This is a genomic window from Burkholderia sp. NLJ2, from assembly GCF_049487195.1.
GTDB lineage: Bacteria > Pseudomonadota > Gammaproteobacteria > Burkholderiales > Burkholderiaceae > Burkholderia > Burkholderia pyrrocinia.
This window is the reverse complement of record NZ_CP137808.1, coordinates 1,306,725-1,535,046: the sequence shown is the minus strand read 5'-3', so window position 1 is coordinate 1,535,046 and position 228,322 is coordinate 1,306,725. Positions and strand designations below refer to the sequence as shown.

Annotated in this window: 207 protein-coding genes, 2 tRNA genes and 1 riboswitch (2 of these 210 only partly in view); of the genes, 70 read left to right on the top strand and 139 right to left on the bottom strand. The window is 67.8% G+C overall.

What is annotated here, in order from left to right:
• Window positions 1–6 carry the start of a hydrolase gene (locus tag R9B84_RS07085; protein ID WP_423759746.1) on the bottom strand. It extends 681 nt beyond the left edge of the window, so the window shows 6 of its 687 coding nt (coding positions 1–6); the start codon lies at window positions 4–6; the stop codon falls past the left edge of the window.
• A 283-nt stretch (window positions 7–289) separates the two neighbouring features.
• On the opposite strand from R9B84_RS07085, the gene R9B84_RS07080 reads away from it, so the two are divergent.
• The 4 genes from R9B84_RS07080 to R9B84_RS07065 are packed head-to-tail and all read left to right on the top strand — an operon-like array spanning window position 290 to window position 3,516.
• Window positions 290–550: a XapX domain-containing protein gene (locus R9B84_RS07080; RefSeq protein ID WP_423759745.1), complete on the top strand. Its 261-nt coding sequence runs from the start codon at window positions 290–292 to the stop codon at window positions 548–550.
• 25 nt (window positions 551–575) lie between these two features.
• Window positions 576–2,156: a cation:proton antiporter gene (locus R9B84_RS07075; RefSeq protein WP_423759744.1), complete on the top strand. Its 1,581-nt coding sequence runs from the start codon at window positions 576–578 to the stop codon at window positions 2,154–2,156.
• Between the two features lie 47 nt (window positions 2,157–2,203).
• A complete protein-coding gene (locus tag R9B84_RS07070) occupies window positions 2,204–2,596 on the top strand; it encodes an OsmC family protein (protein ID WP_423759743.1) in 393 nt (130 codons plus the stop codon).
• A gap of 26 nt (window positions 2,597–2,622) precedes the next feature.
• Complete coding sequence (locus tag R9B84_RS07065) at window positions 2,623–3,516, top strand: pirin family protein (RefSeq protein ID WP_423759742.1); 894 nt, start codon at window positions 2,623–2,625, stop codon at window positions 3,514–3,516.
• Between the two features lie 56 nt (window positions 3,517–3,572).
• Here R9B84_RS07065 and R9B84_RS07060 read toward each other — a convergent pair whose 3' ends face one another.
• Genes R9B84_RS07060 through bcsB form a run of 9 tightly spaced genes read right to left on the bottom strand, consistent with a single transcriptional unit; the run spans window position 3,573 to window position 18,279 of the window.
• Window positions 3,573–3,770, bottom strand: coding sequence for a hypothetical protein (locus R9B84_RS07060; RefSeq protein ID WP_065500252.1), 198 nt, complete (start codon window positions 3,768–3,770; stop codon window positions 3,573–3,575).
• Window positions 3,752–5,317, bottom strand: a complete 1,566-nt coding sequence (gene bcsG / locus R9B84_RS07055) for a cellulose biosynthesis protein BcsG (RefSeq protein ID WP_423759741.1) — start codon at window positions 5,315–5,317, stop codon at window positions 3,752–3,754. The genes R9B84_RS07060 and bcsG overlap by 19 nt, the downstream gene beginning before the upstream one ends.
• A 27-nt stretch (window positions 5,318–5,344) precedes the next feature.
• The gene (gene bcsA, locus R9B84_RS07050; RefSeq protein ID WP_423759740.1) at window positions 5,345–7,882 is read right to left on the bottom strand and encodes a UDP-forming cellulose synthase catalytic subunit; all 2,538 of its coding nucleotides are present in this window, start codon (window positions 7,880–7,882) and stop codon (window positions 5,345–5,347) included.
• Entirely contained in the window at window positions 7,879–8,658 is a 780-nt protein-coding gene (gene bcsQ / locus R9B84_RS07045; protein ID WP_423759739.1) for a cellulose biosynthesis protein BcsQ, read from the bottom strand. Before bcsQ ends, bcsA begins: the two co-directional genes overlap by 4 nt.
• The gene (locus R9B84_RS07040) at window positions 8,655–8,864 is read right to left on the bottom strand and encodes a hypothetical protein (protein WP_096470659.1); all 210 of its coding nucleotides are present in this window, start codon (window positions 8,862–8,864) and stop codon (window positions 8,655–8,657) included. The genes bcsQ and R9B84_RS07040 overlap by 4 nt, the downstream gene beginning before the upstream one ends.
• Window positions 8,861–10,807, bottom strand: coding sequence for a cellulose biosynthesis protein BcsE (gene bcsE, locus R9B84_RS07035; protein WP_423759738.1), 1,947 nt, complete (start codon window positions 10,805–10,807; stop codon window positions 8,861–8,863). Before bcsE ends, R9B84_RS07040 begins: the two co-directional genes overlap by 4 nt.
• A gap of 9 nt (window positions 10,808–10,816) precedes the next feature.
• Window positions 10,817–14,725, bottom strand: coding sequence for a cellulose synthase subunit BcsC-related outer membrane protein (locus R9B84_RS07030; protein ID WP_423759737.1), 3,909 nt, complete (start codon window positions 14,723–14,725; stop codon window positions 10,817–10,819).
• A complete protein-coding gene (gene bcsZ, locus R9B84_RS07025) occupies window positions 14,710–15,939 on the bottom strand; it encodes a cellulose synthase complex periplasmic endoglucanase BcsZ (RefSeq protein ID WP_423759736.1) in 1,230 nt (409 codons plus the stop codon). Before bcsZ ends, R9B84_RS07030 begins: the two co-directional genes overlap by 16 nt.
• A 3-nt stretch (window positions 15,940–15,942) precedes the next feature.
• Window positions 15,943–18,279, bottom strand: a complete 2,337-nt coding sequence (gene bcsB / locus R9B84_RS07020; RefSeq protein ID WP_423759735.1) for a cellulose biosynthesis cyclic di-GMP-binding regulatory protein BcsB — start codon at window positions 18,277–18,279, stop codon at window positions 15,943–15,945.
• Between the two features lie 481 nt (window positions 18,280–18,760).
• Here bcsB and R9B84_RS07015 point away from each other — a divergent pair, with 481 nt between their 5' ends.
• Window positions 18,761–19,783: a diguanylate cyclase domain-containing protein gene (locus R9B84_RS07015; RefSeq protein ID WP_423759734.1), complete on the top strand. Its 1,023-nt coding sequence runs from the start codon at window positions 18,761–18,763 to the stop codon at window positions 19,781–19,783.
• A gap of 69 nt (window positions 19,784–19,852) precedes the next feature.
• On the opposite strand, the gene R9B84_RS07010 is transcribed toward R9B84_RS07015, so the two are convergent.
• The 4 genes from R9B84_RS07010 to R9B84_RS06995 are packed head-to-tail and all read right to left on the bottom strand — an operon-like array spanning window position 19,853 to window position 24,142.
• Entirely contained in the window at window positions 19,853–20,305 is a 453-nt protein-coding gene (locus R9B84_RS07010; protein WP_423759733.1) for a hypothetical protein, read from the bottom strand.
• Window positions 20,305–21,711: a phosphatase PAP2/dual specificity phosphatase family protein gene (locus R9B84_RS07005; RefSeq protein ID WP_423759732.1), complete on the bottom strand. Its 1,407-nt coding sequence runs from the start codon at window positions 21,709–21,711 to the stop codon at window positions 20,305–20,307. The genes R9B84_RS07010 and R9B84_RS07005 overlap by 1 nt, the downstream gene beginning before the upstream one ends.
• Window positions 21,708–23,477, bottom strand: coding sequence for a bifunctional alpha/beta hydrolase/class I SAM-dependent methyltransferase (locus tag R9B84_RS07000; RefSeq protein ID WP_423759731.1), 1,770 nt, complete (start codon window positions 23,475–23,477; stop codon window positions 21,708–21,710). Before R9B84_RS07000 ends, R9B84_RS07005 begins: the two co-directional genes overlap by 4 nt.
• Window positions 23,478–23,536: 59 nt before the next feature.
• Window positions 23,537–24,142: a CDP-alcohol phosphatidyltransferase family protein gene (locus tag R9B84_RS06995; RefSeq protein WP_423759730.1), complete on the bottom strand. Its 606-nt coding sequence runs from the start codon at window positions 24,140–24,142 to the stop codon at window positions 23,537–23,539.
• Window positions 24,143–24,603: 461 nt separating this feature from the next.
• On the opposite strand from R9B84_RS06995, the gene R9B84_RS06990 reads away from it, so the two are divergent.
• Window positions 24,604–25,236, top strand: coding sequence for a lysophospholipid acyltransferase family protein (locus tag R9B84_RS06990; protein ID WP_423759729.1), 633 nt, complete (start codon window positions 24,604–24,606; stop codon window positions 25,234–25,236).
• Window positions 25,237–25,271: 35 nt separating this feature from the next.
• Window positions 25,272–26,201, top strand: a complete 930-nt coding sequence (locus R9B84_RS06985) for a phosphatidate cytidylyltransferase (protein WP_174383443.1) — start codon at window positions 25,272–25,274, stop codon at window positions 26,199–26,201.
• 42 nt (window positions 26,202–26,243) lie between these two features.
• On the opposite strand, the gene R9B84_RS06980 is transcribed toward R9B84_RS06985, so the two are convergent.
• Window positions 26,244–27,068, bottom strand: a complete 825-nt coding sequence (locus R9B84_RS06980; protein ID WP_423759728.1) for a topoisomerase IV — start codon at window positions 27,066–27,068, stop codon at window positions 26,244–26,246.
• A gap of 348 nt (window positions 27,069–27,416) precedes the next feature.
• On the opposite strand from R9B84_RS06980, the gene R9B84_RS06975 reads away from it, so the two are divergent.
• Window positions 27,417–28,220 (top strand): response regulator transcription factor, encoded by an 804-nt coding sequence (locus R9B84_RS06975; protein ID WP_423759727.1) that lies wholly within the window; start codon window positions 27,417–27,419, stop codon window positions 28,218–28,220.
• 78 nt (window positions 28,221–28,298) lie between these two features.
• Here R9B84_RS06975 and R9B84_RS06970 read toward each other — a convergent pair whose 3' ends face one another.
• A complete protein-coding gene (locus R9B84_RS06970) occupies window positions 28,299–30,128 on the bottom strand; it encodes a methyl-accepting chemotaxis protein (RefSeq protein ID WP_423759726.1) in 1,830 nt (609 codons plus the stop codon).
• A gap of 275 nt (window positions 30,129–30,403) precedes the next feature.
• Here R9B84_RS06970 and R9B84_RS06965 point away from each other — a divergent pair, with 275 nt between their 5' ends.
• Window positions 30,404–31,225 carry a carbon-nitrogen hydrolase family protein gene (locus R9B84_RS06965; protein ID WP_423759725.1) on the top strand — a complete coding sequence of 274 codons (822 nt, stop codon included), beginning with the start codon at window positions 30,404–30,406 and terminating at the stop codon, window positions 31,223–31,225.
• Between the two features lie 31 nt (window positions 31,226–31,256).
• Here the strand turns inward: R9B84_RS06965 and R9B84_RS06960 are convergent, their stop codons facing one another.
• The 3 genes from R9B84_RS06960 to R9B84_RS06950 are packed head-to-tail and all read right to left on the bottom strand — an operon-like array spanning window position 31,257 to window position 34,265.
• Window positions 31,257–31,568 carry an AtuA-related protein gene (locus tag R9B84_RS06960; RefSeq protein ID WP_423759724.1) on the bottom strand — a complete coding sequence of 104 codons (312 nt, stop codon included), beginning with the start codon at window positions 31,566–31,568 and terminating at the stop codon, window positions 31,257–31,259.
• Window positions 31,568–32,926 (bottom strand): acyclic terpene utilization AtuA family protein, encoded by a 1,359-nt coding sequence (locus R9B84_RS06955; RefSeq protein WP_423759723.1) that lies wholly within the window; start codon window positions 32,924–32,926, stop codon window positions 31,568–31,570. The genes R9B84_RS06960 and R9B84_RS06955 overlap by 1 nt, the downstream gene beginning before the upstream one ends.
• Before the next feature lie 40 nt (window positions 32,927–32,966).
• Window positions 32,967–34,265: a CitMHS family transporter gene (locus tag R9B84_RS06950; protein WP_423759722.1), complete on the bottom strand. Its 1,299-nt coding sequence runs from the start codon at window positions 34,263–34,265 to the stop codon at window positions 32,967–32,969.
• A gap of 97 nt (window positions 34,266–34,362) precedes the next feature.
• Between R9B84_RS06950 and R9B84_RS06945 the strand changes: the two genes are divergently transcribed.
• A complete protein-coding gene (locus R9B84_RS06945; RefSeq protein ID WP_423759721.1) occupies window positions 34,363–35,259 on the top strand; it encodes a LysR family transcriptional regulator in 897 nt (298 codons plus the stop codon).
• Window positions 35,260–35,298: 39 nt separating this feature from the next.
• On the opposite strand, the gene R9B84_RS06940 is transcribed toward R9B84_RS06945, so the two are convergent.
• The 9 genes from R9B84_RS06940 to R9B84_RS06900 form a co-directional block, all read right to left on the bottom strand.
• Window positions 35,299–35,883 carry a flavin reductase family protein gene (locus R9B84_RS06940; protein WP_423759720.1) on the bottom strand — a complete coding sequence of 195 codons (585 nt, stop codon included), beginning with the start codon at window positions 35,881–35,883 and terminating at the stop codon, window positions 35,299–35,301.
• A 133-nt stretch (window positions 35,884–36,016) separates the two neighbouring features.
• Entirely contained in the window at window positions 36,017–36,442 is a 426-nt protein-coding gene (locus R9B84_RS06935; protein ID WP_423759719.1) for a VOC family protein, read from the bottom strand.
• 232 nt (window positions 36,443–36,674) lie between these two features.
• Window positions 36,675–37,139 carry a hypothetical protein gene (locus R9B84_RS06930; protein ID WP_423759718.1) on the bottom strand — a complete coding sequence of 155 codons (465 nt, stop codon included), beginning with the start codon at window positions 37,137–37,139 and terminating at the stop codon, window positions 36,675–36,677.
• 93 nt (window positions 37,140–37,232) lie between these two features.
• Window positions 37,233–37,490, bottom strand: coding sequence for a PAAR domain-containing protein (locus tag R9B84_RS06925; RefSeq protein ID WP_423759717.1), 258 nt, complete (start codon window positions 37,488–37,490; stop codon window positions 37,233–37,235).
• Window positions 37,491–37,566: 76 nt separating this feature from the next.
• Window positions 37,567–37,872, bottom strand: coding sequence for a hypothetical protein (locus R9B84_RS06920; protein WP_423759716.1), 306 nt, complete (start codon window positions 37,870–37,872; stop codon window positions 37,567–37,569).
• Window positions 37,873–38,026: 154 nt separating this feature from the next.
• Complete coding sequence (locus R9B84_RS06915; RefSeq protein WP_423759715.1) at window positions 38,027–38,797, bottom strand: DUF6708 domain-containing protein; 771 nt, start codon at window positions 38,795–38,797, stop codon at window positions 38,027–38,029.
• On the bottom strand, window positions 38,794–39,564 hold the full coding sequence (locus tag R9B84_RS06910; RefSeq protein WP_423759714.1) for a DUF6708 domain-containing protein: 771 nt from the start codon (window positions 39,562–39,564) through the stop codon (window positions 38,794–38,796). The genes R9B84_RS06915 and R9B84_RS06910 overlap by 4 nt, the downstream gene beginning before the upstream one ends.
• Window positions 39,565–39,749: 185 nt before the next feature.
• Complete coding sequence (locus R9B84_RS06905; protein ID WP_423759713.1) at window positions 39,750–40,736, bottom strand: FecR domain-containing protein; 987 nt, start codon at window positions 40,734–40,736, stop codon at window positions 39,750–39,752.
• Window positions 40,737–40,739: 3 nt separating this feature from the next.
• Complete coding sequence (locus tag R9B84_RS06900) at window positions 40,740–41,249, bottom strand: sigma-70 family RNA polymerase sigma factor (RefSeq protein ID WP_423759712.1); 510 nt, start codon at window positions 41,247–41,249, stop codon at window positions 40,740–40,742.
• A gap of 337 nt (window positions 41,250–41,586) precedes the next feature.
• Between R9B84_RS06900 and R9B84_RS06895 the strand changes: the two genes are divergently transcribed.
• The gene (locus R9B84_RS06895; RefSeq protein WP_423759711.1) at window positions 41,587–42,804 is read left to right on the top strand and encodes a transglycosylase SLT domain-containing protein; all 1,218 of its coding nucleotides are present in this window, start codon (window positions 41,587–41,589) and stop codon (window positions 42,802–42,804) included.
• A 31-nt stretch (window positions 42,805–42,835) separates the two neighbouring features.
• On the opposite strand, the gene R9B84_RS06890 is transcribed toward R9B84_RS06895, so the two are convergent.
• The 3 genes from R9B84_RS06890 to R9B84_RS06880 form a co-directional block, all read right to left on the bottom strand.
• Entirely contained in the window at window positions 42,836–43,315 is a 480-nt protein-coding gene (locus tag R9B84_RS06890; protein WP_423759710.1) for a hypothetical protein, read from the bottom strand.
• A 94-nt stretch (window positions 43,316–43,409) separates the two neighbouring features.
• Window positions 43,410–43,739, bottom strand: a complete 330-nt coding sequence (locus R9B84_RS06885; RefSeq protein WP_423759709.1) for a hypothetical protein — start codon at window positions 43,737–43,739, stop codon at window positions 43,410–43,412.
• Window positions 43,740–44,060: 321 nt separating this feature from the next.
• Window positions 44,061–44,807, bottom strand: coding sequence for a MipA/OmpV family protein (locus R9B84_RS06880; protein ID WP_423759708.1), 747 nt, complete (start codon window positions 44,805–44,807; stop codon window positions 44,061–44,063).
• Window positions 44,808–45,053: 246 nt separating this feature from the next.
• Here R9B84_RS06880 and R9B84_RS06875 point away from each other — a divergent pair, with 246 nt between their 5' ends.
• Window positions 45,054–45,779 carry a response regulator gene (locus R9B84_RS06875; RefSeq protein ID WP_423759707.1) on the top strand — a complete coding sequence of 242 codons (726 nt, stop codon included), beginning with the start codon at window positions 45,054–45,056 and terminating at the stop codon, window positions 45,777–45,779.
• Window positions 45,780–47,156, top strand: coding sequence for an ATP-binding protein (locus R9B84_RS06870; RefSeq protein WP_423759706.1), 1,377 nt, complete (start codon window positions 45,780–45,782; stop codon window positions 47,154–47,156). It begins immediately after the preceding gene.
• 53 nt (window positions 47,157–47,209) lie between these two features.
• Here R9B84_RS06870 and R9B84_RS06865 read toward each other — a convergent pair whose 3' ends face one another.
• From R9B84_RS06865 to R9B84_RS06850, 4 genes are read right to left on the bottom strand one after another with little or no spacing between them, the layout of a single operon-like run.
• Window positions 47,210–48,250 carry a FecCD family ABC transporter permease gene (locus R9B84_RS06865; protein ID WP_423759705.1) on the bottom strand — a complete coding sequence of 347 codons (1,041 nt, stop codon included), beginning with the start codon at window positions 48,248–48,250 and terminating at the stop codon, window positions 47,210–47,212.
• Window positions 48,247–49,239, bottom strand: a complete 993-nt coding sequence (locus tag R9B84_RS06860; RefSeq protein WP_423759704.1) for an ABC transporter substrate-binding protein — start codon at window positions 49,237–49,239, stop codon at window positions 48,247–48,249. The genes R9B84_RS06865 and R9B84_RS06860 overlap by 4 nt, the downstream gene beginning before the upstream one ends.
• Entirely contained in the window at window positions 49,236–50,003 is a 768-nt protein-coding gene (locus R9B84_RS06855; RefSeq protein WP_423759972.1) for an ABC transporter ATP-binding protein, read from the bottom strand. The genes R9B84_RS06860 and R9B84_RS06855 overlap by 4 nt, the downstream gene beginning before the upstream one ends.
• A 29-nt stretch (window positions 50,004–50,032) precedes the next feature.
• On the bottom strand, window positions 50,033–52,123 hold the full coding sequence (locus R9B84_RS06850) for a TonB-dependent receptor (RefSeq protein WP_423759971.1): 2,091 nt from the start codon (window positions 52,121–52,123) through the stop codon (window positions 50,033–50,035).
• On the opposite strand from R9B84_RS06850, the gene R9B84_RS06845 reads away from it, so the two are divergent.
• Entirely contained in the window at window positions 52,041–52,547 is a 507-nt protein-coding gene (locus tag R9B84_RS06845; protein ID WP_423760017.1) for a hypothetical protein, read from the top strand. The two genes, R9B84_RS06850 and R9B84_RS06845, sit on opposite strands and share 83 nt — an antisense overlap.
• An 86-nt stretch (window positions 52,548–52,633) precedes the next feature.
• Here the strand turns inward: R9B84_RS06845 and R9B84_RS06840 are convergent, their stop codons facing one another.
• On the bottom strand, window positions 52,634–53,074 hold the full coding sequence (locus R9B84_RS06840; protein ID WP_423759703.1) for a nuclear transport factor 2 family protein: 441 nt from the start codon (window positions 53,072–53,074) through the stop codon (window positions 52,634–52,636).
• Between the two features lie 43 nt (window positions 53,075–53,117).
• Entirely contained in the window at window positions 53,118–55,142 is a 2,025-nt protein-coding gene (locus tag R9B84_RS06835) for an FAD-dependent oxidoreductase (protein ID WP_423759702.1), read from the bottom strand.
• 150 nt (window positions 55,143–55,292) lie between these two features.
• Between R9B84_RS06835 and R9B84_RS06830 the strand changes: the two genes are divergently transcribed.
• On the top strand, window positions 55,293–55,829 hold the full coding sequence (locus R9B84_RS06830; protein WP_423759701.1) for a PadR family transcriptional regulator: 537 nt from the start codon (window positions 55,293–55,295) through the stop codon (window positions 55,827–55,829).
• Between the two features lie 147 nt (window positions 55,830–55,976).
• Here the strand turns inward: R9B84_RS06830 and wrbA are convergent, their stop codons facing one another.
• The 3 genes from wrbA to R9B84_RS06815 all read right to left on the bottom strand — a co-directional run bounded on the left by wrbA (window position 55,977) and on the right by R9B84_RS06815 (window position 57,917).
• Entirely contained in the window at window positions 55,977–56,576 is a 600-nt protein-coding gene (gene wrbA, locus R9B84_RS06825; RefSeq protein ID WP_423759700.1) for an NAD(P)H:quinone oxidoreductase, read from the bottom strand.
• 171 nt (window positions 56,577–56,747) lie between these two features.
• Window positions 56,748–57,164, bottom strand: coding sequence for a DoxX family protein (locus R9B84_RS06820; RefSeq protein WP_423759699.1), 417 nt, complete (start codon window positions 57,162–57,164; stop codon window positions 56,748–56,750).
• Window positions 57,165–57,218: 54 nt separating this feature from the next.
• The gene (locus tag R9B84_RS06815) at window positions 57,219–57,917 is read right to left on the bottom strand and encodes a pirin family protein (RefSeq protein WP_423759698.1); all 699 of its coding nucleotides are present in this window, start codon (window positions 57,915–57,917) and stop codon (window positions 57,219–57,221) included.
• A 180-nt stretch (window positions 57,918–58,097) separates the two neighbouring features.
• Between R9B84_RS06815 and R9B84_RS06810 the strand changes: the two genes are divergently transcribed.
• Window positions 58,098–59,015, top strand: a complete 918-nt coding sequence (locus R9B84_RS06810) for a LysR substrate-binding domain-containing protein (protein WP_423759970.1) — start codon at window positions 58,098–58,100, stop codon at window positions 59,013–59,015.
• A gap of 91 nt (window positions 59,016–59,106) precedes the next feature.
• Here R9B84_RS06810 and R9B84_RS06805 read toward each other — a convergent pair whose 3' ends face one another.
• The 4 genes from R9B84_RS06805 to wecB all read right to left on the bottom strand — a co-directional run bounded on the left by R9B84_RS06805 (window position 59,107) and on the right by wecB (window position 64,705).
• Window positions 59,107–60,087 (bottom strand): NADPH:quinone oxidoreductase family protein, encoded by a 981-nt coding sequence (locus R9B84_RS06805; RefSeq protein WP_423759697.1) that lies wholly within the window; start codon window positions 60,085–60,087, stop codon window positions 59,107–59,109.
• Between the two features lie 148 nt (window positions 60,088–60,235).
• Entirely contained in the window at window positions 60,236–62,065 is a 1,830-nt protein-coding gene (locus tag R9B84_RS06800; protein ID WP_423759696.1) for an acyl-CoA dehydrogenase, read from the bottom strand.
• A gap of 108 nt (window positions 62,066–62,173) precedes the next feature.
• Window positions 62,174–62,941, bottom strand: a complete 768-nt coding sequence (locus R9B84_RS06795; protein WP_423759695.1) for a class II aldolase/adducin family protein — start codon at window positions 62,939–62,941, stop codon at window positions 62,174–62,176.
• A gap of 546 nt (window positions 62,942–63,487) precedes the next feature.
• Complete coding sequence (gene wecB, locus R9B84_RS06790; protein WP_423759694.1) at window positions 63,488–64,705, bottom strand: non-hydrolyzing UDP-N-acetylglucosamine 2-epimerase; 1,218 nt, start codon at window positions 64,703–64,705, stop codon at window positions 63,488–63,490.
• A 1,321-nt stretch (window positions 64,706–66,026) separates the two neighbouring features.
• Between wecB and R9B84_RS06785 the strand changes: the two genes are divergently transcribed.
• Both R9B84_RS06785 and glmS read left to right on the top strand, forming a co-directional pair.
• On the top strand, window positions 66,027–67,112 hold the full coding sequence (locus R9B84_RS06785; RefSeq protein WP_423759693.1) for a hypothetical protein: 1,086 nt from the start codon (window positions 66,027–66,029) through the stop codon (window positions 67,110–67,112).
• Between the two features lie 48 nt (window positions 67,113–67,160).
• Complete coding sequence (glmS, locus tag R9B84_RS06780; RefSeq protein ID WP_423759692.1) at window positions 67,161–68,978, top strand: glutamine--fructose-6-phosphate transaminase (isomerizing); 1,818 nt, start codon at window positions 67,161–67,163, stop codon at window positions 68,976–68,978.
• 36 nt (window positions 68,979–69,014) lie between these two features.
• Here glmS and R9B84_RS06775 read toward each other — a convergent pair.
• A tRNA-Arg gene (locus R9B84_RS06775) sits at window positions 69,015–69,091 on the bottom strand.
• Between the two features lie 178 nt (window positions 69,092–69,269).
• The gene (locus R9B84_RS06770) at window positions 69,270–70,100 is read right to left on the bottom strand and encodes an undecaprenyl-diphosphate phosphatase (protein WP_021157259.1); all 831 of its coding nucleotides are present in this window, start codon (window positions 70,098–70,100) and stop codon (window positions 69,270–69,272) included.
• A gap of 478 nt (window positions 70,101–70,578) precedes the next feature.
• Here R9B84_RS06770 and R9B84_RS06765 point away from each other — a divergent pair, with 478 nt between their 5' ends.
• From R9B84_RS06765 to R9B84_RS06745, 5 genes are all read left to right on the top strand, one after another.
• On the top strand, window positions 70,579–71,490 hold the full coding sequence (locus R9B84_RS06765) for an aldose epimerase (protein ID WP_423759691.1): 912 nt from the start codon (window positions 70,579–70,581) through the stop codon (window positions 71,488–71,490).
• A gap of 133 nt (window positions 71,491–71,623) precedes the next feature.
• Window positions 71,624–72,325: a peptidoglycan DD-metalloendopeptidase family protein gene (locus tag R9B84_RS06760; protein ID WP_423759690.1), complete on the top strand. Its 702-nt coding sequence runs from the start codon at window positions 71,624–71,626 to the stop codon at window positions 72,323–72,325.
• 366 nt (window positions 72,326–72,691) lie between these two features.
• The gene (locus tag R9B84_RS06755; RefSeq protein ID WP_423759689.1) at window positions 72,692–74,311 is read left to right on the top strand and encodes an acyl-CoA synthetase; all 1,620 of its coding nucleotides are present in this window, start codon (window positions 72,692–72,694) and stop codon (window positions 74,309–74,311) included.
• Between the two features lie 73 nt (window positions 74,312–74,384).
• Window positions 74,385–74,708: a DUF2288 domain-containing protein gene (locus R9B84_RS06750; protein ID WP_047900368.1), complete on the top strand. Its 324-nt coding sequence runs from the start codon at window positions 74,385–74,387 to the stop codon at window positions 74,706–74,708.
• Window positions 74,709–74,718: 10 nt separating this feature from the next.
• Window positions 74,719–76,098, top strand: coding sequence for an MATE family efflux transporter (locus tag R9B84_RS06745; RefSeq protein ID WP_423759688.1), 1,380 nt, complete (start codon window positions 74,719–74,721; stop codon window positions 76,096–76,098).
• Window positions 76,099–76,117: 19 nt separating this feature from the next.
• On the opposite strand, the gene R9B84_RS06740 is transcribed toward R9B84_RS06745, so the two are convergent.
• Entirely contained in the window at window positions 76,118–76,294 is a 177-nt protein-coding gene (locus R9B84_RS06740; protein WP_174380016.1) for a hypothetical protein, read from the bottom strand.
• Between the two features lie 134 nt (window positions 76,295–76,428).
• Between R9B84_RS06740 and R9B84_RS06735 the strand changes: the two genes are divergently transcribed.
• Window positions 76,429–76,599, top strand: coding sequence for a hypothetical protein (locus R9B84_RS06735; protein WP_167347844.1), 171 nt, complete (start codon window positions 76,429–76,431; stop codon window positions 76,597–76,599).
• A 213-nt stretch (window positions 76,600–76,812) separates the two neighbouring features.
• Here the strand turns inward: R9B84_RS06735 and R9B84_RS06730 are convergent, their stop codons facing one another.
• Window positions 76,813–77,619 carry a GNAT family N-acetyltransferase gene (locus R9B84_RS06730; protein ID WP_423759687.1) on the bottom strand — a complete coding sequence of 269 codons (807 nt, stop codon included), beginning with the start codon at window positions 77,617–77,619 and terminating at the stop codon, window positions 76,813–76,815.
• A gap of 170 nt (window positions 77,620–77,789) precedes the next feature.
• Entirely contained in the window at window positions 77,790–78,251 is a 462-nt protein-coding gene (gene sixA, locus R9B84_RS06725; RefSeq protein WP_423759686.1) for a phosphohistidine phosphatase SixA, read from the bottom strand.
• Between the two features lie 161 nt (window positions 78,252–78,412).
• Here sixA and R9B84_RS06720 point away from each other — a divergent pair.
• Window positions 78,413–78,489 (top strand) — tRNA-Pro (locus R9B84_RS06720).
• 372 nt (window positions 78,490–78,861) lie between these two features.
• On the opposite strand, the gene R9B84_RS06715 is transcribed toward R9B84_RS06720, so the two are convergent.
• Both R9B84_RS06715 and R9B84_RS06710 read right to left on the bottom strand, forming a co-directional pair.
• On the bottom strand, window positions 78,862–79,134 hold the full coding sequence (locus R9B84_RS06715) for a PAAR domain-containing protein (protein WP_423759685.1): 273 nt from the start codon (window positions 79,132–79,134) through the stop codon (window positions 78,862–78,864).
• 12 nt (window positions 79,135–79,146) lie between these two features.
• On the bottom strand, window positions 79,147–80,184 hold the full coding sequence (locus R9B84_RS06710; RefSeq protein ID WP_423759684.1) for a T6SS immunity protein Tli4 family protein: 1,038 nt from the start codon (window positions 80,182–80,184) through the stop codon (window positions 79,147–79,149).
• 629 nt (window positions 80,185–80,813) lie between these two features.
• Here R9B84_RS06710 and R9B84_RS06705 point away from each other — a divergent pair.
• Window positions 80,814–81,248 carry a hypothetical protein gene (locus R9B84_RS06705; RefSeq protein ID WP_423759683.1) on the top strand — a complete coding sequence of 145 codons (435 nt, stop codon included), beginning with the start codon at window positions 80,814–80,816 and terminating at the stop codon, window positions 81,246–81,248.
• 87 nt (window positions 81,249–81,335) lie between these two features.
• Here R9B84_RS06705 and ppx read toward each other — a convergent pair whose 3' ends face one another.
• Window positions 81,336–82,850 carry an exopolyphosphatase gene (gene ppx, locus R9B84_RS06700; protein ID WP_047900359.1) on the bottom strand — a complete coding sequence of 505 codons (1,515 nt, stop codon included), beginning with the start codon at window positions 82,848–82,850 and terminating at the stop codon, window positions 81,336–81,338.
• A 279-nt stretch (window positions 82,851–83,129) separates the two neighbouring features.
• On the opposite strand from ppx, the gene ppk1 reads away from it, so the two are divergent.
• Window positions 83,130–85,193 (top strand): polyphosphate kinase 1, encoded by a 2,064-nt coding sequence (gene ppk1 / locus R9B84_RS06695; RefSeq protein ID WP_423759682.1) that lies wholly within the window; start codon window positions 83,130–83,132, stop codon window positions 85,191–85,193.
• Between the two features lie 119 nt (window positions 85,194–85,312).
• Here the strand turns inward: ppk1 and phoR are convergent, their stop codons facing one another.
• The 11 genes from phoR to R9B84_RS06640 form a co-directional block, all read right to left on the bottom strand.
• Complete coding sequence (gene phoR, locus R9B84_RS06690) at window positions 85,313–86,632, bottom strand: phosphate regulon sensor histidine kinase PhoR (protein ID WP_047900357.1); 1,320 nt, start codon at window positions 86,630–86,632, stop codon at window positions 85,313–85,315.
• 57 nt (window positions 86,633–86,689) lie between these two features.
• Window positions 86,690–87,391: a phosphate regulon transcriptional regulator PhoB gene (gene phoB / locus R9B84_RS06685; RefSeq protein ID WP_027787869.1), complete on the bottom strand. Its 702-nt coding sequence runs from the start codon at window positions 87,389–87,391 to the stop codon at window positions 86,690–86,692.
• A gap of 32 nt (window positions 87,392–87,423) precedes the next feature.
• The gene (gene phoU / locus R9B84_RS06680) at window positions 87,424–88,128 is read right to left on the bottom strand and encodes a phosphate signaling complex protein PhoU (RefSeq protein ID WP_047900356.1); all 705 of its coding nucleotides are present in this window, start codon (window positions 88,126–88,128) and stop codon (window positions 87,424–87,426) included.
• Window positions 88,129–88,146: 18 nt separating this feature from the next.
• Window positions 88,147–88,995, bottom strand: coding sequence for a phosphate ABC transporter ATP-binding protein PstB (gene pstB / locus R9B84_RS06675; protein WP_423759681.1), 849 nt, complete (start codon window positions 88,993–88,995; stop codon window positions 88,147–88,149).
• A 15-nt stretch (window positions 88,996–89,010) separates the two neighbouring features.
• Window positions 89,011–89,904, bottom strand: coding sequence for a phosphate ABC transporter permease PstA (pstA, locus tag R9B84_RS06670; RefSeq protein WP_423759680.1), 894 nt, complete (start codon window positions 89,902–89,904; stop codon window positions 89,011–89,013).
• Window positions 89,901–90,887 (bottom strand): phosphate ABC transporter permease PstC, encoded by a 987-nt coding sequence (gene pstC, locus R9B84_RS06665; RefSeq protein ID WP_423759679.1) that lies wholly within the window; start codon window positions 90,885–90,887, stop codon window positions 89,901–89,903. Before pstC ends, pstA begins: the two co-directional genes overlap by 4 nt.
• A gap of 94 nt (window positions 90,888–90,981) precedes the next feature.
• The gene (gene pstS, locus R9B84_RS06660; protein ID WP_423759678.1) at window positions 90,982–92,016 is read right to left on the bottom strand and encodes a phosphate ABC transporter substrate-binding protein PstS; all 1,035 of its coding nucleotides are present in this window, start codon (window positions 92,014–92,016) and stop codon (window positions 90,982–90,984) included.
• A 453-nt stretch (window positions 92,017–92,469) separates the two neighbouring features.
• Entirely contained in the window at window positions 92,470–93,825 is a 1,356-nt protein-coding gene (glmM, locus tag R9B84_RS06655; protein ID WP_423759677.1) for a phosphoglucosamine mutase, read from the bottom strand.
• A gap of 28 nt (window positions 93,826–93,853) precedes the next feature.
• Window positions 93,854–94,795, bottom strand: coding sequence for a dihydropteroate synthase (gene folP / locus R9B84_RS06650; protein WP_423759676.1), 942 nt, complete (start codon window positions 94,793–94,795; stop codon window positions 93,854–93,856).
• Between the two features lie 28 nt (window positions 94,796–94,823).
• Window positions 94,824–96,722, bottom strand: coding sequence for an ATP-dependent zinc metalloprotease FtsH (gene ftsH, locus R9B84_RS06645; RefSeq protein ID WP_423759675.1), 1,899 nt, complete (start codon window positions 96,720–96,722; stop codon window positions 94,824–94,826).
• A 166-nt stretch (window positions 96,723–96,888) separates the two neighbouring features.
• Complete coding sequence (locus R9B84_RS06640; RefSeq protein WP_034183277.1) at window positions 96,889–97,551, bottom strand: RlmE family RNA methyltransferase; 663 nt, start codon at window positions 97,549–97,551, stop codon at window positions 96,889–96,891.
• Window positions 97,552–97,744: 193 nt separating this feature from the next.
• Between R9B84_RS06640 and R9B84_RS06635 the strand changes: the two genes are divergently transcribed.
• Window positions 97,745–98,272 (top strand): YhbY family RNA-binding protein, encoded by a 528-nt coding sequence (locus R9B84_RS06635; protein ID WP_423759674.1) that lies wholly within the window; start codon window positions 97,745–97,747, stop codon window positions 98,270–98,272.
• Between the two features lie 49 nt (window positions 98,273–98,321).
• Here the strand turns inward: R9B84_RS06635 and R9B84_RS06630 are convergent, their stop codons facing one another.
• From R9B84_RS06630 to gloB, 8 genes are all read right to left on the bottom strand, one after another.
• Window positions 98,322–98,780 carry a DUF4149 domain-containing protein gene (locus R9B84_RS06630; RefSeq protein ID WP_047900346.1) on the bottom strand — a complete coding sequence of 153 codons (459 nt, stop codon included), beginning with the start codon at window positions 98,778–98,780 and terminating at the stop codon, window positions 98,322–98,324.
• Window positions 98,781–98,794: 14 nt separating this feature from the next.
• Window positions 98,795–99,271: a transcription elongation factor GreA gene (gene greA / locus R9B84_RS06625; RefSeq protein ID WP_152855218.1), complete on the bottom strand. Its 477-nt coding sequence runs from the start codon at window positions 99,269–99,271 to the stop codon at window positions 98,795–98,797.
• A 118-nt stretch (window positions 99,272–99,389) separates the two neighbouring features.
• Window positions 99,390–102,644, bottom strand: coding sequence for a carbamoyl-phosphate synthase large subunit (carB, locus tag R9B84_RS06620; RefSeq protein ID WP_423759673.1), 3,255 nt, complete (start codon window positions 102,642–102,644; stop codon window positions 99,390–99,392).
• A 49-nt stretch (window positions 102,645–102,693) separates the two neighbouring features.
• Window positions 102,694–103,353, bottom strand: a complete 660-nt coding sequence (gene leuE / locus R9B84_RS06615) for a leucine efflux protein LeuE (RefSeq protein ID WP_423759672.1) — start codon at window positions 103,351–103,353, stop codon at window positions 102,694–102,696.
• A 37-nt stretch (window positions 103,354–103,390) separates the two neighbouring features.
• Window positions 103,391–104,536 carry a glutamine-hydrolyzing carbamoyl-phosphate synthase small subunit gene (gene carA, locus R9B84_RS06610; protein WP_423759671.1) on the bottom strand — a complete coding sequence of 382 codons (1,146 nt, stop codon included), beginning with the start codon at window positions 104,534–104,536 and terminating at the stop codon, window positions 103,391–103,393.
• Between the two features lie 376 nt (window positions 104,537–104,912).
• Entirely contained in the window at window positions 104,913–106,130 is a 1,218-nt protein-coding gene (locus R9B84_RS06605) for an MFS transporter (protein WP_423759670.1), read from the bottom strand.
• A gap of 158 nt (window positions 106,131–106,288) precedes the next feature.
• Window positions 106,289–107,848: a transglycosylase SLT domain-containing protein gene (locus R9B84_RS06600; RefSeq protein ID WP_047900340.1), complete on the bottom strand. Its 1,560-nt coding sequence runs from the start codon at window positions 107,846–107,848 to the stop codon at window positions 106,289–106,291.
• Between the two features lie 151 nt (window positions 107,849–107,999).
• Window positions 108,000–108,806 carry a hydroxyacylglutathione hydrolase gene (gene gloB, locus R9B84_RS06595; protein ID WP_423759669.1) on the bottom strand — a complete coding sequence of 269 codons (807 nt, stop codon included), beginning with the start codon at window positions 108,804–108,806 and terminating at the stop codon, window positions 108,000–108,002.
• A gap of 18 nt (window positions 108,807–108,824) precedes the next feature.
• Here gloB and R9B84_RS06590 point away from each other — a divergent pair, with 18 nt between their 5' ends.
• The 3 genes from R9B84_RS06590 to dnaQ are packed head-to-tail and all read left to right on the top strand — an operon-like array spanning window position 108,825 to window position 110,850.
• Window positions 108,825–109,637 carry a class I SAM-dependent methyltransferase gene (locus R9B84_RS06590; RefSeq protein ID WP_423759668.1) on the top strand — a complete coding sequence of 271 codons (813 nt, stop codon included), beginning with the start codon at window positions 108,825–108,827 and terminating at the stop codon, window positions 109,635–109,637.
• Window positions 109,634–110,077, top strand: coding sequence for a ribonuclease HI (gene rnhA / locus R9B84_RS06585; RefSeq protein WP_174380040.1), 444 nt, complete (start codon window positions 109,634–109,636; stop codon window positions 110,075–110,077). Before R9B84_RS06590 ends, rnhA begins: the two co-directional genes overlap by 4 nt.
• 38 nt (window positions 110,078–110,115) lie before the next feature.
• Complete coding sequence (gene dnaQ, locus R9B84_RS06580) at window positions 110,116–110,850, top strand: DNA polymerase III subunit epsilon (RefSeq protein WP_423759667.1); 735 nt, start codon at window positions 110,116–110,118, stop codon at window positions 110,848–110,850.
• 34 nt (window positions 110,851–110,884) lie between these two features.
• Here the strand turns inward: dnaQ and R9B84_RS06575 are convergent, their stop codons facing one another.
• Window positions 110,885–111,217 (bottom strand): YnfA family protein, encoded by a 333-nt coding sequence (locus tag R9B84_RS06575; protein ID WP_423759666.1) that lies wholly within the window; start codon window positions 111,215–111,217, stop codon window positions 110,885–110,887.
• Between the two features lie 541 nt (window positions 111,218–111,758).
• Between R9B84_RS06575 and proP the strand changes: the two genes are divergently transcribed.
• Complete coding sequence (gene proP / locus R9B84_RS06570; protein WP_423759665.1) at window positions 111,759–113,243, top strand: glycine betaine/L-proline transporter ProP; 1,485 nt, start codon at window positions 111,759–111,761, stop codon at window positions 113,241–113,243.
• A 109-nt stretch (window positions 113,244–113,352) separates the two neighbouring features.
• On the opposite strand, the gene R9B84_RS06565 is transcribed toward proP, so the two are convergent.
• Window positions 113,353–113,559: a hypothetical protein gene (locus tag R9B84_RS06565; protein WP_096472952.1), complete on the bottom strand. Its 207-nt coding sequence runs from the start codon at window positions 113,557–113,559 to the stop codon at window positions 113,353–113,355.
• A 174-nt stretch (window positions 113,560–113,733) separates the two neighbouring features.
• Window positions 113,734–114,363: a glutathione S-transferase family protein gene (locus tag R9B84_RS06560; RefSeq protein ID WP_423759664.1), complete on the bottom strand. Its 630-nt coding sequence runs from the start codon at window positions 114,361–114,363 to the stop codon at window positions 113,734–113,736.
• 180 nt (window positions 114,364–114,543) lie between these two features.
• On the opposite strand from R9B84_RS06560, the gene R9B84_RS06555 reads away from it, so the two are divergent.
• A complete protein-coding gene (locus R9B84_RS06555; RefSeq protein ID WP_423759663.1) occupies window positions 114,544–115,767 on the top strand; it encodes a polyhydroxyalkanoate depolymerase in 1,224 nt (407 codons plus the stop codon).
• Between the two features lie 7 nt (window positions 115,768–115,774).
• On the opposite strand, the gene R9B84_RS06550 is transcribed toward R9B84_RS06555, so the two are convergent.
• The 11 genes from R9B84_RS06550 to madL all read right to left on the bottom strand — a co-directional run bounded on the left by R9B84_RS06550 (window position 115,775) and on the right by madL (window position 124,536).
• Window positions 115,775–116,419 carry a phosphoribosyltransferase gene (locus tag R9B84_RS06550; protein ID WP_423759662.1) on the bottom strand — a complete coding sequence of 215 codons (645 nt, stop codon included), beginning with the start codon at window positions 116,417–116,419 and terminating at the stop codon, window positions 115,775–115,777.
• Between the two features lie 126 nt (window positions 116,420–116,545).
• Window positions 116,546–117,067 carry a phospholipase D-like domain-containing protein gene (locus R9B84_RS06545; RefSeq protein WP_423759661.1) on the bottom strand — a complete coding sequence of 174 codons (522 nt, stop codon included), beginning with the start codon at window positions 117,065–117,067 and terminating at the stop codon, window positions 116,546–116,548.
• A 117-nt stretch (window positions 117,068–117,184) separates the two neighbouring features.
• A complete protein-coding gene (locus tag R9B84_RS06540; protein ID WP_423759660.1) occupies window positions 117,185–118,117 on the bottom strand; it encodes an acyltransferase domain-containing protein in 933 nt (310 codons plus the stop codon).
• The gene (gene mdcB, locus R9B84_RS06535; RefSeq protein ID WP_423759659.1) at window positions 118,114–118,980 is read right to left on the bottom strand and encodes a triphosphoribosyl-dephospho-CoA synthase MdcB; all 867 of its coding nucleotides are present in this window, start codon (window positions 118,978–118,980) and stop codon (window positions 118,114–118,116) included. The genes R9B84_RS06540 and mdcB overlap by 4 nt, the downstream gene beginning before the upstream one ends.
• Complete coding sequence (gene mdcG / locus R9B84_RS06530) at window positions 118,977–119,645, bottom strand: malonate decarboxylase holo-[acyl-carrier-protein] synthase (RefSeq protein WP_423759658.1); 669 nt, start codon at window positions 119,643–119,645, stop codon at window positions 118,977–118,979. Before mdcG ends, mdcB begins: the two co-directional genes overlap by 4 nt.
• The gene (gene mdcE / locus R9B84_RS06525; protein ID WP_423759657.1) at window positions 119,632–120,339 is read right to left on the bottom strand and encodes a biotin-independent malonate decarboxylase subunit gamma; all 708 of its coding nucleotides are present in this window, start codon (window positions 120,337–120,339) and stop codon (window positions 119,632–119,634) included. The genes mdcG and mdcE overlap by 14 nt, the downstream gene beginning before the upstream one ends.
• Complete coding sequence (locus R9B84_RS06520; protein WP_423759656.1) at window positions 120,326–121,261, bottom strand: biotin-independent malonate decarboxylase subunit beta; 936 nt, start codon at window positions 121,259–121,261, stop codon at window positions 120,326–120,328. The genes mdcE and R9B84_RS06520 overlap by 14 nt, the downstream gene beginning before the upstream one ends.
• A complete protein-coding gene (gene mdcC, locus R9B84_RS06515; RefSeq protein WP_034183256.1) occupies window positions 121,258–121,572 on the bottom strand; it encodes a malonate decarboxylase acyl carrier protein in 315 nt (104 codons plus the stop codon). Before mdcC ends, R9B84_RS06520 begins: the two co-directional genes overlap by 4 nt.
• Window positions 121,573–121,582: 10 nt before the next feature.
• Window positions 121,583–123,229 carry a malonate decarboxylase subunit alpha gene (mdcA, locus tag R9B84_RS06510; RefSeq protein ID WP_423759655.1) on the bottom strand — a complete coding sequence of 549 codons (1,647 nt, stop codon included), beginning with the start codon at window positions 123,227–123,229 and terminating at the stop codon, window positions 121,583–121,585.
• Between the two features lie 132 nt (window positions 123,230–123,361).
• Window positions 123,362–124,129: a malonate transporter subunit MadM gene (madM, locus tag R9B84_RS06505; RefSeq protein WP_423759654.1), complete on the bottom strand. Its 768-nt coding sequence runs from the start codon at window positions 124,127–124,129 to the stop codon at window positions 123,362–123,364.
• 11 nt (window positions 124,130–124,140) lie between these two features.
• Window positions 124,141–124,536: a malonate transporter subunit MadL gene (madL, locus tag R9B84_RS06500; protein ID WP_034186756.1), complete on the bottom strand. Its 396-nt coding sequence runs from the start codon at window positions 124,534–124,536 to the stop codon at window positions 124,141–124,143.
• Between the two features lie 328 nt (window positions 124,537–124,864).
• On the opposite strand from madL, the gene R9B84_RS06495 reads away from it, so the two are divergent.
• Complete coding sequence (locus tag R9B84_RS06495) at window positions 124,865–125,713, top strand: LysR substrate-binding domain-containing protein (RefSeq protein WP_423759653.1); 849 nt, start codon at window positions 124,865–124,867, stop codon at window positions 125,711–125,713.
• 166 nt (window positions 125,714–125,879) lie between these two features.
• Window positions 125,880–126,158 (top strand): DUF4148 domain-containing protein, encoded by a 279-nt coding sequence (locus R9B84_RS06490; protein ID WP_423759652.1) that lies wholly within the window; start codon window positions 125,880–125,882, stop codon window positions 126,156–126,158.
• A gap of 39 nt (window positions 126,159–126,197) precedes the next feature.
• Here R9B84_RS06490 and R9B84_RS06485 read toward each other — a convergent pair whose 3' ends face one another.
• The gene (locus R9B84_RS06485; RefSeq protein WP_423759651.1) at window positions 126,198–127,115 is read right to left on the bottom strand and encodes a 3-hydroxyacyl-CoA dehydrogenase NAD-binding domain-containing protein; all 918 of its coding nucleotides are present in this window, start codon (window positions 127,113–127,115) and stop codon (window positions 126,198–126,200) included.
• Between the two features lie 244 nt (window positions 127,116–127,359).
• Between R9B84_RS06485 and R9B84_RS06480 the strand changes: the two genes are divergently transcribed.
• Window positions 127,360–127,800: an Hsp20/alpha crystallin family protein gene (locus R9B84_RS06480; RefSeq protein ID WP_423759650.1), complete on the top strand. Its 441-nt coding sequence runs from the start codon at window positions 127,360–127,362 to the stop codon at window positions 127,798–127,800.
• A gap of 16 nt (window positions 127,801–127,816) precedes the next feature.
• A complete protein-coding gene (locus tag R9B84_RS06475; RefSeq protein WP_423759649.1) occupies window positions 127,817–128,227 on the top strand; it encodes an Hsp20/alpha crystallin family protein in 411 nt (136 codons plus the stop codon).
• 119 nt (window positions 128,228–128,346) lie between these two features.
• On the opposite strand, the gene R9B84_RS06470 is transcribed toward R9B84_RS06475, so the two are convergent.
• Together R9B84_RS06470 and R9B84_RS06465 are read right to left on the bottom strand one after the other, a co-directional pair.
• Window positions 128,347–128,652, bottom strand: a complete 306-nt coding sequence (locus R9B84_RS06470) for a zf-TFIIB domain-containing protein (protein ID WP_423759648.1) — start codon at window positions 128,650–128,652, stop codon at window positions 128,347–128,349.
• 91 nt (window positions 128,653–128,743) lie between these two features.
• Window positions 128,744–129,499 carry a TerC family protein gene (locus R9B84_RS06465; RefSeq protein ID WP_423759647.1) on the bottom strand — a complete coding sequence of 252 codons (756 nt, stop codon included), beginning with the start codon at window positions 129,497–129,499 and terminating at the stop codon, window positions 128,744–128,746.
• 108 nt (window positions 129,500–129,607) lie between these two features.
• Between R9B84_RS06465 and R9B84_RS06460 the strand changes: the two genes are divergently transcribed.
• Window positions 129,608–130,501: a LysR family transcriptional regulator gene (locus tag R9B84_RS06460; RefSeq protein WP_423759646.1), complete on the top strand. Its 894-nt coding sequence runs from the start codon at window positions 129,608–129,610 to the stop codon at window positions 130,499–130,501.
• A 227-nt stretch (window positions 130,502–130,728) separates the two neighbouring features.
• The gene (locus tag R9B84_RS06455; protein WP_423759645.1) at window positions 130,729–131,853 is read left to right on the top strand and encodes a DUF2242 domain-containing protein; all 1,125 of its coding nucleotides are present in this window, start codon (window positions 130,729–130,731) and stop codon (window positions 131,851–131,853) included.
• 419 nt (window positions 131,854–132,272) lie between these two features.
• Here the strand turns inward: R9B84_RS06455 and R9B84_RS06450 are convergent, their stop codons facing one another.
• Window positions 132,273–133,193, bottom strand: coding sequence for a pyridoxal-phosphate dependent enzyme (locus R9B84_RS06450; protein WP_423759644.1), 921 nt, complete (start codon window positions 133,191–133,193; stop codon window positions 132,273–132,275).
• A 157-nt stretch (window positions 133,194–133,350) separates the two neighbouring features.
• Between R9B84_RS06450 and R9B84_RS06445 the strand changes: the two genes are divergently transcribed.
• Entirely contained in the window at window positions 133,351–134,262 is a 912-nt protein-coding gene (locus tag R9B84_RS06445; protein ID WP_423759643.1) for a LysR family transcriptional regulator, read from the top strand.
• Between the two features lie 765 nt (window positions 134,263–135,027).
• Window positions 135,028–136,227, top strand: coding sequence for an MFS transporter (locus tag R9B84_RS06440; RefSeq protein WP_423759642.1), 1,200 nt, complete (start codon window positions 135,028–135,030; stop codon window positions 136,225–136,227).
• Window positions 136,228–136,345: 118 nt separating this feature from the next.
• Here R9B84_RS06440 and R9B84_RS06435 read toward each other — a convergent pair whose 3' ends face one another.
• From R9B84_RS06435 to R9B84_RS06425, 3 genes are read right to left on the bottom strand one after another with little or no spacing between them, the layout of a single operon-like run.
• Entirely contained in the window at window positions 136,346–137,368 is a 1,023-nt protein-coding gene (locus tag R9B84_RS06435; protein WP_423759641.1) for a histone deacetylase family protein, read from the bottom strand.
• 25 nt (window positions 137,369–137,393) lie between these two features.
• On the bottom strand, window positions 137,394–138,665 hold the full coding sequence (locus R9B84_RS06430; RefSeq protein WP_423759640.1) for a Zn-dependent hydrolase: 1,272 nt from the start codon (window positions 138,663–138,665) through the stop codon (window positions 137,394–137,396).
• Between the two features lie 31 nt (window positions 138,666–138,696).
• Entirely contained in the window at window positions 138,697–140,007 is a 1,311-nt protein-coding gene (locus tag R9B84_RS06425) for an MFS transporter (protein WP_423759639.1), read from the bottom strand.
• A 192-nt stretch (window positions 140,008–140,199) separates the two neighbouring features.
• Here R9B84_RS06425 and R9B84_RS06420 point away from each other — a divergent pair, with 192 nt between their 5' ends.
• Window positions 140,200–141,156 (top strand): LysR family transcriptional regulator, encoded by a 957-nt coding sequence (locus tag R9B84_RS06420; RefSeq protein ID WP_114176621.1) that lies wholly within the window; start codon window positions 140,200–140,202, stop codon window positions 141,154–141,156.
• 57 nt (window positions 141,157–141,213) lie between these two features.
• On the opposite strand, the gene R9B84_RS06415 is transcribed toward R9B84_RS06420, so the two are convergent.
• From R9B84_RS06415 to speB, 4 genes are all read right to left on the bottom strand, one after another.
• Window positions 141,214–142,272 (bottom strand): porin, encoded by a 1,059-nt coding sequence (locus R9B84_RS06415; RefSeq protein WP_423759638.1) that lies wholly within the window; start codon window positions 142,270–142,272, stop codon window positions 141,214–141,216.
• 173 nt (window positions 142,273–142,445) lie between these two features.
• Window positions 142,446–143,876 carry a purine-cytosine permease family protein gene (locus tag R9B84_RS06410; protein ID WP_096472923.1) on the bottom strand — a complete coding sequence of 477 codons (1,431 nt, stop codon included), beginning with the start codon at window positions 143,874–143,876 and terminating at the stop codon, window positions 142,446–142,448.
• Window positions 143,877–144,181: 305 nt separating this feature from the next.
• The gene (locus R9B84_RS06405; protein WP_423759637.1) at window positions 144,182–144,859 is read right to left on the bottom strand and encodes an SOS response-associated peptidase family protein; all 678 of its coding nucleotides are present in this window, start codon (window positions 144,857–144,859) and stop codon (window positions 144,182–144,184) included.
• Between the two features lie 128 nt (window positions 144,860–144,987).
• Window positions 144,988–145,938, bottom strand: a complete 951-nt coding sequence (gene speB / locus R9B84_RS06400; protein WP_423759636.1) for an agmatinase — start codon at window positions 145,936–145,938, stop codon at window positions 144,988–144,990.
• Window positions 145,939–146,068: 130 nt separating this feature from the next.
• On the opposite strand from speB, the gene R9B84_RS06395 reads away from it, so the two are divergent.
• Window positions 146,069–146,986 (top strand): LysR family transcriptional regulator, encoded by a 918-nt coding sequence (locus R9B84_RS06395; RefSeq protein ID WP_423759635.1) that lies wholly within the window; start codon window positions 146,069–146,071, stop codon window positions 146,984–146,986.
• Between the two features lie 48 nt (window positions 146,987–147,034).
• Here the strand turns inward: R9B84_RS06395 and R9B84_RS06390 are convergent, their stop codons facing one another.
• The 7 genes from R9B84_RS06390 to R9B84_RS06360 form a co-directional block, all read right to left on the bottom strand.
• Window positions 147,035–147,664, bottom strand: coding sequence for an NAD(P)H-binding protein (locus R9B84_RS06390; RefSeq protein ID WP_423759634.1), 630 nt, complete (start codon window positions 147,662–147,664; stop codon window positions 147,035–147,037).
• Window positions 147,665–147,896: 232 nt separating this feature from the next.
• Window positions 147,897–149,288 carry a dihydrolipoyl dehydrogenase gene (gene lpdA / locus R9B84_RS06385; protein WP_423759633.1) on the bottom strand — a complete coding sequence of 464 codons (1,392 nt, stop codon included), beginning with the start codon at window positions 149,286–149,288 and terminating at the stop codon, window positions 147,897–147,899.
• A gap of 5 nt (window positions 149,289–149,293) precedes the next feature.
• A complete protein-coding gene (locus R9B84_RS06380) occupies window positions 149,294–150,619 on the bottom strand; it encodes a dihydrolipoamide acetyltransferase family protein (RefSeq protein WP_423759632.1) in 1,326 nt (441 codons plus the stop codon).
• 1 nt (window position 150,620) lies between these two features.
• Window positions 150,621–151,667, bottom strand: coding sequence for an alpha-ketoacid dehydrogenase subunit beta (locus R9B84_RS06375; RefSeq protein WP_400158215.1), 1,047 nt, complete (start codon window positions 151,665–151,667; stop codon window positions 150,621–150,623).
• A complete protein-coding gene (locus tag R9B84_RS06370) occupies window positions 151,664–152,896 on the bottom strand; it encodes a 3-methyl-2-oxobutanoate dehydrogenase (2-methylpropanoyl-transferring) subunit alpha (protein WP_423759631.1) in 1,233 nt (410 codons plus the stop codon). Before R9B84_RS06370 ends, R9B84_RS06375 begins: the two co-directional genes overlap by 4 nt.
• 501 nt (window positions 152,897–153,397) lie before the next feature.
• Complete coding sequence (locus R9B84_RS06365; protein ID WP_423759630.1) at window positions 153,398–153,589, bottom strand: hypothetical protein; 192 nt, start codon at window positions 153,587–153,589, stop codon at window positions 153,398–153,400.
• Between the two features lie 298 nt (window positions 153,590–153,887).
• The gene (locus R9B84_RS06360) at window positions 153,888–154,382 is read right to left on the bottom strand and encodes a hypothetical protein (protein WP_423759629.1); all 495 of its coding nucleotides are present in this window, start codon (window positions 154,380–154,382) and stop codon (window positions 153,888–153,890) included.
• A gap of 256 nt (window positions 154,383–154,638) precedes the next feature.
• On the opposite strand from R9B84_RS06360, the gene R9B84_RS06355 reads away from it, so the two are divergent.
• From R9B84_RS06355 to R9B84_RS06315, 9 genes are all read left to right on the top strand, one after another.
• On the top strand, window positions 154,639–156,111 hold the full coding sequence (locus tag R9B84_RS06355; protein WP_423759628.1) for an HD domain-containing phosphohydrolase: 1,473 nt from the start codon (window positions 154,639–154,641) through the stop codon (window positions 156,109–156,111).
• A 1,000-nt stretch (window positions 156,112–157,111) separates the two neighbouring features.
• The gene (locus tag R9B84_RS06350) at window positions 157,112–158,137 is read left to right on the top strand and encodes a substrate-binding domain-containing protein (protein ID WP_423759627.1); all 1,026 of its coding nucleotides are present in this window, start codon (window positions 157,112–157,114) and stop codon (window positions 158,135–158,137) included.
• Between the two features lie 74 nt (window positions 158,138–158,211).
• Window positions 158,212–159,240 (top strand): ABC transporter substrate-binding protein, encoded by a 1,029-nt coding sequence (locus R9B84_RS06345; RefSeq protein ID WP_423759626.1) that lies wholly within the window; start codon window positions 158,212–158,214, stop codon window positions 159,238–159,240.
• 17 nt (window positions 159,241–159,257) lie between these two features.
• Window positions 159,258–160,082 (top strand): ABC transporter permease, encoded by an 825-nt coding sequence (locus tag R9B84_RS06340; RefSeq protein ID WP_423759625.1) that lies wholly within the window; start codon window positions 159,258–159,260, stop codon window positions 160,080–160,082.
• 10 nt (window positions 160,083–160,092) lie between these two features.
• Window positions 160,093–160,989, top strand: a complete 897-nt coding sequence (locus R9B84_RS06335) for an ABC transporter permease (RefSeq protein WP_423759624.1) — start codon at window positions 160,093–160,095, stop codon at window positions 160,987–160,989.
• A gap of 13 nt (window positions 160,990–161,002) precedes the next feature.
• Entirely contained in the window at window positions 161,003–162,034 is a 1,032-nt protein-coding gene (locus R9B84_RS06330; RefSeq protein WP_423759623.1) for an ABC transporter ATP-binding protein, read from the top strand.
• Window positions 162,035–162,121: 87 nt separating this feature from the next.
• Window positions 162,122–162,946 (top strand): phosphodiesterase, encoded by an 825-nt coding sequence (locus tag R9B84_RS06325; RefSeq protein WP_423759622.1) that lies wholly within the window; start codon window positions 162,122–162,124, stop codon window positions 162,944–162,946.
• A gap of 18 nt (window positions 162,947–162,964) precedes the next feature.
• Entirely contained in the window at window positions 162,965–163,246 is a 282-nt protein-coding gene (locus tag R9B84_RS06320) for a hypothetical protein (RefSeq protein WP_423759621.1), read from the top strand.
• Window positions 163,247–163,331: 85 nt separating this feature from the next.
• The gene (locus R9B84_RS06315; RefSeq protein ID WP_423759620.1) at window positions 163,332–164,531 is read left to right on the top strand and encodes an MFS transporter; all 1,200 of its coding nucleotides are present in this window, start codon (window positions 163,332–163,334) and stop codon (window positions 164,529–164,531) included.
• A 21-nt stretch (window positions 164,532–164,552) separates the two neighbouring features.
• On the opposite strand, the gene R9B84_RS06310 is transcribed toward R9B84_RS06315, so the two are convergent.
• On the bottom strand, window positions 164,553–165,728 hold the full coding sequence (locus tag R9B84_RS06310; protein ID WP_423759619.1) for an EamA family transporter: 1,176 nt from the start codon (window positions 165,726–165,728) through the stop codon (window positions 164,553–164,555).
• A gap of 492 nt (window positions 165,729–166,220) precedes the next feature.
• Here R9B84_RS06310 and R9B84_RS06305 point away from each other — a divergent pair, with 492 nt between their 5' ends.
• From R9B84_RS06305 to R9B84_RS06295, 3 genes are all read left to right on the top strand, one after another.
• Window positions 166,221–166,574, top strand: a complete 354-nt coding sequence (locus R9B84_RS06305) for a type II toxin-antitoxin system RelE/ParE family toxin (protein WP_047900284.1) — start codon at window positions 166,221–166,223, stop codon at window positions 166,572–166,574.
• Window positions 166,571–166,852, top strand: coding sequence for a helix-turn-helix domain-containing protein (locus R9B84_RS06300; protein ID WP_423759618.1), 282 nt, complete (start codon window positions 166,571–166,573; stop codon window positions 166,850–166,852). The genes R9B84_RS06305 and R9B84_RS06300 overlap by 4 nt, the downstream gene beginning before the upstream one ends.
• A 347-nt stretch (window positions 166,853–167,199) precedes the next feature.
• A complete protein-coding gene (locus R9B84_RS06295; protein ID WP_423759617.1) occupies window positions 167,200–168,927 on the top strand; it encodes a methyl-accepting chemotaxis protein in 1,728 nt (575 codons plus the stop codon).
• 46 nt (window positions 168,928–168,973) lie between these two features.
• Here the strand turns inward: R9B84_RS06295 and R9B84_RS06290 are convergent, their stop codons facing one another.
• The 3 genes from R9B84_RS06290 to R9B84_RS06280 form a co-directional block, all read right to left on the bottom strand.
• Complete coding sequence (locus tag R9B84_RS06290; RefSeq protein WP_423759616.1) at window positions 168,974–169,762, bottom strand: molybdopterin-dependent oxidoreductase; 789 nt, start codon at window positions 169,760–169,762, stop codon at window positions 168,974–168,976.
• Window positions 169,763–169,791: 29 nt separating this feature from the next.
• Window positions 169,792–170,424: a cytochrome b/b6 domain-containing protein gene (locus R9B84_RS06285; protein ID WP_034183182.1), complete on the bottom strand. Its 633-nt coding sequence runs from the start codon at window positions 170,422–170,424 to the stop codon at window positions 169,792–169,794.
• A gap of 172 nt (window positions 170,425–170,596) precedes the next feature.
• On the bottom strand, window positions 170,597–170,866 hold the full coding sequence (locus R9B84_RS06280) for a pentapeptide MXKDX repeat protein (protein ID WP_321790233.1): 270 nt from the start codon (window positions 170,864–170,866) through the stop codon (window positions 170,597–170,599).
• 269 nt (window positions 170,867–171,135) lie between these two features.
• Window positions 171,136–171,252, top strand: a riboswitch (TPP riboswitch).
• Between the two features lie 124 nt (window positions 171,253–171,376).
• Between R9B84_RS06280 and thiC the strand changes: the two genes are divergently transcribed.
• The 5 genes from thiC to R9B84_RS06255 all read left to right on the top strand — a co-directional run bounded on the left by thiC (window position 171,377) and on the right by R9B84_RS06255 (window position 177,177).
• Window positions 171,377–173,308, top strand: coding sequence for a phosphomethylpyrimidine synthase ThiC (gene thiC / locus R9B84_RS06275; RefSeq protein WP_423759615.1), 1,932 nt, complete (start codon window positions 171,377–171,379; stop codon window positions 173,306–173,308).
• A 234-nt stretch (window positions 173,309–173,542) separates the two neighbouring features.
• Entirely contained in the window at window positions 173,543–173,758 is a 216-nt protein-coding gene (locus tag R9B84_RS06270; RefSeq protein ID WP_096472902.1) for a glycine zipper 2TM domain-containing protein, read from the top strand.
• Window positions 173,759–173,966: 208 nt separating this feature from the next.
• A complete protein-coding gene (locus R9B84_RS06265; protein WP_423759614.1) occupies window positions 173,967–174,224 on the top strand; it encodes a hypothetical protein in 258 nt (85 codons plus the stop codon).
• Between the two features lie 146 nt (window positions 174,225–174,370).
• Complete coding sequence (locus R9B84_RS06260) at window positions 174,371–175,297, top strand: DMT family transporter (RefSeq protein ID WP_423759613.1); 927 nt, start codon at window positions 174,371–174,373, stop codon at window positions 175,295–175,297.
• Window positions 175,298–175,896: 599 nt separating this feature from the next.
• A complete protein-coding gene (locus R9B84_RS06255; RefSeq protein WP_423759612.1) occupies window positions 175,897–177,177 on the top strand; it encodes a sensor domain-containing phosphodiesterase in 1,281 nt (426 codons plus the stop codon).
• Between the two features lie 70 nt (window positions 177,178–177,247).
• Here R9B84_RS06255 and arfB read toward each other — a convergent pair whose 3' ends face one another.
• Genes arfB through recC form a run of 4 tightly spaced genes read right to left on the bottom strand, consistent with a single transcriptional unit; the run spans window position 177,248 to window position 187,000 of the window.
• A complete protein-coding gene (arfB, locus tag R9B84_RS06250) occupies window positions 177,248–177,652 on the bottom strand; it encodes an alternative ribosome rescue aminoacyl-tRNA hydrolase ArfB (RefSeq protein WP_423759611.1) in 405 nt (134 codons plus the stop codon).
• On the bottom strand, window positions 177,649–179,958 hold the full coding sequence (locus tag R9B84_RS06245) for an AAA family ATPase (RefSeq protein ID WP_423759610.1): 2,310 nt from the start codon (window positions 179,956–179,958) through the stop codon (window positions 177,649–177,651). Before R9B84_RS06245 ends, arfB begins: the two co-directional genes overlap by 4 nt.
• Window positions 179,955–183,662: an exodeoxyribonuclease V subunit beta gene (gene recB / locus R9B84_RS06240; protein ID WP_423759609.1), complete on the bottom strand. Its 3,708-nt coding sequence runs from the start codon at window positions 183,660–183,662 to the stop codon at window positions 179,955–179,957. The genes R9B84_RS06245 and recB overlap by 4 nt, the downstream gene beginning before the upstream one ends.
• Window positions 183,659–187,000 carry an exodeoxyribonuclease V subunit gamma gene (gene recC, locus R9B84_RS06235; protein WP_423759608.1) on the bottom strand — a complete coding sequence of 1,114 codons (3,342 nt, stop codon included), beginning with the start codon at window positions 186,998–187,000 and terminating at the stop codon, window positions 183,659–183,661. Before recC ends, recB begins: the two co-directional genes overlap by 4 nt.
• A gap of 182 nt (window positions 187,001–187,182) precedes the next feature.
• Between recC and R9B84_RS06230 the strand changes: the two genes are divergently transcribed.
• Entirely contained in the window at window positions 187,183–189,474 is a 2,292-nt protein-coding gene (locus tag R9B84_RS06230) for an FUSC family protein (protein ID WP_423759607.1), read from the top strand.
• Between the two features lie 284 nt (window positions 189,475–189,758).
• Window positions 189,759–191,126 carry an amino acid permease gene (locus R9B84_RS06225; RefSeq protein WP_423759606.1) on the top strand — a complete coding sequence of 456 codons (1,368 nt, stop codon included), beginning with the start codon at window positions 189,759–189,761 and terminating at the stop codon, window positions 191,124–191,126.
• Window positions 191,127–191,273: 147 nt separating this feature from the next.
• Here the strand turns inward: R9B84_RS06225 and R9B84_RS06220 are convergent, their stop codons facing one another.
• Complete coding sequence (locus R9B84_RS06220; protein ID WP_096472894.1) at window positions 191,274–191,435, bottom strand: hypothetical protein; 162 nt, start codon at window positions 191,433–191,435, stop codon at window positions 191,274–191,276.
• Window positions 191,436–191,678: 243 nt separating this feature from the next.
• Here R9B84_RS06220 and R9B84_RS06215 point away from each other — a divergent pair, with 243 nt between their 5' ends.
• Genes R9B84_RS06215 through R9B84_RS06205 form a run of 3 tightly spaced genes read left to right on the top strand, consistent with a single transcriptional unit; the run spans window position 191,679 to window position 195,178 of the window.
• A complete protein-coding gene (locus R9B84_RS06215) occupies window positions 191,679–192,722 on the top strand; it encodes a Fe(3+) ABC transporter substrate-binding protein (RefSeq protein WP_423759605.1) in 1,044 nt (347 codons plus the stop codon).
• Window positions 192,712–194,400, top strand: a complete 1,689-nt coding sequence (locus R9B84_RS06210; protein WP_423759604.1) for an ABC transporter permease — start codon at window positions 192,712–192,714, stop codon at window positions 194,398–194,400. The genes R9B84_RS06215 and R9B84_RS06210 overlap by 11 nt, the downstream gene beginning before the upstream one ends.
• 4 nt (window positions 194,401–194,404) lie before the next feature.
• Window positions 194,405–195,178, top strand: coding sequence for an ABC transporter ATP-binding protein (locus R9B84_RS06205; protein WP_047900268.1), 774 nt, complete (start codon window positions 194,405–194,407; stop codon window positions 195,176–195,178).
• Window positions 195,179–195,224: 46 nt separating this feature from the next.
• Here R9B84_RS06205 and R9B84_RS06200 read toward each other — a convergent pair whose 3' ends face one another.
• From R9B84_RS06200 to R9B84_RS06185, 4 genes are all read right to left on the bottom strand, one after another.
• Complete coding sequence (locus R9B84_RS06200; protein ID WP_011351482.1) at window positions 195,225–195,695, bottom strand: Lrp/AsnC family transcriptional regulator; 471 nt, start codon at window positions 195,693–195,695, stop codon at window positions 195,225–195,227.
• 270 nt (window positions 195,696–195,965) lie between these two features.
• Complete coding sequence (locus R9B84_RS06195; RefSeq protein ID WP_423759603.1) at window positions 195,966–196,607, bottom strand: NAD(P)-dependent oxidoreductase; 642 nt, start codon at window positions 196,605–196,607, stop codon at window positions 195,966–195,968.
• A gap of 133 nt (window positions 196,608–196,740) precedes the next feature.
• Window positions 196,741–197,196, bottom strand: coding sequence for an Rrf2 family transcriptional regulator (locus tag R9B84_RS06190; RefSeq protein WP_338639181.1), 456 nt, complete (start codon window positions 197,194–197,196; stop codon window positions 196,741–196,743).
• 91 nt (window positions 197,197–197,287) lie between these two features.
• Window positions 197,288–197,716, bottom strand: a complete 429-nt coding sequence (locus R9B84_RS06185) for a hypothetical protein (protein ID WP_423759602.1) — start codon at window positions 197,714–197,716, stop codon at window positions 197,288–197,290.
• 191 nt (window positions 197,717–197,907) lie between these two features.
• On the opposite strand from R9B84_RS06185, the gene R9B84_RS06180 reads away from it, so the two are divergent.
• The 3 genes from R9B84_RS06180 to R9B84_RS06170 all read left to right on the top strand — a co-directional run bounded on the left by R9B84_RS06180 (window position 197,908) and on the right by R9B84_RS06170 (window position 201,830).
• Entirely contained in the window at window positions 197,908–198,243 is a 336-nt protein-coding gene (locus tag R9B84_RS06180; protein WP_423759601.1) for a hypothetical protein, read from the top strand.
• Window positions 198,244–198,506: 263 nt separating this feature from the next.
• Entirely contained in the window at window positions 198,507–199,700 is a 1,194-nt protein-coding gene (locus tag R9B84_RS06175) for an ammonium transporter (RefSeq protein WP_423759600.1), read from the top strand.
• A 165-nt stretch (window positions 199,701–199,865) separates the two neighbouring features.
• A complete protein-coding gene (locus R9B84_RS06170) occupies window positions 199,866–201,830 on the top strand; it encodes a PhoX family protein (protein WP_423759599.1) in 1,965 nt (654 codons plus the stop codon).
• A 214-nt stretch (window positions 201,831–202,044) separates the two neighbouring features.
• Here the strand turns inward: R9B84_RS06170 and R9B84_RS06165 are convergent, their stop codons facing one another.
• From R9B84_RS06165 to R9B84_RS06105, 13 genes are all read right to left on the bottom strand, one after another.
• Window positions 202,045–202,668 (bottom strand): type II secretion system protein, encoded by a 624-nt coding sequence (locus R9B84_RS06165; protein WP_423759598.1) that lies wholly within the window; start codon window positions 202,666–202,668, stop codon window positions 202,045–202,047.
• On the bottom strand, window positions 202,665–203,054 hold the full coding sequence (locus tag R9B84_RS06160) for a type II secretion system protein (RefSeq protein WP_048251286.1): 390 nt from the start codon (window positions 203,052–203,054) through the stop codon (window positions 202,665–202,667). Before R9B84_RS06160 ends, R9B84_RS06165 begins: the two co-directional genes overlap by 4 nt.
• 9 nt (window positions 203,055–203,063) lie before the next feature.
• Window positions 203,064–203,621 carry a type II secretion system protein gene (locus tag R9B84_RS06155; RefSeq protein WP_423759597.1) on the bottom strand — a complete coding sequence of 186 codons (558 nt, stop codon included), beginning with the start codon at window positions 203,619–203,621 and terminating at the stop codon, window positions 203,064–203,066.
• Between the two features lie 3 nt (window positions 203,622–203,624).
• On the bottom strand, window positions 203,625–205,940 hold the full coding sequence (locus R9B84_RS06150; protein ID WP_423759596.1) for a secretin N-terminal domain-containing protein: 2,316 nt from the start codon (window positions 205,938–205,940) through the stop codon (window positions 203,625–203,627).
• Window positions 205,941–206,564 carry a hypothetical protein gene (locus R9B84_RS06145; RefSeq protein ID WP_423759595.1) on the bottom strand — a complete coding sequence of 208 codons (624 nt, stop codon included), beginning with the start codon at window positions 206,562–206,564 and terminating at the stop codon, window positions 205,941–205,943. It abuts the gene before it with no gap.
• Window positions 206,561–207,127: a hypothetical protein gene (locus tag R9B84_RS06140; RefSeq protein ID WP_423759594.1), complete on the bottom strand. Its 567-nt coding sequence runs from the start codon at window positions 207,125–207,127 to the stop codon at window positions 206,561–206,563. The genes R9B84_RS06145 and R9B84_RS06140 overlap by 4 nt, the downstream gene beginning before the upstream one ends.
• Complete coding sequence (locus R9B84_RS06135) at window positions 207,124–207,654, bottom strand: hypothetical protein (RefSeq protein ID WP_423759593.1); 531 nt, start codon at window positions 207,652–207,654, stop codon at window positions 207,124–207,126. The genes R9B84_RS06140 and R9B84_RS06135 overlap by 4 nt, the downstream gene beginning before the upstream one ends.
• Window positions 207,651–208,553, bottom strand: coding sequence for a hypothetical protein (locus tag R9B84_RS06130; protein WP_423759592.1), 903 nt, complete (start codon window positions 208,551–208,553; stop codon window positions 207,651–207,653). The genes R9B84_RS06135 and R9B84_RS06130 overlap by 4 nt, the downstream gene beginning before the upstream one ends.
• Window positions 208,534–210,255: a GspE/PulE family protein gene (locus R9B84_RS06125; protein WP_423759591.1), complete on the bottom strand. Its 1,722-nt coding sequence runs from the start codon at window positions 210,253–210,255 to the stop codon at window positions 208,534–208,536. Before R9B84_RS06125 ends, R9B84_RS06130 begins: the two co-directional genes overlap by 20 nt.
• A gap of 18 nt (window positions 210,256–210,273) precedes the next feature.
• Window positions 210,274–211,476, bottom strand: a complete 1,203-nt coding sequence (locus R9B84_RS06120) for a type II secretion system F family protein (RefSeq protein WP_423759590.1) — start codon at window positions 211,474–211,476, stop codon at window positions 210,274–210,276.
• Window positions 211,477–211,531: 55 nt separating this feature from the next.
• Window positions 211,532–211,939 (bottom strand): type II secretion system major pseudopilin GspG, encoded by a 408-nt coding sequence (gene gspG, locus R9B84_RS06115; protein WP_423759969.1) that lies wholly within the window; start codon window positions 211,937–211,939, stop codon window positions 211,532–211,534.
• A gap of 224 nt (window positions 211,940–212,163) precedes the next feature.
• Window positions 212,164–212,838: a response regulator gene (locus tag R9B84_RS06110; protein ID WP_423759589.1), complete on the bottom strand. Its 675-nt coding sequence runs from the start codon at window positions 212,836–212,838 to the stop codon at window positions 212,164–212,166.
• Between the two features lie 191 nt (window positions 212,839–213,029).
• Window positions 213,030–213,698, bottom strand: coding sequence for an SCO family protein (locus tag R9B84_RS06105; protein ID WP_423759968.1), 669 nt, complete (start codon window positions 213,696–213,698; stop codon window positions 213,030–213,032).
• Between the two features lie 639 nt (window positions 213,699–214,337).
• Here R9B84_RS06105 and R9B84_RS06100 point away from each other — a divergent pair.
• Complete coding sequence (locus R9B84_RS06100) at window positions 214,338–215,471, top strand: histidine kinase (RefSeq protein ID WP_423759967.1); 1,134 nt, start codon at window positions 214,338–214,340, stop codon at window positions 215,469–215,471.
• Between the two features lie 39 nt (window positions 215,472–215,510).
• On the opposite strand, the gene R9B84_RS06095 is transcribed toward R9B84_RS06100, so the two are convergent.
• Window positions 215,511–216,296 (bottom strand): response regulator, encoded by a 786-nt coding sequence (locus R9B84_RS06095; protein ID WP_423759588.1) that lies wholly within the window; start codon window positions 216,294–216,296, stop codon window positions 215,511–215,513.
• Between the two features lie 552 nt (window positions 216,297–216,848).
• On the opposite strand from R9B84_RS06095, the gene R9B84_RS06090 reads away from it, so the two are divergent.
• Entirely contained in the window at window positions 216,849–217,478 is a 630-nt protein-coding gene (locus R9B84_RS06090) for a lytic transglycosylase domain-containing protein (protein WP_423759966.1), read from the top strand.
• Between the two features lie 251 nt (window positions 217,479–217,729).
• On the opposite strand, the gene R9B84_RS06085 is transcribed toward R9B84_RS06090, so the two are convergent.
• The 9 genes from R9B84_RS06085 to R9B84_RS06045 all read right to left on the bottom strand — a co-directional run.
• Entirely contained in the window at window positions 217,730–218,239 is a 510-nt protein-coding gene (locus R9B84_RS06085; protein ID WP_423759587.1) for a DUF1269 domain-containing protein, read from the bottom strand.
• Window positions 218,240–218,373: 134 nt separating this feature from the next.
• Complete coding sequence (ccsB, locus tag R9B84_RS06080; RefSeq protein WP_423759586.1) at window positions 218,374–219,597, bottom strand: c-type cytochrome biogenesis protein CcsB; 1,224 nt, start codon at window positions 219,595–219,597, stop codon at window positions 218,374–218,376.
• 152 nt (window positions 219,598–219,749) lie between these two features.
• A complete protein-coding gene (locus R9B84_RS06075) occupies window positions 219,750–220,610 on the bottom strand; it encodes a c-type cytochrome (RefSeq protein ID WP_423759585.1) in 861 nt (286 codons plus the stop codon).
• 156 nt (window positions 220,611–220,766) lie between these two features.
• Window positions 220,767–222,152: a cytochrome C gene (locus R9B84_RS06070; protein WP_423759584.1), complete on the bottom strand. Its 1,386-nt coding sequence runs from the start codon at window positions 222,150–222,152 to the stop codon at window positions 220,767–220,769.
• Between the two features lie 156 nt (window positions 222,153–222,308).
• Window positions 222,309–224,009 carry a c-type cytochrome gene (locus R9B84_RS06065; RefSeq protein ID WP_423759583.1) on the bottom strand — a complete coding sequence of 567 codons (1,701 nt, stop codon included), beginning with the start codon at window positions 224,007–224,009 and terminating at the stop codon, window positions 222,309–222,311.
• Window positions 224,006–224,845 (bottom strand): hypothetical protein, encoded by an 840-nt coding sequence (locus R9B84_RS06060; RefSeq protein WP_423759582.1) that lies wholly within the window; start codon window positions 224,843–224,845, stop codon window positions 224,006–224,008. The genes R9B84_RS06065 and R9B84_RS06060 overlap by 4 nt, the downstream gene beginning before the upstream one ends.
• A gap of 5 nt (window positions 224,846–224,850) precedes the next feature.
• Window positions 224,851–225,690: an outer membrane lipoprotein-sorting protein gene (locus tag R9B84_RS06055; protein WP_423759581.1), complete on the bottom strand. Its 840-nt coding sequence runs from the start codon at window positions 225,688–225,690 to the stop codon at window positions 224,851–224,853.
• A 63-nt stretch (window positions 225,691–225,753) separates the two neighbouring features.
• Window positions 225,754–226,257, bottom strand: coding sequence for a hypothetical protein (locus R9B84_RS06050; protein ID WP_423759580.1), 504 nt, complete (start codon window positions 226,255–226,257; stop codon window positions 225,754–225,756).
• Window positions 226,254–228,322 carry the final stretch of an Ig-like domain-containing protein gene (locus tag R9B84_RS06045; protein ID WP_423759579.1) on the bottom strand. It continues 6,574 nt past the right edge of the window, so 2,069 of the gene's 8,643 nt are visible here — the last part of the coding sequence; its start codon lies beyond the right edge, outside the window; the stop codon is at window positions 226,254–226,256. The genes R9B84_RS06050 and R9B84_RS06045 overlap by 4 nt, the downstream gene beginning before the upstream one ends.

Genomic DNA, 228,322 nt, shown 5'->3' with positions numbered 1-228,322 from the left:
GCTCATGGCGCGAATCATCCTTTGGACAGGAAACGTTAAGGCTTGCCTCGACCGCGAAAGCACGAGGAGCCGACTGTGCGTTGCCCCGGATCTGCGTCTTCCGGTTGCAGCCATTTAATCGGAAAAGTCGCGGCGAGAACATCCAAGAAACGGAATCGATCGAATTCCGAAAGAGGGGTGTCTCCAAGGGCTATCCGCCCTTTTGTTCCGCACGTAAACCCGATACGCTTCCAGCACATTGAAGGCGCGCCATTCGCCCCCGACCAGCCTATCACGAGAGGTTTTCATCATGAAACCGTATTTCCTGTCGCTGCTCGCCGGCATCCTCGCCGGTATCATCTACGGCGCGCTCGGCGTGAATTCGCCGGCGCCGCCGATCATCGCGCTCACCGGCCTGCTCGGCATGCTGGCCGGCGAACAGATCCTGCCCGTCGCGCGCCGGATGCTTTCCGGACACCGGCTGAATACCGCGTGGCGCGACGCGCAATGCAGCCAGCACATGTTCGGCGCGCTGCCGGGCGGCGCCGCGAACGACCGCAAGCCGTCGTGATGCACGCCATCGCCGCCGGCCGCGCATGACCAACGTCGAGCTGTTCCACTACCTGCTGCTGTTGATCTGCGGCGCGGGCGCGCTCACGTGGCTCGCCGAACGGATCTCGATTCCGCCGGCCGTCGTGCTGCTGCTCGGCGGCTGCGCGGTGGCGATCGCCGGCAAGCGCGTGCCCGACATGGACCCCGCGCTGCTGCTTGCGGCCGTGCTGCCGCCGCTGCTGATGTCGAGCGGGTTCTATACCGCGTGGAAGGAGTTCCGGCAGGAGCTGGCATCGATCGCATCGCTCGCGCTCGGCGCGGTCGCGTTCACGACCGTCGCGGTCGCGGTGGCCGTGCATACCGCGAACCCGGCGCTGCCGTGGGCCGCGTGCTTCACGCTCGGCGCGATCGTGTCGCCGCCCGACGCGGTCGCCGCGAAGGCGATCCTGCAGCGCTACCCGCTGCCTGCGCGGCTCGTCGCGGTGCTCGAAGGCGAAAGCCTCGTCAACGATGCGTCGGGCCTGCTGCTGTACCAGATGGCCGTGTCGGCCGCGCTCGCCGTGTCGATCACGGCCGCGAGCGCCACCGGCCTGTTCTTCTCGCTCACGCTGATCGGTATCGCGGTCGGCCTCGCATGCGGCCATGCGATGTGCTGGGTGCTGCCGCGCCTGCGCGACCCGATGCTCGGCATCGTCGTGACCTTCGCGATGGCATGGGGCAGCTACGGGATCGCGGAAGCCGTCGACGGCTCGGGCGTGCTGTCGGTGGTGACCTGCGGCCTCGTGCTCGGCGTGCGCCAGCATCGCGTGTTCGACGCCGACATGCGGATCAAGGCGAAGGCGACGTGGGAAGCGATCGTGTTCGTGCTCGATGCACTCGTGTTCATCCTGATCGGTCTCGCGCTGCACGCGATCCTCGCGCGCGTGAACCACGAAGGCGCGGTGCTGATGGCCGGCCTGCGCGTCGCGCTGCCCGCCACCGCCGCCGCGATCGGTGCGCGCGTCGTGTGGGTGTTCGTCGCGATGTGGCTGCCGGGCCGCCTGCGCGCGCCGCGCGCGGGCCACGCACCGTGGTCGTGGCGCGAGGCCGTCGTGCTCGGCTGGTCGGGCATGCGCGGCGTCGTGAGCCTCGCGGCCGCGATCGCGCTGCCGAGCACCTTCCCCGGCCGCGACCTGATCCTGTTCAGCACGTTCCTGCTGATCATCGCGACGCTCGTCGTGCAGGGCGGCACGCTCGCACCGCTGATCCGCGTGCTGAAGCTGCGGCCCGCCGCGCGGCACACGATGTCCGAGCACGCGGTGCGCGCGCACACGTTCGGCGCGGCGCTCGCCGAACTCGACGCACTTGAGCAGCGCGGGTCGACCCTCGAGCGCCCTTCGCTCGACCGCCTGCTCGCCGAATACCGGAACCGCGTCGCGTTCAACGAACGCGCGCATCGGCACGGCGCCGAACCGGCCGACATGCGCGCGCGGATGCTGCGCGTCGAACTCGAACTCGTCGGCGTGTCGCGCCAGGCGCTGCTCGACCTGCATCGCGACGGCAAGGTCGACGACACGGTGCTGCACCGGATCGAATCGGAGCTCGATTTCGAGGAACTGCGGCTGCAGCGGCTGCTCGAACCGTAACGTCCGGCCACGCCGCCGGCCTTCACCCTTTCACTTATGGAACTGCAATGAGCGAACTGTCCGTCGAAGCGAGCATCGGCTCGGTCGATTATCTCGTCCACTTCAGCGATGGCGTCCACCAGTGGCGCGCCGACGAACCGGCGTCGCTCGGTGGCGGCGATGCGGCGCCGACGCCCGTCGCGCTGCTGCTGTCGAGCCTCGGCGCGTGCACCGCGATCACGCTGAAGATGTACGCGCAACGCAAGGGCTGGCCGCTCGCCGAAGTGCACGTGAAGCTCGCGCACGAATCGGGCAGCGCGGGCAGCACGATCGTGCGCCGCATCACGCTCGAAGGCGACCTGTCCAGCGAACAGCGCGAGCGCCTGCTGCAGATCGCGAACGCGTGTCCGGTACACAAGATCCTCACGCATCCGATCACGATCGACACGGCGATCGCCTGATCGCTTACGACTACGAGTTCCCTACCATGTCCGCATCGATCAAGACCCTGCTCACGCCGCGCGAAAGCGACATCGGCAACCTCGTCGTGCGCCGCGTGCTGCCCGCGCGCGCCGCGCGCCTCGTCGGCCCGTTCATCTTCTTCGACGAGATGGGCCCGGCCGTCCTGCCGGTCGGCCGCGGCATCGACGTGCTGCCGCATCCGCATATCGGGCTCGCGACCGTCACCTACCTGTTCGACGGTTCGCTGATGCATCACGACAGCCTCGGCTTCCGGCAGAAGATCGTGCCCGGCGACGTGAACTGGATGACGGCCGGCCGCGGCATCGTGCATTCGGAGCGTTCGCCCGACGAAGACCGCCCGCACGAGCAGCCGGTCCACGGGATCCAGACCTGGGTCGCGCTGCCGGTCGAGCACGAAGACACCGCGCCCGCGTTCGTCCATCATTCGGCCGACACGCTGCCGTCGTTCGCGCGCGACGGCGCGCGCGTGCGCGTGATCGCGGGCACCGCGTTCGGGCTCACGTCGCCGGTCGCCGTGTTCTCGCCGACGCTCTACGCGTATGCCGAATTCGCGTCGGGCGGGCAGCTCGCGCTCGACGCGGAGCACGACGAGCGTGGCGTGTATCTCGTCGACGGCGACCTCGCCATCGACGGCACGCCGCTCGCCCCCGCGACGATGGCCGTGCTCGAACCGGGCGCGACCGTGGCGCTCGCCAGCACGAACGGCGCGCGCGTGATGCTGCTTGGCGGCGCACACCTGCCGGGCGAGCGTTATATCGAATGGAATTTCGTGTCGAGCGAGCACGCTAAGATCGAAGCGGCGCGCGCGGCGTGGGCCGCGCAGACCTTCGGCAAGGTGCCGGGCGAGGAGAACGAATGGACGCGCCAGCCGGAACGCAAGGTGCGGCCAGCGGAATAAGCGGATTCGCACGCAAGCAAGCGAAAGACGGCCGGCGCATGCCGGCCGTCTTTCGTTTATCGCTTCAATCCCATCAGTTTCGCAAGCGTCGGCCAGCGGTCGAGCGACTCGATGAACGCGCGGCGCGCCTGCTCGTCGACATAACGTTCAGGATCGAGCGCGGGCAGATGCCGCGCGAGGCCGAGCACGTCGTTCGGCTGCGACAGGCGATCGTCGTCGCCTTCGCCGGGAAGGATTACTGTTCGTCGATCCATACGCCGTCCGGAGTTTTCACCGCGTAACCCGCGGCCGTCTGCATCGTCACCGTGCCCTCGTTCTCGCCGACCATCCGCGTGCGCGGCAGGTCCGCCGCATATTGCGCGAGCGTCGCACCCGGCTTGAACGGGCTGTTCGACACGAGGTTCGACAGCAGCTGCGCGAGCGCGAGGAAGCTGGCCGGCTGCTCGACCACGGTCGTCGCACCGTGGTTGCCGGCAAAGCCGACGAGCCGCACGCCGACCGGCCCGTGCACGATGCGCGGCGTCGGGATCTCGCGCAGCCCCGCGACCTGGTCCTTGTCGCCGCGCAACGCGGCGCCGTGCTCGGGCACGAACACGATCACCGCGCGGCGGCCCGATTGCGCGATCAGGTCGGCGAGACGATCGAAATCGCTCATCAGCTTCGTTACGCGCTGCGGATACGAGTCGATGCTCGTCAGCGAACTGCCGACCACGCGGTTGCCGTCGTGCAGGCTGATCGTGTTGTAGTACAGCGCGACGGGCCCCTGCACCGACGCGCGCTGCGCATACCAGTTCGCGAGCGTGCCGTAGTCGTCCTTGATCGCGGAGCCGTCGAACGCATGCATCGCGACCGGCGCGGCCGCGTTCGAGATCATCGGCGCGCCGGCCGCGCCGATGTTGTCGTGAATCACCTGCAGGAAGTTGTCGAAGTGGCCGTCGTGGTTCAGCAGCGACTGCACCGTATAGCCGGCACCCGCGAGTTGCGCGAACAACTGGCACTGCTGCGGCGCGGGCTTGTACAGGTCCGCGTGCGCCTCCTGTCCGCAGCTCGCGCGCAGCACGCGGATCGCCGCCGGGCCGCTGTAGCTCGCGGCGGTGCTGAAGTTCGTGAACAGGTAGTCGAAGTGGCTCAGCATCGGGTGGTTGCGCACCTTCGCGGCATCGAGGTCGTCCCACGACAGCGAGCAGATGTGCAGCACGATCACGTCGAACTGCGCGGCCGGATCGTTGCCGAGATGGCCGAACGCGACCTGCCGCTGCGACTCCTGTGCGCGGAACGTCGCGAGCGCGGCGTTGTGGTCCTCGGGCCGGTCGGCGCGCCCCATCGTCGTGGTGCCCGGCGCGTCCGCCTGCTGCGCGGCCGGTGCGACCACGCGCGCCATCAAGCCGCTGCCCGCTTGCCACAGCGGCATCACGATCAGCGCGGCCAGCACGAACGTCGCAACGCGCAGCCAGCGGTTGACGATGAAATAGACGATCAGCGCGCCGACCACCGTCAGCACCAGCACGGGCGGCAGCAGGCGCGGCAGCAGTTCCATCCAGTAGTCGACGCGGAACGTGCTCATTTCGCGCGCGGCCTCGACGAGGCGTGCCAGCGGCGGCGCATGCATCTCGCGTGCGAGCAGCGGCACCGCGATCGCGATCGCGGCGACCTGCCGGACGATACGCCACGCACGCTGCCGGAGCCGCGCGCTCGCCGCGAGCACCACCGCGAACGCGAGGTTCGCGAGCCACATCGGCTGCAGGTGCCCGGTCCCGAACAGCGCGAACTTCAGGATGAAATACAGATTCCAGAACGTCATCTAACCCACTCCATGATGAGCGCCGCGTCAGTCGCGCGCCCGATCGAGTTTCGGCGCCAGCATGGCCTGCAAGCCGCGCGCCGCACCCTTCCACATCCGTACATAACCGTTCACGCCGATGCGCAGCACTTCCTTCAGCCCGCCGAGCGGCGTGTCGGCGCGCGTGCCTTCGTGCCAGTCGAGCCACGCATCCGCGCGGCCGAACGTGCATTGCACGAGCTGGCGCTCCTGTTCGAGCGTCAGTTCCTCGAAGCTCACGCCGACGTGGGTCGGCGTCACGCGGGTCACGCGCACGGGGAACGGGAACGGCCGGTCGCCGCGCGTCACGCACACCGTCAGCATGTCGCCGACGGCGAGCGGCAGCCCCGGCACGGCTTCCAGGCCGAGGCCGCCGGTCGAATAGTCGCTCGTGAAGCATGCGGCGGTCGAGCCGTCGGCGAGCAGCAGCGTGGCCGGCACGCGCATCGCGATCCGGTGCGTGACGCGCACCTGCTTGGTCTCGCGCGCGACGGCCAGCGCCGCGCCGAGCATCGCGAGGTTGTACACGGTCCAGCCGAGTGTGATCAGGATCGTCGACGCCTCGTCGCCCTGGTCGGCCACCAGCCGCCACAGGCCCGCGACGATCGCGAGCACGTTCAGCGCGAACATCACGAGATACGGCTTCGACGTCGACCAGTCGACGTAGCCTTCGTCGATCTTGCCGCCCTTGTCGGTCACGTTGAACTTGCCGTGCTTCGGGCTGAAGAACGCGACGGTGGTCGGCAGTGCGATGTACCACGCGAGCACCGATTCGTAGACCTCGGCCCAGAACGAATGGCGGTAGCGCCCCTGCATCCGCGAGTTCGCGACGTTCGCGAGCACGAGATACGGGATCACGTAGCTCGCGAGCGCGAGCGCCGACGCGTTGATGAAGTACAGGTGGAAGAACAGGTACGCGAGCGGGATCGTCAGGAACACCAGCCGCGGAATCCCGTAGAAGAAGTGCAGCATCGCGTTGCCGTAGCAGATCCGCTGGATGAAGCCGAGCCCGCGCCCGAGGAACGGGTTGTCGATGCGGAAGATCTGCGCCATCCCGCGCGCCCAGCGCGTGCGCTGCTTCACGTGGCCCGCGAGGCTTTCGGTCGCGAGGCCGGCCGCCTGCACGGTCGGCAGGTACGCCGACGTATAGCCGCGCCGGTGCAGCTTGAGCGCCGTGTGCGCATCCTCGGTCACGGTTTCCACCGCGACGCCGCCGACCTCTTCGAGCGCGCTGCGCTTGAGCACCGCGCACGATCCGCAGAAGAACGTCGCGTTCCACAGGTCGTTGCCCGACTGCACGAGGCCGTAGAACAGGTTGCCCTCGTTCGGGATCTCGCGGAACGTGCCGAGGTTGCGCTCGAACGGATCGGGCGAGAAGAAATGGTGCGGCGTCTGCACGAGCGCGCACTTCGGGTCGCGCAGGAACACGCCCATCGTCGTCTGCAGGAACGAGCGCGTCGGCACGTGATCGCAGTCGAAGATCGCGATGTATTCGCCGTGCGTCTTCGGCAGCGCGCGGTTGATGTTGCCGGCCTTCGCGTGGAGGTTGTCGTCGCGCGTCAGGTATTCGATGCCGGCCTCGGCCGCGAACGCCGCGAACTCGGGGCGCCGGCCGTCGTCGAGCAGGTAGACGCGCAGCTTCGCCGTCGGCCAGTCGATGCTCTGCGCGGCGAATACCGTCGGCTTCACGACCGACAGCGGCTCGTTGTAGGTCGGGATGTAGAGGTCGACGGTCGGCCAGGTGTCGGGATCGTCGGGCAGCGGCACGATCGGCCGGTCGAGCGGCCACGCGGTCTGCACGAAACCGAGCAGCAGGATCATCCACGTATAGGCTTCGGCGCCGTACAGCAGATAGCCGGCGATCGCTTCGACCGGGCCGCGGAAGTCGAGTGTCTGCGTCGTGCGCCACCACACGTAGCGCACCGTCGAGAGCAGTGCGAGCGACGCGAGCGCGAGCGTCGGCAGATGGCCCGGCAGGCGGCGCAGCGCGAGCGCCAGCACCGCGACGATCGCGAAGAACGCGAACTGCGCGCCGGGCATCAGCGGCGACATCCCGGCCGCGGCCCACAGCAGCGCGCCGGCCACGAGCAGCAGCGGCGCGAGCCAGCGGCGCCGGCCGACGCCGTTCGCGCGTGCATCGAGCCAGCCGCCCCAGCGCGTCCACGGCAGGCGTTCGAGCAGCGCGTCGATGCGGCGGCCGACGGCCCGCCCGGCCACGTAGACGGGCACGACGAACGTGTCGAACCACGCGAGCGGATCGCGCGCGGGCCGGCCGTCGGCCGCGCGCGGCGCGCGCACGATCGCGCGCCACAGCCATTCGCGCGGGCTCAGCGGCTGCAGCACGCCCCACTCGTGCGCGAGCCGCAGGAACGCGGCGCGCACCCAGCGGCGCACGTGATCGGGCCGGCCGGGCGGCGGCGCATGGAAGAACAGCCGCACGAGCCAGTCGAGCAGCGTGCGCTCCGCCGGCAGCCCGATGCCGCGCGCGAACCAGTCGGCCGCACGGCGGCCGAGTGCGCGCAGCCGCGCCGCGACGGCGGCCTTCATCGCGCCGCTCCGGTGCGACCGGCAGCGGCCGCCGCCAGCCACGCATCGACCCAGTTCGCGACGCCGTTCAGGTCGTGCGACGCCTGCGAATACGGTGCGTCGTCGAAGATCCAGCTGCCGCGCGCGAGCGCTTCGGGCACGGCCGCGTCGACGTGGATCCGCTGCTCGAGCATCGACGCCGGTCCGGCAACCGCGCGCAGCATCGCGATCGCGTCGCGCTGCATGTCGCGTGCCGGATTCAGCCGGTTCACGACGATCTGCAGTTCGCCGCCGCCGGCGCGCAGCGCGCCGAGCCGCGCGGCCACCGTCGCGCAGGCGATCGGTTCGGGCGGCACGACGACGAGCGTCAGGTCCGCGCGGCGAATCGCCTGCTCGGCCTGTGGCGACGGATAACGCGCGGTGTCGACCAGCACGACGCCGTCGGCCGGCAGCGCGATCTCGTCGAGCGCGCGCGACAGCCACGCCGGGTCGGCCGTGAGCCGCGCATCGCACGCGGCCGCGCCGGCCGCGTCGACCTGCCCGTACGGCACGAACAGCACGCCGTCGGCGTTGCGCCACGTATGCGCATGCCACGGCTCGGCGCCGCCGAGCACGCTCTGCGCGAGGCCGTGTTCGGCCAGCGTGTCGAGGCCGAGCGTCGCGCCCATCAGGTTCTGCGCATCGAATTCGACGGCGACGACCGGCCGGCCGCGGCGCGCGAGCAGCACCGCGAGCGCGGCGGCGAGCGTCGTGCGGCCCGCGCCGCCCGTCGTCGACGTGATGGCGATCGTCTTCATCGGGCCGCCTCGTCGCTGCGCTCGGCATCGGGCAGCAAGCGCCCGCGCAGCGCGACCGGCACGAGTTCGCACGGCACCGCGTCGCGCCGGTCGATCCCGCGCGGCGCATGAAAGCCGCGGCCGATGCCGAGATGTTGCGCGACGATCCAGACCGGCACCGCGATCACGATGCCGACGACGAAACCGATGACGAGTTCGGCGATCATGCACCCTCCGTCTTGCGCAGCGGCATCGCGCTGCGGATGGCGCCGCGCTTGCGCTCGGCGGGAATGACGGGTTCCGGCGCCGATGCGTCAGCGGCCGCGGCCGCTGGCGTCGCACCGAGCGCCTCGAGCGCGATGATCGTATCGATTGCATCGACCGCATCGCTCACCTCGCTCGCGTCAGGCAACGCCGCGCCGAAATCGGCGCGCGCAGCCGATGTGCGCTCGGCACCGGCCGGCTGCGTGGCCGCGAACAGGTCGCTGTAGTCGGCGATCGGCGCGCGCCGGTTCTCGGCCTTCAGCGCATCGAGCTCCGTGTCGATGCTGCCGTGCCCGAGACACACGACGCGGTCGGACAGCGTGTCGACCGGCACGTCGAAGATCCGCGCCAGCGCGTCGTCTGCATCGACCGGCTCGCACGCGAACAGGAACACGTACAGGTGCCCGGGGTCGGCCGTCACGACGTCGCCTGCGCGGCGCGGCCGGCAGTGCCGCAGCGCGTCGACGTGCGACACGCCCGGCAGCAGCGTGATCTTCGCGAGCGTGTGCGGCAGCGCGAGCACGGCGCCGCGATCGAGCACCGCCCGAGTCCGCAGGCAGAACGCGCCGACCGGCAGATAGCCGAGCACCGAATCGCCTAGCGCGGCGGCCAGCGCCGCGCGATAGTCGGCCGCGACGGGCCGCGCATAGAGCTGGCCGCGCAGCGCGTGCACGGCGGCCTGCATCCGCGACACCGGCAGGTCGCGCGCGACGACGCGGTTCGCGCCGACGCTCAGCAGGAGCATCTCGAACTGCTGGCGCAGCACCTCGCCGCGCTCGACGATCGCGATCTTCAACGCGCCGCCGCACTGCCGGCGCAGCGCGTGCACGTCCGCGCACAACGCTTCGAGCTGCGCGTGCGAGCGGAACACGAGCACCGCGGTCGCGGCCTGGGCCTGCGCGCAGGCCGCAACGACGGCCGCGTTGTCGTCGACGATTTCCCAGTCGTCCGGCACGCGGTTCGCACCGTCGAGCACCGCGCGGCTGACGACGACGCGATCCTCGTCGGTCGCGAGCTTCATCCGGCGCGCCGGCTCGGTCGCGCCGCCATCGACGCTCGCCGACAGCCGGCCGCCCGGCGCAAAGCGCAGCGGCCGCACCTCGCCGGCCGCGAGCGTATCGCCCGCGCGCCAGAAATCGACGATCCACAACAGTTCGCCGTGCGTGCGCTGCATCTGCGCGACGCCCGAGCACACGCCGTGGAAACCGCTGCGCGGCGTGCGATCGGCATCGCGCACGAGCGGCGGATCGTCGGTGCGCACATCGGTACCCGCACGGGCCGCTTCGGGATCGAGCAGCAGCACGAGTGCGATGCGGCGCGTGCGACACCAGTCGGCAAGTGCGTGCGCTTCTTCCGCGAGCGCGACCGGATCGTCCCAGCTGAACCAGCGCTGCGCGCCTTCGACGAAATACAGCGAACGCGCACGAAAACCGTAGCGCTTCATCGCACGCAAGCCGCCGGTCAACCGCGCGAACGGGCCCGGCGACGCGCTGCGCGGCGCGTCGCCGGTCGCGCCGACGCCGTCGGCCGCCGCCGGCATCGCCAGCACACTCAGGTTGCGCGGCCAGCCGGTCGGCTGCGCGCCGCCCGCGAAGCCGCGCGCCTGCATCTGTTCGGCGATGCGTGCCGCATCGCGTGCGAGCACGACCGTGACGTCGCGCGTACGCGCCTGCCGCGTGCTCTCCCACACGAGCGCGTCGCACGCCGGCGTGCCGCCGGCCGCGTAGATCGCGTACAGGCCGCCCGCTTCCAGTTGCGTCCAGGCGTCGGGCAGGCCGTCGATCGCGAGCCGGCTCAGCGTGCCGATGCGGCCGCCGGCCGGCCCCGCGCGCAACAGCGCACGCAGGCGGCCCAGCAGGCCGGCGGTGCCGAGCGCGGGACGGGTGGCATCGATTTCCGTATTCACGACGTTCCCCTAGTAATCCGAATAAAGCCGCACCGGCGTCGGCGTAACGAGCCAGTTGCGCGGCGCGCGCGCATCGAACGCGTAGCGCAGGTACACGAGTGCCGAACTCGGCGCATAGTCATGCGAACGATCGATATGCAGCTGCGCACCGACGCTCAGGTGCGGGTTCACGCGGTACTCGACGATACCGTTCACGCCATACGAGAACGACACGCCGCGTGTCGAGCTGCCCGCGTACACGAACCCGGCCGCCACCTGCGCGGCCCGCTGATCCGAGAACGTCGGGTAAAACAGCGAATCCTTCTCGTAGCTGTTCGAGATCCCGCCCGTGAAGGTCAGGTCCCACGACAGCGCGTCGTGCCGCCCCGCCCATTCGATCGGCACGCCGAGCGACAGGTAGCGCTGCGGGCTGTAGTAACCGCCCTGTCCGTACGTGTAGTAGCGCAGGTTCTGCGCGTAGTGCCACGCATTGCCGACGAGCCCGGTGCTGACCTTCATCGTCGCGCGCTCGTACACGGGCACCGTGAACCCGGTGCGCAGCGTCACCTCCGCGTTGCGTTCGACGTTGCGGCCGGACAGCACGCCCGCGCCGAGTTCCGCGAACAGGTTCGTGGGGCCGACGTCGACCGACGCGCGCAGGTTCACGCCGTCGCGGCGCACGCCGCCCCAGACCGCGCCCGTCCACGGGTCGCGCATCCCCGCGTACGACAACACGCTGCTCGTTTCCGGCCGCCGCGACGCATTCACGCTGAAGCTCGCCGGGCCCGCGTCGAAGCGGTAGCGCACGCCGCCGACGAGGTAATGCACGGGGAAACCGAGCGGCGACGTGCCGAGATCGAAGCGCCATGCATCCGTGCGATAGCCTGCGCCGAGCGCGACACCTGTCGTCGACTGGTGCAGCGAGCCCGGCGGATTCGCAATCAGCGCGGCGGCCTGCTGATTCGACGGGAACGGGGGCGGCAGCCCGATCTGTGCCCTGAGCGCCGCATAGGTCCCGAACGTCTTCAGCGAGTAGGCGTTCGGGTCGCTCGTATCGAGCGTGCCCGGATCCAGATGCACGGTGTCGATCTGCGCGAACACATGCCCGTCGTAGCGGATCGGCATCTGCATGTAGATCGGCACCTGCTGCGCGCGATACGACGAAACGCCTTCGTCGCCCGACTTGTACGCCGGCGTCCAGCCGGTCTCGATCTCGGGGTTGCGCCGCTGTTCGAGATCCGCGAACGCAACCTGCGCAGGCGTCAGGCCGTCACGGCCCGGGCTCACGCCCGCCGTGCGTTCCTGCGACCGCGACAACCGGTACAACGACGCCGCGTCGTCATAGCGGCCCTGTGCTTCGGCCACGCGCCCGGCCGCGACCGTCACGTCCGCACGCGCCGGATACGCGGCCTGCAGCCGGTCGGTCACCTGCGCGGCTTCGTCCGGGCGGCGCAGCGCGTTCAGGCGACGCACGGCCGACAGTTGCGTGTCGACGTCGTCGTCCGGCGTGCGCGCGAGCACGGCCTGCACGCGCGCGAGCGCGGCCGCGCGGTTGCCGCTGTCCTCGTCGATTCGTGCAAGCGCGAGCTGCGTGTCGGCATCGTCCGGCGTGCGTGCGACGACGGGAGCGAGCGCGTCGCGCGCCGCGTCGTAACGGCCCTGCGCGCGTTCGAGATCGGCCAGTTCGAGCGCATGGCGCTTGTCGGCGCGGCCGGCCGGGCTCGCGCGATCGAGCAGCGTGCGCGCCTGCGCGTAGTCCTGCCGCGCGATCGCATCGTCCGTCTGCCGCAGCACGAGCCGCAGCGACTGGTCCTCGAGCCTCGCCGTCTGCGCGGGCGTCAGCGACGGTTCGCGGCGCAGCGTGTCCAGCCACGCGGCGAGCGCGTCGTCGCGCCCCGCGCGGCCGAGCAGGTCGCCGTAGCGCAGCCGCACGTCCGCATCGGCTTCGCGCGGATGCGCGGCGATCCAGTCGCGCAACGGCGCGAGGCCGCGTTCGGGCTCGTCCGCATCGATCCACTGCGCGCCGATCGCGGCGAGCATGTCGGGATCGTCCGGCGCGCTCGCCTGCGCATGCGCAAGCGATGCGGCGAATGCCGCGCGGTCGCCGCGCCCGAGCGCGCCGCGCGCGTCGGCCAGCGTGCTTTCGGCGTCGAGCTTGCGCGCGAGCGCGCGCATCCCGTCCGAGCGATGCGCGTCGTCGACGGGTGCGAGCGCGGCCTGCGCGCCCGCGATATCGTCGAGCGAATTGCGGTACAGCGCCGTTGCATAGCGCATCTCGGGCGTATCGCTTTGCGCGAGCCCGTCGTCCATCACCGTGCGGCCGAGCTGCGGCAGCCCCATGTCGCGGTACAGGCGCGCGAGCGCGAAGCGCGTCCACGCCGCGTCGGGCGCCGCGCGCACGGCCGCCTCGTAGCGTTGCGCGGCGGGCCCGCGTTCGCCCTTGTCCGCGAGCGCGCGCGCCTGGTTCGCGAGCAGGTCGGCGCGCAGGCCGTCGAGCGCGCGGCGATCGTCGCGGCCCGTCACGCGTCCTTGCAGCGCGTCGAGCAGCGGGCCGATCCGGTCCCCGCGGCCGGTGTTTTCATACAGCATCGCGGTGCCGCGCACGGCCAGCAGGCTCGGCGAACGCGCGGCCAGCAACTCGCGCAGCAACGGCTCCGCACGCGCCCAGTCGCGCTGCGCGAGCAGCGCATCGGCAAGCTGCAGCTTCGCGTCCGGGCTGTTCGGCTGCATCGCGAGCGCCGCACGCGCCGCGCGCTCGGCATCCTGAGGACGCCCCGCGGCGGCGGCCGCGCGGCCTTGCGCGAGCAGCCCCCAGAACTGCGCGGTGCGCGCCAGACCCTGCCATTTGCCGCGCTGGTCGGTCGCGAGCGTCGCGGCCCGCGCGAACAGCGCGCGCGCTTCGTCGTGCCGGCCTTCGCGCAGACGCAACAGACCGAGCCCGCCGACCGCGTCGGCGTCGTCGGCCCGCGCACGCGCGGCGCGCGCGAGCAACGGATCGGCCGCCGCCAGGTCGCCGCGCGCGAGCGCCTGCAGGCCGCGCTGCTGCGCGACGTAGTCGGGATCGCGTTCGAGCCGGCGCTGCGCATCGCGCCGGCTGTCCAGTTCGGCAACGCGGCCGCGGAATTCGGTGTCGTCCGGCACAAGCGCGAGATACGCATGCACCGCATCGAAATAGGCGGGATCGTTGCCGGCCGCCTGCAGCACCCGCCGCCACAGCGACATCGCCTCCGCATGGTCGGCGTCGTCCCGCTTCGCGAGCGACCATGCGATCCGGTTCGCCTCCGCGCGCGTGTCGCCATGCTGGTTCAGCAGCCGCGCCAGCGCCAGCGCCGCGCCGGTGTCCTGCGAATCGGCGGCGATCCTGCGGCGCAGCGCGGCGATTGCCGACGCGCGCCCGCCCGGCGCATTCGCGAGGATCTCGTAATACTCGGCGCCGAGCGCGCCTGACGGCGCACCGTTCGGAAACAGCGCGACGATCCGCCGGGCCGCCTCGTCGGCGCGGCCGCTGCGCGCGAGCAGGCGGATCTGCGCCATCTCGCCGCGCCCGCTCGTCGCGACGCGGTATTCGTCGGCCACCCGCCGTGTGACGGGCGCATTCGGCGACTGCGCCTGCAGGCGCGCGAGCGCGGCCTGCGCGCCTTGCGCGTCGCCGAGCCGCAGCAGCACGCTCACTTGCTCGGCAAGCAGTTCGGGATCGCCCGGCGCGATCAGCAGCCCCTTGCGCAGCGCGTCGCGCGCGAGGTCGTCGCGATGCTTGACGCCCCACATCCGCGCGGTATCGAGCTGACGCTGCGCGTCGGCGGAAGCGGACGCCGCCGGCGCGGCGGTTTTCGGCATCGCCGCGTCGGCTGCGGTGCCGGGCGCCGCCGCACACACCGACGACGCGAGCCACGCGAACCCCGCGACATGCGGCGCGGCGCGCTTCAGCGGGCGGCGCACGAACGGCCTCCCCAGCGGGCGTCGAGCGTGCCGTCCGCGCCGAACCTGTAGCGTCCGTCGCGCCAGCCGAGGCCGAACAGCGTCAGCACGCTCGTGTAATAGCCGGGCGCCGACTGGCGCGCGAGCGTGTCGACGCGGGCCGCCTGCGCATCGGCGAGCGAATGCTGGCCGCGCGCGTCGAGCAATGGCACGGCCGCCGCGGAGAACCCGCCGTTGCCGTCGTTCGGCCCCGCGACGCCCGTCGTCGTATCGACCTTCTCCGGCGGCGCGCCATGCGCGGCGATATGGTCGGCGAACGGCGCGAAACGCGCGAGCAGCGGCGCGGCGAGCGGATCGGCGCGGTCGAGCATGCCGGCCCACAGGTACACGCGGATCGCGTTGTACGCGCTCTCCGCCTGCGTCTGCGGATCGGGCCCGAAGCCCGTGCCGGCGCGATACAGCGCCCAGTCGGGCGAAAAGCCCTTCGGCGCCGTGTCGAGCAGCACGCGCCCGGTGCCGGATGCCAGCGCGGCCCAGCGCCGGTCGTCGGGCAGGCGCGCGCCGAGCGCGCGGATCACCTGCGGCGGCGAATAACTCGGGTTCACGCGCCACTGGCCGTTGGGCAGCTTGAACCCGGTCGGCCCGGGCAGCAGCGTGACGCCGAGGCCCGGCACGGTCGCCGTTTCCTCGTCGAGCACGCGCTTCGCGAGCAGCGCACCGCGCGCGGTGTAGCTGCGCTCGTGCCACAGCCGCCCGGCCTCGACGAGCGCGTACGCGATCCACAGGTCGGCGTCCGACGCCGCGTTCGCGTCGAGCACGCGCCACGCGCCGTCCGGCGCACGGCCCCACAGCCACGCCGGCAGGTGCGCGCTCAGGTCGCCCTGCGCGAGGTTGTTCTCGGTCCATGCGAGGATCGTGTCGAACATGCGCCGGTCGTTCGCGACCAGCGCGAAGAAAAGCCCATACGCCTGCCCCTCCGACACCGTGCGTGAATCGGCCGAGCCCACGTCGATCACGCGGCCGTCGGCCGAGATGAAATCGCGCTTGAACGCGTCCCAGCGCGGCCACGCCGCGCTGCATCCGGCGTCGGCCGCATCGGTCGCGTTGGCGCCCGCGGCCTGCGCGCACCCGGCCATGCCGGTTGCCGCGCACGTCATCGCAACCGCCAGCGCGAGTACCGCGCCGACGCGCCGCGCCGGCCGCGTTGCCCGTCGCTTCGCCATAACCCGCGCCATCCGTTACATCCCCCGTCGACGCGCGGCGATTCTCTGCAGCACGCTGAACACGCCGAGCGCGAGCAGCAGCCCCGCGACGACGCCGACCGCGCCAAGCACGACCGGATGCCGCGCCGCTTGCGTCCAGACGCGCGCATACCACGGCACGAAGCCAACCACGTAAGGCTCGCCGACGCGCAGGCTGTCGACCTGTCCCGGCCGCACCAACGCGAGGTCGCCCTGCAACTGCGACACGAGGCCGGCGTTCTCGAACACGTTCAGCAGATCGCCGAGGCGCGGCTGGTCGGTCGCCGTCAGCGCGATGACGCTGCGGCCGCGGCTGCCCGGCAGTTCGAACCCGGCAAGCGCCGCGAGCGAGCCCGTCTGTTCGATATGCGCGCCGCCGTCGGCCAGGCCGACGCCGTTGCGCCAGCGCTCCTTCACTGTGAACGCGACACGCGTCGCGCCGTCGCCGCCCGCACCGCCCTGCTCGCCGATCGCGAGCGGCAGCGCCGAGCGCCAGCGCGCGAGCAGCGGCGACGCGGGCGAGCCGTCGATCACGAGCAGATCCTTGCTGCCCGACAGCGCGGCGACGTCGCCGGGCCGCGCGACCTGCACGCGCAGTGCCGGGAAGCCCGTCCACTCGCCCATGTGGCCGAGCATCGTCAGGTAGGCCTCGAGCTCCTGCGGCGACGGCCGGTCGGGCATCACGACGGCCGTCTGCGACAGGTCGGCGAAGCGCGTGAACGGAAAGCCGCTGTTCGCGAAGAACGCGAGGTTCGGCAATTGCGCGTAATGGACGAAGTGCGAGAAGTCGATCGTCGAATCGGGATCGATCGCCGCGCGCTGCGGCTCGGCGGCCGCGCTCGAGCACAGGCCCGTCTTCTGCGAGTCGAGCGTGAAGCGGAACTGCAACTGGTTGCCACTGCCGACGCGGAACGCCGGGATGTCGACATCGCTCGTCACGCGCCCTTCCGGCACCGACAGCAGCGGCAACTGCATGCGGCCGCGCGCATCCTCGGCATGGGCCGGCCCGAGCCGGTACGACTTCACGAGCTGGTCGTTGATCTCGACGGCGAGCGTCGAGTTGTCCTGCACGGTCGGCGCCGTATAGCGATAGCGCAGCGTGATCGGCACGCCCGCGCCGTTCCATGAATGGAGATCGGCCGGCACGCGCAGGTTCAGGCGGATCGCGTCGGGCGTCGTGCCGCGCGCTTCCAGTTCGCGCGGATCGGACACGAGTTCGCGAAACGTGATCGGCCGGTTCACCGGCAGCCAGCGCGGCGCGTCGTACGGCTTGCGCGGCGCGCCGAGATCGACGTGCGCGACCGTCGCCGCCGGCCCCGACAGCGCCGCGCGGCCGAGCACGAGGGTCGCGACCGCGTCGTCGACCTCGGCCGCCGTGCGGCCCGTGACGACCAGCAGCTTGCGTCCCGGCGCGGCCGGGTTGTCGGCGACCGCGAGCAGCGGGCCGCTGACCGACGGCAGCGCGAGGCCGGCCGGCAGCGTCGCGGCCGTGCCGACCACCACCGCCTGGTCGTCGGCCGGCAGCGCGGACGACACCGGGAAGCGCGTATGCCGGTAGTCGGCCAGCGCGCCGAACCACGACGCGAGCACGCCCGCGCTGCGCAGCGTCGCCGAATCGGGCGACACCGGCAGCACGAACGGCAGCCGCACGCGGCCGTTGTCGCGCCGGTCGAAGAACGGTGCGGGCAGCAGCGCGAGATCGTTCGGCAGGCGGACCGGCGATTCGTCGAGGATCAGCTCGCTCGTCGGGCTCACATCGGCCCACAGCGCCGAGTTGGCCGGATCCTCGCAATGGTCGAGCGTGTAGTGCGCGATCAGGCGCAGGCCGATCTGGTTGAAGTCCGAGAAGTAGCGCGGATCGATCGGAATGTCCTGCGTGACCGCACGGCCCGCGCGCGCGGCGTCGAACGGGACGGTCGCGATGACCTCGCCGTTCACCGATACCTTCAGGTGCGACAGCGGGAACACGAGCGACGGCGAATACGCGTAGGTCAGGCGCAGCCGCGCGCCCGTGACCACGCGGTCGAGCCGCACGCCCGCGTTGATCGTGCGCGCGTCGTCGGCGCCGCGCAGGCGCAACGGATCGAACGCGCCGAGCGACGCGAACGGCAGGTGCACGGTCGTCGCCGGCAGCCCGGCGGACGGCGCACTGGCCGCCGTCGGCGCAGCGGCGAGCACCGGCGCCGGCGCGTTGCCGGGCGACGCCGCATGACCGACACCGGGCGCCGTAGCGGCTGCAGGCACCGCCGGCATCGGAGCGGCCGACAGCGCGGCCGCGTGGAAAGCGCCGACCATGGCAACCGACAGGACGAACAGCGACGCGGCCGGCTTCATGCGCCGCTCCGTTTCGTCTGAGTCATCCGGCCATCCGTCGCGTCGAAACCGACGCGCGCAAAGCAGCTATGCCCGTGAGTGAACATCCCCACTGCTTCCCCTCATATAGCTAACTGACCTGATTCATTTATCGAAACGAAGCGGCCCATTCTTTAATCGGCTGTCGTCGTGCGTGTTCGCGCACCTGGCACCGGCGCACGTCCATTCGTCACACTATCTCAAAAATAGAACAAAACTTACCGCGATTCGCGACGATGAAGCGAAAAAAACCTCAATCCGGTCGGAAATGCTGCGCGAGAGGCATGAATGGTAAGAATTGCGCCGTTGTCGCCGGACGGGCCGAACGGCATACTGCCGGCGCGGTGCGGGGCTGGCCGGCGGCGGTCCGTTGCAGACCACCCGGAACGCACTGCCGCGGGGCGGCGCGTATGCTACCGCAATCCCGCGACGCCGAACGTGGTTTCTTTCGTGGAAAACTGACTTGTATCAAATCGCCGACACTGCCACTCCGTCCCCCGATACGCTGCTGCGCATCATCGCGGCGCAAACCGAGATCGCGAAACTCGGACTCGACCTCGGCAGCGTGATGGCCTATGTGACCGAGCAGGTGCCGCTGCTCACCGGCGCGAGCGCCGCGGCGGTCGAGTTCGCCGAAGGCGACGACATGGTGTACCGCGCGGCGTCGGGCACGGCCGCCGGGATGCTCGGCCTGCGGCTGCGGCGCTCGGGCAGCCTGTCGGGCCTGTGCGTGCAGCGCGGCGAGTTGCTGCACTGCACCGATTCGGAAACCGATCCGCGCGTCGATCGCGACGCATGCCGCCGGGTCGGCCTGCGCTCGATGCTCGTGATGCCGCTCACGCATGCCGACACGACGGTCGGCGTGCTGAAGGTGATGTCGCCGGACGTCGACGGCTTCTCGCAGGCCGACGCCGGCACGCTGCGGCTGACGGCCGGCATGATCGCCGCCGCGATGTTCCACGCGGCGCGCAACGAGGCGAACGAGTTGTACCTGCGCGCGACGCACGACGCGCTGACGGGCCTGCCGAACCGCGCGCTGTTCTACGACCGGCTGCGGCAATCGATGCATACGGCGCTGCGCGCGAACGGCCGGCTCGGCATCCTCAACATCGACATGGACGGGTTGAAGCCGATCAACGACGGTTTCGGCCATCGTGCGGGAGATGCCGCGCTGCGCGAGATCGCCACGCGGATGCAGGGTGCGGTGCGGCGCTCGGATACGGTCGCGCGCGTCGGCGGCGACGAATTCGCGGTGATCCTGCCGAACCTCGGCAACCGCGACGACGCGCACGCGCAAAGCACGCGGCTCGCGCGGCAGGTCGGCGAACCGTTCGAATTCGAGGGACACGCGCTGCGGCTCGGCGTCAGCGTCGGGATTGCGATGTTGCCCGAAGACGGCACCGATATGAACGCACTGATCGAGCATGCGGATCAGGCGATGTACGAAGTCAAGCGGACGCGATCGCGGCGTGCGGTGCACGCGTAGCGCGCGCCCGAAGGAAGTTCTGTCGGGGAGCGGGCGCAAAGGCCCGCCCGCGACTGGCGTGAACAGGCGTTAGCCGATCTGCGGAATCGCAATCGCGAACCCGACCACGAGCCACTGCACGACCGCGACGAGCACGCCCGCGCGGCACAGCCCGACCGCGCCGCGCACGCGCGCGTCGAGCGTGCGCCCGGCCTTCGCCGCGTCGGTCCAGCCGAGATCGGCAAGCGCACGGTCGAGCGCCGCGAGCCCGTCGTCGACCGGCGCATCGCCCGCGGCCGCCCGCGCCAGCGCGGCGAACAGCCGGCGGTCGATCTCGATGCGCACCGCGTACCACAGCGCCGCGATCCCCGCCCCCGTGCTGACGACCGCCAGCAGTACGCGCCCGATCGTCGCCGGCGCCCAGCCCGACGCAATCCACCAGCCCGCGCCGGCCGCGGCCAGCGCGGCCGCGATCGCCCACGCGCCCGCATCGAGCGCGCCGCGCGCGGCGGCAATCCGGAACGGCGCAGACGAATCGTGCATCACGCGCCTCCCGCACCGCGGCGACGATCGATCCAGTGCTGCAGTACGGCCACGCCATCGTCCGACCACACCGCGTGCGGCCGCACCGCGCGCACCGCGGCAAGCGCGTCGCGCGCATCGCCGAGCCCGCGCCGCGCGGCGAGCCACGCAGCCGCGCACAGCACGCTGCGCCCATAACCGAGCGCGCAGCAGACCAGCACGTCGCGCCCCTCGCCGTGCAGGCGTTCGAGCGCCGCGACAGCCTGCGCGAGCTGCGTGGCCGTCGGCGCGACGAGGTCGAGCTGCGGCACGGCCGCATACGCGAGCGACGCATCGGCCGCTGCCCAGCGCGGCATCTCGGCGGTCAGGTCGACCAGCGCCGTGAAGCCGTGGCGCCGCACGTCGCGCGTCGTCGGCGTACGGCCGATCGACACGCGCTCGTCGATCCGCACCGGCGCCGGCTGCCGGAACGTCCACAGCCGCGAATTGACGAATGCGCCGGCGATCGTCGGCGCGAGCAGCCAGCGGATGACTACCGGGAAACGCCCGTGCGCATCCTTCTGGAAGGCACCGGGTGCGCCGCGCCGGTAGGCCCACGCGACGCACGCGAGCGCCAGCGCGACCCACCCCGCTGCCAGCGCCCAGCCCGGCGCACGCGGCACGCACCACAGCGCCGCGAGCGCGACCAGCGCCGCACCGAACGCATAACGGCGCGCGAGCGCGCGACCGGCCGCGCCCGGCGCCGCATCGGCGCCCGGCAGCCGGCCCGCGGCATCGCGCAACGGAAACAGGAACAGCGCGAGACAGCCGACGGCCGCGCCGGTCGGCACGTCGATCGCGTGATGCTGGTAGGTCGTCAGCACCGACACGCCGATCGCCGCGAACCACAGATGCAGCACGACGCGCGCGACCGTGCCGCGCAGGTGCTTCGCATAGACGGCCCACAGCACGACGAGCAACCCGATGTGCAGCGACGGCGCCTGGTTGAACGGCTTGTCGAAACCCATCAGCAGCGTGAACAGCGCGCCGGCCACGCCGCCCGCGTCGGGCCGCTCGAACCCGAAGCGCAGCGGCCATGCGATGAAGCACGCGACCGACACCAGTTGCACGGTGAGCAGGCGCTTCACGTGATCGAGCAGATCGGCACGACGCGTCCAGAAGAAGAACGACAGCGCATACAGAAGATCGATCGACCAGTACGGCACGATCGTCCACGGCACGAACGGGATCGCGTGCTCCCAGCCGAACGCGAACGTCGGCACCGCCGCGCGGCGCGCGGCGAGCCAGTTCGCGAAGCCGTACGTCGAGAAGAACACGGCGCCCATCGCCGCGAGCCAGCCGAAGCGCAGCGCGAACGACGCGTCGCGCGCGCCGGCCGCCGACGCCTGCGCCGCAAGGCCGCGCGCGTCGCCGCCGAATTCGCTCATGACGCGTCGACCCGCTGCGCGAGGCTCACCGTGAAAATGCCCATCTCGTCGATCCGCTGGTCGAGCTTGCGGAAGCCCGCGCGCGCGACGAGTTCGTCCATCTCGGCCTGCGAGCGGCGGCGCATCACCCAGGTCGCCTCGCCGCGGTGATTGTTCAGCGCGCGCGCGATGAATTCGAGCTGCGGATGCCACGGCTGCCCCGTATAGACGAGATAGCCGCCGGGCGGCACGGCCTGCGCGAGCCCGCGCAGCGAACGTTCGATCAGCGCGTTCTCGCCGAACAGTTCATAGAGACCCGACACGATCGCGAGCGTCGGACGCGGCTCGAGTGTCGCGAGCGACGTCTCGTCGAACGCGTCGCCGCGCTCGAAGCGCGCGATCGGCTCGAGCCCGCGCTGTGCGATCAGCACGCGCCCGGCCTCGACGTTCGGCGGGCTGTAGTCGCGCAGCGTGATGTCGTCGGGCGCCGCGCCGTCGCGCTCGGCGGCCGTCGCGATCGCGTCGAGCACATAGCGCCCGTGGCCGGCCGCGATGTCGACGATCCGCACCGGCGTGCCACGGCCGCGCAGGCGGCCGATCGCCGTGCCGATCAGTTCCTGCAGATGCACCTTGCGCTGGCGGATGCCGACCCAGCCTGGCGAATCGAGATACGTGCGGTCGATCAGCGCGCCGACGCCGAGCCGCCCTTGCGCGCGGTTGCGGTACACGTAATCGAGCGTCGAGCCCGAATCGAAGCCGAGCCGCAGCCCGAGCGCGATGCCGTCCGACAGCGCGCCGCCCGCTTTCAGGCCGGCGCGCGTGAGCGCCCAGTACGCCCGCGCGAACACGTTCGCGGGCGGGCGGCCGAGCGCCGCGTATTCGTCGTGGAACGCACCGCGCCGGTCGGCATCGGCGAGCGACACGCGCGGGCTCGGCGCATCGAACTCGCGCAGCACGAACGCGCGCAGCGGCGCGAGCGCCTGCGCACGGTCGCGCTCGCCGAGCGTGTCGTGATAGAAGCCCGGCAGCACGATGCGCTCCTTGCGCGCGGAGCCGAGCCGTTCGAAGAAGCGGTCCTGCGGGCCGCGATGCACGACCCAGTCGGCGCCCGAGATCAGCAGCTGCGTCGGCACGGTGATCGCGGCCGCATCGGCGACGATCCGCTGCGCGGTGTCGTGCAGGTCGAGCAGCATGTTGACCGCGATCGGCCGCGTGATCAGCGGATCGGACGCGTAGCTCGCGATCCGCTCCGGATCGCGCGTGAGGAATTTCGGCTTCACGTAGCTGTTCACGTAGAACAGCCCGCGCAGCTTGTGCATCAGCCGCAGCCCCGGCCGCGCGAACGGTACGTAGAGCTTGATATGGAACGCCGGCGACGCGACGACGAGGCAGCGGATCGGCGGCGCGTAATCGTGCGCCCAGGTCGCCGCGAGCACGGCGCCGACGCTCTGGCCGACCACGGCCATGTCCTCGATCGCGATGCCGTGCGTGTCGCGGATATGCTCGACGAAGGTCTGCAGGTCGCGCACCGACGCGGCCGCGCTCGGGCTGTAGCCGCGCGCGCCGGGCGAACGGCCGTGGCCGCGCGCATCCCATGCGAAAAATGCGAAATCCGGCAGGTCGAGCTCGTCGACGAGGTGCGCGACGCGCGCCGAATGCTCGTGGCCGCGATGCAGCAGCACGATGGCGCCGCGGCAGCGCGGGCCCGTCGCGGGCCAGTGACGATAGAACAGCGTTTCGCCGTCGTGCGTGATGAAGTCGGCCTCACGGGCCATGCGTGCGCTCATGCGATCTCTCTCGTTTCGTTATTCGAATCATGTGGCGCCGCCCTCCGGCGCCTCGTCGGTCAACCGCCCTTTTCGGCGATGCCGGCCCGCACGCGCCGCACCACCGTCACGATCGACAGCACGATCAGCAGGCGCCACAGCCATGCGGCGATACTGCCGACCGGCAGGCCGAAGCCGATCCACAGCGCGAATGCGCCGAGGGCCAGCGCGCGGTCGCTCTTGCCGAACGGGCCGTCGTAGCGGCGCGTTGCGCCGACGAGCGGCCCGATCAGCCCCGCGCATTCGACGATCACCGCCGTCAGCGCGAACAGCCAGACGTCCGCCGGAGCGAACGCCGAAATGGCGAGGAACGGCAGCACGAGCGCGACATCGGACACGATGTCGCCCAGCTCGTTCAGGTACGCACCGAGCGTGCTCTTCTGCCCGTGTTCGCGTGCGAGCATGCCGTCGATCGCGTTGAGCGCCATCCGCGCGAACAGCCACAGCGGAATCAGCAGGAACAGCACGCGGGCGAATACGCCGAGCCCGGCGAGCGCGCCGACGACGATCGAGCCGCCGGCCGCGAACAGCGTGACCTGGTTGGCAGTGACGCCGCGTTCGGCGAGCGAATTCGCGAACGGGCGCAGACGGTCCTGGAATTTGGGTTTGAGTGCGTAGAGGCTCATCGTTTCGTATTCGTATTGTTCGCGCGGCACAGTCGGACACGTTTCCCGCCGCGATGCCCCGGGCGGCGAAACGGCCTTCGTCGGCCTTCAATGGACGGCCCCCATCGTCGCCGAGCGGCCTCGATGCGTCAAGCGTGCGCCCGGCCCGCCCGCACGGCGCCAATCTGGCGTTTTTGACGGAAACTCGCGATAATCCGCTGGCCCGATCGCAGCGAAGATCCATTCGAACTGCAAACGGGCGCTCGTGCAACAGCCGATCATCACGCCGCCGACCGGCGCTTCGCCGCTATGCAACGTGGTGTGACGGCGAACCGTCCGATTATCACGGACCTGCGACAGGCAGCCACGAACTTGAAAAAATTTAAACAAGGGCCGTCCGGCGCGCATCCTGCCGCGCCGGCATTCCGGGATCCCGTCCGCCGCACCCGCGGCCGGGCATGCAGGCAGGAGGCACCGCGCCGATGAACATCGTCAACGTCTGGCAGCGCGACTTCCTGCTGTCCATCGTGCGGCTCGTCGCCGGCGCGTATCCGGTCTGGCATCAGGCGCCACCGTCCCCGACGCAGAAAATCTATTTCTCGAACCATACGAGCCACATCGACACGCTCGCGATCCTCGCCGCGCTGCCGCGCAACGTGCGCGCGGTTGTACGGCCGGTCGCCGCGCGCGACTACTGGGACAGCAGCGACACGAAGCGCCACATCGCGCAGAATCTGCTGAACGTCGTGCTGATCGACCGTCACCGCGAATCCGGCGGCGACCCGCTCGAACCCGTGCGCGACGCATTGCGGCAAGGCCACTCGATCATCATCTTCCCGGAAGGCACGCGCGGCGCCGACGTGCTGCCGCAGCCGTTCAAGAGCGGGCTGTTCCATCTCGCGACCGAGTTCCCGAACGTCGCGCTCGCGCCCGTCTACCTCGAGAACCTGCAGCGCATCATGCCGAAGGGCGCGATCTGGCCCGTGCCGCTGATCTGCAAGGTGCACTTCGGCGCGAACGAAGCGCTCGGCGACCAGGAAGAAAAACCGACGTTCCTCGCCCGCATGCACGACGCGGTCGTCGCGCTCGCGCCGCCGCAGCGGCCGGCCGGCTGAACGCGGCGCTCTCCTTTCCTTTTCCGGATATCTCCATGCGAACTCTCTTCTGGGAACTGGTCGCGGGCGTCACGGGCGTGCTCGTCGTCGCCACCGTGATCGGCGCGATCCTCGGCGCGCGCAGCGGCGGCACGAGCTCGACCATCGTCAACCTGAACCAGCGCATCCGCGCGTGGTGGGCGATGATCGCGATCATGGCCATCGCGATCGGCCTCGGCAACAATGTCACGTATCTCGTGTTCGCGCTGCTGTCGTACCTGACGCTGCGCGAATTCATTACGCTCACGCCGACCACCGCGAGCGACCACACGACGCTGTTCATCGCGTTCTTCGTCGCGATTCCCGTGCAGTACCTGCTGCTCGGGATCAACTGGTACGGGATGTATTCGATCTTCGTGCCCGTGCACCTGTTCTTCGCGATGTCGCTCGTGTCCGCGCTCACGCAGGACACGCGCGAATTCCTGAGCCGCAACGCGAAAATCAACTGGGCGCTGATGGTGTGCGTGTACGGGTTGAGCCACGCGCCGGCCGTGCTGATTCTCGACATTCCCCACTACGCGGGGCAGAACGCGCTGCTGCTGTTCTTCTTCCTGGTCGTCGTGCAGATCAGCGACGTGCTGCAGTACGTCGTCGGCAAGCTGTTCGGGCGCCGCAAGATCGCACCGCAGCTGTCACCGTCGAAGACGATCGAAGGCTTCGTCGGCGGCGGCCTGCTCGCGACGCTGTGCGGCGCGTCGCTGTATCGCGTGACGCCGTTCAGCTTCGGCGCGGCGTTCGGGATCTCGCTCGCGATCGTGATCGCGGGCTTCGTCGGCGGGCTCGTGCTGTCGGCCGTCAAGCGCTCGCTCGGCACGAAGGACTGGGGCTCGATGATCGCGGGCCACGGCGGGATGCTCGATCGCGTCGACTCGATCTGCTTCGCCGCGCCGGTATTCTTCCACCTCGTGCGCTACCTGTACGTGTGATGCGCGGGTGGCGCAACGCCGCCCGTTCCGGCGCGCGGACGCTCAATACCCTTCGCGCAGCGCCTTCGGCACGATGTAGCGGCCGCGCTCAGCGTCGAACTTCACCGTGTAGCGCGCCCGGACCGCGCGGTCGCCGCGCGTGCCGGTTTCGGTCACGATGAGCGGGTAGACGTCGCCGGTGCCGGCCATGTCCGGCGCGATCTCGAAGCGGCGCTCCTCGCAGCGCGCCCGGGCGTTCGCGCATTCGGTCGACTCCGCATTGTCGAGTGCCTCGTTGATGCGCGCCGCCGCCAGCACCAGCGCATCGCCGTGCGGCAGCCAGATCGAGCGGAGGCGTTGCGTATAGCCTTGCCGCGTATCGTCGTCGCCGATGACGAAACCGAACCGGTGCGGCCCGAGCCGCTGGATGCTCACCGTACCCGGTTCGCCGCGCTTGCCCGACGCGATGCCCGTCTTCTTCAGCACCGGTTCGAGCGTCTTGCCGTCCGGCGAAGGCTGCAGCACGTACAGATCGACCGTGCCCGGCGTGGCGTCAGCATCCATGCCCGGCATCCCGTTCTGCACGGCCTCTTCAGTCTCGCCGCACATCGCGAGCAGATACCGCGGGCCGTCGGCGGTCGCGACGCGCAGCGAGCCGCACGGCGAATAGACGAAGTCGCCTGCGTCCGACTGCCAGCCATTGCGGTCCGCGCGCCACTTGCCGTAGCTGTCGTGGATGAACGTCTGCAACTGACGGTCGGGATGGATCGGAACGGCCGCGTAGACAGGCGACAACGCGGAGAGCGCGGTGAGCGCGGTGAGCATCGTGAGTGCGGCAAGCGACGCTGTGAACGGCTTGCGGCGTTTATTCCGGTGCAGGTCAGTCATGACGGGCGTTCGGTCGGTTCGAATTGGAAAGACGTTCAGCGGAGGGTTGCAGGTGCGCACGATCAGTTGCGTCAACCGGTCGTTGCACGACGCCGGCGGCGCGGCCACGGCCGCCTGTGCGGCCAGCGCACCCACGCACGGCAACGGCCGCGAACCGGCAGCACCGCCCGGCCTCGCCATTCGTGCCGGCCGGCGTTACGATCTCGTTCTTCATTGCAGGATCCGGTCGAAACGCGCGGCCCGTGCCGCGCGCGCGGGCATGCACCCGCGAGCCCGTAGCGTACACGCACGGCGCGGCATCGCAAGCGCGCATCGACCGGCCCCATACAGGACTGACGGGACCGACGCATGAACCTGACCTTGCAGGACGTCGCATGGCACCGGTCGGTCGGACGGCTCATCGAGTCGCTCGACCAGCCGGGCTTCTGGCTGTCGCTGATCCGGCTGATCGACGAATACGTCGCGGTCGACAGCTGGGTCGCGCTGATGTTCGACGACGGCCGCCCGCAGGTCTTCGCCGAATGCCCGTACGAAGGCGATGGCCCCGACCCGCTGTTCCGCGACTATGTGCAGGGCCTGTACCTGCTGGACCCGTTCTACATCGCGAACCGCGATGCGCCGAAGAGCGGCCTGTTCCGGTTGTCCGACGTCGCGCCCGAGTGCTTTCGCGACACCGAGTACTACACGCTCTATTTCACGCACAACGTCGTCGAGGACGAGGTGCAGTTCAACGTCGTGCTCGACGACACGCGCACGCTGTGCCTGTCGCTCGGCAGCAAGCAGCGCTTCAGCCCCGAACAGGTTGCGCTGCTCGACCTGGTCCGGCCGTGGGTGGCCGGGCTGATGCGCCAGCGCCTCGCGTTCGAGCAGAAGCCCGCCGACGCCGAACCCGCGCCGCCGCGCCGGGCCGGACCCGATGGGCGGAACGGCTTCGAGCATGCGATGGCGCGGCTCGGTACGCCACTCACCGCGCGCGAACTCGACGTGATCCGGCTGATCCTGAGCGGCCGCTCGAACAAGGAAGTCGCGAACAAGCTGTCGATTTCCGCGGAAACGGTCAAGGTGCACCGGCGCAATATCTACGCGAAGCTCGCGATCAATTCGCAGTCGGAGCTGTTTTCGCTGTTCCTGAAGGCGCAGACGGACGGATAGCGCGCGGCGCCCGTTCCGCCGGCCCGTTCTCGCCGCCTTCGAGCAACCTTCCTGCAACCTTCGGCGGCCGCGGCCGGATCAAACCGATACCGTCTCGGCCCGATGCGAACTCGCGAGCTTGAATTCGCCGACCGTCTGCGCGAGCTGCGCCGCCTGCTCGCGCAACAGCGCCGCGGCGGCAGCCGACTCCTCGACGAGCGCCGCGTTCTGCTGCGTCGAGTGATCGAGCTGCGACACGGCCTGGTTCACCTGCGTGAGCCCGGTGCTCTGCTCGTTCGCCGCGACGGTCATTTCCGCGATCACGCTCGTGATGCCGCGCACGCCCTCGACGATCTCGTCCATCGTCGCACCGGCCGTCTTCACGAGCCCCGAACCGCCCTCGATCTTCTCGACGGACGACTGGATCAACTGCTTGATTTCCCTGGCCGCCACCGCGCTGCGTTGCGCGAGCGTGCGCACCTCGCCCGCGACGACCGCGAAGCCCCGCCCGTGCTCGTGCGCGCGCGCCGCCTCGACGGCCGCATTCAGCGCGAGGATGTTGGTCTGGAACGCGATGCCGTCGATCACGCCGATGATGTTCGAGATCTCGGCCGACGCCTTCGTGATCTCGCCCATCGTCGCGACCACCTCGCTCACCACCTCGCCGCCGCGCACGGCGACGCCCGACGCCGATTCCGCCAGCTGGCTCACCTGCATGGCCGCATCGGCCGAGTTGCGCGCCGTGCCGGCGATCTCCTCGAGCGCCGCCGCCGTTTCCTGCAGGCTCGATGCCGCATGTTCGGTGCGGCTCGACAGATCCTGGTTGCCCTGCGCGATCTCCGCGCTCGCCACGCTCACGGATTCGCTGAAGCCGCGAATCTGCAGCAGGATCGCACTGATCTTTTCGGCGAACAGGTTGAAGGCGCGCGCGATCTGCGCGGCTTCATCGCTGCCGTCGGCCGGCAGCCGTTTCGTCAGGTCCCCGCTCCCGCTCGCGACGTCGGTCAGTGCGTCGCGCACCAGCAGCACGCGCTTGAACGCAGCATTCGTCAGCGCGCCGACGAGCGCTGCCGCGACGCAGGCGACGACGAGGATCGCAATGAGCGTCGTCGTCGCAACGGCCCGCATGCCGGCCGTCACGTCCGACCGGTCGAGCGCCATGACGAGCGACCAGTCCGTCCCGGCGATCGGGCGCGCGCGCAGCAGCTTGGTGACACCGTCCACGTCGATCGCCACCGGTTCGGTCGCCGCCTGCAGGCCGGCGAGGCGCTCCGGCGTCAGTTCGGGCGACAGTTCGACGGCCGGCTTCATGATCAGATCGGTCTTCGCGCCCGCGATCAGGCGCCCGCTCTTGTCGACCAGGAATGCGAAGCTCGACGGCGTCGGGTGCATCGATGCCACGATCGCGCTCGCGCGCTCCATGTAGAGGCTCGCCGCGAGCACGCCCTTCAGCGTGCCGCCGCGAACGATCGGCGCGGCGAACGCAAAGGCGGGCTTGCCGGTCGATGCGTCGCGGTACAACGCCGTGACGACGAGCCGGCCGGCCTCGACCGCCTGCTTGAACCACGGGCGCGCGGTCGGATCGTAGCCGGCCGCGAGCGGGACGTTCGAGAACGCCGTGCGGTCCGGCAGGCCGAGCGTGAGCACCTGGAAGCCGCCCGATTTGCCGAGCAGCGTCAGCGCCGGCAGCGGGTCGCCTTCGCCCGGCGCCAGCGTGTCCGCGAGCGCCTGGGTCTGCTGCGCGCGGCTCGCGACCCACTCGTCGAGCGCGAGCGCGTGGCCCGTCAGGACGGACTGCAGGTTCTGATCGATGGTTGCGTCGTTGTGTTGCTTGACGACGTAGTACACAAGGCCGCCTGTCACGGCCAGGGCCGTGACCACAATGGCGACGCAGGTCGCCAGAATCCGGGCGCGAATCAATGACAGCATGATGACAGTGATCTCCGGTTGCCGCGTTGTTGTCGATGGGTCAAATGGGCACTCAATCGTCCTTATCGACCGCGCGAGACGCAACTTGAGGTTCGACTGGTCAGACCGGTGAAAAAAATAGCGAAACCGGGCCGGCGAACGCACGCGAGATCAATACCCCCGACGGGTTAACACGCCGGCGGGATGGGAAAACCGGCGGTTCGGCGCATACTCGGGCGTTCCGACATCCACCGTTGCGGGGCCGGCCGCGCCGGTCCCGCCCACCGAAATCGCCCATGAAACTGAAGCTCGACATCGTCCAGCTCGCCGGCCGCGACGGCGACACGCACTACAACCTGCAGCGCACGCTCGACGCGATCGCGACCTGCGCGCCCGGCACCGACATCGTGATGTTTCCGGAAGCGCAGCTCACCGGCTTCCTCGATCCGTCGAATCTCGCCGAGGTCGCCGAGCCGCTCGACGGCCCGAGCATCGGCGCGGTGATCGCGGCCGCGCGTGCGCGAGACGTCGCCGTCGTGGTCGGGCTGATCGAGAACGACGGCGGCCGCGTCTACAACACGACCGTGTTCGTCACGCCGGACGGCATCGCGCTGCGCTACCGCAAGACGCATCTGTGGGTGAGCGAGCACGGTGTCGTGCTGCCCGGCGATCGCTACACGACGGTCGAATGGCGCGGCGTGCGGATCGGCCTGCTGATCTGCTACGACAGCGAATTCCCGGAAACCGGCCGCGCGCTCGCCGCGCTCGGCGCGCAATTGATCCTCATCACCGACGGCAACATGGAACCGTACCGTTACGTCCACCGCACGTCGGCGTCGGCACGCGCGATGGAAAACCAGGTGTTCGCGGTGGTCGCCAACCGCGTCGGCGACAGCGCGCACGACGTCGTGTTCGCGGGCGGCAGCCTCGCGGTCGATCCGTTCGGCAACGTGATCTTCGAAGCCGGCAGCACCGAATCGCGTCACGCGGTCGAACTCGATTTCGACCAGCTCGCCGCGTCGCGCGCGGTCTACGACTATCGACAGGACCAGCGCCTGCCCATCGCCGGCGAGCGCATCGAGCACGCGGACGGGCGTCGCGAGCTGCTGATTCCGTGACCTGATGCCCGCACCCCGGCGGCGGCGGCCATCACGCCGGGTCGGGCACGTCGATCGCCAGCAGCGCCGAACTGACCGACTTGCCGTGCGCATCGAGCGCGAGCGAGCGCGTCACGCCGCCGCCGAGCGCATCGCGCAGCACGAAGTTGAACGCGCCCAGCGCCGGCAATTCGTAACGCACGACGTCGCCGTGCACGATGCCCGCGAGCCACGCCTTCACCTTGTCGGCATCCAGATGCGTGCGCAGATGGTCGTAATGACGCGGATCGCGGCAGATGACCGACACGTTCAGCGTATTGCCCTTGTCGCCGGTGCGCGCATGCGCGAGTTCACGCAGTTGCATCATGCCTCCACGAATGAAAACGACGGCGTCACCACCGCGCGCGGCAGCAGCACCGACTGCACGGCGATCACCTCGCGCGTCGACTTGAACGCACCGCCGCCGCCGGCCGGCCCGTTCGTATAGAGCGTCTCGACTTCATTGCCGATCCGCGCCGCTTCATTGGCGCTCGCGGCGCGGCCGGCCACCCGCACACGCACTTCGGCCGGCTCGCCGCGCACGGCCGGCGTCGCGTCGCCATACAGCGAATCGACGCCGATCAGGTCGAAGCGCAATTCGGTCGCGGCGACGCCGGTCAGCGCCAGCCGCTCGCGGACGATGTCGAGGGCGAGACGCGCGCGTTCGAACGCGCCCGGGCCGCCGTACGAGATCTGGCCTTCGCCGATGTAGCCGTCGATGTACGCCACCGACACCTTCAGCGTATCGGGCCGCGCGGTGCCGCGCCCACCCGTCACGCGCACGCGATCCGTCGCCTCCTCGGCAACCGCGATACCCGTGAAATCCGCGACGACGTCCGGCTGCAGATACCGCGCCGGATCGTGAATCTCGTACAGCAGTTGTTCCTTGCAGGTCGCCGCGCTCACGCGGCCGCCAGCATGTGCCACCTTCGTGATGACGACCGAGCCGTCGGCCGCGACTTCGCCGATCGGGAACCCGAGCCGCGCGAGATCCGGCACGTCCTTGTAGCCGGGATCGGCGAAATAGCCGCCCGTCACCTGCCCCGCGCATTCGAGCAGATGGCCGACGACGGTCGCCTGCCCGAGCGTGTCCCAGTCGTCCATCCGCCAGCCGAACGCGTGGATCAGCGGCGCGGCGAACAGCGACGGATCGGCGACACGCCCGGTCAGCACGACGTCCGCGCCGGCCGCGAGCGCGTCGACAATCGGCGCGGCGCCGAGGTATGCGTTCGCGGACACGATGCGGTCGCGATACGCGGCGACTTCGTCGCCCGATTCCTCGAAACGGAACGTGCCGCGCAGCACGACGTCGAGCACGTCGTCGCCTTCGACCGCCGCGACCTTCAGCCCCGCGATGCCGAGCGATTGCGCGATCCGAGCCGTACGCTGCGCGGCCGCACGCGGGTTCGCCGCGCCCATGTTCGACACGATGCGCACGCCCTTCGGTACGGCAACCGGCAGCACGGCGCGCATCCGCGCGTCGAGCAGCGGATCGTAGCCGAGCGCCGGGTCCTTGCGGCGCGCCTGCTGCGCGATGGCGATCGTGCGCTCGGCCAGGCATTCGAAGACGAGATAGTCGAGCTGCCCGTGTTCGGCCAGTTCGACCGCGGGCTCGATCCGGTCGCCCGAGTAGCCGGCGCCCGCGCCGATGCGCACGCGCCGTTCAGGTTGCTTTGCTGTCATGTCCGTACCGTCGTCCGGCGGGTTTCGCCGCCGGGAAAAATCAAAAGATGCCCAGCACGACGCACGCGATCGTCATCACGATCGAGGCGCCGAACAGCAGCGGGAACGTGAATTTCTGATGCTCGGCCAGCTCGATGCCGCACAGGCCGACGACGAGGAACGTCGCGGGCGTCAGCGGGCTGACCGGAAACCCGGTCGTCATCTGGCCGAGCAACGCAGCCTGCCCGACCTGCACGGCCGGCACGCCGAGCTGGCCGGCCACCTCCGCGATCACCGGCAGCACGCCGAAGTAAAACGAATCGGGATCGAACAGCATGCTGAGCGGCATCGACGCGAAACCGAGCACCACCGGAATGTGGCCGGCCATCGACGGTGGCACGAAGCCGACCGCGGCCTGCGCCATCGCCTTCAGCATCCCGCTGCCCTGCATGATCCCCGTGAACACGCCGGCCGCGAGCAGGATGCCGGCCATCATCAGCGCCGCGCGCGCATGCGCGTCGACGCGCTTCCGCTGCATGTCGACGTCCGGGTAATTCACCATCAGCGCAATGCACAGCCCGACCATGAACATGATCGCGGGCGGGATCTTCTCGCCCATCACGACCATCGTGCCGAGCACGACGAGCGTCAGCACGAGGTTGAACCAGAACAGGTGCGGGCGGCGCAGCGCCTGCTCGTCGGGCGTCAGTTCGCGCGTCGGCAGCGGGATCGACGCATCGTGGCGCGACAGGCCGAGCCGCTTCTCCTCGCGACGCCCGAGCCAGTACGCGACGCCGAACACGAACACGAGCCCGATCGCCTGGACCGGAATCAGCGGGTTGAACAGCGCCGACACCGGCAGGTGCAGCGACGCCGACGCGCGGATCATCGGCCCCGTCCATGGCAGGAAGTTGATGCCGGCGGCCATCGACACGGCCGCGGCCAGCACGCGCCGGTCCATTTTCAGCCGGTCGTACAGCGGCAGCACGGCCGGAATCGTCACGAGAAAACAGACGGCGCCGGAGCCGTCGAGATGGATCAGCAGCGCGAGCAGCGTCGTGCCCATCACGATGCGCGTCGGCCGCGTGCCGACCGCGCGCAGGATGCGGTCGATGATCGGGTCGAGCGTGCCGGCGTCGGTGATCGTCCCGAAATACAGGATCGCGAACACGAACATCCCGACGACGGGCGCGAGGCCCTTCAGTCCGTCGATGACGAACTTGCTGGTGTGCAGCCCGAAGCCGCCGATCAGCGACGCCGCGATCGGCACGACGATCAACGCGACGAGCGGCGACATCCGCTTCGACAGAATCGCGGCCAGCAGCACGACGATCGTGCCAAGCCCGAGTAACGGCAGCATCCGTGTCTCCTACCTTGTCTTTTGTTGGAGACGAGCGTAAGGTCGGCGCAGCGATAGCACAATTGAAATGAATTGATCGCAGCAATCACGAATCGTTATGGATCTGAATCTTCGCGACATCCGCGCGTTCGTCACCGTCGCGCACGCCGGCAACTTCACGCGCGCGGCCGCGCGGCTGCACCTGTCGCAGCCGGCGCTGACCGTGCAGATCCGCCGGCTCGAGGAAATCGTCGGCGCGCGGCTGTTCGACCGCAACAGCCGCAGCGTCGCGCTCACGCAGACCGGGCGCGAGCTGCTGCCGCTGCTGCAGCGCTCGCTCGACGACATGGAGCGCGTGCTGCGCGATGCGCGCGCGCTCGGCGAAGGCACGAGCGGTACGGTGCGGCTCGCATGCCTGCCGACGTTCGCATCCAGCGTGCTGCCGGAGCTGATCCAGTCGTTCCGGCGCGACGTGCCGCGCGCGGGCTTCGAGATCCGCGACGGCGTCGCGAGCCTCGTCACCGCACTCGTGCGCAACGAGGAAGCCGATCTTGGATTGACGGGCGGCGACACGTTCGATGCGTCGCTGGAAGTGTTGTACGCAGGCGCCGACCGGCTCGTCGTCGTGTGCCCGAAAGATCATCCGCTCGCGCGCAAGCGCCGCGTGAGCACCGCCGACGTCGCCAGCGTGCCGCTCGTGCTGACCGCGCAGGGCACGAGCGTGCGCAGCGTCGTCGATGCCGCGCTGGAGGCGGCCGGCTGCACGCCCGACATCGCATGCGAGCCGACCTACATGATGACGGCCGTCGCGATGGTGCGCGGCGGCCTCGGCGTGACGATCCTGCCCGCGACCGCGCGCGAGGTGCGCGCCGAGCCCGAGCTGGTCGCGAAGCCGATCGACGATCCCGCGTTCGTGCGACCGATCGCGCTCGTCACGAAGCGCGGGCGCACGCTGCCGCGCGTCGCGCAGGCATTCGCCGAAGCAATGCTGGCGGAATTGAAAAAGCGCGCGTGAGCCGCGCGCCCGGATCGGGAAAGAAGGCCCGCTCTATGCTTATTGCGCGTCCGGATCGACGTGCAGCGATTCGCCGATCGCATAGAAATTGCCGCCCGCAATGTAATGCAGGCTGCGCAGCGCGGGATCGGCCGATTCGAAATACCAGTGGCCGTCGCGGAACACGCGCGTGTCGGACCACGCATCGACCACTTCACCGATGAACAGATCGTAGGTCTGCTGATTGTGCGGCTCGGGAATCAGCTTGCACGCGAGCCAGCCCGAACAGCCGGCGACGAACGGCAGATCATGGCCGTCGACGTCGAACAGCGTGACGCCCGCTTCGCGCAGCTTGTCCGGCCGCTCGGCGAGACTGTGGCTGCCGACCGCGTGCGTGAGTTGCAGCTGCGCGGCCGTCGGCACCTGGATCACGAACGTGCCGCTGCGCTCGACGAGCTCGCGCGTCTTCGCGGACTTGTCGAGCACGACGGTCAGCTTCGGCGGCAGGAAGTCCAGCGCGCACGCCCACGCGGCGGCCATCACGTTGTCGACGCCGTCGTGGCGGGCCGACACGAGCACGGTCGGGCCGTGATTGAGGAGTCGGTAGGCTTTCTTCAGCTCCACTGGAGCGATATGACTGTCCATACGGGTTCCTTGGAGAACGTCGCGCACGGACGGATGCCGTGCGGCGCGGCGCAGGCCGACGCGCCTGCGCGCGGCCCGGCCGGAGGCCGCATTCTCGCACCCATTTTCAATCGGCGCAGACTCGCCGGATCCGTCACTTCGCGAACAGTTGCCCGATGTCGCGGAACGCCTTGAACTCGAGCGCGTTGCCGCACGGATCGAACAGGAACATCGTCGCCTGTTCGCCGACCTGCCCCTTGAACCGCACGTATGGTTCGATCGCGAAGGTCACGCCGAACGATTTCAACCGCTCGGCCAGCGCTTCCCAGCTCGCCCAGTCGAGCACGATCCCGAAATGCGGCACCGGCACGTCGTGACCGTCGACGGCATTCGTATGCGCGCCTTCCTGCGATGCAGTCTTCGGGTGCTCGTGAATCACGAGCTGGTGCCCGTAGAAGTCGAAGTCGACCCATTGCGCGCTCGAACGCCCCTCTTCCAGCCCGAACACGCGGCCGTAGAAATCGCGCGCGGCCGGCAGGTCGTAGACGGGAATCGCCAGATGAAACGGGGAAAGACTCATGGTTGCCTCGTGAAGGAACGCTCGCGTGGCGCGAGAATCGCATCATGGTAGACAACGCCGAGCAAAAATTAAATCAATATTCCCGGCATCACCGCTTTCTTCCGGTATATCAGTCGCAATTTGTCTTACCCTCGGATTACGTGCCACGCGGGTCCCCAGCGCGCGCCGGCTACAGCGATGTCCGTTTTGCTCAGCGTCCAATGCTAATTTATTGACACGGTAAGACTAATGCCTACGGCACGCCGCCGTCATCCTCGCTGCCTAGCGGCGCGGAGGGGGACCTGTTGGCAACGTTACGGGTCGTGGCCGAGCCGAGCACAAGAATGACGCCGTCGTGGCAGATACGAAATGCCACGTTGCGGCCTTCGATCGATAGACCGTGACCATTGCGCAGATGCAGGTAGCCGAATACGCCATTCCCCACCAAATGCACGGTATGCGAGATCGTGTCGTGAACCTGTACGACCTCGTGACGTACGACCTGGCTCAGATCGTCGATTTGCACACGGCGGATCGCCGGGACGTTACCACTCATATTGCCCGACTCCGAGACGAGCACCTGCTCGCCATGGGGACCTTCGAACACGTAGCTGCCGTCCGGAAAATCCATGCGCTTGTAGCCGAAGATATCGGTGTCCGGTGAACCCGAGGCCCCGGACGACGGCTTACCAGCCGATGACTGATCGTCGCCCTTCATCGCTACTCCTTGCCTACGCCATCGCGAGGCGAAATCCATCTTCCGTAGACATCGATGGCAGCCGCCGATCGCGACTGCTCTCGCCAGCGGCAGTCACTCCACCAACCATCCGGTCTCGCCCTCGACCAGGATGCCACCATGGCTGGTGGTATCACCCTGGCGCGCCGCCGGCCGACCTTCGATCTCCGTGCCGGGCGAACCGGTTTGAATCTCCGCGCCGCAACTGATGCGGTCGCCGACGCGCGCGATCGCTCGGCCGTTGATGGCGGCAAGCTCAGCGCCGCTGACGACGGTGCCGTCGCCATGGATGGGACAGCTGTGTCGATGACCGACGAGTACGATGGGTCGCATATCAAACTCCTTGGGTTTAGGATAACGATGCTTGACTCATGGGTAAGCGCATTGATGCCCGCACTACCCGCTTCATTCACCAATTATCGGTACGGTAAAGCCTTGTGTTGCAGTGGTTGCAGATGAAGATGCGGCACGGATCATCACCTCCCTTAAGGCCCCAGTTCCTGATACTCATCGACTGACAGACGGCACACTGAATGCCGCGTGGCGTCCTGCACTGCGGGTACTTCTGCAGATACTGCGCCAGCGTCAGGGTGCGTTCGGCGACGCGGCTGCCCTCGGTAACATGGTCGCGTATCCTTCCGTATAGCCATCGCAGGAACAGAAAGGCCAACGCTAAAAATCCGAGATTGGTGACGAGTAGTTTCAGAAATTCCATGGCGTTCTCTCTTCGGGCATCCGCTACTTGGGTCTCGCTGCTGGGGAACGCCCACCGTCGTGCCGGCACCGCTCCCTACGACGAGCAGATAACCTTCTAAAACGCATCGCGGGCTCAATCCTCCGGCGCTTCCATCCGGTTTGGCGTGCCCTACTCAAGGTGCCGTCCTCGACTCGTGGTCCATGTCTGCTGGCCACTTCACTTTCGGCGCCAGTCGCAGCGCAAGGTTGTACTCGGGCACGTCGTTCAGGTCGCGCGGCGATTCAATGGGCGGCAGTGCCGAGGGGCCTTGCTGCATGTAGGTGCAGATGTAAGCCCAGGCAAACTCGTTGGGACCCATGGTGCTCAGGGGGAAACGGTCGATAACCTTGTTGGTGCCCGGTTCGACGATGGACAGCACCACACCCCACTTGATAATGACGGCGCCTTGCGCAGTGGCGCCGCGCTTCTTCCAACCTTCGGCACGGACCTGCGACCAGTCGTAGGCGACCGGAACGACCCGCCAGCGTTCGAAGGGGTTCCACCAGCGGTACGTGAAGTTGTAGGCGTAGATGCGCTGGCGCGCCCGGTTGAAGCGGATGGGTTCACTACGTGGAGGGGATATATCGAGCCGCATTCCCATCGCAGCCATCCATAAACAAATCGCGAAGACCAGCAATTTGATAAGCATCCACGAGTAACGACCCGCTTCCCAGCTGTCAAAAACGAGGGACGGTGCATAGATAAGCAAGATAACCGAGGGCAAGCTGACCAGCGCAAGAACTCCCCGGACGGCAAAGACATTCCTAGGAATTTCCAGGTAGACATCATCTTGATGACTAGGCGCCTGATGCCCCATGGTCGCCTCCACGTTCGGTGACGCGTAGGGACCCGGCAAATCCAGTTGCCATCCAGAACAAGGGGGATTGAGCTGCGCTTGTTTCAAGGTGCCGTCCTCGACTCGTGGTCCATGTCTGCTGGCCACTTCACTTTCGGCGCCAGTCGCAGCGCGAGGTTGTACTCGGGCACGTCGTTCAGGTCGCGCGGCGATTCAATGGGCGGCAGTGCCGAGGGGCCTTGCTGCATGTAGGTGCAGATGTAAGCCCAGGCAAACTCGTTGGGACCCATGGTGCTCAGGGGGAAACGGTCGATGACCTTGTTGGTGCCCGGTTCGACGATGGATAGCACCACACCCCACTTGATAATGACGGCGCCTTGCGCTGTGGCGCCGCGCTTCTTCCAACCTTCGGCACGGACTTGCGACCAGTCGTAGGCGACCGGGACGACCCGCCAGCGCTCGAAGGGGTTCCACCAGCGATACGTGAAGTTGTAGGCGTAGATGCGCTGGCGCACCCGGTTGAAGCGGATGGGTTCACTACGCGGGGGGGATATATCGAGCCGCCATGCGATTACGACCATCCATACGCTAATCGCAATAGCTAGCGATGCAAGTAACATCAACGGGTATTCACCCACTTCCCAAGCTTCCACCACGAGTGTTCGTGACCAGATCAACCAGATGATCGATGGCAAGCTGACCAGCAAAAGAATTCCGCGGATGGTGAACGCGTTCCTTGGTATTTCTAAATAGACATCATCTTGATAACTGGGCTCCTGATGCCCCATGGTCGCCTCCACGTTCGGCGGCGCGTAGGGACCAGGCAGATCCAGTTGCCATCCAGAACAAGGGGGATGAAGTTGCGGTGCGGTCAACGGGAACCTCCCTTCTTCGAACGATCCATTTTGTCTTCCTTGGCTATCAGCCGGGCATAGCCGTTCTCATCGCTCTTGTCTGGCCAGTACGAGACGTTTAACTCTACGGCATGAATGCTGTGGTTACCCATGTCACGCGAACATCGAGAAACAGCTCAGGTCGGCGGAAAATTTTTTCGCAGCGCTCACGAACGGGCCGGCACGACCGTCGCCCAGTAGCGCGTCAGGTAGTCGACGTCGATCGGCAGTGTCGCCTTCAGCGTGTCGAGCACGCGCGCGGGATCGTCGAGCGGATAGGTGCCCGACACGCGCAGGCCGGCCACGGCCGCATCGCAGCGCAGGCTGCCGCGGCGATAGCGGTCGAGTTCGGCGACGAGGTCGGCCAGCCGCATGCGCGACGCGACGAGCATGCCGTCCGTCCACGCGGACGCATACGCATCGAGCGGTGCCGGCTCGCCGATTGCATCTCTCGTGAAATCAGCGCCCTCTCCCGCCGCGATCACGCGCGTGCCGGCCGTCGCGTCGACCGGCTGCACGCGCACCGCGCCGGCGAACACCTCGATGCGCGTCGCGCCGTCGCGCTGCCGTACCGCGAAGCGCGTGCCGAGCGGCTGCAGCTTGCCCTGCGCGGTCGCGACGACGAGCGGCCGTACGGGCACGCGATCGTCGTGGCCGCTCGTCACCATGATCGTGCCGCGCAGCAGGCGCAGGTGACGCGCGGTGTCGTCGAAGCGCACGTCGAGCGCCGTATCGGTATCAAGCACGACGACCGTGCGATCAGCGAGCGTCACCGTGCGCCGCTCGCCGACCGCCGTTCGCAGATCGGCCGGCCAGATCGCCGCGCGCCGCGCCGGCTCGGCCATCCATGCGGCGCCGCCCGCGAACAGCAGCACGGCCAGCGCCTTCACGGCCGCGCGGCGGCGGCCCGCACGCGGCGGCAGCAGCGCCGCGTGCGCGGCCTGCGTATCGAGCCCGGCCGCGAGCCGGCCGAACCTGCGCTGCATCGTTTCGATATGACGCCATGCCGCGTCGTGCACCGGATCCTCGGCTCGCCAGCGCGCGAGCGCGGCGTCGAATGCGTCGTCGGTGCGGCCGGCCTGCCGGTCGACCCACCATTCGACTGCGCGACGCGCGACGTGCGGCGGCACCGCCGGCGCTCCCGGGGCGGCCATCGGTCAGGCCGCCATCGCGAAGAAGCACTGCGTGCCGGCCTTCACGAGATAGCGCTTCACCGTCGCGAGCGACACGCCGAGTTCGCGCGCGATCTCGGCCTGCGTGAGGCCATCGAGCTGCGCGAGCAGGAACGCGCGCTTCGCAGCGAGCGGCAGGCCGTCGAGCAGCCGGTCGATTTCGAGCAGCGTCTCGAGCACGACCGCCCGCTCTTCCGGCGACGGCGCATACGCTTCCGGACGCTGCGCGAGCACGTCGAGATAGGCGCGCTCGATCTGCTCGCGCCGCCAGTGGTTGCTCAGCACGCGCTGCGCGACCGTCGTCAGGAACGCGCGCGGCTCGTCGGCGCCGATCGGCTCGTCGCGCACGAGCAGGCGCATGAACGTGTCGTGCGCCAGGTCGGCCGCGCGGTGCGCGCAACCGAGCTTCCGGCTCAGCCAGCCGCGCAACCACGCGTGATGGCCGGCATAGAGGGCGTCGATTTCTCGATGGAGAGACAGCTTGTCAGCGGACATGGCCGGGTTCCGGGGTGGGCAGGCGGCGGCAATTTTGTAAATGAGAATGATTATTATATACAAATGCGGACAGGCAGCTACCGGAGAGAAGCACGGGCCCAATCGGACATGGAAAACCACACGCGATACACCGCGCGGCGCGCGCGTAACAAGACGGCCATTTTTACCGGTCGAACTTCATCGCGACCCGCGATCCGACGCGATAAAAATGCGCGACGAGCGCATGGGCAAATGCAAAGGAAAGTTTGACGCGAGCCATTTGTCTGCTCGCTATGGCACACTTCGCGTCTCGCGTAATTTCCTTGCACCGGGCGGCCGGATTCCGCCCCATCCTGCCATGCCGTGTCAGACAACCCGTTCGATCAGCCGCGAAACGCTGAAGGTCGCCTCGACGATTGCGATGTCGTGCGTGCTGCACGGCGTCGCGCGCGCCGATTGCCTCGACGACGCGGCCGCGTTCCAGCACGTGAGCGTCAGCCTGATGCGCGGTATCGCGCAGGTCGAATCGGGGATGAATCCGAACGCCGTCAATAAGAATACGAACGGCACGTTCGACATCGGCCTGATGCAGATCAACAGCACGTGGCTGCCGACGCTCGCGCGCGAAGGCATCACGCAGCAGAGCCTGTTCGATCCGTGCACGAACGCGTATGTCGGCGCGTGGATCCTGTCGCAGAACATCCGCCAGCTCGGTCCCAACTGGAACGCGATCGGCGCGTACAACTCCGCGTCGCCCGACAAGCGCCTCGCGTATGCGCGCAAGGTCTATGATGCAATCCGGACCATGCCGGATTCGCCGGATACTCCCATGCCCATCCTTCCACCGTCCTTTACGCCGCCGCAACAGCAACAGGCGTACAACCCGTTCGCGAGCCTGAGCGTCGCGGCGCCGCAGGTCACGCGCCCGCGCACGGTATCGCCGGCCGCGCCGCCGCCGCAGGGCGGCCCCGCCGGCCCGGCCGGTACGTACAACTTCGGATGGTCGGTCACGGGCGCGGACCAGGCGAAGCCGACCCAGGTCTTCGACGACGGTGCGCGGATCTACGTGCAGTTCAGCGACATGAAGCACATGCCGGCGATCTTCACCGAAACGTCGTCGGGCCGCGTGCTGATGTCGTGGGAGCTGCAGTTTCCGTATGCCGTTCTGACGCGTCCCGCGCAAACGTTAATCTTTCAGCTCGGGCCGTTCGAGGCGCGCGCGCAGCGTGGCGCGGCCGGCGACGCGGGCATGACCGCGCAGACGGGTACGGCTACGCAGCGGCCGGGTGCGGCAACGGCGGCTGCTTCGAATTCGAAGAAGCCCGCCGATGCCGCAGCGACTACGGCGGCCAATCCGGCGACGAAACGCACGGCCTCGGCCGATGCGCTCTGGTATCTGAACACGCCGTCGACGTCGGGGTCGGCGGCGGCATCGCCATCGACATCGAATATTCCCGCCACGCTGCCGACGGCCGTGACGTCGAACACGCCGCCGGCCGCACCGGCTCAGGCACCGGCTACCGCCGCTCAGCCTTCGCGCGTCAGCACCGATGCGCTGTGGTACATCTCGAAATAACGCGCACTCGATCGCACGCGTGTCGCGGCGATCATTTCTCGCGGGTCGGCGGCAGTTCGGGTGCGTTCATGTCGTCCACCCACTGCAGTTCGGCCGTGCCGTTCTTCCGGAAATACACGCGCAGATAACGCGACGTCGACGATTCCGGCTGCGGAATCGTCACGTCGATCGTCCGGTGCTCCGCCGGGACGCCACGCTGGATGTCGGCCAGCGGTTGCGCGAACACCCATGACAGTTTCACCGTCTGCTTCGGCCTGACCTTGCAGCCGCATGCGAACCCGCCGCCACCGCCAAATGCCTCGCCCGCATCCCGCGCCGAAGGATTGCCGAAGCATCCCGACTTGTGTTCGTTGTCGAGCCAGAACTCGTGGAGCTTGCGGTCGTACTCGTTATATCCGGTGATGCACACCGCACGCGATTGTGTCGATGCTTCGCCGTCATGCCGCCCGCATCCGACGAGCACGCCCAGTATCGCCAACGCCAAAGCGTATGCACCGGCCTTGAGTGTCATCGATACCCTCTCGCCAACGCGGCAATGCCGGGCACCGCATGCACATCAACGACACTCGCTTGCGCATTCGCGCGCGTCAATCCGGCGCAATCCATCACCCGCGCCGCACCCAGATCACCTTCCCGTCGCGAATGCCGAGATTGCGGCGCTCCTGCCGGTAATCCATCGTGCCCGGCAACGCCTTGCCGTCGCGCTCGAGCACACGCCACAGGCAGCCGTCGAGTTGCGCGGCCGCATCGGCCTCGGTCTTGCCGACCAGCGCATCGTCCTGCCCCGCGTCCGCCTTGCATGCCTGCGACGCGCCCGCCTGCCCGCCATTCGCCGGCGTGCTGCCCGCGCTCGTGATTGTCGTGTTCATGTCCGCACATCCCGCAAACGTTGCGCCCGCAACCAGCGCCATCATCATCGCGATCGTCTTCTTCATCGATTTCTCCCTTTCGCGCCCGGCGGAGCAGATGCGGCGTTCCTCGCCGACCGGGCGTTGCATGCATGAGCGGTTCCGCGCGTCGCCAGCCGTTTCCCGAGGATGCCGGCCAGCGAATCGCGGCCTCGCGCGCCCCGTCCGCGCCGATTCGGCGTACCGGAGTCGCGGGCCCGGCCCAACGCCGGAGCCGCCTGCATGTTACCGCACGCGATCAGCCGCTACGGCGCGGCACCGACGCATCGCGCGGTGCGCGCGGATCGATCGCACCGGCCCATGCACGCCAACGCAACGCGGCATTCGGGATCGATGTCGGCGGCCCGTTCAGAACGTGTAGGTCACGCCCGCCATGCCGAAGTAGTTGCTGCGCGACTGGACGATCGGGCTGTCGCCGTAGCGGCCGAGCAGCCGCGTCACGCCGCCAGTCGCGAGCACCGACCAGTGCTGCGACAGGTTCCAGTTCCACGCGACCGCCATCGACGCGCTGTCGATCCCGCCGCTGGTCGAATACGGCCGGAACCGGCTCGTCATCGACTGTGCGTCGGTCACACCGTAGAACGTCTGCGTATAGCGTCCCGAACCCGCGTGAACGGTGCCCGTCACGACGATCTCGTGCTGCGCGGTCTTGAACACGGGCACCGCGAGATCCATGTGCCCCGACACGCCGCGCGACGTGTGTGTCACGGGTGTATCGATCGTGACGCTCAGTTCGGCCGCATTGAAGAGCGTCACGCCCGCGCGCACGCCGACCAGCACCGAGCCCGGGATCCGGCCCATGCCCTTCAGGTAGTCGGAACCCGGCAGGTCGAAACGGTTCTCGTCCGTGCGGCCCGCATCGTAGCTCACCGCCGCCGACACGAACACGCCGTGCGGCAGATCCAGCCGGTAGCCGGCGCCCTGCGTAGCGTCGATGAAGAAGCCGTTGCCGAACGTGGCGGAAAACGACGGCGCGACGACGCCGCGATACTGGTTGCTGCCCTGGTAGCGCGGCGCAACACCGCCGCCGAGCGAGATCGAGTACTGGTTTTCCGCGTGAGCGGCGGCGGCGAGGGTCAGGCCGGCGAGCGGCATGCAATAGCGGTAGCGGCGGAGTATTGGGCGCACAATATTGAGATAGGAGTGACGGAGCCCGCAGTCTAGGTGCCGCCCTGCGCCGAGACTGTCCTGAATCTGCGTCGAATCTGTGCGCAATTGTGTTCGATTGTTCGAGATTGTCGTACCGCCGCCCGGGCCGCCGGTACGCCGGATAGAATTCGCGTGCCGCGCCGCATCCCGGCTTGCCGGGGTACGAGATCGCGCGCGCATCCTGAGGAGCCCATGAACGACAATCCGCTCAAATACCGTGTACTGCTGATCGAGGACGACGACCGCCTCGCGCAGCTCGTCCGCGAATACCTCGACGGTTATGAATTCGCGGTGACGGTCGTGCGGCGCGGCGACCTCGCCGTCGCGGCGGTACGCGAGCACCAGCCGGCCCTCGTGATACTCGACCTGATGCTGCCGAACCTCGACGGCATGGAAGTCTGCCGGCGCATCCGTGCGTTCACCAACCTCCCCGTGCTGATCCTGACCGCGCGCGCGGACGTCTACGACCAGGTCGCCGGCCTCGAGACGGGCGCCGACGACTACGTGACGAAGCCGATCGAGCCGCGCGTGCTCGTCGCACGCGCTCGCGCGCTGCTGCGCCGCGTGCAGCCGGCCGCCGCGGAAGCGCCGGTTGCCGCACCCGAAGCGCTCGTGTTCGGCGAACTGTCGATCTCGCCGCCGAACCGCACCGTCACGTGGCGCGGCGAGCCGGTCGACCTGAAGACCGCCGAATTCAACCTGCTGCTGATCCTCGCGCGCGCGGCCGGCACCGTGCTGAGCCGCGACGACATCCTGAAGCAGTTGCGCGGAATCGAGTTCGACGGGCTCGACCGCTCGGTCGATTCCGGCATCTCGAAGCTGCGCCGCCGCTTCGAGGATGCTTCATCGGAGCCGCACAAGATCAAGACGATCTGGGGCCGCGGCTACCTGTTCAGCCCTTCCGCGTGGGACGAATAAATGCTGCGTCCGTTGATCAGGCTGTACCTCGTCGTGATCCTGTTCGTCGCCGCGTCGATCGTGTTCATCCAGCTGTCGTTCGACCGGATCTTCTACGAGCGCGGCGCGCAGGCGCAGCGCGACTCGTTGACGACCTACTCGTTCGTGCTCAACGACTACCTCGAACGCCATCCGGGCGGGCAGCGCCTGCTCGCGCTGCGCGAGCTCGCGAAACACGGCAATGAAGGGTTCGGATTCATGTCGATGGCCGACGCCCGTGCGCAATTGAGCGGCGCGCCGCTGCGCGATCTCGATGCCGGCAGGATCGCGATCAGCTACAACGGCAAGGATTACTACATGCCGCTCGCGGACGGCTCGGTGCTGCACGCGCGTCCCATCGAAGCCTCCGATCTCGACATCAAGATCTATGCGTACCTGCTGCTCGCGCTCGCCACGCTGTTCGCGGTGGTGCTGTGGATTCACTATCACTGGCGCGACCTGCGCAAGCTGCAGGAGGCCGCACGCGCATTCGGCGCCGGCACGCTGTCGACGCGCGTGAAGCTGTCGGGCAAGTCGAACATCGACGAGCTGTCGCAGCAGTTCAACGACATGGCCGAACGCATCGAGGCGTCGATCAAGCAGCAGCGCGAAATGATGCACGGCATCTCGCATGAACTGAAGACGCCGCTCGCGCGGCTCGAATTCGGGCTCGCGCTGCTCGCCGAACCCGATGAGACGGAACGGATGCGCGAACGCCGCGACGCGCTGCGGCGCGACGTGCGCGAACTCGACGAGCTCGTCACCGAGCTGCTGACGATCGGCCGGCTCGAACAGGGCGCGAGCCAGCTCGCGCCGATGGAGGTCGTCGTCGATGCGCTGATCGACAGCGTCGCCGGCAACGTCGCGAACGACCTCGCCGATCTCGGGATTGCACTCGACGTGTCGACGCTCGATGCGCCCGCGACCCACGTATGCGATCCGAAGCTCGTCGCCCGCGCACTGCTGAACCTGATCCGCAACGGCGCGCGCTACGCGCAGCGCAAGGTGCTGCTGGCCGCTGCCGGCGACGGGTCCGGCGCGCTCGTGCTGAGCGTCGACGACGACGGCCCCGGCATTCCGGCCGCCGAGCGCGCCCGCGTGTTCGAACCGTTCCAGCGGCTCGACTCCAGCCGCGACCGGCAGACCGGCGGCTTCGGGCTCGGGCTCGCGATCGTGCGGCGCGTTGCGCTGGTGCATGGCGGCGAAGTGCGGCTCGAGGATTCGCCGCTTGGCGGCGCACGCTTCGTGATCACCCTGCCCGCGCGAACCCTGCCGGACAGCTTCCTCGACGCGGCGGGAGACCTCGCCCACGCCGACGCGCCCGGCGACAGCACGAGCACGGCCACACCGCCGCGCTGAAGCGCACGACGAGGCACCGCCCCGCCCTCGCCTGACGGTGTGCCCGCTACCGCTCAGCGGCGGCGCAGCAACGCGACGAAGAACAGGCTGCCGAACAGCGCGGTCACGATGCCGATCGGCAAATCCTCCGGCGCCGCGAGCGTGCGGGCCGCGACATCGGCCCACACGAGCAGGATCGCGCCCGTCAGCGCGGCGACCGGCAGCAGCCTGCCGTGCTCGGCGCCGACGACGCGACGGCACAGATGCGGCGTCACGAGCCCGACGAAGCCGATCGCGCCACTCACCGCGACCATCGCGCCCGTCGCGAACGACGCGACGACAAACACCTCGCGCCGCATCCGCGCGCTCGGCACGCCGAGCGCGGCCGCCGCGACATCGCCCGACATCAGCGCATTCAGTTCGCGCCGTCGCGCATACAGCACGCCGCCGGCGAGTGCCGCGCACACGGCCGGCACCGGCAGCAGATCCCAGCGCGCGAGGCCGACGCCGCCGAGCATCCAGAACAGCACCGACGATGCGGCGCGTTGATCGCCGAGATACAGCAGCAGGTTGCCGAACGCGGCCATCATGAACGACACCGATACGCCCGCGAGCAGCAAGCGATCCGATTCGAGCCGGCCGCGCCGGTAAGCGAGCGCGATGACGCACGCGGTTGCCGCGAGCGCGCCCGCGAATGCAGCGGCCGACAACGTGAACGGGCCGAACGCCGCGCCGGCCACCACCGTGACCGCGACGGCGCCGAGCATCGCGCCCGCGCTCACGCCGAGCAGGTGCGGATCGGCGAGGCGGTTCGCGGTCGCCGCCTGCAACGCGACGCCGACCGCCGCCAGCGTTGCGCCGACAATCGCGGCCAGCAGCGCACGCGGCATCCGGATCAGCCACACGATGCTGTCGTCGCCGGCGCCCGCAACGACGGCGCCCGCAGCACCGAACGCCGACGCGATATGCGTGGCGACGATCCGCGCTGCGACCGGCATCGCGATCGGCGCGGGACCGAACGCAGCCGACACGACGATCGACACGATCAGCAGCCCGGCCAGCGCCGGCAGCACCGCGCGCATGCCGGGCCGCGACGCATGCACGGCCGCGCTCATCGCGCCGGCCCGGCGAACGCGGCCGGATACAGCGCGCGCGCGAGCATCTCGACGGCCGCGACGTTCTCGGGGCCCGGCGTCGCCGCGTCGTACGGAATCACGACGAAGCGCCGGTCGCGAATCGCGGCCACGCGCGCGAGCGCCGGCTGGCTCAGCAGGAACTGTTGCTTCTGCGCGGCCGTCACCGCCGAATAGTCGACGATCACGATCACCTGCGGATCGCGCGCCACCACGCTCTCCCAGTTCACCTGCGTCCAGCTGCGCGGCACGTCGTCCATCACGTTGCGCGCGCCCGCCGCCGCCAGCAACGCGGTCGGCATCGCGAGCGCGCCCGCCGTCATCGGCTTGTCGGTGCCGCTGTCGTAGACGAACACACGCAGCGGCGCCGGGCGCCCGATCGTGCGCGACACGGTCGCGAGACGTGCGCGCATCGCGGTAACGACCTGCACGGCGCGCGCCTCGACACCGAAGATCCGGCCGAGATTGTGCAGGTCGCGGAACACGTCGTCGAACGACGCGGCCGATTGCTTCATCACGTGCGAGCACGATTCGGTCAATTCATACGTGCGGATGCCGAACGGCGCGAGCGTCGCGGGCGTCACCGCGCCGCCGACATGCATCCCGTAGTTCCAGCCCGCGAGATAGAAGTCGGTGCGCGCGGCGGCCAGCACCTCGAGCGACGGATACTGGCTCGCCAGTTCGGGCACGCCGCGCAATGCGTCGCGCACGCGCGCGGTGCCCGTCTTCCAGCCGCCGATGCCCGTATAGCCGACGAGCCGGTCCTTCAGGCCGAGTACGAGCATCATCTCGGTCAGGTTCACGTCGTTGCTCACCGCGCGCGTCGGCGCGCGCTCGAACGTCACGTCGCGATCGCAACTGCGCACGGTGACGGGATAGGCGAGCGCGTGAACGGCCGCGCAGCCGAGCACGGCGGCGGCAGCCAACCGGCGGGAGACGAAGGACAACGCAGGTAATGGCATGACGGTCATTCCGGATGAAGCGGCGTGATGCGCGGCCGGCCCGTGACGGGATGGCGATCGACGAGCGCGGCGACGCCGAACACGTCGCGCAGCAGCGCTTCGGTCAGCACGTCGTCCGGCGCGCCGGACGCAACGACCCGGCCGTGCGCGAGCACATGGAGCCGGTCGCAATACGCGGCCGCGAGATTGAGGTCGTGAATCGTCGCGAGCGTCGCGATGCCGAGGCGCCGCACGCGCGCAAGCAGTTCGAGCTGGTGACGCAGGTCGAGATGGTTGGTCGGTTCGTCGAGCAGCAGCAGTTCCGGTTGCTGCGCGAGCGCACGGGCCAGCAGCGCGCGCTGCTTCTCGCCGCCCGACAGCGACGCGAAGCGTTGCGCGCGGCGTGCGGCGAGGCCGACGTCGTGCAACGCGGATTCGACGATCCGGCGATCGTCGGCCGACTCCGCATCGAACGGCCGCTTGTGCGGCGTGCGGCCCATGCCGACCAGTTCGTCGACCGTCAGCCCGAAATCGTCCGGCGTCTCCTGCTGCAGCACCGCGATGCGCTGCGCGACCGCACGCGGCCGCATGCGCCACACGTCCTGCGCATCGAGCGCGACAGCGCCCGCATCGGGCCGCGCGTAACGGAACACACAGCGCAGCAGGCTCGTCTTGCCGCTGCCGTTCGGGCCGACCAGCCCGACGAACTCGCCTTCGGCAACGCTCAGCGTGACCGAATCGAGCACGGTAATCGCACCGCCGGGAGACCAGCTCACGCGATCGATGTCGAGCATGTGCGTCACGGGAGGCTCGCCGCGCCGCACTAGAAACGCATCGTCGCGACGAGCTCCGCCGAACGCGACGGACCGAGCAGCCACTGCTCGCCGCCGTTCGACGTCGTCACCGCGTACGTGCGATTCGCGAGATTGCGCAGATACAGCGCCAGCTCGGTGCGCGCAGTCGGCCGCCAGCGCAGCGACGCATCGAACACCGTGTACGACGGCACCTGCAGGCGGTTCGCATCGTCGCCGTACGTCGCGCCGACATGGCGCACGCCCGCATTCGCCTGCCAGCGCTCGGCGAACGCCCAGCCGAGCCACAGGTTCGCCGTCTGCTGCGGCACGCTGGACGGCACGTTGCCGGCCCGCGACACCGTCGCGCCGCCTGCCACCTGGTTGAACGCGTCGTAGCGTGCGCGCAGCAGCGCGACGTTCGCATCGATCGTCCAGCCGTGCGGCAGCCGCGCGCCGCCCGTCAGCTCGATACCGCGCGACGATTGCCGGCCGACCTGCCGGCGCAGCGCGGGATTGACCGGATCGGTGCTGAGCAGGTTGCGCTTCGTGATGTCGTACACGGCAAACGTCCAGTACGCACGTCCGTCGAGCAGCGTCTGCTTGAGCCCGGCTTCCCACTGTTCGCCGGTCGCGAGCCGGTAGTTCGCCTGCGACGCGGGCAGCGTCACGAGCGAACCGAGGCCCTCCGCGCCGGTCGTGTACTGCGCGTATGCGCTGAGCGTCGGCGCGACTTCGAACACGAAACCGGTACGCCAGCCGACGTTGGCGAAGCGCTTGTCGAAACCCGCGCCGGTCGCCGCCTGTTCCCGGCTGAACGCGATGTGGTCGTATCGCAGGCCGCTCACCCACGCGAGTCGCGGCAGCATGTCGAGCCGGTTCTCGGCGAACACCGCGACCTGCCGCGCCCGCGTGCTGAACTGCGGCACCGTCGGGTCGGGGCTCGTGAACACGCCGGGATCGAAGCCGTGCGCGGCCACCGTCGATTCGCCGCCGTACGGCGAATTGTTGGTGCCGTCGAACGTGATCTGGCTGAACTCCGTGCCGACGACGAAACGGTTCGCGCGGCCGAACAGCGTGCCGTCGAAACGCGCGCTCAGCCGGTTGCCGATCTGCCGCTGATGGTGGCCGATGTCGAGATAATCGCCGCGCGTCACAAGCCCGGTCGCACGATCGAGCACATACGATTCGGCGTTGCGCCAGTGGCGGTTCGACGTCAGGTAGTAGAGCTGGTTGTCGATCGTCACGCCGGCCGTGGGACGGTAGCGGGCCGACAGGCGGGTCCACTGGTCGTAGTAGGAAATCGTCGCGTCGCCGACGTTGTAGTTGAGCTTGCGCAGCGACGGATCGAGCACGCCGTTCGGCGCGGGCACGCCATGGTACGTCGCCGGCATCTGGCGGCCGTAGTCGTAGTCGAGCGTCAGCGTGAGTTGCGGGCTCACGTCGAACTTCAGCGCGCCGCCGATCGCCGTCGTATGCGTATCGGCCCGCTCGGCGAGACCGTTCGCGCGTGCATCGCTCGCGTAGAAGCGGTACGACAGCCGCGGGCCGAGCGCGCCCGTCGTATCGAACGCGACACGCTTCGCGCCGTCGAGGCCGATGCCGACCTGCAGCGTCGTCTCGCGCGTGCGCTGCGGCCGCTTCGGCACGACGTTCACGACGCCGCCGATCGCCCCTTCGCCGTACAGCACCGACGCCGGGCCGCGCAGCACGTCGATGCGCTCGACCGACCACGTATCGAAAGGAAACGTGATCGTGCCGGCCGCCGGCATCAGCCGCACGCCGTCGAGCAGCGTCATCACCGATTCCTGCCCGCTGAAGCCGCGCACGCTCAACGCGGTGCCGCCGTTGCCGGGCGCCATCGCACTCGAGAAACCAGCCGTACGCGTGACCGCATCGAGCACGGTGCGATCGCCGCGCGCTTCGATCGTATCGGCCGTGACCGTCTCGACGCTCGCGGGTGTGTCGAGGCTCGCCAGCCCGAGCCGCGAGCCCGTTTCGAGCGGCTGCGTCAACGGGTCGGCCGGCGCCGGACGCGCAGTGACGCTGATCGCCGGCAACGCGTGCCGGTCGTCCGGTGCGCGGGCTGCCGCTTCGGCGGCCAATGCGCCGGAGGTCGCCATCGCGCAACCCAGCAGGGTCGTGCAGCCGCGCGCCGCGCGTGCGCGCCAGGCGCCGGTGTTCCGGCGCGACACGGCATGGTGCCGCTCCCCGCGCGCCGGGTTGTTTCTGGATTTCGTCACGTCGTATCGATCTTCGTGTGGTGTCGTCGCCGGCCGGGCTGCCCGCACGGCCGGCCGGCGACGAAAACGTCAGATGATACAATATATCAATTCATTTCGTCAGGGTTTTGTCAGCTTGCGTCGCCCCTCGCTCCCACGGCGCACCTGCAGCGGAAAACCGAACCGCACCCACAGCGTGTCGCCCTGCTGCCGGTTGCGCACCGCGAACGACGGCGAGCACACGATCTACAACCATGCGTCCGCGCGCACCACGTTCGTCTGCGACTGGTTCGTCGAGCGGCTGGCGCGCGCGGGCAGTGTGTGACGATGCATGCGTGGGCGACCGCAAGGCCGGTCGCCCACGCCCCAGTCACGCCAGGACTTTGCGCCGTCGCCCCGCAATCGCGCGGCTCAGCCGCCGACCTTGAACGCCGGCAACTGCTGCCCGAGCCGCGCGCCCATTTCCGCGCCGAGCGCTTGCAATGCATTGAACGGCCGGATCATGACCTCGAATTCGACGATCCGCCCGTCGTCGTCGAAGCGAATCATGTCGATCCCCTTCAGCGCCTTGTCGCCGACGCTCGCGCTGAACTCCAGCACCACGTTCTTGCCGTCGTCGGCGACGAACTGGCGGTGATAGGTGAAATTCTCGAGGATCGTGATCACCGTGCGCAGCGCCATCAACAGCGCGGGCGCCGGTCCGTACGGCTTGAACGCCATCGGCGAACGGAACACGGCGTCCGGATGGACGATCGACTCCAGCGCGCCGAGATCCTTGCTCTCGATCAGCGCATGCCAAGTGTCGAGCGATTTCGCGACAGCGGGTTGAACATGCAGCGGTGAATGCCTCATCGAAGACTCCTGTATCGTCGGGCGGAAAGGGAACGCATCGGTCTCACAGGGCCGCGGCAAGCGTCGTGCCCTGGTGAATCGCGCGCTTCGCGTCGAGCTCGGCGGCTTCATGCGCGCCGCCGATCACGTGAACCTTGCATCCTGCGGCTTCCAGTTGCACCGCCAGCTCGCGCAACGGCTCCTGTCCGGCGCAGATCACTACGTTGTCCACCGGCAGCGTCTGTTCGACGCCGTCGATCGTCACGTGAAATCCGTCGTCGTCGATGCGACGGTACGTCACCGCCGACGACATCCCGACGCCGCGCGCCTTCAGCGCCGTGCGGTGGATCCATCCGGTGGTCTTGCCGAGCCCGTCGCCGACCTTCGACGCCTTGCGCTGCAGCAGATGCACCTGCCGCGCCGCCGGTTCGGGCTGCGCATTGCGCAAGCCGCCGGCGTTTGCATACGACCGGTCGACGCCCCATTCGGCGAAAAACCGCTCGGCGTCGACGCGCGTGCCGTCGCCGCGATGGACGAGGAATTCCGCCACGTCGAAGCCGATACCGCCGGCGCCGACGATCGCGACGTTGCGGCCGACGGCCTTGCCGTCGCGCAGCACATCGAGATAGCCGAGCGTCTTCGGGTGCCCGACGCCGTCGATCGGCGGCATGCGCGGCACGATGCCCGTCGCGATCACCACTTCGTCGAATTCGCCCTGCAGCAGCATCTCGGCGGTCGCGCGCGTATTGACGTGAAGCGTCACGCCGCGCAGTTCGATCTGCCGGCGGAAGTAGCGCAGCGTTTCGTTGAACTCTTCCTTGCCGGGCACCTGCTTCGCGATATTGAACTGGCCGCCGATCTCGGCGCCGGCTTCGTACAGCGTCACCGCGTGACCGCGTTCGGCCGCCGTGACCGCGAAGCCAAGGCCCGCCGGGCCGGCGCCGACCACCGCGATCCGCTTGCGCTGCCGCGCGGGGCGGATCACGAGTTCGGTTTCATGGCACGCGCGCGGATTCACGAGACAGGACGTGATCCTGCCGCTGAATGTATGGTCGAGGCACGCCTGATTGCAGCCGATGCACGTGTTGATTTCGTCCGCGCGCCCTTCCCGCGCCTTGCGGACGAACTCGGCATCGGCGAGGAACGGCCGCGCCATCGACACCATGTCGCAATAGCCGTCGGCGAGCAGTTGCTCGGCGACTTCCGGCGTATTGATCCGGTTGGTCGCGACGAGCGGAATGCCAACCTTGCCCATCAGTTGCCGCGTCACCCATGCGTACGCGGCGCGCGGCACCTTGGTCGCGATGGTCGGAATGCGCGCTTCGTGCCAGCCGATGCCGGTATTGAGGATCGTCGCGCCGGCCGCCTCGATCGCCTGCGCGAGCCGGATCACCTCGTCGAGCGTCGAGCCGCCCTCGACGAGATCGAGCATCGACAGCCGGTAGATGACGATGAAATTCGTGCCGACCCGCTCGCGCACGCGCCGCACGATCTCGACCGCGAAGCGGATGCGGTGCTCGTATGCGCCGCCCCACGCGTCGTCGCGATGGTTGGTGCGCGCGGCGATGAATTCGTTGATCAGGTAGCCCTCGGAACCCATGATCTCGACGCCGTCGTAGCCCGCATGCTGCGCGAGCGCCGCGCATCGCACGAAATCGGCGATCGTCTCGTCGACTTCGTCGCTGCTCAACGCGTGCGGCGTGAACGGATTGATCGGCGCCTTCAGCGCGCTGGGCGCGACGAGCGCCGGCTGATACGCGTAGCGCCCGAAATGCAGGATCTGCAGCGCGATCCTGCCGCCTTCCGCATGCACCGCGCGCGTCACGACGCGATGACGCTCGGCGTCCGCTTCGGTCGTCAGCATCGCGCCGCCCGGCGCCGGACGTCCGCGCTCGTTCGGTGCGAATCCGCCCGTGACGATCAGGCCGGCCTCGCCGCGCGCGCGTTCCGCATAGAACGCCGCCATCCGCTCGAAACCGTTCGGCGCTTCCTCGAGGCCGACGTGCATCGACCCCATCAATACGCGATTCCTGAGCGACGTGAAGCCGAGTTCGAGCGGGGTCGTCAAATGCGGATAACGGGGCGTCATCGGATGTCTCCATTTTTATGCAACAAGTTGCACAGATGGTAGTCCGCCGTTTTCGTTTATGCAACCTGTTGCACAAACAGGGGCACCCGCTTGTACCGTGGCCCCGATATGGCAAGATGCGGTTCATTCCTCGGCCTCCTCCGATCCGACATGTCCCTGCCTCACGCGCTCCTCACCGCTCTCGCCGAACGCCCCGGTTCCGGCTCCGAACTCGCCGACCGTTTCGATCGCTCGATCGGCTATTTCTGGCAGGCGACGCACCAGCAGATCTATCGCGAACTGGGGCGTCTCGAGGAAACGGGCTGGATCGAATCGCTGCCCGCCGAATCGGGGCGCGGCCGCAAGCGCGCGTACCGGATCCTGCCGGCCGGCAAGAAGGAACTGCGACGCTGGATCGCCGAACAGGAAGACCCGACACCGCTGCGCGAAGCGTTGATGGTGCGCCTGCGCGCGGAAGCGGTGCTCGGTCCGGCCGGGCTCGAGGATGAAATCACGCGGCGCATCGCGCTTCACCAGGAGAAGCTCGATGTGTATCTGCAGATCGAGGCGCGCGATTTTTCGGAGCCCAACGAATCGCGCACGAAGCGCCTGCAGCATCTGGTGCTGCAGGCCGGCATTGCGAACGAGCGGTTCTGGGTCGAGTTTTCGCAGAACGCACTCGACGTGCTGCGTTTGCCGAAGGACTGATCCGCGTTCGCATCGTCCGGATCGAGCGGATGCATCACGACATGCTCCTGCCGCCCGCCGTCGTTCGACACGTCGTTCATCGTCAGCCGTTCCGAATCGGCAAATGATGGAGTGCGGCTGCCCCGCCAAGCCGACGGCGGGCGACCGTCAATCGAACAGCTTGTTCGCGGTGCGCGCGATCAGTTCGCCCTGATGACGCGCACCGGCCAGCTCGATCGCGCTCGGCACGCGCTGCCCCTGCCCGCCCGCGATCGTGGTCGCGCCATACGGCGCGCCGCCGACGATTTCGTCGAGCGTCATTTGCCCCTGGTGGCTGTACGGCAGCCCGACGATCGTCATGCCGAAATGCAGCAGGTTGGTGATGATCGAGAACAGCGTGGTTTCCTGGCCGCCGTGCTGGCTTGCGCTCGACGTGAACGCCCCGCCGACCTTGCCGTTCAGCGCACCGCTCAGCCACAGGCCGCCGGCCTGATCCAGGAACGCCGCCATTTGCGACGAGATGCGGCCGAAGCGGGTCGGCGTGCCGACGATGATCGCGTCGTAGTTGGCCAGTTCGGCCACCGTCGCAACCGGCGCCTGCTGGGCGAGCTTGAAGTGCGCGGCCTGCGCGACTGCCTCCGGCACCGTTTCCGGCACCCGCTTGACGTCGACCGTGGCGCCCGCCGCGCGTGCGCCTTCGGCCATCGCATCCGCCAGCGCCTCGATATGACCGTACGACGAGTAATACAGCACAAGAACCTTGGACATTTTGAACTCCTTATGAGCATCGCGACGATGTCGCGATGGAATCGGCGCGCGCCAAGCGACGCACGCTGCGTTGCATGACCGGATGGATGCCTGAATACCCCGAGCGTGATCCCGACGTGACGACCGGGCCGGCCACGCGCCCGGCCGCCCCGGAGGATCGGCCCGTTCGGCTCACGCGGCCGGTGCGATTCGCAATGCCGCGCCCCCGATCCGCGCATCGAGGCTGAATGCACCCGCGCCGAAGTACGCGATCTGCAGCAGGCCGCCGGCCATCATCACGTTCTTCAGAAAGTGAATCATCTGGTTCTGGTCGGCGAAGTTGTGGTGGAAGAACACCGCGGTCACCACACTGAACAGCGCCATCGCCAGCGCCACCGGACGGGCCCGATAACCCGACATCAGCAGCAGGCCGCCGCCCGCCTCGACGAGCACCGCGACCACGAACGCGAGCGATGGCGCCGGCAGGCCGACGGAGGCGATGTAGCCGACGGTTGCCGCATGCGCGGCCAGCTTGCTCAACCCGCTCATCAGAAACGGCGCGCCGATCAGAATGCGGCCCAGAAGCGGAAGATACGTGTAACGATCCATGATGAACTCCTGAAATTGAATGAATTGATTCGGTGGACTGGGAAATAAAGGCACTCAGCCGGCGTCCACCATCACCAGCTCGGAATCTTCGACCGCGACAATATCGAGCGCGGCCTCGTTCGTGATCGCGACGCCATCGAGCGGCCCCACGCGTTCTCCGTTCACGTCGACGCGCCCCGACGCCGCGACAAGATACGCGCGGCGCGAAACGCCCAGCGCCTGTCGGACCCGCTCGCCCGCCTTCAGCGTCGCGCCGAGCACACGGGCATCGGCACGGATCGGCAGCGCGCCGGCGTCGCCGGCAAAGCCGCTCGCCAGCACGACGAAACGCCCGGACCGGTCGCCCTTGGGGAACTGCTTCGTATCCCACCCGGGTACCCCGCCGCTTGCGCGTGGCAGCAGCCAGATCTGATAGACCTTGAGCGGCAGGTCGCCCCGGTTGAACTCGGCATGACGGATACCCGTGCCGGCACTCATCACCTGGACGTCGCCCGCACCGATCGTTCCTTCGGATCCCAAAGTGTCTCGATGGCCGAGCACGCCTTGCCGCACATACGTGATGATTTCCATGTCGCGGTGCCCGTGCATCGGGAACCCGCTGCCGACTGCGATCTCGTCGTCGTTCCAGACGATCAGCGGGCCCAGCGGCGCGTGCTCGGGCGTGCCGTCGGCCGTGACCGCGAAATGGTATTTCGCGCGCAGCCAGCCATGATTCGCCGCATCCAGTGATTCCCAACGCCGATGAACCAACATGTCCGCATCCTTTTTCCTGCTGCCCGCACGACGGGCGGTTGCCTGGCGGCGCCTCGCCGGAATCTGCGAAGCACCGAACGTTGGATGAATGCTAATTTCGCAAAGATCGCTCGCATATCTCCTGAATCGCAACGTATCATTGCTTCCAGTAGAACGATCTCGTCGAACGGAACCGTCGTCATGAACTCAATCGCCGATCTGAACGATCTCCGGCTCTTTGCAGAAGTGGTCGAACACGGGAGCTTCACGGCCGCCGCCCGCAGCCTCGGCGCGCAAACGTCGAAGCTCAGCCGGCGCATTCGCGCGCTCGAGGAGGAGCTCGGCGTGCGGCTGCTCAATCGCACGAGCCGGAGCCTGTCGCTGACGGAAACCGGGCGGCAGTTCCATCAGCATTGCGTCGCGCTGGTTGCGGAATCGAAGGCCGCGAAGGACATCGTGGATCGCACGCGCACGCAGCCGCAAGGCACCGTGCGCATCAGCTGCCCCGTCGGGTTGCTGAGTTCCGGTGTCGCGGAGATTCTGGCGCGGTACATCGAGGACAATCCGCAGGTCCAGGTGCTGCTCGATGCGACCAACCGGCGCGTGGATGTGGTCGAGGAAGGGCTGGATTTCGCGATCCGCGTCAGGGTTCCGCCGCTGGAGAACACCGATCTCGCGGTTCGACAACTGGGGCTGTCGTTCCGGATTCTCGTCGCGAGCCCGGCGCTGGCCGCACGTTATCCTGCGCCCGAGTCGATCGACAGCCTGAAGGACTGGCCAACGGTTTCAACGTCCAGCAGCGGCGACCGTTTCGTGTGGAGTCTGACGGACGCCGACGGGCGCGCGATCTCCTTCGCCCATCGGCCGCGGCTGGCAACCGACGATCTGGCGAGCCTGCGGCTTGCCGCGCTCGGCGGCATCGGCGTCGCCGAATTGCCGCGCGAACTGGTGAGCGCCGATCTTCAGGCCGGCCGGCTGCTCCACCTGCTGCCCGCGCTGTGGGCACCGACGGCGCTCGTTCACGCGATCTTCCCGACGCGCCGCGGCATGGTGCCCGCCGTTCGCCATCTGCTCGACGCGCTCGTCGCGGGCTTCGAGGAACTGAACCGGATCGGGTAGCGGCCGTCGGCACGGCCGCAAACGCGTCGCGACGACGCGTGCCGTCACGACGCACGCGGCGCGCATCGCGCCGCCGCACACCGGCCCCGGATCATGCGTCCGGCAGGATCACCACCTTGCCCTTCACCTGCCGGTTCGCCATTCGCGCAATCGCGTCGGCCGCGCCGGCCAGCGACACGCGCTCGGTGATCGCGGGCCGCACCTTGCCGACCGCGAACCATTCGGCGACCAGGCGCATGTTCGCGACATGCTGCGCAGGGTCGCGGCGCACCGCGTCACCCCAGAACACGCCGAGAATATCGCGCTCCTTGAGCAGCGCAAGATTCAGCGCGATCTTCGGGATCTCGCCGGCCGCGAAACCGACCACGAGGAAGCGGCCGTGCCACGCGGTCGCGCGCAGCGCCGCCTCGCTGTAGGCGCCGCCCACCGGGTCGTAGACGACGTCGGCGCCACGCCCGCCGGTCAGTTCGTCGACGCGGCGGCGCAGGTCTTCGGTCGAGTAGTCGATCGTCTCGTCGGCGCCCGCGGTGCGGCACAGCGCCAGCTTGTCCGCGCTCGACGCCGCCGCGATCACGCGCGCGCCGAGCGCCTTCGCGATCTCGATCGCCGCGAGCCCGACGCCGCCCGCCGCGCCCAGCACGAGCAGCGTCTCGCCCGGTTGCAGGCGCGCGCGCTGCTGCAATGCGTGCAGCGACGTGCCGTAGGCGAGCACGAGTGCCGCGCCCTGCTCGAACGTCATGCCCGGCGGCAGCGCGGCGATCTGGTGCACGTCGGCCACGCACTGTTCCGCGAACCCGCCGTGCCCGGTGAACGCGACCACCGAATCGCCGGGCCGCCACGCGGTCACACCTTCGCCGACTGCATCGATCACGCCGGCAAACTCGGCACCCGGCGAGAACGGCAGCGCCGGCTTCACCTGATACAACCCCTGGACGATCAGCGCGTCGGGGAAATTGAGCGACGCCGCCTTCACCTGAATCCGGACCTGGCCCGCGGCCGGTTCGGGAATCGCGACGTCCTCGATGCGCAAGCGGTCGATCGGGCCGAATGCGGTACACAACAGGGCTTTCATGGTCTCCTCTCTCCTTGCGCGGCGTGGCCGGGCATCGGTACGGTCTGCGGGATACGCCCGCACGGCCGGTTCACGACGAATCCGCGGCGGCCGGCAGGACCGGCATTCGCCACATCGTCAGCATTCCGGAATGTCAGCGTGGCAACGTTCAGAACCACGCGTCGTGCATGTCGAGCGTCGTCGTGTCGACACTCGCCAGCAGATCGAGCTGCGCATCCACCTTCGGCAATTCCCAGCGGAAAAAGTAACGGGCCGCCGCACGCTTGCCGTCGTGGAAATCGCCGTCACGTCCGTGCGCGGCGAGCGTCACGTCGAGCCACAGCCACGCAACGACGAGATGGCCGAACGCTTCGAGATAGACGCTCGCATTCGCGAGCCGCGTCTGCGGATCGCCGATCGCGCCCAACTGCTGCGTGAGCTCGCACAGCCGCGCCCAGCGCTGCGCCAGCGCATCGGCCTGCTCGCGCGTGCCGGCATCCAGCGCCCGCGCGCATTCGACGGTCGCGCGGATCCGCTCGTCGAGCGCGTGCAGCAATGCGCCGTCGTCCTGCGCGACCTTGCGGCCCAGCAGGTCGAGTGCCTGGATCCCGTGCGTGCCTTCGTGAATCGGATTGAGACGATTGTCGCGATAGAGCCGCTCGACCACGTAGTCGCGCGTGTAGCCGTAGCCGCCGTGCACCTGGATCGCGAGATCGTTCGCCACGAGACACCACTGCGACGGCCAGCTTTTCGCAATCGGCGTCAGGATGTCGAGCAGGCGCGTGGCATGGGCGCGCACCGCCGCATCTTCATGCGCGCGCCCTTCGTCGACCAGCTTCGCGCAATACAGGATCAGCGCGAGGCCGCCTTCGACATAGGCCTTCTGCGCAAGCAGCATCCGCCGCACGTCCGGATGCGCGACGATCGGTGCCTGCGGCGCGGCCGCATCCTTGCCGGCCGGCCCGAGCGGACGCCCCTGCGGCCGGTTGCGCGCGTAGTCGAGCGCGTGCAGATAACCCGTGTAGCCGAGCGCCACCGCGCCTGCACCGACTCCGATACGCGCCTCGTTCATCATGTGGAACATGTATGCAAGGCCGTGATTCGGCCGGCCGACCAGATAGCCGATCGCGCCCGCACGCCCTTCCGGGCGATAGCGCGTGCCTTCCCCGAAATTCAGCAGGCAGTTGGTCGTGCCGCGATAGCCCATCTTGTGGTTCAGGCCGGCGAGCACGACATCGTTGTGTTCGCCGGCTGCGCCGCCGTCGGTTCCCGGCAGGTACTTCGGCACGATGAACAGCGAGATGCCGCGCGTGCCGGGCTGCAAGCGGCCGTGTTCGTCGGGAATCTTCGCGAGCACGAGGTGGACGATGTTCTCCGCCAGCTCGTGTTCGCCGCCGGAAATCCACATCTTGTTGCCGGTCAGCCGGTAGCGCGGGCCCAGCGGCGAATCGCGTTCGAAATCCGCGCGCGTCGCGATGTCGGACAGCGACGAACCGGCTTGCGGTTCCGACAGGCACATCGTGCCGAGGAAACGCCCTTCCAGTTCCGGGCGCACGAACGCGTCGATCTGTGCGGGGCTACCGTGCGCGACGAGCAGGTTCGCGTTGGCGACGGTCAGGAACGGATAGGCGGCCGTCGCAATATTTGCGGCCTGGAAGAACAGGAACGATGCGGCTTCGACCAGCTTCGGCAACCGCATGCCGCCGAGCGCTTCGTCGTGACCCGCGGCGATCAGCCCGGCGTCCGCAAACGCACGCACGGCCGGCTCGACTTCCGGGATCAGCGTCACGCGTTCGCCGTCGAAATGCGGCTCCTCGCGGTCGCCGCGCGCTGCGTGCGGCGCGAACAGGTCGGTCGCAATCCGCTCGCTGGTGTCGAGCACCGCATCGAAGGTCTCGCGGCTGTGCTCCGCATAACGCGGCAGCGCGACGAGCGCTTCGGCATCGAGCCAGTCGTATAACAGGAACGCAAGATCGCGTCGCGACATCAACAGGCTCATCGTGCTGCCTCCCGGGTGCCGGCCTTGTCAGCCGAATGAATGGATCCGTGGTTGCAAGTGCTGGCAGGAATTTAGCACGGTCGTTCGCAAACAACAACGACAGGCGCGCTACTCGGCGTATCCGGGATTACGTCGATCGAGCCGGCGCAGCAGCCCGGGCCAGACGAGCGCCCCGGCGCCCATCCCTCTCGTGACCGCGGCGATCTGCTGCTTGATGCCGTCGAGAATCGGTTGCGCGATCGGCAGCAGCGCCGAGCCGCCGGCCTGTGCGCGGACCTGGATCATGCACGCCGCTTCGAAGAAGTACATCGCGACGAACGCGTCGGCCGGCGTGGCGCCGACGGTCAACAGCCCGTGATTGCGCAGCATCAGGTACGTGTTGCCGCCCAGGTCGCGCACGAGGCGGGATTTCTCGCCCTCGTTGAGCGCGATGCCCTCGTAGTCGTGATAACCGAGCGATGCCAGCACGCCGAGCGACTGCTGCGACAGCGGCAACAAGCCCGCTTCCTGTGCCGACACGGCGACGCCGTTGATCGAATGCGTATGCATCACGCACAGCGCGTCGTCGCGTGCCGCATGCACCGCGCTATGAATGGTGAAGCCGGCCGGATTGATCTCGTACGGCGACTCGGACACCTTGCGCCCGTCGAGGTCGACCTTGAGCAGCGATGACGCCGTGATCTCGTCGAACATCATGCCGTACGGGTTGATCAGGAAATGGTGCTCCGGGCCGGGCACGCGCGCGGAAATATGCGTGAACACCAGATCGTCCCAGCCGAACAGCGCGGTGAGGCGATAGGCCGCCGCCAGGTTGACTCGCGCATCCCATTCGGCGGGAGAGACCGCCTGCTTCTGGCTGACATCGGTTGAGGCCACGTCGACACTCCTTGTTCAGGGATTCGTGGACCGTGTCGCGTGCGGACACGATCGGGCCGATGCCGCAAACGAGGCCGTCGTCCGGTTGCCTTCGCAACATGTCGAGGACATCCCGGTCAACCGCTCGTCCGCATGGATCGCCGCTCGCATTATCGAACCATTTCGGATTTGCCATCGGATCGAGGCGATTCGGGAATTTCAGGCAATCGGTGACGGAGTACGCGGTCGATTGAACCACCGCGGAGAAGCGCGACGCGCCGGACTTCGACGAGATTTCAGGAAGATGCGGAGCGGGCATTCCCCGGCGTATCCATGCGCGGCACGACATCGGGAAGCGGGCATTCAAAAAAAAAAGCGCTTTTGTGTGCGCGCGGAAATGCGCGCTGGTTCGCCGCGGTGTGGCGCGCGGCAACGCGCGATGCGATCACGCGCGAAACATGCCGGTCCGGCGTGGTCGCGCAAATGCGAAGGTCCGGCCGGCCTCCCGGCCGGACGGCCCCTCTCACGATCGCATCGAACGGTCCGGACTCTGCCGCACCGCCACGTTCAACGCGAGCGCAACGCCTGCAACCCCAGCGTGAGCGCGTTATACGGCATCTCCGCGGCCCCCATCGAAAAGCTCGTCGTCTTCGTGGTCACCCCCGGCGTACGCATCAGCGCGCGAACGATCCGCTCGCTCGCGTGGCCGTCGCCATATGGATTGCTCGCGCGCGACATCTCCTCGTATGCACTGTCGCTGTCGAACAGCCGCGACGCCTCCCAGACGATCCGCTCCTGATCGGTGCCAACGAGCCGCGCGGTGCCTGCCTGGATCGCTTCAGGCCGCTCCGTCGTATCGCGCGTGACAAGCACCGGCTTGCCCAGCGCCGGCCCTTCCTCCTGAATGCCGCCCGAATCGGTGATGATGAAATGCGCGCGCGACATCAGGAATACGAACGACAGATATTCCTGCGGTTCGATCAGGTATATGTTCGGCACGCCACCGAGCCGCGCACGCGCCGGCTCCCGCACGTTCGGATTCATGTGCAGCGGATAGACGAACTGCGCGTCGCGATAGCGTTCCGCGAGCGTGCACAACGCCTCGCAAAAATTCTGAAACGGCTCGCCGAAGCTCTCGCGGCGATGGCCGGTGATGAGCACCACGCGCCGCGACGGTTCGAGAAACGGAAAATTCGCGGCAACCTTTTCCGTAAGCTCGGCGTTGTGGTCCAGCATGCGCTTGACCTCCTGCAACGCATCGATCACGGTATTGCCGGTCAGCACGACCCCGCCCCCCGGCACGCCCTCGCTGAGCAGGTTGTCGCGTGCCTTCCCGGTCGGCGCGAAATGCCACGACGATACCGCGTCGGTCACGCGGCGATTCAGTTCCTCCGGCCACGGCGACCAGACGTCGCCGCTGCGCAAACCGGCCTCCACGTGCCCGACCGGCAGATAGCGGTAGAACGCCGCGAGACTGACCGCGAGCGTGGTCGTCGTATCGCCGTGCACCAGCACGACGTCCGGACGCAATTCGTCGAAGACCACGCCGATCTCCTGAAGAATGCCGGTCGTCACGTCGGTCAGCGTCTGGCTTTGCCGCATCAGGTTGAGATCGTAGTCTGGCTTGATGTCGAACAGCGTCAGCACCTGATCGAGCATTTCACGATGCTGCGCGGTCACGCATACCCTGGCGTCGACACCCGTTTGCGCCTTCAGCGCACGCACCAGCGGCGCCATTTTGATGGCCTCCGGCCGAGTCCCGAACACAAGCAAGATCTTTTTCATCGATATCCTCGTTTAGCCTCCTTGCACCGAACGACCCCGTAAGTGGCGCAAAGCATGTATTCAGGCGGCGCCTCCCGTACTCGCACGCGGTCCACACGTCGCTGTGTCGCGGAGCGAGCGCGCCGTCCTGTCCGCGCGGTCTGGGCCACGCGAATCGTCGTAATACCGGCGTCCCGTTGCACTTGATCCGTCACGTCATGTGTCGTTCCTCGCTGCGTCGAGCGTCACGTCTGTTCGTCACGCCACTTCCACTACAGCAATAATCAAACCAGCCGCCCTGCGACCGGGTCCGGTTCGCGCCGCACACACTGCGTACATGCCGTGCGTAGCGGAATGTTTCACAACTGCTACGAGCGCTGTATCGCCGGGCGAGCGCGATACGCACAAACCTCCGGCCGTTCGCGCGATCCGTCCGACGACGTCGTCCGATGAATGGCGAATTCACGTCGCGTGCGGATTACGGATCGAACATCACGCATCTTTCGAAACGCTTTATGTCGTCTCGATTTGCAACTTTTGTCTGTGCAGCGAACGGTATGCAATCGACTGCCGGACACGGTCATGCACGAAGGGTTTCCCCGACACGCAGCGTCTGTCGCGTCGTACGAATCGAAGGATGCGAAATGTTGCGAATCTGTAACGAAGTTCCGGCACATGGCGATTACATCGGAGTCCGGTCCATTCGGACCATGTGGCGGCCGGGACTAACCCGCCGTCCCGGCGATGCACACGCAACGAACGACGGCGACGCACCGACAATGCAAAGCCGCGCCCGGCAAGGCGGCACGGGTTCGGCGGACAAATCGCTCGTCGCATGACGCGTGCGCGCCGCGACGCCGACCGCGCGCGGTCGCGACGCTTGCGCGAAAACTGATTCGCCGGTGAATCAAAACACGCAGCCGCCACCCGGACCGCTCTCGAAGCCGGCCCCCCCGCCCCTTGCTGCACGAGGCATCGCGGCCGATGGCTCACGCCTTGCTTAATTCAGGACAAGTGCGTCCCGCAACGCTTGCACGACAGCGGACAGACCCGGACGCCAAAGCAATCAACCGGGCGGCGACGCGTCCGCGTGGGGCGAAAGACATCCGTCCCTGCGCGGCGAACTCGCCGCCGCTTCCCGTTGATATCCGCGCGATCCGCGGGCCGCGTTCAAGCGCTCATGCGACGAACCCGCTCGCGAGCGCGAGTGGCGGCACCAGCCTCAAGCTCACCCGCGTCCGGGTGCACTGAGCCACAACGTCGACACGCTCGCCCGGCGCGACGCGACCAACGCCGCGCCCGGCGACGATTGCGAAGGAACACCGCGCAGGAGCCCCCGACCATGAACCGGCCCGCGCTTTTCCCGGCCGCCCGCGTACGCGCGGCCGCCGGCCGGCTGCGCCGCCTGTGGCGCGTCTTGTGCTGTGTGGCTGCGACCGGCTTCGCGCTGCACGCGGGCGCCGCCGAACTCCAGCTCAACGGACAGTACCAACGCCCTGACGGAGCGATCACCGTGCGCGTGAACGGCGCCGGCGTCGATCCTTATTTCGCGGCGAAGGCACTGCTCGCCGCCTCCGACGCGCAACTCGACGCGCATCAGGCCGCGCTCGCCTGGATCGCATGGCTGCTGCCGCGCCAGCGTCCGGGCGGCGGCTTCGATCGCTACTGTGTGAAGAACGGCCAGTACAGCGCATGCGCCGAAGCGGACGCCGACGACGCGATGATGGCGACGTGGATCGAACTGCTCGCCCGCTTCGCGCCACCCGACGGCATGCCCGCGACATGGGAACTCAGCCTGAACCGCGCAGGCACGCATCTGGACACCCTGCTCGACAAGCCTGCCGGCGTCTACGAGACCTCATCGTCGCAGCACGTCGCGCTGCTGATGGACAACGTCGAGGTACACAGCGCGTTCCAGGCGATCGCGGCGTACTACGTCCGGCGCGCCGACTACACACACGCGGGCCCGTGGAGCCAGCGTGCCGACCGGCTCGCGTCGGCGATCCTGAAGGTGTTCTGGCGTGGCGCGCAATCCGGCTTTCGCGCCAGCACGCAGCGAATCGCCGACACGAGCTTTTATCCGGCGAAAGTCGCACAGATCTTCCCGCTCCTTTCCGGCATTCAGGTTCCCGAACGATCCAGCGAGACGATCTATGCGCAGTGGATGCAGAAATACGGCAAGACCTGGCTGCAACTTGCCGGCACCGATTTTCCGTGGGGCTTGATCGCGTTGATCGCGTTCAGGATGAACGACTGGAGCACGGTCGCCTGCTGGCATGCGCGATCGGGCCCGTACCGCCACGGCACGCACTGGAACGTACTGGAGGAGTCGCTTTATCTGGCATTCGAAAGCCGGACGGCTGATCCCGTCGCGCCCGCTCGATGCGGATTCACGACGGCGTCGGCAACGGCAACCGCGTCGCGATGACACAAGGTGCGCGCGGTCCATGATGATTGAACAGGAAGGAGACGTGTCATGTGTGGCATCGTCGGCGCGGTCGCGCAACGGGACATCGTCCCGATTCTGATTGAAGGTTTGCGCCGCCTCGAATATCGCGGCTACGATTCATGCGGCGTCGCAACGGTCGTCAACGGCCAGGCGCGTCGCGAGCGCAGCGTGTCGCGTGTCGCCGATCTCGACGCACACGTGCGCAGCGCCGGCCTGACCGGCAGCACCGGCATCGCGCATACGCGCTGGGCAACGCATGGTGCTCCTGCAACCTGCAACGCACATCCGATCTTCTCGCGCGATGAAATCGCACTCGTGCACAACGGCATCATCGAGAATCACGAAACGTTGCGCAAGCAACTTTCAGACGAGCACTACGAATTCGACGGACAGACCGACACCGAAGTCGTCGCCCACCTGATCCACAGCAAGTATCGCGGCGATCTTCTCGCCGCCGTGCGAGACGCGACGTCTCAGCTTCACGGCGCCTACGCGATCGCAGTGTTCAGCAAACACGAGCCGCAGCGGCTGATCGGCGCGCGGGTCGGCTCACCGCTCGTTGTCGGCGTGAAGGACGGCGAATGCTTTCTCGCGTCCGACGCGCTCGCGCTCGCCGGCATCACTGACCGCTTCATCTTTCTCGAGGAAGGCGACATCGTCGAGTTGACGCCGGGCGGCGTGCGCGTGCTCGATCGCTGCGGCACACCGGTCGAGCGTGCGGTCCAGACCGTCTCCTCTGCACAGGGCGTGGTCGAACTCGGGCCGTACCGGCACTTCATGCAGAAGGAGATTTTCGAGCAACCGCAGTCCGTGGCTGCGACCATCCCGGATGCAGGGCTGTTCGATCCGGCGATATTCGGCCCGGACGCCGCGCGGGCGTTCGAGCAGATCGACAACGTGCTGATTCTCGCGTGCGGCACGAGTCACTATTCCGGACTGACCGCGCGCCGCTGGCTCGAAACGATCGCACGCGTGCCGGCGCAGGTCGAGATCGCGAGCGAATACCGTTACAGCGACGCGCTCGCGACACCGAACACGCTCGTGGTAAGCGTGTCGCAATCCGGCGAGACCGCCGACACGCTCGCCGCGCTCAAGTACGCACAGGCGCTCGGCCATATCGACACGCTGGCGATCTGCAACGTTCCGACCAGCGCGATGATGCGTCAGACCGGCCTGCGGTTCCTGACGCGGGCCGGCCCGGAAATCGGCGTCGCGTCGACCAAGGCGTTCACGACGCAGCTCGTCGCGCTGTTCATCCTCGCCGTGACGCTCGGGCGGCTGCGCGGCTATGTCGACAACGCGCAGCTCGCGCGCTATTCGACGCAGTTGCGGCGGCTGCCCGGCGCGCTCGAAGACGTGCTCGGGCTGGAGCCGCAAATCAAGCGCTGGGCGGCGGAATTTGCGCAACACGAAAATGCGCTGTTTCTCGGGCGCGGGCTGCATTACCCGATCGCGCTCGAAGGCGCGCTGAAGCTGAAGGAGATTTCGTATATCCATGCGGAAGCGTATCCGGCGGGCGAGCTGAAGCACGGGCCGCTGGCGCTCGTGACCCACACGATGCCCGTCGCGACGATCGCACCGAACGACGCGCTGCTCGAAAAACTGAAGTCGAACATGCAGGAAGTGAGGGCGCGCGGCGGGCAGCTTTACGTATTCGCCGATGCCGATACGCGGATAGACAATAGCGAAGGCGTGTCGGTGCTGCGGATGCCGGATTACTACGGGCTGTTGTCGCCGATCCTGCATGTGGTGCCGTTGCAGCTGCTTGCGTATCACGCGGCGTGTTTGCGCGGCGCGGATATCGACAAGCCGAGGAACCTGGCTAAATCGGTGACGGTGGAGTGATGGGGTTGGCCCGCGAAGGTCTTCAACGGATCTGACTGGCCCGCCCTACACGATTCGAACGTGTGACCTACGGCTTAGAAGGCCGTTGCTCTATCCAACTGAGCTAAGGGCGGTCGAGGAGAAAAGACACGGCCTGACGCGGACCGCATTGGGCACGGGGCTTTGAGTAACAGCAGCAACTGCACCGCCACCCAACTCAACGCCCCGAAACAAAACGGGCCCGGCATGAAACCGAGCCCGAAATTATACCCGATCATCGCATCACATCACGCGAGAGCGGCTATCGCGGCATCAAACCGGCTGCGGATGCAGCATGAACCAGCCGAGACAGAACACGCCGGCGATCACGCAATACACGCCGAACGACGCGAGCCGGCCGCGCCCTTCGAAATAGCGCATCAGGAACCGCACGCTCAGGTACGCGGCGATTGCCGTCAGCACGCCGCCGAGCAGCGCATCGGCGAGCTGGTCGCGCGCATGGAACAGCTTCGGCAGTTCGAGCACGCCCGCCGCGAAGATGATCGGCGTGCCGAGCAGGAACGAGAACTCCGCCGCCTTCTCCGCCGTCAACCCGGCGGCATTGCCGGCGATCATCGTCAGCCCGCTGCGCGAGAAGCCCGGAATCAGCGCGCCGATCTGCGCGAGGCCCACGAAGAACGCCTGCTTGAACGTCATCTTCTCGGGCGCCTGATGCGCGCGGCTGCGCTGGATGCGATCGCCGAGCCACAGCAGCACGCCGTTCACGATCAGCGCGATCGCGACGATCCGCAAGTCGTGAAACACGCGTTCGATGCGCTTCTCGAGGAGCAGCCCGACGATGCCGGTCGGGATCGTCCCGATGATCAGCGCCCACATCAGGTGCCCGTCGTCGTTCTTGCGGCCGCCGAGCTGCGCGAAGAAGCCGCCGATCAGCGCGATCCAGCGCGCGCGGAAGTACCACAGCAGCGCCAGCGCGGTGCCGAGGTGGAGCGCGACGAGGAACGGCAGCAGTTGCGGCGCGTGCTTGTCGATATGCATGCCGAACAGCGCCGGCACGAGCAGCGTATGGCCCAGGCTGCTGACGGGGAAGAGTTCGGTGACGCCCTGCAGGACGCTCAGGAATACCAGAAACCAGAGACTCACGCGTCGGTCCTTTTAGTGAAGATTAAGCGGGAAGAAAGACGGACCACGCGATGCGCGTCCGAAAAAACGCGCCCCGATTATGCCGAGCCAGGATTACTGCGCCAAGGCATTTGGCCGGATATTGCGGCATTGCACACAAACGCTTGCAATTTGTAAGCGCACAGAAAGCAAAAAGCCCGCCATTTGCATGGCGGGCCTTTCGACTTCGGCAGTAATTGCCGTCAGCGGCCGAGCTGATAGAAAAATAATACCGTGCTGCCGGTGAACATGCCGAACAGGGCGATACCCATTGCCATTGCCAGATCCATGGCCCCTCCACGAAGTGTCATGACCCGGCAACATCACCGGTTTAGACGCATTATCCAGACCGCTGACAATGTTAAAAACTCGCAATTTCCCCAGAAGGGTTTTCCCCGACCGGCCGCGGCCCGATAATGGAGCGCGCCGTGTCCCGTCCACCCGCCCAACCCGATTCGCCATGCCGACCTTCCAGCAACACGACATTCACGAACTTCACGCCGGCCCGTCGCTCGTCCGGGTCGCCCCGCAATTCGGCGGCCGCCTGCTGTCATGGCACGTCGACGGCGAACCGGTCATCTTCTGGCCGGAAACGGCCGACTGGAGCAACCTCGCGCGCGTGCGCGGCGGCAACCCGCTGCTGTTCCCGTTCCTCGGTCGCCACCGCGTCGACGGCGAACTCGGCCGCTGGCGCGATGCGGCCGGCGTGGTCCGCGACCTGCCGATGCATGGCTTCGCGCGCGATCTGCCGTTCGCCGCGCACCCGTCGGCCGACGGCGCCGCCTTGTCGATGACGCTCGACGCGAACGACGCGCTGCGCGCGAGCTACCCGTTCGATTTCCGGTTCGAAACGACCTACCGGCTGGCCGACGCGCACACGCTCGAAGTCGCGCTCACGACGACCAATCGCGGCGACACGCCGCTGCCCTACTACGCCGGCCACCACTTCTATTTCGCGTTGCCGCACGGCGAACGCGCCGAAACCACGCTCGAGCTGCCGCCCACGCGCCGCTGCGCGCAGCGCGCGGACGGTTCGATCAGCACGCCCGAGCCGGGCGAAGCCCGTTACCGCCTCGACAATCCGGACATTCTCGATCGCTTCCACTGCCTCGACGGCCAGCCGTCGACGCCGGTGCGCATCGTGATGCCGGGCCGCCGCCGCACGATCGAGATCGCGCTCGACGTGCCGGGATCGATCCCGTGGTACACAGTCACGACCTGGACCGAAAAACCGGAGTCGGACTTCTACTGCGTCGAGCCGTGGCTCGGTCTGCCGGATGCGATCCACAACGGCCTCGGGCTGCGCATGCTCGCGCCGGGCGCGACCGAAACGGCCACGCTGCGAATCCGCGTGATCCCGCTCGCAGGCTGACAACGGGCGCGCCAACAAGGTGCGCGATAGCCTCGACCAAGGCCCCAAACTGCGGTGCACGGGTCGAACCCGTTAAAATCGGACGTTTTGTGTTGCCTGTCGCGTCGTGCGCGGCAGGGTTTTGCGAGGTTCAATGTTCGGAACAACAACGAAGCGACTCTTCGCAGCCGCCTGCGCCGCCTTGCTCGTCGCGTGCGGCTCCGCGCCTGTCGGCCCCGGGTTCTACCGCGTCGAGCGCGGCGACACGCTCTACAAGATCGCGCGCGACAACCGCACGTCGGTACAGAACATCGTGCGCTGGAACCAGATGACGAACCCCGATGCGATCGAAGTCGGCCAGGTGTTGCGCGTCGCGCCGCCGCCCGGCACGACCACCGCATCGACGCCGTCGACCACCGGCACCGGCAGCGCGGGCCGCGCCCGCCCCGCGCCTTCCGCGCCGGTCGAATCGGCCGTCAAGCCGGCCTCGAGCATTTCGCTGGTCTGGCCGGCGGCCGGCAATGTGGTCCGCACGTTCGACGGCTCGAAATCCAAGGGTATCGACATCGCGAACTCGCCGGGCACGCCGGTGATTGCGGCCGCGCCGGGCGTCGTGGTCTACGCGGGTAACGGGCTGCGCGGCTACGGCAACCTGATCATCCTGAAGCACAACGCCGACTACCTGACCGCATACGCGCACAATCGCGCGCTGCTGGTGAAGGAAGGCCAGTCGGTCACGCAGGGGCAATCGATCGCGGAAATGGGCAACAGCGACAGCGATCGCGTCGCGCTGCATTTCGAATTGCGCTACGGCGGCCGCTCGATCGATCCGTCACGCTACCTGCCGGCGCGCTGAACGCGCGACAGCCGGCACGCGATGCGGTGCGCATCGCGTGCCGTCTCGGGCAAAATCGGGAAGGTTGAATCAGCGCTTGCGCAGACGGCCGGTAAACCGGCCGGACAGCGGATCGACGTGGCGGGCAAACGCCACCAGCACGCCGATTCCGATCAGGCTGAACCCCGCAGCAATCAGAAGCAAATCCATGGTCCTATCACTGTTGTGTCGTGATCTTATGCGTCATTGTGAAATCGTGCACTGAGCCGCCGCGATCGGACGAGCCCGAACATTCCCTATCCGCAGACACCATTGTGGATTCGTCTGCGTGAAACCCTGATGTAAGCCGTTCGCCCGACGCCACGTTCGACACCCAGGAGACCCGCGATGCTGCCCGCCGCCGACCGCTACGATGACCTGCTCTCCCGCTTCCGGTGGGCCGTTCCGGCCCGCTACAACATCGGCGTGGACGTCTGCGACAAATGGGCCGACGGCAGCGGGCGCCTCGCGCTGATCCACGAAACGGCGCAAGGCGACGTGTTCCGCATCACGTTCGACGATCTGAAGAATGCTTCTAACCGGCTCGCGAACAGCTTTGCGCGCGCCGGCCTGCGGCGCGGCGACCGGATCGCCATCTTTCTCGCGCAAGGCCCCGAAACGGCCATTGCGCATCTCGCCGCGTACAAGCTCGGCGCGATTGCGGTGCCGCTCTTCACGCTGTTCGGCGTCGATGCGCTGGAATACCGGCTCGCGAACAGCGAAGCATCCGCACTCGTCACCGACGCGGCCGGCTACGCGAAAATCGCGCCGTTGCGCGCGCAACTGCCGGCACTGCATACCGTCTACTGCATCGGCGACGATGGACCCGACGCGCCGGGCGTGCTGCGCTACGACGCAGCGCTCGCCGCCGAAACGCCCGACTTCGTGCCGGTCGATACGGCCGCCGACGATCCGGCAGTGATCATCTACACGTCCGGCACGACCGGCAAACCGAAAGGTGCGCTGCACGCGCATCGCGTGCTGCTGGGCCACCTGCCGGGCGTCGAGATGTCGCAGCAATGCTTCCCGCGCGACGCGCGCCTGTTCTGGACGCCGGCCGACTGGGCGTGGATCGGCGGCCTGCTCGACGTGCTGCTGCCGTCCTGGCATCACGGCGTGCCCGTGCTCGCCCGCCGTTTCGAGAAATTCGACGGCGACGCGGCGTTCGCGCTGATGGCTCGGCACGGCGTCACGCACGCGTTCCTGCCGCCCACCGCGCTGAAGCTGATGCGCGTCGTGGAGCGGCCGCGCGAACGGTACGCGCTGTCGCTGAAATCGGTCGCGAGCGGTGGCGAATCGCTCGGCACCGAGCTGACGGCGTGGGGACGCGACGCGCTCGGCGTGACGATCAACGAGTTCTACGGGCAAACCGAGTGCAACATGGTGCTGTCGTCGTGCGCGGCACTGTTCGATGCGCAGCCGGGTGCGATCGGCAAGGCCGTGCCCGGTCATGCGGTCGCGATCGTCGACGCGGACGGCACGCCGCTGCCGCCCGGCGTCGAAGGACGCATCGCGGTGCGCCGCCCCGACCCGGTGATGTTCGTTGAATACTGGCGCAATCCCGGCGCGACACGCGACAAGTTCGCGGGCGACTACCTGCTCACCGGCGATACGGGCACGATCGACGCCGACGGCTTCGTGCGCTTCGTCGGCCGCGACGACGACGTGATCACGAGCGCCGGCTACCGGATCGGCCCGGGCCCGATCGAGGACTGCCTGCTCACGCATCCGGCGGTGCGGATGGCAGCCGTCGTCGGCGTCCCCGACGCGACGCGCACCGAGATCGTCAAGGCGTTCGTCGTGCTGAACCCCGGCCATGTCGGCGACGACGCGCTCGTCAGCGCGTTGCAGGCACATGTGCGCACGCGGCTCGCCGCGCACGAGTATCCGCGCGCGATCGCGTTCGTCGACAGCCTGCCGATGACCGCCACCGGCAAGATCGTGCGCCGCGCGCTGCGCGACGCGTGAGCCGCCCACCGCCCGCTCGGCCCGCCCGGCCGGATGGTTTATAGTGGCGCCACGCAGTCTTTCCAAGAAACCGATGTCCTCCGAACACCAATCCGCCACGGGCGCGTCGCACAGCCCGCTCTACGCCAAACTCCTCGGCGAGACCGCCAAGATCGACTGGTGCGATCTCGAGCGCTTCTTCGCGCAGGGCAAGCTGCTGTCCGTCGCGCGCGACCTCGATCTCGTCAGCGTCGCGGAAGCGATCGCCGGCGACGAAGCCGAACAGGTCACGCGCTGGCTGTCGGCCGGCCTCGTCGCGCGCATGCCGGCCGAGACCGCCGCCGACTACGCGGCGCGCAACCCGGAGCTGTGGGCGGTCGTCGTATCGCCGTGGGTCTGCGTGCAGGAACGCGCCTGACGCGTCCGCCATGTCCGAATCCGCGTTACCGCACGGGGCCGGCACCGGCTCGGCCACCGTCACGCACCGGCGCGTCCTCGCGCTCGCCTTCCCGATCGTCCTTGCGAACCTGACCCAGCCGATCCTCGGTGCCGTCGACACGGCCGTCGCCGGCCACCTCGACGGCGCGCAGTATCTCGGCGGCGTCGCGCTCGGCGGGCTGTTCTTCAATTTCGTGTTCTGGGGCTTCGGCTTCCTGCGGATGGGAACAACCGGCCTCGTCGCGCAGGCGCACGGCGCCGGCGATGATGCCGGCATCCGCCTGAACCTGTTGCGTGCGCTGATCGTCTCGTTCGCGCTCGGCGCCGCGGTGCTCGCGCTGCAGGTGCCGCTGCTGTCGTTCGCGCTGACCGCGCTCGGCGGCAGCGATGCCGTCCGCGCGACGGCGCTCGCATACAGCCACGCGCGGATCTGGAGCGCACCGTTCGCGCTCGCGAACTACGTCGTGCTCGGCTACCTGCTCGGCGTGCAACGGGTCCGGCTTGCGCTCGTCGCGCAGGTGTTCATCAACGCGACGAACATCGGCGCCGTGCTGCTCTACGTGTATGGCTTCGGCTGGGGCATCGCCGGCATCGGCGCCGCGACCGCCACCGCGGACGCGTGCGGCTTCGCGCTCGGCGCGTGGATGCTGTGGCGGCTGCGCCCGCGCGGCCTCGGGCCGATTGCCGCCCGTGCGCTCGCCGACCGCGTGGCGCTCAAGCGGCTGATCGTACTCAATCGCGACATCTTCCTGCGCACGCTGTGCCTGCTCGGCGCATTCGGCTGGTTCGCGCACCTCGGCGCGAAACAGGGCGATGCGACGCTCGCGGCGAACGCGCTGCTGCTGAATTTCCAGACCTTCATGGCGTACGGCCTCGACGGTTTCGCGCATGCGGCCGAGGCGCTCGTCGGCGCGGCGGCCGGCGCGCGCGACCGCAACGCATTCCGGCAAGCCGTACGCGTCACGCTGTTCTGGTCGGCGCTCGGCGCGCTGCTGTTCGCGCTGGTTTACTGGGCCGCCGGCGGCTGGATCGTCGCGCGCCTGACCGATCAGGCGGAGATCCGCGCGGTCGCGCTGCGCTACCTGCCGTGGGCCGCGATCTCGCCGATCGTGTCCGTCTGGGGCTTCCTGCTTGACGGCGTGTTCATCGGCGCCACGCAGACGCAATCGCTGATGCGCGCGATGGTCGTGTCGTTCTCGATCTTCATCGCGGCCACGCTCGCCGCCGTCGGCACGTTCGGCAATCACGGCCTCTGGTTCGCGCTGCTGCTGTTCATGGCCGCGCGCGGCGCGACGCTCGCGCGCTACCTGCCGGGGCTGCTGCGGCGCATTGGCACCGACGCGCACGCCGCACCCGCGGCACGCGCCTGACGGCCGGCCAGGCCGCCCTTTACTGCACGGGCTTCGGCGGCGGTGCGTCGAGCATCGACGGCGGCGTCATGTCGGTCGGCACGCCGTGATAGTCGGCCGGATCTTCCGGCGGGTGGCCGCGGCGGGCCTGACGAGGATCGCTGGTGCAGCCGGCGAGAAGCGCTGCGGCCAGCACGGCCAGCATGAAACGGGGCATCGGATATGGCTCCGGAAATCGGCGCGCCCATCGCGCCAGGACCGCGCCGAGTCTAGCGGAAATCCGGTTTCGGGGTCGCGCTGCGCATGTCCTACTATGTACGCATGGCGCTGTGCCGAGGAAAGGAGGCTGCCATGTCGTCTGAGGAAATTGCGGGCCTGATCGGTCTGTTCATCGGTCTGATGGTGCTGGTCGCGCTGTCGTACTTCGAGGCACGCGAATACAAGCGGAGCCATGACGGTGAAGGGATGATCCACCACTGGATGGCGGAACACCACCTGCTCGACTGGCGGCGCAAGCACTGAGCGAGCCGCCCCGCCGTCCGGCCAGTGTCGAACCCGGGCCGTTCGTGAACGTGCCATCCCGTGGCACGGCAGGAACCGCGTTTCGTCGAAATTAACAGGGCCGGATACACGCAGCACGTTGACTGAATGCACGAACGCCGTCGCGCGGCAGGCTGCCGCGCGACGGCGTTCGCTTGTGTGCGTCCGGAACGGGTGCGACGCGATTCAGACGGCTCAGCCCAGGAAGTGGCGGGCGTAGCGCGCGTTGATGTCCGACAGCCGGAACAGCGTCAGGAAATCCGCGCAGTTGAAGTCGGGATCCCAGGCCGGCGCGCCGCAGATCTTCGCGCCGAGACGCAGGTAACCCTTGATCAGCGGCGGCGGCGCCACGACGGTGCCCGTCTGCAGTTCGTCGACCGGCAGTGCCGTGTGCGGGAATGCGCGGTACTCGGGCGCCGTCAGCGAGCTCGCCGACAGCGACTGGTACAGGTTCGCCGCATAGTGGCCGCCGTCGGCCATCGACACGCTCGCACAACCGAGCATCGTCTCGTAGCCGTTCTGCATCATGTACGCGCCGAGGCCACCCCACAGCGCCATGATGACGGCGCCGCTGCGGTAGTCGCTGTGCACGCACGAGCGGCCGACCTCGACCATCTTGCCGCGCAGGTGCGTGAGGCGCGACAGGTCGAATTCGCCTTCGGCGTACAGGCGGCCGACACGCGCCGCCTGGTGCGGCGGCAGCACGCGATACGTGCCGACGACCTTCAGCGTATCAAGATCGCGAACCAGCAGGTGGTCGCAGTACGCGTCGAACGGATCGACGTCGAGACCGGAGGGGCCGCTGACGTGCGCGCCCATCTCTTCGGCGAACACGCTGTAACGCAGGCGCTGCGCTTCGCGCAATTCGTCTTCCGTGCGCGCCCACGCGGCGCGCAGGCGATACTCCGATGTGACGGTTTCAGCAGCGCGCGGCAGGTGGCGCCGCGACGTATCGAGGGGCAGCGAGGCAAAGGGGAGCGTAGGCGTCGGCAGTTCTCGCATTAGGCTTTCCTGGTCGTAAGGAATAGGACGACATGCCCGCCAATGTAGTAATCGGCCGTGACCGTTATGTGGCACGACCGTGTCCTTTCAATGACGTGTCGCCGAATTGACTTTAGCAGAAAGCCTGCGAAACCGTCTGATCAATCCCTCCAACCCCCTTCTGGCCGGCCTCACGCCAGGTCTGGCGTCAATACCGCTCGCAGCACGGCCTGCCTGCTGCCATCACGCGTGCGGCTCGCGAGCCACACGATTCCGCCCTTCTTGATGCTCCAGCTATCGTCGCTGTCGGCGATCAGTTGCGCGGCGACGCTGCCGAGCGTCGGCTGGTGCCCGACGATGACGACCGTCGGCGCGATGCCTTCCGGCCAGCCGGCCGCCGCCAGCACCTCGTCGACGCTGCCGCCCGGCGCGAGCGCGTCGACGGTCCGATACTGGTCGGTCAGCGCCTCGGCGGTCTGCACGGTGCGTGCCGCCGGGCTCGCGAGGATCACGGCGTTCGTCTCGAGCCGGCCACGCAGCCATTTGGCCATCGCCTGCGCGTCCTTGCGGCCACGGACGGTCAGTTGGCGCGCGAGATCGCTCGTCGCGTAGTCTTCGGCTTCGGCGTGGCGCCACAGGATCAGGTTCATCATGATGTTCTCCTTGCTTCGGCAAGCGCCCGCGCGCATGTGCGTCCGGGCCGGCCGATCATCGTGCGAATTGTCGCAAATCGCGGCCGGTTCACCGTCGCGGCATTTTTCCGCATATCGCGATTGACCAAATCGGTAATTCAACGATACAATCTTTGGCTCGTCGGAGCGTAGCGCAGCCTGGTAGCGCATCTGATTTGGGATCAGAGGGTCGTAGGTTCGAATCCTATCGCTCCGACCAAAGGAATCAAGGGGTTAGCGAAAGCTAACCCCTTTTTCTTTGGCGCGCCGCCGGGGCATTGCTACCATCTGGTTCGATTCCCATAAGGGAACTACACCCGATGGCAGGCGATTCCACCTCAGCGCCTCGCTACCAATAAACCAAAATGGTGGGGCTTCCAGCATCACGACATCGGCCCAGTGTCGGGTACGGAGAACTACATGACGCCGTTGTTCGCGCCCGCTGATCTGGTCGGTACTGTCCCCCGCCTGGGCAATTCCGCCTACCGTTTGTTTTGTCGCCCTTCTCAAGGTTGTACCGTCGCATCAGTCCCGCTCAATCAGACAGCATCCGGCCTAAGCTGAAGACTGTTCCGGAACGTATCCCCTCTTCTCACACGTCGACATACGATACCGACTGCGACGCCACCAGCTTCGGCGGCGCTGGACATGCGCATCGGCAGATGTCGTCACTTAACGCCGACTGTCGACCATCCGGTCCGGTGCTCGAATGACGTGGGCCGTCGCACTCGATCACGCCGAGTGTCTTGCACACCGGGCACCACACCGGATCGAGTTCATACGCTTGTTCGCGGTCGTGCAGAATGTCTTGTCCGTCACCACCCTGCATCGTCGTGTCGCCTTTCACGATGTCATAGCGCTTCATACGGCTCTCCGCTCAGACAGCGCCCGGTCTCAACCGTAAACTGTTCAAGAGCGCATCCCACGTTTGCAGCGCCCCTGCCTCATCTACCGGCGATGTTGCCTCTTCCGGCTTCAAGTCGGGACTGCTCGCGCCAAGCAGCAATTGAATAGCCGTATGCGGCTTCGCCAGCGTGCTCGAATCGCCCGGCGCAAGTAGATAAAAGCGGAACGAGGTGATGTCGCCTTCCTTCAGTTCGAACAACACTTCCTCGGCATCCATCCCTGCAACCGTTCGCTTGCCCTGTCGCAGGATTCGATAATGGCCGGACATCCGGTCCATCTGCGCACGTAACTGTGGCAACGTCTTAGTCAGTGACTCTTTCTGATTCGAACCCACAGCATCACGCATCTGAACAACCAGTAACGCCGGTCGGCCCGGCATCAATGCGAACGACTGGCTAACTTCCTCGGTATAGGTCGATGAACCCGTGACAATCCCGCCGTCGAAGCAGAATCCCGATTCGGCGGGAATCGCCCAGTTGTCTCGCGCCTTAATACGACGAATCGTGTCGTTATAGATTTCCTCCGCTCGATCAATAGCAGTTGCACCGATCATCCCCTTCGTGCGGACCACTCTTTCATCAACGAAAACGTAACCCTCAGTTTCAAAAGGAAGTTTTTCGACCTTTGCCACTGCGTCTTCAAATACAAAAACCCGAGAATTTGGTAGCGGCGAAAAAGCCTTCTCCAACCATGCGAGACCTGTCTTTTCTTTCAAGTTGACCGGATTAACGCGCCGCTTAGTCTGCAGATCTTTTTCCCGCGCAGCAATTTCAGCTTGGTATGTCGCCGACGAGACGTTGTACTGGGTTGTCAACTTCTCCCCTCGAAACTCATATCGCTGATTCGAAATCTCGCTCGCCGCTGGCCGGTCGAATACGAAACGGCCGATACACCACGGGCGCGGCTTGGATAGCAAGGAATTAGTCATCGTCGGTTCCCCGGAAAACACAGTCGTACAGGCGCACATGCCCACCACAAACAATAGGAACTTCTGTAAACCCTTCAACATGACGGCTCCGGCGCATCCTGCGCGATCTGTACAATGCTGTAGAGTAATGTCCATCGGGTCCATGGATGGTCATAGCTCCCTTGGTGATCGTAGCCCCCTGCAGAAACGCCAATTGCACACCTTGGGCCGGATCGTCCTTTACCCCCGGCTTCAGGTCACGCCGGCGCTTCTGCTGACCATGCGGGCACCGTACCATCACCCGGAATAATGCCGTTCTTATCCGGATCAGGCACCGTCGCCGCGTTGGGTAACTTCGCGACCTTTTGAACCTCAAAAACACCCGATGTGGGATCAGAGGGTCGAAGGTTCGAATCCTTTCGCGCCGACTAAAGGAATCAAGTGGTTACGGTTAATGCCGCAGCCTCTTTTCCGTTTCTGGATCCGTGAAGCAACCGCCCGGTTCGCGGCACTCCGATTCATTGCAGGGATCAATTGGGGCGTCGATTCGACAACGCGCCGGCCTCTGCCGCATCCGAACGCCCACGTCGCGTCGCTTCAACTGCAGGCACTGCGGATCGCGACCGCAAGTCGGGCTGCCGACGACACACGCATGCCAACCGTGGCCCGCAGCCCGCGCGCGACACTTCCGGGAACACGCGATAATGCGCGTGAACAATCCGCATCCGCGCATGAAAAACAACTTTCTCAACACCGCCCTCTGCGCATCGCTGCTCGCGCTTGCGACCGCCGGCACCGCATCCGCCAAGGCGCTCGACGACGCGCTCGACTGTCATTCGACCGGCCACAAGTTCGTCGCGCCGCTGCTTGCCGCCGGCGACATCCAGTCGGAGCCGATGCACGTCGAATCGAACTCGGTCAACGCGTTCCGCACGAACCGCTCGCTGACGGCGTACGGCTTCGGCGTCTATGTCGTGCTCGGTTACCAGGCGAACGACCCGATCTTCCGTCTGGGCGACGGCACGCCGATCGGCGACTGGGCGTACGGCGTCGTCGTGCGCGGCACGAAGAGTTCGGTGGAGGAAGCCGTGCGCAAGGCCGGCAGCGACGCGACCGTCAAACAGGCGTTTCCGTTCCTGACCGCGATCGTCTGTTCGTCGGATTGAGCGGGCGTCAGCGCGATCAGGCGGCCCGCCAAGGGGGTGCCGCCACACCGATCCCGCCCGGCCCTTCCAGGCCCCTCAATCGACCATTTATGCGCCGGTATACACCACGCGATACGGGATACCGACCTTCTCCCACTCGGCAGCCTCCTGGCTGAGGCTGTAGTCGGTCAACGGGTTCTGCTCGACCCACGCGCTCGGCAGGCGCACTTCATACCCGCCCTTCTTCATCTGCGAAACGGAGATGTCCGGCAGCCCCGCATCGGTCCGGCGCCGGCACAGCAGTGCCGCAAGCCGCAGGCAGAACAGCAGCGGCCACTCGACGTCGCGCGCCTGCGACAGCTTGCCGAGCTTGCCTGCGTGACCGAGCACGAGCGCGGCGAGCCGCGCCTGGTCCGTGCGCGAAAAACCCGGCATGTCCGCGTTGCTCGCGATATAGGCCGAATGCTTGTGATACGCGCTGTGCGAGATCGACAGGCCGATCTCGTGCAACGCGGCCGCCCAGCCGAGGAACATCCGGCCTTCCTCGCGCGCCTCGTCGTCGGCTTCATCGAGTTCGTCGTAGAAACGCGCCGCGAGCGCGCCGATTCGCTCGGCCTGCGCACGATCGACGCCGTAGCGGCGCGTGAAGCCCTCGACGGTCACCGCGCGCATGTCTTCGTGCTGCGTCCGGCCGAGCAAGTCGTACAGCACGCCGAGACGCAGCGCACCGTCGGTCGTATCGACATAGTCGACGCCGAGTTCCTCGAACACCGCGAGCATGATCGCGAGGCCGCCCGCGAGCACCGGCACGCGGTCGGGCTTCAGCGCGATCAGCTTCAGCCGGTTGACGTTCTCCGCCTTGATCAGCGCGCGCTTCAGGCGCTCGAGGCCGCCGCGCGAAATGCCGTGCGTGATGCCCGAATCATTGAAGCCGTTCGCCTCGACGAGCTCCGCGAGCGCCCGCGCGGTGCCGGATGAACCGATCGCCTGGTCCCACCCGGCCTTCTTGTACTCGCTCGAAATGATCTGGATCTCGCGCTTGGCCGCGAGTTCGGCCTGCCGCATCGTGTATTCGTCGACGTTGCCGGCCGGAAAGAACGCGCGGCTGTGGCTCACGCAGCCGATATAGAGACTCTCCATCACGATCGGCGTGTAGTGCGAGCCGATGATGAATTCGGTCGAGCCGCCGCCGATGTCGACGACGAGCCGCTTGCCGGCGCTCGCCGGCACCGAGTGCGCGGCGCCTGCATAGATCAGCCGCGCTTCTTCGCGGCCCGCGATCACTTCGATCGGGAAACCGAGCGCCGCTTCGGCTTCGCCGAGAAATTCGGCCGCGTTCTTCGCGACGCGCAGCGTGTTGGTCGCCACCGCGCGCACATGATCGGGATGGAAATCGCGCAGGCGCTCGCCGAACCGCTTGAGCGCCTCCCAGCCACGCTCCTGCGACGCGCGATCGAGCATCTTGTCGCTCGACAGGCCGGCGGCCAGCCGAACGGGCTCGCGCAGCGCATCGACGGGATAGATCTGGCTGCCCGCCGGCGTTTCCTCGACGCGACCGACGATCAGCCGGAAGCTGTTCGAGCCGAGATCCACGGCAGCCAGCAAGTGGGGGGTTGTAACCATCAGAATGGGGCTCCGTGCGCGTTCCCCCGCGGCAGCCGGTCCGGCAACACGGGGCGATCAATCAAAGGCGACATTTTAAGCGTGGAACGCTTGCCGTTACCACGCTTCACGGGCATACACACTGCTCGATTGCATATAGCCGAAACATTTATGAGACAAATCGGTTACAGCGTAGAATTTGCCGATATAAAACCATTATCGTCATCAGCACGTCATCGTACCGTGAGAGTTTCCGAGCGTCCTTTCGAATCATCGCCTGAATCACCCCCTACTCTGCCGATGTCCGTCCGTTACCCGCTTCTCAATCGTGAACTCGGCATCCTCGGTTTCAACGAGCGCGTGCTGGCCCAAGCAGCCGATCCGCAGGTTCCGTTGCTCGAGCGTCTTCGCTTCATCTGCATCACCAGCAGCAACCTCGACGAATTCTTCGAAGTCCGGATGGCCGGCATTCAGGAGCAGATCCGCGACAATCCCGGCGCGCTGACGCCCGACGGCATGTCGTTACAGCATGCTTACGATCTCGTCGTCGAACGCGCGCAACGGCTCGTCCATCGACAGTACACGATGCTGCACGAAACCGTGCTGCCCGCGCTCGAACAGGAAGGCATCTACTTCCATGCGAGCGACACGTGGAACGACGAGCAGCTCGAATGGGCGCGACGCTACTTCCTCGACGAACTGTTGCCCGTGCTGACGCCGATCGGCCTCGATCCGGCCCACCCGTTCCCGCGCGTGCTGAACAAGAGCCTGAACTTCGTCGTCGAGCTCGAAGGCCGCGACGCGTTCGGCCGCCAGGCCGTGATGGGCATCGTGCAGGCGCCGCGCGCGCTGCCGCGCGTGGTGCGCATGCCGCATGCGCTGTCGGGCTTCGAGCACGGCTTCGTGCTGCTGAGCTCGTTCATGCAGCGCTTCGTCGGCGAACTCTTCCCGCAACTCGTCGTGAAGAGCTGCAACCAGTTCCGCATCACGCGCAACAGCGAACTGTTCGTCGACGAGGACGAAATCACCAACCTGCGCGTCGCACTGCAGGGCGAACTGCCCGCACGTCACCTCGGCAACGCGGTGCGCCTCGAGGTGTCGGCCGACACGCCGACGCACATCGTGCGACGCCTGCTCGAGGAAAGCGAACTCGGCGACAAGGACTGCTATCGCGTGACCGGGTCGGTGAACCTCGTGCGCCTGATGCAGATTCCCGATCTCGTCGACCGCCCCGACCTGAAATTCGCGCCGTTCACCGCATCGACCCCGCCCGCGATTGCGAACGCGCCGACGATGTTCGATGCGATCGACGACGGCGACATCCTACTGCACCACCCGTACGAGAGCTTCCAGCCCGTGCTCGAACTGCTGCAGGAGGCCGCGAAGGACCCGAGCGTCGTCGCGATCAAGCAGACGATCTACCGCACCGGCACCGATTCGCCGCTGATGGACGCGCTGATGGAAGCCGCGCGCAACGGCAAGGAAGTGACCGTCGTTGTCGAGCTGCTCGCACGCTTCGACGAGGAAACCAACATCAACTGGGCGTCGCAGCTCGAAGCCGTCGGCGCGCACGTCGTGTACGGCGTGGTCGGTCACAAGTGCCACGCGAAGATGATGCTGATCGTGCGGCGCGTCGTGCAGGCCGGCAAGGCGACGCTGCGCCGCTACGTGCACCTCGGCACCGGCAACTACCACCCGCGCACGGCGCGCCTCTACACCGACTTCGGGCTGATGACGGCCGACCAGAAGATCTGCGAGGACGTCCATCACGTATTCCAGCAGTTGACCGGGATCGGCGGCGAACTCACGCTGCACGAGCTGTGGCAGTCGCCGTTCACGCTGCATCCGCGCATCATCGAAGCGATCCGCGCGGAGATCGACAATGCGCGTGCCGGCAAGCGCGCGCGCGTCGTCGCGAAAATGAACGCGCTGCTGGAGCCGACGGTGATCGCCGCGCTGTACGAAGCGTCGCAGGCCGGCGTGAAGGTCGACCTGATCGTGCGCGGCGTCTGCGCACTGAAGCCCGGCGTGCCGGGGCTGTCGGAAAACATCACGGTGCGCTCGATCGTCGGCCGCTTCCTCGAGCATCACCGGATCTACTATTTCCACGCGGGCGGTGCGGAAGACGTCTATCTGTCGAGCGCCGACTGGATGGACCGCAACCTGTTCCGCCGCGTCGAAGTCGCGTTCCCGATCCGCGAGCGCAAGCTCAAGCGGCGCGTGATCGCCGAAGGCCTGTCGGTATGTCTCGGCGACAACCAGTCGGCCTGGCAGATGCTCAGCGATGGTCATTACCGCCGGCGCCGCGCAGGCAAGACGATCCGCAACGCGCAGCTCGGGTTGCTCGCAAAGTTCTGCTCGTGAGCCTGCGGCGCGGCGCGAGTCGTGCGCCGCACGGCCAATAAAAAACGCAGCTCCGGCTGCGTTTTTTTGGACCTTGCATGCCGCCGCCCGCCGAACGGGCGACGACTGCCGTTACACGATCATGCCTCGTACGTGGCCGGCCGGATCGCGATGATGCGCGAGCCCGGGAACCGCGCGGTGAACGTGCTGCCGCGCCCTTCTTCGCTCTGCACGTACAGGTGCGCGTCGTGCCGCTGCAGCACGTGCTTGACGATCGCAAGCCCGAGCCCCGTGCCGCCCGTATCGCGCGAGCGGCTGCGGTCGACGCGATAGAAGCGCTCGGTCAGCCGCGGCAGGTCGGCGGCCGGAATACCGAAGCCGCTGTCCGTGACGGAAAACACGCCCTGCGCGCCTTCGCGGCGCCACGTCACGACGATCTTGCCGCCGTCCGGCGTATAGCGGATCGCGTTCGTGACGAGATTCGCGAACGCGCTGAACAACTCCGTCTGCGCGCCCGTGACGCCGAGCGTCTCGTCGATCGAGAACGCGATGTCGTGATGCCCGTTCGACAGCGTCTGCGCATCCTCCCTCAGATGGTCGAACACGGCGCGCATGTCGATCGCGCGATCGGCCGGAGGCTTGCTCTCGCCCTCCAGCTTCGCGAGCACCAGCAGGTCGGTCACGATGTGCCGCATCCGCGATGCCTGCTGCTCCATCATGTCGAGATAGCGCGCGCGGTCTTCCTCGTTCAGCGGCAGCTCGCGCATCGTCTCGAGGAAGCCCGACAGCACGGTGAGCGGCGTCTTCAATTCATGCGACACGTTCGCGACGAAGTCGCGCCGCATCGCATCGGTACGCTCGAGCTCGGTGATGTCCTGCGTCAGCAGCAGCTTGCGGTTCTCGCCGTACGGAAACACCTGCACGGCCAGCACGTTCTGCCGCGAGCCGCCCATGCCGCGCATCACGAGCGTCTCGTCGTAATGCTGCGCATTCAGGTAGCGGACGAATTCGGGATGGCGCACCAGGTTCGTGATGTGCTGGCGCAGGTCGCGCTTCGCATCGAGGCCGAAATGAACCTCCGCAATCTCGTTGCACCACTCGATCTGGTCGTGGTCGTCGAGCATCGCGACGCCGTTCGGCGAGGCCTGGATCGCCTGGATGAAACGCGAATGCTGCTGTTCGACCTGCCGCACCTGCGCATGCCACTGCTTCGCGAGCTTGTGCAGCCGGTAGTAGATCTCGCCCCAGATGCCCGGCGCGCTCGGCACTTCACCGTAGACGGGCGCATCGAGCAGCCGCCACAGACGCTGCGTATGGAAGGTACTGAAAAAGCCCTGTGCGATCAGCATCACGGCCACGAACACGAGGCCCGCGGTCGGGCCGGCGAAGACGCCGACCAATACGCCGATCAGCACGAGCAGCACGAGCGACACCAGAAAGCGCGCCCAGATGATGTTCATGATTCAGCGCCCGAAAGAATGAGCGGCATGCCGTGGCACACGGCATGTCCGGATACGTTACGCGTGCTTGGCGAGCCGGTAGCCGCTGCCGCGCACGGTCTCGATCATCGCATCGCAGCCTGCCGGTTTCAAGGCCGCGCGCAATCGTTTGATGTGCACGTCGACGGTTCGCTCTTCGACGAACACGTGGTCGCCCCACACCTGGTCGAGCAGTTGCGTGCGGCTGTGCACACGCTCCGGATGCGTCATGAAGAAATGCAGCAGGCGGAATTCGGTCGGGCCGAGATCGAGCTTGATCTCGCTGCCTTCCGCATGCGCGGCGACCCGATGCGTGGCCGGGTCGAGGCGCAGCCCGTTGATCGACACGACATCCTCGGTCAATTGCGGCGCGCGACGGCGCAGCACGGCCTTGATGCGCGCCATCAGTTCCTTCGGCGAGAACGGCTTCGTCACGTAGTCGTCCGCACCGATCTCGAGGCCGAGCACCTTGTCCTGCTCGTCGCCGCGTGCGGTCAGCATGATGATCGGGATGTGTTTGGTCCGTTCGTTGTTGCGCAGGTCGCGCGCGAACGCGATACCGGACTTGCCCGGCAGCATCCAGTCGAGCAGCACGAGATCGGGCAGCACGTCGCTGATCAGGTTCTGCGCCTGTTCGGCGTTGTACGCGCGGATCGGGCAGTGACCGGCGTGCTGGAGATTCACCGAGATCAGTTCGGAAATCGCGGGCTCATCTTCAACGACGAGAATGTTGCTGGGCATCGGCACCTCTTTTCTTCCTGTACGTGGTGGCGTTAACTGTTGGCTTCGCGATCGAGCGTGTCGCGCGGCTGGTGCCGGACGTCCGTGCCCTTCACGATGTAGATGATGAATTCGGCGATGTTCTTCGCGTGGTCGCCGATCCGTTCGATCGCCTTCGCGATGAACAGGTATTCGAGGCCGACCGAGATCGTGCGCGGATCTTCCTGCATGTACGACACGAGCTTGCGCACGAACGCGCGGAATTCCAGGTCGATTTCCTTGTCGTCCTTGACGATCTGCGCGGCGGCCACCGTGTCGAGGCGCGCGAACGCGTCGAGCGCGCGGCGCAGGATCGTCACGGCCATCTCGCCCGACACCTTGATCTCGGCGATGTTGACCGTGCGTGCGGCCGGCTCGTCGACCAGGCGGCGCACGCGCTTCGCGATCTTCTCGGCTTCGTCGCCGGCGCGTTCGAGGTTCGTAATCGTTTTCGAAATCGACATCAAAAGACGCAGGTCGCGCGCGGCAGGCTGCCTCCGCGCGATGATGTTGCCGCATTCCTGGTCGATGTCGACTTCCATCGCGTTCAGCGTTTCCTCGGCCGTGATCACCTTCTCGGCCGCTTCGCGATCGAATTCGTTGAGTGCGTGCATCGCGCCGACGATCTGCGACTCGACGAGCCCGCCCATTTCCAGCACTTTCGACGACACGGCATTCAGGTCCGCGTCGAACTGGCTCGACAGATGTTTATCCGACATGGCTGTTGTTCTCCGTCATCAGCCGAAGCGGCCGGTGATGTAGTCTTCCGTTTCCTTGCGCACCGGCTTGATGAAGATCTTTTCGGTTTCGCCGAACTCGATCAGCTCGCCCAGGTACATGTAGGCCGTGTAATCCGAGCAGCGTGCGGCCTGCTGCATGTTGTGCGTGACGATCACGACCGTGTAGTCGCTCTTCAGCTCCGCGATCAGTTCCTCGATGCGGCCCGTCGAGATCGGGTCGAGCGCCGAGCACGGTTCGTCGAGCAGCAGCACTTCCGGACGGATCGCGATGCCGCGCGCGATGCACAGACGCTGCTGCTGGCCGCCCGACAGGCCGTAGCCGCTCTGGCCCAGCTTGTCCTTCACTTCGTTCCACAGCGCGGCCTTCGTGAGCGCCCACTCGACGCGGTCGTCCATTTCCGAGCGCGTGAGCTTTTCGAACATCTTCACGCCGAACGCGATGTTGTCGTAGATCGACATCGGGAACGGGGTCGGCTTCTGGAACACCATGCCGATGCGCGCGCGCAGCAGCGAGATGTCGCGCTTCGTCGTCAGCAGGTTCTCGCCGTCCATCAGGATTTCGCCTTCGGCGCGCTGCTCCGGATAGAGCGCGAACATCTTGTTGAACGTGCGCAGCAGCGTCGACTTGCCGCAGCCCGACGGGCCGATGAACGCCGTCACCTTCCCGTCGGGAATGCGCAGGTTGATGTTCTTCAGCGCATGGAACTTGTTGTAGAAGAAGTTGAGGTTATTGACCTCGATCTTCGCGTTCAGCGGCGCGAGCGGGCGGCCGTGCGCCGCGTCTTGCGTGCCGGCGGGCGCTGCGGTGCGCTCGACGGGGTTCAGGTGGCTTTCTGCCATATTCATCGGATCGCTCCGCCGTTACTTTTTCGAGAAGATCGAGCGCGCCAGGATGTTGAGTCCGAGCACCCCGAGCGTAATCAGGAACACGCCCGCCCACGCGAGCGACTGCCATTCCGCGAACGGGCTCATCGCGAACTTGTAGATCGTGACGGGCAGGTTCGCCATCGGCTGGCTCATGTCCCACGAGAAGAACTGGTTCGACAGCGCGGTGAACAGTAGCGGCGCCGTTTCGCCGGCGATCCGCGCAACCGCCAGCAGCACGCCCGTGATGATGCCGCCCACCGAGGCGCGCAGCGTGATCTTCAGCACCATTCGCCACTTCGGCGTGCCGAGCGCGAAGGCTGCTTCGCGCAGCGCGTTCGGCACGAGCTTCAGCATGTTCTCGGTCGTGCGGATCACGATCGGAATCTGCAGCAGCGCGAGCGCGATCACGCCGGCCCAGCCCGAGAAGCGCCCCGACTTCGCGACGACAAGCGCGTACACGAACAGGCCGATGACGATCGACGGCGCGGACAGCAGGATGTCGTTGATGAAGCGGATCGTGCTCGCCAGCAGGTTCTTCTGCCCGTACTCGGCCAGATAGACGCCCGCAAGGATGCCGATCGGCGTGCCGACCAGCGTGCCGAAACCGCACAGCAGCAGGCTGCCGACGATCGCGTTCGCGAGACCGCCGCCTTCGGTGTTCGGTGCCGGCGTCGATTCGGTGAACAGCTGCAGCGACAGGCCGCCGATACCGAGGTGCAGCGTCGTGTACAGGATCCACACGAGCCACACCAGGCCGAATGCCATTGCGCCGAGCGATGCGGCGAGCGCGATCGCGTTGACGACCTTGCGCTTGCGCTGCAGGCGCTCGCGCATCGCTTCGAGCACGGCGCCGTTCGGCCCCGGGAAATTCATGATGGGCTCGCTCATTTCTTGCCCTCTCCCTTCTCGAGACGAAGCAGCAGCAGTTTGGAGATGGACAGCACGATGAACGTGATCACGAACAGGATCAGGCCCAGTTCCATCAGCGCGGACGTATGCAGGCCCGGTTGCGCTTCCGCGAATTCGTTCGCGAGCGCCGACGTGATGCTGTTGCCCGGCGCGAACAGCGACACGCTGTCGAGCAGGTTCGTGTTGCCGATCACGAACGTCACGGCCATCGTTTCGCCGAGTGCGCGGCCGAGGCCGAGCATCACGCCGCCGATCACGCCGGTCTTCGTATAGGGCAGCACGACCTTCCACATCACTTCCCAGGTCGTGCAGCCGATCCCGTATGCCGATTCCTTCAGCAGCACGGGCGTGACCTCGAACACGTCGCGCATCACCGATGCGATGTACGGGATGATCATGATCGCGAGAATCACGCCGGCCGCGAGGATGCCGATGCCGATCGGCGGGCCGGACGTCAGCGGCCCGAGCACCCACACGTCCTTGAGCAGATGGCCGAGCGGCTTCTGGAAGTATTCGGCGAAGATCGGCGCGAACACGAGCAGCCCCCACATGCCGTACACGATCGACGGAATCGCGGCGAGCAACTCGATCGCGATGCCGAGCGGACGGCGCAGCCACACGGGCGACAATTCGGTGAGGAACAGTGCGATGCCGAAACTGACGGGCACCGCGATGACGAGCGCAATGACCGACGTCACGATCGTGCCGTAGATCGGCACGAGTGCGCCGTAGATGTCCGAGTTGGGATCCCACTCGGATTGCCACAGGAAGCCGAGGCCGAACTTCTGGATGGTCGGCATCGACGCAATGATCAGGGAAACGATGATCCCGCCCAGCAGCAGCAGGGTCACGATCGCGGCGAGCCGTGCGAGGCCGCCGAACACAACGTCCCCGAGACGGCTCGGCGCGCGTTGCGATGAACCGTCGGCAGACCGTGAGGACGTATAGGAAATATCAGACATGGGTGCCTGCTTTTGAGTGCCGGGCGCCGTAACGCCCGGCTTTACCGCACACACTGCCCGACCGGCGCGGCCGGGCAGCGAACCGCTGCAATGCTTACTCGGCGGCGACCGGCTTGCCCGATGCGTCCGTCACCTTCGCCTTCCACTGCTTGCGGATTTCCGTCTCGACCGTCGACGGCAGCGAGATGTAGTCGAGGCTGTCGGCTGCCTTCTCGCCATTCTTGAACGCCCAGCTGAAGAACTTCAGCGTTTCCGCGCCCTGCTCCGGCTTCTCCTGCTTCGCGTGCAGCAGCACGAACGTCGCGCCGACGACCGGCCATGCTTCCTTGCCCGGCTGGTTCGTCAGGATCTGGTAGAACGACTTCGACCAGTTCGCGCCGGCGGCTGCAGCCTTGAACGTTTCCGCCTTCGGCTCGACCACCGTGCCCGTCGAGTTCTTCAGCGCGGTGTAGGTCATGTTGTTCTTCTTCGCGTACGCCCATTCGACGTAGCCGATCGCGCCCGGCAGGCGCTGCACGAAGGCTGCGACGCCGTCGTTGCCCTTGCCGCCCGTGCCCGTCGGCCAGTTGACCGTCGTGCCTTCGCCGATCTTCGACTTCCACTCGTCGTTGACCTTCGACAGGTAGTTCGTCCAGATGAAGCTCGTGCCCGAGCCGTCAGCGCGGCGAACCACGGCGATGTCCGTATCCGGCAGCTTGACCTTCGGGTTCAGCGCGGCGATCGCCGGGTCGTTCCACTTCTTGATCTTGCCGAGGTAGATGTCGCCGAGCACCGGGCCCGACAGCGTCAGTTCACCGGCCTTCACGCCCGGGACGTTGACGACCGGCACCACGCCGCCCACCACCGTCGGGAACTGGAACAGGCCTTCCTTCGCGAGCTCGTCATCCTTCAGCGGAGCGTCCGAACCGGCAAAATCGACCGTCTTCGCGACGATCTGCTTCAGGCCGCCCGACGAACCGATACCCTGGTAGTTGACCTTCGAACCGCCGGACTGCTGGTAGTCGGCAGCCCATTTCGTATAGATCGGCATCGCGAACGTGCTGCCTGCGCCCGTGATGTCGGCAGCTTGCGCGGCAACGGCGAAAAGCGCGCCAGCCAGGCCGGCAATCGCGGTTTGCATCAATTTCATGAGACCTCCAGTGTGTGAGCGGATGACTACGGCACCGCGAAGGTTAGGGGCTCCTCATGACGGTAATGTGACAATCGATGAAACTGGCGTGACAGTAACATGACTGGTTGAAAGGGAGTATTGGGTGCGGCGCGGGCGGTGCCCGGGCGGCACCGGAACGGCGTTGGCGGCAAGAATTGCCGGCCTGGCGAGGACGGGGCAGACACCCGTTTTCGGGTGCGCCGGCGGATCGTAGCGCAGCGTCTACGGCACGGGAAGCCCCTGCCCACGATGGGCGCAATATCGGGGGTCGGAAGAAATCTTCGGTCAGGCGATGCGTGGTCGACGCGACACGCTATAGGTATCGCAAACCTTTGCGTCTGACGAAATTGCGGCGCCCCGAAGGCGCCGCATGCCGGTTCACCGGAGAGCCGGCGCGCGGGCGGCAGGACCGCCGCGCGCCGATACTATGCGTCAGGTCGTCGCCGCGCGCACCGCGTCGGCAATCGTCTCCGCATGGCGGACTGCATCGGCCGCCTGCTCCGCTTCGACCATCACGCGCAGCACGGGCTCGGTGCCCGATGCGCGGATCAGCACGCGGCCGCTGCCGGCGAGCGCGGCTTCGGCTGCATCGATCGCAGCGCGAATCGACGTGCTGCCCTTCCAGTCGGCGCCCGGCTTCATCCGCACGTTGATCAGCTTCTGCGGGAACAGCGTGACGCCATCGAGCATCTGCGCGAGCGTTCGGCCGCTGCGCTTCAGCGCGGCGAGCACGAGCAGCGCCGACACGATGCCGTCGCCGGTCGAGTGCCGGTCGAGCGACAGGATGTGGCCCGAGCCTTCCGCGCCGAGCTGCCAGCCGTGCTCGCGCAACTGCTCGAGCACGTAGCGGTCGCCGACTGCTGCGCGGACGAACTTCACGCCGTCGCGCTGCAGCGCGACTTCGACGGCGAGGTTCGTCATCAGCGTGCCGACCGCGCCTTCGACCTTGCCGTCGGTCGCGATCCGGTCCTTCACGAGTACATAGAGGAGCTCGTCGCCGTTGTACAGGCGCCCGGTCGCATCGACGACCTGCAGGCGGTCCGCATCGCCGTCGAGCGCAATGCCGAGATCGGCGTGGTTCGCACGCACCGCGCGCACCAGTGCGTCGGGCGCCGTCGCGCCAACGCCGTCGTTGATGTTGAAGCCGTTCGGCGCGACGCCGATCGGAATCACGTCCGCGCCGAGTTCGTGGAACACGTGCGGTGCGATCTGGTACGCGGCACCATGCGCGCAATCGATCACGAGCTTCAGCCCGCGCAGGTCGAACGCGGCCGGGAACGTGCTCTTGCAGAACTCGATGTAGCGGCCGGCTGCGTCGTCGAGGCGGCGCGCCTTGCCGAGGCCGTCGGACGACGCGCATTCGAGCGGCTTGTCGAGCCACGCTTCGATCGCGGCTTCGGTGTCGTCGGGCAGCTTGTTGCCGTCAGCGGAGAAAAACTTGATCCCGTTGTCGTGATACGGGTTGTGCGACGCGCTGATCACGACACCGGCCGACAGGCGCAGCGCGCGCGTCAGATACGCGACGCCCGGCGTCGGCATCGGGCCGGCCAGCATCACGTCGACGCCGGCCGCCGAGAAACCGGCCTCGAGCGCGGCTTCGAGCATGTAGCCCGACACGCGCGTGTCCTTGCCGATCAGCACAGTCGGACGCGAGCCTGCCGCGACGTCGGCCGAGCTGGTCAGCACCTTGCCGGCCGCGTAGCCGAGGCGCAATACGAAATCCGGCGTGATGGGCGCCTCGCCCACCGTGCCGCGAATGCCGTCCGTGCCGAAATATCGACGTCCCATAGCGAATCTTCCTCCTTCGTCTTCTGACTTATCGTTGCCGCGCGGCTTCGCGCACGGCATTCCACACTTTCAGTGCATCGACCGTCGCCGCGACGTCGTGCACGCGCACGATCGCCGCACCGCGCTCGACCGCGCACAACGCGGCTGCCACGCTCGCCGCGACGCGCTCCATCGGCGGCTTGCCGCCGATCACCGCGCCGAGCATCGACTTGCGCGACATGCCCGCGAGAATCGGATAAGCGCGCCCGTCGGGCCGCGCGGGCGTCGTGTCCGGCAACGCGGCCAGCAGCGCATAGTTGTCTTCGACGACCGCCTTGCCGAACCCGAATCCGGGATCCACGCAGATCCGCTCCGGCGCAACGCCCGCGTCGCGCAGTGCCTGCGCGCGCGCGGCGAGAAACTCGCGCACGTCGGTCACGACGTCGTCGTAGTCGGGCTCGCCGACCTGCATCGTCTGCGGCTCGCCGAGCATGTGCATCGCGCACAACCCGCAGTTGCCGTCGCGCACCGCGTCGATCGCGCCCGGCTGGCGGAACCCCCAGATGTCGTTGATCAGGTCCGCGCCGGCGGCCAGCGCCGCGCGCATCACGGCCGGCTTGTAGGTGTCGATCGACAGCGGCACGTTCAGCGGTCGCAGCGCCTCGACGAGCGGAATCACGCGCGCCAGTTCCTCGTCGAGCGGCACGGGTGGCGCGCCGGGGCGCGTCGATTCGCCACCGATATCGAGGAGGTCCGCGCCCTCGGCGATCATCCGCTCGGCCTGGCGCAGCGCATCGTCACGCGCGAGGAAGCGGCCGCCGTCGGAGAACGAATCGGGCGTGGCGTTGAGAATGCCCATCACGAGCGGGCGCTCGAACGTCAGTGCGAAGCGGCCGCACTGGAGCGGCGCGGGAATGGATGGAGAAACAGCAGAATCGGACACGAGCGACTGACGTGGATGAATGCAAAACGGGCCGGTGTGAAGCCACACCAGCCCGTGAACGGTGCTAAAGCGGAGGTTATGCCGCCGGCGAAGCAGGCGCCGGCGCGGTGCCGGGCTTGACCTCGGCGCTGCTGCCACCGCCCGACGAATCGCCGCCGACTGCCGGCGAGCTCTTCGGCGAGCGCGGCGGACGGCCTTCCATGATGTCGTTGATCTGATCGGCGTCGATCGTCTCCCACTCCATCAGCGCGGCCGTCATCGCTTCGACCTTGTCGCGGTTTTCGTCCAGCAGGCGCCGCGCGAGGTTGTACTGATCGTCCAGCACGCGGCGGATTTCCGAATCGACCTTCTGCTGCGTCGCTTCCGAAATCGTGCGCGTGAAGCCGCGGCCGAACGGCGACGCATCGTTTTCGTCGTCGACGTAGACCATCGGTCCGAGCGCATCGGTCATGCCGAAGCGGGCGACCATCGCGCGCGCCGTCTGCGTTGCCTTGTTGAAGTCGTCCGATGCGCCGGTGCTGACGAGATTCATGAACAGCTCTTCCGCCACCCGGCCACCGAACAGGATCGCGAGGCGGTCCAGCAGGTAGTCCTTCGAGTACGTTTCGTTGTCATGCTCCGGCAACTGCCACGTGACACCCAGTGCTCGGCCGCGCGGGATGATCGTGACCTTGTGCACGGGGTCGGCCTTCGGCAGCAGCTTCGCGACCACCGCGTGGCCCGACTCGTGGTAAGCGGTCGCGCGCTTCGCTTCTTCGCGGATCACGGCCGACTTGCGCTCCGGACCCATGAAGATCTTGTCCTTCGCGTCCTCGAAATCCTGCATCTCGACGATGCGCTTGCCGCGGCGTGCGGCGAACAGCGCAGCCTCGTTCACGAGGTTCGCGAGATCGGCGCCCGAGAAGCCCGGCGTGCCGCGTGCGATGACTGCCGCGTCGACGTCGTTCGCGATCGGTACCTTGCGCAGGTGCACGCGCATGATCTGTTCGCGGCCGCGGATGTCCGGCAGACCGACGTAGACCTGGCGGTCGAAACGGCCCGGACGCAGCAGCGCCTTGTCGAGCACGTCGGAACGGTTGGTCGCGGCGATCACGATCACGCCCGAGTTCGCCTCGAAGCCGTCCATCTCGACGAGCATCTGGTTCAGCGTCTGCTCGCGTTCGTCGTTGCCGCCGCCCATGCCGGCGCCGCGATGACGGCCGACCGCGTCGATTTCGTCGATGAACACGATGCACGGTGCATGCTTCTTCGCCTGCTCGAACATGTCGCGCACACGGGCCGCGCCGACGCCGACGAACATTTCGACGAAGTCAGAACCCGAGATGCTGAAGAACGGCACCTTCGCTTCACCCGCGATCGCGCGAGCGAGCAGCGTCTTACCGGTACCCGGCGGGCCGACGAGCAGCACGCCGCGCGGAATGCGGCCACCCAGCTTCTGGAATTTCTGCGGATCGCGCAGGAAGTCGACCAGCTCGGACACTTCTTCCTTCGCTTCGTCGCAGCCCGCGACGTCGGAGAAGTTCACCGCGTTGTTGTTCTCGTCGATCAGCCGCGCTCGCGACTTGCCGAACGAGAAGGCACCGCCTTTGCCGCCGCCCTGCATCTGCCTCATCATGTAGAACCAGAACACGATGATCAGGATCGTCGGCCCGAGGTAGTACAGCGCGGACATCAGCGCGTTCGGCTCGTCGTCGGCCTTGCCGCTGACCTGCACGCCGTACTTCATCAGATCGCCGACCATCCAGATGTCGCCGGGCGACACGATCTGGTATTTCTGGCCATCAGCCGGAGTGACGGTGAGGTTGCGCCCCTGAACGATGACGTTCTTGACCTTGCCGTTCTTGGCGTCGTCCATGAACTGCGAATAGGACACGCCTTCCTGAACGCGGGGCTTGTCGAACTGCTTGAACACCGTAAACAGCACCAGTGCGATCACTAGCCACACCGCTGCCTTCGAAAACATATTGTTGTTCAAAGCACCACTCCTTCACTCGTAGACGAGCGCCTACATTTTCCTTGCGGCGCCCCTCGGTCATTCTAATCCAGTCCGACCACCCTCGCCATAAGCATTGACAACCGCCGCGATAGCGCTTCGCTTGTCTGGCAAGGGCCGGAGCCCGTTTCCGGCACTCCGCTCCGCGTCAGCGCGGATGCTTCAGATGCCGACCCAAAATGAACGTTTCGGACGATTTGTCGCGGGACGCCTTGGGCTTGCGCGGCGCGACGGTCTTAAACTGCTGTTTGAATTTCTCGACGATCTGGCTGTAGCCGCTGCCGTGAAAGCATTTCACGAGCAACGCACCGTCCGGCTTCAGATGGTTCTGCGCGAATTCGAGCGCCAGATCGCAGAGATGCTCGATGCGCGCCGCGTCCGCCGAGGCCACGCCGGAGAGGTTGGGGGCCATGTCCGAAATAACAAGGTCTACCGCGCGCCCTTCGAGCACTTCCTCGAGCTGGTGCAGGACTTCGTCCTCGCGGAAGTCGCCCTGGATGAAGTGGACGTCGGCGATGGGCTCCATCGGCAGCAGGTCGAGCGCGATGATCGTGCCGTCGATGCCGCCTTCGCGCTCGGTGTCGCGCTTCTTGCCCTGCGCGAGCTTGTTGCGGGCATACTGGCTCCAGCTGCCCGGCGTCGCGCCGAGATCGACGATCACCTGGCCCGGACGGACCAGCTTGTCCTGCTCGTCGATTTCCTTCAGCTTGTACGCGGCACGCGCGCGATAGCCCTCCCGCTGCGCCATTTTGACGTACGGGTCGTTGATGTGGTCGTGCAGCCAGTGCTGGTTAAAGCGGTTTTTTGCCATTCGAGAGAGAGATTGCTGCCATTTGCTTCGTGAAGCCGCGCTTTTAGCGGATAATACGCGTCTTCTTCGCGCGGCTGCGGCCCCTTTTCAGGCCCAAGCCGCGATTTTACGTGGTTTCGGCGCACGGCTGACGCGGTAACTTCCCGCGATCGTTTTTCAGGCCGCGTGCCCCTATTTAGATTTCGACATTTCCATGCCCGCCCTTTCGCTTTCTCCCGCCGAGCGCTCCGCGCTGCGCTCCCAGGCCCATGCGCTCAAGCCCGTCGTGCTGATCGGCGCCGAAGGGCTGACCGACGCCGTGCTGAAGGAAATCAAGGTGCACCTCGCCGCGCACCAGCTCATCAAGATCCGCGTGTTCGGCGACGAACGCGACGAGCGCGTCGCGATCTACGACGAGATCTGCGACCGCCTGAGCGCGGCGCCGATCCAGCACATCGGCAAGCTGCTGGTGATCTGGAAACCCGAGGCCGCCGCGGCGGCTCCGGCCCGCGGCCGTCGCGCCGGCACGCTGCCGAGCGCGGCCGAAGCCGTCGACGACAGGAAAGGCCGCGCACCGCGCACGGTCAAGGTCGTCAAGGTGTCGCCGAACGCGAGCCCCGTGCGTCGCCCGAAGCCGACGAAGGTCGTCGTGCGCGGCAACGAGCGCGTGACGGCGGGCGGCAACGTGAAGCGCGCGAAAAAGCGCCAGGCAAGCACCAAGCGGCCGTTCCAGGACAAGTAAAACGCGTCCGCGGCACGGGTCACACCGTGCCGCGCTGCCCGCTCGGCGCTCAGGCGTCGCGCGCCGGCAGACGCCAGATCAGCATCAGCCCCAGCACGCTCTCGACGAGATAGAACACGCTCGAGACGCCGTGCAGCATCCCGAAGCGGCTCGCATATGGCGAGTTCGCGATATCGGTGCCCGCCTCCATCGCGGCCACCCGCAGCGCGTTCATGAACGGCTGCAGCGCGAAATACCCGACCAGCACGCACACGACCATCGCGGCGACGATCCAGCGCACGCGGCGATATTCGCTGCTGCCGCGCCGCACCTGCTGGTTCGACAACGCGAGCAGCAGCACGCCGCACACGACACCGAGGATCGCCTCGATACGAAACAGCTGGGCGGCGACCGAACCGGCCGTCATCCGCTCCAGCGTCTTGAACAGCACGGGCGCGACCGCATACCCGATCGTCAGCAGGCTGCCGACCCACACGGCCGACAGCAGACGGAACACGCGATGCGGCATCACGTCGCCCCGCTTCAGATGTAGCTGACCGAGATGATTTCGTATTCGCGCACGCCGCTCGGCGCCTGCACGGCCGCGACGTCGCCTTCCGACTTGCCGATCAGTGCGCGCGCGATCGGCGAGCTGACCGAGATCAGGCCGTGGTCGATATCGGCTTCGTCGTCGCCGACGATCTGGTACTTGACGGTGTCGCCCGACTCGAGATCCTCGAGTTCGACCGTCGCGGCAAACACCACGCGGCCATCGGCGTCGAGCACCGTGGGATCGATGATTTGCGCGGCGGACAGCTTCGATTCGAGTTCTGCGATGCGACCCTCGATGAAGCCCTGCTTTTCCTTCGCGGCATCGTATTCGGCGTTTTCGGACAGATCGCCCTGTGCGCGGGCCTCCGCGATCGCGTTGATCACGGCCGGCCGCTCGACGGACTTGAGGCGCTGCAATTCATCGCGCAGTTGCCCCGCGCCACGCTTTGTCAACGGAATGGTGCTCATATACGGCTCAATCGCTAAAAACGGCTTTAAAAAAAATCACCGCGATTAAGCGCGTTTCCGATGAACCGGAAACACCGCCTAATCGCGGCACGTATTGCTTCAACAGGAAACTGACTGCTTAGTTTAGGCGAGCGTGAAGACCTTGTAAATCATAGACTTCCAGATCCTTCAGGTAGCGCAAGCCTTCGACAGCCGCGCGCGCGCCCGACATCGTCGTGTAGTACGTGACCTTGTGCGCCTGCGCGCTCATGCGGATCGAACGCGAATCGGCGATCGCCTGGCGCGTCTCGTCGACCGTCGTGAACACGAGTGCGATCTCGCCGTTCTTGATCATGTCGACGATGTGCGGACGGCCGTCCTTCACCTTGTTCACGACCTTCACCGGCACGCCGGCCGCTTCGATCGCGGCAGCCGTGCCCTTGGTCGCGACGATCGGGTAGCCGAGGTCGTGTAGCATGCGCGCGACTTCGACCGCCTTCGGCTTGTCGGCGTCCATCACGGTCAGCAGCACCGTGCCCGACTCCGGCAGGCGCGAACCGGCCGCGAGCTGCGACTTGAACAGCGCTTCGCCGAACGTCTGGCCCACGCCCATCACTTCGCCGGTCGAGCGCATTTCAGGCCCGAGGACCGGATCGACGGTCGGGAACTTCACGAACGGGAACACGGCTTCCTTCACGCTGAAGTACGGCGGCTCGACTTCCTTCGTCACGCCCTGCTGCGCGAGCTTCTGGCCGACCATCGCGCGCGCCGCGATCTTCGCGAGCGGCAGGCTGGTCGCCTTCGACACGTACGGCACCGTGCGCGATGCGCGCGGGTTCACTTCGAGCACGTAGATGATGTCCTGCTTCGAACCGTCCGCCTGCGGCACCTGCTGGATCGCGAACTGCACGTTCATCAGGCCGACCACGTTCAGCGCCTTCGCCATCGCGCCCGTCTGGCGCTTCAGCTCGGCCACGGTTTCCTTCGACAGCGAGTACGGCGGCAGCGAGCATGCCGAGTCGCCCGAGTGGACGCCCGCCTGCTCGATGTGCTCCATCACGCCGCCGATGAACACGGCTTCGCCGTCGCAGATGCAGTCGACGTCGCACTCGATCGCGTCGTTCAGGAAGCGGTCGAGCAGCACCGGCGAATCGTTCGACACCTTCACGGCCTCGCGCATGTAGCGCTCGAGGTCGCGCGGCTCGTGGACGATTTCCATCGCGCGGCCGCCCAGCACGTACGACGGGCGCACGACCAGCGGATAGCCGATTTCCTCGGCGAGCTTGAGCGCTTCGTCTTCGGCGCGCGCGGTGCGGTTCGGCGGCTGGCGCAGGCCGAGGTCCTGCAGCAGCTTCTGGAAGCGTTCGCGGTCTTCGGCCGCGTCGATCATGTCCGGCGACGTGCCGACGATCGGCACGCCGTGCGCCTCGAGGTCGAGCGCGAGCTTCAGCGGCGTCTGGCCGCCGTACTGGACGATCACGCCGACCGGCTTTTCCTTGTCGACGATCTCGAGCACGTCTTCGAGCGTCAGCGGTTCGAAGTACAGGCGGTCGGACGTGTCATAGTCGGTCGACACCGTTTCCGGGTTGCAGTTGACCATGATCGTTTCGTAGCCGTCCTCGCGCATCGCGAGCGCCGCGTGCACGCAGCAGTAGTCGAACTCGATGCCCTGGCCGATCCGGTTCGGGCCGCCGCCCAGCACCATGATCTTCTTGTTGGTGGTCGGCTGCGCCTCGCACTCTTCCTCGTAGGTCGAGTACATGTACGCGGTTTTCGTCGCGAACTCGGCCGCGCAGGTGTCGACGCGCTTGTAGACCGGGCGCACGTTCAACTCGACGCGGCGCTTGCGCACGTCTTCCGGCGTCGCGCCGAGCAGCTTCGCGAGGCGGCGGTCGGAGAAACCGCTCTGCTTCACGTAGCGTAGCTCGTCGAACGTCAGCGACGCGAGCGTGCGGCCCGTAAGCGCCTTTTCCTTCAGGATGATCTGCTCGATCTGCTCGAGGAACCACGGGTCGATCGCGGTTTCCGCGAAGATTTCCTGGGCCGTCATGCCGATGCGGAATGCATCGCCCACGTACCAGATCCGATCCGGGCCCGGCTCGTGGATCTCGATCGCGATCTCGTCGCGGTTGGTCGACTTCTCGTCGAGACCGTCGACGCCGACTTCGAGGCCGCGCAGCGCCTTCTGGAACGATTCCTGGAACGTGCGGCCGATCGCCATCACTTCGCCGACCGATTTCATCTGCGTGGTCAGGCGCGAATCGGCTTCACGGAACTTCTCGAACGCGAAGCGCGGGATCTTCGTGACGACGTAGTCGATCGTCGGCTCGAACGATGCCGGCGTCTGGCCGCCGGTGATTTCGTTCTTCAGCTCGTCGAGCGTGTAGCCGACCGCCAGCTTCGCGGCGACCTTCGCGATCGGGAAGCCGGTTGCCTTCGATGCGAGCGCCGACGAACGCGACACGCGCGGGTTCATTTCGATGACGACCATGCGGCCGTCCTTCGGGTTGATCGAGAACTGCACGTTCGAGCCGCCCGTGTCGACGCCGATCTCGCGCAGCACCGCGAGCGATGCGTTACGCAGGATCTGGTATTCCTTGTCGGTGAGCGTCTGTGCCGGCGCGACCGTGATCGAGTCGCCGGTGTGCACGCCCATCGGGTCGAGGTTTTCGATCGAGCAGACGATGATGCAGTTGTCGGCGCGGTCGCGCACGACTTCCATCTCGTATTCCTTCCAGCCGAGCAGCGATTCCTCGATCAGCAGCTCGCGCGTGGGCGACAGGTCGAGACCGCGCCTGCAGATTTCCTCGAACTCTTCGCGGTTGTACGCGATGCCGCCGCCCGAGCCGCCGAGCGTGAACGACGGACGGATCACGACCGGGTAGCCGCTGCCGCCGGTGCCGGCCATGATCTCGGCGTGCACCTGGGTCGCTTCTTCCATCGAGTGCGCGATGCCCGACTTCGCGGAACCGAGACCGATCTTGGTCATCGCTTCCTTGAACTTCTGGCGGTCTTCCGCCTTGTCGATCGCCTCCGGCGACGCGCCGATCAGTTCGACGCCGAACTTCTCGAGCACGCCGTGGTGATGCAGGTCGAGCGCGCAGTTCAGCGCGGTCTGGCCGCCCATCGTCGGCAGGATCGCGTCCGGGCGCTCCTTCTCGATGATGCGCGCGACGACTTCCCACGTGATCGGCTCGATGTAGGTCACGTCGGCCGTATTCGGGTCGGTCATGATCGTCGCCGGGTTGCTGTTGACGAGAACGACCTTGTAGCCCTCCTCACGCAACGCCTTGCAAGCCTGCGCGCCCGAATAGTCGAACTCGCACGCCTGGCCGATGATGATCGGGCCGGCGCCGATGATGAGGATGCTTTTGATGTCTGTGCGTTTTGGCATGGCTTGTGAATTCAATAAGTAATCGTTGTCGTGGGTCGGCCGGCAGCGCTCAGCTCATGGTCGCGAGCGCGAGCTTCACCGAAAAACCGATGAACAGGCCGCCCACGCTGCTCGCCGCGCCTGCCGCAAGCTTGCGGCGGCGACGAAAGTGCTCGGCGAGCCGCGCCCCCGCGAAGATCAGCGTGCTCAGGTACAGGAAGCTCGCGCATTGCGCGATCGCCCCGAGCACGACGAACGACAGCGCGGGATGCGGGAATGCCGGGTCGACGAACTGGATGAAGAACGAGATGAAGAACAGGATCGCCTTCGGATTCAGCAGGCTCACGATCAGCGCCTTGCGGAAAGGCCGCTCGCCGTCGACCGCCTGCGGCGCCTCGGCGGGCGCGCCCGCCGGCGCGCGCAGCTTGCGCCACGCGCCGCGCAGCATGCCCGCGCCGATGTAGAGCAGATACGCGGCGCCGCCGTACTTGACGACGGAGAACAGCAGCGGATTCGCCTTCAGCAGCGACGCGACGCCCGCGGCGGACAGCACCATCAGCACCGTATCGCCGACGAACACGCCGCAGGCCGCGCGATAGCCGGCCTTCACGCCGCGCTGCGCCGCAAGCGACAGCACGTACATCGAGTTCGGCCCCGGCAGCAGGATGATGAAGATCACGCCGAACACGTAGGTCCAGATATCCGTGATGCCGAGTGCGTGGCCGAACATGATGCGAATCTCCCGTCCTTCGGTTGCGTCAGTTGCGTTAAGCGTTGCGCTGCTTCGCCGCGTCCATCAGCGCGGTGAAACGGTCGAACAGATAGCCGATGTCGTGCGGGCCCGGCGACGCTTCCGGGTGACCCTGGAAGCAGAACGCCGGCTTGTCGGTCAGCTCGAAGCCCTGCAGCGTGCCGTCGAACAGCGAGACGTGCGTCACGCGTGCGTTGGCCGGCAGTGAATCCGCGTCGACCGCGAAGCCGTGGTTCTGCGACGTGATCACGACCCGGCCGTCGCCGAGATCCTTCACCGGGTGGTTCGCGCCGTGGTGGCCCGTCTTCATCTTCAGCGTCTTCGCGCCGACCGCGAGGCCCATGATCTGGTGGCCGAGGCAGATGCCGAAGGTCGGCACGCCGAGCTCGATGAATTCCTTCGTGGCCGCGATCGCGTAATCGCACGGCTCCGGATCGCCGGGGCCGTTCGACAGGAAGATGCCGTCCGGATTCAGCGCGAGCGCATCGGCCGCGCTCGCCTGCGCGGGCAGCACCGTCACGTGGCAGCCGCGTTCCGCGAGCATGCGCAGGATGTTGTACTTGACGCCGAAGTCGTACGCGACGACGCGGTACTTCGGCGCTTCCTGCATGCCGTAGCCGCCTTCGAGGCGCCATTCCGTCTGCTTCCACTCGAACGGCTTGGTGGTCGACACGACCTTCGCGAGATCCATGCCCGCAAGGCCCGGGAACGAGCGCGCGAGTTCGATCGCCTTCGCCTCGTCGTCGGAACCGGCCAGGATGCAGCCGTTCTGCGCGCCCTTGTCGCGCAGGATGCGGGTCAGCTTGCGGGTATCGATCCCGGCGATCGCGACGACGCCTTCGTCGCGCAGGTAATCGCCGAGCGTGCGGTCCATGCGGAAGTTCGATGCGAGCGTGGGCAGATCACGGATGATCAGGCCGGCGGCATGGACTTTCGTGGCTTCGACGTCTTCGGCGTTGACGCCGACGTTGCCGATATGCGGGTAGGTGAGCGTAACGATCTGGCGCGCGTAGCTCGGATCAGTCAGGATTTCCTGATAGCCGGTGATCGCGGTATTGAACACGACTTCGCCGATCGTGTGGCCTTCGGCCCCGATCGAATAACCACGAAAGACCGTGCCGTCGGCGAGTGCAAGCAAGGCGGGAGAAAAAGACGGCAACACGGGAGGCTCCTTGGGGAACACCCTGCTGCCGACCTGTTTACCCTGCCGCGCGAGCGCCGCGCTGCGTGGGCGCGCGTGGTCGCTAGCTGGACGCGACCTGTGCTGTCGAGACGCGAACCCGGCGCGTGGCGCACGAGGCTTCGCGGCATCGCCCGGCAGGCGGCGTGCGGCGGATGAACGGGATGAAAGAGGTAGGCGCTAGGGTGCGAGGTTGATCAGCACAAACTTTCAAATTATAGCCCGAAAATGGCCTTATCTTCAATCGATATGGCCGTCCGACCATGCGCGCGCCGCCACCGGCAGCGCGGTACGGCAGCACGCGCGACGTGCTGCGGCCCCGTTTCCGCGGCCGCCCTGCCCCCAGCGTACCGCCGGATCAGTGCGCTTGACCAGCGCCGCGCGAGGGCCACACGTACCAGACTGCGCTCGCGAGCTGCAGCGCAAGCAGCACGCCCCACGCGGTGAAGTGCGCGGCAGACGGATAACGGCCGTCGACGGCGGGCCAGTGCGACAGCACCGCGCCGACACCGATCTGGAACGCAAAGATCAGCAGGAAGATCACCAGCGTGAGCGTCGTGTTCGCGCGGCCGATCAGATGAGCGGGAAAGTGCCCGGCCATCACCGCATAGGTCAGGATGCCGACGCCACCGAACATCCCGTATGCAGCCCACAGCACGGCCGGCGGCAACGGCACGCGCGCGACGATCGCGACCTGCGTCGCGACGAACAGCGCCATGCCGACACCGCAGAACGCATAGACGGACACGCCGCGCCGCTCGAGCACGCGCGCCGCGGCGCCGAAGCCGACGCAGCCGGCCATCATCGCGAAGCCGAGCACCGACACGAGGCGCGCGGCATGCGGCGCATCGAACCCCGCGACATCGCGCAGGTACGGCCCGACCCACAGCGACTGCATCGCGTAGAACACGCCCTGCGTCACGACCGAGAGCGACGAAATCTTCCAGAACGCGCGGCTGCTCAGGATGTGCCACGTGCCCTTGAACTGGCTGACGAGCCCGCCCTGGTGGCGCACCTGCTTCGCTTCGGGCGCGCCGAAGCCGATCGAGGCCGCGACGATCACCGTCAGCACCGCAAGGCCGAAACAGATCGCGCGCCAGTTCGTCCAGCCAAGCAGCCAGGTCAGCGGCGAACCGACCACGACGCCGCCGAGGCCGCCAACGGCCATCACGAGGCCGTTGACGAGCGGCAGCCGGCCGACCGGGAAATGCTGCGCGAGCGCCTTGAACGCCGCGCCGAGACACACCGACACGCCGACGCCGATCAGCAGCCGGCCGATCATCATCGTGCCGAGGCTGTGCGCGGTGCCGAACACGGCGGCGCCGGCCGCCGCGAACAGCAGCATGCCGGCCGTCACGCGGCGCGGGCCGAAATGATCGAGCATCACGCCGGCCGGGATCTGCGCGCCCGCGAAGCCGAGGAAATAAAGACTGGTGAGCAGGCCGAGATCGGCGGCCGACAACCCGAGCTCATGCGTGACGAACGGCGCGAAGCCCAGATTGACGCCGCGAAACACATACGACACGAAATACCCGATCGAAAACAGTGCGAGCACCCTCACCTGCACCGACGACATCGCTTCCCCTTGTTATATGAAGACGCTCGAAGCGGCGCCCGAGCGCCGCGCACAAACGAAAACGCCGTCACCTCGGTGACGGCGTTTCGTCGCAATTCGTCGGATGATAACGCAATCGCGCGACCCGGACCGGCCGCCCGCTGCGCTTTGCAGCCGCGTTACTTCTTCTTGCTCTTGTGCGCGGCGGCCTTCGCGGGTGCAGCCTTCGCCGATTTGGCCGCCGGCTTTGCCGCACCGCGCTTCGCGCCGTGCGACTTGCCGCCCACCGCCAGGCTTGCGCGCTCGATGTGCGCACTGCCGACCGAGGTCGCGATCCGCTCCGGACCGGGTTCCGCCGGCACCGAACGGCCAACCGGCACGTGCAGCACGAGCGCCTGGCCCGGCATCGCGAGATCGCGGTGCGTGCGGTTCCATGCCTTGAGCTGGCCGACCGATACGCCGTAGCGGCCGGCGATCGCCGCCATCGACTGCTTGCGGCGCACGCGGATCAGCATCTTGCGCGTGTCGGGTACGTCCGGCTCCATCGCGAGCGCGCCGTTTTCGGCGACGTCGGCGCTGATGTCCTCGTCGTCGTCATCGCCGCGCGGCACGACGATCGTCGAGCCCGGCTTCAGGCGCATGCCGGCCGGAATCTTGTTGACCGACATCAGCGTATCGGCGTCCACGCCGATCTTCTCGGCGATCGCAGCCGGCCGCGCACGTTCGCTGACCGTGTAGGTGGTCCACGTCGAAAGCTGGCCGTTGTATGCCTTCAGGCTCTTCTCGAACGCGGACGCGTTGTCGAACGGCAGCAGGATCTGCGGCTCGGTCGCGCCGAGGATCACCGGCTTCGAGAACGACGGGTTCAGCGAACGGAATTCGTCGAGCGACAGGTTCGCGAGCTTCGCGGCGACCGCGACGTCGATGTCGCGCGACGTCGTGACCGTCACGAAATACGGGTGGTTCGGGATGTCCGGCAGCGTCAGCCCGTACTGCTTCGGGCTCGCGATGATGTTCTTCACCGCCTGCAGCTTCGGCACGTAGTTGCGCGTCTCGTTCGGCATCCGCAGGCTCTGGTAGTCGGTCGGCAGGCCGGCCGCCTGGTTGCGCGCGATCGCGCGCTGCACGTTGCCTTCGCCCCAGTTGTACGCGGCCAGCGCCAGATACCAGTCGCCGAACATGTCATGCAGGCGCGACAGGTAGTCGAGCGCGGCGCTCGTCGACGCGAGCACGTCGCGGCGCTCGTCCTGCCACATGTTGCGCTTCAGGTTGTACGTGCGGCCCGTGCCGGGCATGAACTGCCACATGCCGGCCGCCTTCGCGACCGACAGCGCCTGCGGGTTGAACGCCGACTCGATGAACGGCAGCAGCGCGAGCTCGGTCGGCATGTGACGCGCCTCGAGTTCCTCGACGATGTGGTACAGGTACTTCTGCGAGCGCTCGGTCATGCGCTGCACGTAATCGGGACGCTGCGTGTACCAGGTCGTCTGCATGTCGACGAGGTCGCTCTGCAGGTCGGGCATCTGGAAGCCGCGACGGATGCGCCCCCAGAGATCGGAGTCCGCACTGGTCAGGTCGCCGACGGATTGCTTGTCGACGTCGACGGTTTCTTTGGCGGTGGCTGATTTACGGAGGTAGTTGGACGTCGCCTGCGAATCGGCGGCGTTGTCGGCGACAGGGGCCTGGCTCGCACAAGCGGCGAGTAGCAGGACCACCATCGCACTCAATATAAGTCGCATGAAAATCTCGGCTTCCGACGGCTGGAAATTGCTGGCGATACTACGGAAGTGCGTGCTTCACGTCAATAAAAACACCGAAAACTCAGCGAAATCCTACATTTGGAGCAATTTTTACAGACTCCGCTTGAGCTTTGGAGTCCTCCGGAAATGATCATCGGAACCGGTTTTTCCACTCGCGCATCAGCGTGAACGCCGCCAGACGATCCGGCACCGTTTCGTGAAGCTCGGCTTCGAGCGTCGCATGAATGGCCGCGCTGTCCGCACGCATGAACGGGTTGACGGCACGCTCGTGCGCGATCGTAGTGGGCAGCGTCGGCACGCCGCGCGCGCGCAATGCCTGCGCTTCGTCGCGCCATGCGGCGAGCGCCGCGTTACCGGGTTCGCACGCGAGCGCAAAACGGATATTGGACAGCGTATATTCGTGTGCGCAATGCACGCGCGTGTCGCCCGGCAGCGCCGCGAGCGCATCGAGCGACGCGAGCATCTGCGCGGGCGTGCCTTCGAACAGACGGCCGCAGCCGCACGAGAACAGCGTGTCGCCGCAGAATACGTGCGGCACCGCGGCGCCCTGCCCGGCCGCCTGGAAATAGGCGATGTGACCGCGCGTATGACCGGGTACGTCGAGCACGTCGAACGCGACGGCCGGCGCGTCGAGCGTCACGCGATCGCCGCCCGAAAGCGGCCGCGTGACCGCGCCGATCGCCTCGGCCGCGGGGCCGTAAACGGTGAGCGGCACATCGGCCGGTTGGCTATTGCGCAGCGCCTCGACACCGCCGACATGGTCGGCGTGATGGTGCGTGAGTAAAATAGCGGTCAACCGCCAGCCTCGTTCGGCAAGAACCCGGCGTACGGGCGCGGCTTCACCCGGATCGACGGCGATCGCATCGCGGCCGTCCGAGACGAGCCAGATATAGTTGTCTTCGAATGCCGGAACCGGCACGTATTCCAGCTCGTTCATGGGCGCGCAATCATCGTTATGTCTGACCGTCAAATTATAGACTGGCCCGCCTGGACCGACTCGCCTCCCGGCCGCTACGTGCTGGGCTGGGAGCAGGCGCAGCTCGACCGGATCGTGTCCGACGTCTTCGGGTTCCACGCGCTGCAACTCGGCTTGCCGCAGCTCGACGCACTGCGCGAGAACCGCATGCCGTATCGCGGCCTCGTGCTCGATCCGGCAAGCGGCGCGAGCGCGCCGTACCAGTATCCGTGGGCGCGCGAAGCGCACGCGCCGGCGCACGCGCCCGCCGATCGCAGCACGACCTGGTGCGACCTGCTCGACCTGCCGTTCGAGTCGCAGAGCGTCGACCTGATCGTGATGCCGCACACGCTCGAGTTCACGTCCGACCCGCACCGCCTGCTGCGCGAGGCCGAGCGCGTGCTGATGCCGGAAGGCCAGCTCGTGATCACCGGCTTCAATTCGCTCAGCCTGTGGGGCATGCGGCAATCGTTCGGGCGCATGGCGAACCACCCGTTCGTGCCGGCGACGCGCGACCAGATCGCGTTCATCCGGCTCAAGGACTGGATCAAGCTGCTCGGCTTCGACCTCGAACGCGGCCGCTTCGGCTGCTACCGGCCGCCGCTCGTCACCGACAAGTGGCTGGCCCGCTACGGCTTCATGGAAGCCGCGGGCGACCGCTGGTGGCCGATCTTCGGCGCCGTCTACATGGTGACGGCCGTCAAGCGCGTGCGCGGCATGCACCTCGTCGGCCAGATCAAGATGAAGAAGCCCGTGCTCGCACCAGGCCTGACGCCCGCGGCCTCCCCGACTACCCATCAAGAACATTCATGACAACCGATACCATCGACATCTATACCGACGGCGCCTGCAAGGGCAACCCCGGCCCCGGCGGCTGGGGCGCACTGATGCGCTACGGCGACCGCGAAAAGGAGCTGTTCGGCGGCGAGCCCAACACGACCAACAACCGTATGGAGCTGATGGGCGTGATCGCCGCGCTCGAGGCGCTGAAGCGGCCGTGCCAGGTGATCGTGCATACCGATTCGCAATACGTGCAGAAAGGCATCAGCGAGTGGATCCACGGCTGGAAGAAGAAGGGCTGGGTCACCGCGGCAAAAACGCCCGTGAAGAACGCCGACCTGTGGAAGCGGCTCGACGCGCTCGTCGCGCAGCACGAGATCGAGTGGCGCTGGGTCAAGGGTCACGCGGGCCATCCGGAAAACGAGCGCGCGGACGCGCTCGCGAATCGCGGCGTCGAATCGCTCACGGCCTGAACGCCGGCCACTCTCCTGTTTCCTTTGCTTTTCCCGACATGCGCCAGATCATTCTCGATACCGAAACCACCGGCCTGAACGCCCGCACGGGCGACCGCCTCATCGAAATCGGCTGCGTCGAGCTGCTGAACCGGCGGCTCACCGGCAACAACCTGCACTTCTACGTGAACCCCGAGCGCGACAGCGATCCGGGCGCACTGGCGGTGCACGGCCTCACGACCGAATTCCTCAGCGACAAGCCGAAGTTCGCGGAAGTCGCCAGCCAGATCCTCGACTTCGTGAAGGACGCCGAGCTGATCATCCACAACGCGCCGTTCGACCTTGGCTTCCTCGACGCCGAATTCGCGCGGCTCGACCTGCCGCCGTTCACCGAACATTGCGGCGGCGTGATCGACACGCTCGTGCAAGCCAAGCAGATGTTCCCCGGCAAGCGCAACTCGCTCGACGCGCTGTGCGACCGCTTCGGCATCAGCAACGCGCACCGTACGCTGCACGGCGCACTGCTCGACTCGGAGCTGCTCGCCGAGGTGTATCTCGCGATGACGCGCGGCCAGGACAGCCTCGTGATCGACATGCTCGACGACGCGGGCGCCGACGGCGGCGCGGCAAACGGCCAGCGCGTGTCGCTCGCCGCGCTCGACCTGGCCGTGGTGGCCGCGAGCGCCGACGAACTCGCCGCGCACCAGGCGCAGCTCGACGAACTCGACAAGTCGGTCAAGGGCGCGTGCGTGTGGCGCAAGTCCGCCGACGCGGACGCCGCCGAAACGGCCTGACGTATCCGGCGCACGGCACGCGCCGCGGCCGCGCTTATGCGCGCGGCTGCAGCGCGATGACCGCCATCCCGCCGAGCGCGAGCACCGCGCCGGCCACATCCCAGCGGGTCAGCACGGCGCCGTCGACCACCCGCAGCCAGATCAGCGCAACCGCGATATACACGCCGCCGTACGCGGCATAGGTGCGGCCCGCGGCACTCGGGTGCAGCGTCAGCAGCCACGCGAACAGCGCGAGCGACAGCGCGGCCGGCACCAGCAGCCAGACCGGCCGGCCGCCCTTCAGCACGAGCCACGGCAGGTAGCAGCCGACGATTTCGGCCAGCGCGGTAGCGGCGAACAGCGCCGCGACCCTCATCAGTTCGGTCATCCGGTTCCTCGTGAATTCGCCCCCGTCTCCGGGGGCTGCACGGCCCCGCCGCGCGCCGCCGATCATACCCGAGCAGGCCGCGCCGGACGCCCCGCCAGACGGGCGTTTCCCGGCAATTTGCACGATCATCCGTCATCGTGCTATCATGTCCCCCGTTTCAACATTCAATCTCTGTCTATTCGATTTCGACAGAAGTCCGTCCGCGCGTTGCGGGCCGGCGCTTCGACCGAAATTGCACCCACAGGAAAGCCCGCCCGACAGGCCCGCTTTTCTCGTTTCGTTGCCCCTTTCGGGGCGCTTGCCGGAACGCCGGACCTTCGTCCGCACCGGCATCTGCCGCCAGCATCACGCGGCCCATTCTTCATGAGCGCACTGTCGCGACGGCCCATCGGGCCTGCGTCGAAGCAGCCCCTTACGGCCCTGTACCGCCTCTTGTGCAGTAAGTGCTTAATGGCCTGCCCCGACGCGCCGCACGCGACACCGCGCTTGCCGGCAAACCGTGTCGGACGGCCCACCCGTTCCGGCGCAGTCAAAGGAGTGCATGACCTTGACCGCAACACACGTCAGCCCGACCGCTGCTTCTTCCTCCACTTCGTCCGGCGACGCTCCGCTCGCCGCTGACGACATAACCGTCGTCGACCAGAGCCTGCTCAAACGCGCCGTCAGCGCGATGGCCATCGGCAATGCGATGGAATGGTTCGACTTCGGCGTCTACAGCTATATCGCCGTCACGCTCGGCAAGGTGTTCTTCCCGTCCAGCAGCCCGTCCGCGCAGTTGCTCGCGACCTTCGGCACGTTCGCAGCCGCGTTCCTCGTGCGTCCGCTCGGCGGCATGGTGTTCGGCCCGCTCGGCGACCGCATCGGCCGCCAGCGCGTGCTCGCCGCGACGATGATCATGATGGCGGTCGGCACCTTCGCGATCGGCCTGATCCCGAGCTACGCATCGATCGGCATCATGGCGCCTGTGCTGCTGCTCGTCGCGCGTCTCGTGCAGGGCTTCTCGACCGGCGGCGAATACGGCGGCGCAGCCACCTTCATCGCCGAATTCTCGACCGACAAGCGCCGCGGTTTCATGGGCAGCTTCCTCGAGTTCGGCACGCTGATCGGCTATGTGATGGGTGCGGGCGTCGTCGCACTGCTGACCGCGTCGCTGTCGCAGGAGGCGCTGCTGTCGTGGGGCTGGCGCGTGCCGTTCCTGATCGCCGGCCCGCTCGGCCTGATCGGGCTCTACATCAGGATGAAGCTCGAGGAAACGCCCGCGTTCAAGCGCCAGGCCGAAGAGCGCGAAGCGCAGGACAAGGCGGTGCCGAAGGCGCGCTTCCGCGAAACGCTGATGCGCAACTGGCGTGCGCTGCTGCTGTGCGTCGGACTCGTGCTGATCTTCAACGTGACCGACTACATGGTGCTGTCATACCTGCCGAGCTTCATGTCGTCGACGCTGCACTTCGACGAATCGCACAGCCTCGTGCTCGTGCTGATCGTGATGGTGCTGATGATGCCGATGACGCTCTACGCCGGCCGCCTGTCCGACACGATCGGCCGCAAGCCGGTGATGCTCACCGGCTGTGTCGGGCTGCTCGTGCTGTCGATCCCGTCGATGATACTGATCCATGCGGGCACTACCGCGTCGGTGTTCGCCGGCCTGCTGATCCTCGGCGTGCTGTTGTCGTGCTTCACCGGCGTGATGCCGTCGGCACTGCCGGCGCTGTTCCCGACCGAGATCCGCTACGGCGCGCTCGCGATCGGCTTCAACGTGTCGGTGTCGCTGTTCGGCGGCACGACGCCGCTGGTGACCGCGTGGCTCGTCGAAGTGACGCACAACCTGATGATGCCCGCGTATTACATGATGGGCGCCGCCGTGATCGGCATCGTGTCGGTGCTCGCGCTGGCGGAAACCGCGCGCCAGCCGCTGAAGGGCTCGCCGCCGGCCGTCGCGACGCGCCGCGAAGCGCACCAGCTCGCGCGCCAGTTGCGCGAAGAGGACGACTCGGAGATCTACGGCGTCGTGTCGCCGGCACGCGCCTGAGCGTCGCCCATGAAAAAGCCCCGGCCGAAGCCGGGGCCCGATCGAATCCGATCCGCCCGACCGGCTTGCGCCGGCCGGGCTTTTTTTCATCCTTCAGCCGCGAGCACCCTCACGCTTGCGCTTCGCAGTGACGGCAGAACAACAGCGCACGCGAACGCGACACCGCCGCCTGCGCACCGCGTGCCGCGACGATCAGCCCAATCTGGCCGAGATTGAAGTCGCGCTCGACCATCAACTGCGTCAGCGCGGCAAGCGGCAACACGACGGACGGGTGGTACAGGCTCGATTCGATCAGGGTTTTCATCATCGGCTCCATCTGGCAATGCGTGATTCGATGGAGTGGATTCTAGGGACCGGCCGCTTCCGGATAAACAGTGCGAATGCGAAGTCACTTGTCAGCCGCCGAGAACAATCGGCGAAGGCTTGCCGGGCGGGGCCGAGCGGGTGGCTGGCAACGGCGCGGGGCAGCCTCGCGCCCCGCCGTCAGGCCCTAGACGAGCGGCGTTTCGATGAAAGCCGGCAGCGCTTCCGCCCGCGCCGAATGCGCGGCAAGCGCCGGATAACGGGCCGGATCGATCCGCGCGAGCACCGGGTAATCGGCCGCCATGAACTGCGTGAAGCGCCACGCGACCGCAACCGTCACGTCGGACTGCAGCAGGCGCGCGCCGCCGAACCAGCCGTTCGCGGCCGCGACGAGCGGCTCCAGCTCGCCGTATGCGCCCTCGAGCTGGCTCAGCACACGCTCGATCCACGGCGCGTGCTGCTTGTCGAATGGGCGCAGCGCCTGCTCGTAGACGATCTGCACGGTCTTCTCGGCCGCCGCCAGCGCGAAACCGACCGGCACGAGCGTGCGCAGCCGTGCGTCGGCGGCGTCGGGCAGCAGGCGCCGCTCCGTCGCGACCAGGTGATCGAGATAATCGACGATCAGCGACGAATCGAGCAGCGTTGCGCCCTCGTCGGTCACGAGCGTCGGCGCCTTGACGACCGGGTTGACCGTCCTGAATTGCTCGAAATGACGGAACACCGAGATCGACTCGTGTTCGAACGGCAGGTCGAGCAGCTTCGCCGAAATGGCGACACGGCGTACGAACGGGGAATCCAGCATGCCGATCAGCTTCATCGCAAACGCTCCGCTTGAGGGGAATGGGACCGACGACTGTAGCAGCGCCACGAGTCGCCGCCTAGCGTGTTCGTGCGTTCGTCCGCTTGTTACGCATCGCCCGGCAGCGCACCGCCCCCCCGCTACCCGGCCACAGTGACCATAATGCAGATTCACGCCCCTTCCGTCCCAAGGTTCGCCATGTGGTATGCCCTCGTCGAGCAGCAGCGGGAATGGATGCGCGCCTGGCGCGAGGCGACGCGGCACGCGTTCGACGCATGGCCCGCGGCGACGCTGCCGCACGCCGCATCGTCGTGCTATGACGACCTGTTCGAGCCGCTGCTCGGGCAGCCGGTCGGACCGCCGCGCTTCGACATCGCGCGACCCGCGACCGGCGAGCGGGTCGCCGCGCGCACGCCGTTCTGCGACCTGCGGCACTTCACGCGCGCCGATGCGCAGCGCACGGTGCTGCTGTGCGCACCGCTCGCCGGGCACGCAGCCGTGATGATGCGTGAAACCGTCGAGACGCTGCTTGCCGACGGCGACGTGTGCGTGACCGACTGGCGCAACGCGCGCGACGTGCCGCTCGCGTCGGGCCGCTTCGGGCTCGACGAGTATGTCGCGACGCTCGACGGCTTCGTCGACGGGCTCGCGCTCGACGATCGGCCGCTGCACGTCGTCGCCGTGTGCCAGGCGACCGTGCCGGCGCTCGGCGCACTCGCGCTGCGCGCCGCGCGCGGCCTCGCGCCGCCCGCGAGCGTCACGCTGATCGGCGGCCCGCTCGACGCGCGCCTGAATCCGAGCGCGCTCGGCACCGCCGCGGCCACCCGCTCGCTCGACTGGTGCCGCCGCCACCTGATCGACATCGTGCCGCCCGGCTTCGCGGGGCACGGCCGTCACGTGTTCCCGACCTATCTTCAGCAGGGCGAAATCGCGCTGATGTACCCGCAACGCTTCATGTCGCTGATCGAGGCGTACGCGCTGGCCGCGTCGCGCTTCGACATGGCCGCGCTCGCCGGAGCGCGGCGCGCGCTGCTCGAATACACGGCGCTGCTCGACATGCCGGCCGAATATTTCCTCGACACGGTCGACATCGTGTTCCAGCGCATGTGCCTCGCGAACGGCACGTGGAACGTGGGCGGACGGCGCGTCGAGCCGGCCGCGCTGCGCGGCGTCACGCTGCTGACCGTCGAAGGCCGATGCGATGCGGTCACGGGCGCCGGCCAGACGCACGCGGCACTCGACATGTGCAGCGGCCTCGCGGCCGACGAGCGCTATCGCATCGATATCGACGATTGCGATCACTACGGGCTGTTTACCGGCGCGCACTGGCACGGCAATGTCCATCCGATGCTGCAGCGCGTGTTCGCGCTGGCCGAGGCCGGCCGCCCTCGCTCGCGCTCGCGCCGGATCACGCGGACGTGATGCCGCGTTACATGCGGGCCGCGTCGAGCAGCGTACGCACCTCGTCGTCGCTCGTTTGCTCGAAGCGCGCGTAGAACTGGCTGATCCCGAAGAACGGTCGCGGCTGCGATACCGTGACGAACGCGTCGGCCAGGTCGTCGAATGCATGCAGCGCGCCCGCCGGCGCGACCGGCGCAGCCGCGACGATCCGCGCCGGGTGGCGCTCGCGCAGCGCCTGCAGCGCGACGCGCATCGACGCGCCGGTCGCGACACCGTCGTCGACGACGATCGCGATGCGACCCTCGACCGGCAGCGGCGGCGCGGCGCCGCGATACAGCGCATCGCGGCGATGCAGTTCGGCCGTCTCGCGCACGATCACGTCGGCGAGCTGCGCGTCGGTCACGCCCATCGAGCGGATCACCGAACGTTGCAGATGCATCGCGCCGCCGGTTGCAATCGCACCCATCGCTAGCTCGGGGTCGTTCGGCACACCGAGCTTGCGCACAACCAACACGTCGAGCGGCGCGCGCAGCGCGCACGCGACCGGATACGCGACGGGCACGCCGCCGCGCGGCAACGCGAGTACGACGATATCGCTACGCCCCGCGTAGTCGCTCAGCGCGCCGGCCAACTGGCGGCCCGCATCGGCGCGATCGGCAAAACACTCGGTCACGATCGGCTCCCTGCCGTTGCGCCGGATGCGCGAAACCCGCGCCGGCGCCTGTCAACGAGCATGGTTCATCGGCAGCGCCGATGCAAGCAGGGTCACACCGGCGCGCGCGGGCGCCGAAGGAAGGGGTCAGAGGCCGCCGGCCTGCCGGTACAGCCGCCAGAACGACTGCGCGTAGGATTGCGCGAGCTCGGGCGCGCGCTGGAACACGTTGACCGTCTCCGCATGCACGGCCGCGCCGTCGGACAGCGTCGTCAGCGCGACGCTGTCGTCGACGATCACGAAGCGCGGCGCAGGATCGCCGTGCCGAGAATCGATCGCCACGTCGATGCCCGCGGATTTCAGATACCCCGCGCCGCTGGCCTTGCCCGCGCGCGGCGTGCGCACGAGCACGACGCGCACCTCGACGCCCCGCCCACGGGCCGCGCGCAGCGCGCTCGCGACGGCGGGCGGCACATGCGTATAGCCGGCCAGCAGCACGCGGCGCTGCGCCTGTTCGATCAGGTCGACGGTCGCGTCGGCCGCCGCGTTGTCATACGAAAAGTACGCGCCGACCGATGCGGCGTCGGACGGAATCTGGCTGGCGTGGGCACTCGCCGCGCAGCAAAGCGCGGCGAGAAGGAAGGCGGCTGGTCTCATGGCGGGCGCCATTGTAGCGACGCCAATTCGCGTGGCAAGCGCCGGCTGCGACGCTGCTGCGCCGGCGCAACACACAGTGCGGAACGGATGCCCGGCGGGTGCGTTTCCGGCCGTTTTTCGGGCCGCCGGTCAGCCGGCCGCGACGCGCGCGAGCCAGCTCGTCACACCGTCAACGGATCGGAAATCCGCGACGCTGCGCGCCGGCAGCGCGGGATACGCGCCGCTTGCCATCTCGGCCAGCGCGCGTCCGGGGCCGAGTTCGAGGAACGCGGTCGCGCCAGCCTCCACGCAGGCGGCAAGACAGGCCGCCCACTCGACCGGCTCGGCGATCTGCCGGGCAAGTTTGTCGAGGCCCGCGTCGACGTCGAGCACCGACGCGCCGTCGATGCCCGAGAACAACCGCGAACCGGGCAGCGGCCGGCGCGCGGGCACCGCGGCAAGCGACGCGCGAAACGCCGGCACGGCCGCTGCGAGCCGGCGCGTGTGCGACGCGATCCGCACGCACACGGGCGCGACGCGCAGCGCGCCGGCGCGCGCCGCGTCGTCGGCCACCGCATCGACATCGGTCTGCCGCCCCGCGACCACGAACGCGTCGCCGGGGTTCGCGATCGCGATCGCCGCGTCGCGGCCGTCGCACAACTGCGCAAGCTGCGCGCGCGTCAGGCCGCGCACGAACGCCATCCGCTCGTCGCCGCCGCTCGCCGCATCCATCGCGCGTGCGCGTGCGTCGGCCAGGTCGAGCGCGTCATGCGGATCGATCATCCCCGCGACGCTCCACGACGCGACCTCGCCGACGCTGTAGCCCGCGACGCAGCGCCGGCGCGGCCACACCGCGTCGAGCAGCGCGGCCGCCGCGAGCGCCTGGACCGTGCAGAGGATTTGCGCGGCGCGGTTCTCGCCCAGCGCGTCCAGTCCGGCTTGCCGGACCCACGCGCGCGGATCGTCGCCGAGGAGCCGGCCGGCGTGCGCGAACAATGCATCGGCCTGCGGCGCAGTCCCTGTCAGGTCGAACATGTCGGCGCGCTGCGCGCCTTGTCCCGAACAAAGGATCGCGAGCGTCATCGCGCGTCCCCGTCGGCTTCGAGCGCATCGACGAATACGCTCATTGCGAGCAGGTCAGCCGCGCCGCCCGGGCTCAGCCGGCGCGCAACGAACGCACGATGCGCGGCAGCCGCGCGCAGCCGCCAGTCGCGAGCGCGCACGCCGCCGCGTGCGACGAACGCACGTGCGGTCGCCCGCGCGAAATCGAGGCCGGCCTGCCCGCCCCGGTGCAGCAGGTTCGTATCGTCGAGCGCGGCGATCAGCGCGAAGCACGCTGCGACGCGCGCGGCTTCCGGGTCGTCGGGCAGGTCGCGCTTCGCACGGCGCAGCGCGGGCAGCCCGATCGCGTACACGGTCGTGAAACCGTCGGCCGCCTCGCGACGCGCGCCACCGACGCCGTAGCGTCGGTTCGCGCGCTCGCCGTGGCTGTCCGGCAAGCGCGGGCCGCCGAGAATATCGGTGCCCCAGCGGCGGGAAACGAACGCGCCGAGCGTCATTCCGCCCGGCACTGCCCCCGGTATCTCACGCCGGCCTGCGGCCGCGCACAGCAGCCCGAGCCCGAAGATCGCGCCGCGATGGGTATTGACGCCGCCGGTCGCGGCGAGCATCGCGTGCTCGGCACGCAGGCCGATCTTGCGCAGCACGGCCATGTCCGCGTCGCGTGCGCCCGCGTCGGCGAGTTCCGCGAAATACGGCCGCAGCACGGCGGCGCTGCGCGCGAACATCGCGGCATCCATGTCCGAATGACTGCCGGTGTCGACGTGGCTGACGAGCCCCGGTTTCGGATAGGTGTCGATCTCGAGCACGAGGCTGCGCTCGGCCAGCTCGGCGATGCGCTCGGCAGCGGACGGCGCCGGTACGCGGCAGGCAGCCCATGCGCTCATCGCGCGTCTCCGGTGAATGCGCCGGCAGGCATCAATTCGACGGCGATCGCGGTCTTGACCGCGACTTCGGGCAGCCGCGCGTGCAGTTCGCGCCAGTTCACGCCCGCGCCGTCGTCGCGCAGCAGTTCGCCGTCGATGCGCATCGACGCGCGCGCGTCGATCGCCGCGAGGCCGTCGAGCAGCGGTGCGAGCGACGCGGCATTCGGCAGCGGAAACACGATGTCGAGATCGGACGACGCGCCCACGTATCGCTCGCCCGTCAGCGCCTGCCACGCGAGGCTGCCGAACGCGCGGCCCTGAACGCCGCAGCGCGTGCCGAGCGCATCGAGCTCGCGCAACGGTGCGTGCCACGCATCGGGCGCGGCGGCAAGCACGTCGGCCAGCGCGGGCAGCGGGCCGACCGTCGCGAGCGCATCGGCGGCAACGTTCAGCGCGATGCGCCGCTTGCCGGCGGCAGGCGGCAGCGGCAGGCCGAGCGGCACGCGACCGGCATCGGCCTCGTCGGGCGACGCGCGGCGCACGATCAGCGGCCAGCCGCGTTCGGCCCACGCGTGCACGAGCGGATCGGCCGCGAGCGCGGGATCGCGCGCGAATGCCGCGCCCCACCCCGCCGCCGTCAGCGTGACGAGCGTGTGGCGGCGCAGCGGCATCTCAGCGTGCGGCACGCGCGAGTTCCTCGACGCGCCGCGCGACGTCGGTCGCGACCGGCCGGCCGCGCGCCGCGCGCCGGTCGATGCGATCGACCGGCTTGCCGAGCCATTCGCCGACCTGCGCATCGAGCGCGCGGGCCGGGTCGAGCACGGCGTCGACGGCGCCCATCTTCACGAGGTTGTCGAGCCCGGGCGCGAACACGGGCGTCGAGCGCGCCATCTCCTTCAGCACGTCGATCGGCAGCTTGGTCACGCGCGACATCGACGGCAGGTCCATCACCTCCGGCTCGGCGCCCGGCACCGCAAGCAGCGTGCGCGTCGCGAGCGCGGTCGCGATAAATGCGCCCGCGGCCGTGTGCCCGTACAGCACGCCGATCGTCCGGTGCCCGGCGAGATCCGCGTGCATCAGGCACTTCGCGAGATGCGACAGCCCTTCGTTCAGGCCGAGCAGTTCGTCGCGCTTGCTCATCCGCTGGCTGTCGCTGTCGACGAGCACGAGGATCGGCGTATCGCCTCCGCGCGCGATCGTGTCGAGCACGCGCGACGCGAGCGTCAGCGCCTCGTCGATCCCGAACGGCAACCGGTCGGCGACGCCGATCACGTCGACGCGCGTGCCGGCCAGTTCCGCGTGGCCCGTCAGCAGGCCGCCGGTGCGCGCGATCGAATGGCCTGTTGGAAACAGCGAATTCAGGACTTCATCGAGCGTCATGCTGGGGCTCCTGTAACTGGTCGGCGAGTTTCGCGAACGCATCGTCCGGCATTCCCGGAATCGCTTCCGGCGTGCTCGCACCGAGCGTGCGCCACACATCGAGCGCATCCCTGCATGCACCGAACCGTTCAACGCGTGCTTCGAGGCGCGCCTGTTCGGCACGCAGCATCGCCGCATCGAACTTCGGCGCGTGGCCGATCAGGTCGAGCGCCGCCGCGCGGAACGCGTCCGGCGTATCGGCGACATAGCGGTCCGCACCGCCGATCAGCCGCCGGTGCTTGCCACCCATCGTGCGCCAGATCAGCGCGCGGTCCTTCGCGTCGAATTCCTCGACGCCGCGATTCGTTTCGATCACTTCGGGGCCCGACACGCTGATGCGCCCCTGCTCCGACACCGCCAGCGCCGAACAGCATGCGGCGAGCAGCCCGCCGCCGCCGTAGCAGCCCGCGCGCCCGCCGATCAGCCCGATCACCGGCACGCCGGCCGCGCGCGCGTCGACGAGCGCACGCATGATCTCGGCGATCGCAAGCTCGCCCGCGTTCGCTTCCTGCAACCGCACGCCGCCCGTATCGAACAGGATCAGCACCGGCTTGCCGACTTCGCGCGCGGCACGCAGCAATCCGGTGAGCTTCGCGCCGTGCACTTCGCCGAACGCGCCGCCCATGAAGCGGCCTTCCTGCGCGGCGACGAACACCGGCTGGCCGTCGAGCCGGCCGTGGCCGACCACCATCCCGTCGTCGAACTGCTGCGGCAGGTCGAACAGCGGCAGGTGCGGGCTCGTCACGCGTTCGGCCGGCCCGAGGAATTCGCTGAAACTGCCCGCGTCGAGCAGCCCGTCGATGCGCTGCCGCGCCGACGCTTCGTACCAGCTCGCGCCGGTCGCGACGAACGCGGGCGCGTCGTGGATCACGTCGGTCATCATGCATCCCCCTCGATCGCGCGCACGGCCTGCGCGAGCCGCAGCGACACCATGTCGGGCCGCGCGCCGCCGTCGTTGATCGACAGCTTCAGGCCGCCCGGCGTGCGCCGCTCGACGAAGTCCGACACGACGGCCTGCCACACCGCGCCGAAGCCGACCGCCGCGGTGCGGATGTCGATCTCGCATTCGTTGCCCGGCAGCACGCGCTCGACGAGCACTTCGAGATTGCCGGACGCGACCACGCCGACGAGCGCCGCGGCCAGTTCGCCCTTCGCGCGCTCGCGCGCGGTGAAGCGATAGTTCAACTGTTCCATGCCCTCTTCCTCACCAGTTGCGGAACCGGGCCGGCGGTGCATAGAGCCCGCCCGACCAGTGCACGAGATCCTTGATCGAGCGCGCGGCGAGCCAGCGGCGGTCGGCGTCAAGCGGATCGATGCCGAGATCCTCCGGGCGGCGGATCACGCCGCGCTCGCGCAGCCGCTCGACCATCTTCCGGTCGCGGCCGCGGCCGACGTCCGTATAGCCGGCGACGCCGCGGATCGCGTGCTCGCGCTCGTCCTTGTCGCGGCACATCAGCAGGTTCGCGATCCCTTCCTCGGTGACGATGTGCGTGACGTCGTCGCCGTAGACCATGATCGGCGCGAGGTCGAGCTGCAGTTTGTCGGCCAGCTTCAGCGCATCGAGCTTCTCGACGAACATCGGCACGTTCTTGTCGCCGAAGGTCTCGCCGATCTGCACGACGAGCTTGCGGCCGCGCCTGAGCGCCGCCGGCGTGTCGGGGTCGGCTTCCGCACCGGCCTTCAGCCACGGCTCGCTCGGATGGCGCCGCCCGCGTGCATCGCTGCCCATGTTCGGCGCGCCGCCGAAGCCGGCGATCCGCTCGGCCGTGACCGTCGACGAATGGCCGGACAAATCGATCTGCAGCGTCGAGCCGATGAACATGTCGCACGCATAGAGGCCGGCCGTCTGGCAGAACGCGCGGTTCGAGCGCAGCGACCCGTCGGGGCCCGTGAACCATACGTCGGAACGCGCGCGGATGTAGTCGTCCATCCCGACCTCGGAGCCGAAGCAGTGGATCTGCTCGACCCAGCCCGACTCGATCGCGGGAATCAGCGTCGGGTGCGGATTGAGCGCCCAGTGCGTGCAGACCTTGCCCTTCAGCCCGAGCTTCGCGCCGTAGGTCGGCAGCAGCAGCTCGATCGCGGCGGTGTTGAAGCCGATCCCGTGGTTCAGGCGCTTGATGCCGTACGGTTCGTAGATGCCCTTGAGCGCGAGCATCGCGGTGAGGATCTGCGTTTCGGTGATCGCGGCCGGATCGCGCGTGAACAGCGGCTCGACGTAGAACGGCCGGCCGGCCTCGACGACGAAATGCACGCGGTCGCCGGGAATGTCGACGCGCGGCACCTTGTCGACGATGCGGTCGACCTGCGCGATCACGATGCCGTCCTTGAACGCGGTGGCCTCGACGACGGTCGGCGTGTCCTCGGTGTTCGGGCCCGTGTACAGGTTGCCGTCGCGGTCGGCGCTGACCGCGGCGATCAGCGCGACGTGCGGCGTGAGGTCGATGAAGTAGCGCGCGAACAGTTCGAGATAGGTGTGCACCGCGCCGAGCGCGATCTTGCCGCCAAACAGCAGCTTCGCGATCCGCTGCGACTGCGGGCCCGAATATGCGAAATCGAGACGCTTCGCGATGCCGCGCTCGAACACGTCGAGATGCTCGGGCAGCACGACGCCCGACTGCACCATGTGCAGGTCGTGCACCTTCGCGCTGTCGACGTCGGCGAGCGCCGTCGCGAGCAGGTCGGCCTGCTTCTGGTTGTCGCCTTCGAGGCAGACGCGGTCACCCGGCCGCAGCACCGCTTCGAGCAACGCGACGGTGTCGCGCGCATCGACCCGCTTGCCCTGCGCGTAAGCCGCGCCGGCCGCGAGGCGTGCATCGCGCGCCTGCCGCGCGTGATTCCATCCCGTCATGAACAGTTCTCCCGCTTCGATGGTTCAGCGGCATTCTAAGCCTGGCGCCGCCGCCGATTGATGATGTTGCCGAATGCGACTCAGAGGACGCCGCGATGGATGCGGCCCGCGTACGGGCCGCGTCGCATCGAGCTAGCCGCCGACCAGCGCGCGCGTCGTGAAGAACAGCACCGACGGGCCCAGCAGGCAGCCGACGCCCGTATGGAACGTCGCGACCAGCGCGCCGTACGGAACGAGCCGGCGATCGGTCGCGGCGAGCCCCGCGCTTACGCCGCTGACGGTGCCCGCAAGGCCGCCGAAGATCATCGCGGAACGCGGCGTCTTCAGGCCCATGAAGTTGGCCGCGACCGGCGTGCCGACCATCACGATGATCGCCTTCACGAGCCCCGTCGCGATGCTGAGCGCGATCACGTCGGAGCTCGCACCGATCGCCGCGCCCGTGACGGGCCCGACGATGTAGGTGACGGCGCCCGCGCCGATGGTCGTCATGCTGACTGCGTCGGTGTAGCCGAACGCGCGCGCGATGCACGCGCCGACGATGAACGGCAGCACGGTGCCGAGCAGCAATGACACGACACCGACGAGCCCGGCCTTGCGCGCCTCGGTCGGCTGCACTTCGAACGCGGTCGCGACGATCGCGAAATCGCGCAGCATCGCGCCGCCCATCAGGCCGACGCCCGCGAACAGCCGCACGTCGGCAATTCCCTTCTCGCCGCCGGTGAACGCGCCGCCGACATACGCGAGCACGAGACCGATCACGATCGCGATCGCGGAGCCGTGCACGCGGCCGAACGTGAGCTTGCGCGACGCGATCGACGACAGCCACATGATCAGGCCGACCAGCGCGAACGACGCGACGAGCCCGTTGTGGGCGACGACTTTTTCGAGCATCTGCAGCATGGCAGCCTCCGTTATTGTTCTTCGAATTGCGGCACGCCCGCGAAGGCCGTGTCGTCGCGCCCCGTGCGCACGAGTACCGCAATGCAGCATGCGCAGATCGCGACCGCACCGACGGCGGCCAGCAGCGCGACCGGCCCGCCCTTCAGCGCGGCGACGACGTTCTGGTTCGCGGCCATTGCGACGACGACCGGGATGTACATCGCGCCCCAGAAGCCGACGCCTGCCTCGGTCTCCTTCGGCAGCCAGCCGCGCCGGTGCAGCCACAGGCGCAGGCAGATCAGCAGCAGCATCGCGATGCCGACCCCGCCGACGTTGGTCTTCACGCCAATCGCGCTGCCCAGCAGGTCGCCGAGGAACAGTCCGGCCAGGTGGCAGAACGCCAGCAGCGCGGTTCCGTAGATGATCATGTGTCGTCTCCAGTCTCTTCGTGACGGGCGCCTGACGCGTGCAGAAAGCGGGCCCGCACGTCGATCCCGTGCGCGGACTGTCTCCTGCGGCGGTGCGCCGCGGCCCGGCGGCTCGTCGTGCGGGCGCGTTCTCGGGCGGTCGATGGGATGATGCGGTTTCGGGCCGGACGCCGGATGCCGTAGACTGACCGATGCAGCCGCCGGCACGACGCGGGCCACGCGTCCGGTTCGTCCCGTTACACGGGCCGCACCGGGGCGTGATCCGATACTAGCGCCGCAATATCCGGCCATTTATGAAGTTGTCGAAACCGATTCAGTGGATTTAGCAATGCGTCCGTTACCGCCCGAGCTGCTGCGCAGCTTCGTCGCCGTTGCCCAGTCCGGTAGTTTCACCGCCGCGTCCGAGCGCGTGAACCTGTCGCAGTCGACCGTCAGCCAGCACATCCGCCGCCTCGAGGAGCTGCTCGACCGGCCGCTCTTCGAGCGCGACACGCGCAACGTGCACCTGTCGCAGCACGGCGACGCGCTGTTCCGCTACGCGGTGCGCATCCTCGAACTGATGGACGAAGCCGTCACGTCGGTGTGCGGGCCGCCGCTGTCGGGCAAGGTGCGGCTCGCAATGTCGGAGGATTTCGCGTCGACGCACCTGACGTCCGCGCTCGCGAGCTTCGTGCAGCGCAACCCGGAAGTCGAACTGGCGATCTCGACCGGGCTGTCGGGCGACCTGTTCGACGCGCTCGACGAAGGCCGGCACGATCTGGTGTTCGCGAAGCGCATCGCGGGCAGCCGGCGCGGCCGCGTGATCCGCAGCGAGCCGCTGTACTGGTGCACCGGCCCCGATTCGCGGATCACCGGCCACGAGGCCGTGCTGCCGCTCGCACTGCATCCGGAGCCGAGCGTGTCGCGCCGCCGCGTGCTCGAAACGCTCGACGCGATCGGCCGGCCTTACCGGATCGCGGTGGTGAGCAGCAGCATCGCGGTCCTGCGCGCGGCCGCGAGCGCGGGGCTCGGCGTCAGCGCGTTCGCCGGCTACGTGATTCCGGCCGGGCTGGCGCGGCTCGACGCCGGGCTGCCCGAGCTCGGCGAACTCGAATACGTGATCGACCGGCCGGCCGCCGCGTCGCGCTCGACGCTCGCGCTCGAAGCCACGCTGGTCACGGCAGCGGCGGAGTTGTAACCGCACCGCGCGCGACGCACGAAGCGCAACCCCGCCCGCAACTGACAGCTTTGCCCGGAACGCGTCATCGTCCGCGCAGCACCCGCTCGCGACAATGGGCCCCATCGGAACGCACGGCAAGCCGCCGCGCGCATCCGGTGTCCCGTCCCCTTGATCGGAGCGCACCATGAACGTCTTGCGATTCGCCGTTGCGGCCACCGCAGCCGCCCTGCTGTCCCCCGCCTTTGCCCAGACCGATGCCGCGGCGCCCGAACCGGGCCTGACACGCGCGGAAGTCATCGCCCAGCTCAAGCAGGCCTATCTCGACGGCGAACTGCCGACGAACGACGGCAACTATCCGCCGAGCGCCGCGACGCGCGCGCGCAACCGCGAACTCGTGCAGGCCGCGAGCCCCGCGTGGCTTGCCCAGACGCCGCAGGCACCGCAAACGGCTGCGCAGCAGTAGCCGGGCGCGGCCCGACCGACACACTGCGCTACGACGCGGTCAGGGCAGAAAGCTGCGGCGCCGCGCGTCGATCAGCTCGACGAGCAGCCGGTCGCGCTCGGCCGCCAGTTCCTGCATCGAATGCTCGCCCTGGATCGCGCGCAATTCGTCGGTCAGCTTGCGGTCGACGTCCGGATCGAACGAAGGCGTGCCGAGGTCGTCCCACCAGCTCGTGATCGGCCCCGACAGGTGTTCGAGGAAGTGCGCGATCCCGCCCGCGCCGCCGCCGAGGTGATAGGTCAGGCACTGCCCCATCAGCCCCCAGCGCAAGCCCGGGCCCCATGCGACGGCCTTGTCCGCATCGGCCACGCTCACGACGCCTTCGCCGACGAGGTGATACACCTCGCGGAACAGCGCGGCCGCGAGCCGGTTCGCGACGTGGCCGGTCATCTCCTTGTTGAGAACGATCGTCTGCTTGCCGAGTGCATCGTAGAAATCCTTCACGCGCGCGATCACGTCCTGGTCGGTCGCGTCGCCGCCGACCAGCTCGACGAGCGGAATCAGGTGCGGCGGGTTGAACGGATGCGCGATCAGGCAGCGTTCCGGATGCTTCGCGCACGCGGTCTGGATGTCCGACATCTTCAGGCCCGACGAACTCGACGCGATCGGCACGTGTGCGGGCAGCACGTCGTCCATCTGCCGATACAGCGCGCGCTTCAGGTCGAGCCGCTCCGGGCCGTTCTCCTGCACGAAATCGACGCCGTCGAGCGCGCGCACGAGATCGGCGTCGAACGACAGCCGCGCGGAAAGTTCGGCGGCCCGGTCGCCGAGAAACGCGGCCAGCGCGTCGCGCAGCCGCGCATCGGCTTGCGGCGCCGGATCGGTCGCGACGACGTCGAAGCCATGCGTCAGATAGAAAGCTGCCCAGCTCGCGCCGATCACGCCAGCGCCGACGATCGCGATGCGTCGAATGTCCATGGTTGTCCCGTCTCGTTGGTCTGCCGATATCGCGGCGATTGTCGCATCGAATCGCACGGGCACGCGTTGACGCAGGTTGCAGGTTCCCTCTTGAAATACGTCGCGGCGGCCACTAATTACGCGTTGCCGGGCAGTGCTTCATGCAACGCACTGCCCCCGTTTCGACCCAGAGGAGCCACCCGTCGCGCCCGCCGCAGGCGTCGCGCCGTCGCGTCTCCCGCGTTCCCTGTTCCGGAGGACCATCATGAGCGGTATTCATTTCGGCAACGACCTGTTCGACGAATTCGCCCGCGTGCAGCGGCAGGTCGCGAACCTGTTCGGCGAACTCCCGTCCGGCATCCGCGCGGTGCGGCCAAGCGCGTTCCCTGCGCTCAACGTCGGCGCCACCGACGATGCGATCGAGATCGTTGCGTTCGCACCCGGCATGGCCGCAGCCGACTTCGACGTGTCGATCGACAAGGACCTGCTGACGATCAGCGGCGAGCGCAAGCCGGCTCCGCGCGGCGAAGGCGACGACGTGCGCACGTATGCGCAGGAGCGCTTTCACGGCACGTTCCGCCGCGTCGTCGAGTTGCCGCAGAATGCGGACGCCGACAACGTCAGCGCGCGTTACGAAAACGGCTGCCTGCTGATTCGCGTCGGCCGGCGCGAAGCATCGAAGCCGCGTGCGATCACCGTTCAGTAATCTTCAGGATACCGACATGAATACGAACCCGACCTTGGCCGAACGCCACACCGCCACTGCTCACCCGGCCGCCGCCGACGCCGCGCGCCGGCCCGCGATCACGCCGGCCGTCGACATCGTCGAGAACCATCTCGGCGTCACGCTGCGGGCCGACCTGCCCGGCGTGCCGCGCGAAAACCTCGACGTGAAGGTGCACGACAACACGCTGACGATCGAAGCCGATACGCAGATCGACACGCCGGCCGACCTGCGCGTGCGGCACGCCGAAGTCCGCGCGCCGCGTTATGCACGTACCTTCGTGCTGAGCCCCGATCTCGACACGTCGAGGATCGACGCGAACCTGCGCGACGGCGTGCTGACGCTGACAATTCCGCGCCGCAAGGAAACGCGCCCGCGCCGTATCGACGTGACGGCCGGCAACGCGTAAGCGTTGGCGCGCCACAGCGCGACATGTTTCGACACGCATGAAAAAGCCCCGCCGGGCGCGATGCCGGGCGGGGCTTTTATGCATCGGGCGACGCGCGAGCCTGCGCGCCGGATCCGGATTCAATCGAAATCGAACAGGTCGAACATCGATTTGCGGCGGCGCTGGCCGTCGTGCCGGTGACGGTCGTCGTGCGAGCGAGTGTCGCGCCCCCAGTTGTCGCGATCGCGCGGCGCGTGGGTGTGGGTGTCTCGCGAAGCAGCCGGCTCGTCGCGGCGCGCCGGCGCATCGCCGCCCTCGCGTGCGATCAGCTTGTCGAGTTCGCCGCGATCGAGCCACACGCCGCGGCACGTCGGGCAGTAGTCGATCTCGATCGACTGGCGCTCGGCCATCAGCAGGTCGGGCGTCTTGCAGACAGGGCATTTCATCGCGTTTCTCCTTTCCGTGCGAATTTCGTACGAATTCCGTATCAGGACGCGCGAGCCGGCGGCCTCGGCGGCCGCCGTCACGCGCGCTGGCTCAGTGGCCTTCCACCCGTGCCGTGCGCTTCGCCTTCGCGCGCCGCGCCAGCATGTTCATGCCCTCGACGAAAGCCGAGAACGCCATCGCCGCGTAGATGTAACCCTTCGGCACGTGCGACCCGAAGCCTTCGGCGATCAGCGTCATGCCGATCACGACCAGGAACGACAGCGCGAGCATCACGATGGTCGGGTTGCGGTCGATGAAGCGTGCGAGCGGCTGCGCAGCAAACAGCATCACGGCCACGGCGACGATCACCGCGACGAACATGATCGGGATGTGCTCGGTCATGCCGATCGCGGTCACGATGCTGTCGATCGAGAACACGATGTCGAGCATCACGATCTGGCCGATCGCGGCCCACACCGTCAGGCCGGCCGCGCCGCCGGAACCGCCCGAGCCGTCACCGTCATGCGACACGTGGTGATGAATCTCGGTGGTCGCCTTCCACACGAGGAACAGGCCACCCGACAGCAGGATCATGTCGCGCCACGAGAACGCGTGGTCGAAGAGCGTGAACACGGGTTCGGTGAGGCTCGCGATCCACGCGACGCTGCCGAGCAGCGCGAGGCGCATCACCAGCGCGAGCGCGATGCCGAGGCGCTGCGTGCGGGCACGCTGCGCTTCGGGCAGCTTGTTGCTGAGGATCGAGATGAAGATCAGGTTGTCGATGCCGAGCACGACTTCCATCACGACGAGCGTCAGGAGCGCAGCCCAGACGGCGGGATCGACGGCAAGCGTCAGCAGGTAGTCCATGAAATGGGCCGATGCGAAAGTGGAAAGCCCGATGATATGCCGCCCCGGACTTCGAAAAAATCAGCGAGAATCTGATTTTAGGTTCGGTTTTTTCGAAGTTTCGATCCGATGCTCAATTTCCGACATCTGTACTATTTCTGGGTCGTCGTGAAGGAAGGCGGCTTCGCGCGCGCAGCCGGGCGGCTCGACATGGCCGTGCAGACGATCAGCGCGCAGGTGCGCGAGCTCGAGAAATCGCTCGGGCACCAGTTGTTGCGCCCGGCCGGGCGCGGCGTCGCGATGACCGACGCCGGCCAGGCCGCGTATGCGCGCGCGGAGGTGATCTTCGAGATGGGGCGGCTGATTCCCGACGAAGTGCGCGCGGCGGCCAGCCAGCCGACCGTGCGGCTCGCGGTCGGCCTCGCGGACGGCATCTCCAAGCTCGCCGCGCATGCGATCCTCGCGCCCGTGCTCGATACGCCCACGCTGCGGCTGCTGTGCCACGAGGGCGAGCACGATGCGCTGCTCGCGGAACTCGCGCTGCATCATCTCGATCTCGTGCTGGCCGGCCAGGGCGCGCCGTCGGGGTCGAACCTGCGCGTGACGAGCGAGCGGCTGGTCGCGTCGCCGGTCGACTGGTATGGCCCCGCGGCGCTCGTCACGCCGGACGCGCGGCAGCGCTTCCCGCAATGCCTGGCCGACCTGCCCGTGCTGCTGCCGACCGCGCATTCGGCGCTGCGCGCGCGCCTCGACCTGTGGCTGGAACGCGAACGGATCGTGCCGCGCGTGGCCGGGGAATTCGAGGACAGCGCGCTGATGGCCGTGTTCGCGGCGCGCGGCCTCGGCGTGTTTCCGCTGAGCGAGCTCGGCGCGAACGACGCGTCGCTGCTGCGCGGTCTAAGGCGGCTCGGGCGCGCAGGCGACGTGACCGAGGAGATCCACGCGATCCGCTCGCGGCGCGGCGAACATCATCCGCTGACGTCGCAATTGCTGGCTTCCGCGCGGCCGTCGCCGGCCGGCTAGCGCCCTGTCGCGATTATTCTCGCCGGTAGCGGCTCGCCGAAGCTGTCATGGGCGGAAACAGCTCCGGAAGCGAGCGCGACATCAAACGAAACTATAATGGCGCCCCGGCCATCCGAGATTGCCATGCGCCCATTTCCGGCCCCGCCGTTGCGCGACGGCCGCCATCCGGTTGCCGCGCGACGCGCGCAACCCGGCGCTGCAGCTCGCCGAGCCTTCTGAAAGACGCCATGCACAACCGATTTCGCCTGTTTTCCGTTTCGTGCGCACTCGCGGCCGCGACCGTGCTGGCGGCGTGCTCGACGCCGCCCAAGCCGATCTACCAGCAGGAACAGTTCGATGCGGCGAGCAGCCCGTATGCGCACACGTTCCACTCGAAATCCGACGCGGCCTGCGAGGCCGCGCGGCGCGCGCTGTTGAGCCAGGGCTATGTGGTGTCGTCGTCGCGCAACGACGCGGTCGACGGCAGCAAGAATTTCCAGCCGAACAACGACATGCACGTCGTGATCGAGTTTCACGTCGTGTGCGCGGATGCGACCGCGGACGGCTCGTCGAGCATCGCGTACGTGAACGCGGTGCAGGACCGCTACACGCTGAAGAAGTCGAATACGTCGGCCAGCGTCGGCCTCAGCGTGTTCGGCTCGCTGTCGCTGCCGATCGGGTCGAGCGACGATGCGCTCGTCAAGACCGCGAGCGAGACGATTCCCGCCGGCGTGTTCTACGAGCGCTTCTTCAATCTCGTCGACCATTTCCTGAAGATCGACCCGGCCCGCCGCGACCGCGCCACCGTGAAGGCCGCCGAGAAGGAAGCCGTCACGCCGCTGCCCGAGCCCGCGCCGACGCCGCAAGGCGAACCGATGAAGATGACGACGCCGGTCGTGCCGACGCCGCCCGCGGCGCCGGTGCCGCTTTCGGTGCCGGGTGTCACGCCCGGGTCGGGCGCGATCGCCGTGCCGGCCGCGGCGTCGGCCGTCGTCGCGCCGGCTGCGATGCGTGCGGCCGCGCCGGTGGCGGCGTCTGGTTCGGTGGCGGCGTCGGCTTCCGCACCTGCGTCAGCTTCCGGTTCGGTGCCTGCATCGGCTCCCGCACCGGTCTCCGCGCCTGCACCTACCTCCAGCCCGGCGGCGTCGCCCGCCGTCGCGGCATCGACGCCCACCGTTTCGGGGCCGGCCGCCGCCACGCCGGCATCGGCCGTGCCGGCACCGGCACCTGCGTCCGCAACATCCGCAGCCGCATCGGCATCCGCGCCGTCGAGCGCATCGCCTGCGCCGGCGGACAAAACGCCCGCCCCCGCTGCTGCGAACCCCGTCGCATCGTCCGCGCCGTCCGGCGCGAGCGCACCGGCCGCGAACTGACCGGCCGTCCTGACTGGCGGTCCGACTGGCGGTCCGAGTGGCGGTCCGAGTGGCCGTCCGTATCGTCGCGCCCGGCCGCATCCGGCGCGGCGCGACGATACGTACCCCTTCCCCTTCATCCCCCGCAGGACTATCCGCACCTCCGGCTGCCTGCCGGCTGCGTTTCCGCCATTGCAACAACGGGAACGTGAGATCGACGCTTCGCGGCAAACCACGCGCAGCCAATGCCCGAGGGCGCCAAAATCGACGATCGTCCTTCCGTCACCCAACCAACCTGCGTGCCGGCTTCCCCGCTTACCGCAACGTCGCGCGCAGCGTCTGCACGCTTCGCGACAAGCCATGCGCAGCCAATGCCCGAGGGCGCCAAAATCGACGATCGTCCTTCCGTCACCCAACCAACCTGCGTGCCGGCTTCCCGTTTACCGCAACGTCGCGCGCAGCGTCTGCAGATGCTCGACGGTCGCCGTCACGCCGCCGCAGACGATCACGGCGATGTCCGATGCCGACGCGAGCACCGGCACCGGCCGCTCGAGCGCGGCCAGCGCGGCGCCGCACGCGGGCTCGACGACGATCCGATGCTCGTCGAGGAACCGCAGCGACGCGGCCACCGCGTCCGCATCGGACACGACGACGGGATGGATCTCGTGCCGCGTCGCCCATTCGACCGCCGTGTCGCACGGGCGCTTCGCGCCGAGCGACGTCGCGATGCTCGTGATCGCCGGCAACTCGACCGGGCGCCCCTGCGCGAGCGAGCGCGCATAGCAGTCGGCGCCTTCCGTTTCGGCCGCGACGACCGGCACGTCGTGCCAGCCGTTGCGCGCCAGCCCTTTAAGCACGCCGCACAGCAGCCCGCCGCCGCCGACCGCGAGCACGACCGCGTCGGGCTTCGGGCCGACGGCCGCCATCTCGTCGATCATCGTCGCGTGGCCCTGCCACAGCACGCGGTCGTCGAACGGATGCACGAACGCGTCGTGCTCGCCGAGCGCCGACTGCGCAAACGCGTTCGCCTCGGCCCAGCTCGCGCCGTGCACGACCAGCTCCGCGCCCTCGACGCGGATCAGCTCGCGCGCGCGGGCCGACGCGCTTTCCGGCACGACGACGCGCACCGGCACGCCGAGTTCGCGGCCGCAGTACGCGACCGCGATGCCCGCGTTACCGCCCGACGACGACACGAACCGCCGCGCGCCGGCCGCGTGCCGCGCTTCGCAAACGGCGCCGATACCGCGCAGCTTGAACGAGCCCGACGGCTGCAGCGCATCGAGCTTCAGCCGGATGGTCCTGCCGAGCCGGCGGGACGCGATTTGCGAGCGGATATAAGGGGTCGGGATATGAAGCGGCATGGGGCGGGACACGATCGGAACGGAGGGAACGCACGCGACTCGCGAACGAGTGCGGCAACGACGGTCATCGTACGGCACGCGCGTCATGCTTTCCAATACCATCGAATGGCGTTTGTTATGCTTCACAGGCATATCCACCCACCGAAACGGGCTCTGCATGCGCCAGATCGAACTGCGTCACCTGCGTTATTTCGTGGCCGTCGCGCAAGCCGGCAGCGTGATGGCCGGCGCCCGCGCGGCCGGCATCGTCCAGCCCGCGCTGTCGCGGCAGATCCGCGAACTCGAGGACGCGATCGGCACGCCGCTGCTGATCCGCCGCGCCACGGGCGTCACGCTCACCGCGGCCGGCACGAGCTTCCTGCAGGATGCGACCGGCCTGCTCGCGACACTGCAGGACAGCCGCGAACGCGCGTTGCGCAGCGCGACCGGCCAGCTCGGCGAACTGCGGCTCGGCGCGCTGCCGAACTGCCTGCCGCTACCCATCGTCGCGAAGGTCCTCAAGGCGTTTCGCGACGCGTGCCCGGACGTGAAGCTGTCGCTCGCGCCGATGCTGTCGGCCGAACAGGTGAGCGCGCTGGTGCGCGGCCAGCTCGACGCCGGGATCATGGCGTGGCGCCGCGAAGAGGCGCCGCACCTGTCGGGCGTGCGGCTGCTGAGCGACCGCTTCGTGCTCGCGATGCCCGCGCCGCCGGGCGGACGCTTCAACGCGCCGCGCACGCTGGCCGACGTTGCGAACGAGCCGTTCGTCTGGTTCGACGCGCAGCGCTCCGCCGCGCACCACCGGTTCCTGATGGCGCAATGCCAGCAGGCCGGCTTCACGCCGCGCATCGCGCAGGTCGGCAGCGATATCCCGACGCTGATCGGCCTCGTCGCGGCCGGGATGGGCTGTGCGTTCGTGCCGGAAAGCGCGTCGCCGACCTGCCCGCGCACGGTCCGGCTCGTCGCGCTCGACGAGCTTGCGAGCCGCTTCGACATCGAGTTCGTGTTCGACGGTGCGGCAGCGGTACCGTCGCCCGTCGTCGCACGGTTTCTCGCGGCCGTGCGCGATGCGGCCGGCGAACTGGAATGACCGGGCGCCGCGCGTCGGGCGCCGGGAGCGCGGCAAACGATCGAGCGATGCGATTCGCGCCGCCGGCTCACGAACGGATTCCGGCCTCCGTCAAATCGACGTTTCGGCCGTTGCGATGCGCTAAACAGCGGCATCGCCTCCACGAAAAATCTTTCAAGACGATGACGACGGACGCCCCGGCGCCCGCATTTTTAAATTGACACCAAAAACAGCCGTTTAACGCGATTTCGATTTGTCATGTGCCGAAATATACTTCGCGCGCATCCAACCCTCGTGCCAAAGAGAGGATGCGTTTCCGCCCCGGTCACGGTCCCCCTGTGGCCGGGGCTTTTTTTGCCCGCGCGTCGCGCCGGCAAAGGGTTTCAGGTCGCGCCGCAATGCCCGCGCCGGGTTGTAGCCGGCACATGAACGCCCCGTTCGATCCCCTGGGGCCACACGCTGCTGTGCAGTCGCCGGCAGGCTCCCGGATCGCAGCGCGGGACGATCGTCAATCCGTCGCGAACTACCGCCGGATCACGATCCCCCAACCGGAAGTCACGCCCTTCTTATTACACAAACCTTTCAAACAAGACACGATCGCGCTCGCGCTCCGCCGGAGCGCCGCCCGCGGGCCTCGCGCGCACGCCGGACGCGCTCCATATTGTTGACATGAAATCAAGATAATTTCGTCCGCACGCGGCTTTTTCCGCAAAAGTAATGCAGGCACACTTCGCCCTGTTTACAACGGCCCCGTGCCGTTGTCCGTCGATTACAGGAGCCCATCGCGTGAACGCCACGACTTCTTCTCCTTCCCGCCCAGGCGCCGCGCTGCCGTTGCTGGCGCTCGCCGCCGGTGCGTTCGGCATCGGCACGACCGAGTTCTCGCCGATGGGCCTGCTGCCCGTGATCGCCGACGGCGTGCACGTGTCGATCCCGCAGGCCGGCATGCTGATCAGCGCCTATGCGATCGGCGTGATGGTCGGCGCCCCGCTGATGACGCTGCTGCTCGCGCGCTGGTCGCGCCGCTCGGCGCTGATCGCGCTGATGTCGATCTTCACGATCGGCAACCTGCTGTCGGCGCTCGCGCCGGGCTACACGACGCTGCTGCTCGCCCGCCTCGTGACGAGCCTCAACCACGGCGCGTTCTTCGGGCTCGGCTCGGTGGTCGCGGCCAGCCTCGTGCCGCGCGACAAGCAGGCCAGCGCGGTCGCGACGATGTTCATGGGTCTCACGATCGCGAACGTCGGCGGCGTGCCGGCCGCGACCTGGCTCGGCCAGATCATCGGCTGGCGCATGTCGTTCGCGGCGACCGCGGGCCTCGGCCTGATCGCGATCGCCGGCCTGTTCGCCGCACTGCCGAAGGGCGAAGCCGGCAAGATGCCCGACCTGCGCGCCGAACTGTCGGTGCTGACGCGCCCGGTCGTGCTCGGCGCGCTCGGGACGACGGTGCTCGGCGCCGGTGCGATGTTCACGCTCTACACGTATGTCGTGCCGACGCTCGAACACTTGACCGGCGCAACACCCGGCTTCGTGACCGCGATGCTCGTGCTGATCGGCGTCGGTTTCTCGATCGGCAACATCGCGGGCGGCCGCCTGGCCGATCGCTCGCTCGACGGCACGCTGGTCGGTTTCCTGCTGCTGCTGATCGCGACGATGGCCGCGTTCCCGCTGCTCGCCAGCACGCATGCCGGCGCCGCCGTTACGCTGCTCGTGTGGGGTATCGCGACGTTCGCGGTCGTGCCGCCGCTGCAGATGCGCGTGATGCGTGCGGCCCACGAAGCGCCGGGTCTCGCGTCGGCCGTCAACATCGGCGCGTTCAATCTCGGCAACGCGGTCGGCGCGGCAGCCGGCGGCGCGGCGATCTCGGCCGGCTTCGGTTATGCGGCGGTGCCGCTCGTCGGCGGGCTGATCGCCACGGCCGGACTCGCGCTCGTCGTGCTGCAGATGACGCAGCGCCGCCGCGCACCGGCCACCGCGAATTCGTAACCGCTCGCGACCCGCACGGCGCCAATACGCGGCACCTGAATTGAGAAACGCCCGCACCGGATACCGGCGCGGGCGTTGTTCGCGACGGGCCGTGCATCGCGGCCGCCATGTCGCCGCGTCAGCGCGCGGCGGCGAACCCGCCGAAGAACGCACGCGCGTTCGCGTCGAGGCTGTCGAGGTGATAACCGCCTTCCTGCACGATCACCGTCGGCAGGCCCAGCGCGCCGATCGCGCCGCCGAGCCGCCCGAAGCCTTCGGTCGTGACGGCAACCTGCGATTGCGGATCGTCCTTGTAGATGTCGAAGCCGAGCGCGAGCACGAGCGCATCGGGCTGGAACCGCGCGAGCGCGCGCAGCGCGTCGTCGAGCCGCTCGAAGAACGTCGACTCCGGCGAGCCGTGCGGCATCGGCAGGTTGAGGTTGAAGCCGTCGCCCGCCCCCGCGCCCGTTTCTTCCTCGTAACCCGCGACGACCGGGTAGAAGTTGGTCGGATCGCCGTGGATCGATACGTACAGCACGTCGTCGCGGCCGTAGAAGATCTCCTGCACGCCCTGCCCGTGATGCATGTCGGTGTCGAGGATCGCGACCCGGCGATGGCGGCCGAGCAGCGACTGCGCGGCGATCGCCGCATTGTTCAGGTAGCAGAAGCCGCCGGCCGCGTCGCGGCGCGCATGATGGCCGGGCGGCCGGCACAGTGCATAGGCCTCGCGCGCGCCGTCGTTGACGTCGGCCGCAGCCGCGAGCGCGCCCTGCGCTGACCAGTACGCGGCGCGCCACGTGTTCGCGCCGACCGGGCAACTGCCGTCGGCAAGGTAGCGCGCGGCTTTCGCGAGCACGCCGCGCAGCGGGTTCGGATCGCGGACGAACACGTTCGACATCACTTCGTCGCCCCAGTCGTCGGGCATCTGCTTCCAGTCGCGGTGCGCGTCCTCGAGAAAGCGCAGATAGTTCATGTCGTGCACGGCCGCGATCGGTGCGGTGCCGCGATCGGCCGGCTCGCGCACGTCGAAGCCGAGCGACCGCACGGCCGCGACGAGCCGCGCCGCGCGCTCGGGCACTTCCTGCGGTTCGCGCATCTGCCCGCGCGACAGGTAGCTGCGCGGATGGTGCAGCAGTTGTTCGGGATGGAAATAGGTTTTCATCGTTCGTCCTCGTCGGTTCGCCGCGTCATGCACCGTGCGCAGTGGTCGCCGCTTCGACGGGCGCCACGACACCGGCGCGCGCCAGCACCGCATGGAGCAGCACGTTCGTGCCGCGCGTCACGTCGTCGGGCAGCGCATCCTCGGCTTCGTTGTGCGACAGGCCGTCGACGCACGGAATGAACACCATCGCGGTCGGGAAGCGGCGCGCGAGCAGGATCGCATCGTGGCCGGCGCCGCTGACGATCCGCTCGTTCGTGTAGCCGAACGCGGCCGCCGCCTGCGCGACCAGTTCGACGCAGTCGCGATCGAACGGCGTCGCCGGGCTGCGCCAGCAAGTATCGATCGCGACCTGCACGCCACGCGCGGCGGCGACGCGCGCGCATGCATCGCGCAGGTCGCGCTCCATCGCATCGACTTCGGCATCGTCGTGATGGCGCAGGTCGACCGTGAACGTCACGTCGCCGGCAATGGTATTGCGCGACGCGTTGCGGATGCCGACCTGCCCGATCGTCGCGAGCCCGCGCGGCGCGTAGCCGGCGACGATCCGTTCGAGTTCGAGCGCGATCTGCGCGCTCGCGAAATACGCGTCCTTGCGATACGGCATCGGCGTCGTGCCCGCGTGCGCGGCGACGCCCGTCACCGTCACGTCGAGCCAGCGGATCGCCTGCCCGCCCGTGACGATGCCGATCGTCGTGCCGTTCGCCTCGAGCACGGGCCCCTGCTCGATATGCGCCTCGAAATACGCATCGACCACGCCGCCCGTCGCGCGTGTGCCGCGATAGCCGCATGCGTCGAGTGCCGCGCCGAGCGTGATGCCGTCGGCGTCCTGCTTCGCGAGCGCGTCGGCGAGCGGCAACGCGCCCGTGAACACGGCCGAACCGAGCATCGCCGGCGCGAAGCGCGCGCCCTCCTCGTTGGTCCACGACACGATCTCCAGCGGCTTGTCGGTCACGATGCCCGCGTCGTTCAGCGTGCGCACGAGTTCGAGCGCGGCGAGCACGCCGTACACGCCGTCGAAGCGGCCGGCTTCGGGCTGCGTGTCGAGATGGCTGCCGATCAGCACCGGCGCGGCCTGCGCATCGGTGCCATCGCGCCGTGCGAACAGGTTGCCGGCTGCGTCGACGCTCACCGTCATCCCCGCGTCGCGGCACCATTGCGCGAACAGGTCGCGCCCGCGGCGGTCGTCGTCGGTGAGCGCGAGGCGCCGCACGCCGCCGCGCGGCGTCGCGCCGACGCGCGCCATGTCGGCCAAGCTCTGCCACAGACGCGCGCCGTCGATTTCCAACAGGTCTTTCATGTGCACTCCGGGTGAATTCGTTCGTAGAGGTTCAACGCGAGCCGAGCGCTTCGGCCGCGGCAGGCTGTGCGGCCCGGCGCGCGTCGAGCGCAACGATGCAAAGCAGCGAGATGCCGGCGAGGCACGTGTAGAACACCGCGAGCGGCCACCACTGGCCCGTGAAGCGATGCGCGAGCCACGTGCCGACGAGCGGCGTCAGGCCGCCGGCAATCGCACCGCAGATCTGATAAGCGAGCGAGATCGCCGAATAACGCACGTGCGCGGGAAACACGTCGCTCACGAAGCCCGCGATCACCGAATAGAAGCCGGCCATGCACACGACCGCGAGCGCGATGCCCGTGACGAGCGATGCGGACGTGCCGCCCTGCACGAGCATGAACATCGGATACGGCGACAGCATCGCGAGCAGCGCCGCGAGTTTCAGGAAGCGCGCGCCACCGATGCGCTCGGCGATCCATGCTGCGATCGGCTGCGCGACGAACTGGATGATCGCGACCGCGAACAGGCTGTCGAGGATCAGCGAACGCGATACGCCGACGTACTGCGTGGTGTACGCGATCATGAACGTGTTCGTGAAATAGACGCCCGCAATCCCGATCGTGTTCGCGCCGATGCAGAGCAGCACGAGCCCCGATGCGGAACGGAACACTTCGGCGACCGGCAGCTTCACGGTGCGGTTCGCTTCCTTCACGCGCGCGAATTCCGGCGACTCGTTCACGCCGAGCCGGATCAGGATGCCGACCACGAGCAGCACCGCGCTCGCGAGAAACGGCAGGCGCCAGCCCCACGCGAGGAAGTCGGCCTTGTCCATCGACGTGACCGCGCGGAACGCGATCAGCGACAGGATCAGCCCGGCCGGGCTGCCGAGCTGCGCGAACGACGCGAAGAACGTGCGGCGCCCCTGCGGCGCGTGCTCGCCCGCCATCAGCACCGCGCCGCCCCATTCGCCGCCGACCGCGATCCCCTGCACGACGCGCAGCACGACGAGCAGCACCGGCGCGAGCATGCCGACCTTCGAATAGTCGGGCAGCAGCCCGACGCAGACGGTCGCGACGCCCATCATCATCAGCGTCGTCATCAGCGCCTTCTTGCGGCCGATGCGATCGCCGAGATGGCCGAAGATGACACCGCCGAGCGGGCGCGCGAAGAAGCCGACCGCGAACGTCGCGAACGACGCCATCGTGCTGACGAACGGGTCGTGCGACGGGAAATAGAGTTCGCCGAACACGAGCGCGGCGGCGGTCGCGTAGATGTAGAAGTCGTACCACTCGATCATCGTGCCGATGAACGCGGCCGTCGCGGCGCGCGCTGGCTGGCGGGCGGAAGGAAGGGACTGGGTCATGCGGGCTCCTGTCGCGCGCCGCGTTGCGGGCGACGCGCACGATCGTGGTGACGGCCGTCTGTCGCGGCCTTGCGCCGCACGCTGCGGCACGCCTCCTTTATCGGCGACCGCAAATCATTAGTCAAATTTCAAGTTATTATTCGCCGTATAAATTCAACTAATGTCCACCCCGACGCCTCGCCCGGAGACCCGATGCGCCCCGACCTCGCCCCGTTCCTCAACGACCGTCTCGACTGGAACCTGCTGCGCACCTACCTGGTGATCATGCAGGAGCGCAGCGTGAGCCGCGCGGCCGCACGCCTGCACGTGACGCAGCCCGCCGTGAGTCAGGCACTGCGGCGGCTCGAGGACACACTCGAGCGCCGGCTGATCGAGCGCCGTGGCGCGCACTTCGCGCCGACGCCGGCCGGCGAAGCCGTGTACCGGATCGCGAGCGACATCTACGGCGGCATCTCGCGCCTCGAAACCGAAATCGACGACAGCACGGCCGACCTCACCGGTTCGATCCGGCTGCTGACGGTAAGCCGCATCGAGTCGCCCGTCTACGACGAGTTCCTCGCGGACTTCCATCGCGCGTACCCGCGCATCGACCTGCAGATCGAGGTGATGCGCTCGTCGGACATCCTGTCGTCGCTGCTGCAGAAGACGGCCACGGCCGGGCTCGGCCTGTGCCGCACGCCGCACGACAAGCTGGAGATGCGCTGCTTCCTGCGCCAGCGTTATGCGATCTACTGCGGCCGCCATCACCGGCTGTTCGGGCAGACGCAACTGCGGATGGACGATCTGCTCGCGGAGAATTTCGTGTCGTTCACGAGCGACCAGATCGGCGACAGCCTGTCGCCGCTCACCGTGTTCCGCGACCAGAAGGGGTTCACGGGGCGCATCGTCGCGTCGTCGCCGAGCCTCGAGGAAGTGCGGCGGCTGATCTTCGCGGGCTACGGGATCGGCTGCCTGCCCGAGCACATCGTGCGCGACGACATCGCGCAGCAGCGGCTGTGGCGGCTGCCGCCCGACGACGGGCTCGTCGACGTCGACGTATTCCTGCTGTGGCATCGCGACCGCAAGATGAACGCGGCCGAGCACGCGTTTCTCGATGCGATGGAGCGCTGCATGCAGCGCTATTCGCTCGCGGAGCGGCTGGGGAAGTAGCGGCGCGACGCGCCCGGGGAAAGCGCCGGGCGCACGCGGCCCGGCGCGTCGACGACGTCAGAAGCGATGCACGATGCCGAGCTGCACGCCGCGCGCATTCGCGCCCGGATATGCGAGCGGCAGGCCGGGGTTCGCCGCGCCGGCGAGCGTGTAGCCGGCCTGGTTGCGATTGCGCAGGTACGACAGCGCACCGTAGAAGCTCGTGCGCTTCGATAGGTCGTACTCGTACATCAGTCCGAGCTGGTCCGCGTTGTTGCCCTGCGACGACTGGTCGTGCAGATACGCGTAACCGAGCGCAACATAGTTCGCCGGGTTGAACTGGTACTTGACCGACAACCCGACCACGCGCGAATCGATTCCGAAGTCGGCCCACTTCACCGCGGAGAAACCGCCGTACACGGTTGCCTTGCCGATCGCGTACGACGCGCCGGCCATGATCGTGCGATCGGTCGTGGTCGCCGTCGCGTTCTTCAGCCACTGGCCCGCGACGAACGCCGCGAACGGCCCGTGTTCGTAGGTCAGGTCGAACTGCTGGCTGGAGCCTGCCGAGCGCACGCCGCCCGCATCGCCGAACCCGAAGTACACCCCGCCCTGGAAGCCGGCGATCTCCGGGCTCTGGTACGACAGCGTATTGCTGGTGCGGAACGCGAACACGGTCAGGTTGTCCATGCCGGATGCCTGCGTGACGCCGCCGAACGCATCCTGCCCGCCCTGGTCGTTGAACAGCGGCGAATTCTGCCGGCCCGCGCGCACCTTGCCCCACTGCCCCGCGATGCCGACCCACGCCTGCCGGTTGAACATGCTGCCCGAACTCGCCAGCGAGCCGTCGTTCGGGTTGAAGCCGTTTTCCAGCGCGAACTCGATCTTCTGCCCGCCGCCGATATCCTCGCCGCCCTTCAGCCCGAACCGGCTGCCCCACTGGCCGCCCGAGTTGATCGCCGCCGTATAGCCGTTGCCCGTATTCACGTATTGCGCGAATTCGTCGATCACGCCGTACAGCGTGACACCGTCCTGAGCGAGCGCGGCGCCCGCCCCTGCGAGGCACGCGGCCGCCACCGCCATGCGAAGACCGGCGTGCACCGGCCGTGCCCGGGAATCGCCGCCGCGGGCTTTCATGTGCTTAGTCATACTATTCAATGGAAAGAGAATGAAACGACGCCGGGTGCGGCGGTAATGCCGCACCGGCATCGCGGGAAAGGGAATGTGCAGGAGAGCCCGGCGCAGGCAGCGCCCGGCTCGACGCGACGCTCAGGCCGGCAGCCGGCCGGCCCGATGCGCGAGACGCGTCGTCAGTGGTGAACTTCGCCGCGTTCGAGCGGCAGGATCAGGCGTTCGGGGATGCTGCGTCGCGACGCCCGCGCGCCGATGTAATACAGCACGGCCGGCACGATCAGGCCGAGGATCCACGAGATGTCGGTGCCGCCGAGCGCGTCGACGAGCGGGCCGGTATAGATATGCGTCGACATGAACGGCAACTGCACGAGGATGCCGACCACGTAGATCGTGATCGCCATCACGTTCCAGCGGCCATAGCGGCCATCCGGATCGGACAGCGCCGGCACGTCGTAGCGCGAGCGCGTGAAGCAGTAGTAGTCGACCAGGTTGATCGCGCTCCACGGCGTGAAGAACGCGAGCAGGAACAGGATGAACGCGGTGAATTCCTTCAGGAACGAATGGCGGCCCGCGAGCGCAATCAGCGTCGACACGCAGATCATCCCGAAGATGTACACGAGGCGGCTCTTCGACGACACCGCGCCCTTGCCGCGAAAGCCGCTGACGATCGTCGCCATCGACATGAAGCTGCCGTACGCGTTGAGCGCCGTCACCGTCACCTTGCCGAACGCGATGCTGAAGTACAGCAACGCGGCCACGGCGCCCGTCGAGCCGAGGCCGACGATATACGCCACTTCATGGTGCGCGAACTGGCTGCCGGCCAGCGCGGCCGCGAACACGCCGAACACCATCGCCGCCTGCGCGCCGATCACCGAGCCCAGGCCGACCGCGAGAAACGTCGCGACCGATGACGTCGAGCGCGGCAGGTAGCGCGAATAGTCGGCGACGTACGGGCCGAACGCGATCTGCCACGACGCCGACAGCGACATCGACAGCAGGAAGCTCGCGAGCGAGAAATGCCGGTTCGCGAGCAGCGCGCCGACGTCGTGGTTCGCGAACAGCTGCGAGAACATGTAGACGAACGCGACGATGCCGACCACGCTCGCGATCCGGCCGACGAAGTGGATCGCGCGATAGCCGAACACGGTCAGCACGACGATCACGGCCGCAAACAGCAGGATGCCCGCCGCGTCGTCGACGTGCAGCAGTTGCGCGACGGCCTGCCCGGCCAGCACCGAGCCGCTTGCGGAAAAGCCGATATACATCAGGCACACGAGCACGATCGGGATCATCGCGCCGTACACGCCGAACTGCACGCGGCTCGAGATCATCTGCGGCAGCCCGAGCTGCGGCCCTTGCGCGCCATGCAGCGCCATGACCGCACCGCCGACGAGCTGGCCGAGCAGCAGCGCGACCAGCGACCAGAACACATCGCCGCCGAGCACGACGGCAAGCGCGCCCGTGACGATCGCCGTGATCTGCATGTTCGCCGACAGCCACAGCGTGAACTGGCTCAGCAGGCCGCCGTGGCGCTCGGCGTCGGGAATGAAGTCGATCGAGCGAACCTCGATCAGGCCGCCGGCTTTTCCACTGGGATTCGTTGACACGGGGGAAATCTCCAAAATACTCAGTACCGCAAATGGTTTGAACGAGACAGGTAACCTGCGAGCCGCCCTTTCGGCTCTTCGGATGCGGGGCGCCGTGGATCGCCGGCATGCGCCACGCACGCACGGTTTGCACGCTGGCGCGCAAGCGGCACGACGTGTGCCGACATTGCCAGCGGATGATCTTGTATATACAACTTACGAGATATCGGTGATTACCCGGAATCGGTAAACTTTCGAAATTGTCCGAACAATCGGGACGCGTCCGACCGGTTTGATCGCAAGTAAAACGTCGGAAAAATGAAAGGTCAGACGCTGGCGGGCGATACCTGATCGGGCGCGGCCGTCATGCCGCCGGCAGGGAGCAGGTTCAGCATGCTTCGCGCGGCTTCGATATCGCGCGCGTGCAGCCATTCGTCGTAGTCGTCGCGGCGCAGGATCACGACGCCCCGCTTCTCGTCGCCGGGCCGATGCATCCGCGCGAACAGCGGATGATCGTCGGCATTCACCGTGAGCATCGCCATGCCGATGCGTTCGCGGCCGTCGTCGCCTTCGTAGCGCCGCCAGATGCCGGCGACACAGTACGGCTGCCAGCCGTCGACGCCGATCCGGTGCCACACGTTGCGGCCGGTCTCGTAACACGGCTCGCAGATCCAGCGCACCGGAATCAGGCAGCGCTGGCCGTTGCGCCAGGCCTGACCGTAGAGCCGCGACGAGCCGACCGTTTCCGCGCGTGCGTTCACCGTATCGAGCTTCTTTCTTTTGCGGCCGTTCTCGTCGACCCGCTCGGGCTGCATGAATTTCGGCCAGAAGCCGAACACGGCCGCAACCACCGTGAGGCCGTCGCTGTCGGCACGCGCGATCGGCGCCACGTAGTCGGGATACACGTCGGGCGCCCACGGGTCGCGGCGGTACAGATCGCCGATGCCGATCTTCAGCTCGCTGATGCCCGGGTCTTCACCCGGGGCGCGGTAGTGAGTGCACACGGTTCGGAGGACGATGGAAGCAATGTTTCCATCGTAGGTCAGCGCGCGTGGCGCGAGCGCGCTATCGCTTTGTATGACGAAACAGTTTTACGAGTCGACGATGCGCGAGAATCCGGCAACGCATGCCGTCACCGCGCGCCGCGCCGCCGCGACGCATACAGGCAGATCAGTTCCAGCGCGATCGTCGCGCCGGCCAGCGACGTGATTTCCGCATGATCGTACGGCGGCGACACTTCGACCACATCCATGCCGACCAGGTTGATGCCTTCCAGGTGACGCAGGATCTCGAACGCCTGGTGGCTCGACAGCCCGCCCGCGACCGGTGTACCGGTGCCCGGCGCGAACGCCGGATCGAGACAGTCGATATCGAACGTCAGGTACACGGGATGATCGCCGACGCGCTCGCGAATGCGCGCGGCAACCGCGGCAGGCGTCGACGCATGCACGCAACGCGCATCCTGGATGTCGAATCCCATCGGCGCGTCGTTGGTCGTCCGGATGCCGATCTGCGCCGACCGTTCGGGCACGACCCACCCTTCCCGCGCCGCGTGATAGAACATCGTCCCGTGATCGATGCGCTTCACGTCGCGGTCGGGCCACGTGTCGGTATGCGCGTCGAAATGTACGAGCGACAGCGGCCCGTGCACCTTCGCATGCGCCTTCAGCAGCGGATACGTGATGAAGTGATCGCCGCCGAGCGTCAGCATCGCGCAACCGCGCGCGAGGATCGCATCGGCATGACGCTCGATCGCGCCCGGCACCGATTCCGGTTGCCCGAGATCGAACGCGCAATCGCCATAGTCGACCGCAGCCAACACGTCGAACGGATCGAATGACCACGGCCACGGGCGCTCCCACGCGATGCCCGTCGACGCGATCCGCAACCCGCGCGGGCCGAAGCGCGTGCCGGGCCGGTGCGATGCCGCGGCGTCGAACGGCACGCCGGTGATCGCAAGGTCGACGCCGTCGAGATCGCGGCTGAAACGCCGGCGCATGAAGCTCGTCGCGCCCGCGAATGTCGGTTCGGCCTGCGTGCCGTAAAGGCTGTCGCGCGTGAACGCGAGATCGTTGTGGCTCATCGTCGGATTCCTGGCTGAAGGGGAACACGGCCGCGCTTCTGCGCGACCTCGGGCCCGATTCTGCCGTCAGCGCATCCGACGAAAAATATGAACTAACATAAGCCGACTTCACGAAACGCGATGTATCGCCATGCTGACCCGACTGAGAGACATGGATTTGCAGTTGCTGCGTCTATTCCTGACGATCGTCGAAAGCGGCGGCTTCAGCGCCGCACAGGGCACGCTCGGGATGGCGCCTTCGACGATCAGCACGCAGATGGCCAAGCTCGAGACGCGCCTGGGGTTCCGGCTGTGCGACCGCGGCAAGAGCGGGTTCCGGCTGACGCCGAAAGGCGAACGCGTGCTGCAGTCGACGCGGCGGCTCCTGCAGGCGATGGACGTATTTACGCGCGATACGCAGCACGTGTCGGGCACGTTGCTCGGCGAACTGCGCATCGGCCTGTCCGAGCGGCTCGCGCCGGACATCGTCGAATCGATCGCGGCGGCCGTTGGACGCTTTCGCGAACAGGCGCCGGACGTGCTGATCGAGATGACCGCGGTCGCGCCCGACGAGCTGGAGCGCAGGCTGCTGAAAGGCGATCTGCAGCTCGCGATCGGCTACTTTTCCGGCCACCAGGCCGGCCTGCACTACGCACCGCTGTTCGTCGAACACCAGTCGCTCCACTGCGGCGCCCGGCATCCGCTGTTTGCGAAACGGACCGTGTCGGTCAACGACATCGCGCGCACCAGCAACGTCGCGCGGCTCTACAAGACGAACACGTCGGGTTCGGCGCTGCGCAACGCGCAGCCGACCGCGTTCTCGGAAAACGTCGATGCCGACGTGATCTTCATCCTGTCCGGCGCGCATGTCGGCTTCCTGCCCGACCACGTCGCGGCACCGTGGGTCGCGGCTGGAAAGATGCGCAGGCTGCTCGCGAGCAAGCTGAGCCATACGGTCGAATTCCAGCTCGCGACGCCGAGGAACTGCGACGGCAGCGAAGCGCTGGATGCATTCACGGCAGCGCTCGCCGAACAGTTCGGCGGGCTCGACGGATTCGCGGGCCAATAGCCGGTACGGGCCGCGCGGCGGCGCCGACGGTTCGCCGCGCGCCCCGCTTCAGACGAGCCGATCCGATGCGACGACCTGCACGCCCGGCCGCGCATCGATCGCGGCGTCGACCAGTGCGCGCGCAATCCGTGACGCGGGATTCACGCGCCACTTCGCCGGCAACACGGGTTCGGCGACGTTCAACGCGAACACCAGCAGCCGTTCGCCGAGCCTGAATTCGTCGCGGCTGCCGCCGATCAGGCCCGGCCGCACATAAGTGAGCGACGCGAACCCGACGCCGGCCAGCGCCTGTTCGACCTCGCCCTTGACGCGGTTGTAGAAGATGCGCGACGTCGGATCCGCGCCGAGCGCCGAATTCAGGACGCAGGCCGGCGTGCCGTGCCGGTGGGCGAGCCGCGCGACCGCGAGCGGATAGTCGTGATCGACGCGCCGGAATGCCGCCTGCGAACCGGCGGTGCGCATCGTGGTGCCGAGCGTACAGATCACCGCATCGGCCTGCCACCAGTCGGCCGCGTCGGGCAGATGATCGAAGTCGACCTCCAGTGCGTGCATCTTCGGATGCGGCGACAACGGCCGGCGCGCGAGGACGACCACGTGATCGACCCGCGCATCGGCCAGCGCGACTTCGAGGACGTGGCGCCCGACGAGTCCGGTCGCGCCGACGAGCAGCAGTTTCATGTCCGGTTCTTCCGTGTGGAGCCGGTGTTGGCGGGCCGGGAGCGGCCCGGTTTCCGGCTATCGACATGATGGTCGGCCGACGTGACGCCGGCAACCTTCCCGCATCTCGAAAAATTACAGACCGCACTCCGTGCATAGCTCGAATCGGCCGCGTCATGCGGCACCGGCGCCGTAACCGGAACGCCGCCGATGCGCACGTTGCCCACCGGCGGCTCCGTTTCAGGCCTGCACGTCAGACATGCAACGCATGCCCCAGCGCACGCAACGCCGCTTCCTGCAGCGCTTCACCCAGCGTCGGATGCGCGTGGATCGTGCCGCCGATGTCTTCCAGCCGCGCGCCCATCTCCAGCGACTGCGAGAACGCGGCAGCCAGCTCCGACACGCCGCGCCCGACGGCCTGCCAGCCGACGATCAGGTGGTTGTCGCGCCGCGCGACGACGCGCACGAAGCCGTCGGTCGCCTGCAGCGTCATCGCGCGCCCGTTCGCCGCGAACGGAAACGATGCGCTCAGACAATCGACGCCGGCCGCGCGTGCGTCGTCCGGCGACCAGCCGGCCGTCACGATCTCGGGATCGGTGAAGCACACGGCCGGGATCGATGCGGGCATGAACTTGCGGCGCCGCCCGGCGATCAGCTCGGCGACCATCTCGCCCTGCGCCATCGCGCGATGCGCGAGCATGGGTTCGCCGGCGACGTCGCCGATCGCCCACACGTTGCGCATCGACGTCCGGCATTCGTCGTCGATCCGCAGCGCGCGGCCGTTGCGGTCGAGCAGCAGTGTTTCGAGCCCGAAGCCGTCGACGCGCGGCCGGCGGCCGACCGCGACCAGCACGCGATCGGCCGGCAACGTCCGTTCCGCGCCATCGGCCGCCTGCACGCGCACCGCGCCGTCCTCGGCGAGCCCGAGCACCTTGTGGCCGAGGCATAACCCGACGCCGAGCCGCGCGAGCGAATCCGCGACCGGCCTCGCGAGTTCGGCATCGTACGCGGGCAACACGCGTTCCGCCGCTTCGACGACGCTGACCTCGACACCGAGCTTGCGATAGACGATCCCGAGTTCGAGCCCGATATACCCGGCCCCGACGACGACCAGCCGCTTCGGCAACGTCGTGGGCGACAGCGCCTCGGTGGACGACACGACATGCCCGCCGAACGGCATCGACGGCAGCTCGACCGGTTCGGAACCGGTCGCGAGCAACAGATGATCGCAGCCGATGTGCGCCGTGTGGCCGCCGGCGACGACTTCGACGGTCTTGCCGTCGATCACGCGCGCGTCGCCGTGCAGCACGCGCACGCCGTTCTTCTTGAGCAGCGCGCCGACACCGCGCGTCAGCCGGTCGACGATGCCGTCCTTCCACGCGACGCTTTGCGCGATGTCGATCTCGGGTGTGCGCACGCGAATCCCGAGCGCCGCTTCGCCGGCCTGGCCGCGGGCCTGTTCGAATGCGTCGGCCACGTGGATCAGCGCTTTCGACGGAATGCAGCCGATATTCAGGCACGTGCCGCCGAGCCGGTCGCGTTCGACCAGCACGGTCGGAATGCCGAGCTGGCCGGCGCGGATCGCGGCGACGTAGCCGCCCGGGCCGCCGCCGATCACGAGCAGCGTGGTGTGTTCGTTTTTCATCGGCGTCACTCCACGAACAGCAGTGCCGGGCGCTCGAGCACCCCGCGCACGGCCTGGATGAATTCGGCCGCGTCCGCGCCGTCGACGACGCGATGGTCGAACGACGACGACAGGTTCATCATCTTGCGCGCAACGACCGCGCCATCGCGGATCATCGGCCGCTCGACGATCCGGTTCACGCCGACGATGCCGACCTCCGGATGATTGATCACCGGCGTCGACACGATGCCGCCGAGCGCGCCGAGGCTCGAGATCGTGATCGTCGAGCCGCTCAACTCGTCGCGCTGCGCGCGGTTTGCTCGCACCGCATCGGCGAGCCGTGCGATTTCAGCGGAGATCGACCACACGTCGCGCGCTTCCGCATGGCGCAGCACGGGCACCGTGAGGCCGCCGTCCGTCTGCGTCGCGACGCCCATGTGCACCGCGCCGTAGCGCGTGACGACGCCCGCTTCGTCGTCGAAGCGCGCGTTGATCTGCGGGAAGTCGCGCAGCGCGATCACCATCGCGCGGATCAGCAGCGGCAGCGGCGTGAGCCGGCCGCGCGTGTCGCCGTAGCGGCGGTTCAGGTCGGCGCGCAACGATTCGAGCTCGGTGACGTCGATCTCCTCGACGTAGCTGAAGTGCGGAATGCGGCGCTTCGCTTCCTGCATCTTGCGCGCGATCGCGCGCCGCAAGCCGATCACCGGCACTTCGGTTTCGTCGTTGCGTTCGTCGTAGCCGTGCGCTTGCGACGCACGCGCCGCACTGCCGCTCGTCTTCGCATACGCATCGAGATCCGCGTGCATGATCCGCCCTGCTTCGCCCGTGCCGCGCACGTAGCGTAGCTCGATGCCCATGTCCCACGCGCGCTGACGCACGGCCGGCGACGCGAGCGGCCGTTCGCCCGGCGCGAGCGCCGCGCGCGGCTGCGCCGCAAGTTCGGCACGTTCCGCACGACGCGGCTCCGCGGCAGCACGTTTGGCCTCATGACGCGGCGCCGCCGGCCTTTCAGCCGGTACGTCGGCGACCGGCGTCGACGGCGCCGCCGCAACCGGTGCGGTTTCCACCTTTGTTTCTCGCACCGCCGCACCCGCCTTCAGGTTGCCGTCGCCTTCGACCTCGAGACGAATCAGCTCGCTGCCGACCGCCATCATCTCGCCGATCCGGCCGCCGAGTTCCAGCACCTTGCCCGACACCGGCGACGGAATCTCGACCGCCGCCTTGTCGGTCATCACGTCGGCGAGCGGCTGGTCTTCCTTGATCGTCTGTCCGACTTCCACATGCCAGGCCACCAGCTCGACCTCGGCGATCCCTTCGCCGATGTCCGGCATCTTGATGACATGAATCCCCATCTCACGCCTCCATCACGCGTCGCAACGCTTCACCGACCCGGGCCGGGCCCGGAAAGTACGCCCATTCCTGCGCATGCGGATACGGCGTGTCCCAGCCCGTCGTGCGCTCGACCGGCGCCTCGAGGTGGTAGAAGCAATGTTCCTGAACCAGCGACACCAGTTCCGCGCCGTAGCCGCAGGTGCGCGTCGCCTCGTGCACGACGACGCAGCGCCCGGTCTTGCGCACCGACGCGACGACCGTGTCGAGATCGAGCGGCCACAGTGTGCGCAGGTCGATCACCTCCGCATCGATGCCCGTCTCCTCGGCCGCGGCGAGCGACACGTGCACCGTCGTGCCGTACGTCAGCACCGTCACGTCGCTGCCGGGCCGCACCACGGCGGCCGAATCGAGCGGCACCGTGTAGTAGCCCTCGGGCACCGCGCTCGCCGGATGCTTGAGCCACGACGTGACGGGCCGTTCGTGATGGCCGTCGAACGGCCCGTTGTACAGCCGTTTCGGCTCGAGGAAGATCACCGGATCGTCGTTCTCGATCGACGCGATCAGCAGCCCTTTCGCGTCGTACGGATTCGACGGCATCACCGTGCGCAGCCCGCACACCTGCGTGAACATCGCCTCCGGGCTCTGGCTGTGCGTCTGGCCGCCGTAGATGCCGCCGCCGCACGGCATCCGGATCGTCATCGGCGCGATGAACTGGCCGGCCGAGCGATAGCGCAGCCGCGCGCCTTCCGACACGATCTGGTCGGAGGCCGGGTAGAAATAGTCGGCGAACTGGATCTCGCACACCGGGCGCAGCCCGTACGCACCCATCCCCACCGCCACGCCGACGATCCCGCCTTCCGAGATCGGCGCATCGAACACGCGCGACTTGCCGTATTTGTTCTGCAGTCCTTCGGTGCAGCGGAACACGCCGCCGAAATAACCGACGTCCTGCCCGAACACGACCACGTCGCTGTCGCGCCCGAGCATCACGTCCATCGCGGAGCGCAGCGCCTGGATCATCGTCATCGGCTGCGTCGCCGTGCCTGTCTCTTGGTGCGCCATGGTCATGCTCCCAGTTCCTGGCGCTGACGGCGCAGATGCGCAGGCAGCTCCTTGTACACGTCGTCGAACATCGAGGCCGGCGACGGAATCCGGTCGTCGGCCAGCGACCCGTATTTCTCCGCTTCCTTCTGCGCGGCGATCACCTCGGCCTCGAGCTCGGCCGTCAGCGCGTCGTGTGCGCTGTCGGACCAGATGCCCTTGACGATCAGGTGCTGCTTGAAGCGGGCAATCGGATCGCCGAGCGGGAAATGGGACCAGTCGTCGCTCGGCCGGTACTTGGTCGGATCGTCCGACGTCGAATGCGCGCCGGCGCGGTAGGTCACCCACTCGATCAGCGTCGGGCCGAGATTGCGGCGCGCGCGTTCGGCCGCCCAGCTCGACGCCGCGTAGATCGCGAGGAAGTCGTTGCCGTCGACGCGCAGCGACGCGATCCCGCAGCCAACGCCGCGCCCCGCGAACGTCGTGCCTTCGCCGCCCGCGATCGCCTGGAACGTCGAGATCGCCCACTGGTTGTTGACGACGTTCAGCACGACCGGCGCGCGGTACACGTGCGCGAACGTGAGCGCGGTATGGAAGTCGGCTTCTGCCGTCGCGCCGTCGCCGATCCACGCGGACGCGATCTTCGTGTCGCCCTTGATCGCCGACGCCATCCCCCAGCCGACCGCCTGGATGAACTGCGTCGCGAGATTGCCGGAAATCGAGAAGAATCCCGCGTCGCGATCCGAGTACATCACGGGGAGCTGGCGCCCTTTCAGCGGGTCGCCTTCGTTCGACATGAGCTGGCAGATCATCCGCTCGAGCGGCACGTCGCGCGCGATCAGGATGCTCTGCTGCCGGTAGGTCGGGAAGCACATGTCGCCGTCGCGCAGTGCCATCGCATGCGCGGTGCCAATCGCCTCCTCGCCGAGGCTCAGCATGTAGAACGAGATTTTCTTCTGGCGCTGCGCGATCATCATGCGCGCGTCGAAAATGCGGGTCTTGAGCATCGCGCGCAGCCCGGCGATCAGGCGCGCATCGTCGAGGTCCGGCGCCCACGGGCCGAGGGCGTTGCCGTGGTCGTCGAGCACGCGCACGAGGCTGCGGGCGAGATTGGCGGTGTCCGCCGCGGCAACGTCGATCGGCGGGCGGCGAACCGCGCCGGCCGGCGATAGATGCAGATAGGAAAAGTCCGTCTTGCAGCCCGGGCGCCCGGTGGGCTCCGGCACATGCAGACGCAATGGCTCTGACAGGCTCATCGTGTCGTCTCCACGCTCGATTGTGTCTCACGCTGATAGGAACGCGCGGCCGGTTGCCGGCCTGCGCGCGGGCTGGCGCGCGGATAAGCACGCCAACCTTGGAAATCTATGCAATGCCGCGCCGGCCGTCGATGACCAACCCGCTCGATCGCGGTGAGCATATTTGCCATGATAGGCGCGGGATGGCGGATCGGTATGCCTGTCGCGGCTGGCGGTCACGCGTTGCCGGGCCCGGGCGAACGGTGCCTGACGAGAATTCGCGGAGGCCCCCGCGATCGATGCCGAAACCGGGATCGGGTGCGCAGGACGGCGCCGTCATCCCGCCCTGAAGCAGGCGATTGCGAAGATCAGATGGAATGTCGATCGCGGAAGATCCCTGTCGATCGAGCGCGCGTCGCCTCGATCGGCGCGCGCGTGGCGGTCACGGCGAACCGGTCGCGCGCGCTTGCCGGGTGGATCCGGGGCGTATCCACCCGGCGACTTTCAGTTTCAGTTGCCTTGCTAGGGCGTGAATACCGACAGTTGCAGCGCCACGTGTCCCAAGCCGCCGATGCCGAGCACGGCGACCGTCTCATGCGGTTGCGGCGCCGCATCGCGCAGGCCGCTCCACGTCGTATAGCCGGCGCACATCATCGGCGCGGCATCGACATACGCCAGCCCGTCGGGCAACAACACCGTCCCTTCGGCTGCCACGGCGATGTACTCCGCATGTCCGCCCTGCGAAGCAAATCCGGTGGTGCGCGGTGCGTCGCCCGTGCCGCACATCCCGGACGCATGAACCTTCGCCAGCACCTGCCCCGGCCCGACTTTTGGAACCGGACCTGCCGGACTTCCCAGGGCCGATTGGCACCGGTCGTCACAACCGCCTTCATCTTCGTTGCCTGCTCCTTGTTCAACCGAACGCAGGGTTCATCGCCCAGTCCTTCAGCATATGCCGCCGCCCTGTCGTTTCCGCCGCAAACGGCCGTTGCGATGAAGAACACCCCGGCATTCATGTACGGCTGCGGTACGACCGAAGCCGCACAAACTGCAACACCGATCCAAGCACGAAGATACCCAGCCACGCGGTGAGCGATCCGCGCACGATGGGGGATTCGGGGCCGTTCGCAAGCGGGTGACCGATCGGCAGCCGTGTCAGCGTCTCGTTGATTCCGGGGACCAGCAACAGAAAGAAACTGAACGAGAAGGCGAACTGGGCCAGGTACGGCCGCGCACGCCCCAACGCTTCGATTCGCGGAACGAGGAGTCCGCCCGATGTCGCGATCAGCGCCAGGATGCCGAGTGCATGCCCGACATTGAAGCCGCCGGTGCTGGACAAGCCGAACGACGTGCACACCGATATCGCCATCCCTGCCAGGTAAATCCTGGCGGACCGGGTCGTGCTGTCGATCTTCTGATATCGGGCGAAGCTGTAGAGGCCCGCGGCGAACGTCACGAGGCTGACGATGGTGTGACCGGCACCCAGAGCGGAAATGGGATGAGGCATAAGACAACTCCTTCTGAAAATGTTGATCCCGATCGCCGCGACGCCGGCAACACCGGCGACACCCGCGGCACACGGAAGCATTCAAACGGTCTTGCGTTTCACTTGCTCCGCATGCAGCCAGATTGTCCCGATCGTCCGAGCTGTCCGGGATCGGTCAAATGACCGACCCCGGACAGCGTCACGCAGCGGGGCGCACACCCCCGTACCCTCGCGTATGATCGTTCGCTCGTCCCAGCGATTTTCCGAGCCGAGTCCGATGTTCGACGCCGAAGCCAGCCACGCCGCACTGCGCATATTCGATTCCGTGAGGGCCATCGCTTTCATCGGCGATCTGAGCATGGGACAACCGACCGACCATTCGCTTCGCACTGCGTGGCTGGGTGTACGACTCGCGGACGCGGCCGGACTGGGGGCATCGGCGTGCGATACGGTTCGCGAGGTGTCGCTGCTTCGCTGGTCGGGTTGCACGGCGAACGCAGCAGGTGTCGCGGAGGTGTTCGGCGACGACATCGCGATCCGCACGGCGATGCTCGAGAACAGGCCCGGCACGGCCGAGGCAATCGGAAGCGCCGGTGCATCGATGTTGCAACTCGCGCGAATCCACTGCGAAGTATCCGGCGAGGTCGCGCGAATACTGGGGCTTTCGATGGTGACCGAAACGGCGCTGCGTCACATTTTCGAAGCCTGGGACGGCACCGGCGTACCTGCGCAACTCGCACGCGAACAGGTGCCCGTCGCCGTGCCGGTCGTTGCGCTTGCCGGCGATCTGGAGGTGTGGAGTCGCACGTACGGCGTCGAGCGGGCACTGGGGCTGATCGAGCGGCGTGCCGACTCGCGGTACCCGGCGCACCTCGTCGAGACGACGATACGTCACGCAGAAGCCTGGCTGGCGGAACTGGAACGCACGTCGCCGGCCGACTTCGACATCGCGCTGGCGACGTCCGATATGCAGCGGATGACATCCGCGGAACTGATCGCCGACATCATCGACCTGAAATTGCCGTGGATGACGGGTTTTTCGCGTGCGGTCGCGGTGACGGCGGCCGGGTGTCATGCGCAACTCAAACCGGACGACGTCGGGCGCTCGCTCGTTTACCAGGCCGGACTGATTCACGGCATCGGCAGGGCCGCCGTACCCAACCATGTATGGAACCTGTCCACGACCTTGCCGGCAAGCGCGTGGGAGAAGGTGCGGCTGGTACCGTACTGGACGGAACGCGCCGGCAAACAGTCCGGCGCGCTGAGCCGGGCCGCCCTGCTTGCATCGTATGCGTACGAACGGCTGGACGGTTCGGGGTATTTCCGCGGCGCGCACGCCCCTGCGCTGACACTGGAGGCGCGCGTGCTGGCTGCGTCCGTCGCGTGGGTCGCGTTGCGATCGCCGCGCCCCTGGCGCGCCGCGCTGACCGACGAGGCGGCCGCCCACCTGCTGCGGGACGAGGCCGCAAATGGCCGGCTATGCGGCGAAGCGGTCGGTGTGCTGACGTCCGCAGGCATCCCCGTCGCCAGACGTGTATCCAGCAGCGCACCGTCCGGTACCGGCCTGTCCGCGCGAGAGATCGACGTGCTGCGCGTGATCTCGCGCGGAGCGAGCAACAAGGAGGCTGCGCGGGAATTGACCATCAGCCCGAGCACGGTACGCACGCACATCGAAAGCGTGTTTCGCAAGCTTGGATGTTCGACGCGCGCGGCAGCGACGCTCAAGGCGTCGGCAATGGGCCTGATCTGAAGGAATGGCGTTGCGCCGGTTTCCCCCGACGATACGATCCGCCCGAGCACGATGTCCGGTACACCGCTCGCCTGGACCATGATATGGACGACCTTCTCGTTCGTTTCGTTCTTGACGTGGTGAACGACGCCCGATCGATCGAATGACCGACCCGCCCCCGAAGGTGATCGTTACGAGTATCGAGTTGCAACGTGTACGGAAGAAGCATGCGTGCTGCATGCCCGCGGACCGCAAACGCATCCGATGCGGCGCCGCAAAAACAAAAAAACCGCGAGCGCTCGATCTCTCGCGGGTCTTCGTACCTTCATGGAATCGCGTGGAAGCAATCATGGTGCCGGGGACCGGACTTGAACCGGCAAGCCAATTAAGGCGGCGGATTTTCGTCACACTGCTTCTTTCAAAGCCGGTGTCGCGTGGGCGAAACCGTTCGTGCGCTGGACTATGCCTTCACCGTCGCGCGCGGGCGTGACCGCTGCCCGTGCGCCTTAGGCGCCCCCCGTCTAGTCTCTACACCTTCCTCGCGGGTGCCGCGAGGCTTGGCTCGGCGTTGCCTCGATGCGCGCATCAGGGGTTTCGCCGAATTTGAAGGGTTCTGCACCGACCGTTTCCGGCCGGGCACTCAATCGTTTAAGTCCGCTATGTTTACCAATTTCATCACCCCGGCAAGAGGGCGGACGGGATTCTACCATTGCTTGTGCATGCGTTCCCTTATTCCGGCGAGATGCATCGGGACGCATCGAACCTGCGCGCCCCATCGCCCGTCGACGCACCGCCGCATTGCACGCATTCATCCAGTGTAATCAGCGTCGATACGACACTGCCTGCGATTTCGTCCCGCGCCGCAACATCCGCCGATACAATCGAGTCCGCCTTGTCCGACGGGTCCAACCGTCTGACGTTTGTATCGTACTTATTGCGAAACAAGCGGCGCGGCGTCATCGCGAAGTCACAAACGTTTTCGATAATTCCCCGGCCGAAAACGTTTACATCGCGCTACTTCATGACCTCGACCATCAAGGATGTCGCTGCCCTCGCGGGCTTCTCGATCGCCACCGTCTCGCGCGCGATCAACTCGCCGCATACCGTCAGCCCCGCCACGCTGCAGACCATCCGCACCGCGATCGACACGCTGCAGTTCCGCCCGAGCCCGCTCGGCCGGCAACTGCGCGGCGAACGCACGCGGCTCGTCGGCGTCGTCGTGCCGACACTGTCGAACCCCGTGTTCGCCGACTGCCTGCAAGGCATCGACGAGCTCGCGACGGCGGCCGGCTTCAAGCTGATCGTGATGACGACCGAGTACGACGCGGCGCGCGAGCGTCACGCGATCGAGACGCTGCGCGAGCAGCGCGTCGAAGGGCTGATCCTCACCGTCGCCGACGCGGACACGCACCCGCTGCTCGACATGCTCGACCGCGACGGCCCGCATTACGTGCTGATGCACAACGACACGCAGCGCCGCCCGTCGGTGTCGGTCGACAACCGCAGCGCGGCCTATGACGGCGTGCGGATGCTGACCGCGCGCGGTCACCGCCGCGTGCTGATGCTGGCCGGTTCGCTCGCCGCGTCGGATCGCGCGCGCCAGCGCCATCTCGGTTATGCGCAGGCACTCGAGGAAAGCGGCGTCGCGACGCTGCCGCCGGTCGAAGTCGACTTCAACGCGCCCGAGCTGCCCGACGCGGTGCTCGCGCATCTGACCTCGCGCGCCACGCGCCCGACCGCCCTCTTCTGCAGCAACGACCTGCTCGCGATGGTCGTGATGCGCGGCCTGCGCCGCGCGGGTTTCTCGATCCCGGACGACCTGTCGGTGCTCGGCTTCGACGGAATCGCGATCGGCGAACTGCTCGCGCCGGCGCTCGCGAGCGTCGCGACGCCGAACCGCGACATCGGCCGCCACGCATGGCGGCGTCTCGTCGAATGCATCGGCGGCGCGACGATCGAACGCACGTCGCTGATCCTGCCGCATGCGGTGCGCGACGGTGCGACGATTGCGCCGCCGGCCACCGACCTGCAATTGCGCAAGGCCTGAACGCACAAGCCGCGCCACTACGCACGCCGACCACCACACCACCCCAGCGCCACACACTCGCCCGGAGACCCACCGTGTCCTTTCGCCTGACCTCGCTGCTGCGCGCGCTCGCCGCGCCGCTCGCCTGCGCCGCGCTCATCGCCGGCGCACCCGCTGCCCACGCCGACGAAACGGCGATCTGCTACAACTGCCCGCCCGAATGGGCCGACTGGGCCGCGCAGATCGCGGCGATCAAGCAGAAGACCGGCATCCGCGTGCCGTTCGACAACAAGAACTCGGGCCAGTCGATCGCGCAACTGATCGCCGAGCAGAAGAGCCCGGTTGCCGACGTCGTCTACCTCGGCGTGTCGTCGGCATTCCAGGCGAAGGACAAGGGCGTGATCGCGCCGTACAAGCCCGCGCACTGGAACGACATTCCCGCGAACCTGAAGGACCCGCAAGGCTACTGGTTCGCGATCCATTCGGGCACGCTCGGCTTCTTCGTGAACAAGGACGCGCTCGACGGCAAGCCGGTGCCGCGCTCGTGGGCCGATCTGCTGAAGCCCGAATACAAGGGCATGGTCGGCTATCTCGATCCGTCCAGCGCATTCGTCGGCTACGCGGGTGCGGTGGCCGTCAACCAGGCGCTCGGCGGCAGCCTCGACAACTTCAAGCCGGCGCTCGACTGGTTCCGCAAGCTGAAGACGAACGCGCCGATCGTGCCGAAGCAGACCGCGTATGCACGCGTGCTGTCCGGCGAGATTCCGATCCTGCTCGACTACGACTTCGACGCGTATCGCGCGAAATACAAGGACAACGCGAACGTCGAGTTCGTGATTCCGAAGGAAGGCACGATCGCGGTGCCGTACGTGATGAGCCTCGTGAAGGGCGCGCCGCACGACGCGAACGGCAAGAAGGTGCTCGATTTCGTGCTGTCGGACGAAGGCCAGAAACTGTGGGCCAACGCGTACCTGCGCCCGGTGCGCGCGCAGACGCTCGGCGCCGATATCGCCGCGAAGTTCCTGCCGGCGAGCGAGTATGCGCGTGCGAAGTCGGTCGACTTCGGCAAGATGGCGGCCGGCCAGCAGGCGTTCGGCCAGCAGTACCTGCAGGTGATGCAGTAAGCGGCGGGATACAACCGATGTTCGACCTGACTTTCCCGCTGCGCTGGCGCGTCGCGCTCGTCGCGCCGGCGCTCGCGGTGTTCGCCGCGTTCTGGCTGCTGCCGATGGCGGCGCTCGTGCGGGTGTCCGCCGACGGCGCGTTCTTCTCGCAGTACGCGGCGTTGCTCGGCAATGCGCGCTACATGAAGAGTCTCGGCGAGACCATCGCGCTGTCCGCGGGCGTTACGCTCGCGACGCTCGCGCTGTCGACGATCTCCGGCCTGCTGCTCGCGCGCCGCGAATTCTCCGGCAAGCGCGTGCTGCTCGCGCTGCTCACGTTTCCGCTTGCGTTCCCGGGCGTCGTCGTCGGCTTCATGGTGATCATGCTCGCCGGGCGTCAGGGGCTGATCGGCATGCTGTCCGCGAAGCTCACGGGCGACAAGTGGGTATTCGCGTATTCGGTCGCGGGCCTGTTCGTCGGCTACCTGTACTTCTCGATTCCGCGCGTGATCGTCACCGTGATCGCGGCCGCGTCGAAGCTCGACGCGTCGCTCGAGGAAGCCGCCCGCTCGCTCGGCGCATCGCCGTGGCGCATCTTCGTCGACATCGTGCTGCCCGCGCTCGCGCCGGGGCTGATCGCGGCCGGCGCGATCTGCTTCGCGACCGCGATGGGCGCATTCGGTACAGCGTTCACGCTGGCCACCGACCTGAACGTGCTGCCGATGACGATCTATACCGAGTTCACGCTGAACGCAAACATCGCGACGGCGGCCGGCCTGTCGATCGTGCTCGGCATCGTCACCTGGGCCGTGCTCGCGCTCGCGCGCCGCTTCACCGGCCAAACCGCCGCCGCCGCGGCCTGAGGATTCCTGCATGCAATCGCTTTCCGGCTCTTCCGCGCCGTCGCCCGCTCCCGCTCCCGCGCAGGCGAGCGGCGTCGCGCGGCGCGCGCCGCGCGTCACGGGTGCACGCGCGATCGCCACGCTGCAATGGGGTGTCACGCTGCTGCTGTGCGCATTCCTGATCGTGCCCGTCGTGATGTCGGTGCTCGCGGGCCTGACCGTCAACTACTTCCGCGGACTGTCGAGCGGCCTCACGCTGCGCTGGCTAGAACAGGTGTGGCAGCAGTATCACGGCTCGGTCGCGCTGTCGCTGTATGTCGCATTCGCGACGCTCGCGATCGTGCTCGCGGTCGGCGTGCCGGCCGGTTATGCGCTCGCGCGCAGCAAGAGCCGCATCGCGCGCGCGATCGAGGAAGCGCTCGTGCTGCCGGTCGCGCTGCCTGGCCTCGCGTCGGCGCTCGCGCTGCTGGTCGTGTACGGCGGCTTCACCGCGTTTCGGATGAGCCTGTGGTTCATCGTCGTCGGCCACGTCGTGTTCACGCTGCCGTTCATGGTGCGCGCGGTCGCGGCCGTCGCAGCCGGCGCCGACCTGCGCACGCTCGAGGAAGGCGCGGCCAGCCTCGGCGCGTCGTTCGTCACGCGCTTCGTCACGATCGTGCTGCCGAACCTGCGCCCCGGCATCGTCGCGGGCGCGCTCGCGGTGCTCACGCTGTCGATCGGCGAATTCAACCTCACGTGGATGCTGCACACGCCCGACACCAAGACGCTGCCCGTCGGCCTCGCCGATACCTATGCGTCGCTGCGCCTCGAAGTCGGCAGCGCATACACGATCCTGTTCCTGCTGATGACGTTGCCGCTCCTCGTCGCGATGCAATGGCTCGGCGTCGATCCGTCCGGCACGCGCGCGCTCAAGCGGCGCCCACGCTGATATTTTCGTTCCGATGAAACTCGATTCCACTCCCATCACCCTGACCGGCTGCGCGAAGACGTTCCGCGGCACGCGCGTGCTCGAACCGCTCGACCTGTCGATCGGCGCGGGCGAAACGCTCGTGCTGCTCGGGCCGTCGGGCTGCGGCAAGACGACGACGCTGCGCCTGATCGCCGGCCTCGACACGCCGGACGCCGGCGGCACGATCGCGTTCGGCAACGACGACGTGACCGCACTGCCGATCGAGCGCCGGCAGGTCGGCATGGTGTTCCAGAACTACGCGCTGTTTCCGAACCTGACGGTGCGCGGCAACGTCGGCTACGGGCTCAAGATCCGCAAGACCGAGCCGCGTGCGCTGCGCGAGCGCGTCGACGAACTGCTCGCGATGATGCGGCTCGACGCGCACGCCGACAAGCCGATCGATCAGCTCTCGGGCGGCCAGCGCCAGCGCGTCGCGCTGGCGCGCGCGCTCGCGGTGCGGCCGCGCGTGCTGCTGCTCGACGAGCCGCTGACGGCACTCGACGCGAAACTGCGCGACGTGCTGCGTCGCGAGATGAACGCGTTGCTGCGCGAGCTCGGTGTGACGACGGTCTACGTGACGCACGACCAGGCCGAGGCAATGGAGCTCGGCGACCGGATCGTCGTGATGGGCGCGGGCCGCATCGAACAGATCGGCACGCCGCGCGACATCTACTACCGGCCGGCCAATCGCACGGTCGCGCAGTTCATCGGCACGCTGAACCGGCTTCACGGACAATGGCGCGATGGCGCGCTGGTGACGACGGGCGGCGCGATCGTCACGCCGCATGCCGCCGACGAGTGGTTCTTCCGCCCCGAGGATGCGCAACTCGCCGATCCCGCGCATGCGCCGCTGCGCGGCACGGTCGGTGCATGTGCGTTCCTCGGCGAGCGCACACGGCTGACGATCGAGCACGCGGCGCCCGACGCGCTCGTGATCGACGTGCCGGGCCGCATCGCGCTCGCGCACGGCACGGCGGTCGGCATTACGATTGCACCGGAAGGCCTGATCGCGCTCGGCGCGTAATGCACTTCGAATGCAGCACCCATGCACCACCCCACCGCGGCGCATGACGCCGCACCTACAATAACCAGACGATTCCGAGAAACGACGATGCTGCTAGCTCAAATCAGCGATCTCCACATCAAGCGGCCGGGTCAGCTCGCGTACCGGCGCGTCGACACGGCGGCCGCGCTCACGCGCTGCATCGCGAAGCTGAACGCGCTCGTGCCGCGCCCCGACGCCGTGCTCGTCACCGGCGACCTGACCGACTTCGGCCACGACGACGAATACGGCAGCCTGCGCGACCTGCTCGCGCCGCTCGAGATTCCGTACTACCTGATGATCGGCAATCACGACGACCGCGCCGGGCTGCGCCGCGCGTTCGCCGATCGCCCGGAACTGCACGACGGCGAATTCGTGCAGTACGCGTTCGACGTCGGCGCGGTGCGCGTGCTCGCGCTCGATTCGCAGGTGCCCGGCGCGAGCCACGGCGACCTGTGCGACGCGCGACTTGCATGGCTCGCCGCGCAGCTCGACGCCGCGCGCGATCGCCCGGTGATCGTCGCGCTGCATCACCCGCCGTTCGCGTCGGGGATCGGCCACATGGACGCGCTGCGCCTCGCGCCCGCCGCCGCCGCGAAACTCGATGCGCTGCTGCGCGGTTATCCGAACGTCGAACGCGTGCTGTGCGGCCATGTGCACCGCATGATGTTTACGCGTTTCGGCGGCACGCTTGCATCGGCGGTGCCGGCGCCCGCACACCAGGTCGCGTTCGACCTGCGGGCCGATGCGCCGTCCGCGTTCCGGCTCGAACCGCCGGCGTTTGCGGTGCATCGTTATGAGCCGGATACGGGGATGACGTCGCACCACGTGTATGTGGACGAAGGCGCCGGGCCGTATCCGTTCTATGAGCCGACCGGGGAGCTGGTCGACTGACCGCGTGAAGCATATGCAATGACCGGGCGGCTGGTCACGCTGGTCACGCTGGTCACGCTGGTCACGCTGGTCACGCTGGTTGTGCTGGTTGTGCTGGTTGTGCTGGTTGTGCTGGTTGTGCTGGTTGTGCTGGTTGTGCTGGTTGTGCTGGTCACGCTGGTTGTGCTGGTCACGCTGGTCACGCTGGTTGTGCTGGTTGTGCTGGTTGTGCTGGTTGTGCTGGTTGTGCTGGTTGTGCTGGTTGTGCTGGTCACACCGGTTCGCCGCCCGCCCGGCAGGATTCACGAGGCTCCGGTATGATCGGCAGCCTCGGCCGGCGCCCGGCCCGCCTGCGCACCCGGCGCGTGCGCCGCGCGCCGCGCCGCCCAACCTCGCCCGCGCAGCCATGTCCACCGCCTCCACCGACCATCCGGCCGACGCCGCCTCGCCCCACTACTCGCGCAGCCTGTTGTTGCTGCTTGCGACGATCGCGGGCGTGTCCGTCGCGAACATCTACTACAACCAGCCGCTGCTCGACAGCTTCCGCTCGGCCTTTCCCGACGGCGCGTCGTGGATCGGCGCGGTGCCGACCGCGACACAGCTCGGCTATGCGGCCGGCATGTTCCTGCTCGCGCCGCTCGGCGACCGTTTCGACCGCCGCGGGCTGATCCTGATGCAGATCGCCGGCCTGTCGGTCGCGCTGATCGTCGCAGCTGCCGCGCCGTCGCTGGCCGTGCTCGCGGTCGCGAGCCTCGCGATCGGCGTGCTCGCGACCATCGCGCAACAGGCCGTGCCGTTCGCGGCCGAAATTGCGCCACCCGCCGAACGCGGGCACGCGGTCGGCACCGTGATGAGCGGCCTGCTGCTCGGCATCCTGCTTGCGCGCACGGCCGCCGGCTTCGTCGCCGAGTATTTCGGCTGGCGCGCGGTGTTCGCCGCGTCGGTCGCGGCGCTCGTCGCGCTGGCCGCGGTGATCGTGCTGCGGCTGCCGCGCAGCTCGCCGACGTCGACGTTGTCGTACGGCAAGCTGCTCGGCTCGATGTGGCATCTGGCGGTCGAACTGCGCGGGCTGCGCGAGGCATCGCTGACAGGCGCCGCGCTGTTCGCGGCGTTCAGCGCGTTCTGGCCCGTGCTCACGCTATTGCTCGCCGGCGCACCGTTCCATCTCGGCCCGCAGGCGGCCGGCCTGTTCGGGATCGTCGGTGCGGCGGGCGCGCTCGCGGCGCCCTATGCGGGCCGCTTCGCGGACACGCGCGGCCCGCGAGCGATCATTTCGCTTGCGATCGCGCTGCTCGCGCTGTCGTTCGTGATCTTTGCGCTGTCGGGCTCGAGCCTCGTCGGGCTCGTGATCGGCGTGATCGTGCTGGATGTCGGCGTGCAGGCCGCGCAGATCTCGAACCAGTCGCGCATTTATGCGTTGAAGCCCGAGGCGCGCAGCCGCGTCAACACGGTGTACATGGTGTGCTATTTCATCGGCGGCGCGCTCGGCTCGTCGGCCGGCGTCGCCGCCTGGCACGCGTTCGGCTGGACCGGCATGTGCGCGGCCGGGCTGCTGTTCACCGCACTCGCGGGCTGGTCCCACCATCGCGGCAGCCGGCACGGCTGAGCGCACCCGGCAGCGCCGGCGTCACGCGTCGGCGCGCGGCGCGACCGGTTCGTTGGCGGGCGGCCGTGCAAACGCCTGCGCCGGCTCCATGACGACTGCCGCCGGATCCATCACGGCAGCGGGTGTCGGTACCGCAAGCGGGACAGCGGAAGGCGCCAGGATGGGCGCCGCATCCGGCAGCGCGATCTGATCGGGTGCGGACGCAACGTCCGCAGCCGACGCGGCCGCCACGGTCGTCGAACCGACAGCCGCGGCACGTGCCGCGGGCCGGCGCGCCGGATCGAACACGAACGACAGCCCGACGCTGCCGAGGATCGCGACGGTCGCGACCACGGTCGCCATCGTCACGGGTTCGCCGAGCAGCAGCGCACCGAGCGCGACCGCGACGATCGGGTTCACATACATGCAGCTGCTCGCGATGATCGGGCTCGTGTGGCGGATCAGGTAGCCGTATGCGACATACGCGGCCATCGTGCAGAACACCATCAGGTACAGAAACGCGAACACCGGCCCCGCCATCACGTGTTCGATGCGTTCGCCGATCAGCCACGCGACGAGCGTCGAAATCAGGCCACCGAGGCCGATCTGCAGCGACGTCGACAGAAACAGGTCGGACGGCAGCTTGAGCCGCGTCGCGAGGTGCGCGCCGCCCGCCCAGAACAACGCGCCGGCCAGCACGCAGATCGTGCCGAGCGCCGAATTCTGCGCCGCCGCGCCGCCCGAATTCAGCACGACGATGCCGACCATCCCGAGCGCGACCGCCGCCCACTCGCCCTTCGTCACCGGCCGGCCGGCCACCGCCGCGATCACGGTCGCGAACAGCGGCACCGTGGCCACCATCACCGCGGCCGAGCCGCTGCTGACCGAGCTGATCCCGAGCGCGATCGTACCGGACGACAGCGCGACGAGCATCGTGCCGACGATGCCCGCATTGCGGATCTCCAGCAGCGTCGGCCATTCGGGCTTGCGCCGCAGCGCGAAGATGAACAGGCCGATCCCGCCGAGCAGGTTGCGCAGCCCCGACAGCAGCAGCGGCGGGAACGACTGCAGCGCGAAATGCAGGCCGCTGTAGGTCGAACCCCAGACGAAATAGATGAATACGAGCGCCAGCGCGACGCGGCCGCCGCGGCTTTGCGGCAGGCGGATCCGGAACGAAAGGCGGGAGAGGAAATCGAGCAGTCGATCGAGCGGGGTCATCGGGCAACCCGCCCGCACGTCGCGCCGCGTGCGCCGCTGAAAGACGCCGGCAATGCCGGCAAACGGTCCTGGCGGGACCGGGAAGGCAGAGCGAACGTGCGGAACGACATGGCAGTGCGAACGGCGACGAAAGAGAACCGGCAAGCGGCGACAGAGGGACAAAAAAACGCGCGCAACCGCTTCGGCTGCGCACGCTCGGCATTATGGCATCAAGGATTCGAAAGCATCGTCAGACCTGTCTGAAAGGATAAGGACTGACGTTTCGGCGCGACATTTTTCGGCCGACGGGCGGGTGAAATCCGGGGCCGGATGCACGTTGCCGGCGGCGCTGCCGCACGCAATCGATCGCAATCCGTAACGGTCGAACCAGACCTCGGCCGAACGGCCAGTCATGCGCGCCTGCCCTCGCTTCACGCTTATCGTGACGGACGGCATGCCCTCCTTGTGCCATCCGCAGCCTCCATTCGAAACCCGCACTGTCCATATAAAATTTTGTATAATTCGACCATTCTTCCGCCGAAGCCGGTCGTGTTCGTCGGCAGCGCGCTCGACGATCTTCGCGACTTTCCGCTGCCTGCGCGACGTGACGCCGGCCACCAGATCGACCAGGTGCAGCGCGGCCTCGCACCCGACGACTGGAAACCGATGCGCACCGTCGGCGTCGGCGTGCGGGAAATTCGCCTGCGCGATGCGAGCGGCGCGTTCCGGATCGTCTACGTCGCGACCTTCGCCGACGCCGTCTACGTGCTTCACTGCTTCCGGAAGCAAACGGCGCGCACGAACAAGACCGATATCGACCTGGCCGCCCGGCGTTATCGCTCGCTGATGATGGAGTTGAAACGATGACCAATGAACGTTACACGAACGTCTGGGACGCAATCGAGGGTCAGCCGGCCGAGGCCGAGAACATGAAGCTGCGCTCCGAACTGATGATCGCGCTCAAGCACCGCATCACGCAACTCGAGATCAGCCAGTCGGAAGCCGCGAAGCTGCTGGGCATCACGCAGCCGCGCGTGTCCGACCTGATGCGCGGCAAGATCAACCTGTTCGGGCTCGACGCCCTCGTCAACATGGCGACGGCGGCCGGCCTGCGCATCGAGATGCGCGTGCAGGAATCGGCGTGACGCGTGGCGCCCCGGCGCCCGATCCCCCCTTCGATGCCGATATGGCGCGTGATCTGCGCCGCGTGCGGCAATCCATGCGCAACCTTTCCGACAGTTCGCGTCCGGCATCACGACCCTACACATTCGAAAGCAATTTCGGCGCTTCCTGAAAGGCGGTTGACTGATGTTTTCTCGAGACATTGGTTTTTTGATCCAGTCGGTCCAATTTTCCTAATGTCCGGATTCGCGGCGCCGTATACCCGGCTATCAACCCTGCCCACATGATGGGATTTTCGTCTTGATGATCTGGCGAATGCCTCGATGCGGACACGGGACTTGACTGGTTTTCTCTTACATGGGTAGCGGGTATGAACAAGTTGACAGGCACCATCAAGCTCAAGATCGGGCTCGCGTTCGGCGCGTGCATTTTCGTCATGGTCGCGATCGGGCTGATGGGGATACGCGGGCTCGCGACATTGAGCTCCGACATGAGCTCGATGTACACGGACAGCACGGTGCCGCTCGAGGACCTGGCAGGCACCCAGGAGGGTGCGCTGCAGATGCGCCTCGGCCTGGAGCGGCTGGTCGCGACGCATGACGCGGCCGAGGCGAAGAACCTCGCCGGCCGCATCCGCGAGCGCGAGAAGAAGGTGCTGGCCGCGTGGAACGACTACTACCCGGCGAAGGTGACGGCCGCCGACGAGCGCAAGATCGCGGATCGGATCGCCGGCCAGCTCGGCGATTTTCGCGCACTCGCCTCGACCGCGCTCGGCGCGGCCGAATCGGGCAACGCCGACGCGACGGCAGCGGCGATCGACAAGATCCGCCCGGTCGGCGCCGCACTCGCCGACGGCATCGACGAGGACATCGTGATCAACGCGAAGCAGGTCAAGGATTCGGCCGACCAGGGCAACGACACGTTCCACACGCTGCTGTGGGTGTTGCTCGGTACCGTCGCGGTCGGCGTGGCCGCCGCGATCGGTGCATGGCTGTATCTGCAGCGCGCGATCACGCAGCCGCTCGGCATCGCGATGAACACCGCGCAACGCATCGCCGAAGGCCACCTCGAGAACGCGATCGAGATCCGCTCGAACGACGAGTTCGGCCGGCTGCTGGTCGCGCTGCGCCAGATGGACACGCAACTCGCGAACATCGTGCGCGACATCAAGGCGTCGAGCGAATCGATCTCGGTCGCGTCGAGCGAGATCGCGGCCGGCAACATGGACCTGTCGTCGCGCACCGAGGAACAGGCCGCGTCGCTCGAGGAAACCGCCGCGAGCATGGAAGAGCTGACCGCGACGGTCAAGCAGAACTCGGACAACGCGCGCCAGGCGACGACGCTCGCGACCAATGCGTCGCAGGTCGCCGACAACGGCAGCGAGGTCGTGCAGCAGATGCTCGCGACGATGACCGAGATCAGCACAAGCTCGGCGAAGATCGCCGACATCACGGGGCTGATCGAAAGCATCGCATTCCAGACCAACATCCTCGCGCTGAACGCGGCGGTCGAGGCCGCGCGCGCCGGCGAACAGGGGCGCGGCTTCGCGGTCGTCGCGGGCGAGGTGCGCAGCCTCGCGCAGCGCGCGTCGAGCGCCGCGAAGGAAATCAAGGAGCTGATCCAGCGCTCGGTCGAGACGGTCCGCGACGGCTCGGAGCAAGCAGAAGCCGTCGGCCGCACGATGGGCGACGTCCAGCAGGCGATCCGCCGCGTCGCGGACATCAACGCCGAGATTTCGGCCGCCTCCGAAGAGCAAAGCCGCGGGATCGAGCAGGTCAACATCGCGGTCGGCCAGATGGACGAAGTCACCCAACAAAACGCGGCGCTCGTCGAACAGGCGTCCGCCGCCGCGCAATCGCTCGAACAGCAGGCCGGGCAGCAGAAGCGCGCGGTGGCGGTGTTCAAGGTCGCCGACCGCGGCGCGCCCGCGCCGACAGCGGCAGCCAGGGCGCCCGCTCCCGCGCCCCGCGCGCCGGCCGCGCGTCCGGTCGCGCGGCGCGTTGCCGCCCGCCCGGCGCCTGCCACCGCGGCTGCGTCGGCTGCCACGGCACCGGCACTCGCGACAGCAGGCGGCGCGGACGACTGGGAAACCTTCTGACCGTCGCACGCCACACGCCGCACGCCGCGCGGCGTGCGGCGCTTGCCTACGATCCGCCGAACCAGTTGTATCCCTGATCGACCCAGTAGCCGCCCGGAAACGTGTCGGTCACGAAGATTTCCATGATGTGTTTCGGGTTCTTGTAGCCGAGCTTGGTCGGCATCCGCAGCTTCATCGGGAAACCGAATTCAGGCGGCAGGCGGCGGCCGTCGTACTCGAACGCGAGCAGCGTCTGCGGATGCAGCGCGGTCGGCATGTCGATGCTCTCGTAGTAGTCGTCCGCGCACTTGAAGCCGACGTATTTCGCATGCGTATCGGCGCCCGCGCGTGCGAGGAATGCGCCGAACGGCGTGCCGCCCCAGCGGCCGATCGCGCTCCACCCTTCCACGCAGATATGCCGCGTGATCTGCTCCGCGTGCGGCAGCGCGCGAAGCTCGTCGAGCGTCCACACGCGCTTGCCCGTCACGCGGCCGGACAGCACGAGCCGATAGGTCGATTCATCGACGTGCGGCACGTCGTCGATCCCGTAGTACGCGTTGAACGGGAATGGCCGCGTGATCTCGGCTTCGGTGTAGGTCGGCGCGAGCCGGTCGGGGCTGAACAGCCACGCCTGCACGCGATCGTTCATGCGCGACACCTTCTCGAGGAACGTGTTGACCGACGCGTCGTCCTGCAGTGTGCAGCCGGTCAGCATCGTCAGGCCGCCGAGCGTCAGCACGCGCCGGTTGAAGAGCCGCCGCGACGGCATCTCGAGCTCGCGGCGCACGTCGAGTTCGAGCGACTTCCGGTCGAGTGCCCAGCGCGGGCGGTCGCGCTTGTGTTCGGATTCGGACATGATGATTTCCTTCGGCACCTTCGTGCCGTTCAACGGCCGCGCAGCATCGCGAGCAGCGAGCGCGGCACCAGCAGCGCCATCGCGACGTGCACGACGAAGAACGCGACGAGCAGCGACATCGCCCAGAAATGCACGACACGCGCGTTGTCGTAACCGCCGAACAGTTCGCGCAGCAGCGGGAACTGCACGGATTTCCAGATCGCGAGCCCCGACAGCACCAGCACGACGAGATCGACGATCGCGGTCAGGTACGCCGCGCGCTGCACCGCGTTGTAGACGCTCAGGTCGGCATGCGACAGCCGCCCGCCGAGCGCCGCGCGCACGTCGCGCCACACGGATGCCGGCGTGACCGGCAGCATCTTGCGCACGAGGCGCCCGGTCGCAAGCGACATCGCCAGGTAGAACAGCCCGTTGCCGACGAGCAGCCACATCGCCGCGAAATGCCATTGCAGCGCGCCGCCGAGCCAGCCGCCGATGGTGATGCCGTGAGGAAACGTGAACGGCGGATAGATCGGCGACGCGTCGTAGATGCGCCAGCCGGACAGCGCCATCAGCACGGCCGCGAGCGCGTTGAGCCAGTGGCTCGCGCGCACCCACAGCGGATGGATCGGACGCGCGGGCGGCGTGGCGGCCGCGCGCCCGGTGGCGGGAACGGTTTGCATGATGAAAACTCCCGGAATGAGGCGACGGAGCGCGAGACGGGGGCCGGAGACCGGCCACGCAACGCATGCGCTGACGCACGGCGTGGCGCGTGCCCCGCGCGTCAGCCGGCACCGCGTACCGTCCCGGCACGCAGCGGCGACACGCGCGTCGGCCGCGCTCCGTCCGTTTCCGTCAGTTCGACGGGGCCATCTTGTCGTCCGATTTCGGCTTGCCCATCGAGTCGTGCGACATCCCGTCCTTCTTCATCGCGTGCTTCTTCATGGCGCCCTTCTTCATCGCGCCGTCCTTGGCCATCGCGTCGTCCTTCGCCATCGCGTCGTGGCCCATCGCGTCCTTCGACATCGACGAACCTTCCTTCGACATCGCGTCGTTCTGCGCATACGCGCCCGTTGCGACCATGGCGAAACCGGCGACACAGGCTGCGATCAGTACTTTTTTCATGACATCTCTCCGAAACATGGGTTTGAGGAGCCGAATAGACGGAGGACGTCGCGGGAAATGACAGCCGTTTCGAAAATATTTTTTTGGGGCTGCCGAAAATGCCGCAATGCTGCGCCGCGCCGTCGTTGTCAGCCGGGCTGCAGGGCCGTGCGGCGATGTCATGCAGCGCGGCTTGCGCGGCAGGCGCGCCGCCCGCAATGCTGCAACTGCACCGCGGCAACCGATCTGCCACCGGTTGAAACCGCCGCAAAGCCAGTGTATCGTGTGCGCTGCTAACGCGGGGGTCCTGCAATGCGCCCGGTCAACAAACCGGCATTGCGGGTGAGAAATACCCTTTGAACCTGATCTGGATAATGCCAGCGCAGGGAAGCGTACGGATTCCGCCGCCATCCTTCTGACGAAATCCGCCGCCTCACCAAGCCTCGTCTCCTGCTTAGCTCGAGCCCCACATTCGTCAAGGGCTCCGGGCAAGCGCCGCAGCGCCTGTCCGGCGCTCACACAGGAGATTGCATGAACGCCAATCCGAAGTTTCTGTCCGCCGACGCCCACGTCGATGCGGCTGCCGTCGCGCCGCTGCCGAATTCGCGGAAAGTCTATGTGACCGGCTCGCAGCCCGACATCCGCGTACCGATGCGCGAAATCACGCAGGCCGACACGCCGACCGGCTTCGGCGGCGAAAAGAATCCGCCGATCTACGTATACGACACGTCGGGCCCCTACACCGATCCGGAAGCCAGGATCGACATCCGCGCGGGCCTGCCCCCGCTGCGCCAGCGCTGGATCGAAGCGCGCGGCGACACCGAAGGGCTCTCCGGCCTGTCGAGCCAGTACGGCCTCGAGCGCGCGGCCGACCCGGCCACCGCCGACCTGCGTTTCCCGGGCCTGCACCGCAACCCGCGCCGCGCGCAGGCCGGCAAGAACGTCACGCAGATGCACTACGCGCGTCAGGGCATCATCACGCCGGAAATGGAATACATCGCGATCCGCGAGAACCAGCGCCGCGCCGAATACCTCGAGAGCCTGAAGTCGAGCGGCCCGAACGGCGCGAAGCTCGCCGCGATGATGGGCCGCCAGCACCCGGGCCAGGCGTTCGGCGCCGCGGCCTACGGCGCGAACGCGCTGGCCGAGATCACGCCCGAGTTCGTGCGCGACGAAATCGCGCGCGGCCGCGCGATCATTCCCGCGAACATCAACCACCCGGAATCCGAGCCGATGATCATCGGCCGCAACTTCCTCGTGAAGATCAACGCGAACATCGGCAACTCGGCCGTCACGTCGTCGATCGGCGAGGAAGTCGACAAGATGACGTGGGCGATCCGCTGGGGCGGCGACACGGTGATGGACCTGTCGACCGGCAAGCACATCCATGAAACGCGCGAGTGGATCATCCGCAACAGCCCGGTGCCGATCGGCACGGTGCCGATCTACCAGGCGCTCGAAAAGGTCAACGGCAAGGCCGAGGACCTGACCTGGGAAATCTTCCGCGACACGCTGATCGAGCAGGCCGAGCAAGGCGTCGACTACTTCACGATCCACGCGGGCGTGCGCCTGCAGTACGTGCCGCTCACCGCGAACCGGATGACGGGCATCGTGTCGCGCGGCGGCTCGATCATGGCGAAGTGGTGCCTCGCGCATCACAAGGAAAGCTTCCTGTACGAACACTTCGAAGAGATCTGCGAGATCATGAAGGCGTACGACGTGAGCTTCTCGCTCGGCGACGGCCTGCGCCCCGGCTCGATCTACGACGCGAACGACGAAGCGCAGCTCGGCGAACTGAAGACGCTCGGCGAACTCACGCAGATCGCGTGGAAGCACGACGTGCAGGTGATGATCGAAGGCCCCGGCCACGTGCCGATGCAGTTGATCAAGGAGAACATGGATCTCCAGCTCGACTGGTGCAAGGAAGCGCCGTTCTACACGCTCGGGCCGCTCACCACCGACATCGCGCCGGGCTACGACCACATCACGTCGGGCATCGGCGCCGCGATGATCGGCTGGTTCGGCACCGCGATGCTGTGCTACGTGACGCCGAAGGAGCACCTCGGCCTGCCGAACAAGGACGACGTGAAGGAAGGCATCATCACGTACAAGCTCGCCGCGCACGCGGCCGACCTGGCCAAGGGCCACCCGGGCGCGCAGGTGCGCGACAACGCGCTGTCGAAGGCGCGCTTCGAGTTCCGCTGGGAAGACCAGTTCAACATCGGTCTCGATCCGGACAAGGCGCGCGAATTCCACGACGAGACGCTGCCGAAGGATTCGGCGAAGGTCGCGCACTTCTGCTCGATGTGCGGCCCGCACTTCTGCTCGATGAAGATCACGCAGGACGTGCGCGAGTTCGCGGCGCAGCAGGGTGTGTCGGAATCCGAAGCGCTGAAGAAAGGGATGGAAGTGAAGGCGGTCGAATTCGTCAAGACCGGCGCCGAGATCTACCACCGTCAATAAGCGAACGCGGCGGTCCGCACTGGACACGCATCGCGATGCACGAAGCCCGCTTTCGAGCGGGCTTTTTTGCGTATGCCGCGTGCCTGCCGATGCACGGGAAACAATTGATTACGAAACCGCGCGCGGCTTAACAAGTGCTTACAGCAGCGTCGCGGGACGGCGCGTAGATTGGGTTCATGCGCGGCCGCCGGCCGGTCGCGCGTCCTTCCGCTCACGACTACAAGGACAACGATCATGACCTATTCGATTCGACGTATTGGGGTATGCGCGCTGCTCGTCGCGACGGTGGCCAGCCTGTCGGCCTGCGATTCGATGACGACGCGCCAGCGCGACACGGCAATCGGTGCGGGTATCGGCGGCGTCGCCGGCGCGGCGATCGGCGGCAACGCGCTGTCGACGCTGGGCGGCGCGGCGGCCGGCGGCATCATCGGCAACCAGGTCGGTAAATAAGCCGACCGGCTATCCGGCCGCCGCGCGAAGCGCGGCGAGTTCCGGCCTGACGGCGTTTTCGCACTGCGGAAGCGCCGTTTTTCGTATGCGGCGCCGCAGCACGCCGCAGCGGCCCGGAAATGATCCGTTACCGTTTTGCACACCCTGTCATCGGTGCGCGGCCTAAGCTTAAGCATCTGCCGATTGCCGGCTCCGCCGGAGAAACATCATGAACAGGTTCCTCGTCGCCGCGGCGCTCGCCTGCACGACGCTCGCCGGCTGCTACTACCCGTACGGCTATTATCCTGGCGGCTATTACGCGGCTGCACCGGTGCAGCCGGCACCCGTGTACGCCGATCCGGGCCCCGTCTACTACTATCCGGCGCCTGCGTACGCACCAGCGTGGGGCGGCTATTGGGGACCGGCGCTGTCGCTCAATTTCGGCTTCGGCGGACGCGGCGGACGCGGCGGCTGGCGCCATCACTGATCGAGCTGCCGGACGGCCGGCGGCCGGCCGTCCAGCGCCTGCAACCGGCGAATCTCCCGTTTCTTGCCGTTTCATCGAATCGTGAAACGACGGCGTGGTAACGCGGTGTAAGATCCACCGCATCCCGTCCCTCTCCCTCACGATCGATGTCACCCAAGAACGCCATCCTGCTGACCGTGCTCGCTGCCCTGTGGGGCGCGTCGTTCCTGTTCATCCGGGTCGGCGTCGTCGATTTCGGCGTCGCGCCGCTGATGGCGCTGCGCGTGGGCATCGGCGCGCTGTTTCTCACGGGCTTTGCGCTGACGCGCTTCAAGCCCGCCGATCTCGGCACGCGGCTGCGTCGTCATGCGTGGCCGTTGTTCGTCGTCGGCGCACTGAACTCGGGCATACCGTTCTGCCTGTTCGCGTTCGCCGAACTGACGCTGTCGGCCGGCCTGACGTCGGTGATCAACGCGACGACGCCGCTGTGGGGCGCGCTGGTCGCTTACCTGTGGCTGAAGGACAAGCTGTCGCTGCCGCGCGCGCTCGGCCTCGTGATCGGTTTTGCCGGCGTGCTCACGCTCGTGTGGAACCAGATCGCGAATGCGCACGGCGACACGGGCGCCAGCGCGACCGCGCTCGCCGCCGCCGCCGCGCTCGGCGCGACGCTGCTGTACGGCATCGCGGCCAATTACACGAAGCGCAAGCTCAGCGGCGTCGATCCGCTCGTCAACGCGGCCGGCAGCATGATCGGCTCGACCGTCCTGCTGCTGCCGTTCGCGATCGCCACCTGGCCGGCCGCGCCGGTCAGCGCGCACGCATGGGGCGCCGTGCTCGCCCTCGGCATCGCATGCACGGGCATCGCGTATTTCATCTTCTTCTACCTGATCGCGCATGTCGGCCCCGCCCGCGCGATTACCGTGACGTTCGTGATCCCGGTGTTCGGCCTGCTGTGGGGCGCGCTGTTCCTCGGCGAACATGTGTCGGCCGTGATGATCGAAGGCTGCGCGATCGTGCTCGTCGGCACCGCGCTCGCGACCGGCGTGATCAAGCGAATTCCCGGTCTGGGGCCGCGTGGCGGCGAAGCCACCTGACGATCCGGGCGCACGCCGCCGTCCGTCCTTCCTTCGTCGTGACTTGATCGCCGCCCGCTCCCCGTCGCGCTGAGGATAGCGCTGCAGCGCAACGGCATCCGTCTGACGGCGACATTCGGACGCGACCGCGACCGCGCCGGGCTTTCCCGCACCGCCATGCGCGCCATGCGGCCATGCCGCGGTTGATGCCGCGGTTGATGCCGCGGTTCATGCCGCGGGTGATGCCGCAGTTCATACCGCGGTTCATGCCGCGGTTGATGCCGCAGTTCATACCGCGGTTGATGCCGCAGTTCATACCGCGGATCATGCCGCCGGATTGTCATGTGCTTCTGCCGCACCTTTCACTGCGTGGCGGTCATGCACTGCACGCACTCCAGCGACGCCGATCACCGCTGCGCGCCGGCCAAGGCCGCGCCGTGTCCCGTTTGCGTCTGGAGTTTCCCTGATACGCGCGCCGCCGCATTCCCGTTACACTCGTAACATTCTTTCGCAGAAGGCGGTCACGATGCCTCACGTCCTTTCGCGTCCGCCTGCGCGTGCGACTGCTTTGGCGTGGCGGCGCGCCGCCGGCCCGCCGCTCGCCCCTGGGCACCGCTGACATGAAGCCCGCCCGCGACCTATCGCTCGATTCCCTGCTCGAACGCCTCACGCTGACGCCCGGCGGCTGGCACGCCACCTATCGCACCACGACGCTGCGCAGCGTATTCCAGCCCGTGCTGTCGATCACGCACAAGCGCGTCGTCGGGTACGAGGCGCTGCTGCGCGTCGTCGACGCGAACGGTGCGCTGATCTCGCCCACTGCCCTCTTCGACAAGACACGCGCCGACGCCGACGCGCTGCTGCTCGACCGGCTCGCGCGCTGCCTGCACACGGCCAATTTCGTCGCGCAGGGCATCGGCGACGGCTGGCTGTTCCTGAACGTGATGCCGCGCGTGCTCGATTCGGGCCTCGTGCAGCGCGAGTTCGTCGAGGCGCTGTGCCGGCATTTCGGGTTGCCGCCGAACCGCATCGTGCTGGAAGTCATCGAACAGCCGGCGCGCGACGAAGCCGCGCTCGCCCGCACGATCGACATGATCCAGCATCGCGACTTCCTGATCGCGATCGACGATTTCGGCACGGGATTCTCGAACTTCGACCGCGTGTGGCGCGCGCGGCCCGACATCGTCAAGCTCGATCGCTCGCTCGTCGAGCGCACGACCGGGTCGGCCGAGGACCGCCGCATCATGCATCACCTCGTGTCGATGCTGCACCAGGCCGGCGCGATGGTGCTTGCCGAAGGCGTCGAAAGCGACGACGCGCTGCAGGCGCTGATGGAGGCCGACATCGATTTCGTGCAGGGTTTCCAGTTCGGCCAGCCCGACACGTCGATCGCGCACGCGAGCGCGGCCGCGCCCGCGATGCTCGACGCCGCGTGGAAGCGCTTCATCGCGCGCCGGCACACACCGGTCGTCCCCGAGCAGCCGGGCTTCGACGCGATCGAGCGGCTCGTGCTCACCGGCGCGGCCGCGTTTTCCGCAAGCGGCAACCTGCAGGATGCCGCGCAACGCGTGTTCGCGGTGCCGGCCGCGCGCCGCGTGTTCGTCACCGACGAGATCGGCGAGCAGTTCCTGCCGTCGATCGGCGCACGCGCCGACGACGGCCAGGCCATCGCCACCCGCCTCTCGCCGCTGTTCCCGGAAACGCACAGCAACTGGTCGCGGCGCCCGTACTTCCAGCGCGCGATCGCCGCGCCGGGGCGCGTCGCGCTGATGGGCCCGCACTTCTCGCTGACCGAAGGCCGCGACTGCTATACGGCCGCCGTCGCGATCCGCGCGCAGAGCCGGCTCGTCGTGTTCTGCGTCGATTTCGTGCTCGACAGCGCAGGGACCGTGATGCGCTAGCCAGCTGGCGCGGCGGCAGGCATTCGCCCGCGATGCCCGTCGAGCGTGCGGCCCTCCGGCCATCCATTCGTCAGTCGTCCACCTTCCCTCTTCCCGATTTCACCGCGCTGCGGCGCGACTTGTGCTCGAGCCGTCGCTCCTTCGACGCGCGCGTCGGCCGCGTCGCGACCCGTGCGCGCGGCGTGAACGCGACGCCTGCGATCAGCGTGTCGAGTCGCGCCAGCGCGGCTTCGCGGTTCTTCTCCTGCGTGCGGTATTCCTGCGACTTGATCACGACGATGCCGTCGCGCGTGATGCGCTGGTCGGACAGTGCGAGGAGTCGCTCCTTGATGACCGGCGGCAACGACGACGCACGAATGTCGAACCGCAGGTGGATCGCGCTCGACACCTTGTTCACGTTCTGCCCGCCCGCGCCCTGCGCGCGCACGGCCGTCCATTCGACTTCCGCCGGATCGAGCGTATAGCGGATCATCATCGCGAAGCCTCCGTGCGTCGCCGTGCAATTGCCTCGTCGACGCGGGCCGCGAGCCCCGAATCGCGCTGCGTGCGCGTCGCGACCGCCTGCGCCAGCACGCGCCGCGGCCCGATCACCTGCACGCGCGTGCGTGCCCGCGTAACGGCCGTATAGACGAGTTCGCGCGTGAGCACGCGGCCGAACGATGCCGGCAGCACGAGCGCGGCTTCGTCGAATTCCGAGCCCTGCGATTTGTGGACCGTCAGCGCGAACGCCATTTCGTGCGGCGGCAGCGCGGCCGGCGACACCGCGCGCGCGGTGCCGTCCGCACGCCTGAACCACACGCGCAGCACGCCGTGCGCGTCGGGCAACGCGATGCCGATATCGCCGTTGAACAGCCCGAGCGCATAGTCGTTGCGCGTCACCATGATCGGCCGTCCGGTGAACCAGTGCGCGCCCACTGCAAGCGGCACGCGCGCCGCGTGCCGCACGTGCGCGGCCACGAGCGCGTTGACGTGTTCCGCGCCGCGCAAGCCGCTGCGCGTTGCGCACAGGATCCGGAAGCGGTTGAGCGCGTCGAACAGCGGCAGCGGATCGGGCACCGGCGCGGCCAGCACGTCGCGCAATGCATCGAGGTATGCGCCGAACCGCCGCGCGAGCCGCTCGACCGTCGACGACGCGAGCGACTCGCCCGCATCGTCGTGGAACGACGCGGCAGCCGCATCGTCCGCGGGCAGCGAGTCGAGCGCAGCCTGCACGTCACCGCTGCGGATCGCGAGCGACAGCCGCCCGATCGGCGAATCGAGGCCGAAGCGGTAATTGCGTTCGAGCCACACGACGCAGTCGGCGAGCGGTGCCGGTGCGGGCGTGGCGGGCGACGCGGCGGGTTCGCCGGGCAATGTCGACGCCACCGACGCAGGCGCCGCGTCGCCGGCATCGAACGGCGGCAGCTCGACGGCATCGAGCCACCTGAGTTCGTCGACCTCGATCCATGCAGGGGCACCACCCGCATCGCCGATATCGCCGATATCGCCGGCATCGGTCAATACCGGACCCGCGGACGGCAATGGCGCGACGTCGGGCGCGGCAACCGCGTCGTCCTGCGGTTCGTCGTCGAACAGCGACGCCTGTCGCGCATCGGCGCGCGGACGTGATGCCCGTTTGCGTGAAGCGACGGCAGATGCCGAAGCGGAAACCTGGGCCGGTGCCGCAGTGGACACCGGATTCGCAGCAGGCACCGTCGCCGTCGCGGCCTCGTCCGGCACCGGCAACGCCGCGACGAACGCCGCCTCGTCGATGCCGAGCGCCTGCGCGATGCGCGTGCGCGCCGCCGCGGTGAACGCCGGCCGTGCGCTCAGCTCCGCGAACACGGCACCCGCCTCGACCGCCGCCAGTTGATCCTTGTCGCCGAGCAGCACGAGCCGTGCGCCCGGCGCAAGCGCGTCGAGCAGATGCGCGGCGAGCGCGACGTCGATCATCGATGCCTCGTCGACGACGATCAGGTCGTAGGGCAGCGGATTGTCGCGATGATGCCGGAAGCCGGCCGCCCCGCCGCCACCCAGCAGACGATGCAGCGTGTACGACGTGTCGGGCAGGCGCGCCGCGAGTTCGGGCGGCAGGTCGCCGGCTCGTGCATGCAGCGCTTCCTGCATCCGCTGCGCGGCCTTGCCGGTCGGTGCGGCCAGCGCGATGCGCAGCCCCGGGTGCGCGTCGAGCAGACAGGCCAGCACGCCGACGACGGTCGTCGTCTTGCCGGTGCCGGGGCCGCCGCTGACGATCGTCACGCGGCCCGTCAGCGCGACGATCGCCGCGACGCGCTGCCAGTCGACGTCGCCGGTCGCGGGCCCGAAGTAACGCGCGAGGTTGTCGCGCAACCGGTCGGGCGACAGCCCTTCGTCCGGCGCGGCGACGCCGGCCTGCGCCACGAGCGCATCGGCCAGCCGCCGTTCGTAATCGAAATAGCGCGACAGGTACAGGTGGTCGTGCCGGTCGACGATCAGCGGCCGCTCGTCGCCGCGCGCGAGCGTGCCGAACGCGACCACGCCGCTCGCGGCGAGCGCCGCGCGGATATCGTCGAGCGGTTCTTCGTAGCGCTGCGCGAGCGCGCCGAGCGCGACGCACACGTGGCCGCCCGCAGTCGCGCGGCTGGTCGCGAACGCGGCGCGCGCGGCCCAGCGCGCGGCCGCGGCCGGTGCGCCGGCGCGCCGCGCGAGGTCGCCGATGCGGCGCGCGAAGCCTTCCGCGAGCGCAATGCCGAAATCGGCGGGCTCGGGCAGCCGCGCGACGAGGCCGCCGGTAAATTCGAGCGTGTCGTCGGACGCATTCATGCGCGGCCCCCTTCCATCATCCGGTCGAGTGCGTCGACGAGCGCGCGTCCGGGCCGCCGCGCATGCACGCCGGCCGGCTCGCCGCCGCTGCGCCAGTCGGGCCGCACGCCCCGCACGAACAGGTACAGGTAGCCCGCGATATGCGTGTCGTAGTCGTAATCGGGCAACCGCCCGCGCAGGTAGCGATGCAGCGCGACCGTGTAGAGCAGCGCCTGCAGGTGATACGCGTGATCGGCCATCGCGACGTCGAGCGCGCGCGGGCCGTACGCGTCCGGCGTCGTGCCGAGATGGTTCGACTTCCAGTCGACGATCCAGAAGCGGCCGTCGTGTTCGACGATCATGTCGATGAAACCCTTGATGAAACCGGCGAGCATGCCCGCCTCCAGTGCAACGTCCGGGTAGCCGTGCGCGACCAGCAGCCGGCGCAGCGCCGCCAGGTCGAGCGACGGCGCCGGGAACAGGAAACCCATTTCGTCGAGCCGCTTCGCGGGATCGAGATCGGCGAGCCGCATGCCCGGCACGAGCTCGGTGCGCACGACGTCGTCGACGAGCCGCGCCATCATCGCCGGCAGGCGTGTCGCGAGTTCGGGCTCGGCCTCGACCGGCCGGTCGTGCAGCGCACCGAGCGCGGCCTTGTGCCACGACTCCGGCTCCGTGAACCGGCTGAGTTCGAACAGCCGGTGCAGGCACTCGCCCGCCGCCGCGCCGCGCGGAAACACGAGGATGTCGTCAGGCGGTTCGGGCGCAACCGTATCGGCCAAGATGAACTCGCCGTCCGGCGCCACCTCGGCAAGCGCATCGTGGTCGGGCCGCAGTTCGTCGTCGGGCACGGCCGCGACGCCCGCTTCCTCGCGCGCCATCGACGCGGTCAGCGAGCTGAAGCTCGTCATCCGCCACGCATCGCGCAGCACGCGTGCCGCATGGCGCGCCGCGAGCGTCTGCGATGCGTCGTGCCCGGCCGCGAGACGCTCGCGGCGCGCGGGCACCGGCAGCGGCGCGACGCTCACGGGGCCGCCCGCGAGCGCAAGCCACGCGGCATCGAGCGCGGCTTCGTCGGGCGGCTCGTCGAGCCACGCATCGAACGCCTGGCCGGCGCCCGCGACGAGCCAGTTGAGCACGCTGCGCCGCGCTTCGCGCGTCGAACGCGACGACAGGTACGGCCCGGCGACGACGTAGCTGCGATAGACCGCGCGCGTGAGCGCCACGTAGACGAGCCGCGCGCGTTCCGCGGCCTGCTCGCGCAGCGCCTGCCGCGCCGCGTGCGCGGCCGCCTCGTCGTCGCATCCGTAATGCAGCACCGCGTCGCCCGCGTCGTCGTGATACTCGCGCGCATCGGGCAGCGCGGACGCGGGCGGCTCGCGCAACCCGCCGTCGTTCAGGAACGGACAGAACACGATCGCGTATTCAAGACCCTTCGACTTGTGCACGGTCACGATCTGCACGAGGTTGCGATCGGATTCGAGGCGCAACTGCGCTTCCTCGCCGCCGCCGTCGAGCCGTTGTGCAGCGAGCCAGCGCAGCGTCGGCGCGATGCCCGGCTGAGCGGATGCGCGCGCCTGCGTCAGCTCGGCCAGATGGTTGATGTCGGTCACGCGGCGTTCACCGTCCGCGCCGGCCATCAACCGCTCGGCGATCCGCAGCTCACGCGTGAACGTGCGCCACATCACCGCGAAACCGCGTTCGCGCCACAGCAGCCGATACCGCGAGAAACGCTCGACCCAGCTCATCGCGTCGGCACTGTCGGCCGCGGACGCTTCGTGCGACGCATCGCCGTCGCCTTGCTCCATCCGCCACAGCGCGCCGGCATCGAGGCCGAACCAGTCGGCCGCGAGCGCCGCGCGCAAGCGCCGCAAGTCGCCCGGCGCGTCGATCGCCGCCAGCACGCGTTCGAGCTGCTCGGCGTCGCCGGTCGAGAACACCGATGCCTGCGCCAGTTCGACGCTGCCGATGCCCCACGTGGCGAGCACACGTTTCACGAGACTGCCCTGCCGGTGCGTCTGCACGAGCACCGCGATGTTGCCCGGCGACAGCGGCGTGTCGCCCAGCCGCACGCGCCCTTCGCGCGCGCCGCGCATCAGCCGCGCGATCTCGGCCGCGCAGGCCTGGGCGGCCTGCGCCTGCGCATCGCGCTTGAGCAGCGTGCCTTCGCCGCCCGGCAGCGCCCAGACCCGGAAATCGCCGGCCGGGCCCGGATCGGTTTCGTCGACGAACGGCGCACGCACGCGCGTGCCGGCACGCACCGCGTAGTAGTCGAGCCCGTCGAGCACGAACGCGCGCGGATTCGACATGAAGAAGCGGTTGCACGCATCGACGATCGCGGGTGTCGAGCGCTGGTTGACCGCGAGCGTGTAGCACGCGCTCGCGCTCGCGCGTGCCGCAAGATAGGTATGCAGATCGGCCGCGCGGAAACTGTAGATCGCCTGCTTCGGATCGCCGACGAGGAAGAGCGGCCCGCCCGGCGCGAAGATGCGGTCGAAGATCGCGAACTGCAGCGGGTCGGTATCCTGGAACTCGTCGATCAGCGCCGCCGGATAACGCGCGCGCAGCGTCTCGGCGAGCCACGGATGCGCATGCAGCGCGTGGTACAGGTTCGCGAGCAGATCGTCGAACGAGACGACCCGCCGCGTACGCTTGCGCTCGGCCAGTTCGCCCGGCGCCATGTCGAGCCATTCGGCGATCAGCGCGAGCCAGCGTGCGCGCTGCGCGGCTTCGGCCGCGGCCACGGCCGCTTCGAGCGCGTCGGCCACGTCGAAGAACGCGTGTTCGGGTGTCGCGCCGCCTTTTTTCGTCGCTTTCGCAAGCGCGGTGCGCGTGAGCTTCAGTGCGGCCTTCGGCAACGCGGCCGTCGCTTCGCCCTGCGCGAAATGCGCGGCCCACGCGGCGAGTGCATCGGCAACCGCATCGGGCTTGTGCGAGCGCTGGTTGAGCGCGGGCTGCGCGGTGCACAGCAACGCATCGATCGCTTCACGCTCGGCGGCCCACATCCGCGCCGCCTCGGCGAAACATTCGGCCGCGGCGGCCTCGGCCGATTCGTCCGGCTCGGTCACGCCGTCCCAGCGCAGCGCGGCGAGCGGCTTCTTCAGCCGGCGCGCGAGCTGCGCATCGAGCGCGGCCGGGCCGGCGCCCGATTCGACGAGCCAGGTCGCGAAGCCCGGCCAGCGCGCGGCCGCCGGTTCGACGCGCGTGCGCCAGAAGTCCGCCGCGAGCTCGAAGCGCAGCGATGCGTCGTCGGCCTCCATGTCGAACGCGAACGGCATCGCGGCCGCGAACGGCGCTTCCTGCAGTGCGCGCTGGCAGAACGCGTGGATCGTATGGATCGCGGCCTGGTCGAACGCGCGCAGCGCGCGCCGGATCCGCTTCGCGGCCGTCTCGGGATCGAGCGCGCCGTCTTCGCCGAGCGTGGTGTCGAGCAGGCGCGCAATGAAAGGATCGCCACCGTCGTCGCCCGTGTCGAGCACGTGCGCGAGCTGCGCGAGCCGGCCGCGAATCCGCTCGTGCAACTCGGCCGTCGCCGCCTTCGTGAAGGTCACGACGAGGATTTCGTCCGCGCCCAGATCTTTTTCGAGCAGCAGGCGCACATACAGCGCGCAGATGTTCCAGGTCTTGCCGGTGCCGGCCGACGCCTCGATCTGGTTGACGCCGTCGAGCGGGCACGCGAACACGTCGAGTTCGAGCGCCGGCTGCGGCTGCGATACGGCGCTCATGCGACCTCCTTCAGATGTTCGACGAGCGGCTCGAACACGAGCCGCGCGAGCGTGCCGAACGGCTCGTCGAGCGATGCATGCGCGCCGCGCCACGCGATCGCGATGGCCGGATCGTCGGCTTCGCTCACGACGCGCTCATTGATCCAGACGCTCGCGGCCTTGGCGTCGCCGTCGGACACCCTCGCCCACGCGCTGCGCGGGAAGAACCGCAGCGGCATGCGCCGCCCTGCGCGAAACAGCGCGGCAAGCGGCGCGAGCCGTTCGAGCGGCGCCGCGACCGGCGTGAGTTCGAACGCGCCGCCGCTGCCGAACCACAGCGTGCGGCGCGGACCGCCCGGCTCGATCGCGCAGTAGACGAGATGCGCGAGCCACGCGGACAGGTAGTCGCGCGCGCTCGGCCGTGCATAGCGGTAGATGATCTGCCCGGCCGGCGTGAGCCGGTTCAGCGTGCCGTGCAGCTCGAGCGGCGCGCTCACCGCATCGCCCGACAGCATCGCGTCGTCGGCGCCGAACAGCGCCTGTTCCGTGTCGGGCCACGCAGGCACGATGACGAGCGAAAACGGCCGCCGCTCGATGCCGTCGGCCAGCGCGCGGCGCACGTTCGACGCAAGCTGCGCCATCGAGCCGAGCGCCTGGTCGCGCCACACGGCGCCCGTCGCGCCGCCCGGCAGTTCGGGGCTCGCATCGGCAATGCGCAACGCATGATCGTGCGCGGCCCCATCATCCGATTCGATCAGGAGCGGCAGCACGCGTTCGGCGAGCGCGTCGCTGCCGGCGAAGTCGAGCGTGAACGGCTCCCGGTCGAGCAATTCGGCCTGCGCGTCGGCGAGCACGATGCCGAGCCGTGCGCGCAGCAGCGCACGTGCGGGATGACGCCAGAAGCGTTCGAATTCGCTGAACGCGACGGGCTCGACCGGTTCGGCCGGCAGCGGCTGCGCGAAGAACGGCAGTTCGCGCGGCCCGTCGCGCGACGCATCGGCGGCCAGCAGCGACGCGAGCACCGCACGCTCGGCGTCATAGGAAACGAGCCCGCTGCCGGGCTGGAAATACGCGGCCGCGAACGGTTGCAGCGGATGCTCGACGATGAACGCGCGTCGCGCGGCATCGACGGCGTCCGGCGCCGGGTCGGGCCCGGCCGTGACGAGTGCGAGATGGTCGAGCAGTTCGTCGACGAGCGCCGCCGGCGGCAACGGTGCGTTGTCGCGGATGCTGCGGCCCGTGTACGCGATCAGCAGCCGATCGCGTGCGGCGAGCAGCAGGTCGAGAAACAGGTTGCGCTCGTCGTCGCGGCGCTGCCGGTCGCCGAGCTTCGGCAACACGGCCATCAGGTCGAATTCGTCCGCGCGCGCAAGGCTCGGCAGCACGCCGTCGTCCATCCCGAGCAGGCAGACGACGCGGTACGGCAGGCCACGCAAGCTCGTCAGCGACGAGAACGTGACGCCGCCCCACGGCACCCCGCCGCGCGCCGGATCGTCGAGCGCCGCGGTCAGCCCCGCACGGACGACGGCCGCGGGCAACGCTTCGTCGGGCGCACCCTCCGTCATCGCGGCCAGCATCGCGTCGAGCGCGTCGCGCACACCGGCAAGCGCGTCCGCATACGCGGCGCCCGAATCGAAGAAGCGCGCGAGCGTGTCGGCAAACAGCTCGCTCCAGCCGCGCGGCGTATGCGATTCGGCGAGCCGCCGCGCGAAGCCGTCGAGATCGTCGGTAAAGCGCGCGAGCCGGCCGAGCAGCTCGGCCTCGCTGCCCGTGGCGGCCTCGATCGGCAGCCACGCACCGACCGGCGCCGCGCCTTCGGGCATCGCATAACCGAGAAAGAGCCGCGCGAGCGCATCGGAGAACGTATGGCGCGGTGAAGGCACGGCTGCGTCGTCGCTCGCGAGCGGCGACAGCCCGCGCCGCGCGCCGGCAGCCGCGAGCCAGGTCTGCACCGTCTCGAGCGCGGCCGCATCGATGCCGTAGCGCGCAGCCACCGCGTCGACGCGCAGCCATTCGACCAGCTCCGGCGCGCCGACCTGCCGCTCCGGCAATGCGAGCCAGTCGAGCAGCACGCGCGCGACCGGGTTTGCCTGCGACGGCGGCAGGCCGGTGATCCGGTAAGGCACGCGCGCGCCGCCGGCGCCTGCCGTGCCGAACACGGCATCGATCAGCGGCCCGGCCGCCGCGAGGTCGGCCACCGCGACGAGCACGTCGGACGGCTGCAGGCTCGCGTCCGCGTCGAACCACGCGAGCAGCCGGTCATGCAGCACCTCGAGCTGGCGCGCGAGACTGTGGCACACGTGCACCTCGATCCCGCGTTCGGCCGGCGCATCGCCGGCTTCGGCCTCCGGCTGCAGTTCGAGGATCGCGTTCTGCACGCGTGCGAGCCACGTCGGCGCGGGATTCTCGACGAAACGCGCCGCATCGCCCGACGCGGCGCTTTCAGTCAGTTCGTGCAGCATGTGCAGTTGCGCCTGCGTCTGCCGGCCCCACTCGGCGAGCAGCGGATGGCCGACTTCCTGGTAGTCGAGCCGCCCGGCCGCATCGAGCGCCTCGGCATGCGCGGCGGTCACGATGTCGAACCAGAATTCCCGGCACGGGTTCAGCGCATAGACGCGCACGTCGATCCAGCGCGACAGTTCGCGCAGCAGCGCGACGTGCAGCGGCGGCATCGTCGGCAGTGCGAACACGCTGACCGATTCCGGCCAGTCGGCGCGCGCAACCGCATCGGCATCGAGATGGCGCGCTTCGACGAGGAAACGGTGCGCGGGCGGCGTGCCGCTGTCGCTCAGCTCCGCGAGCAGCGCGCGCCACAGCGCGGCCTGCCAGCGCTCGTCGTCGCGCGCGGCGTCGCTGATCCCGCGCGGTGCGCCGTCGCCCGCCAGCACGGATTCGCCGGCCTGCCACGCGGCCAGCCATTCGGGACGATAGGTCAGGTAATGATCGAGCACGGCCGCGACGCGGTGCGCGAGCTCGTAGCGCATCGCATCGTCGGACGCGGACAGATACGCGGCGAGCCGCGGCGACGCGAGCCACGGCGCGCCGCCGTCGGCCGCCTGCGCGAACAGCCGGTAGCAGCGCCACACGAGGCGGTCGGGCGCGAACGGCGAACGCTTGGGCACCTCCATCACGCGGCCGATCTGCGCCCACAGCCATTGCGCGAGATACGTGAACTCGACGTTCGCACACACGCCGTTGCGCGCGGCGATGTCGAGCTCGAGACGGCGGCGCAGCGCCGCGCTCGGCACGATGACCTGCTGCGGCGCCCACGGGCCGTTGCGGGCCGGGAACGCGGCCAGATCTTCGAGCAGCGCGTCGGCCAGCGTTTCGTGACGATTCGAATAGAAGAGATGGAGCATGAGGCAGGCGTCGGGACCTCGCGCCGGCCGGGCCGGGCGAACAGGGTCCCCAAGGATAGCAAATGGGCCGCCGCCGCGAGCCTCGTCCGGAAAGCCAGGTTTTGCGGACCGCGAAATACGATAGACTCGTCGCCAGTCAACATGCCGCCCCCGGGCCTCTTCGTCTGCCATTCAGCCCATCGATGCGCTATTCGGTCGAAATCAGAAAGTTTTTCTACAGCCAGTACTTTTTCGGCGGCCTGCGGATCGCGGTCGGCGTCTCGCTGCCGGCCGTGCTGTGCCTGATCGTGTTTCACAACCGGGAGCTCGGCTTCACGATCTCGACGGGCGCGCTCGGCGCGTGCGTCGTCGACATGCCGGGCCCGCTGAAGTACAAGCACAACGAAATGCTCGCGTGCAGCGTGATCGGTTTCCTCGCCGCGCTCGCCACCGGCCTCGCGACACCGCACATCTTCGCGCTGTGGCTCACGATCGTGCCGCTCACGTTCGTGCTGTCGCTGATCGTCGTCTACGGCAACCGCTGGCCGCAGATCAGCTTCGCGACGCTGTTCATGATGGTGATGACGCTCGAGGAGAAATTCACGCCGCTGCAGGCGTTCGTCAACGCCGGCTGGATTCTCGCGGGCGGCCTCTGGTATACGTACTGGGCCACGCTCGTGTCGCGATGGCAGGCGCGCCGGATCGAGCAGCAGGCGCTGGCCGAGAGCCTGTTCGCGTGCGCCGACTACCTGCTCGCGCGCGCGCAGTTCTACGATCTCGATGCCGATCTCGACGAGTGCTATCGCAATCTCGTCGCCCGGCAGATCACCGCGGTCGAAACGCAGGAAACCGCGCGCGACATCGTGCTGCGCAACCTGCCGAAGCTGCGGCGCGGCAAGCTCGATCCCGGCCGCACGACGATGTACAACCTGTTCATCAACAGCGTCGACCTGCACGAGCTGTTCGTCGGCGCGCACACCGACTACCCGCTCGTGCGCAACACGTTCGGCGGCTCCGATCTCATCATTTTCTACCGCGACCTGATCCGCAAGGCGGCCCGCGATCTCGAGGAAATCGGCCTCGCGGTGCTCGAGAATCGTGCGCCGCATTCGCGGATCAGCGTGAAGGCCGAACTGCGCGCGATCGAGTACGAGATCGAGCTGATGCGCAAGAAGAACTTCGCGGCCACCAACGCGGAAGCGTATGCGGCCGTGCTGTCGACGTTCCGGCGCATCTGGAGCGCGACGCGCCTGATCGAACGGATGCGCCGCAACCTGTCCGGCCACGCCGATCCGCAGCAAACCGAACTGAAGATCGACAAGGCGCTCACGCGCTTCCTGCAGCGCCGCCGGATGTCGCCGCTGCTGATCTTCTCGAACCTGAACATGCGCTCGCCGAGCTTCCGCCACGCGCTGCGCATGACGATCGCGGTGGCGGTCGGCTTCTGGCTCGGCCGGCTGCTGCCGCTCACGAACGCGTACTGGATCGTGATGACGACCATCATCATCCTGAAGCCCGGTTATTCGCTGACCAAGCAGCGCAACGCGCAGCGGATCGTCGGCACGCTGATCGGCTGCGCGGCGAGCATCGCGCTGATCTACACGGTGAAGGAGCCGCACCTGCTGATCGCGTTCATGTTCGGATCGATGGTGATGAGCTACAGCCTGCTGCTGTTCAACTACGCGGCGAGCGTCGTATTCACGTCGTCGTACGTGCTGCTGATGTTCCACCTGCTCGCGCCGGGCAGCATGCGGATCATCGGCGAGCGCGCGATCGACACGTTGGTCGGCTGCATGATCGCGATCGCCGCGAGCCGGCTGTTCCCGTACTGGGAATACCGGCTGATGGGCAAGCAGGTCGCCGACATGCTCGTGGCGACCCGCAAGTATTTCGAAGCCGTGTGGCGCGCCGGTCGCGGTGCGTCGTCGCCGCCCGTGCCCACCGCCGACGGCGCGGCCGTCGTGCCGGTCATCGCCGCGGCGGTCGAGACGCCGGCCACGAGCCTCGACGACGACTACCGCTACCGCCTCGCGCGCAAGGACGTGCATATCGCGTTCGCGAACCTCGGGCAGGCGTTCCAGCGGATGATGATCGAGCCGAAGGCGCATCAGCGTTTCGTGCCCGAGCTGAACGACCTGCTCGTGCAGACGCACGTGCTCGGCGCGCAGATCACGGCCGCCGCGCCGCTGATCCGCAACGCGTGCGCGGCCGACGACAGCCTCGTCCATGACGACGCGCTGCATCGCGGCCTCGCCGCCGTGCTCGACAATCTCGAGAAGGCCGAGGCCGGCGAGCCGCCGCCCGCCGATCAGCTCGAAGCGTCGAAGCAGATCACGCGCGATCTCGACGCGATGGTCGTGTCGGCGGAAAAATCCGATGCGGTCGGCGCCGAGCTCACGCACGACCTGAAGGTGCTCGCGCACCAGTGCAAGCAGATGCTCGCGTCGTCGCTGCTGATCCGCAAGGACGCGAGCGTGATTCGCCTGCCCGCCTGACCCTCCGACTGTTCCCGCCGGTGGCCGGCCCGCGCACGACGCGGCTCGGCCACCGGCGTTCCCCGATTCCACGATCCCCCGAAGCATGACCCGCCCGCTCCACGCCGACGGCGCGCGACCGCCCCACCCTCTATTCCGCTCGTCGCGCCAGTCAGGGAATACCCGATTCCGGTTACCGGGCCCGGCTTGTTATCATTCGTTCACATTCAAGTTGTATAGACAACTTGAGCCAATCGGACCGGCTCCGCTCGCCCGGTCCGTCGCATAACGATATCGGAGACTCGATGAAAAACTTGCAGCGCCACCTGAGCGCGCGGCACATCCGCTTTCTCGCGCTGGGCTCGGCGATCGGCACGGGCCTGTTCTACGGCTCGGCGTCCGCGATCCAGCTCGCGGGCCCGGCCGTGATCCTGGCGTATCTCCTCGGCGGTGCGGCCGTCTACATGGTGATGCGCGCGCTCGGCGAGATGGCCGTACGCGAACCCGTCGCCGGTTCGTTCGGCCACTACGCGACCGAGAACCTCGGCCCGTTCGCGGGATTCGTCACGGGCTGGACCTACACGCTCGAAATGGTGATCGTCGCGATCGCCGACATCACCGCGTTCGGCATCTACATGGGCTTCTGGTTTCCGGATGTCCCGCAATGGATCTGGGTGCTCGGGGTCGTCGCGATCATCTGCGGGCTGAACCTGTGCCACGTGAAGGTGTTCGGCGAGCTCGAGTTCTGGCTGTCGATCATCAAGGTCGGCGCGATCGTCGCGATGATCGGCGGCGGCGTTGCGATCCTGCTGACCGGCATGCACTTCGGCCATTCGGCCGACGTGCCGACGTTCGCGAACCTGTGGAACCATGGGGGCTTCCTGCCGAACGGTGTCGGCGGGCTGATCGCGTCGTTGTCGGTCGTGATCTTCGCGTACGGCGGGATCGAGGTGATCGGGATGAGCGCAGGCGAGGCGAAGGATCCGGAGCGCGTGATTCCGCGCGCGATCAACGCGGTGCCCGCGCGCATCCTGCTGTTCTACGTGCTGACGATGGTCGTGCTGATGTCGATCAGCCCGTGGACGGGCGTCGGCGGCGACGGCAGTCCGTTCGTGCAGATCTTCTCGGCGCTCGGCGTGAAATCGGCCGCGACGATCCTCAACCTGGTCGTGATCAGCGCGGCGATCTCGGCGATCAACAGCGACATCTTCGGCGCCGGCCGGATGATGTTCGGGATGGCGCGGCAGGGCCAGGCGCCGCGCGTGCTGATGACGACGTCGCGGCACGGCGTGCCGTGGGTCACGGTGCTCGTGATGGCGGGCGCGCTGCTGGTCGGCGTGCTGCTCAACTACCTGATGCCGAAGGACGTGTTCCTGATGGTCGCGGCGATCGCGACGTTCGCCACGGTGTGGGTGTGGCTGATGATCCTGCTGTCGCAGGTTGCGATGCGTCGCCGCCTGTCGAACGCCGAAGTCGCGGCGCTGAAATTCAAGGTGCCGTTGTGGCCGGTGGCGCCGGCACTGACGATCGCGTTCATGGGTTTCGTGATCGTGATGCTCGGCTGGTTCGAGGATACGCGTGTCGCGCTGTATGTCGGCGCGGCGTGGCTCGCGCTGCTCGCGGTCGTGTTCTACGCACGGATCCGCCCGAAGTTCGCACCTGCGTCACGTTGACGCACTGCTGACCTGCCTGCGCGGTGCGCCGGTTTCGGCGCCCGCTTCTTTCCCGGCTCCGCGCGGCGACTGCCGCGCCGGAAGCCGCGGATTTCCCCCTTTCGCATGCACGCCGTACGCGGCCCGGCCGGGCCGCGCACCGGCACGTCAGTGCGATGCCGCGTTCGCGGCCTCGGCCGGATGGGCCTCGTCGTACGCGCGTTTCTGCGAAACCGCGTTGTACAGGATCGTCCCGATCACGAGCAGCACGGCCACGACGATCAGGATGCTCACGTTGCGGACAGGGTTCTTCTTGCGCTGATCGTTCATGGTCGGTACGTCTCCGGTCAAATTCGTCGAAGCGGGCATTCTACGCGCTTGCGCCACCGCCGCGACGTCCCGTTTCCGATCCCCGTCCCTGCCTTCGCCACAGCTCGCCGCAAGCTTTCATTTGATAATCGTTCCCATTTCGATCTAGAATCCGGAGTCTTTCATTTTGTAATGCTCCGGGTCGCTCGGGCGGCAGGCGCGCCCCGGAACGCTCCCTCGTCCACCTGCCCCACCGGAGTCTTCATGTCGAATCCGCGCACCCGCCTGCTGCCGCTCGCCGGCGCCCTCGCCCTTGCCGCGGCCGCATTCGCGCCGCTGGCCCATGCAGCCGAGGAAGTGAGCCTGTACACCACCCGCGAGCCGAAGCTGATCCAGCCGCTCATCGACGCGTTCACGAAGCAGAGCGGCGTCAAGGTCAACACGGTGTTCGTGAAGGACGGCCTGCTCGAGCGCGTGAAGGCCGAAGGCGCGCAATCGCCGGCCGACGTGCTGATGACGGTCGACGTCGGCAACCTGCTCGATCTCGTCGACGGCGGGCTCACGCAGCCGGTGCGCTCGAAGGCGCTCGACGACGCGATTCCCGCGAACCTGCGCGGCGCGAACGGCGACTGGTATGCGCTGTCGCTGCGCGACCGCGTGCTGTACGTCGAAAAGGACCTGAAGGTCGACGCGTTCCGCTACGAGGATCTCGCCGATCCGAAATGGAAGGGCAAGGTGTGCATCCGCTCGGGCCAGCATCCGTACAACACGGCGCTCGTCGCCGCGATGATCGCGCACGACGGCGAAGCCGCCACCGAAAAGTGGCTGCGCGGCGTGAAGGCGAACCTCGCGCGCAAGGCGACGGGCGGCGACCGCGACGTCGCGCGCGACATCCTCGGCGGCATCTGCGACGTCGGTCTTGCGAACGCGTACTACGTCGGTCACATGAAGAATGCCGAGCCGGGCACCGACGCGCGCAAGTGGGGCGACGCGATCAAGGTCGTACGGCCGACGTTCGCGAACGCGAAGAGCGGCGGCACGCACGTGAACATCAGCGGCGCGACGGTCGCGAAACACGCGCCGCACAAGGCCAACGCGGTGAAGCTGCTCGAATACCTCGTGTCGCCGGAAGCGCAGGCGCTGTATGCGCAGGCGAACTACGAATACCCGGTGCGCGCGAACGTGAAGCTCGACCCGGTGATCGCGAGCTTCGGCGCGCTGAAGGTCGATTCGCTGCCGCTGGCGGACATCGCGAAGCATCGCAAGCAGGCGAGCCAGCTCGTCGACAAGGTCGGCTTTGACAACTGATGCATCGTCCGCCGGCGCGCGCCGCCAGCCGTACCGGCCGCGCCTGCGGCCGCGCGCGGGCAGCCTGTGGCTGCTCGCGGCGCTGGCGATCGCCGCGGCAGTCGCGGCGCCGCTCGCGGTGCTCGTGGCCGCCGCGTTCGACGCCGATCTCGCGCACTGGCGGCATCTCGCCGAATTCGTGCTGCCGCAGGCGCTCGTCAATACGCTGCTGCTGCTCGCGGGCGTCGGCGCGATCGTGTCGATCGTCGGCACGGGCTGCGCATGGCTCGTCACCGCCTACGACTTTCCCGGCCGCCGGATGCTGACGTGGGCGCTGCTGCTGCCGCTTGCGGTCCCCACCTATATCGTCGCGTTCGCGTACCTCGACCTGCTGCACCCGATCGGCCCCGTCCAGGGTGCGATCCGCTGGCTGCTCGGCTTCGACAGCCCGCGCCAGTTCCGGCTGCCCGACCTGCGTTCGCTGCCCGGCGCGATCTTCGTGCTCGGCTTCGTGCTGTATCCGTATGTGTACCTGAGCACGCGCGCGATGTTCGTCACGCAGTCCGCGAGCCTGCTCGAAGCCGCGCGCACGCTCGGCGCGGGGCGCATCGCGACGTTCTGGCGCGTCGTCGTGCCGCTCGCGCGGCCCGCGATTGCGGTCGGCGTGAGCCTCGCGCTGCTCGAAACGCTGAACGACATCGGCGCGTCGGAATTCCTCGGCGTGCAGACGCTGACCGTGTCCGTCTACACGACGTGGATCACGCGCTCCGATCTCGCCGGCGCCGCGCAGATCGCGCTCGCGATGCTCGCGATCGTCGTCGGCATGATCGTGCTCGAACGCTACGGACGCCGCCGCCAGCGCTACGCGCATGGCCGGCGCATGCGGCCGATCGCGCCGCACCGCCTGACGGGCGCGGCCGCGTTCGGCGCCGCCGTGCTCGGCTGGCTGCCCGTGCTGCTCGGCTTCGGCGCGCCGGCCGCGTACCTCGCGGTCGAGACCGGCAAGCGGCTGCATCTCGTCGGCGGCGTGTCCGCGCAGTTGATGACGGGGCTCGCGAACACGCTGACGATCGCCACCGCCGCGACCGCCGCGACGCTCGCGTGCGGGCTCGTCGTCGCATGGGCCGCGCGCGCGCAACGCGACAGCGCCCGCGCGGGCCCTGCCCGCGTCTGTGCACGGATCGCGAGCCTCGGCTACGCGGTGCCGGGCACCGTGCTCGCGATCGGCCTGCTGATCCCGTTCGCGGCGGCCGACCGGCTGTTCGGCACCCTGCTCGGCCGCGACGGACTGATGCTGATGGGCTCGGCGACCGCGCTCGTGATCGCGTACACGGTGCGCTTTCTCGCGATTCCGGCCGGCAGCATCGAGGCCGGCCTCGCGCGCATTCCGCCGTCGCTCGAACAGGCATCGCGCTCGCTCGGCGAGACGGCCGGCGGCACGCTGCGCCGCGTGCACCTGCCGCTGCTGCGGCCCGCGCTCACGACGAGCGCGCTGCTGGTGTTCGTCGACGCGATGAAGGAACTGCCGGCGACGCTGCTGCTGCGTCCGCTGAATTTCGACACGCTCGCGACCTGGCTGTATGCGGAAGCCGCGCGCGGCACTTATGAGGAAGGCGCGGTCGCCGCGCTCGCGATCGTGCTGGCCGGGCTCGTGCCCGTGATCCTGCTCGCCCGCACCCGCCACAAGATCGGAGCCTGAACCCGTGAACCTGCTCGAACTCGACGACCTCTGCGTCGCCTACGACACGCCGCAAGGCCGCCGCACGGTGGTCGACGGGCTGAGCCTCGCGCTGCCGCGCGGCGACATCGGCTGCCTGCTCGGCGCATCGGGCTGCGGAAAAACCACCGTGCTGCGCGCGATCGCCGGCTTCGAACCCGTGCGCATGGGGCGCATCGTGCTGGATGGCGCGCCCGTCGCCGCGCCGTCGCTCGACGTGCCGCCTGAGCGGCGGCGCATCGGCATGATGTTCCAGGACTATGCGCTGTTCCCGCACCTGAGCGCGGCCGACAACGTCGCGTTCGGCCTGCGTCGCATGCCGAAGGCCGAACGCCGTGCGCGCGTCGCGGACATGCTCGAACTCGTCGGCCTCGCCGAATCCGGCGGCGCCTATCCGCACGAACTGTCGGGCGGCCAGCAGCAACGTGTCGCACTCGCGCGTGCGCTCGCACCGTCGCCGGAGTTGCTGCTGCTCGACGAACCGTTCTCGAATCTCGACGTCGATACGCGCGAGCGGCTCGCGTTCGAGCTGCGCGACATCCTGAAGCGCACGGGCCATACCGCGATCCTCGTCACGCACAACCAGGCCGAAGCGTTTGCGATCGCCGACCGGATCGGCGTGATGAAGGACGGGCAACTCGCACAATGGGACACGCCGTATGCGCTGCATCACCATCCGGCCAGCCCGTTCGTCGCGGATTTCGTGCGCCGCGACGCGCTGGCCGACGAACGGGCGCGCGCACTGGCGCGCGGCCGCTGAACCGGCGCCGCCCGCGCGATCCGCAACGGTGCCGCGCTGTACCGCGTCAAGCCGGCTCGGCAAGATCGCGCACGGGCAGCGCGGTCGAATACTTGATCTGCTCCATCGCGAACGACGAGCTGACGTCGAACAGCGGCACCGCGCGAATCAGCTGCTTGTAGACGCGGTCGTAATCGTCGATGCCGGCGACGACGACGCGCAGCAGGTAATCGGTCTCGCCGCTCATCCGGTAGACCTCGACCACTTCCGGCATGTCGCGCACGGCCTGCGTGAAACGCTGCGCCCATTCCTCGGTGTGCTGGTTCGTGCGAATCGCGACGAACACGGTCGTGCCGACCCCGAGCTTGCGCGGATCGCACAGCGCAACCTGCGCGCGAATCGCGCCGGTTTCCTTCAGCCGCTGCACGCGCTTCCAGCACGGCGTCTGCGACAGGTTCACGCGCTGCGCCAGTTCCGCGATCGGCAGCGTGGCATCCGCCTGCAACAGCTCCAGCAGCTTGCGATCGATGGCGTCCATTTCTCCAGTCCCTCGTAGATAGAAATTTATTCTATGCATCCTGCACAACGGGGAACAATATGGAAACCGCCTGTCTGCGTCGACCGGTATAAATACCAATCCGGTACAAGAATCCGCTGCGCGCACGATCGCGCGCCGGCACGCGTCCGACCAAGCGAAAAAAGGCGACTCCACCCGTCAAGGTGGAATCGCCTCGAGTGCCGCCCGTTGCGGCTCGCGCGCCGCGGCCGGGTCGGGCTGGCGCCCACGCGGCGCCAGCCGCCAAATCGCTCAATACGCGACCGTCGCGATCTCGCGCACGAAGCTGCCTTGCTCGAGCGCATCGACGAACGCGACCGCGTAGTCTTCCGCCGAGATCTTGCTGTTGCCCTGCGCGTCCACGATCAGCGTGCCGACACCCGTGCGGAACGTGCCCGTGCGCTCGCCCGGCGCGATCATCGCGGCCGGCGCGAAGAACGTCCAGTCGAGATCGCCGGCCGTCTTCAGGTAGTCGAGCGCATCGCGGTGCGCGAGCGCGACCGCCTTGTACGCTTCCGGGAAGCCTTCGCTGTCGACCAGCTGCTTGCCGGGCGCGACTTCGAGCGAACCGGCGCCACCCACCACGACGAGCCGCTTCAGGCCCGCCTGACGCGTGCCGGCGACCAGCGCCTTGGCCACCGCGACGACCTTCGCCGCATCGTCCTGCTTCGGACCGTACGCGCTCGCGACGACGTCATGGCCCGGCAGCGCGGCCGCGATGCTGGCCGCGTCGAACAGGTCGGCCGCCTTCGCGATGATGCCGTTGCCGGCCGCGCCGGGGTTGCGCGACAGCGCGGTCACGCGATGGCCGCGCCGCGCGGCTTCCGCTGCGATGCGCGAGCCGATCATGCCGGTGGCGCCGAACAGCGCGATATTCAAGGTACGTTGCGTCATATCGATTCTCCACAAATAAAAAATATGTAACTTGATTGATTACACATAAGACCGAAAAAAACGGGGCAAATCCCCCGTTGCGCCGATCGCCGCGCCTGCGCGCCGCCCGGCTTCCTGCCCTGCCTGCCGCCGGTCACCCGCCGGCGCGCCCCGCGTGTTGCGTGCGCTGCTCCGAATCCAGCACGTCGGCCGTGACGTCGGCAAGCGTGCGCGTGGCGAGCGATGCCTCCATCGCGCGCTGCGCGTCGCCGATGTAGTCGATCAGCACGCCCTGGATGTGCCGCCCGACGAGACACGCGGGATTCGGCGCCTCGCGGTGCAGCGCGAACAATTGCGCATCGTCGACCGCGCGATACACGTCGAGCAGCGTGATCTCGCCGGGCTCGCGCGCCAGCAGCGCACCGCCGCCCGCGCCGAGCTGCGACGTGGTCAGCCCCGCGGCCGCCAGCATCGACAGCAACCGGCGGATCAGTGCCGGATTCGTGTTCACGCTGCCCGCAATGATGTCGGACGACAGCGGTACGCCTTCCTGCATCGACAGCAAGGCGAGCACGTGAACGGCAAACGCGAACCGGCTGCTGGTATTCATTCCTGACTCACTCGACGACGCCGGCCCATACTCCGGCCGGCGACAATGTGAAACTATGATAGTTACATTTTGCGGATTGTGCAAGCCCGCATCATTCTCCGCTTGCGGGCTTCGCGCCCGAAGCGTTCTGCTGGCTCCACTGCTGGAGTTTCTTGCCGGCTTCCGCGATCTTCGCACCGGCTTCCGACGCCGCATGCGCGACGACCGCGGAAGCCGCTGCGTCGATCTGCGCTTGCGCAGCCGATGCGAGGCCGCTCGCGGACAGCGGCGGCACGGCCGACGCCGCGGACGCGATACCGGCCTTCGCGGCGTTGAGCTGCTGGTTGACGGTGCTCGCGACCTGGTCGAGCGCCTTGGCCGCATTGTTCGCGGCATCGGCGGCCGCGCTCGCGGCCGTATCGGGTTGGGCGACCGGCGCGCCGGACTTCTCGCAGCCCGCGAGCAACAGCAGCGCACCGGCAGCCACGGCTGCCAGCGCGAACCCGGGCACGCGACGCGCCCGCGATGTCTTCATGTTCATCAGCAATCTCCGGCCGCGCATCGCACGGCCTCGTGGTTGGACCGACGTCGATGATACCGCCTGTGGAACAGGTCCAATGGCGACCCGCGATTAAAAATGCCTTTCAATTTCGGACTCGTCTGATTCAATCGCAGACGCGACGCCACTAAAGTGGGCACGCTTCAATCCGCTCCGGACGTGCCCCTTTTCTCATGGATTTCCTCGTCAACTGGCTCATCGCCCTGGCCGCGCTGCTCGCCGCCACCCTGTTCCTGTGCCTGCGCCGGCCGTCGGCGCGCCGCCTGGCCGAGGCCGGACGCCCGCGCCGCGTCGCGTCCGCGCGCCTGCTCACGCAGGCCGTGATCGGCTTCTGGACGGCCGCGCTGATCGTCGTGCAAGGCATCCTCGGCCCCGACGGCGACGGCCAGTCGCTCGCGGGCTTCGCGGCGCTCGCGTTCGCCGCGCTCGGGCTGACGACCGTCGCCGCGTACTGGTCGGCTTGCGCGTTGCGGCTGCGCCGGCCGCGCGAACTGTTCGCGCGCCACTGACGCGCCAGATCGGTGCGCAGCGGCACACACCGACGCACCACGACGCACCTGCCCGCACATCGCTCGCACCAGTTCCGCACGCACCGCACCACGCACGTGCACGAATTGCGCCCCCGGCTCGCGCCGCGCGTGCGCCGATACCGGGCGCGATTCACCGGAATGCCGCGCCGCATGGTGCCAGAGCACCAATTCCGCGCGACCGTTCACCAAGTTGGCTCGATACTTGCGTTCCTCGCCCGTTTTTTGCGCAAGGAAGCCTCGCCATGGTTGGTCTGAAATCCGGCGTCGACACACTGTTCCTGTTGATCGGCGCCGTCATGGTGCTCGCGATGCACGCGGGTTTCGCATTTCTCGAACTCGGCACGGTCCGCAAGAAGAACCAGGTCAACGCGCTCGTGAAGATCCTGGTCGACTTCTCGGTATCGACGCTCGCGTATTTCTTCATCGGCTACACGATCGCGTACGGCGTCGAGTTCTTCGACGACATCGGCACGCTGTCGCAGCACAACGGCTACGCGCTCGTGCGCTTCTTCTTCCTGCTGACCTTCGCGGCGGCCATTCCCGCGATCGTGTCCGGCGGCATCGCCGAGCGCGCGAAGTTCAACCCGCAGCTCGTCGCGACGCTGATCATCGTCGGCTTCATCTATCCGTTCTTCGAAGGGATCGCGTGGAACGAGCGCTACGGCGTGCAGGCCTGGCTCACGCATGCGTTCGGTGCGCCGTTCCACGATTTTGCGGGCTCGGTCGTCGTGCATGCGTTCGGCGGCTGGGTTGCGCTGCCGGCCGTGCTGCTGCTCGGCGCGCGCCACGGTCGTTATGCGAAGGACGGCCGGATCGCCGCGCACCCGCCGTCGAACATCCCGTTCCTCGCGCTCGGCGCATGGGTGCTCGCGGTCGGCTGGTTCGGCTTCAACGTGATGAGCGCGCAGACGCTCGACAAGATCAGCGGCCTCGTCGCGGTGAACTCGCTGATGGCGATGGTCGGCGGCACGCTCGCCGCGTGGATGGCCGGCCGCAACGACCCGGGCTTCACGTACAACGGGCCGCTCGCGGGCCTCGTCGCGGTGTGCGCGGGCTCCGACGTGATGCACCCGATCGGCGCGCTCGTCACGGGCGCGGCGGCCGGCGCGCTGTTCGTCGCGATGTTCACCTGCGTGCAGAACAAGTGGCGCATCGACGACGTGCTCGGCGTGTGGCCGCTGCACGGGATGTGCGGCGCGCTCGGCGGCATCGCGGCCGGCGTGTTCGGCCTGCCCGCGCTCGGCGGTCTCGGCGGCGTGTCGTTCCTGTCGCAGCTCGCCGGCACGCTCGGCGGCATCGCGATCGCCACCGCCGGCGGCACGCTCGTCTACGGCGCGCTGAAGGCGACCGTCGGGCTGCGCCTCGACCGCGAAGCCGAATTCGACGGCGCTGACCTGTCGATCCACCGCATCTCGGCAACGCCCGAACGCGACTGAGCACCTGACGGACGCCCGACACGTCATTACGTTTTCAATTCAAAAAACTTTCATCGAGCGTCCTTACACTTCCGTCCAGTTTTCAATTTGCCTTCGCGAAGCTTGCCGATCGCCTGCTTCCGTTTCGCGAAGGCCATTCTTCCAACAACTGAAACTGGACTCCACATGCCCGCGTTGCCCAATGCTGCCCGTCGTCAGGCCCTGAAGATCCTCGCCGGCGCGCCGATGCTGCCCCTTTCCGGCCTCGCGCTGCCGGCCTTGCTGACGGGCTGCGGCGGCGACGACAATCCGGCGTCGACGCCGGCCCCGGTCGCTGCCGCCTATACGTCGGCGGCGTTCTCGGCGATGGCCGCGCCCACGCTCGACAACGCGGCCGCGATGGCCACGACGACGGTCGGCTCGACGCTGTCGGTGTCGTTCTCGGACGGCTCGTCGCGCAACTTCAAGCTCGCGTACCGGCCGTTCTTCGTGACGGGCGACATGGTGCCGGACGGCAAGGGCGGCACGACGCTCGCGGGCGGCTACTACGACATCAACAACCAGCCGATCATCGACCGTTCGGTAGCCGGCAAGGAGCGCCAGTTCTATTCCGACTGCCCGGACGGCAACTCGCTGCTCACGCTGAAGAACGCCAACGTGCCCGGCGTGAAGGGCAACACGGTGTTCGCGGTCGTGCAGTTCGAATACACGACGCGCGACCAGGCGAGCGCATCGCAGTATGGCCAGTTGCCGTCGCCGATCGCGGTGCTCACGCTCGACCAGGATCCGGCCACCGGCGCGCTGAAGGTCGTCAAGTACCACAACGTCGACACGTCGAAGGCGCACGGCCTGTGGATCACCTGCGGCGCGAGCCTGTCGCCGTGGGGCACGCACCTGTCGAGCGAGGAGTACGAGCCGGACGCGACCAAGGCCGCGACCGACGCGCAGTTCAAGGCGTTCAGCAAGAACACCTTCGGCGACGAAACGAAGGCGAACCCCTACCACTACGGCCACCTCCCCGAGATCACCGTGAATCCGGACGGCACGGGCACCGTGAAGAAGCACTACTGCCTCGGCCGCATCTCGCACGAGCTGATCCAGGTGATGCCGGACCAGCGCACCGTGATGATGGGCGACGACGCAACCAACGGCGGCCTGTTCATGTTCGTCGCCGACAAGGCGGCCGACCTGTCGGCCGGCACGCTGTACGTCGCGAAGTGGACGCAGTCGTCGTCCGCCGGCGCGGGCACGGCGACGCTCACGTGGATCAGGATCGGCCACGCGACGAGCAGCGAGATCGAAGCGCTCGCGAACACGCTGAAGGCGTCGGACATCATGGACCTGACGACCACCGACCCGAACGATGCGAGCTACACGAAGGTCCACTTCGGCGGCAAGTTCAACTGGATGCGCGTGAAGCCGGGGATGGAAAAGGCGGCCGCGTTCCTCGAGACGCACCGCTACGCGGCGCTGCTCGGCGGCAGCATGGCGTTCACGAAGCTCGAAGGCACGACCGTCAACGCGAAGGACAAGATCGTCTACACGGCGATGTCGCGGATCGAGACGTCGATGGTCAAGGGCAACGCGGTGTCGCGCGACGTCGCGGTCGACAAGAAGATCGCCGCGGGCGCCGTCTACGCGCTGAACCTGAAGGGCAGCCAGCGCGACACGACGGGCAGCGCGATCGACAGCGAATGGGTGCCGGTCGACATGGGCGCGCCGGCCGCGCTCGTCGGCGAGGATCTCGCCGCGGCCGACGGGCTCGGCAACCTCGCGAACCCGGACAAGATCGCGAACCCGGACAACCTGAAGTTCTCCGAAAAGCTGCGCACGCTGTTCATCGGCGAAGATTCGGGCATGCACGTGAACAACTTCCTGTGGGCCTACAACGTCGACACGAAGTCGCTCGTGCGCGTGCTGTCGTGCCCGGCCGGCGCCGAATCGACGGGCTTGCACGCGGTCGACGAGATCAACGGCTGGACCTACATCATGAGCAACTTCCAGCACGCGGGCGACTGGGAATCGCCGCTGCACGACAAGGTCAAGCCGACGCTCGACCCGCTCGTGCGCGCGAACTTCAAGGACCGCTTCGGCGCCAGCGTCGGCTACCTGACGGCCGAGCAGACCGGCATCAAGCTCGCGAAGGCCTGATCGCTTCGCACGAGGGGGGGCTTGCTGCCCTGGCCGGGTGCGCCTCGCCGGCCGCCCCTAACCGGGCGTCCCTAGCCGGGCACCCCTAACCGGGCGTCCCTTTCTTCATCACCGTTCATTCGTCGGCGCTCCACGCCGGTTTGTGCGCGATGCCCAGTGCGGGCATCGCGCTTTTTTTGCGCGCACGCCGGGACGCGCGGCGACCGGCCGCCCGTCAACGCAGGCCGGACGGCGCCCGCCCCGGCAGGGAGCCGCCCGCGAACCCGGACAGGCTCGGGAAGCTCGCCGCCTGGGCAGGCGCGGCCGCGGACGCGGACACCGGCGCCGCGTCGCTGGCCGGCAGGATGAGGCCGGGTGCGAGGTACAGAAACTTCCACTTGCGGTAGGTCTCCTCGCCCTCGAAGTCCATGTACCGCAGCGGGAATCCCGCCCGCTTGACCGTCGCCTGATCCGAGTTGCTGTATACGCCATAGAAGCGATCGTCCCGCCACAGGAACGCCCAGTCGTTCTGTGCGGTAATCGGATCCGGATAGGCGCGGCGCAGATGATGCGCCGGCTTGACGAACCGGTTGTCGTCCAGCAGGTCATCGACCGTTTGCGGGTACACGCGCGCCAGACGGTAGTAGCGGACGATCGCCTTGCGGTACTGATCGCCGGCGAACAGCAGTTGCCGCTCCTCCTCGCGGCGCCGTTGCAGCGACCAGACATCCAGCGCCCCTGCCAGTGCGATCGACATCAGCATCAGTGCGATCAGCAGCGCCAGCAGCACGAGCCCGCGCTGACGCGCGGCACGCGGGCGGCCGCGCATCGCGCGCGCCGTCCGGCCGGCCCGGCTCATTTCGCCGCTCCGGCCGCGCTCGGCGGCGCACCCTGCGGGCTGCTCGCCGGCACCACGTCGTAGACGCCCGGCTTCGACTCGTCCGGCGACGCGACCGCCGCCCATTTGTCGTCGCCATTCACCGGATCGAGCGGGACCGAACGCAGATAGTGCTTCGCGACCAGTTCGTCGAGCGTGTCCGGGTACTGGCCGTTGTCGCCGTAGTACTGGTCGATCGCATTGCGCATCACCGCGATGTTCTGCTGCCGGACCTGTTCCTTCCCGCGCTCGATGCTGTGCATGTAGCGCGGCACGGCCAACGTCAGGAGCAGGCCGATGATGGCCATCACGACGACGATCTCGATCAGCGTGAATCCGCGGGACCTGCGCGTGCGAGCGTGTTTCATGTTGCACCGTCACCATTGTTTGTACGGGATGCCGTTGATGCCGACGACCGCGGATTTCGACGTCACGTCGAACACGTCCTTGCCGGCCTCGGTGCTCCCGGACGTATCGCCGGCCGGCGGACCGCCGGCCGCGGGATCCAGCGGCGTGCCGTAGGCGCGCACGTCCCAGGTCTCCTCGGCGGGCGTGTCGGGATCGCCTGCGAAGAACGGATCGCGCGGCACCCGACGCAGGAACATCAGCAGCCCGCCCTTCGGATCCCGGGCGTTCTTCACGCCGGTCACCAGCACGGCCAGCGACGGCGGATAACCGGACGCTTCCGCTTCCTTTTCGATCTGCCCCGCATCGCTTGCGTCCTTGTACGCGTCGAGCGCGGTGCGGATCTCGCGCAACGCGACGCTCAGCTCGTGCTCCTTCTGGCGCTGCACGACCAGTTCGGAAAACGGCATGACCGCGAGCGCGAGGATCGCCACGAGCGCGAGCGTGATCACCATCTCGATCAGCGTGAAGCCACGCTGCCCGGGACGGCCGGTGCAGCCGCTGCGCGTCGTGCCGGTCCGGGTAGCCACGGTTCAATTCCCGTTCTGAATCGGGTGAAGCGGGTTATCGCTCGGGATATCGCCCGCCGGCATCTGCAGCGTCGGAGGCGGCGTCGCTGGCGCTGCTGGCGCGGCCGGTGCAGCCGGTGCAGCCGGTGCAGCCGGCGCGGCAGCCTGCACGGCCGGCGACGCCACCGGCGTCACGGTCGTGCCCGGGGCCGGCGCTGCTTCGTTGCCCGCCGGCCCGGCCGCCTGCGCCGCACCATCCGCGGGTGCCGCGCCCGCCGCGGGCGCGGGCAGCGCGGGCTGCGGTCTCGCGAAACGCCCGCCGTACGGTTCGGGCGGCGGCGTCGTGCGAGGCGCGGCAGGCATCTGCCCGAACGCCCCGCTCTCCGGCGACGGCTGCGCGCGGGTCGCCGCCGCCTCCAGCGGCGACGGCGCCCTGCCGCCCGTGGTGCCGCCGCCCACGCTGCCGGGCACCGGCTTCGTCGCGGGCGTCGCGGCCGTTGCCGCGGCATCTTCCGCGTTCAGCGCCACCGGATCGAGCCGCAACTGGTCGGCGTGCACGTTGACGTCGGTGCCCGACCACACTTCCTGCGTGTCCGCATCCGCCGCGACCTGCGGCCGAACGATGTGCGGCGTGATCTGCAGCACGATCTCGGTCTTCTTGTGATCGCCTTCATGATCCGAGAACAGGCGGCCGAGCACCGGCAGTTGGCCGAGCCCCGGCACCTTGTTCGCGTTGCGGCGGTCCTCGTCCGAGATCAGCCCGCCCATGATCTGGGTTTCGCCGTCCCGCAGGCGCAGGCTCGTCGACGCGCTGCGCGTGCCGATCTGATACGCGAGCGAGTTCAGCCCTTGCGAATTGCTGCTCTGGATCGTATTGGTGATGTTGCTGACCTCGAGATTCAGCTTGATGCCGACGTCGCCGTCGCGATAGACCTGCGGCTCTACCTCGAGCTTGATGCCGACGTCGAGGTACTGGATCATCTGCGTGAACGACGGGCCGCTCGTGCTCGGCGTGCTCGAACTCGAGATCACCGGCACCTTGTCGCCGATCATGATGCGCGCCTTCTCCTTGTTGCGCGTGCGGATGCGCGGGCTCGCGAGCAGGTTCGCATCGGTGTCCGTCAGCTTGAAGTCCGCGGTGGCGGACAGGCCGCTGACATTCAGCGCATTGACCGGCAGATGGTGCAGCAGGCCCCAGGTATTCGCCGTGCTCGGCGTCGATACCGTGAACGAGTTCGGCCAGTTGATGCCGAGCTGCGACATCCGCTCGTGCGACACTTCCAGCACCTCGACCTCGAGCATCACCTCCGGCTCCGGCAGGTCCTGGGCCGCGATCATCTCGTCGGCGACCTTGATCATGTCCGGCGTGCCGCGGATCGTCACGGTGTTCGCGTGCTCGTCGATCACGGCCTCCTTCACCTTCAACAGGCTCTTCAGCAGCGACTGGACCTGCTTCGCGTCGACGTTCGACAGCTGGAACGTGCGCACCTTGAGCTCCTGGTATTCGAGCTCCTTCGCGGGCGTCGCCGGGTAGATGAACAGCGTGTTGGCGTTCATCTGCTTCTTGTCGAGCTGGTTCTGCAACAGGATCATGTCGACCGTGTCCTGCAGCGACGCGTTCTGCACGAAGATCGTCGTCTTCAGGTCGGCCCGCACGTCGCGGTCGAAGATGACGTTCAGCCCCGACGTCCGCGACAACGCCTCGAACACCATCCGCACGTTCGCGTCGCGGAACTGCAGCGACACCGGCGTGCGCATGATCGACGAAGCGGCGAGCTTGTCGTCCCGTTCCGAGTGCTGCTGCCGGCGCTTGTCGTCGAGTTCCGATTGCATCCGCTCGGCCATCGTATTGGACGGATCCTCGACCAGCACGCGATGCACGCGTTCGGCCGCCTGCGCGTACGAGCCGCGCTTCATCATGCGGTCCGCTTCCTGCAGGATCGCCAGATGCTTGCGGTCCTGCTCGATCATCGTGCCGATCCTGCGGGCGCGCTCGCTCGACGGATCGAGCTGGGTCGCCATGTAGTCGGACCGGGCCGCATCGTCGAACTGGTTCTGCTTGCGGAACTGGTCGGCGTTATCGAGCAACTGGTTGACTTCGGCGTCGCGCGCGTGCAACGCGTCGATCCTCACCTGCGCGTTGGTCGGATCGTCGTGAACGTTCGGCACATGCGCGCAGCCGCCGCACGCGAGCAGCGCCACGGCGATCGCCAGCGCGCGTTTCGTCGCGATCCGGCTCGCCGGCGCGTGCCGGAAATCGAACGGCGTGAAGGGCGAAAGGCATGTCGATGGGCCGCTGTCCCCGGCGCGGCACGCACCCCGTGTGCATGAGGTTTTCATCTACTTTTCCCTTGGAATGGCCACCACCTGCACCTGGTTCAGCGGCAGATAGGTCAGCACCACGTTCGACTCCGAAACCGACTCGACGCGATACTGGCCATCGATCACGTCACCTGGCGAAACGATCAGCAACTGATCGCCGTTGCTGAGAAACACATGCGGCTTCGCCGCCTTGGCGTCCTGCTCGCCGACATAGGTGAACGGGACCGGCGGCGCCGACGGCGGCGCCGGGCGCGTGTCGGGCAGCGTCGGCACTACGACGGGCGGCGGCGGCAGCCATGACGACGCGGTGAACGGGTCGTGCGCCGCTTCGATGGACACCGGCGCACGCAACGCGGCGAGCTTCTCCTGCGGCGTCGCCGCTGCCGCGCCGGCCGACGCAGGCCGTGGCGCGGACACGGACGCGGACGCGGGCACCGCGGCGTGCGCCGCAGCCGCATGCGCGGCGGTCCGCGCCGGCGGCGTATGCCCGCCGTCGCGATGCAGGCCGCCGAATGCCGGGACCGGCGCCGGCTGCTGCATCGCCGCGACCATCACGCGATACCCGGCGCCGGCAACGAGGACGCAGCACAGCGCCAGCGCGATGCGCCGGTGCGACGCGGGCTTCATGACGGCGGAAATCATGGCTGGGCGCTCCGGTAGATGAGCTCGAAGCGCACGCGCGCATCGAGGATGTTGCTGCCCACCGCAGGGCGCTCGACGTGGATTTCCTGCAGCGCCGCGTTCGGCACGTTGTTGAGCACCGACGCGAGAAATTGCCGGATCGCGCCGTACTGGTCCTTGACCGGCAGCAGCACCTGATAGCGCGCGAAGTGCGCGCCCGACTCGGTCGTCACCTGGTACTCGGCGGAACCGAGCGTCAGATGGCTGTCGCGCGCCTGCGCGAAGATCGACGCGATGTCGTCCGCGCTTTGCGAGAACCGCGGGAACAGCTCGGGCAACGTGTCGAGCGCCACCGCGTCCGCCTGCGCGCTGTGCACCGCGACCGGACGATGGCCGTGCGTCGCCCGCACGACCCCGGCCGGCGCCTGCATCGCGCGCGTATCGGCTTCCAGGCTGGCGATCGCCGCGACCGCGATGGCCGCCGCGCCGATCATCAGCAGGCCGACGAGTCCCGGCAGACCGAAGGCGCGCCGCAACTCGAAACGCAGCGTGGCCAGGCGGTCCGTCAACCGATCGGTTTTCATGACGTCCTCCAGACGGCCGTGATCTGGAAACGCACCGGCTTGCCCGGCACGTTGTCCTCGACGAGATGACCGTTGAGCACCGCTTCGCGCAGCACGACGCTCGTCTGCAGATACTTCAGGTACGCGATCATCGCGTCCGGATTCTTCGCTTCGGCCGTGATGCGGATCTGGCCTTGCGCCGGGTTCTGGTCGATGCCGATCAGCGCGACGTCATGGTCGGGATAGTCCTCGACGAGCGCGAACAGCGTCTGCCACGGCACGGTCAGTTCGCGCAGCACCGCCTGGCTCTGCTTTTCCGCGAGCTTCGCGGCCGCCGTCGGCGCCGGCTTCACGACGTGCCGCTGCGCGAGCGTCCGATGCTCGGCGGCCTCCGCGTTCGCCCGCGCGCGGTCGTTCTCCGCATAGGCATGCCACAGCCATGTGCCGCACGCGGCGCACAGCAGCACGGCGACGCCCAGCAGGATCACCCCGCTCGTCCCGGTGCGGGCACCGCGCCGGCAAAAGTCGATATCGAGCATCGGCATCATGGCGCGTACTCCATCAGCCGGCTCGCGGGCGAGCCGGCGAGCGCCGGCCCCGGCAGCCGTACCGCGGCCGCGAATCGCGCATCGAACGGCGCGAAGTCCGTGTCGATCCCGGTCAGATAGACCGGGCAGTCCTCGCACTTCAGGCCGGCCCGCGTTGCCGAACGTTCGAACAACTGCTCCGCGAGTTCGGCCAGCCGCGACGCGTCGCCGGACTCGCCGGGAAAGAGGCGTTGCGCATCGTAGGCGGCCCAGCCGCCTCGCTCGATCATGACCGCCTGCATCAACGCATCGGCGACGACAATCAGCAGCCCATCGGCGCCGGCTTTCACCGCGATGCGATTCAGCGTCTCCGGAAGACCCGATCTCAGGCTGCGGATGCGGACCCGGGCGGATGCCCCCGCGTCATGGATGCCGTCGTGCAGCGTGCGCGACAGCGCGCCGGCGAAAAGCGCGCGGCCGCCCTGCTGCACGCAGAAGCGCACGACCAGCGATGCACCGTCGATCCCGTATGTGTCGGAGAAATGGGCGAGCACGATTTCTTCGAGTTCGCGCATGCGCAACGCGCGGAAGTCGCCGCGCAATATCGCGTGGTGGCACCAGAAATCGTCGAGCACGACGTGCGCGCCGCGCGTCGGCGACCTTGGGCCGCGCGCCTGCCCTTGCGTGGCGGCGGCATCGGCCGCGCCGCCGGGTGTCGTGCCTGTCGCGGCCAGCGCGGCGCGCAGCGCGTCGAGCACGCCCGTCTCGCTGCCGAACTGCGCGTCGGGAATCGCGACGCTGACCGGATCGGCGGCGAACGCGCGCTTGCGCGGTCGCCACAGTGCGGGCGAACGGACGCCGACGACGATCTCGCGCGTCCCGACGCCGATCGCAAGCGGGTTATTCAACCATCGTGACACGATTGATCTCCTCGAGCGTCGTTTCGCCGCGCCGCACCAGCTCGATTGCCGCCGATCGCAACGTCGTCATCCCGTGGCGCAGCGCCGCCGCCTTGATGTGCCCGAGCGGCGCGCGCTCCGACAGCAGTTGCCTCAGCTCGTCGTTCATGCGCAGCGCCTCCGCGATCGCACGCCGGCCGCGATAGCCGCTGCCGCGGCACATCGCACACCCCGTGCCGCGACGAAACAGGTAGCTGCCGGCCGTACCCGGGTCGATGCCCGAGCGGGCGAGCGCATCCGCGTCCACCGCGTCCTCGGCCAGGCAATCCGGGCAGCACTGGCGCAGCAGCCGCTGCGCGATCACGCCGTTGAGCGCGGAGACGAAGCTGTACGGATCGACCTCCATGTTCGTGAAGCGGCCGATCACGTCGAACACGTTGTTCGCGTGCACGGTCGTGAACACCTGGTGGCCGGTCAGCGCGGCCTGCACGGCGATCTGCGCGGTTTCCGGATCGCGGATCTCGCCGACCATGATCTTGTCCGGGTCGTGCCGCAGGATCGACCGCAGCCCGCGCGCGAAGGTCAGGCCCTTCGCCTCGTTGACCGGAATCTGCAGGATTTCGCCGAGCTGGTATTCGACCGGATCCTCGATCGTCACGATCTTCTCGAGACCGTTGTTGATCTCGGTGAGGATCGCGTAAAGCGTCGTGGTCTTGCCGCTGCCGGTCGGCCCCGTGACGAGCAGCATCCCGTACGGCATCGACGCAACCGAGCGCATGAAGCGCGTGTCGCCCGGCTGGAAGCCCAATGCCTCGAGCGTCAGGCCGCCCGCGGCCTGGGACAGCTGGTAGCGATCGAGTATCCGCAACACCGCGTCCTCGCCGAACTGGTTCGGCATGATCGACACGCGGAAATCGATCTCGCGCCCGGCGTACATCGCCTTGAAGCGCCCGTCCTGCGGAACGCGGCGCTCCGCGATATCGAGCTCGGAGATCACCTTCACGCGGGACAGGACCTGGTCGGCGACATCCCGGCCCTCGACGCGGCCCACCACGGTGAGCACGCCGTCGACCCGGCACTTGATCATCAGGCCGTTCGCGCGGCATTCCAGGTGGATGTCGCTCGCGAGCATCTTGAGCGCGTCGTAGATCGTCGAATTGAGCAGGCGCACCACCGGACTGTCGTCGCTGCTGATGCCCTGCAGCGTCAGCGCGAGCGACGCCGGATCGGGCGCGTTCTGGATCGGATCGTCGAACGCGAGCGAGTCCATCGCGCGGATATCCTTCTCGCGCACGGTCAGATACGCGTTGAGGTCCCCGGCGCTCGCGAGCGCCCAGCCGTACGGTATCGCCGGCCGCGCGCGCATCCGGTGTTCGACCCAGCCGCGCGTGCGTGCATCGAGCGGATCGGCGATCGCGAACAACCGCGCATCGCCGCCGTCGGGATCGCGGAAGCACACGCACAGGCGCGCCGTCGCGTCGACGAACGGCACCGTGTCGAAATCCGGCTCGAGGCGGCCCAGCTCGCGCATCCCGATCGGCTTCATCCGGAATTGCGCGGCGAGCTGCGCGCGCATCTCGTCCGCGCCGAGCGCCGTCTGCGCCATCAGCACTTCGAGTGCGCGAATGCCGGAGCCGTGCTGTTTGCCGAGCGCGCGCAGGACGTCGCGCAACGCGGGGCCCGCGTCGGGGAAGTCTTCCGGTGGGGGGGTGACGGTATCCACGCGTGTCTCCAGTGCAGCCTACTGAATGCTCGACGCGATCTCGAAGATCGGCAGGTACATCAGCACGACGATGCCGCCGATCACCACGCCGATCACGATCATCATCGCGGGCTCGATCAGTCGCGAGATCAGATCGATCGTGCGCGACACCTGTGCTTCCTGGAACGCGGCGATCCGGTCGAGCACGGGCCCGAGGCCGCCGGTTTTTTCGGCGACCGTCAGCAGGCGGTAGCCGATCGCGTTCGCGAGGCCGGCCTGCTGGAACGCATCGGAGATCCGCGCGCCATTGCGGACCTGCTGCAGCGCGCCCGCGAGCGCGGCCTGGTCCGCGCGGCCTACCAGGCCGCGCGCCAGATCGAATGCGCGAACGGCGGGAATGCCGCCGTCGACCAGCATCGCCGTCGTGCGATAGAACTGGGACTGGCGAAACACGCGGAAATGCTGCCCGATGCCGGGCAGCGCCAGCAGGCGATCGGCGATCCAGATCCGCAGCGCCGGCCGGCGCAGCGCAACGCCGGTTGCCACGGCCAGCACCGCAAGCGCGGCCGCCAGCCCGGCGCCGTGCGCATGCACCATGCCGCCCCACGCCATCAGCAGGCGCGACATCAGCGGCAGTTCGCGGCCGCTGTGTTCGAGGAGCGACGCGAACCGCGGCACCACGAAGCCGAGCAGAAACAGCACGACGGCCGCGCCGACGAACAGCAGCACCGTCGGATAGATCGCCGCCGACACCACACGCGCGCGCAGCTCGTGGAGCGTCGCGCTATTGCGCGAGTAACGGGTCAGGCTGTCGGCAAGGCCGCCGGTCTGCTCGCTCGCCTTCACGCACGCGACCAGCACCGGCGGGAAGATCGGGCTCGCGTGCTCGAGCGCCGCCGACAGCGACTGCCCCTCCTCCAGTTGCCGCAGCAGGTCGCGATACACCTGCGCGGACGCTTCGCGCCGCACGTTGCCGCCGAGCGTGCGCAATGCGTCGACCACGCCGACGCCCGCGTCGAGCAGCGCCGCGAGCTCGCGCGCGAACATCGCGACGTCGAACCGCGCGCCCGGCATGCCGAACCGGCGCGCGCCGCGCCGCTGCCGCCGCGCGTCGGTGCTCACCGACACGACGCGCAGGCCGCGCGAGCGCGCGAGCGCCGCTGCGGTTGCCGGCGAATCGCTGTCGAGGCGAAGCGTCTGGACCGAGCCATTCGTATCGAAGACACGCAGCACGAACTTCACGTCGACTCTCCTTGCTGACTGCTCACGACAGGCACGGCCGCCGGGCCGCGCCGCCCTACCACGACGAGATCGTCACGTTCTCGCCGGTGCCGCCGCCGCGCCCGTCCTTGCCGAGCGAATACAGGTCGTAGTCGCCGTGCTCGCCGGGCGAGCGATACTGGTACGGACGGTCCCACGGATCCACCGGAACAGCCTTCTGCAGATACGGGCCGCTCCACCGCGGCGCGCTCTGCGGCTTGTTGACGAGCGCATCCAGCCCTTCCTCGGTCGTCGGATAGAAACCGACGTCGAGCCGATACTGATCGAGGGCCTGGCCGAGCGACACGATCTGCGCGCGGGCGATCTTCACGTTCGACTTGCCGACCTGTTCGAAATACCGTGGCGCGACGAGCCCCGCCAGCAACCCGATGATGACCATCACGACGAGCAGCTCGAGCAGCGTGAAGCCGCGGCTCGCGCGCATGCGGCGAGCGAGCCCGCCGCCCTGCCGTGGATGCTCCGGCACGCCGAGCCGGATCGAGGACAATTCGTCGCGCACGGCTTTCTCCCTGTATCGCCTGCCGCTTCAGCACCGCTGAAGCCGTTGATTGCATTCTTGTTCAGGGCGATACGCGTCAGAAGTAGGGAGGGCCGTCCATCGACATGGGTAGATCCCCCCCAGTTGCGCCATGGCGCGATGGAGGGTTTTCACACACGGTCGTCGTCGGTCAGCGCGAGCACGCCGATGTCGATCGCGAAGTGGACGAGGCCGGTCAGGTTCACGATGCCGAGCTTGCGCATCAGGTTCGCACGATGCTTTTCCACCGTTTTCGGGCTGAGCTGCAGGCACTCGCCGACCTGCCGGCTCGTGTGCCCCTCGACGACGAGGCGCAGCACCGTGCGCTCGCGGGTCGTCAGCGCACTCCACAGGCGCGCCTTGTGCGCGCTCGCCTCGCGCAGCCCCTGCAGGCCGGCGCGGGCCCGATACGCGTCCAGGCTGATCACGCACTTGCCCTGCATCACGAAGCGCATCTCGCGGACCAGGTCGGCGAACGACGAATCCTTGACGACGTAGCCGTCCGCACCGGACGCAAACGCCTCCCTGACGTTGTCTTCGCTGCGATGGACGGTGAGGACGATGATCCGCGTACGCGGCGCATCGCGCTTGATCGCGGCAATCGCTTCGAAGCCGCTGCCGCCCGGCATCGACAGATCCATCAGGATCAGGTCGGGCAGCGTCTGCGCGGCGAGACGGCAGGCCTCGAACCCGCCGCTCGCCTCGCCGACAATGCAGTAGTCGTCCAGCTCGGACACCATGTGGCTGAGACCGAGCCGCAGCAGATGCTGATCCTCGACGATCAGCACGCGATGCTTCTTGTCCAATTTCGACGCTCCCTGACGGATGCGTTGCACCTAGTGCAGTGTTCGGCGCTAATCGGCACTTATGTGCTGCGCCTTCGCGCCCGTGGCTGCGTTGCAAATCCTCGCGATGCCACTGGGCATCGCTGCGGTTTGCGCCTTGCCACTAGCACGAATCCGCGGGCACATCAGCACCGCTTGGCACCGGACATGCACTAGTTGGAAGCGACGACGTCGCGATAGGCCGCGAGCAGTTCGGTCGGCGTCGCGAAGCCGTCGATGCGCAGCCACGGCTGGCCGGGTGCGGCCCGCATGAACGTCACCGGCGTGTGAGCCATCTTGTCGCCGCGAAAGACGTTGAACGCGCGCTGCGCCGCGATGCTCGCCTCGACCGTGCCCGTGTAGTGCTGCCATTCGGGCCCGGCTTCGAAGTGCGCGGCATAGGCCTTGAGCCGCTCCGGCGTGTCCTGCTCCGGATCGATCGAGATCGACACGATGTGCACCTTGTCGCGGTCGGGGCCCAGCTCACCCTGCAGCCGCTCGAGCGTCTGGCTGATCATCGGACAGATGGTCGTGCAGGTGGTGTAGATGAACGTCAGGATCACCGGCCTGCCGTCGTCCACTTCCTTGACCAGCGATACGGTCTTGCCGTCGTCGCGCACGAGGTCGACCGTCGGCAGCGTGTATTGGGCCGTCGTGTGCATCGTGCCCGGCATCACGACGTGATGCATGTGCATGCCGGCTGCGGTCGCGGTCGCGGCGGTGCTTGGCGCGGTGCTTGGTGCGGTGTTTGGCGTGGCGTTTGGTGCGGTGTTTGGCGCGGCGTTTGGCGCGGTGTTTTCCGTGGCGTCCCCGGTGCTGCTTTCCGCGGCTTTTCCGGGCATGCTTTCGGGTGCGCTTTCGGCGGCATTCTCGACCGCGCTCCCGGCAGCGCCATGCGCGTCGTGCTCCATGACGTGCCCGACGGCGTCCGGCATCGCGTGGTCGCCGGCATTCATGGCAGCGCCCGGCATCGCGTTCTCGCCGGCATTCATGGCAGCGCCCGGCATCGCATTGTCGTCGGCGCTCGCGGCAGCATCCGGCATCGCCGGCATCGCATTTTCACCGACACTCGCGGCGGAATGTTCGCCAACGTGCTCGCTGACGTTCTCGCTCGCGCCCTCGGCGACGCTATCGACGGGCGCGCACCACGCTGCGGTCGCGGCGATCGTGACACCCGCCACCACGAATGCCCCCATCGTCGATCTGGCAATCCGTTTCATACCGACCTCCCCTGACGATAAACAAGACAATGGCCGTTTCCGTGCCTCGTCAGCGCAGTGTCTTGAATTCGGTCCCGAGCGTCATGGGATGACGCCCCCCAAAGGCCGGTAGGGTATGTCCGCTTGCTGGAATACCCGCCGGCGACTGCCGGGATATCCCTACGCTCCCGCGCGCATTCCCCTTGTTGCGACTTGCGTCGGACGCGTCCTAGAATGGCAGAAACCTTACGATTTCCTGAAACCTGCGCATCGGGAGCTCTCATGATTGAACGCCAGCCCGCCAGGCCACAAATCAGGCTGCTCGATCTGATCGATGCGATGCGCAAGCTTCGCGGTGCGGTGCGCGCGGACGATCGCGGCGCCGGCATCGTCACCGATGCACGCGGCGCCGCCCTTGCCGTTCTCACGGCCGACGGAACCTTCGTCTCTGCGAATCACAGCGCCGCGGCGCTGTTCGGCTATTCGAGCGCCGAGCTCGTCGGCAAGCATCTGTTCGACATGGCGCTCGACGATGCCCACGCCGAATTGGCAGACGAATTATCCAGAGGCGCCACCCTTCCCTGTCATTCGTTCACCACGATGCTCAGCGGTCGAACCGGCCATCCCGCGCAGTTCATGGTGCACCAGCAGGCGCTTCCCGCCACGCCAACCAGCGAGCGCCTGTTGCTGACGCTGTTCGAGGAACCGCCGGCCCTCGAGCCCGAGCCGCTCGATGCAGCCGCGGAGCACTACGCGGGCACGCCTGCCCGCCACGCCTATCTGCTGATGGGCCAGCAGAAGGAGCGCTACCGGCTTGCCGCGGAATTGCACGATGGGCTCGGTCAGGCGTTGACGCTCATCAAGCTGATGAATGAAGACGCGCTGATGCGCATTCGTCGCGGCGAAATCGACGAGGCGGCGAATCTGCTCGATTCGACGGTGCTCCGGATCCGCGAAACGATCGGCGAAGTACGGCAGATATGCGGTGAATTGCGGCCGCCGATGCTCGACAAGCTCGGCCTGTCGGCGGCCCTCGCTTCGCTGTGCCGGCGCATCGAGCGGGACGTGAACAAGCTGATGGTCGAGTTCAATTGCGATGTCGACGACGACGACATACCCGACCATCTGAAGGCGGACATGTTCAGGGTCGCGCAGGAGGCGCTCAACAACATCGTCAAGCATGCGGAGGCCACCGAGATCGTACTCGGCTTGCGCCACGACGCCGACGGCCTGCTGCTGACGATTCGCGACAACGGCATCGGCTACGAGCATCGCACGCTGACGACGGAAGACGCGCACACGGACGGGCTCGGCCTGATCGGCATGCAGCACCGCGTCGAGTCGCACGGCGGCACGTTCTCGATCCAGTCGTCGGCCGCCACGGGCACGCTCATCTCGGCGAGCTGGGCCTGCTGACGCGGGCGATCGCGGTCGGTCACGCAGTCAAGCCCGCGGTTAGTCCTTCACGCCGCCGAGCGGATAATCGTTCAGTCTCGCATGCGCGCCGGCATCTTCCGGGGCCCCGACGTCGTCGATCGAGTGAGTCGGCACGTCGTCCGCCTCCGGCTCCGCGCACTTCGCCGCGAGCGTGGTCAACAAACCCATGCTCATCGCGACCAGCACCAGTTCCGTCAGGTTCGCGAGATGGAGCTTGTGCATCATGCTCGCCCGATACTTCTCGATCGTCTTCGGGCTCAGATTCAGGTATTGGCCGACCTGTCGGTTGGTGCGCCCTTCGGCAATCAGCTTCAGCACGCTACGCTCGCGCGCGGTGAGGATGTCCCAGGCCTTTCTCGGCGCAGGCATTTCGCGGCCGGTCACGAACGAGTCGACCATGTAGCCGTACACGTCCGCGCTCAGATGCTTCTTCCCCTGCCTGACCATGCGCATCGCGAGCAGCAATTCGTCGAACGAAACGTCCTTGAGCACGTAACCGTCGACCCCCGCCCGCAGCGCCTCCCGCACATACTCCTCGCTCTGGTGAACCGTGAGCGCGATGATCCGGACCGTCGGCGTGCGCCGCTTGATCGTTGCGCTCGCATCGATGCCGTTCATCCCGCGCATCGACAGATCCATCAGGATCAGATCGGGAGCCAGCGCCAATGCCTGATGACACGCCTCCTTGCCGTCCCGTGCCTCGCCGACGACGTCATAGTCGCCTTGCGCGCACAGCATCGACCGCAGGCCATTTCTCAGCAGGTCATGGTCCTCTGCAATTACAACGCGACATTTGGTATTCACGACGATCCCCCGTTCCTCCATTCCTGCGCGGCGTGTCGCACCGACACATCCTGCGTAGTTCCGGAAACGCTCGCTGCGTGGTTTCCCCTGCCCGGATTGATGATCGAATTTCGCGGCAACCGACAGCCATGCGTGTCGCTACAGCAAGGATCGCGCCATCGCGCCACCAGCCTGCGGCGGCGGCGATCCGGATTCCGCCTGTCCGCGGCGCACCCACGCCGCCCTCCGGAAATGTTTCAGAACTGTATCGATTTCACGTTTTTCAGCGCGTCAGTGTGAATACCGATGGCGGGAATGTCACTCGCGTTTCAACATGGATGAAAACATTCCCGCCGCGACTACGCCAAATCGAGAAGAAACCAACGGCGCGTAGTAAGGATTGTTAATCTTCTCCGGTTACTGCCCATTACCCGCCGTTACGGGAGTAACAACTTTGCACCGTTTTTTGCGGCCGCCGTTTTGGTCGCCGTTTTGGCCTCGAAGTGTAGGGAGGTGCCCCATTGCCGGTCCGATTTCCCGTCGCCGACAATCCAGGTGCAGGAGACCTGGAAGATGCACCGCCGACCTTTATCCGGATTGGGAATCGCGATCGCTGCCGCATGCGTGGCACTCGGCTCGACGTGGACATGCGCCGCGAACGCGCAAATTTTCGGCACGGTCACCAGCAATGGCGCAATCGTCCTCACCAACGAACCCGGCACGGCCGGCCTGAAGGTGATCGTCGCGAGCACCGCGCCCGCCCCACCCGACATCAAGCGCGCCGCCTCGAAGCTGGCCGGCGGCGCGCTGTCCTCGTTCGCCGACGTGATCGAGGAAGCGAGCCGCGCGTTTCGCGTGCCACCCGAACTGTTGCGCGCGGTGATCGACGTCGAATCGGGATACAACCCGAAGGCGGTCTCGGACAAGGGCGCGCAAGGGCTCATGCAGTTGATGCCCGACACCGCGCGGCGTTTTTCGAGCGGAGACATGTTCAATCCGCGCGACAACGTGCTGGCCGGCGCGCGCTATCTGCGCTTCCTGCTCGACATGTTCAAGGACAACGTCGAACTCACGCTGGCCGCCTACAATGCCGGAGAAAATGCCGTGATTCGCGCCGGCTATCGCATTCCGTCGTCACCGCAAACGCGCGTGTATGTCCCGCGCGTGCTCGCGCGCTACAAGCGGCTCCTCGATTCGAGTTGATGTGTTCGGCTGATGTGTCCGGCTGATGTGTCCGGCTGATGTGTCCGGCTGATGTGTCCGGCTGATGTGTCCGGCTGATGTGCCCTGCTGATGTGCCCTGCTGATGTGCCCTGCTGATGTGCCCTGCTGATGTGCCCGGCAATCCGCGCCGCGGCGCCGCAGTCCGTGCAGCGCAGACGAACGTGTGGCCGGATATCGCGCTGCCGCGATGCCCGGCAACATGTGCCGACCCACGCCGGCCGGCCGACGGTTCAGGGAAAGGCGGGAACGGTCGGATCTTCGCCTTCGAGGTGCGCGTCCGCGTGGTGAAGCGTGATCAGGTGCTCGATCTCGTGGACCCGGTCCTTCGGAACGTCGAGGATCATCAGCAGCTCGCCGCGCTCGATGCCTTCCTCGAAACGCCTCAGGCGTGTACTCGGCACGTTGACGCCGATCATCGACGCCGCCCAGGCACCGAAGCCGGCGCCGGACAACGTGATCGTCACGAACGCGCCACCGGCGATCGGCAAGCCCGCGGGCGGGAACACCAGCGCGATCAGCCCCAGCAGCGCCCCGGTCGCGCAACCGACCATCGTGCCGCGCGCAAGCGACGGCAGCAAGTCGCTGCGCTGCGTCAGCGTGGCCTCCTGCAAACCATCGTGCACGACGCTGTGATTCGCGATGAAATGAATATGCCGCCACTCGATATGCAGCAACAGCAACTCGTCGACGATCGACAGCGCACTTTGCGGCGTCGGCAACAGAAAATAAATGCGTCTCATGGCGACTCCCCCATCTCACGTCAGGCATGCATCGGCCCCGCTGATGACATTCTTGTTCGGCGCGCACCCCGCTTGAAGTCGGAATGCCCACCGAAACACATGGGTAGAAAGCGGTAGGACATCATGCGTGCACATCAAAGTTTCCCGTAGCTGTGCAGCCCGGACAGGAACATGTTGACGCCGAGGAACGCGAACGTCGTCACGAGCAGGCCCGTGAGTGCCCACCAGGCGGCAACCGCGCCGCGCAGGCCCTTCATCATCCGCATGTGCAGCCACGCCGCGTAGTTCAGCCACACGATCAGCGCCCAGGTTTCCTTCGGGTCCCAGCTCCAGTAGCCGCCCCATGCCTCGGCTGCCCACAGCGCGCCGAGGATCGTCGCGATCGTGAAGAACGCGAAACCCACCGCGATCGACTTGTACATCACGTCGTCGAGCACCTCGAGCGTCGGCAGGCGATCGGCGAGCACGCCGCGCTCCTTCATCAGGTACGCGACCGACACCATCGCCGACAGCGCGAAGCTGCCGTAGCCGATGAAGTTCGCCGGCACGTGGATCTTCATCCACCAGCTCTGCAGCGCAGGCACGAGCGGCTGGATCTGCTGCGCATCGCGCGCGACCGAGTACCACATCAGGAAGCCGACCGCCGCGCTGATGACCAGCAGCACGAACGCGCCGAGCGAGCGCGTGCCGTAGTGGCCTTCGTAATACAGATAGAGCAGCGCGGTGATCAGGCTGAACAGGACGAACACCTCATAGAGGTTCGACACGGGGATATGCCCGACGTCGGCGCCGATCAGGTAGGACTCGTACCAGCGCACCATCAGCCCCGTGAAGCCCATCAGCACGGCGACCCACGTGAGCTTCTGGCCGATCGCGGCGCCGGTTTCCGAGCGCGCGAGCAAGCCGATCCAGTAGAAGCTCGTCGCGAGCACGAACAGCGCGCTCATCCACAGGATCGCCGACTGGCTCGACAGGAAGTACTTGAGGAAAAACGTCGCATCGGCGCGCGCGAGATCGCCCTGGTAGATCTGGATCGACAGCAGCGACAGCACGGCGATCGACGCCATCATCAGCCGGGCCGGTTTCCAGCGCCAGCCGAGCGTGACGAGCGCCGGCACGGTGCCGATCATCACCGCCTTGTCGTAGTCATCCATGTGCGCGTTGTAGTACACGAGCGCATAGCCCGCGCCCACCACGAGCGCCAGTGCGAACAGCCAGTCGATCAACGACAGGCGCGCGAGGAACGGACGATCGTCGCCCGGCTCGCACGCACGAACCGCGGCGGACGCGCGTTGTCGCCGATACGTCAGCCTGGCGACCGGCACCGCACCGTCGCGAGAGGATTGCATCGCTTTCATGGTAGTCACCGGACTGGAACCGCGCAGGGTTGGAAGAAAAAGAGGCGCCCCGCCCCGGGGAAGACGAGACACCTAAATGATCACTGCCGGCGCCGGTCGCCTGCCCGCCGCGCGGCACGTGCCGCATGCGATGCCGATTCGGCGGCGCTTGCTCATTGTTCGGCCGGCGGGCTCGCCGATGTACCGGTTTCCGGCGAGTTCGTCGGTGCACCGGCCTCCGGCGGGTTCATCGATGCACCGGTTTCCGCGGGGCTCGGCGACGCACCGACTTCCGGCGGGTTCAACGGTACGCCCACTTCCGGCGGGTTCACCGATACGCCCGCTTCCGGCGAGCTCGCCGGTACACCGGCTGCCGGAGGGTTCGCCGGTACGCCGGCTTCCGCCGGAAATGCCTCGACATAGGCCGCGACGGCGCGCATGTCCTGCTCCGTCATGTTCGCGCAAACCGACTTCATGATCGCGCCGCGTGGCCGTGTCTCGGTTTCCCGGAAAATCGTGAGCTGCTTCACCACGTAGTCCGCATGCTGACCGGCGAGACGGGGGAACCGGCTCATGCCCTCGCCATGCTGGCCATGACACCCGATACAGGCCGCAACGCCCTTGTCCGGCAGGCCCCCCACGAAAATCGCCTTGCCCGCGTCGAGCAGCATGCGATCGCCGGCTTCGCCCGGCTCCGCCGCCTGGCCTGAAAAATACGTGGCAAGCTCGTCGATCTGCCTGTCGGTCAGATGCGTGAAGCCCCACATGTACCGCTTCGCGTTCGGATCGGCACGCGCGTGGCTTTTGAAGTCGGTCAACTGATCGACGAGGTACTCCTTGCGCTGTCCGGCCAGCTTCGGAAACATCGGCGACACCGACACGCCGGTCGCGCCATGGCAGTTCGAGCACACCTGCAGCGCGATGGTCTTGCCCGGCACCGCCGGGTCGTCGACCTGCCGCGACCGCTCCAGGTCGTGGCAACCCGCCCCGGCCAGCACCATCGCGAGCGAGACGATATGGGCCACCTTGTTCATGTCAGACACCTCCTTGCCGCAACTTCCTTCGTCTGCCGAACCGATTCCGTTCGACAGGGATACGTGCCCGCATCGCGACGCGATGCGAGATGCGCGACACCCGCTCGCCGCGCGTGCTTCGGTCGGTCCGGTGTGCGGGAAACGCCGGACGGGATGTCAGAACGATGCGACCCATAGATAGAGAAACAACGTGTCGTTGTCCCTCGCATTGCGCCCCAGGCCGTCGTAGTTGGTCGCCGCGCCGAGGAACCGCGTGAAATGCGTGTACTGCAGGCCGACACGCACGTACTGGATCGGTATCCAGAAGATTTCCGGCGTCCAGCCCTGCGTGTTCGGATGGAAATTCGCGCTGCCCGCATACAGCGTGCTGTCCGGCGTGCCGGTCGTATTGAAGAACGACAGGCTCACGCCGTACTTGTTCTGGTAGATGTACGACGCCTTGAGCCGCAGCGAGTTGAGATTCGCCGACGGGCTGTCTCCCAGCACGAAGTTGTTCGGGTCGTGGATGTTCTCGCGCACGTAGCGCGCCTGCGCGGTAATCGTGTGCGGCTCCAGCAGGTACTGGTACTGCGCGTCGAAACCGTAGTCGCGATAACGCGTGACACCCGTGCCGAAGATCGGGAAATTGTTCGGGTCGTTCGGATAGATGTCGACGCTCAGCCCGAACGCGCCGACCATCAGGCTATGCGGGCCCCATTCGCGCGTCAGCGCGATGCGTGCATACGGGTTGTAGCCGCGCAGATAAACCTGCGGGTGGTCCGGATTCCCCGGCTTGTTCCCGTGACTCAGGAACGACCAGATGCCGTCGGCCGTACTGTAGGCGGTCAGCTCGGCATACACCGTCTTGTTCCAGTACACGTACCCGCCCACGCCGACGACCTGCATCGCGAGGCTTCCTTCGAGCACCGGCAGCGCCGGAATGCTGGCGGCCGGGCTGATCGTGGACGCAATGTACGGATAGCCCCAGGCCGGCGCGGTGTTGAAGACGTCCTGCACGGTCGGATTGTTGTGCACCGTCACGCCGAGGATCAGGTCGTTCGCGCTGGAGATGATCCGGTCGACGAAGCGGAAGTCGGTGTTGTCCGACGACCAGTGGCCTTTCCATTTGCCGCTATCGTCCTGATGATCGTAGTTCGTATAGGTGAACTGAGCGAATCCGCCGATCTTGTCGGTGATCTTCCCGGCAAGGAACACGCTCGCGAAATCGAAGATCGGCAGCGCGTTCTTCGGATTGATCTTGTTGCCGCTGGAGTCGGTGTTGCCGCGCGTCGTGCTCAGGTCGCCGATGGCCATCGCGGCGATCGGAATCGTGCGCTCGCCGAACGTATAGCCGTTCAGCTTGAACATGCGTCCGTACGGCGTGAGCTCCGGAAACTGTCCGCCGGCGTGACACGCGACGCAGCTCTGCCCGGTCTGGCGCGCGAAGATCGGCAGCGCCCGCGCGGCAGGCACCTGCAGCAACGCGAGCATCGCGAGCATCGCCATCCAGCCGCAATGCCTCCAGCGAGGACGCGCGCGATGGCCGATCAGGAACGTTGTCATGGCTGTTTCCCCCCATGCCGTGTGTCGCCACGTTCCGACGCGACATGCGCACGTCGGACGATGTCTTCATTGTGCGGAGTGCTCACGAAAACCGACATGGGGCGACTCCCTCTTTACGCGGTCTGATCCCTACTCCATCTCGACGCGCGCGGCCGCTCAGGGGACGATCCAACCCCCGTCGGCGGAGAGCTTCAGGCGATCCGGCCCGGCGAAGCGGACGATATAGCCGCCCTTCGACGCGAAGCGCTGCCCGGGCGCGAGCGTCAGGCGCGGGTAGTAGCCGGTCAGGATGCGGCGCTCGAGCATGTCCTGGATGCGCTCGACGAGATACTCGCGCACGAACGCATCGACCAGATGGCTGAGCGTCTCGGCGAGCAGGCCGCATGCGAGATACGTGTCCGCCTGCACCTGCGGCGCGACCATCGGAATCTGCCGGATCGAGAACCAGCCGAACGCATAGTCGACGCGCACGCGCCGCCCTTCGGGCAGGTCGAACGGATACGCGATGCGCGTCACGCCGCGCCAGCTCGTCGGCAGCGGCGTATTGTCGAGCCCGCCGAGCAACCCAGACATGAACACCGTGTCCGACGCGGGCGGCACATGCGCGAGCGCCGCGAGGTCCGGCGGCCGCAGCCACAGCACGAGCACGTCGTCGCGCGGCAGCCGGCGCAATGCGCGCGCGACGCTGTCGCCGGATCCAAGCGCGCGATTCGACACGGCGATGCCGTGCGCCTTCAGCGCGGCGGCCAGCGCGCGTGCGCCGCGCTCGCCGTTGTCGCCGGTGCGATAGACCTGCCAGACCGTCTTCACCGCTTGCGGCGGCGGCCGCGCGCCGGCTTCGTCCAGGATGCGCTTCGCGATCAGGTCCGACTCGAGCAGCACGCCGCGCGAGAAGTACACGGAATAGAAATCGTGGTCGGTTTCGACCGGCACCTCGACGTTCGGAAACAGGCAGGGCACGGCCTCCGCCTCGCAGAAGTCGTGGACCGGCGCCCAGTTCCTGCCGCCGAGCCCCGACACCACGGCCAGCACCGGCTGCCGGGCGAGAAACTGCGTCAATTGCGCACGCCACGTGTCCGGCGGGCCCTTCAGTTCCCACACATGCAGTTCCCAGCGGCGATTGACCATGAACATCATTCTTCGCGTGGAACGCAGCGGCGGCGTCGTGCCGAACGGAAACGTGTTCTTGTCCGCGAAGTAGTGCTGCAGGACGTCGAGCATGCCCGCCCGCTTCACCGGATCCGCGTCCGGTGTGACGATCGTCGCGAAATGCAGCACCGTGTCCGTCACGCCCGACTGCGTGTGGCGATCGAGACGCTTCAGATAGCCGGTCAGCGCGGCCATGTCGGCATCGCCGAGCGCGTATTGCGGCATCAGCCTGCCGAGCGGCCTGCCTTCCGGGTCGACCCCGTCGCGCAAGGCGCGCGCGAGACGCTCTTCCGTGTACGGCTCGCGGTCGGTGCGCATGCCGGGCACGTACGGGATGTCGAGATCCTCGGCGGTCTGCTCGCGTGGATGCACCAGGTAGCGCCACGTGATCGGCGGGATGGTGTTGTTGCCCTCCTTCGAGCCCAGCCCGCTGCGCCGATGGCAATTGATGCAGGCGGCGGCGGCGCCTTGCAGGCGCACGCCGTCCTGATGCACGGCTTCGAGCGGTGCGCCCGAACCGAGGATGCCGCGCTGGAAGATCGCTTCTCCGGCGTCCGCCGGCACGACGGGCGCCGCGGCCTCGTCGCCGAGCGCGTGGCCCGCGCTTGCGCACAACGCGGCCAGCACCACCCACCGCGCCAGCCACCCGCGCGAGGCCGGCGGGCGCGCCGCCGCGAGGGCGCGCAGTCGCCCCCGGATGCCGTTCATGGCCGTGCCGTCGGCCGGCCCGCGCCCGGCGGGGTCGGCGGCGCCGGAGACACGCGCGCATCGATCGACGCCGGACGGCGTCCGCCCGGCGATGCGGGCCGGGCGAACAGCGCATCGTCGAGCGGCGGATTCAGCGACACCTTGTCGATGATCAGCGTGTCCTTGGTCGGCGAGGCCGCCGTTCCGCTCTCGATCCTGAGCGGGATCTGCAGGCCGTCGATGCGCTTGAAGTTGCCGTAGTTCACCTCCACCGTGAGCGGGCCGCTCGGCCCGCGCACCTGGCGGTCGGCCTTCACGTCCAGGAACGTCCGCCCGTCGATCCACACATGCCGCACCGCGCCGGACGGCAACTTCACCGCAAGGCGGTACGCATCGCGCCCGCCGATCGGATCGACGCCGTCCAGCGTCACGCCGATGCCCTTCGCATCGTGGTCGATCAGCGGACCGTCGATCACCTGCTCGTCGCGCGCGGACATCAATTCGCCCGGCGTATACGGCCGCAGGCCGGCGCTGCCGCTCGCGGCCTGCTTCCAGCCTTCGCGACCGTCGAACACGCGCACGGCCTTCTGGTTCATCACGGTGATCTCGAAGCGCGTCTTGTTCGGCCGCTTCATCGCGAGGACGAACGGCATGTCGCGCACGGGCGCGTTCGGGCTATCCACATGGCCCGACCAGACCATCGTCTGGACCTTGCGCCACGCGTCGAGCCCGCCTCTCGCCGCGATATTCTTCTCGACGATCTGGTCCACGCCGAGGCCCTGCCCCGGCAATTGCTCGCACCCGCACAAGGCCGCCATCGCGCAGCCCGCGAGCACCCACGATCCGATCCGTCCCATGGTTGTCACCTCGTCCGGATCTCGGCCGGGTGACTCGGCGCCTTCGCGAAGGTGAGCGGCGGCTTGCCGAACATCGCGTCGTCGGCCGTCTCGTTGAGCGCGACATGCTCGATCGTGATCCGGTGCGTCTCCTTGACGCCGCTCACGACAGTCTCGAGCGTGTGCGGCATGACGAGCCCGTTCTCCTTCCTGTAATCGCGATAGAAGACCGTGACGCCGTGCGTCTTGCCGTCCAGCACGCGCGGCTCGCCTTCGATCTTCAGTTCGAGAAAGCTCGACGCGTCGACCCACAGGCGCCGCGCCGCGCCATCCTTCGACGTCAGCTTCAGCACATACGCGCGATGCCCTTCCACCTGCTCCGTGCCAAGCGCCTGGATCGTGGTGCCCTTGTTCGCGTAGTCGATCAGCGGACCGTCGAGTTCGGCGGATGACGCGGCGGACTTGAGTTGCGCCGGCGTATACGGCTCGACATCGTTGCGGCCGAGATACGGCCTGACCAGCCAGCCCTGCGAGCCGTCGTACACCTGCAGCGCGGTCTGCTGCTCGAACTGGATTTCGAGCCGGCTCTTGTGCGGGCGCTTCAACGTCAGCGTGAACGGCAGCCTGACGTTCTTCTTGCCGCCCGCATCGAGCTGCCCCGTCATCCTGATCGACGACACCGCCCGCCACGCCTGCAGCCCGCCACGGGCCGCGATATTGCGCTCGGCGATCTGCGCCGCGTCCATATGCGACGCCGACGCCGCCTGCGCATTCCCCGCCGCCGAGGCCGCGGATGCGACCTGGCCGCAAGTCAAAAAGCCGGCAGCGCACGCCGCCGAAATCGACTTGAAAAGAAACCGGTTCATGACTGCTCTCCCCGCATGCAGGCCGCCTGTTGTCGATGCGCGGCGGCATGCGTATGGTTGTGATTACTCGACCACCAGCCCGTCGATATGCAGCGAATCGATCAGGATGCTGACCCGTTCGCCGCGCTTGATCGGCCCTCCCTTGTTGGAAAACACCATCCAGTATTCGTGTCCGGTCTCCAGCTGACCGGTCTGCCGCAGCGCGCCGATCTGGTCCATCACCGGAATCACGAGCAATGCGTGGCTCGTTTCGCCGTACAGATAGACCGTCGCTTTCGTGTCGCCGAGCAGCCGCGCCTTCTCCGGATCGGTCACGCGGTAGCTGAAGCGGATCAGGTTGCCCGACGCGGTGCTGCGCACGTGCAGGTCGTCGACACCCTTCCCCATCTGGTAATAGGCCTTCGCCTGCCGCGGCAGGCTCACCGGCAGATAAGGCGAGTGCCGGCGGGCCGCCGGCTCGGCCGCCGCATCCTGCCCGGCCGCGGCCGGCTGAGGCCGGACCGCGGCGAGGCAGGCGACGCCCGCGAGCAGCAGCATCGATGCCGCACGGAAGGCCGCCGGCTTCATTGCAGCGCTCCCGCGAGCGGCGTGGGTGCCGCCGGTGCCGGGAGCCGCACGGGCGGCAGCGCGCGCGTTTGCGCAGGCGTCTGCGCAGGCGTTTGCGTGCGGGCACGCGGCGTCTGGGCCGGAGCCTGCAGCAACACTCCCGACGGCGGACGCGCCAGCGCCGGAGACTGCGTCAACGCGCCGGCCGGCCGCGCCGGCGGAGCCAGCCGCAGTGCGCCTGCCTGCGGCCGCCGCAGCGCCGGGGCGCGGATCTGCGCCGGCAGCACGACGCCGTTGAGCAGGCCCGCGATCCCGCCGAGGCCAGGCGGAACTAGTGCGGCCAGGCCGGTCGGCTGGCTGCCCAGCGCCAGCGGGTCGATCGGCGCACCGCCGCCGAGCAGACCGCCGAGCAGGCCAGGCGCCACGTACTCGACTGCGCCGATGTCATAGCCGTTGGCTTGCGGCCGGCGCGTGCCGAAGATGTCGTGATTCGGCGCGCCGGCGCCCGTGGCCGCCCCGATCGCCGGCGACGTGCCCTTGATCGAGTAGTTGCCCATCATCACGTTGTAACCCGCACTGCCCGGCGTGAGCGCCTCGTTGAACAGCGACAGCGGCCCGTACGACATGTTGATCCACTGGTTGCCTTCATCGGGCGTGGCCGTCGGCATCAGGCCGAACAGCGGATTCGGCAACACCGCATCGGCAATCCCGGGCGGCACGGCAAAGCCGTTTCCGCCGGCTTCCGGCGGCACCCGCGAACCGTTGCAGTACTGGCTCACCGTCTGCGGATTCGCCGCGATGTTGGTCGCGCCGTAGCCCGCCGTGCTGGTCATGATCGAATGCCGCGGGTTCATGGTCAGCCCGGACTGGTGATTGGCCGGCCCGGTGTCGCCGTACGCGCCGATGTCCCAATAGAACGGCGGGGTCGTGCCGCCCGTCACGCAGAAGCCTGTCGACTGCCCCTTCTGGTTCAGGACCGGGTTCAGCGTGACCGCGTTCTGCACCCCGGGTATGTTCGGGTTCGGCTGCGAACTCACCGAGATGTAGAACGAGCGGTTTTGCCAGAACAGGTTGTTGGTCAGCACCGGGTTCGAGAACTTCGTGCAGCTCGGCTCATTCGGGGGACAGCGGACTTGCCCCCTGAAATTCGCGGGCGGGACGAACGCCGCCAACAGGTTCTGCGTATGGCCCGCCGTCTCCAGCCCGGCCGGTTGCTGCGTCGATGTCTCGATGAAGCTCGTGCACGTCGAGTCCGCGCTGTTCGGGCTGCTCGTGCATCCCGGCGGCGGCACGTTCGACTGCGACGCGGCCGGCGTATTGAAGAGCACGCCCGCCGACGCCGTCGCATCGTTCGCGATCACCGTGTTGTTGATGAAGTTCACGCGCACCGCATCCTGCAGCGACACGCCGCCGCCCGACCAGCCGGCCACGTTGTCCGCGATGATGTTGTTGATCACGCGCACCTGGTACCACCTGTTCGGGTTGCCGAGGCTGCGTTGCACGTCCGTGCCGTTGACGTTCTGCAGCCGCAGGCCGCCGCCCTTCCCGCTTTCCGCCGTATTGCCCATGATCAGGTTGCCGTCGATCACGAGATCCGGGCCGACGCCGTCGGACAGCTGCGGCGCGCAATCGACGTCGACGAGCGAGTTCTCGCAGAACGTGCCGTCGGGCGGCACGCCCTGTGCGATGATCCCGCCGCCATACGTCGGCAGCGTCGGGTTGTTGCTCTGGTTGAACAACACCACGTTGTGCGACAGGTCACCGTTGTAGCTGAACCCGAAGTGCGCGACGCCGCCGCCGTCACCGCTGCTCATGTTGCCGCAGACCCAGTTGTAGTTGAAGTGGTAGTAGTCGGCGCCCGTGCAGAGCGTCACGCCGCCGGCCGACGATGGCGTGGTCGAGTTGATTTCGTCGCCGTACGACGCGTTTCCTGTGACGGCGTTGTGGTGGACGTTGACGAACGTGTTGTACAGGAACGGCAACTGCGTCACGCCGTCCGCGGCGATGTTGCCGTCCGGCACCTCCACCTGGCCGACCGTGATGCCGCCCGACAGTGTGCCGGCATTGCCGGTCACGCGGTTGTTCG

Bases quoted from the DNA above. Each gene is read 5' to 3' on its own strand.
- R9B84_RS07080 (WP_423759745.1), top strand. From the start codon at position 290: ATGAAACCGTATTTCCTGTCGCTGCTCGCCGGCATCCTCGCCGGTATC.
- R9B84_RS07075 (WP_423759744.1), top strand. From the start codon at position 576: ATGACCAACGTCGAGCTGTTCCACTACCTGCTGCTGTTGATCTGCGGC.
- R9B84_RS07070 (WP_423759743.1), top strand. From the start codon at position 2,204: ATGAGCGAACTGTCCGTCGAAGCGAGCATCGGCTCGGTCGATTATCTC.
- R9B84_RS07065 (WP_423759742.1), top strand. From the start codon at position 2,623: ATGTCCGCATCGATCAAGACCCTGCTCACGCCGCGCGAAAGCGACATC.
- R9B84_RS07060 (WP_065500252.1), bottom strand. From the start codon at position 3,770: ATGGATCGACGAACAGTAATCCTTCCCGGCGAAGGCGACGACGATCGC.
- bcsG (WP_423759741.1), bottom strand. From the start codon at position 5,317: ATGACGTTCTGGAATCTGTATTTCATCCTGAAGTTCGCGCTGTTCGGG.
- bcsA (WP_423759740.1), bottom strand. From the start codon at position 7,882: ATGAAGGCCGCCGTCGCGGCGCGGCTGCGCGCACTCGGCCGCCGTGCG.
- bcsQ (WP_423759739.1), bottom strand. From the start codon at position 8,658: ATGAAGACGATCGCCATCACGTCGACGACGGGCGGCGCGGGCCGCACG.
- R9B84_RS07040 (WP_096470659.1), bottom strand. From the start codon at position 8,864: ATGATCGCCGAACTCGTCATCGGTTTCGTCGTCGGCATCGTGATCGCG.
- bcsZ (WP_423759736.1), bottom strand. From the start codon at position 15,939: ATGGCGCGGGTTATGGCGAAGCGACGGGCAACGCGGCCGGCGCGGCGC.
- bcsB (WP_423759735.1), bottom strand. From the start codon at position 18,279: ATGAAGCCGGCCGCGTCGCTGTTCGTCCTGTCGGTTGCCATGGTCGGC.
- R9B84_RS07010 (WP_423759733.1), bottom strand. From the start codon at position 20,305: ATGCACGATTCGTCTGCGCCGTTCCGGATTGCCGCCGCGCGCGGCGCG.
- R9B84_RS07005 (WP_423759732.1), bottom strand. From the start codon at position 21,711: ATGAGCGAATTCGGCGGCGACGCGCGCGGCCTTGCGGCGCAGGCGTCG.
- R9B84_RS07000 (WP_423759731.1), bottom strand. From the start codon at position 23,477: ATGAGCGCACGCATGGCCCGTGAGGCCGACTTCATCACGCACGACGGC.
- R9B84_RS06995 (WP_423759730.1), bottom strand. From the start codon at position 24,142: ATGAGCCTCTACGCACTCAAACCCAAATTCCAGGACCGTCTGCGCCCG.
- R9B84_RS06990 (WP_423759729.1), top strand. From the start codon at position 24,604: ATGAACATCGTCAACGTCTGGCAGCGCGACTTCCTGCTGTCCATCGTG.
- R9B84_RS06985 (WP_174383443.1), top strand. From the start codon at position 25,272: ATGCGAACTCTCTTCTGGGAACTGGTCGCGGGCGTCACGGGCGTGCTC.
- R9B84_RS06980 (WP_423759728.1), bottom strand. From the start codon at position 27,068: ATGACTGACCTGCACCGGAATAAACGCCGCAAGCCGTTCACAGCGTCG.
- R9B84_RS06975 (WP_423759727.1), top strand. From the start codon at position 27,417: ATGAACCTGACCTTGCAGGACGTCGCATGGCACCGGTCGGTCGGACGG.
- R9B84_RS06970 (WP_423759726.1), bottom strand. From the start codon at position 30,128: ATGCTGTCATTGATTCGCGCCCGGATTCTGGCGACCTGCGTCGCCATT.
- R9B84_RS06965 (WP_423759725.1), top strand. From the start codon at position 30,404: ATGAAACTGAAGCTCGACATCGTCCAGCTCGCCGGCCGCGACGGCGAC.
- R9B84_RS06960 (WP_423759724.1), bottom strand. From the start codon at position 31,568: ATGCAACTGCGTGAACTCGCGCATGCGCGCACCGGCGACAAGGGCAAT.
- R9B84_RS06955 (WP_423759723.1), bottom strand. From the start codon at position 32,926: ATGACAGCAAAGCAACCTGAACGGCGCGTGCGCATCGGCGCGGGCGCC.
- R9B84_RS06950 (WP_423759722.1), bottom strand. From the start codon at position 34,265: ATGCTGCCGTTACTCGGGCTTGGCACGATCGTCGTGCTGCTGGCCGCG.
- R9B84_RS06945 (WP_423759721.1), top strand. From the start codon at position 34,363: ATGGATCTGAATCTTCGCGACATCCGCGCGTTCGTCACCGTCGCGCAC.
- R9B84_RS06940 (WP_423759720.1), bottom strand. From the start codon at position 35,883: ATGGACAGTCATATCGCTCCAGTGGAGCTGAAGAAAGCCTACCGACTC.
- R9B84_RS06935 (WP_423759719.1), bottom strand. From the start codon at position 36,442: ATGAGTCTTTCCCCGTTTCATCTGGCGATTCCCGTCTACGACCTGCCG.
- R9B84_RS06930 (WP_423759718.1), bottom strand. From the start codon at position 37,139: ATGAAGGGCGACGATCAGTCATCGGCTGGTAAGCCGTCGTCCGGGGCC.
- R9B84_RS06925 (WP_423759717.1), bottom strand. From the start codon at position 37,490: ATGCGACCCATCGTACTCGTCGGTCATCGACACAGCTGTCCCATCCAT.
- R9B84_RS06920 (WP_423759716.1), bottom strand. From the start codon at position 37,872: ATGGAATTTCTGAAACTACTCGTCACCAATCTCGGATTTTTAGCGTTG.
- R9B84_RS06905 (WP_423759713.1), bottom strand. From the start codon at position 40,736: ATGGCCGCCCCGGGAGCGCCGGCGGTGCCGCCGCACGTCGCGCGTCGC.
- R9B84_RS06900 (WP_423759712.1), bottom strand. From the start codon at position 41,249: ATGTCCGCTGACAAGCTGTCTCTCCATCGAGAAATCGACGCCCTCTAT.
- R9B84_RS06895 (WP_423759711.1), top strand. From the start codon at position 41,587: ATGCCGTGTCAGACAACCCGTTCGATCAGCCGCGAAACGCTGAAGGTC.
- R9B84_RS06890 (WP_423759710.1), bottom strand. From the start codon at position 43,315: ATGACACTCAAGGCCGGTGCATACGCTTTGGCGTTGGCGATACTGGGC.
- R9B84_RS06885 (WP_423759709.1), bottom strand. From the start codon at position 43,739: ATGAAGAAGACGATCGCGATGATGATGGCGCTGGTTGCGGGCGCAACG.
- R9B84_RS06880 (WP_423759708.1), bottom strand. From the start codon at position 44,807: ATGCCGCTCGCCGGCCTGACCCTCGCCGCCGCCGCTCACGCGGAAAAC.
- R9B84_RS06875 (WP_423759707.1), top strand. From the start codon at position 45,054: ATGAACGACAATCCGCTCAAATACCGTGTACTGCTGATCGAGGACGAC.
- R9B84_RS06870 (WP_423759706.1), top strand. From the start codon at position 45,780: ATGCTGCGTCCGTTGATCAGGCTGTACCTCGTCGTGATCCTGTTCGTC.
- R9B84_RS06865 (WP_423759705.1), bottom strand. From the start codon at position 48,250: ATGAGCGCGGCCGTGCATGCGTCGCGGCCCGGCATGCGCGCGGTGCTG.
- R9B84_RS06860 (WP_423759704.1), bottom strand. From the start codon at position 49,239: ATGACCGTCATGCCATTACCTGCGTTGTCCTTCGTCTCCCGCCGGTTG.
- R9B84_RS06855 (WP_423759972.1), bottom strand. From the start codon at position 50,003: ATGCTCGACATCGATCGCGTGAGCTGGTCTCCCGGCGGTGCGATTACC.
- R9B84_RS06850 (WP_423759971.1), bottom strand. From the start codon at position 52,123: ATGGCGACCTCCGGCGCATTGGCCGCCGAAGCGGCAGCCCGCGCACCG.
- R9B84_RS06840 (WP_423759703.1), bottom strand. From the start codon at position 53,074: ATGAGGCATTCACCGCTGCATGTTCAACCCGCTGTCGCGAAATCGCTC.
- R9B84_RS06835 (WP_423759702.1), bottom strand. From the start codon at position 55,142: ATGACGCCCCGTTATCCGCATTTGACGACCCCGCTCGAACTCGGCTTC.
- R9B84_RS06830 (WP_423759701.1), top strand. From the start codon at position 55,293: ATGTCCCTGCCTCACGCGCTCCTCACCGCTCTCGCCGAACGCCCCGGT.
- wrbA (WP_423759700.1), bottom strand. From the start codon at position 56,576: ATGTCCAAGGTTCTTGTGCTGTATTACTCGTCGTACGGTCATATCGAG.
- R9B84_RS06820 (WP_423759699.1), bottom strand. From the start codon at position 57,164: ATGGATCGTTACACGTATCTTCCGCTTCTGGGCCGCATTCTGATCGGC.
- R9B84_RS06815 (WP_423759698.1), bottom strand. From the start codon at position 57,917: ATGTTGGTTCATCGGCGTTGGGAATCACTGGATGCGGCGAATCATGGC.
- R9B84_RS06810 (WP_423759970.1), top strand. From the start codon at position 58,098: ATGAACTCAATCGCCGATCTGAACGATCTCCGGCTCTTTGCAGAAGTG.
- R9B84_RS06805 (WP_423759697.1), bottom strand. From the start codon at position 60,087: ATGAAAGCCCTGTTGTGTACCGCATTCGGCCCGATCGACCGCTTGCGC.
- R9B84_RS06800 (WP_423759696.1), bottom strand. From the start codon at position 62,065: ATGAGCCTGTTGATGTCGCGACGCGATCTTGCGTTCCTGTTATACGAC.
- wecB (WP_423759694.1), bottom strand. From the start codon at position 64,705: ATGAAAAAGATCTTGCTTGTGTTCGGGACTCGGCCGGAGGCCATCAAA.
- R9B84_RS06785 (WP_423759693.1), top strand. From the start codon at position 66,027: ATGAACCGGCCCGCGCTTTTCCCGGCCGCCCGCGTACGCGCGGCCGCC.
- glmS (WP_423759692.1), top strand. From the start codon at position 67,161: ATGTGTGGCATCGTCGGCGCGGTCGCGCAACGGGACATCGTCCCGATT.
- R9B84_RS06765 (WP_423759691.1), top strand. From the start codon at position 70,579: ATGCCGACCTTCCAGCAACACGACATTCACGAACTTCACGCCGGCCCG.
- R9B84_RS06760 (WP_423759690.1), top strand. From the start codon at position 71,624: ATGTTCGGAACAACAACGAAGCGACTCTTCGCAGCCGCCTGCGCCGCC.
- R9B84_RS06755 (WP_423759689.1), top strand. From the start codon at position 72,692: ATGCTGCCCGCCGCCGACCGCTACGATGACCTGCTCTCCCGCTTCCGG.
- R9B84_RS06750 (WP_047900368.1), top strand. From the start codon at position 74,385: ATGTCCTCCGAACACCAATCCGCCACGGGCGCGTCGCACAGCCCGCTC.
- R9B84_RS06745 (WP_423759688.1), top strand. From the start codon at position 74,719: ATGTCCGAATCCGCGTTACCGCACGGGGCCGGCACCGGCTCGGCCACC.
- R9B84_RS06740 (WP_174380016.1), bottom strand. From the start codon at position 76,294: ATGCCCCGTTTCATGCTGGCCGTGCTGGCCGCAGCGCTTCTCGCCGGC.
- R9B84_RS06735 (WP_167347844.1), top strand. From the start codon at position 76,429: ATGTCGTCTGAGGAAATTGCGGGCCTGATCGGTCTGTTCATCGGTCTG.
- R9B84_RS06730 (WP_423759687.1), bottom strand. From the start codon at position 77,619: ATGCGAGAACTGCCGACGCCTACGCTCCCCTTTGCCTCGCTGCCCCTC.
- sixA (WP_423759686.1), bottom strand. From the start codon at position 78,251: ATGATGAACCTGATCCTGTGGCGCCACGCCGAAGCCGAAGACTACGCG.
- R9B84_RS06715 (WP_423759685.1), bottom strand. From the start codon at position 79,134: ATGAAGCGCTATGACATCGTGAAAGGCGACACGACGATGCAGGGTGGT.
- R9B84_RS06710 (WP_423759684.1), bottom strand. From the start codon at position 80,184: ATGTTGAAGGGTTTACAGAAGTTCCTATTGTTTGTGGTGGGCATGTGC.
- R9B84_RS06705 (WP_423759683.1), top strand. From the start codon at position 80,814: ATGAAAAACAACTTTCTCAACACCGCCCTCTGCGCATCGCTGCTCGCG.
- ppx (WP_047900359.1), bottom strand. From the start codon at position 82,850: ATGGTTACAACCCCCCACTTGCTGGCTGCCGTGGATCTCGGCTCGAAC.
- ppk1 (WP_423759682.1), top strand. From the start codon at position 83,130: ATGTCCGTCCGTTACCCGCTTCTCAATCGTGAACTCGGCATCCTCGGT.
- phoR (WP_047900357.1), bottom strand. From the start codon at position 86,632: ATGAACATCATCTGGGCGCGCTTTCTGGTGTCGCTCGTGCTGCTCGTG.
- phoB (WP_027787869.1), bottom strand. From the start codon at position 87,391: ATGCCCAGCAACATTCTCGTCGTTGAAGATGAGCCCGCGATTTCCGAA.
- phoU (WP_047900356.1), bottom strand. From the start codon at position 88,128: ATGTCGGATAAACATCTGTCGAGCCAGTTCGACGCGGACCTGAATGCC.
- pstB (WP_423759681.1), bottom strand. From the start codon at position 88,995: ATGAATATGGCAGAAAGCCACCTGAACCCCGTCGAGCGCACCGCAGCG.
- pstA (WP_423759680.1), bottom strand. From the start codon at position 89,904: ATGAGCGAGCCCATCATGAATTTCCCGGGGCCGAACGGCGCCGTGCTC.
- pstC (WP_423759679.1), bottom strand. From the start codon at position 90,887: ATGTCTGATATTTCCTATACGTCCTCACGGTCTGCCGACGGTTCATCG.
- pstS (WP_423759678.1), bottom strand. From the start codon at position 92,016: ATGAAATTGATGCAAACCGCGATTGCCGGCCTGGCTGGCGCGCTTTTC.
- glmM (WP_423759677.1), bottom strand. From the start codon at position 93,825: ATGGGACGTCGATATTTCGGCACGGACGGCATTCGCGGCACGGTGGGC.
- R9B84_RS06640 (WP_034183277.1), bottom strand. From the start codon at position 97,551: ATGGCAAAAAACCGCTTTAACCAGCACTGGCTGCACGACCACATCAAC.
- R9B84_RS06635 (WP_423759674.1), top strand. From the start codon at position 97,745: ATGCCCGCCCTTTCGCTTTCTCCCGCCGAGCGCTCCGCGCTGCGCTCC.
- R9B84_RS06630 (WP_047900346.1), bottom strand. From the start codon at position 98,780: ATGCCGCATCGCGTGTTCCGTCTGCTGTCGGCCGTGTGGGTCGGCAGC.
- greA (WP_152855218.1), bottom strand. From the start codon at position 99,271: ATGAGCACCATTCCGTTGACAAAGCGTGGCGCGGGGCAACTGCGCGAT.
- carB (WP_423759673.1), bottom strand. From the start codon at position 102,644: ATGCCAAAACGCACAGACATCAAAAGCATCCTCATCATCGGCGCCGGC.
- leuE (WP_423759672.1), bottom strand. From the start codon at position 103,353: ATGTTCGGCCACGCACTCGGCATCACGGATATCTGGACCTACGTGTTC.
- R9B84_RS06605 (WP_423759670.1), bottom strand. From the start codon at position 106,130: ATGTCGTCGGTGCAGGTGAGGGTGCTCGCACTGTTTTCGATCGGGTAT.
- R9B84_RS06600 (WP_047900340.1), bottom strand. From the start codon at position 107,848: ATGCGACTTATATTGAGTGCGATGGTGGTCCTGCTACTCGCCGCTTGT.
- gloB (WP_423759669.1), bottom strand. From the start codon at position 108,806: ATGAACGAGCTGGAATACGTGCCGGTTCCGGCATTCGAAGACAACTAT.
- R9B84_RS06590 (WP_423759668.1), top strand. From the start codon at position 108,825: ATGTCTGACCGTCAAATTATAGACTGGCCCGCCTGGACCGACTCGCCT.
- rnhA (WP_174380040.1), top strand. From the start codon at position 109,634: ATGACAACCGATACCATCGACATCTATACCGACGGCGCCTGCAAGGGC.
- dnaQ (WP_423759667.1), top strand. From the start codon at position 110,116: ATGCGCCAGATCATTCTCGATACCGAAACCACCGGCCTGAACGCCCGC.
- R9B84_RS06575 (WP_423759666.1), bottom strand. From the start codon at position 111,217: ATGACCGAACTGATGAGGGTCGCGGCGCTGTTCGCCGCTACCGCGCTG.
- proP (WP_423759665.1), top strand. From the start codon at position 111,759: ATGACCTTGACCGCAACACACGTCAGCCCGACCGCTGCTTCTTCCTCC.
- R9B84_RS06565 (WP_096472952.1), bottom strand. From the start codon at position 113,559: ATGGAGCCGATGATGAAAACCCTGATCGAATCGAGCCTGTACCACCCG.
- R9B84_RS06560 (WP_423759664.1), bottom strand. From the start codon at position 114,363: ATGAAGCTGATCGGCATGCTGGATTCCCCGTTCGTACGCCGTGTCGCC.
- R9B84_RS06555 (WP_423759663.1), top strand. From the start codon at position 114,544: ATGTGGTATGCCCTCGTCGAGCAGCAGCGGGAATGGATGCGCGCCTGG.
- R9B84_RS06545 (WP_423759661.1), bottom strand. From the start codon at position 117,067: ATGGCGCCCGCCATGAGACCAGCCGCCTTCCTTCTCGCCGCGCTTTGC.
- R9B84_RS06540 (WP_423759660.1), bottom strand. From the start codon at position 118,117: ATGACGCTCGCGATCCTTTGTTCGGGACAAGGCGCGCAGCGCGCCGAC.
- mdcB (WP_423759659.1), bottom strand. From the start codon at position 118,980: ATGAGCGCATGGGCTGCCTGCCGCGTACCGGCGCCGTCCGCTGCCGAG.
- mdcE (WP_423759657.1), bottom strand. From the start codon at position 120,339: ATGACGCTCGATGAAGTCCTGAATTCGCTGTTTCCAACAGGCCATTCG.
- R9B84_RS06520 (WP_423759656.1), bottom strand. From the start codon at position 121,261: ATGATGACCGACGTGATCCACGACGCGCCCGCGTTCGTCGCGACCGGC.
- mdcC (WP_034183256.1), bottom strand. From the start codon at position 121,572: ATGGAACAGTTGAACTATCGCTTCACCGCGCGCGAGCGCGCGAAGGGC.
- mdcA (WP_423759655.1), bottom strand. From the start codon at position 123,229: ATGACGGGATGGAATCACGCGCGGCAGGCGCGCGATGCACGCCTCGCG.
- madM (WP_423759654.1), bottom strand. From the start codon at position 124,129: ATGCTGCAGATGCTCGAAAAAGTCGTCGCCCACAACGGGCTCGTCGCG.
- madL (WP_034186756.1), bottom strand. From the start codon at position 124,536: ATGATCATCTACGGAACCGCGCTGCTGGCGTTCTGCCACCTGGCCGGA.
- R9B84_RS06495 (WP_423759653.1), top strand. From the start codon at position 124,865: ATGCGTCCGTTACCGCCCGAGCTGCTGCGCAGCTTCGTCGCCGTTGCC.
- R9B84_RS06490 (WP_423759652.1), top strand. From the start codon at position 125,880: ATGAACGTCTTGCGATTCGCCGTTGCGGCCACCGCAGCCGCCCTGCTG.
- R9B84_RS06485 (WP_423759651.1), bottom strand. From the start codon at position 127,115: ATGGACATTCGACGCATCGCGATCGTCGGCGCTGGCGTGATCGGCGCG.
- R9B84_RS06480 (WP_423759650.1), top strand. From the start codon at position 127,360: ATGAGCGGTATTCATTTCGGCAACGACCTGTTCGACGAATTCGCCCGC.
- R9B84_RS06475 (WP_423759649.1), top strand. From the start codon at position 127,817: ATGAATACGAACCCGACCTTGGCCGAACGCCACACCGCCACTGCTCAC.
- R9B84_RS06470 (WP_423759648.1), bottom strand. From the start codon at position 128,652: ATGAAATGCCCTGTCTGCAAGACGCCCGACCTGCTGATGGCCGAGCGC.
- R9B84_RS06465 (WP_423759647.1), bottom strand. From the start codon at position 129,499: ATGGACTACCTGCTGACGCTTGCCGTCGATCCCGCCGTCTGGGCTGCG.
- R9B84_RS06460 (WP_423759646.1), top strand. From the start codon at position 129,608: ATGCTCAATTTCCGACATCTGTACTATTTCTGGGTCGTCGTGAAGGAA.
- R9B84_RS06455 (WP_423759645.1), top strand. From the start codon at position 130,729: ATGCACAACCGATTTCGCCTGTTTTCCGTTTCGTGCGCACTCGCGGCC.
- R9B84_RS06450 (WP_423759644.1), bottom strand. From the start codon at position 133,193: ATGCCGCTTCATATCCCGACCCCTTATATCCGCTCGCAAATCGCGTCC.
- R9B84_RS06445 (WP_423759643.1), top strand. From the start codon at position 133,351: ATGCGCCAGATCGAACTGCGTCACCTGCGTTATTTCGTGGCCGTCGCG.
- R9B84_RS06435 (WP_423759641.1), bottom strand. From the start codon at position 137,368: ATGAAAACCTATTTCCATCCCGAACAACTGCTGCACCATCCGCGCAGC.
- R9B84_RS06430 (WP_423759640.1), bottom strand. From the start codon at position 138,665: ATGAAAGACCTGTTGGAAATCGACGGCGCGCGTCTGTGGCAGAGCTTG.
- R9B84_RS06425 (WP_423759639.1), bottom strand. From the start codon at position 140,007: ATGACCCAGTCCCTTCCTTCCGCCCGCCAGCCAGCGCGCGCCGCGACG.
- R9B84_RS06420 (WP_114176621.1), top strand. From the start codon at position 140,200: ATGCGCCCCGACCTCGCCCCGTTCCTCAACGACCGTCTCGACTGGAAC.
- R9B84_RS06415 (WP_423759638.1), bottom strand. From the start codon at position 142,272: ATGAAAGCCCGCGGCGGCGATTCCCGGGCACGGCCGGTGCACGCCGGT.
- speB (WP_423759636.1), bottom strand. From the start codon at position 145,938: ATGAGCCACAACGATCTCGCGTTCACGCGCGACAGCCTTTACGGCACG.
- R9B84_RS06395 (WP_423759635.1), top strand. From the start codon at position 146,069: ATGCTGACCCGACTGAGAGACATGGATTTGCAGTTGCTGCGTCTATTC.
- R9B84_RS06390 (WP_423759634.1), bottom strand. From the start codon at position 147,664: ATGAAACTGCTGCTCGTCGGCGCGACCGGACTCGTCGGGCGCCACGTC.
- lpdA (WP_423759633.1), bottom strand. From the start codon at position 149,288: ATGAAAAACGAACACACCACGCTGCTCGTGATCGGCGGCGGCCCGGGC.
- R9B84_RS06380 (WP_423759632.1), bottom strand. From the start codon at position 150,619: ATGGGGATTCATGTCATCAAGATGCCGGACATCGGCGAAGGGATCGCC.
- R9B84_RS06375 (WP_400158215.1), bottom strand. From the start codon at position 151,667: ATGACCATGGCGCACCAAGAGACAGGCACGGCGACGCAGCCGATGACG.
- R9B84_RS06370 (WP_423759631.1), bottom strand. From the start codon at position 152,896: ATGAGCCTGTCAGAGCCATTGCGTCTGCATGTGCCGGAGCCCACCGGG.
- R9B84_RS06360 (WP_423759629.1), bottom strand. From the start codon at position 154,382: ATGCCTCATCCCATTTCCGCTCTGGGTGCCGGTCACACCATCGTCAGC.
- R9B84_RS06355 (WP_423759628.1), top strand. From the start codon at position 154,639: ATGTTCGACGCCGAAGCCAGCCACGCCGCACTGCGCATATTCGATTCC.
- R9B84_RS06350 (WP_423759627.1), top strand. From the start codon at position 157,112: ATGACCTCGACCATCAAGGATGTCGCTGCCCTCGCGGGCTTCTCGATC.
- R9B84_RS06340 (WP_423759625.1), top strand. From the start codon at position 159,258: ATGTTCGACCTGACTTTCCCGCTGCGCTGGCGCGTCGCGCTCGTCGCG.
- R9B84_RS06335 (WP_423759624.1), top strand. From the start codon at position 160,093: ATGCAATCGCTTTCCGGCTCTTCCGCGCCGTCGCCCGCTCCCGCTCCC.
- R9B84_RS06330 (WP_423759623.1), top strand. From the start codon at position 161,003: ATGAAACTCGATTCCACTCCCATCACCCTGACCGGCTGCGCGAAGACG.
- R9B84_RS06325 (WP_423759622.1), top strand. From the start codon at position 162,122: ATGCTGCTAGCTCAAATCAGCGATCTCCACATCAAGCGGCCGGGTCAG.
- R9B84_RS06320 (WP_423759621.1), top strand. From the start codon at position 162,965: ATGACCGGGCGGCTGGTCACGCTGGTCACGCTGGTCACGCTGGTCACG.
- R9B84_RS06315 (WP_423759620.1), top strand. From the start codon at position 163,332: ATGTCCACCGCCTCCACCGACCATCCGGCCGACGCCGCCTCGCCCCAC.
- R9B84_RS06310 (WP_423759619.1), bottom strand. From the start codon at position 165,728: ATGACCCCGCTCGATCGACTGCTCGATTTCCTCTCCCGCCTTTCGTTC.
- R9B84_RS06300 (WP_423759618.1), top strand. From the start codon at position 166,571: ATGACCAATGAACGTTACACGAACGTCTGGGACGCAATCGAGGGTCAG.
- R9B84_RS06295 (WP_423759617.1), top strand. From the start codon at position 167,200: ATGAACAAGTTGACAGGCACCATCAAGCTCAAGATCGGGCTCGCGTTC.
- R9B84_RS06290 (WP_423759616.1), bottom strand. From the start codon at position 169,762: ATGTCCGAATCCGAACACAAGCGCGACCGCCCGCGCTGGGCACTCGAC.
- R9B84_RS06285 (WP_034183182.1), bottom strand. From the start codon at position 170,424: ATGCAAACCGTTCCCGCCACCGGGCGCGCGGCCGCCACGCCGCCCGCG.
- R9B84_RS06280 (WP_321790233.1), bottom strand. From the start codon at position 170,866: ATGAAAAAAGTACTGATCGCAGCCTGTGTCGCCGGTTTCGCCATGGTC.
- thiC (WP_423759615.1), top strand. From the start codon at position 171,377: ATGAACGCCAATCCGAAGTTTCTGTCCGCCGACGCCCACGTCGATGCG.
- R9B84_RS06270 (WP_096472902.1), top strand. From the start codon at position 173,543: ATGACCTATTCGATTCGACGTATTGGGGTATGCGCGCTGCTCGTCGCG.
- R9B84_RS06265 (WP_423759614.1), top strand. From the start codon at position 173,967: ATGAACAGGTTCCTCGTCGCCGCGGCGCTCGCCTGCACGACGCTCGCC.
- R9B84_RS06260 (WP_423759613.1), top strand. From the start codon at position 174,371: ATGTCACCCAAGAACGCCATCCTGCTGACCGTGCTCGCTGCCCTGTGG.
- R9B84_RS06255 (WP_423759612.1), top strand. From the start codon at position 175,897: ATGAAGCCCGCCCGCGACCTATCGCTCGATTCCCTGCTCGAACGCCTC.
- arfB (WP_423759611.1), bottom strand. From the start codon at position 177,652: ATGATGATCCGCTATACGCTCGATCCGGCGGAAGTCGAATGGACGGCC.
- R9B84_RS06245 (WP_423759610.1), bottom strand. From the start codon at position 179,958: ATGAATGCGTCCGACGACACGCTCGAATTTACCGGCGGCCTCGTCGCG.
- recB (WP_423759609.1), bottom strand. From the start codon at position 183,662: ATGAGCGCCGTATCGCAGCCGCAGCCGGCGCTCGAACTCGACGTGTTC.
- recC (WP_423759608.1), bottom strand. From the start codon at position 187,000: ATGCTCCATCTCTTCTATTCGAATCGTCACGAAACGCTGGCCGACGCG.
- R9B84_RS06230 (WP_423759607.1), top strand. From the start codon at position 187,183: ATGCGCTATTCGGTCGAAATCAGAAAGTTTTTCTACAGCCAGTACTTT.
- R9B84_RS06225 (WP_423759606.1), top strand. From the start codon at position 189,759: ATGAAAAACTTGCAGCGCCACCTGAGCGCGCGGCACATCCGCTTTCTC.
- R9B84_RS06220 (WP_096472894.1), bottom strand. From the start codon at position 191,435: ATGAACGATCAGCGCAAGAAGAACCCTGTCCGCAACGTGAGCATCCTG.
- R9B84_RS06215 (WP_423759605.1), top strand. From the start codon at position 191,679: ATGTCGAATCCGCGCACCCGCCTGCTGCCGCTCGCCGGCGCCCTCGCC.
- R9B84_RS06200 (WP_011351482.1), bottom strand. From the start codon at position 195,695: ATGGACGCCATCGATCGCAAGCTGCTGGAGCTGTTGCAGGCGGATGCC.
- R9B84_RS06195 (WP_423759603.1), bottom strand. From the start codon at position 196,607: ATGACGCAACGTACCTTGAATATCGCGCTGTTCGGCGCCACCGGCATG.
- R9B84_RS06190 (WP_338639181.1), bottom strand. From the start codon at position 197,196: ATGAATACCAGCAGCCGGTTCGCGTTTGCCGTTCACGTGCTCGCCTTG.
- R9B84_RS06185 (WP_423759602.1), bottom strand. From the start codon at position 197,716: ATGAACATGAAGACATCGCGGGCGCGTCGCGTGCCCGGGTTCGCGCTG.
- R9B84_RS06180 (WP_423759601.1), top strand. From the start codon at position 197,908: ATGGATTTCCTCGTCAACTGGCTCATCGCCCTGGCCGCGCTGCTCGCC.
- R9B84_RS06175 (WP_423759600.1), top strand. From the start codon at position 198,507: ATGGTTGGTCTGAAATCCGGCGTCGACACACTGTTCCTGTTGATCGGC.
- R9B84_RS06170 (WP_423759599.1), top strand. From the start codon at position 199,866: ATGCCCGCGTTGCCCAATGCTGCCCGTCGTCAGGCCCTGAAGATCCTC.
- R9B84_RS06165 (WP_423759598.1), bottom strand. From the start codon at position 202,668: ATGAGCCGGGCCGGCCGGACGGCGCGCGCGATGCGCGGCCGCCCGCGT.
- R9B84_RS06160 (WP_048251286.1), bottom strand. From the start codon at position 203,054: ATGAAACACGCTCGCACGCGCAGGTCCCGCGGATTCACGCTGATCGAG.
- R9B84_RS06150 (WP_423759596.1), bottom strand. From the start codon at position 205,940: ATGAAAACCTCATGCACACGGGGTGCGTGCCGCGCCGGGGACAGCGGC.
- R9B84_RS06145 (WP_423759595.1), bottom strand. From the start codon at position 206,564: ATGATTTCCGCCGTCATGAAGCCCGCGTCGCACCGGCGCATCGCGCTG.
- R9B84_RS06140 (WP_423759594.1), bottom strand. From the start codon at position 207,127: ATGAAAACCGATCGGTTGACGGACCGCCTGGCCACGCTGCGTTTCGAG.
- R9B84_RS06135 (WP_423759593.1), bottom strand. From the start codon at position 207,654: ATGATGCCGATGCTCGATATCGACTTTTGCCGGCGCGGTGCCCGCACC.
- gspG (WP_423759969.1), bottom strand. From the start codon at position 211,939: ATGCGCGCGAGCCGCGGCTTCACGCTGCTCGAGCTGCTCGTCGTGATG.
- R9B84_RS06105 (WP_423759968.1), bottom strand. From the start codon at position 213,698: ATGCCCGGAAAAGCCGCGGAAAGCAGCACCGGGGACGCCACGGAAAAC.
- R9B84_RS06100 (WP_423759967.1), top strand. From the start codon at position 214,338: ATGATTGAACGCCAGCCCGCCAGGCCACAAATCAGGCTGCTCGATCTG.
- R9B84_RS06090 (WP_423759966.1), top strand. From the start codon at position 216,849: ATGCACCGCCGACCTTTATCCGGATTGGGAATCGCGATCGCTGCCGCA.
- R9B84_RS06085 (WP_423759587.1), bottom strand. From the start codon at position 218,239: ATGAGACGCATTTATTTTCTGTTGCCGACGCCGCAAAGTGCGCTGTCG.
- ccsB (WP_423759586.1), bottom strand. From the start codon at position 219,597: ATGAAAGCGATGCAATCCTCTCGCGACGGTGCGGTGCCGGTCGCCAGG.
- R9B84_RS06075 (WP_423759585.1), bottom strand. From the start codon at position 220,610: ATGAACAAGGTGGCCCATATCGTCTCGCTCGCGATGGTGCTGGCCGGG.
- R9B84_RS06070 (WP_423759584.1), bottom strand. From the start codon at position 222,152: ATGACAACGTTCCTGATCGGCCATCGCGCGCGTCCTCGCTGGAGGCAT.
- R9B84_RS06065 (WP_423759583.1), bottom strand. From the start codon at position 224,009: ATGAACGGCATCCGGGGGCGACTGCGCGCCCTCGCGGCGGCGCGCCCG.
- R9B84_RS06060 (WP_423759582.1), bottom strand. From the start codon at position 224,845: ATGGGACGGATCGGATCGTGGGTGCTCGCGGGCTGCGCGATGGCGGCC.
- R9B84_RS06055 (WP_423759581.1), bottom strand. From the start codon at position 225,690: ATGAACCGGTTTCTTTTCAAGTCGATTTCGGCGGCGTGCGCTGCCGGC.
- R9B84_RS06050 (WP_423759580.1), bottom strand. From the start codon at position 226,257: ATGAAGCCGGCGGCCTTCCGTGCGGCATCGATGCTGCTGCTCGCGGGC.